This window comes from Burkholderia sp. Bp8994, assembly GCF_003853805.1.
In the GTDB taxonomy this organism is placed as follows: Bacteria; Pseudomonadota; Gammaproteobacteria; order Burkholderiales; family Burkholderiaceae; genus Burkholderia.
In genome coordinates, this window is the sequence record NZ_QTQH01000010.1 from 56,054 (window position 1) to 247,994 (window position 191,941).

Below are 191,941 nucleotides of genomic sequence, written 5' to 3' on the forward strand. Positions count from 1 at the left end.
GGCAAGATCACGCAGCCGATCCTGTTCCACTACGCGGAGAACGACCACGCGATCCCGCTCGCCGCCGTCGAGCAGGTGAAGGCCGCGTTCGCGGGCCGCCACAACGCGTCGTTCCACCTGTACCCGGGCGCCGAGCACGGCTTCAACTGCACCGACCGCGCATCGTACAACCAGCGCGCCGCGGCGCTCGCGCACGGCCGCACGCTGACGTTCCTCGCCGAACACCTGTAAAGGCCGCCGGCGGCGGGTCCGGCGCGCCGGGCCCGCGTTATCCTCCTTTCATCGCCACGAGTCACAACGGGGGTGACCGCGATGCACTCGGACTATCTCGCGCATGACGCGATCGGCCTCGCCACGCTCGTGCGCGAACGCAAGGCGAGCCCGCGCGAACTGCTCGACGCCGCGATCGGCCAGGCCGAAGCGGTGAACGGCGCGATCAACGCGATCGTGCTGCAGGACTACGACGCCGCGCGCAAGCGGGCCGAGCAGGCCGGCGACACCGGCACCGACGCGCCGTTCGCGGGCGTCCCGTATCTCGTCAAGGATCTGGGCGCGGCGGTCGCCGGGCTGCCGCTGTCGATGGGCAGCCGGCACTACCGCTACTTCGCCCCCGCCGACGATTCGCCGCTGATCGCGCGCAGCCGCGCGGCCGGGCTCAATGTGTTCGGCAAGACCAACACGTCGGAAATCGGCCAGATGCCGTACACCGAACCCGAGCTGTTCGGCGCGTGCCGCAATCCGTGGGACATCGATCACACGCCCGGCGGCTCGAGCGGCGGCGCGGCCGCGGCCGTCGCGGCCGGCATCGTGCCGCTCGCGCATGCGTCCGACGGCGGCGGCTCGATCCGGATCCCCGCGTCGTGCTGCGGGCTGTTCGGCCTGAAGCCGAGCCGCAATCCGGTGCTGGTCGACCTGCCTTCGAACGGCGAGCTGGTCGTCCAGCATGCGGTGTCGCGCAGCGTGCGCGACAGTGCGCTGCTGCTCGACGTGACGACCGGCCAGACGCTGCCGCCCGGCGCGCCCGGCACCTTTCTGGGCGCGCTCGACGCGCCGCCCGGCCCGCTTCGGATCGGCCTCGTCGTCGACCCGATGCTCGCGCCGGCGCTCGCCGGCGACACACGCGCGGCGCTCGACGACGCGGCCGCGCTGGTCGAATCGCTCGGCCATCACGTCGAACCGGCGACGCTGAACATCGACTACGCGCGCGCGGCCGAAACCTTTCTCACGCTATGGGCGACGATCGCCGAGGAGCTGGTGCTGGGTGCGCGCGCGCTGACCGGACGCACGCCGAAGCGCGCGGAGTTCGAGCCGGCGACGTGGGCGATGGCCGTCGTCGGCAGGCGCGTCGCCCGCGCGCGCCTGCCGGACGTGCTCGAATGGCAGCGCCAGCTCACCGTGCAGGTCGCGGGCCTCGTGTCGCGCTACGACGCGATCCTGTGCGCGACGCTCGCGGGGCCGCCGGTCAAGATCGGCGAGCTGCAGCCGACGCCGCTCGAAGCCGCGCAGATGAAGCTGCTCGGCGCGCTGCCGGTGAAACCGCTGCTGCGCGAGATGCTCGCGAAGGCGTCGGAGAAGGCGTTCGCGTGGGCCGGCTGCACCGAGCTGTTCAACCTGACGGGCCAGCCGGCGATGTCGGTGCCGCTCTGGTGGAACGCGCGCGGGCTGCCGATCGGCGTGCAGTTCGTCGCGCGCCACGCCGACGATGCGTTGCTGCTGAAACTCGCGCGCCAGCTCGAACAGGCGCGGCCGTGGTTCGACCGGCGCCCGCCGCTGATGCAGGCGCAGCGCTGACGCTGGCGCGGCGGGCGGACCGGCCGACCGGCAGCGAAAAAAAAGCCCAGCCGGTTTTGCCGGCGGGGCTTTCGACGCATGCAACCGCGTGATGACGCTTACATGGAGAGCCGTTCGCAGATCGTCCGCGTCGCGGCCGCCGCGTTCAGCGTATAGAAGTGCAGGCCCGGCACGCCCGCGTCGATCAGGCGCTGGCACAGGCTCGTGACGACGTCCGCGCCGAACGCACGGATCGCGTCGCGATCGTCGCCGAAGCTCTCGAGCCGGCGCGCGACCCAGCGCGGCACTTCCGCGCCGCACATTTCCGAGAAGCGCATCAGCTGCGAGAAGTTCGTGATCGGCATGATGCCCGGCACGATCGGCACGTCCACCCCCAGCTTGCGCGCATCCTCGACGAAGCGGAAATACGCGTCGGCATTGAAGAAGTATTGCGTGATCGCGGAATTCGCGCCGGCTTTCACCTTGCGCGCGAAGTTCTCGAGATCGGCCTTCGGCGAGCGCGATTGCGGGTGGTATTCCGGATAGCCGGCGACTTCGATGTGGAACCAGTCGCCATGCTCGGCGCGGATGAAGCTGACGAGCTCGGACGCATAACGCAGCTCGCCGACCGCGCCCATCCCCGACGGCAGGTCGCCGCGCAGCGCGACGATATGCCGGATACCGTGCGAGCGGTACTGGTCGAGGATCGCGCGCAGGTTGTCGCGCGACGAGCCGATGCACGACAGGTGCGGCGCGGCCTCGAGGCCGTCCTTCTGCATGTCGAGCACGGTATCGAGCGTGCCCTGCTGCGTCGAGCCGCCGGCGCCGAACGTCACGGAGACGAATTTCGGCTTCAGCGGCAGCAGCTGCGCACGCGTCGCGCGCAGCTTCTCGACGCCCTCCGCCGTCTTCGGCGGGAAGAATTCAAACGAGAGTTCGATCGGTTTCATGATTCGCAAGAGTGAGCCCGGCCGTCAGCCGATGTCGCGCTGCCCGAAGATCAGCGCGGACAGCAGCCACGACACGATGCTGTACAGGATCGAACCGAAGAACGCCGACCAGAAACCCGACACCTCGAACCCCTTCAGCAGCGACGACGCGAACCAGAAGCACAGCGCGTTCACGACGAGGATGAACACCCCGAGCGTGACGATCGTGACGGGCAGCGTCAGCAGGATCAACACCGGCCGGATCACCGTGTTGATCAGGCCCAGCACGACCGCGATGATCAGCGCGGTGCCGAAGCTCTTGATGTGGATCGACGGCACGAGGTACGTGATGATCAGCAGCGCGAGGGCGTTGATGACCCAGGTGAGGATGACGCTCATGGAGGGCTCCGGTTCGGTTGTCGATCTGGTCGGTCAATGCTCGGTGACCGCCGCCGGCCGCCACGCGTGCCCGCGCAGCGGCGGACATGACGCGACGGCCGGCGATCCGGCACCGTGCCGCCGTACCGCGCCCGCCCGATGCGGGACGCCCGCGGCACGGCGGCGACGGCGCATCAGTAGCGGTAGTGGTTCGGCTTGAACGGGCCGTCCTTCTGCACGCCGATGTACGCAGCCTGCTCGTCCGACAGCACGGACAGGTTCGCGCCGATGCGCGCGAGGTGCAGGCGCGCGACCTTTTCATCGAGGTGCTTCGGCAGCACGTACACCTTGTTCTCGTACTCGTTGCCGCGCACGAACAGCTCGATCTGCGCGAGCGTCTGGTTCGCGAACGAGTTCGACATCACGAACGACGGGTGGCCGGTCGCGCAGCCGAGGTTCACGAGGCGGCCTTCGGCCAGCAGGATCACGCGCTTGCCGTCCGGGAAGATGATGTGGTCGACCTGCGGCTTGATGTTTTCCCACTGGTACTGGCGGGTCGACGCGACGTCGATTTCCGAGTCGAAGTGGCCGATGTTGCAGACGATCGCGTTGTGGCGCATCGCCTTCATGTGATCGTGGTTGATCACGTGGTAGTTGCCGGTCGCCGTCACGAAGATGTCGGCCTTGTCGGCCGCGTATTCCATCGTCACGACGCGGTAGCCTTCCATCGCCGCCTGCAGCGCGCAGATCGGGTCGATTTCGGTGACCCACACGGTCGCGCCCAGGCCGCGCAGCGATTGCGCGCAGCCCTTGCCCACGTCGCCGTAGCCCGCGACGACCGCGACCTTGCCCGCGATCATCACGTCGGTCGCGCGCTTGATGCCGTCGACGAGCGATTCGCGGCAGCCGTACAGGTTGTCGAACTTCGACTTCGTGACCGAGTCGTTCACGTTGAACGCCGGGAACGGCAGGCGGCCGTCCTTTTCCATCTGGTACAGGCGGTGCACGCCGGTCGTGGTTTCCTCGGTCACGCCCTTGATGTGCGCGAGGCGCGTCGAGTACCAGGTCGGGTCCGCGTCGAGGTGCTTCGCGATCGACTTGTACAGCGCGACTTCTTCCTCGTTGGTCGGCTTCGCGATCACCGAACGGTCCTTCTCGGCCTTCGAGCCGAGGATCAGCAGCAGCGTTGCGTCGCCGCCGTCGTCCAGGATCATGTTCGCGAATTCGCCGTTCGGCCATTCGAAGATGCGGTGCGAGAACTCCCAGTATTCGTCGAGCGACTCGCCCTTGAACGCGAACACCGGCGTGCCGGCTTCGACGATCGCGGCCGCGGCATGGTCCTGCGTCGAGAAGATGTTGCACGACGCCCAGCGCACGTCCGCGCCGAGCGCCTTCAGCGTCTCGATCAGCACGCCGGTCTGGATCGTCATGTGCAGCGAACCGGCGATGCGCGCGCCCTTCAGCGGCTGCTGCGCCTTGTATTCGTCGCGGATCTGCACGAGGCCCGGCATTTCGGTCTCGGCGATGTTCAGTTCCTTGCGGCCCCAGCCGGCAAGCGCCATGTCGGCGACGATGTAATCCTTGGAAGCCTGGGAATCGATAATGGCGTTCATCACGCCCTCCTTTCTAAAAAAGTTCTAGAAATTGGTGACGTGAGCGCCGTTCAGGAAGCGGGGCCGGTGCAAATATCGCCGCACGGCTGCTTGGTGAAGCTTTCCGAGCCTGGCGGACGCAGGATGGTCCGTCGCAACGCTCCTCGGAAAACGGGAGGGATTGTAGCAAATCGGCGCGGGAAATGCGCGCCGCGCGCCGCGTCGGCGCGCGTGGGCTGCCGTGAAAGGGTCAGTTCTCCGCGCCGACCCACGCCTGTTCGCGCAACCGCGCGCGCAGGCGCGCGACGGCCTGGCTGTGCAGCTGGCACACGCGCGACTCGCTGACTTCGAGCACCGCGCCGATCTCGCGCAGGTTCAGCCCGCGCTCGTAGTACAGCGACATCAGCAGCTTCTCGCGCTCGGGCAGCCGGTCGATCGCGTCGACGAGTGCCTCGCGCAGGTGGTCGTCGAGCAGCGCCGACAGCGGATCGGCGTGATCGACGCGATAGCGGTCGAGGAACGGCTCGTCGTCGGCCGCGCGGTCGAAATCCTCGTAATAGATGAGCTGGCTGCCGTGCAGGTCCTGCAGCATCCCCTGGTATTCGTCGAGCGGCATCTTCAGGTGCTGCGCGATCTCGGTCTCGCTCGCCGAGCGGCCGAGCTGCTGCTCGACCTGGTGCACCGCGTGCTCGACCTCGCGCGACGTCTTGCGCAGGCTGCGCGGCAGCCAGTCGTTGCTGCGTAGCTCGTCGAGCATCGCGCCGCGGATGCGCTGGGTCGCGTAGGTCTCGAACTGCGCGCCCTGGTCTTCCTTGTAGCGGCCGGCCGCGTCCATCAGGCCGATCATGCCGGCCTGGATCAGGTCGTCGAGGTCGACGCTCGCCGGCATCTTCGCGACGAGCTGCAGCCCCAGGCGCCGCACGAGCGGCGCGTATTGCGCGAGCACGTCGGCCTGGGTCATCTTTCCCTGAGCGTTGTACATCATGGCTCTCTCCTTGCGGTGGCGCTCACGCGGCGTGCGCCGCACCCGCCTCGTAAGACGGCTTGCCGCCCGCATGCACGGCGCGCCCCGCGCCCGTGCCCGGGCGCATCGGCCAGTACAGCAGGTCGGCGGCAATCTGCCGGTAATCGCGCGCGGCGGCCGACGACGGAAACGCGTCGACCGCGGTATGCATCAGGTCGCGCGCATGCTCGACGAGCGGATCGGCGGTCACGCAGCCGGCGTCGGCGATCGACACCGTCAGGTAGCGGCTCGCGACGCCCGCGAGGTTGTCGAATGCGGTCCTCGCGTCGGCGTGGCTGCCGACGTGATTGGTCAGCACGCGGAACTGCGCGACCGCGTGCGCGAAATGCAGCCGCTTCATGCACGCGTACGCCTCGGTGATCGCCTGCGCGGCGACCCGCGTGACGATCAGCACGTCGTGCGCCTCGCGCGCGAGCGCGGAGAACCCGCCGTCGGCGCCGAGCTGCGCGTCGACCAGCACGATGTCGGCCTGGCCGTCGACGAAGTCGCTCAGTTCCGTATCGTCGTAGCCGTCGCGTGCGAGCCGCGCGGCCGCGCACAGGCCGAAGCCGGCGGCGACGCGCGTGCGTTCGCCGTCGCGCAGCCACGCGCCCGCGAGCGTCGCCGTGGCCGACTGCACGTCGGCGCGCTCGTCGACGACGAGCACGTCCTTGCCGAGCGCGGTCAGCGCCGCCGCGAGGTTCACGACGGTGGACGTGCAGCCGACGCCCGCCGGCCCGCCCGTCACCGCGACGATGCGCGACGCGCGCCCGGCCAGCAGGCGCCGCAGCCCTTCGGCCTGATCGATGATCCGTTTATCCAAATCGCACCTCGTGCAGCTCGGCGGTGGAACGTGCGGTCAGTGCGGACAGCAGCGTCGGCATGTCTTCGTCTTGCGGCACGAAGGGCGAGCCGTCGCGCGGCACACAGAACGCGCTCTTCAGCAGGAATTTGGTCGACGCGACGTACAGGTTCTCCGGCACCTTCTGGCCGGTCGACACGTAGTGGACCGGCAGCTTGTAGCGGATCACCGTGTCGAGCACGCCGCCGAGATGGGTCGCCTCGTCGAGCTTGGTCAGGATGCAGCCGGCGAGATCGGGGTGTGCCGCGTGCGGATGGTCGGCCGCGCTGCGGTAGGCCTGGACGACCTCGTTGAGCGTGTCGCCGTGGCTCGTCGCGTTGAGCAGCAGCAGGCGCTGCACCGGCGCGTTCGCACCGTGCAGCATCGCGATCTGGTCGGACAGCGCGCGGTCCCGCTGGCTCATGCCGATCGTGTCGATCAGCACGATGTGCTTGTTGCGCAGCTCGGACAGCGCGAGCTGGAGATCGCCCGCATCCTTCACCGCATGCACGGGGACGCCGAGGATCTTGCCGAAGATGCGCAGCTGCTCGTGGCCGCCGATCCGGTAGCTGTCGGTGGTCAGCAGCGCGACCTTGCTCGCGCCGAAGCGCATCACGCAGCGCGCGGCGAGCTTCGCGGTGGTGGTCGTCTTGCCGACGCCGGTCGGCCCCATCAGCGCGAACACGCCGCCGCGCTCCATCAGCGCGTCTTCGCTCTCGAGCACCGGCAGGTTCGCCGCGAGCACCGACTGCGCCCAGTCGGCGGCCTGCTCGAAGGTCTGCGCGCCGTCGCCGGACGGCAGGTTGTCGACCAGCATGCGCACCAGCTGCGCGGAGAAGCCGGCCGAGAACAGGTGCCGGGTCAGCGCGCCGTGCACCGGGCTGCGGCGCTGGCGGTCGTGCCACATCAGGCTGTCGAACTGCGCTTCCATCATCCCGCGCATCGCGCCGAGCTCGTGCATCACCGTGTCGTTGACGATGCTCTCGACGCGCGCCTTCACCGCGTCTGCCACCGCGGCGGCGGCCTCGGCGGACAGGCGCGTGCGTTCGGCCGGCTTCGCGGCACCCGTTTCGCCCTGGCGGGCCGTCGCAGCGGCGGCCGGCGGCATCCGGCGCTCGGCGTCGCGCACGATGTCGCGCGCCCAGGCGGCAGGCGTCGCGGGTGCGGCGTCCTGCTGCATGCGGGCCGGCGCTTGCGGGGCGGTCGGGGCGGCCTGCGCGCGGGCGATCAGCGCTTCGCGCTGCTGGGTCAGGCGTTTCGCGTGCTCGACGAGCCACGGCGCGGGTTCGGACGCTGCCGACGGCGTGCCGGCGGCGGTGATCGGCGCAACGGGCGCAACCGGCGCGCCCGATGCCGCGGCCGTTGCGTGCGTGTCGGCATCCGCGTCGAAGGCGGTCGATTCCGCGGCCGGCTCCGTCGCTTCGGCGCGCGCGCCGAACACCGAGGAAAACACGTCCGGGAGCCCGCCCTCGCCTGCTGCATACGGATTGACGGCCGGGCGCGCGAGCCCGGCACCCGGGCGCGACACGATGCCCGGCACGGCTGCGGCCGGCACGGATTCCGGCGTGCGCGGCGGAAGGCTGCGCGCCCGGGCCGCGGCCGGCGGCGCGACCGCGGCGAGATCCGAATCGGCGAGCGCGACGATTTCGACACTGCCGTCATCGAGCGTGCGGTTCGACAGCACGACGGCGTCGGCACCCAGTGCCTCGCGCACGAGGCGAAGCGCGTCGCGGCTGGTCGCGCCGGTGAATTTGCGAATGTTCAAGCGGAACCCCCGATGACGTTAACGACTTTGATCGTGCGCGTGTCCGGCACTTCGGCATACGACAGCACTTTCAGTTGCGGCAGGCTGCGGCGCAGGAAACGCGCGAGCATCGCGCGCAGCGCGTGCTGCACCAGCAGCACGGGCGGCAGCCCGAGATTCTGTTGACGCAGCATCGCTTGCTGCGTGCCGGTCAGAAGGTTGTGCGCGAGGCCGGGTTCGAGGCCCGGGTTCGCGCCGGTGGCGAGCGCCTGCGACAGCACGCGCTCGAGATTCGAATCGAGGCCCATCACCTGCATCTCGCCCGCGCCCGGATACCACTGCTGCGTGATCGCCCGGCCGAGCGACAGCCGCACCGCGGCGGTGATCTCGTACGCGTCGCCGCGGCCCGCGTGTTCGGACACGGCCTCGAGGATCGTGCGCATGTCGCGGATCGGCACGCCTTCCTCGAGCAGGTTCTGCAGCACTTTCTGCAGCGTCGTCAGCGAGATCGTCTTCGGCACGAGGTCCTCGACGAGCGACGGCGCATCCTTGCCGGTGCGCTCGACGAGCGACTGCACTTCCTGGCGGCCGAGCAGCTCGGCCGCGTGCTGCACGACCAGATGGTTCAGATGGGTCGCGACGACCGTGCTCGCATCGACGACCGTGTAGCCGTACACCTGCGCCTGCTCGCGCATCGCGACGTCGATCCACACGGCCGGCAACCCGAACGCCGGATCCTGCGTCGTGGCGCCCGGCAGCGCGGCCGTCACCTGGCCCGGGTTGATCGCGAGCCACTGGCCCGGGAACACTTCGCCCGTGCCGATCTCGACGCCCTTCAGCGCGATCCGGTATGCGTTCGGCCGCAGCTCGAGGTTGTCGCGGATGTGGATCACCGGCGGCAGGAAGCCGATTTCCTGCGCGAATTTCTTGCGGATGCTCTTGATGCGCTTGAGCAGCTCGCCGTCGCTGTTCTTGTCGACGAGCGGGATCAGCCGGTAGCCGACTTCGAGGCCGAGCGGATCGATCAGCTGCACGTCGTCCCAGGTCGCCTCGTGGCTGTCGCCCGGCAGCGCGGCGGGCGGTGCGATCTCGGTCACGTCGCCGGCCGCCACGCGGGCCGCCGCGCGACGCGTCTGCGTGCGGGCCAGCCAGATCGCGCCGCCGCCGAGCGCGAGGAACGCGACGTGCGGCATGCCCGGGATCAGCCCCATCAGCACGATGATCGCGCCGGTGATGTTGAGCACGCGCGGGTTGGTGAACAGCTGGCCGGTGATCTGCGTGCCGATGTCCTCGTCGGTCGCGACGCGCGACACGATCACGCCGGCCGCGGTCGAGATCACGAGCGACGGGATCTGCGCGACGAGGCCGTCGCCGATCGTCAGCAGCGTGTAGTTGGTGCCGGCCGCGGCGAAGCTCATGTCGTGCTGCACCATCCCGACGATCAGACCGCCGATCACGTTGATCGCCATGATGATCAGGCCCGCGATCGCGTCGCCGCGCACGAACTTCGACGCGCCGTCCATCGACCCGTAGAACTCGGCTTCCTGCGACACGGCGAGGCGCCGCTTGCGCGCCTGTTCCTCGTTGATGAGGCCCGCGTTCAGGTCGGCGTCGATCGCCATCTGCTTGCCGGGCATCGCGTCGAGCGTGAAGCGCGCGGACACTTCGGCGATCCGCCCCGCGCCCTTCGTGATCACCATGAAGTTGATGATCATCAGGATCACGAACACGACGATGCCGACCGCGAAGTTGCCGCCGACGAGGAAGTGGCCGAACGCCTCGATCACCTGGCCCGCCGCGTCGGGGCCGGTGTGGCCTTCGAGCAGCACGACGCGCGTCGACGCGACGTTCAGCGACAGCCGCAACAGCGTCGAGAACAGCAGCACGCTCGGGAACGCCGCGAAGTCGAGCGGCTTCATCGTGTACATGCTGACGAGCAGCACCATCACCGACAGCGCGATGTTGAAGGTGAACAGCAGATCCAGCAGCAGCGGCGGCAGCGGCAGGATCATCATCCCCAGGATCATGCAGATGAGGATCGGGCCCGCGAGCGCGCGCAGGTTGGTGCCCGCGAACGGGTTCGCGCGCTTGGCGAACAGGCCGGTGGTCGGGGTGCTCATGCTGCGTTCCCTTGCTTGCCGAGCGTGTCTTCGGCTTCTTCACGCTCGTCGTCGGCGGCGACCGACGACCCCTTGTCGAGGTCGGCCGGCACGTCGAGATCGACCGGCGCGGCCGGGAAGGCGCCGCCTTCCGAGCGGAAACGCTTGAGCTGGTAGACCCACGCGAGCACTTCGGCGACAGCCGAGTACAGCGAGCCGGGAATCTCGCGTTCGAGTTCGACGTTGTGATACAGCGCACGCGCGAGCGGCGGCGCCTCGAGCAGCGGCACGTTGTGCTCGGCCGCGAGTTCGCGGATGCGCGCGGCGACGAGGTTCACGCCCTTCGCGACGACCTTCGGCGCACGCATCTCGCCGTCCGTGTACTGCAGCGCGACGGCGAAGTGCGTCGGGTTCGTGACGACCACGTCGGCCTTCGGCACGGCGGCCATCATCCGGCGCCGCGCGATCGCGCGCTGCTGCTGGCGGATGCGGCCCTTCACGTGCGGATCGCCTTCGTTCTCGCGATGCTCGCGCTTCACTTCTTCCTTCGTCATGCGCAACTTCTTGTTGTACTGCCAGAGTTGGTAAGGCACATCGAGCGCGGCGACCACCAGCATCCCGGCGACCGTCGTGCCGCAGCACACGGCGACCAGATGCATCGCATCGGCGAGCGCCGAGCCGAGCGGCTGGGTCGCGAGACCGAGCAGCTCGTCCTTGCTGCGCCAGATCGCGATCCCGCCGATCCCGCCGACGACGAGCGTCTTCGCGAGCGACATCCCGAGCTGGATCGGCCCCTGGATCGAGAACATCCGGCCCAGGCCCGAGATCGGGTTCAGGCGGTCGAACTTCAGCTCGAAGGTCTTCTGCGAGATCAGCCAGCCGCCGAGCGCCATTGGCGCGAGCAGCGCGGCGAGGCCGGTGAGCGCCAGGATCGGCAGCAGCGCGGCGAGACCCTCGAGGCTCGCGCTGCCGGCCGCCGACAGCATCCGGTGCGTGTCGAACGCGGTCGCGCGGTCGAACGCGAACGCACCGCGCAGCATCGTCTGGAGGTGGGCGCCCGACGGACCCGCGAGCAGCCACGCGCCGTAGAACCCGGCCGCGAGCAGCGCGAACGAAGCCAGCTCGCGCGAACGCGCGACCTGCCCCTCCTCGCGCGCCTTCTCGCGGCGCCTCGGAGTGGCGGCTTCGGTTCTGTCGAGATCGCTCTCGTCTGCCACGGGGCCTCCAGTCGGGTACGGCGAAATGCCGTTCTCCAGTGACACCGATTATTCATGCGCGCGTCAAACGCCGATCGGTCGAGCAAAGCCTGGAAAGGGGGGTATTTCGAGGAATCGGGCGAGCGGGGGCGGCGGACGGCCGGCGGGAGGGTGCGGCGCGCGAGGAGACGATGGAAACTGCGTCCGCGGGGTGGCGGGGTGGCGGGGTGGCGGGGTGGCGGGGTGGCGCGGTGGCGCGGTGGCGTGGTGACGTGGTGACGTGGATGAAGGTGTGAAGCGGGGAAGCGGGGAAGCGGGGAAGCGGGGAAGCGGCGAAGCGGGTAATGGGGAAACGGTGAAGCGTGGGATCTGCCAAGCAGCCAAGCAGCGAAGCAAGGCAGCCGTGAAGCGATCGTCGGCCCGCCCCGACACGACGGCGTCGCGCGTCGGGGCGGGCGGCGCTCAGATCGCTGGAATCGGATCCGAGCCGTAACGGTTCGGGCCGTTGGTGCCGCGCGAGCACATCCACACGAGCAGCAGAATCCCGCCGACGAGCGGAATGAGCGCGATCAGCAGGAACCAGCCCGAGCGGCCCGTATCGTGCAGGCGGCGGACGGTGACCGCGAGGCTCGGCAGCACCAGCGCGAGCGACACGACGGCCGCGACGATCATCAGCAGCAGCGAGATCGCGCTCGTGTCGTGCCCCACCATGGTGATCACCTGGCAGAGGATCGACACGACGCTCGTGAGCAACGCGAAATACCAGTATTCCGCGCGGCGCGCGCGGCCCTCGAATTTCGCGTATTGATTGAGTGCGGCACGAACGGCTTCACTAAAACTCATCTTATTGCCCTCATGTTTTATATCGACGATCCCGGAAACAACGCGGGCATTATAAGTTTGAATTTCTTCGCATCGCATCTCCTTTCGCATGCGGACCGTCTCTCACGCCGGCTCTCGCATTACTGGAGCGGCCGCAGCGGCGGCGCGCCGTATCGCCAACACGCATGTCACGTCATTTTTATAATCGCGACGACCTGACATAAACAGCAGCAAGATAATTCACGACTTGATTACACCGGCGTGAAACGCATCTCGATCGATAATCGAAACGATCGTTCTGCGCTGATTGACCGACCGGCCGGGAATATCGTCGGACGTCGCGTGCGCACGTCGAAACGGCGCGTCCAGGCCGGCGTTCGCTAGCCGGCCGCCGCCTGCTGCAGCACGCCGAGATCGAGCTTCTTCATCTTCATCACCTGCGCCATCACGCGTTCGGCGCGTGCCGGGTCGCCCGCCATCAGTTCGGGCATCTGCACCGGCACCACCTGCCACGACACGCCGAAGCGGTCGCGCAGCCAGCCGCACTGCTGTGCGCGTTCGTCCCCGCCTTCGGCCAGGGCCGCCCAGTAGCGGTCGATCTCCTGCTGGTCGCGGCAGTTGACGACGAACGACACGGCCGGTGTGAGCGGGAACGCCGGGCCGCCGTTCAGCGCGAGAAACGCCTGCCCGTCCAGTTCGAACGACACCGTCATCACCGCGCCCTCCGCCTGCCCCGACGCCTGCGCGCCGGACTTGCCGTAACGGGCGACGTGCAGGATGCGCGCGTCGTCGAACACCGACACGTAGAAGCGGGCGGCCGCCTCGGCGTCGTGGTCGAACCACAGAAACGGCGTGATGCGTTGGATACGCTGGCTCATGGCGCTGTCTCCTCGATGTCGTGCGCCGGCACCGGTGCCGGTCTTATATCGTAGGCGCTGGCGCGGCGTTCCCCGGTAATCCGGGTTGAACCATAAAAAAGGGGGCGATCGCTCGCCCCCTTCCTGCTGCCGCTCGTGCGCAATCAGAACGCGACGTAAGGCTGCGCGCCGCCGGTCGCGGTCCGGTCCATCCCGAAGTAAATCGTCTTGCCGTAGAAGTGCGGCATGCCGAGATCGAGCCAGCCGGCCGCGCCGAACGGGCCGGCGATGTCGTTGAACGCGAACGTCGACGCATTCGCGAACAGCGAATCGGCGTTCGCGACGGGCATCGACACGCCGCCCGACTTCCCGTTCTGGCCGGTCAGCGTCGCCGTATAGGTGGTCGTCGACGACGGGCAGTAGAACTGCGTGTTGGTCGTACAGGCCTTCTGCGCCGAATCGTTGAAGAAGTACGCGTTCGAGCCCGTATCGAAGAACGCGGTCACGTTGCCGCCGAGGAACGTCGCGTTCACGTCGCCCGTCGTCGTCGACGTCAGCACCGTCGACGCCCCCAGCGCGTTGTTGCCCTGCGTGCCGATCCCGAACGTCAGCAGGCCCGTCGCGCTGCCCTGCCCGCTGCTCGAGATGTTCGGCATCTGCACGATCACGCCGTTGTTGTCGGTCGCGAAGCGATGGACCGGGTTGGCCACCTGCTGCGCGACCGGCACCAGCGCCACGGCGCAGCTCGCATTGCCGTTCGGGCACGCGTAGTAGTTGTTGGACGTCGCCGACGTCGACGTCGCGCAGCTCGTGCCGCAATCGACCGGCGCCGGCCCGATGCCGAGGATGCCGTTCGCGCCGAGGTCGCTCGCCGTGTTGGCCGACGTCCTGGCGCCGTTGTTCGAGCACGAGCTCGGCACGTTGGTCGTGCCGAGATCGCCGATGATCTGCACCGGCAGCGAACCCGCCTGCTCGGTACCGATCGACAGGTCGACGGTACGCACCGAGCCCCACGTGAAGCTCGACACGAACTTGCCGCACTCGGCGACCGGCGCGCCGCCGCTCGTCGTCTGCGGCAGGTTGTTCAACACGCCCGACGACAGCGCGCTGCTGACCAGCCGCAGCCCGTACGACGCGGTGTCGACGAGCACGTTGTTGACCACCTGGCAGTTCGTCGTGCCCGGCACGCAGATCTTCACGTTGACGGTCGGGATGTTGATCACGTGCGCGACGCCGGTGCCGACCGTGATCACGGCCGTGTTCGCGGTATTGCCGTCCGATACGTTGGAACCATTGCCGCCGCCGCTGCCGCCGCTGCCGCCGCCGTTGTCATCGCCGCCGCCGCAGGCGGTCACGAGCATGGCCGTCACGGCCGCGACGCTCAGCAGCCCGAGCCAGCGCCTGAAGGTACGAGGAATTCTCAAGATCGCTCTCCCGCTGTCACTGGATGTCGTTGCCGGTCAGCCCGGCAGGCAGCGCCGCCGGCAGCCATGCCTGGCCCGCGAAGGCGCCCATGTGGCCGCCCGTGCGGATCACGAGGCCGCTCGTGTCGACGGACACGGGCGCGCGCCAGCCGCGCGCCGCATGCGCCGCCTGGACGCCGGCCGTGTACTGCGGGAAATAGCTGCCGAGCAGCGACTCGAGATCCGGCATGCTCGGCCCGCGCCAAGCGAGGCCGAACACGGTGCCGGCCGCGCTCGCGTATTCGTGGATGACGGTGCCCGATCCGAGCGTGATCTCGCGGACGGTGTAGGCGGCCGCGCTCGCCTGCGCGCCGTCGGCGGAGCGCATCGCGCGCTGCAGCGCGCGCACCGTGGCGGCGTGATCGTCCGCCGGCGGCGACATCGGTGCGCCGCCCAGTTCGGCCTGTGCGTGGACGGCCCACAGCACACCCATTGCAGCCGTCGCGTGCGCGGCGGCCCAGCCCAAGCGTTTCAGCTTCACGTTCCCCCCCAAAGGGACTGGCTTCGTTGCCGGCGGTGCCGCCATCAGGCACGGCGCCGCGGGCCAACAAATCAAAGTCTTAAGAATGACGCTTCGTTGCTGCTGATGCGTAGTATGCCTGCGGAGTGTGTCGGAGTGTCAAATCAACGATGCATGACGCGGCGCAGCATGACGAGCGACACGACCCGCGCGCGGGGGGGCTCGGCGGGAGAGGCAGGGTGAAAGCCACGCACACCGGGCGCTCCGCGAACGGAGAGCGGCGCGGTGGCGTGCGGTGCGGCACGGTCAGAAGCCGAGACTCGCGAGCAGGTCGTCGACCTGCGCCTGGTCCTGCACGACGTCGGACTTGCCTTCCGGTGCGATCTGCGGCCCGTTCAGCAGCGACTCGGGGCTGCCGGTCGCGCTGATCTGCTCGGCCGCGAGCGCGGCCGCGGTCGCCGCGAACTGCTCGCGCCGCTCGGGCGCGATATTCTCGACGAGCACGGTGAGCAGCTGCTGCTCGATCAGATAGACCATGTCCATGATCTTCTTGATCACCTGCCCGGTCAGGTCCTGGAAATCCTGCGCGAGCATGATCTCGAGCAGCTGCGCGCTGGTCGCGGACGTCGCTTCGGGCAGCGCGCGCAGGAACGTGCGCGTGTCGTCCATCAGCTCGCGCACGTCCGCATGCTCGATCGGCGCCGCGTACCACTGCGCCCAGCGCGCGTCAAGCGCCTCGGCCTCGCTCTGGATGCGCGCCTGCACCGGCTTCGCGACCTCGATCGCGTTCAGCACGCGCTCGGCCGCCTGCTCGGTCATCGTCGCGACGTAGCGCAGCCGGTCGCGTGCATCGGGCACGGCTTCCGCCGCACGCTCGACATGCTTGTCGAGCCCGAGCTCGCGCATCGAATCGCGCAGCGTGCGCGTGACGTGGCCGATGCGCGCGAGGATCCGGTCGCTCGCGTAATCGGCGCCTTCGGCGTGGCCGTCGGCGCTGAACGCAGCGCCGGCGAGCGCCGCATGGATCGGCTCGTTCACGTCAGCTCCCGGCCTTGGCCATCTTGTCGATGATCTTGTTCAGCTTCTCGTCGAGCGTCGCGGCCGTGAACGGTTTCACGACGTAGCCGCTCGCGCCGGCCTGCGCGGCCGCGATGATGTTCTCCTTCTTCGACTCGGCCGTGACCATCAGCACCGGCAGATGCGTGAGCGTCGCGTCCGCGCGGATTTCCTTCAGCATCGCGAGGCCGTCGAGGTTCGGCATGTTCCAGTCCGAGATCACGAAGTCGAAGCCGCCGCCGCGCAAGCGCGCGAGGCCGGCTGCGCCGTCCTCGGCTTCGTCGACGTTCGTGTAGCCCAGTTCCTTGAGCAGGTTGCGGACGATCCTGCGCATCGTCGGGAAATCGTCCACCACCAGGATTTTCATGCTCTTGTCCATCGTCGTTCCTTTGCAGATTCGTTACCGTCGGGGCCCGCGGCTTCGCACGTGCCCCGTGACATTTCATTCAGACGCGTTGCACGCGGTCACCCATCGTCGCCAGCCGCGCCATCACGCGCCGGCTCATCTCCGCAAGCGGCGCGACCTCGTCCGCGCCGCCGAGCGCGATCGCCTCGCGCGGCATCCCGAACACGATGCAGCTCGCCTCGTCCTGCGCGAACGTGTGGGCGCCCGCGCGCTTCATGTCCAGCAGGCCGGCCGCGCCGTCGCGCCCCATCCCCGTGAGGATCACGCCGATCGCGTTCTTGCCCGCGTGCTGCGCCGCCGAGCGGAACAGCACGTCGACCGACGGCCGGTGGCGGTTCACCGGCGGCTCGTCGGACAGCTGCGCGATGTAGTTCGCGCCGCTGCGCGCGAGCAGCAGGTGCGCATGGCCCGGTGCGATGTACGCATGGCCCGGCAGCACGCGCTCGCCGTGCTCGGCTTCCTTCACCGCGATCCGGCACAGGCCGTTCAGCCGCTGCGCGAACGACTTCGTGAAGCCGGGCGGCATGTGCTGCGCGATCAGCACCGCCGGCGCATCCGGCGGCAGCGGCGTCAGCACCTCGCGGATCGCCTCGGTGCCGCCCGTCGACGCGCCGATGATGATCAGCTTCTCGGTACTGACGAGCGGGTTGTTGATCATCGGCGCGGCCGGCTGGCCGCTCGCGGTGCGCGCGGCGGCCGCCTGCGGCTGCGGTGCCTGGCGCACGCGGGCGCGCGACGCCGCGCGGATCTTGTCCGCGAGCTTTTCCGCGTAGTCGAGCATGCCGTCGCGGATCCCGACGCGCGGCTTCGTGACGAAATCCACCGCGCCGAGTTCGAGCGCGCGCAGCGTGATCTCGGAACCGCGCTCGGTCAGCGACGACACCATCACGACCGGCATCGGCCGCAGGCGCATCAGCTTCTCGAGGAAGTCGAGGCCGTCCATGCGCGGCATTTCGACGTCCAGCGTCAGGACGTCCGGGTTGTGCTGCTTGATGAGTTCGCGCGCGACGAGCGGATCGGGCGCGGTCGCGCATACCGTCATGTCGGGCTGGCTGTTGATGATCTCCGTCATCAGGCTGCGGATCAGCGCCGAATCGTCGACGCACAACACTTTGATCTTCTGCACTGCGGTCATGCCTCCTGCTTTCTCGAATGGTTGGCCGCGTACGGGCTGCCGGCGTTCGGGCTGGTGGCCTTCGCGTTCGCCGGCTGCGCGCCCGCGCCGCCGCGTGCGCCGAACAGCTCGATGCGCGGGCGCGCCGGCGGCGGCGCGGCCGGGCGCTTCGCCGCGAACAGCTCGACGTGCGCGCGCGTCCGGGCGGCGTGCACGCGGTCGGCCTCGCGCGCCAGCGCGGCTTCGCGCTCGGTCACGCCCGGCACCTGCAGCCGCAGCTTCTTCACCATCGCGCGCCCGCTGCGCGGCATGAACGCGACCTTGCGCGGGTGCACGCCCTGCAGGTCCTCCGCGGTGATGCGGATGCGCTCGAGCGCGAGATAGCGGCGCACGAAATCCGCGTTGCGGTCGCCGATGTTGATGGTCGTCATCCCTGCCAGCACGGCCGCGCCGCCGAACACCTTCGCCTCGAGGCGCTCGCGGCGCCCGCCGGCCTTGATCAGTTCGTTCATCAGCACTTCCATCGCATACGCGCCGTAGCGCATCGACTCCGATGCGGCCGCGCCGGCGTCGGCGCCGTCGTCGGGCAGCATGAAGTGATTCATCCCGCCGATGCCCGCGATCGGGTCGTGCAGGCACGCGGCGACGCACGAGCCGAGCACGGTCATCAGCACCATGTCCTCGGACGTCGTGTAGAACTCGTTCGGCAGCAGCTTCACGCCGGGGCGCTCGAAGTGGTTGTCGAAGTAACGATTGGTGGCGATCGGCAGCGCGCTCATCCGCGTTCTCCGTAAGCGGGCGCGGCGCCCGCGGCACGCGCATGGGCGCGCGGCGGCACCGCCGCGGCCGGCGCCGCGCCGCGCGGGCGCAGGCCCGGCGCGGCGTCGTGCCCCAAGGGCACTTCCTTCGGGGCGCGCGTCAGCTCATACACCGTCTGCCCGCGCAGCCGGAACGCCTGCGAGACGTAGGTGAAATTCTCCGAATGCCCGGCGAACAGCAGCCCGCCCGGTTTCACGAGCGGCTCGAAGCGCGACAGCACCTGCCCCTGCGTCGGCTTGTCGAAATAGATCATCACGTTGCGGCAGAAGATCGCGTCGAACGGCTTCGCGATCCCGTAGTCGGCATCGGTCAGGTTCAGCTGCTCGAAGCGGATCATCGCGCGCAGCTCCGGGCGCACCTTCACGCGGCCGGCCTGCGCGCCGGTGCCCTTCAGGAAGAAGCGCTTGAGCCGCTCCGGGCTCAGGTGCTTGACCTGGTCGTACGTATAGATGCCGGCCTCGGCCTTCGCGAGCACCTGCGTGTCGAGGTCGGTCGCGAGGATCGATGCGCCGCGCGCAGCCGATTCGCCGAGCGCCTCGATCAGCGTGATCGCGATCGAATAGGGCTCCTCGCCGGTCGACGCCGCCGAGCACCACACCGACACGGGCGCCGCGCGCCCCTTCACGAAGTCGGCCAGGATCGGGAAATGGTGCGACTCGCGGAAGAACGCGGTCAGGTTCGTCGTCAGCGCGTTGGTGAACGCCTCCCACTCGAGCGGATCGTCCTCCTGCTCGAGCAGGTCGAGGTAGTCGCGGAACGTGTCGAGGCCGCGGGCGCGCAGCCGGCGCGCGAGCCGGCTGTACGCCATGTCGCGCTTGTGCTCGGACAACGAGATGCCCGCGCGTTGATGAATCAGCGCGCGGATGCGTGCGAAATCCGCGCCGGTGAACGCGAAGTCGCGCCCCGGCTCGCCCGCGCGGGGCGAGGCATCCGGTGCATCGGGTCGAAACGGTGCGCGCGCGGACGGCATGGCTTAGAAGGTCTCCCAGTCGTCATCGGACGTGCCGGCCGCGGCCAGCGCCGGCTTCTCGCTGCTCAGCGCCGGACGCACCAGCGCGGGCTTGTCGGCCGGCTTGTGCGCCGGTGCGGCGGCCGCCTTCGCGAGACGCGGGCCGTAGCCGCCCGCGGCCGGCGCTTCCTTCGCCGTGCGTGCGGCGGCGTCCGGCGCACGCTTCGTTTCGTGGCTCGCGGCCGGTGCCGATGCATGTGACGCATGCGACGCGGGCGCAGGCGACGCGCGGCGCGCCGGCTGAACGGCCGCCTGCGGTGCCGGCAATGCGGCCGGCGCGGTTTCATGGCGGCGTTCCGACGGCGACGCCAGCGCCGGCGCCGATGCGTGCGCGGCCGGGCGTGCGGCGCCGCGCGACGGCGCGAGCGCGATGCCGCCCGCGACGCGCCACGCCGACACGACCGCCTTCATCTGGCGCGTCTGCTCCTCGAGCGACGCGGCGGCGGCCGCGGCCTGCTCGACGAGCGCCGCGTTCTGCTGCGTGACGGAATCCATCTGGCCGACCGCGCGATTGACCTGCTCGATGCCGGTCGACTGCTCGTCCGACGCGGCGCTGATCTCGCCCATGATGTCGGTCACGCGGCGCACGGCCTGCACGATCTCGTCCATCGTCGAGCCGGCCCGCGCGACGAGCGCCGACCCGCTGTCGACCTTCTCGGCCGAATCGCCGATCAACTGCTTGATTTCCTTCGCGGCGCTCGCGCTGCGCTGCGCGAGCGAGCGCACTTCGCCCGCGACCACCGCGAAGCCGCGGCCCTGCTCGCCGGCCCGCGCGGCTTCGACCGCCGCGTTCAGCGCGAGGATGTTGGTCTGGAATGCGATGCCTTCGATCGTGCCGATGATGTCGACGACCTTGCCCGAGCTGGCCGCGATGTCCTGCATCGTCGACACGACCTGGCCGACCACCTCGCCGCCCTGCGTCGCGATGTCGGACGCGTTCACCGCGAGCTGGCTCGCCTGCCGCGCGTTCTCCGCGTTCTGCCGCACGGTGCCGGTCAGCTGCTCCATGCTCGATGCGGTTTCCTGCAGCGACGCGGCCTGCTCCTCGGTGCGCTGCGACAGGTCGGTGTTGCCGGTCGAGATCTCGCGCGCGCCGACGTCGATCGATTCGGTGCCGCGATGCACGGCCTGCACCATCGCCGTCACGGCGTCCTGCATCCGCTTGATGCCGCCGAACAGGCGGCCGATCTCATTGTTGCTGAACACGTTCACCGGCTGCGTGAGGTCGCCGCCGGCGATCCGCTCGAAGTGCGCGATCGCGTCCTCGAGCGGCTTCACGATCAGCCCGCGCAGCACGAAGCGGATCGCGATCACGACGACGAACGCGATCGCGATGCCGGCCGCGATCAGGCCGATCATCAGCGAGATCTGCGATTGCGTCGCGGTCTGGCGGTCGTTCGCGCGCTTCTGCAGCGCCGCGACCACGGCCGATGCCGTCTGGTCGTACGCGACGAACATCGGGCTGATCTTCGTGTCGGCGACCGCGTGATACGCGGCCATGTCGCCGGCGCGCGCGGCCGCGAACTCGGGCTCGACGCCTTCCTTCACGATCGTCGTATAGCGTGCGGTGAGCTCGTCGACGAGCGCCTGCTCGATGCCGAGCTTCGGCGTGGCCTGGAACGCCTGCCAGTTCTGGCTCGACTTCGCGTACAGCTCCTGCGCGCGGTCGAGCACCTTGCCCGCCTCGGCCGTGTTGCCGGCTTCGGTCAGGGTGCGGAAGCGGTCGAGCGCCACGCGCGCGCGCAGCAACTGCGCCGACGTGTCGTCGAGCGCATGGATCGCCGGCAAGTCGACGTGCGCGATCTCGTCGAGCGAGCGGCTCGCGCGATCGAGCGCGTAGAGGCCGAGCCCGCCGACCGCGGCGGCCAGGCCCACGAGGATGAGTCCGACCGCCGTGAGCGTCGTGCGGATCGACCAGTTATGCAACATTGCAGATTCTCCCGAAGTTCCTGCGCGCGCGGCGCGCTTACGCGCCGAGCGTCTCGATCAGCGCCATTTCCCGGCTCGACATCAGCTTCTCGATGTCCATCAGGATCAGCATCCGGCCGTCGACCGTGCCGAGGCCCGTGAGGTACTCGGTCGTCAGCGTCGCGCCGAATTCCGGCGCCGGCATGATCTGGTCGGTCTGCAGCGTCAGCACGTCCGACACGCCGTCGACCACCATCCCGACCACGCGGTTCGACACGTTCAGGATGATCACCACCGTCTGGTGGTCGTACTCGACGCGGCCGAGATGGAACTTGATCCGCATGTCGACGATCGGCACGATGATCCCGCGCAGGTTGATCACGCCCTTGATGAAGTCCGGCGCGTTCGCGATGCGCGTGACGCTGTCGTAGCCGCGGATTTCCTGCACCTTCAGGATGTCGATCCCGTACTCCTCGTCGCCGAGCGTGAAGACGAGGAATTCCTGGCCCGTCGCATCGCCCTGCTCCGCATCGCGGCGGCTGGTTGCCGCGTTCGCCGCGGCCGGATTGATCATTTGGACTTCAGCGGACACGTTTGCCCCCAATCGGTTGAATGGCGAGAGTCAGAAAATGGCGAGCTCGGCGCCGGCTCGGGCGCCGTGCGTCGCACGGGTTTCGCGGTTCAGCGCCGCGACGTCGACGATCAGCGCGACACTGCCGTCGCCGAGAATGGTCGCCGCAGAGATGCCGTGCACCTTGCGGTAATTGGTTTCGAGGTTCTTCACGACCACCTGCTGCTGGCCGACCAGCTCGTCGATCAGCATCGCGAAGCGGCGCCCCTCGGTTTCCATGATGGTGACGATGCCCTGGGTCGGATCGGTGCGCGCGTCCTCGACCGAGAACACCTCGTGCAGCGCGACGAGCGGCAGGTATTCGCCGCGCACGCGCACCACGCGCTCGCCGTTGCCGACCGTGTAGATGTCGTCGTTCGACGGCTGCAGCGACTCCATCACGAAATTCAGCGGCAGGATGAAGATCTCGCTGCCGACCTTCACCGACATCCCGTCGAGGATCGCCAGCGTGAGCGGCAGCACGATCCGCGTGGTCGTGCCGCGACCGGCCTGCGACGTGATCTCGACATGGCCGCCCATCGACTGGATGTTGCGCTTCACGACGTCCATCCCGACGCCGCGGCCCGACACGTCGGTCACGGTTTCGGCGGTCGAGAAGCCCGGCGCGAAGATCAGCTGCCAGACTTCGTCGTCGCTGATGTTTTCGGAAATCTGCATGCCCTGCTTCGCGGCCTTCGCGAGGATCCGCTCGCGGTTCAGGCCCGCGCCGTCGTCGCTGACCTCAATCACGATGTTGCCGCCGTGATGCGCGGCCGACAGCACGAGCTGGCCGACGCCGTCCTTGCCGGCGGCGACGCGCTTGTCGACCGTCTCGATCCCGTGGTCGAGGCTGTTGCGCACGAGGTGCGTGAGCGGGTCGATGATCCGCTCGATCAGGCTCTTGTCCAGCTCGGTCGCCTGGCCGAACGTGACCAGCTCGACCTGCTTGCCGAGCTTGCCGGCGAGGTCGCGCACGAGCCGCGGGAAGCGGCTGAACACGTAGTCCATCGGCATCATGCGGATCGACATCACCGCTTCCTGCAGGTCGCGCGCGTTGCGCTCGAGCTGCGCCATCCCGTTGAACAGGCGGTCGTGCAGCGCCGGATCGAACGCGCTCGCGGTTTCCGCGAGCATCGCCTGCGTGATCACGAGCTCGCCGACCAGGTTGATCAGCTGGTCGACCTTCTCGACGCCGACGCGGATCGAGCTGCCTTCGGCGCCCGATGCGGCGGCGGCCGGGCGCGGACGCTTGTCGTCGTGGTGCGCGGCAGCCTGGGCAGCCTGCGCGGCGGGTTCTGCGTGCGGTTGCGATGCCGGTTGCGATGCCTGTTGCGATGCCTGTTGCGATGCCTGTTGCGATGCCTGTTGCGATGCCTGTTGCGGCGCCGGTTGCGCGGCGGCGCTCGGCTGCGCCTGCGGTGCGGCGGCGGCCGGGGTGGCACCGGGGGCTTGCGCGAAGACCTCGACCCGCGCGGCCGGTTCCGGCGCGGCGACCGGTTCGACGGCGGCCGGTTCGACGGCGGCCGGCGTGGCGGCAGGCGCCGCCGGTGCGGCCGGCGCGGTGCCGCGCGCGATGCGGATCTGGCTGTCGTCGATCACGAAGCAGCACACGGCGACGATGTCGTCGGACGGCACGTCCGATTCGAGCCACAGCGTCAGGTCGGCGCCCGCTTCCTCGCGGCCGACGATCCGGCCGAGATTGCCGAGCTCCTCGGTGAGCAGCGCCTGGTCCTTCGCGTCGACGCCGAGGAGCGTGATCTTCAGGTGCGGGCCGTCCGTGCCGGCAGCCGCCGCCGGATGCGCGGCCGCGACCGCCTGTTCGACCACGTGATCGGGCGCGCGGTCGCTGGCGGAGGTAGCGGCGGCCGGCGCCGGTGCAGTCTCCACGGCAGGCGCGGCAGGTGCGACGTCCGCGGGGGCGCCCGCGCCGCTCTCCGCCTTCAGGCGTTCGAGCTTCGCGCAGATCGTCGCGGCAGCCGCCGCGTCCGGTTCCGCGCTCGCGCGATAGTCGACCAGCTGGTCGGACAGCACGTCCTTGGTCTCGAGGAACGCGTCGACCATTTCCTTGGTCAGCGTCAGCTCATGGTTGCGCGCGCGGTCGAGCAGCGACTCGAGGATGTGGGTCGTCTCGGTCAGCGCGGAAAAGCCGAACGTCGCCGCGCCGCCCTTGATCGAATGCGCGGCGCGGAAGATCGCGGCCAGGTCCTCGGGGTCCGGCGAGCCGACGTCGAGGTTCAACAGCAGTTGCTCCATCTGCGCGAGCAACTCGTCCGCTTCGTCGAAAAAGGTCTGGTAGAACTGCGTGATGTCGAGAGTCATGCCCGGTCACCGGTTGGATTCGTCGCGTTCATGTCAGGAGGCGGTCTGCTCGGACAGCGTCGCGACCAGGTCGATCAGCACGGCCGGGTCGATCGGCTTTTCGATCCAGCCGGTCGCGCCCGCGTCGCGCGCGGCGTCCTTGAACGCATCGCTGCCTTCGGTCGTCAGTACGAGAATCGGCGTGTCCGCATACGCCGTCAGCTTGCGCAGCGCGGCGATCACCTCGAGGCCGTTCCTGCGCGGCATGTTCTGGTCGGTCAGCACCAGGTCGTACGGCACGGTGGCCGCCATGTCGAAGCCGGCTTCGCCGTCCGGCGCCACCGTCACGTCATAGCCGGCCTGCGCAAGCGTCGCCTGCAGCAGCGCACGCATGGTCGCGGAGTCGTCGATGGCGAGAATGGTTCGGATCATGTCGGGCTCCGCAGGACCGCTCCAGGGTGGCTGACCGCCCCCTCGGGGGGCAGCGAACGAAGTGAGCGTGAAGGTTGTTTCATACGCGTCTCGAAATCTTGGAAACGTCAGGGTTTCGGCACCACGGCGACGGCGCTCGCGAGCACCGGTCGCGCGGCCGGCGCCGTGCCGTCGAGCTGCTGGGCCAGTTGCTTCGAGCCCGCGGCGTCGGCCGACAGCGTCGTGGTCGTCGTGTCGTCGCGCATCAGCGCGTCTTCGGATTTGCGGTTCAGCACGATCACGCTGATCCGGCGGTTTTCCGGATCGAGCGGATCGGCCTTGTTCAGGTTCTGCGTCGACGCGAGGCCGAGCACGCGCAGCACCTTCGACTCGTCCATGCCGCCCGCGATCAGCTCGCGGCGCGACGCGTTCGCGCGATCGGCCGACAGTTCCCAGTTGCTGTAGCCGCCCTCGCCGCCCGCGTACGGCACCGCGTCGGTGTGGCCCTGGACGATGATCCGGTTCGGCACGTCGTTCAGCGTCTTGCCGATCTCGCGCAGGATGTCGCGCATGTACGGCTCGACGTGGTCGCTCGACATCGCGAACATCGGCCGCTTCTGCGAATCGACGATCTCGATGCGCAGCCCCATCAGCGTCGAATCGATGCGGATCTGCTGCTTGAACTGGCGCAGCGTCGGATTCGCCTCGATCGCCGCCATCAGCTTGATCTGCAGGTCGTGCAGGCGCGCCTGCTCGAGCCGGTCCTGTGCGCCCTGCGCCTGCGAGCGCGTCCTGTCGTCGCCGGCCTTCGCGACGCGATCGGCGAGCGACGTCGTGCCGTCGGTACGGCGCAGCGTGCCGGCATCGAGGCTCGACAGGTCGCGGCCGCCGCCGTTGATGATGCTCGAGTCCTGCGAGCTGCGATCGCCGCTGCCGAACAGCGCGGCCTTCAGCGGCGTGTTGAAGTACTCGGCGATCCCCTTCAGCTGCACCGGCGTGACCGAGCTCAGCAGCCACATCAGCAGGAAGAACGCCATCATCGCGGTCATGAAGTCCGCATACGCGAGCTTCCAGGCGCCGCCGTGGTGGCCCTTCTTCTGCGGGGCCACCCGTTTGACGACGATCGCGCGATCCTTGCTCTTGCTCATCGAATGCTCCGCGTCACTTCGCCTTCACGCGGCGCACATGCTCTTCGAGCTCGGTAAACGACGGCCGCTCGGTCGAGAACAGCACCTTGCGGCCGAACTCGACCGCGATCGCCGGCGCATAGCCGTTCAGGCTCGCGAGGATCGTCACCTTGATGCACTGGAACATCTTGGTCGACTCGGCGACGCGCTGCTCCGCGAGGCTAGCGAGCGGCCCGATCAGCCCGTACGACAGCAGGATCCCGAGGAACGTGCCGACCAGCGCCTGCGCGATCATCGCGCCGAGCACCGCGGGCGGCTTGTCGGCCGACGCCATCGTGTGCACGACGCCCATCACCGCCGCGACGATCCCGAACGCCGGCATCGCGTCGCCGACGCGCATCAGCGCGTGCGCGGGGCCTTCGCCTTCCGCGTGGTGCGTCTCGATTTCCTCGTCCATCAGGCTCTCGATCTCGAACGCGTTCATGTTGCCGCCCACCATCAGGCGCAGGTAGTCGGTCAGGAATTCGACGATGTGGCGATCCGCGAGGATCTTCGGGTATTGCGTGAAGATCGGGCTCTTGTCCGGATCGTCGATGTCGGCCTCGAGCGTCAGCGTGCCTTCCTTGCGGGCCTTCGCGAGCAGCACGTACAGGAGCGCCATCAGTTCCATGTAGACGTCCTTGGTGTACTTCGAGCCCTTGAAGAGCGTCGGCAGCACGCGCAGCGTCGCCTTGATGGTCTTCATGCCGTTGCCGAGGATGAACGCGCCGACGCCCGCGCCTGCGATCATCAGGATCTCGAGCGGCTGGACCAATGCGCCCAGATGCCCGCCTGCCAGCGCGTAACCGCCGAAGACGGACAACAGTGTCACGAGTGTTCCCACGATAATCAGCACTGCCTGTCCCTCACGAATGACCGGCGGGGAGACCGCCGTTAATCAGGTTTACGGCAGTCGGCAGGAAAACTTTGGCGGTCGCGCCGCGACCGCGCGGCGGTGTTTACCAGCAGGCCCCCGGCCGGTTCGCGCGGCGCGCGGCAGGCGTGCGGAAGGCGTGCGGCTCCCGCCCGGCCCCGCCCGGCCCCGCCCGGCGGCGTTCAGGCCGCGGCGGTGGCCAGCCCGGCGCGTGCGGCGGCCGCCTTGCGGGTCTTGCCCGCGCGCGACGGCGGCTGGCACAGGCCGCACACGAAACCTTGATGCGGATCATGCGCATGCGCGACGAAATGGCCGCCGCAGCGCGTGCACGGCGTCATCTGCAGCATCCCCGAGTCGAAGAAGCGCACCAGCGTCCACGCGCGCGTGAGACTCAGCGCGGCCTCGTCGCCGGACAGGTTCACGTGCTCCAGATAGAGCCGGTACGCCTTCACGATCGACTGGATCGGCTCGCAGCGGCCGTGGTCCTGCATGAACCGGTAGATGTTGTAGAACAGCGACGAGTGGATGTTCGGCTGCCACGTCATGAACCAGTCGGTCGAGAACGGCAGCATCCCCTTCGGCGGCGACGCGCCCTTCAGTTCCTTGTACAGCTTGATCAGGCGGTCGCGCGACAGGCTCGTCTCCGCCTCCAGCAGTTGCAGCCTGGCGCCCAGTTCGATCAGTTCGATGGCGAGGGTGATTTCCTTCACCTCGATCACGACGCTTTTGCTTGCCATGGTGAATAACCGTCCGCTTGACGTTGTTCGGATGAATCGCCAATACGCCGCCCGCCGACGCGGCGCGCCGGCACGAACGCAAGGCGGGGAGGGATCAGCGGACGCTTTCGACCGGCTGGCCGGCCATCAGGATCGCGGAATGCGCATGCGTGACGACGTCGCTGCGGCCTTTGTCGGCGAGCGACGACAGCAGCGCGTGATCGTCGAAGCGGAAACGGCACAACATCTGGTTCGATGCCGCGAGCTTCACGGTCTGGGCGAGCGTGAGGTTCGCGAGCACGTCGGCCAGTTCCTGGGAAACTCCCATGCGGAACATGCCCATCGCCTTGTCTTCCCGCAGCAGGCGCTGCGCGAGGAGGAGGTACGACAGGTTGACCTCTTTGATCTCACTGAGCATTTCGCTGGTGGCGCTCATGATTCCCCCGTTAAGAGCTTTTGCTTTGGCCTTTCATTGTGAAAACGTTTGCTCGATCGGGCGCCTGCTGACGCGCTGCCGGCACGTTTATAGTCTTACAGGGCGAATTCTGGCCAAACGGCATTTATGCCGGTATCAGCGAAGTGGCGCACGCCACGCAGGAATTGTCTGTAAACCGTGTAGGAATTTTTCCGACAAGGCGAATTGAAAGGGAACGAACGGCGGGGGCGAATGGGGCGCGAATGCGTCGGCGATGCGGTCCGCATGGGACGAATCCGGCTGAAGGCCATCCGGCAAGGCTGCCGGAAGTTGAATCGGTAAAAATTATAGTGGTTTTTCATGATAGCGCAACAATTGTGGTGGCTATCTCGTTTTATGTTTTCGCACCCTTTTTATCGGGGTTTTCGCGTATTTCATGGTGTAACAAGCCTTAAGTGTTTGAAAAAACAGTCGAACCCCTGAAGGCGATATCGATAATGGACTCAAATGGGCGGCGGCGGGAGCCGCGCCGGCCCGCCCCGCAGCTTGCCGCCCGGCGTCCCGCGCACCCCGCCACGGACCCGGCCACGCACCGCAGACAGCGTGCGTCGGCGAGTTCCGCAACCCTGCAGCGGACCAGCATGCGCGCTCGAGCGCTTTGCGCTGGTCGACACCGGAGAACGTCCATGCGTATTGCCCAGATCGCGCCGCTTTACGAAGCTGTCCCGCCGAAACTCTATGGCGGCACCGAGCGTGTCGTGTCCTACCTCACCGAGGCGCTCGTCGAGCTGGGGCACGACGTGACGCTGTTCGCGAGCGGCGACTCCGTCACGTCCGCCCGTCTCGAGGCGGCATGGCCGCGCGCACTGCGGCTCGACCCGTCGATTCGCGACTCGATGGCGCCCCATATGCGCCTGATCGAGCAGGTCGCCCGTGTCGCGCACGAATTCGACGTGCTGCACTTCCACCTCGACTACCTGCCGTTCCCGCTGATGTCGCGCCTCGACACGCCGTACGTGACGACGCTGCACGGCCGCCTCGACCTGCCGGAGCTGCAACCGGTGTTCGACGCGTTCCCGGACGCGCCGGTCGTGTCGATCTCGAACAACCAGCGCAAGCCGCTGCCGCAGGCCGCGTGGGCCGGCACCGTGTATCACGGGCTGCCCGACACGCTGCTCACGCCGCAACCGGACGTGAAGCCCGAATATCTCGCGTTCCTCGGCCGGATCTGCCCCGAAAAGCGGGTCGACACCGCGATCCGGATCGCCGCGCAAAGCGGGCTGCCGCTGAAGATCGCCGCGAAGGTCGACAAGGCCGACGCCGACTACTTCAAGGAAGTGATCGAGCCGCTGCTCGGCGAGGCGCATGTCGAATTCATCGGCGAGATCAACGAGGCGCAGAAGCCGGCGTTCCTGTCCGGCGCGAAGGCGCTGCTGTTCCCGATCGACTGGCCGGAACCGTTCGGCCTGGTGATGATCGAGGCGATGGCCTGCGGCACGCCGGTCGTCGCGTTCAACCGCGGCTCGGTGCCGGAAGTGATCGAGGACGGCGTGACCGGCTTCATCGTCGAGGACGTCCAGGGCGCGGTCGGTGCGCTGCACCGGATCGACAGCCTGTCGCGCGACGCGATCCGCGCGCGCTTCGATACGCGCTTCAGCTCGAAAGCGATGGCACGGCGCTATGTCGAAACTTACGAATCGCTTTGCGCGACGGCAAAGCGGCCGACCTTGCGCCGCGTCGCGAGCGCGTGACGCCGAAATTCGTCAGAAATATTCGGTGAAATTCGCGCCGAAATCGGCGCGTAAAACCCAAAGGCGCCAAAGAGCCGCAGTCGATGCGGCTCTTTCTTTTTGTGCGCTCATTCGATCAGGAAACGATCGCGGTTTTTCCCGACGATCCAATTCGGCGGCTTGCCGCGCCCGCTCCAGGTTGCACCCGACTTCGGGTCGCGGTATTTCGGGGGGAGCGGTGCCTTTTTCGGCGGACGGCCGCGCCGCGCTCGCTCCGCGAAGCCCAGATCCTGGGCCGTCAGGCCATATTCGGCAATCATTCGCTGGACGTCGGCGATCACCGCCGCCACTTCCTGGCGACGCACGTCATCCGCCTGGGCCTGCAGATCGGCGATCTGCGCCTTGAGCTTCGCGTATTGAGACATTTTTCGGCTCCCTTTTTCATGATGCGGCGCCGGCAGTTCCGGCCGGAACGCCAACACCCGTTACGTCATCCGCACTGCCGCCCTGCCCTTCAAAATTAATGCTGCCATCTTTAACCGAATCGGCTATATCGAGAATGCGGACTTATTCTAATAAAAGCCATTCGTCAGCCATTCGAATTTAACAATCGTTGACCCTCACCCAGCCGATTCATTTCCTATAATCCAGACCAATTCGGGGTGACGGAATAAATCATCCGGTCATCCGTTTGTCTTCAACCCACTTGAACGGGATCCTTACATGAATCTTTCTCAGCGTCTGGCTGCAGAGGTATTCGGCACGTTCTGGCTGGTGCTCGGCGGGTGCGGAAGCGCCGTGCTGGCCGCAGCCTTTCCGGGCCTCGGCATCGGCTTCGCCGGCGTCGCGCTCGCCTTCGGCCTGACCGTGCTGACGATGGCATTCGCGATTGGCCATATTTCGGGTTGCCACCTGAATCCGGCCGTCAGCGTGGGCCTGACGGTCGCCGGCCGCTTCCCGGCACGCGATCTCGCGCCGTATATCGTTGCGCAGGTCGTCGGCGCGACGCTCGGTGCGTTCGTGCTGTACCTGATCGCGACCGGCAAGCCGGGCTTCGACGTCGTCGGCAGCGGCTTTGCGACGAACGGCTTCGGCGAGCGCTCGCCCGGCCACTACTCGCTCGGCGCGGCGTTCATCTGCGAAGTCGTGATGACGGGCTTCTTCCTGTTCGTGATTCTCGGCGCCACCGACAAGCGCGCGCCGGCCGGCTTTGCGCCGATCGCGATCGGCCTGTGCCTGACGTTGATCCACCTGATCTCGATCCCGGTCACCAACACGTCGGTGAACCCGGCCCGCTCGACCGGCCCCGCGCTGTTCGTGGGCGGCGAGGCGATCGGCCAGCTGTGGCTGTTCTGGGTCGCGCCGATCATCGGCGCGGCAATTGCGGGGATCGTCTACCCGCTGATCGCGGGGCGCGACGATGCCGTCGGCCTCGTGCCCGCATCCGCTCGCACCAGCGAATAAAACACTACGGGGTCACGCGAGCAGAGCAGCGAGCCTCACGCTGTCGAACAACATCGAGGCAGGTAATTTGAACGGGCGCCGCTGGCGCCCGTTTTTCATGGCCGCTCAGGAAGCGGTGACGCCGTCGAGCGTGCCTTCCAGCGCGAACAGCGTGCGCAGGTGGCGGGCGACTCCCGCATCGAAGTTGTTGCCGATCCGAGGGATGTGCGGCAGGTGCGCGATCAGGTCGGGGTTCGCGTTGTTCATCATGAACGCGTGGCCGGCCGTTTCGAGCAGGTCGATGTCGTTCATGTTGTCGCCGAACGCGATGCAGTGGCCGGCGTCGACGCCGAGTCGCGCGAGCACCGTACGCAGCGCGCGGCCCTTCGACACGTTGGCGGTCATCACTTCGAGACAGTCGGGCAGCGAGTACGTGACGTACAGCGCATCGCCGAACCGCACGCGCATCTGCTCTGCAACCACCGCCAGATCGGCCGGCTCGCCGATGTACAGCACCTTCGCGATGTCGGCGCCGTCGTGCGCGGCCATGTCGATCACGTCGTATCGGAAGCCCGAATCCTGGTGGAATTCGAGCAGGTGCGGCGCGTCGCGGTCGATCAGCCAGCCGCGGTCGGTGAACAGGTTGACGATCACGCGCCCGTGCGCACCGGTCACGCCCGGCTGCACAAGGCCGCGGACGATCGCGGGATCGATGTCCTGCGCATGGATCGCCGTGTCGTCCGGCGCATGCACACGCGCGCCGTTCGACGTGATCAGGTACGGCCGGATGCCCAGCACGTCGCGGATGCCGGCGACGTCCGCATAGTGACGCCCCGTCGCGATCACGAACTGCAGGCCGTCGCGGTCGAGCCGGCGGACGGTCTCGATCGTGTACGGATCGAGCTGGTGGTCGCTGTTCAGCAGGGTGCCGTCGAGATCGGTGGCGATGACTTTGTACATGGGGGATGGGGGATGGGGGAGTGGCGCGCAGGACGCTGCGGAGCCGCCATTTTAACGTCGTGCCCGGGGGCGCGCCGGGTGGCTGGGAAATGGGGGCGGGTTTCAGGCCGTTCGGGTTTCGGTGCGTCGCTGGTTCGGCTGGGGCAGGCTGTTCGCTCGGTTCGCTCGGTCCGCTCGGTCCGCTCGGTCGCTCGGTCCAGTTTGCCCGCTCAACGTGCCCGTCCGTCGCTTTACCCGATCGGTCCGCCCGGCCGGCTCAACCCACTCATCGCACGCCGCCCACGCGCCCCTCTCACCCTGCTTCAGCCGCCCTCAACGCCTGCAGCGCGAGCCGCAACGCGCCGTGCGCGGAATCGTCGAGCGGCGCGCGCAGCCGCGCCGCATGGCGTGCCGGCACGGCCGGGGCCAGCGCGTCGGCCAGCCCGCCGCACAGCGCGACCGGCAGCGCCTGCTGCGGATCGAGCGCGTCGATCATCTTGCCGATCTCGTCGCCGGCCTGCGCGATCAGCGCCGCCGCATAAGAATGGTCGCGGTGCGCGAACACGATCGGCGCGAGGCGCGCGTAGATCGTCTGGTTCGCATCGCACGACCACTGGACGAGCGCGTCGCGATCGTGCGCGCCCGTTTCCGCGAGCAGCGCGCCGGCAAACGCGTCACGCGGCACGCGGCCGTCGAGCGCCTGCTGCGCGTACGCGAGCGCGCGCATGCCGAGCCACGCGCCGCTCGCCTCATCGCCGGACGGAAAGCCGAAGCCGCCCGCGATGCGGCAGTCGCCCGCGGCGTCGAGCGCCGCCGCGATGCTGCCCGTACCGAGCGCGACGATGAGCCCCGGCGCACCGCCGTGCGCGCCGACGACGGTCGTATAGGCGTCGCTCTCGATCGCCAGCGCGTCGAGCGGCGCCTGCGCGCGGAACGCGGCGAGCCACGCGGCATTGTTGACGCCCGCGAGCCCGCAGCCGAGCGCGCACTGCGACCAGTCGAACGCGAGCCCCGCCCGCGTGAATGCGTCGGCACAGGCCGCGCCGATCGATGCCCACGCGCGCTCGATGCCGAGGCCGAGCCCCGACGGGCCGCCGCGCCCCTGCGCGAGTTCGCGCCCGTGCCGGTCGGCGAGTACCGCGCGGGTGCCCGTGCCGCCGCCGTCGATGCCGATCGCAAAAAGGAATGCCGTCATGCGTTGATCCTGCTGATTCGAACAGGCGCCAAGCTTAACCGGATCGGTGCCGCGCGCCCATCTGCCGTTCGGCCAGCTATACCGTGAATGGGCCTTCCGCTATGCTGGCACGATCGAATCGACACTGGAACGAGGCCGGCGATGTCGCAGCGGTGCAACTGGGTAAAGACGGAAGCGGATGCTCACTATCACGATACCGAGTGGGGCGTGCCGTCGCATGACGATCGCCATCTGTTCGAGATGCTGATTCTGGAAGGCGCGCAGGCGGGACTGTCGTGGTCGACGATCCTGAACATGCGCGCCGGCTACCGCGAGGCGTTCGCCGACTTCGATGTCGACGCGGTCGCGCGCTTCACGCCGAAGCGCATCGAGAAACTGCTCGAGAACCCCGGCATCGTCCGCAATCGCGCGAAGGTCGAATCCGCGGTGACCAATGCACGGGCCGTGCAGCGCATTCGCGAGGATCACGGATCGCTCGCGCAATTCCTGTGGTCGTTCGTCGACCACACGCCGGTCCAGAACGCGTGGCAGTCGTATCGCGACGCGCCCGCGTCGACTGCCCAGTCGGATGCGCTCAGCAAGGCGCTGAAGGAGTACGGCTGCAAGTTCGTCGGCTCGACGATCTGCTATGCGCTGATGCAGGCGACCGGGATGGTCAACGACCATGAGACCAGTTGCCCGTGTCACGCCCAATGCGCGGCGCTCGGCGGCAAGCAGCAGCCGGCACGGCGCCGCAAGGCGGGCTGACGGCGACGAAGCTCACGGGCCGGTCGCCTTGGCGCGCACCGGCACGTCAGCACGCGCCGCCAGGTGATCCGCGCAAGGCGAGCCCGAACGCGGCGCCGATTTCCCGGTGAGCACGTCGGCGGCCTTGCCCGTTTGCTGCCGGCGGAACCGCCGTGCGGCCGTGCGGCCATTCGACCGTCTGGCAGTCGATCGGCCACTTTTCCGCCACGATCGGCAACCTTTTCCGGCCCCGAAAAGCAAAACGACGGAGCGGCTTCTATCGAAGCACGCTCCGCCGTTTCGCGGCGAACCGTAAACGCTCTTAGTGGAGCTTCTTCGGCAGCATCTGGCTGCGCAGGCGCTTGTGCAGGCGCTTGACGGCTGCTGCCTTCTTGCGCTTGCGGACTGCGGTCGGCTTTTCGTAGGACTGGCGTTCGCGCAGTTCAGCGATCAGGCCATTTTTTTCGATAGCACGGCGAAAGCGGCGAATCGCCACTTCGAACGGCTCGTTTTCCTTCAGAAGAATCGTCGTCATGTCGTTCCTAAATTGCTTAAACGGTCAAAAACGTAGCGGCCAAGCGCCACGCACCGGCCATCCGGGCGTCCCCACAACAGGCGAAACGAGCGGAAATACGGCCTCGGAGGCCGGAAAAGAGAGGCACAAAGCACCGCGGGTACGCTTCACAAGCCGCGTGCAGCGCCGCGTTTGACTGCCAGCAGGAATGCCGAGACGGCATAGGCGTGACAGAAAATCTCAATTCAGCCCGCCATGATATCAGGTAAACATAGCTTCGCCTACCGGTTTACCACTTTTCCGTCGCAATCACGCATCGCAGGCGTTCGAACGCCCGTCCAGCCTTGCCGCGCGCCGTTCGGGCCCTTTAAATGCGCGCCAGACTCTACCCAAACGCACCCAATGCCCCTGGTGCTTCCCCACTATAAAAAATAGAGCCAAATCTTCGGCGCCCCCTCCAATTTGGTTTCGAACCACCGAGGTCTGGTTCTGAGGCGGCCGGCACTGCATGCACGTATCCATTGGTACCAGCAGGGCTTTGCGTGCTTACCTACTAACAACAAAAAAAATCGGCTGCCGGCTGCAAACCGAGCGACTACCGCGCCGCCTGCCATCTCCCAACCGATCCGTACCGCCCCCAACCTAAAAATGTGGTTGATGTCCGCACCTCGCCGGAACGCGATCCGCGTCCAGTCATTGCTTCAGCTTCAACAGTATTCCTTGTCAAAACCGAATCTGCCACGGGTCTCGCTGGACCACGCGCGGAATTCAACAGGCCAGCCGCACGTCCGGTGCGGCATCGTCGGTACGTCAACCGGCTGCCGCGTGGGAGCGCCGCAGGTCCTCACACCGAACGAACGAAAGCGCATACGCAGGCGTCGAGGCCATGCTTGGCAAACCACAGAGCCAGTTCGGCCAGCCGGTACGCCAAAGCAACTTCGCATCTGCCCCTAAAGTTTGGTCGCATGGTCGCCGACAACCAGGAAAGGCGGGCGATGCAGGATGCCAAAAAGCGCGACGCCGAACACGAAACAGCCAAATTTAAACCGGGCGTTTTCCAAAAACGAGGATAGAAATGCTGAATATCAACACCAACCTTTATTCGCAAACGGCGCAAACCAACCTGTCGAATACGCAGAACGCGCTGTCGCAGGCAATCAACCGCCTGTCGTCGGGCAAGCGCATCAACTCGGCAGCAGATGACGCAGCCGGCCTCGCGATCTCGACGACGATGACGGCGTCGATCAACGCGTACAACCAAGGCGTCGCGAACGCGAACAACGCGGTGTCGATGGCTCAAACTGCTTCGAGCGGCCTCTCGGCAATTACCGCCAACCTGCAACGTATCCGCCAACTGGCAGTTCAGGCTTCGGACGATTCGATCGGCTCGGCTGCAGCCAACAATCTCGACACCGAAGTGCAAGCGCGTATTACCGAAATCGGCCGGATTACCAGCCAAACGACGTTCAACGGCATCAACTTGCTCGACGGTACCGCGAACGCCGGCGCGGTGCTGAATTTCCAGATCGGTGAAAAATCTGGCCAACAACTGTCGCTGGATCTGACTGGCAAGTACGATACGGCGACGCTCGGCCTGACCGGCAACGTCAAGACCTACGCCGCCGCGCAGACGATGATGGACACGGTCGACACGGCGCTGACGACGATCAACACCGCACAAGCTCAGCTCGGTTCGGACATCAACATCTACCAGGCAGCGATCTCGCAAACGACTGCGCAATCGACCAACCTGAACGCAGCCAGCGCACAGATCACCGACGCGAACTTCGCACAGGAAACCGCCAACCTGTCGAAGGCTCAAGTGCTGCAGCAAGCTGGCATCTCGGTGCTCGCGCAAGCGAACTCGATGCCGCAGCAGGTTCTGAAGCTCCTGCAATAAGGGCTAGATAACGCGCCACGTCACGCATTCAAGAAATGCGTGACGTGGCGGTCAATACGGATGCCAAAGAAAGAATGCTTATCCGAGGGCTCGCCTTCAGATAAGCATTTTGCGCATCGTGCGGCACATCGGCGCCGCCACGCCAATGCGCCCGGCGGCGCACTTTTTACCAGACGGAGTCCTCGATGTCGACGACGAACATTTCCAGCACCACGGCCAACAGCGCGCTGACACAGGCGGCGCAGTCCATCATCAGCGGAGTGACGAACTCGAACACGGACACGTCCGCACTCGTTTCCGCGATGGTTACGGCCAAGATGGCCGCACAGACCACGCAGAACGTCAACCGGCAAAATCTCGACAACACCACGCTGTCGGCCATCGGCTCGCTCAAGTCGGCACTGTCCTCCCTGCAATCGGCGCTGTCCGGGCTCACCGACGGATCGGCTCTGGCGAAAACCACCGCCACCGCGAGCGGCAGCGGCCTGAGCGCCACCACGTCGACGGGCTCGGTCGCCGGCAGCTATTCGATTGCGGTAACGCAAGTCGCCACCGCGCAGAAGCTTGCACTGACAGCGGGCGTGCAGCCGTCCACCAAACAGCTCGGGACGGGCAGCCTCACCATCACGCTCGGCAGCGGCGCGCCGATGACCGTCGGAATCAACACCGGCAACAACACGCTCGCGGGCATCGCCAGCGCAATCAATTCGGCGAGTGGCAATCCCGGCGTGACCGCCACCGTCGTTACCGGCACGGATGGGTCGCACCTCGTGCTGACCTCGAACGTGACAGGGGCGGCGAACACGATCCAGGTATCGACCAATTCGACAGACGGGCTGGCCAGCCTCGCGACCGTCGACAGCTCGGGCGTCGCAACAAACAACTACGTCGAGAAAAACAACGCACAAGACGCGATGCTCAGCATCGACGGCATCACCAATATCCAGAGCGCCAGCAACACGATCACCGGCGCCATTACAGGCGTGACGCTCAACCTCGCCACGTCGGCGGCAAACACGACCCAAACCCTCACGGTCGCGGCGGACAACACGTCAGCGACCAACGCGATCAACGGCTTCGTCTCGGCATACAACTCATTCGTGAGCACCGCATCGTCGCTGTCGAGTTTCGACTCGACCGCCGCTGCCGGCAGCCAGGGCGGGCCACTCATCGGCGATTCGATGCTGAATTCGATCGTCGGCTCGCTTGCCACGGCCCTTTCCAAGGGCGTAACAAGCGGCAGCAGCACCGTGAGCCTGAGCGCGCTCGGCATCAACCTGACGCCGAGCGGCACGCTCAGCGTCGATAGTGCGGCTTTGTCGAACGCCCTGACGCACAATTCGGCCTCGCTAGCGACCGCCTTCAACGCGACGAATGGCATCGGCGCAGTGCTGAACAACAACATCACGTCGTATCTGCAGACGGGTGGGATCATCGATACGCGCGTCAACGCGCTGAACAGCGACCTCGCCGACGCGAAGACGCAAGCGAAGACCCTGCAAGCGTATGCGAATCAGTTGACCGATCAGTACAATGCGCAATTCACCGCCCTCAATACGCTCATGGCGCGGATGCAGAACAACTCGCAGTATCTGACGCAGTTGTTCGGCGGCACCAATAGCGCCGGCGCACTCGCCACCAACAAGTCATAAGGCCCACCGGATGTATCGAGCCGCGCGGTACTTTTGAAATGGCACTGGAGTGATCGTCACGATGGATCAACCCACATTACTCGCACGCGTGTGGCAACTGACGCAGGCAATCGAACATGCCGCGACGATGGCGGACTGGTGCGGCGCGGCGCGTCTCGCGGAAGCGCGCTCGCCCCTGCTGATGTCGCTGAGCGCACCGCAAACGCCCGATGCGCTGGCGATCATCCGCCGCATACAGGCGATCGACACAGCCATCGCGGCCGACGCGGAAACGACGCAGCGGGAGTTGCATGCGGAGTTTCAGGCCGCACTCGGACGGACCGAAGCTGCCGGCCGATATCAGCAGATCGCGCAACTGTAACTGCATTGCCACTGCATTGCCGCCAGGTACGTCGCGAGCGGCACTTCGCGCCGGACGTTTCAGGGCCGGCGTCTTGCTCTGGCCTGCAGCCTCCAGCAGCCGTGCTTCTTCATCGCCCCGAAGCCGCCGCTCGCGATGCTGCCCCTTCGCCGGCCACTTGACGCCGTCGAGCGGATTGCCCATCGGCACCTCCCACAGCTCCCGCGCGGTCCTGAAAACGGCCGAGATGATGACCAGTTCTCGCCGGACAGTTTCGGCACAGCACTTTTTCAGGCGCTCGTCCCGGTAGTTCGCGAAATCGACCTTGCGCAACGTCGCCAGCGGCCGGGCGGCGAGCACGTGCTTCTGCAGCGCGCGGATGCGGACCACTTCGGTTTGCGAGCCACGCTTTTTGGGTGTCTCCTCCTTGGCATACCGGGCCAGCAGGTCGCCGAAGGTTACGCGCTCAAGCGCCGACCGGTCGATAAAGGAGCCAAGAGTCATCTCGGCCTCGGTCTTAGCGGCCCACTTCTGGGCTTCCTCAAGCGTCTCGAACGTTTCGGTCTGGGCGGGATAGCCCTTGCGGCGAATCAGGGCTTGGTACTGGTAGGGGCCACGGTGCGTGATGGAAGCCATCGCCTGTTCCTTATCTGGTTGGGGAACAGGGTATAGGTGCGAGTGCGGGGGATGACTGCAGCAGAATTGCTGCAAAAAGCCGGAAATCTTTAACGGCGTTGCCCGAGCTGCGCAAAAGTCCTTGATTTCACGACCTATTTTTGGCGCGCCCGGCTGGGATCGAACCAGCAACCCCTGCCTTCGGAGGGCAGTACTCTATCCATTGAGCTACGGGCGCATATGACAGTGACGACAGCGAAACGACCCCAATAAACCGGCCGCCCACCATTGACAAGACCGCAAGGATACCCGGTTTCCCAAAACGCGTCCACCTTGCCCGCCGAAACCCCGTCAGGCCCGCAATTCGTGCGGGTAAACACGCGCCTTCGCGCCGCTCGCCGTGATGTAAACGTTCCGTCTATAATCGTCCGGACTCATTGGATCGCCAGCCATTTTGCCGTTGCACCGCGCTCACAATTCCTAATCACGGAGACGAGGCAAGCATGAGCGAAGCACCCCACGAATCTCCCGTCAAAACCCCCGGGCAGCTGATTGCCGTCGTCATCGCCTCATTCGCGATTCCGATCGCCCTGATCGTCCTGTTTGCCACTTATGCCAACCATGCGTTCCGTTCGGGCGCGGGCACGGATGCGCTATCCGAGGAACAGGTCGCCGCGCGGATCGCACCGCTCGCGAAAGTCGACGTGAAGGACGCCAATGCGCCCCGCACGTACAAGACCGGCGAGGAAGTCTACAAGGCCGTGTGCGTGACCTGTCACGGCACGGGCGCCGCCGGCGCGCCGAAGTTCGGCAACAAGGACGACTGGGCACCGCGCATCTCGCAGGGCTTCGACACGCTGCTGAAAACGGCGCTGTCGGGCAAGGGCGCGATGCCGCCGCGCGGCGGCACGAGCCCCGACGACGTCAGCGACTATGAAATCGCGCGTGCGATCGTCTACATGGCGAACAACGACGGCGCGAACTTCCCCGAACCGGCTGCCCCGGCCGCCAATGCGGCACCGGCGGCGAGCGGCGCGGCGGGTGCGGCAGGCGCTTCGGGCGCCGATGCATCGAACGCGCAGGCCGCCGCTGCAATGGCCGCGATCGCCGCGATTCCGAAGGCCGGCGAAAAGCCCGCGGCCGCGCCGACCAGCGCCGACGCCGCCTCCGCCGGCAAGGCGCTGTACACGCAGGTCTGCCAGGCGTGCCACGCGGCCGGCGTGCTCGGCGCGCCGAAGTTCGGCAGCAAGGAAGACTGGGCGCCGCGCCTGAAGGACTCGATGGATACCGTCTACAACTACGCGCTGCACGGCAAGGGCGCGATGCCGCCGAAGGGCGGGTCGAGCGCGTCCGACGCCGACGTGAAGGCGGCCGTCGACTACATGGTCAACGCGTCGAAGTAACGCCTGCCGGCCAGAAAAAACCCCCGCGGCGCACACGCATCGCGGGGGTTTCGTTTATCCGGATCGCCGGGGCGTCCGTGCGCCGAAGCGCGCCGCCTCACTTCTGCAACAGCGCCTTCAGGCTCGCGAGCCGGTCCTTCGGCGTCATCGGCGCTTCCTCCGGCGTCGGCGGCGGCGCTTCGTCGAGCCCCATCTCGGGAATGAAGCGCGACGGCTCGCACACGACCGTCTCGCGCGCCCGCTTGCGCTTCTTGCACCAGTTCAGGTGCAGGCTGCGCTGCGCGCGCGTGATCGCGACGTACATCAGCCGGCGCTCCTCCTCGATCCGCTCGTTGTCGATCGGGCCGTCGTCCTCGCTGCCGCCGCGGTGCGGCATGATGCCCTCCTCGACGCCGACCAGGAACACGTGCGGATACTCGAGCCCCTTCGACGCATGGACGGTCGACAGCCGCACGGCATCCGGATCCTCGTCCTTGCCTTCGAGCATCGACATCAGCGCGACGGTCTGGATCAGGCCGAGCAGGTTCTTGCCGGTGTCCGCAAGCCCGTCCGCGTTGTGGAAGCCGTCGGCCTCGCCGTCGACGGCTTCGGTCTCGGGCTTGGTGCCCTTGCGCTTCAGCCATTCGAGGAATTCGAGCACGTTCTGCCACTTCGACTGCGCCTGCCGCTCGTCGAACGCGTCGTACAGGTAGGCCTCGTAGTGAATGGCCTCCATCATGTCGTCGAGCACGACGGTCGCGGGCTCCTTGTCCGCGCGATCGGTCAGGCGCTGGATGAAGTCGCAGAACATCCTGAGCGGCTCGACCTGCCGCGCGGACAGCCGCGCCTCGATCCCGCCCATGTACACGGCCTCGAACAGCGACACCTTCGCCTGGCCCGCGAACGAGCCGAGCGCCTCGAGCGTCGTGTTGCCGATGCCGCGGCGCGGCGTCGTGACCGCGCGGATGAACGCGGGATCGTCGTCGGCGTTCGCGATCAGCCGCAGGTACGCGCACAGGTCCTTGATCTCGGCCTTGTCGAAGAACGACTGGCCGCCCGACAGCACGTATGGAATCCGCTCGCGCCGCAGCACCTGCTCGAAGATTCGCGCCTGGAAGTTGCCGCGATACAGGATCGCGTAGTCGCGGAACTGCGCGCGCCGCTCGAACTTGTGCGCGGACAGCCGGAACACGACCGATTCGGCCTCATGCTCCTCGTCGTTGCACGGCGTGACGGTGATCGAGTCGCCCATCCCGTGCTCGGACCACAGCTTCTTCTCGAACAGCTTCGGGTTGTTCGCGATCACGTTGTTGGCAGCGGTCAGGATCCGCACCGTCGACCGGTAGTTCTGCTCGAGCTTGATCACGTGCAGCTTCGGGAAGTCCTTGCCGAGCTGCGCGAGGTTCTCGAGCGTAGCGCCGCGCCAGCCGTAGATCGCCTGGTCGTCGTCGCCCACCGCCGTGAACGCGGCGCGCGGGCCGGCGAGCAACTTCAGCAGCTCGTACTGGCACGCGTTGGTGTCCTGGTATTCGTCGATCAGCAGGTAGCGCAGCTTGTTCTGCCAGCGGTCGCGCACCTGCTCGTTCTTCGCGAACAGCTCGGCCGGCAGGCGGATCAGGTCGTCGAAGTCGACCGCCTGGTATGCATGCAGCGTCGCGACGTAGTTGCGGTAGACCAGCGCCGCCTGGTGCTCGTCCTCGTTGGCCGCGATCGTCATCGCCTCCTCGGGCATGATCAGGCCGTTCTTCCACAGCGAGATGGTGCTCTGGATCTTGCGGATCAGGCCCTTGTCGGTGGTGCCGATCTGCTCCTGGATCATCCCGAAGCAGTCGTCCGAATCCATGATCGAGAACTGCGGCTTCAGCCCGACGTGCTCGGCCTCCTGGCGCAGGATCTGCACGCCGAGCGAGTGGAACGTACATACGGTGAGCTGGTTGACGGGCACCTTGCGGCCTTCCTTGCCGGGCGTGGTGAGCGTCTTGCCCTCGAGCAGCTTCGACACGCGCTCGCGCATTTCGGCGGCGGCCTTGTTCGTGAACGTGACGGCCGCGATGTGGCGCGGCTCGAAGCCTTTCGCTTCGATCAGGTGCGCGATCTTCTGCGTGATCACGCGGGTCTTGCCGCTGCCCGCGCCGGCGAGCACGAGGCAGGGACCGTCGAGGTAGCGCACCGCTTCGTTCTGAGCGGAGTTGAGGCCTGCGGACATGATGGCGGATGATGTTGCGGTTGACGGCGAACGCCGGGAGGATGCCGCGCGCGACGGGCCTGGAATGCAGGCGGACACGCGGGGCAGGACGCGCATGTTAACACGTCGGCGACGCGCTTTTCGGGAGCGCCGCCGGACGGGGCCGGACGGGCAGGCCGTCGTTTTCGTCTCCCGGTTCGGCGCTTGATCCGGCCCTCGCTTCCTTGTCCGGACGGCCAATCCGGCCCCATCCACGGCCCGATCGGTCACAATGGGCGACCGTCGCGATGGGAAGTGCCCGGCCCGCACGCCGCAGCGTCGGCCGCCCGGCCTGCCGAGTGCAGCGCCTGCCCGTCCCGCGCCAAATGCCGGCTGCGGCCGCGCATGCGCCGCATCGTGCCGCGCGTTTTGCCGAACGCGCCGGTGCGGGCCGCCGCGCCATGCCAAAATAGCCGGTCGTCCTCGCGCCCCAGCGGCGCGCCCTCTTTTCGTTTCGTACGCAGCCAGGGATTGCCATGTCGTCATTGCTCAGGATTGGTTTGATGGGTTTCGGTTTCGCCGGCGCGACGTTCCACGCGCCGGTGATCGCCACGAGCGGCCGCACCGAGGTCGCCGCGATCGCGACGGGGCAACCCGATCGCGCGCGCGCCGCCTTTCCGGGCGCCCGCATCGTCCCCGATCTCGACACGCTGCTCGGCCTCGACGATATCGACTGCGTGGTGATCGCCACGCCGAACGACACGCACTTCGCGCTCGCGCGCCAGGTGCTCCAGGCCGGCCGCCACGTCGTCGTCGACAAGCCCGTCACGCTCACGGCCGACGAAGCGCTCGCGCTTGCGCGGCTCGCGAACGCGCGCAGCCGCCTGTTCGCGCCGTTCCACAACCGCCGCTGGGACGGCGATTTCCTCACCGTGCGCCGCATCGTCGAATCCGGCGAACTCGGCCGGCTCACCTATTTCGCGTCGCACTTCGACCGCTTCCGGCCGACGCCGCGCACGCGCTGGCGCGAGGAGCCCGCACGCGGCGGCGGCCTGCTGCTCGATCTCGGCCCGCACCTGATCGATCAGGCGCTCGCGTTGTTCGGGCTGCCGGAAACGGTCAGCGCCACGGTCAAGACACGCCGCGACAACGGCACGGCGCCCGATTTCGTGCACCTGCTGCTCGGTTATCCGGACAAGGACGTCGCGCTGCATGCGAGCGCGCTGTCGGCGATCGAGCCCGCGCGCTTCACGCTGCACGGCACGCGCGGCAGCTACCAGAAGTTCGGGCTCGACACGCAGGAAGACCAGTTGAAGGCCGGCCTCACGCCGGATCACGTCGAGTTCGGCGGCGGCAACCCGCCCGGCGTGCTGCGCGTGCTCGACGGCGAGGTCGAGGTCGAGCGGCCTGTGCCGACGCTCGACGGGCAGTACGCGGAGTTCTATCGCGCGCTCGCCGCGTCGGTCCACGACGGCGCGCCGTTCCCGGTCACGCCGCAGGACGCCGTCGACGTGATGACGATCATCGAGCTCGCCGCGCAGAGCGAGCACGAAGGCCGCCGGGTACCGTTCGTGCGTCGCACAGTCTGACGGCCGCCGGCCGGGTCGTCGCCCCGGCCGCAGCCGCCACCTCGCGCCGCGCCGCCCCGGCTGCGCGCCCCCGTCAGCCGCCACGGCGCCACGATCCCGAACATTCCGTTACAAATGGTGCGGGAACGAAAGTCAGCGGTCGTCCGGTCTGACGCGTTTCTCAAAAAGTCGATCCGACACCAAACCGTCAGGAGAATGTGATGCAACGGTTGATTCGCGCAGCGGCATGCTGCGTCCTGGTTTCCTCGCTCGTGGCCTGTGTCGTGCAGCCGCAGCGGCCGGCCCGACAGGCGCCCCCGCCCCCGCCGCGGCCGAATCCGCAGGTCGTCGCGAACGATCGCCTGCAGGAGGTCCAGGGCCGGATCGACAACCTGCACCGGCGCATCGACGCGCGCGTGAACGGCGGCTACTACCCGCCGCCGTACGGCGCGCAGCTGCACCACCGCCTCGACGTGATCCGCCAGGAAGCGAACGACATGTCGGGCCAGCACAACGGCGGCCTGTCCGGCGACGAGCAGCGCGTGCTGAACCAGGAACTCGACACGGCCGCGCGCGCGATCGGCGAGTAATCCCGGCCATGCCGGCGCCCGCCGGTGCCGGCAGAAGCGGCGGCGCCCACGCCGCCGCTTGTCGCGAAGCGACATTCTTTTGCTCAAATTGACAATGCCCACCCGCTCGCGTACAGTCGCCCGCACGCGTCGGGAGAGCGTGTGACCGCATAGCAGCAACGCCGGTCGCGCCGCCGAAGGGGCACACCCGCAAACTCTCAGGCAAAAGGACCGACCGCGTCGGGGAATCCCGTCCGCGCATTGCGCGGGCCGCACTCCCCGCACTCTGGAGAGCGGCAGTAGCCCGCAGCACATTGGCTGCGCGGGCAGGCTGCCCACCGAAGGGGCGCGCGTTCGCCGGCTTGTGGCCGCGGCGCAATCTCTCAGGTATCGAGGACAGAGGGGCATGTACCGGATCGTTTCGCAGGCCCCAAGGCCGCGACGGTCGGCACATGGCCGTTCTGACCCGCGCGCAAGCGCCTTGCCTGAGGCCTCGATGACTGCACTGAATCAAACCCCGCTCAACGCCGCGCACCGCGCGCTCAATGCCCGCATGGTCGACTTCGGCGGCTGGGACATGCCCGTCAACTACGGCTCGCAGATCGAAGAACACGAAGCCGTGCGCACCGACGCCGGCATGTTCGACGTGTCGCACATGTGCGTCGTCGATTTCACCGGCAGCCGCGTGCGCGCGTTCTTCGAGCACGCGATCGCGAACAACGTCGGCAAGCTCAAGATCCCCGGCAAGGCGCTCTACTCGTGCCTGCTCAATCCGCAGGGCGGCGTCATCGACGACCTGATCGTCTATTACTTCACCGAAGACTTCTTCCGCGTCGTCGTCAACGCCGGCACGGCCGAGAAGGACATCGCGTGGTTCAACCAGCTCAACGAACAAGGCGGCTACGGCCTGACCATCGCGCCGCGCCGCGATTTCGCGATCGTCGCCGTTCAGGGCCCGAACGCCCGTGAAAAGGTCTGGACGACGGTGCCCGCCGCGCGCGCCGCGACCAGCGAGCTGAAGCCGTTCAACGCCGCGCAGGTCGCCGGCACGCCGTTCGGCGACCTCACCGTCGCGCGCACCGGCTACACCGGCGAAGACGGCTTCGAGGTGATCGTCCCGGCCGTGCACGTCGTAGCGCTGTGGAACGCGCTGCAGCAAAACGGCGTGCGTCCGTGCGGGCTCGGCGCGCGCGACACGCTGCGCCTCGAGGCCGGCATGAACCTGTACGGCCAGGACATGGACGACACCGTGTCGCCGCTCGACGCGGGCCTCGCGTGGACGGTCGACCTGTCGGCGCCGCGCGAGTTCGTCGGCCGCGCCGCGCTCGAGGCAAACGGCACGCGCGCCGCGTTCGTCGGCCTGATCCTGCAGAAGGAAAACGGCAAGGCGGGCGGCGTGCTGCGCGCGCACCAGAAGGTCGTCACGCCGCACGGCGAAGGCGAGATCACGAGCGGCACGTTCTCGCCGTCGATGCAGGAGTCGATCGCATTCGCGCGCGTGCCGGCGGCCGTCCAGGTCGGCGACACGGTCCACGTGCAGATTCGAGACAAGCAACTTCCCGCGCGCGTGGTAAAACTGCCGTTCGTGCGCAACGGCAAGGTCCTCGCTGCGTAACGACCGGGAGGCGACCGGGAGGCCGCCTGCCGTGAAGCCGGGAAATGGCGCCCGGCGCAACCACACCCGGCGCGCCCCGGCGGCGCGCCAGCATAACGAACACACCCTTTTATCCAGGAGCATCCGATGAGCAACGTCCCGGCCGATCTGAAGTACACCGACGAACACGAGTGGGTCCGCACCGAAGCCGACGGCACGCTGACGGTCGGCATCACCGATCACGCGCAGAGCACGCTCGGCGACATCGTCTTCCTCGAGCTGCCGCAAGTCGGCAAGTCGGTGAACGCGGGCGACGCCGTCGGCGTCGTCGAATCGGTGAAGGCGGCATCCGACATCTACTCGCCGGTGTCCGGCGAAGTCGTCGCCATCAACGAAGAAGCCGCCGACTCGCCGGAAGAAGTGAACAGCGACGCATACGGCGTGTGGCTCTTCAAGATCAAGCTCGCGGCCGGCGCCTCGACCGACAAGCTGATCGACGCTGACGCCTACAGCAAGCTGATCGACTAATTTTCCTTACCCGAACCGCGCGGGGCCGGCCTCGGCCCGCGCGGGACCAGAGTCACGCCATGAAGCTCGAACACCCGGACCGCCTGATGAACCGCACGCCCCTCTCGCTCGCCGCGCTCGAAACGCACGACGCGTTCGCAGAACGCCACATCGGCCCCGATGCCGCCAGCCAGCAGGCCATGCTCGACACGCTCGGCTTCGCGTCGCGCGCCGCCCTGATCGACGCCGTGATCCCGGCCTCGATCCGCCGCGCCGAAACGCTGCCGCTCGGCCCGTTCGCGCAACCGAAGAGCGAGGCCGAAGCCCTCGCCGCGCTGCGCGCCCTCGCGGACAAGAACCAGGTGTTCCGCTCGTATATCGGCCAGGGCTATTACGACTCGCACACCCCGGCCGTGATCCTGCGCAACGTGCTCGAAAACCCGGCGTGGTACACGGCCTACACGCCGTACCAGCCCGAAATTTCCCAGGGTCGCCTCGAGGCGCTCCTGAACTTCCAGCAGATGGTCGCCGACCTCACGGGCCTCGCGATCTCGAACGCATCGCTGCTGGACGAAGCAACCGCCGCAGCCGAAGCGATGACGCTGCTGCAGCGCACCGGCAAGCCGGCGTCGAACGTGTTCTACGTCGCCGACGACGTGCTGCCGCAGACGCTCGAAGTGATCCGCACGCGCGCGCTGCCGATCGGCATCGAGGTCAAGACGGGCCCGGCGGCCGACGCCGCGCAGGCGAACGCGTTCGGCGTGCTGCTCCAGTACCCGGGCGTGTACGGAGACGTGCGCGACTACCGCGCGCTCACCGAAGCGATCCACGCGGCCGGCGGCCATGTGGTCGTCGCGGCCGACCTGCTCGCACTGACCGTGCTGACGCCGCCCGGCGAATGGGGCGCGGACGTCGCGGTCGGCAACACGCAGCGCTTCGGCGTGCCGATGGGCTTCGGCGGCCCGCACGCCGCTTACATGGCCGTGCGTGACGAATTCAAGCGCCAGATGCCGGGCCGCCTGGTCGGCGTGACCGTCGACGCGCAGGGCAAGCCCGCGCTGCGCCTCGCGCTGCAGACGCGCGAACAGCACATCCGCCGCGAGAAGGCGACGTCGAACGTGTGTACCGCGCAGGCGCTGCTCGCGATCATGGCGAGCATGTACGCGGTCTACCATGGCCCGCACGGCCTGAAGACGATCGCGCTGCGCGTGAACCGCATCGCGGCGCTGTTCGCCGCCGGCGTGAAGCAGCTCGGCTTCGCGACCGTCAACGACACGTTCTTCGACACGCTGACGATCGATACCGGCGCACGCACCGCGCAGGTCCACGAATTCGCGAAGGCCAAGCGCATCAACCTGCGTCGCGTGAGCGACACGCAAGTCGGCGTGTCGGTCGACGAAACGACGACCCGCGACGACCTCGCCGATCTCCTCGCCGTGTTCGCGCAGGCCGCGGGCGGCACCGCGCCGGCCGTGGACGCGCTGGACGCGGGCCTCGGCGGCGTCGCCGTGCTGCCGGCCGGCCTCGAGCGCACGAGCGCGTACCTGACGCACCACGTGTTCAACCGCCACCATTCCGAAACCGAAATGCTGCGCTACCTGCGCAGCCTGTCGGACAAGGATCTCGCGCTCGACCGCTCGATGATCCCGCTCGGTTCGTGCACGATGAAGCTGAACGCGACGTCGGAAATGCTGCCGGTCACGTGGCCCGAATTCGGCCGGATCCATCCGTTCGCGCCGGCCGAGCAGACCGTCGGCTACCGCGAGATGATCGACCAGCTCGAGCAGATGCTCGTCGCCGCGACCGGCTATGCGGCCGTGTCGCTGCAGCCGAACGCCGGCTCGCAGGGCGAATACGCGGGCCTCTTGATCATCCACGCATACCACGCATCGCGCGGCGAAGCGCATCGCGACGTATGCCTGATCCCGGCCTCCGCGCACGGCACGAACCCGGCGTCGGCGCACATGGCCGGCATGAAGGTCGTGGTCGTCGCGTGCGACGCGCAAGGCAACGTCGACATCGCCGACCTGAAGGCGAAGGCCGAGCAGCACGCGAACGATCTCGCGGCGATCATGATCACGTATCCGTCGACGCACGGCGTGTTCGAGCAGAACGTCCGCGAGATCTGCGAGATCGTGCATGCGCACGGCGGCCAGGTGTACGTCGACGGCGCGAACATGAACGCGATGGTCGGCCTGACCGCGCCGGGCCAGTTCGGCGGCGACGTGTCGCACCTGAACCTGCACAAGACCTTCTGCATCCCGCACGGCGGCGGCGGCCCGGGCGTCGGCCCGGTCGCGGTCGGCGCGCACCTCGCGAAGTTCCTGCCGAACCAGCGTTCGACCGGCTACGCGCGTGCGGAAGACGGCATCGGCGCGGTGTCGGCCGCGCCGTACGGCTCGGCGTCGATCCTGCCGATCTCGTGGATGTACATCGCGATGATGGGCGCGAAGAACCTGACCGCCGCGACGGAAACCGCGATCCTCAACGCGAACTACATCGCGAAGCGCCTCGCGCCGCACTATCCGGTGCTGTATTCGGGCCCGGGCGGGCTGGTCGCGCACGAGTGCATTCTCGACCTGCGCCCGCTCAAGGAAACGAGCGGCATCAGCGTCGACGACGTCGCGAAGCGCCTGATGGACTACGGCTTCCATGCGCCGACGATGAGCTTCCCGGTGCCGGGCACGCTGATGGTCGAGCCGACGGAATCGGAATCGCAGGAAGAACTCGACCGCTTCATCGCCGCGATGATCGCGATCCGCGAGGAAATCCGTGCCGTCGAGGAAGGCCGCGCCGACCGCGAGGACAACCCGCTGCGTCACGCGCCGCACACGGCAGCCGTCGTCACCGCGAACGAATGGCCGCACGCGTACTCGCGCGAGCAGGCGGCGTACCCGGTCGCGTCGCTCGGCACGAACAAGTACTGGCCGCCGGTCGGCCGTGCGGACAACGCCTACGGCGACCGCAACCTGTTCTGCTCGTGCGTGCCGGTGTCGGACTACGCATAACGCTGCCCGCGCTCCGGAGTCCGGCCGTGACCACACCGCACGCAACCCTCGGTTGCGTGCGGTTTTTGCGTCCGCCGCCGGCCCGATCGATTCACGCTTGCCCGCCAATCCGGCTAACATCACACGCGATCCAGCCAATCAAGGAGTTCCGCATGGTGCGTCCGATGTTTCCGGGCCAGGGTGCCACGCAGGAGCGGCCGCGCACGCGCCGCGTCGTGCCGCTGCTCGTCGCGTCGCTGTCGTTGGCCGCCGGCCTCGGCACGGCCGGCAGCGCGCGCGCGGCGATGAATTTCTGCGCGGCGCCCGCGTTGCAGGCGAGCGAGACGACGCAGGCCGAGCCGGGCGTGCAGGCACTGATCCGCAGCGTCGACGCGCGCATCGGCGAGCAGCCGAAGGCAATGGCGCGCGTGCACACCGAGGGCACGCTGCCGCACGAAGGCATCTACGACCAGAGCGTCGATGCGCTGAAGGACATGGAGCTGATGCGCGATGCCGCGCTCGCGTGGCGCGTGACCAATGCGCCGCGCTACCTGCAGCTCGTCGACCGCTTCCTGTCCGCGTGGGTGTCGACCTATCAGCCGGACTTCAACCCGATCGACGAGACGCGCTTCGACAGCCTGATCATCGCGTACGACATGACGGCGAGCGCGCTGCCGGTCAAGACGCGTAACGCGACGGCGGCGTTCATCGCGAAGCTCGGCGCCGGTTACGTCGCGCAGATCGACGCGCAGAAGCGCCCGCTCGCCGGCACCTGGCGCAACAACTGGCAGAGCCACCGGATCAAGCTGATTGCGCTGTCCGCGTTCACGCTCGGCGACCGCAAGATGATGAACGCCGCGCAGCGGCTGTTCGTCGAGCATCTCGCCGACAACATCGGCCCGGACGGCAAGACCTGGGATTTCGAGGAACGCGATGCGCTGCATTACGCGGTGTACGACTTGCAACCGCTGGTGACGGCCGCGCTCGCCGCGCGCCGCTTCAACCGCAACTGGCTGCGCGAGCGCGGCGCGAACGGCGCGACGCTCGCGGCCGCGCTCGACTGGCTCGTGCCGTACGCGCTCGGCGAGAAAACGCACGAGGAATTCGTGAATTCGCCGGTGCCGTTCGACGCGAAGCGCCGCGAGGCCGGCTTGCCGGGTTATACGGGGCAGTGGGACCCGAAAAACGCCACCGAACTCTTTCATCTGGCCGCGCGTCTCGACGGGCGCTATGCGCGCGTCGCGCGGCAACTCTCCCCCATGCCGCCCGCATGGCTCGCCGCGTGCCTGCCATTGCAGGCGCGCTAGCATTATTCTTAAAGCAAGGCAGGTATCAAGATGGCAGTCAGCGTGTTTGACCTCTTCAAGATCGGCATCGGCCCGTCCAGTTCGCATACGGTCGGACCGATGCGCGCGGCGCTGATGTTCGTGCAGGGCCTCGAGCGAGACGGGATGCTCGACGCGACGGCCAGTGTGAAGGTCGAGCTGTACGGCTCGCTCGGCGCGACCGGCAAGGGCCACGGCACCGACCGCGGCGTGATGCTCGGCCTGCTCGGCGACGCGCCCGACACCGTCGATCCCGAGACGATCGACGCGCGTCTGGAAGATGTCCGCAAGTCGAAGAAGCTCGCGCTGCTCGGCACGCATCCGGTGCCGTTCGTGCTGAAGGAGAACATCGCGTTCTACCGGCAGGCGCTGCCCGAGCACCCGAACGGCATGAAGCTGCGCGCGTCCGACGCGAACGGCGACGTGCTGGTCGAGCGCACCTACCTGTCCGTCGGCGGCGGCTTCGTCGTGACGGCCGGTGCGCCGAACACGAAGGTGCTGAGCGCGGCCGAGCAGATGACGCATCCGTTCCGCACCGGCGCCGAGCTGCTCGCGCTGACCGAGTCGACCGGCAAGTCGATCGCGCAGCTGATGTGGGAAAACGAGCGCGCGTGGCACACCGAGGAAGAGACGCGCGACGGGCTGCTGAAGATCTGGGCCGTGATGCAGTCGTGCGTGTCGCGCGGCTGCGGGATCGGCAACCCGGAAGCCGACGGCAACCTGCCCGGCCCGTTCCAGGTCAAGCGCCGTGCGCCGCAGCTGTATCGTGCGCTGACCGGCCATCCGGAGCGCGCGCTGCAGGATCCGCTGTCGATGGTCGACTGGATCAACCTGTATGCGATCGCGGTCAACGAGGAAAACGCGGCCGGCGGCCGCGTCGTCACCGCGCCGACCAACGGCGCGGCCGGCATCATCCCGGCCGTGCTGCACTACTACACGCGCTTCACGCCGGGCGCGAACGAACAGGGCGTGATCGACTTCCTGCTGACCGCCGCCGCGATCGGCATCCTGTACAAGCTCAACGCGTCGATTTCGGGTGCGGAAGTGGGCTGCCAGGGCGAAGTGGGCGTCGCGTGCTCGATGGCGGCCGGCGCGCTCGCGGCCGTGCTCGGCGGCACGCCGCGCCAGGTCGAGAACGCGGCCGAGATCGGGATGGAGCACAACCTCGGCCTCACCTGCGACCCGGTCGGCGGGATGGTGCAGATCCCGTGCATCGAGCGCAACGCGATGGCGTCGGTGAAGGCGGTCAACGCGGCGCGCATGGCGCTGCGCGGCGACGGCTCGCACTACGTGTCGCTCGACTCGGTGATCAAGACGATGCGCGAGACGGGCGCCGACATGAAGACGAAATACAAGGAAACGTCGCGCGGCGGGCTGGCGGTGAATATCGTCGAGTGCTGATGCAGGGTCCGGCGGTCATGCGGGTGGATCGATATCCCGCATGACCGTCGGACACCATCACCGCCATCAATCGTTCAGCCAGTTCTCCAGCCGCAATCCCGGATAGCTGACGAAATCCCGCTCGTTGTTGGTCACGAGCGCGACGTCGAGCGACACCGCATGCGCGGCGATCAGCTTGTCGAGATGATCCTTCTTCCGCCGCTCGACGCCGACTTGCGGATATCGGGCATCACGGCCACTGCCGTCGCGCATGCAGCACGCGGAGGATCTCGACGATCCCCTCAGCCGGTCTGATGCGATACACGAGCACGTGGTTCGGCGCGACCACCAGTTCGCGCGTGCCGGCCACTCGCCCTTGCCGATACAGCTCTGCACGGGCCGGCAACGTGGCGGCCCTTTGTTCCAGCGGTTCGTCGAGTTCGATTGCGGCCTGCGGGTCGTGCTCGCCGATGTAGCCCATGATCGCGGCGCGATCCTCGTACGCCTTCGGATTCCAGTGCAGCGCGAAGGTCAAGAAGCATCCCCTCGCCTGCCCGCGAGCCGTTCACGCAGCGCCGCACGGCGCGACGCGAAGTCGGCACTCACCTCCGCGTCGGGAATCGACGCAGGCGGATCGTCCAGCGCCTGCTGCACCTGCTCGCGAAACCAGCGATCGTGGGCCGCTGCCTCGTGTGCCGCCCTCATCGCGGCCGCCCGATCGGGCCGGGTCGCCCGGCCGGCCGCATCCGGGTCGAACTCCGACGCATCCACATCGAAACGGCTGATGCCGATGTCGCGCAGAAAGCCGACCAGCGTTTCAAAGCGGCGAAACACCCGCACGTCGCGTGCAACATCCACGCCCCGAGCTCCCCGCGTTCCGACACTTTTCACCGGCCAGCGTGCCGGCGCCCCGACAACAGGCGTAATCTGTACATCCCGCTACCCAGGGAGACGGCAGCCCATGTCGCATTCCAAGGATCTCGAGCCGCGCGCCACCACCGGCGCGCGACTGCTCGTCGATGCGTTGCTCGCCAATCACGTCGAACGCGTGTTCTGCGTGCCGGGCGAGAGCTTTCTCGCCGTACTCGATGCGCTGGCGGACGACACCGCGCGGATCCAGACGGTCGTCTGCCGCCACGAAGCGGCGGCCGCGAACATGGCGGAAGCGGTCGGCAAGCTGACCGGCCGCCCCGGCATCGCGTTCGTCACGCGCGGGCCCGGCGCGACCCACGCGTCGATCGGCGTGCACACCGCGTTCCAGGATTCGACGCCGATGATCCTGTTCGTCGGCCAGTGCGCGCGCGAGCACCTCGACCGCGAAGCCTTCCAGGAAATCGACTACCGCCGGATGTTCGGCCAGATGGCGAAATGGGTCGCGCAGATCGACGACCCGCGCCGCATTCCCGAATACCTGAGCCATGCCTTCCACGTCGCGACGTCCGGCCGGCCCGGCCCGGTCGTGCTCGCGCTGCCCGAGGACGTGCTGTCCGACGCGTGCGCGCCGCAGCCCGTCGTGCCGGCCGCGAAACGCGTCGCGGCGTCGCCGTCGGCCGCGCAGGTCGACGAGCTGCGCGAACGGCTCGCGCGCGCCGAGCGGCCGTTCGCGATCGTCGGCGGCAGCGGCTGGACGCCCGACGCATGCGCGAACCTGCGCACCTTCGTCGAGCGCTGGCAACTGCCGGTCGCGTGCGCGTTCCGCTTCCAGGACATCTTCGACAACGCGCACCCGAACTACGCGGGCGACGTCGGCCTCGGGATCAATCCCGCGCTCGCCAAGCGGATCCGCGACGCCGACCTGCTGCTGGTGCTCGGCCCGCGTCTCGGCGAAGCGACGACGGGCGGCTACACGCTGCTCGACATCCCGAAGACGCGCCAGACACTGATCCACGTGCACCAGGGCGCGGACGAGCTCGGCCGCGTGTATGCGGCCGACCTGCCGATCGTGTCCGGGATGCCGGAAATCGCGGCGCCGCTCGCGGCGCTCGAACCGCCGGCGCACCCCGCGTGGGCCGGCACGGCCGCCGACGCGCACCGCGCGTACCGCGAATGGCACGCGCCGCTGCCGATGCCCGGCGATGTCCAGCTCGGCGACGTGATGGTGCAGTTGCGCGAGCGCCTGCCGCACGACGCGATCCTGACCAACGGCGCCGGCAACTACGCGATCTGGCTGCATCGCCACTTCGCGTACCGGCACTTTCGCTCGCAGCTCGCGCCGACCAGCGGCGCGATGGGCTACGGGCTGCCCGCCGCGCTCGCCGCGAAGTCGCTGTATCCGTCGCGGGCCGTCGTCGCGCTCGCCGGCGACGGCTGCTTCATGATGGCCGGCAACGAACTCGCGACCGCGATGCAGTACGGGCTGAACATCGTCGCCATCGTCGTCAACAACGGGCATTTCGGCACGATCCGCATGCATCAGGAGCGCAACTATCCGGGGCGCGTGCACGGCACCGGGCTCACGAACCCCGATTTCGCCGCGTATGCGCGCGCGTTCGGCGCGCATGGCGAGACGGTCGAGCGCACCGCCGACTTCGCGCCGGCACTGGAGCGCGCACTGACCTGCGGGCTGCCGGCGCTGATCGAGATCCGCATCCCGCAGGACGCCAGCACGCCGGCCGCGACGCTCGAGCAGATCCGCGAGCAGGGCCGCCGCGCACGCGGCGCGTGACCATGGAAATGCGCGCCGCGCCGGCCGGTCTCGCGCTGTCGCGCGACGACGCGCTGACGCACCCGGGCACGCTGCTCGCGCCCGACGGCACGCTCGTCGCCCCCTACGACCTCGAGCACGGCAGCGGCCCCGCGGAGGATCACGTGCCGGCCGCACCGGCGCTCGGCCTGCTGCACGCCGCCCACCGGCCGTTCCGGCTCGACTACGGCCGCACGGCGGACGTGTACGTGATCAACGGAATGGGCGTCGCGCTCGGCGACTCGGTGATCGGGCTGACCGCGCTCGCCGCGCTGCGCGCGATGCATCCCGGCCTGCGCTTCACGCTCTACCGGCCGGCCCGCGCGCCGCGCTACGTCGACGCGCTGTATGCGCTCGCCGCCGACGTCGTCGCGCCGTCGCGTACGCTGCCGTGCGCCGCCGACGCACTGCCCGCGCACGCGCCGCGCATCGATCTCGGCAATCACCTGTACTGGCCCGCTTTCGCGCGACAGCCGATGATCGACTTCTTCCTCGACGCGCTCGGCACGGACCCGGCCACGGTGCCGGCCGCCGCGAAGCGCAATCGCTGGCTCGCGCGGCTGCCCCTGCCCGCCCTGCCGGCCGAATGGCGGCGGCCGTACGTGCTGTTCTGCCCGAGCGCGAGCACCGCGGTGCGCAGCGTGCCGCCGGCGCTGCGCGCGGCTTTCGTGGAGCGGCTCGCGCGGCGTTACGGGCTGCCGGTGGTCGGCTTCGGCCCCGTCGCGCATCCGGCCTATGTCGACGTGAGCCGCGACGCGGCCGATACCGCGCGCTTCATTGCCTGGGTCAGCGGGGCGAGCGTGCTGTTCGCGCCCGACACGGCCGCGCTGCATCTCGCCGACGGTTTCGACGTGCCGACGCTCGGCTGTTTCACGACGATCGGCCCGGCGCTGCGCGTGCGCGACTATCCGCACTGCGTACCGGTCGCGCTCGATGTGCCGGACGCATTGCACGGGCTGCATCGCAGCGAGCGGCCGAACGACCTCGCGGCGGTCGAAGCCGCTTACCGGGCGATCGACTGGGATGCCTTGCCGTGGCCTGCACCGCGCGAAGCGGCGGCTACCGCCGGATAGGGATGGAGAAAAGGGAGTCGCCCGGATGACCGGACGCACCGCGGCATCCGCGCGCCGCCGCCCGCCTCACCCGGCCGCCACCGTCACCGCCCGCTCGCGCAGCGTCTCCGACGGCCGCTTGCCGAACAGCCGCCGATAGTCGGTCGCGAACTGGCTCAGGTGCCAGAAGCCCCACGCCTCCGCGACGTCCTGCACGGAACCGGCCGCCCGCCCGCACAGGTCGCGCCGCGCGCCGTTCAGCCGCAGCGTGCGCAGATAGGTCGCGGGCGCCATGCCGAGCACGTCCTGGAAACAGTACTGCAGCGTGCGCCGGCTCACGTGCAACTGCTCGCACAGCTCGGGCACGCCGACCGGGCGCGTGCGGTGTGCGAGCACGTACTCGCGCGCCTGCTCGACGATCCAGCGCCGTGTCGACGGGGCGCCGCCCGCGCCGTCGTCAGCCGGTTGCGCACACGCGTCGAACAGCGCGGCCAGCACCTCGGCCTGCAGGTCGTCGCGCTGTGCGTCGGGCAGCGGCCCACCCGCGGCCGCCGCGCCGTCGAGGCGGCCGCCGAGCAGCGCACACAGGCGCGCGAGCCGCATATCGCCGATCTGGATCACGCGCTGCGCGAACAGCCGCTCGTCGAGCGCACGGTGTTCGACTTCCTCCGCGTAGCGGCGCAGCACGTCGCCGCGCACGACCACGCCGTAGATCGAGAACTGCGCGGGTGTCAGCAATTCGAATTCGACGTTGCCGGGCCGGAACGCGAGCGCGCCGGGGCCGATGCGGCACGCATCGACCCGCGCGGTGCCGTCGCTCGTCAGCGGGATGCCGAACCAGTACGCGTCGCCGCGCACCTCGCACGCCTGCCGCAGCAGGTGGCTGGTCGATTCGCGAAACAGCTTCATCGTGTCGAGCGGCAGCTCGGTCAGCGTGCCGACGAAGCGGCCGGCCGCGAGCTGGTCGTAGGTCTGCCGCCAGCCGATCAGGTTGCGCGCCTGCTCGTCGGCGTCGTGCGCGACGCTGACCACGGCCTGGCCGGCCAGCGCGTCGTCGCCCTGTGCGCTGCACCGCGTGTCCTCGGCCGTCGGCTCGGCCATGCACTCCACTCGTTGACCCATCATGTTCTCCTCACCCGCCCGGGACCACGTCCAACACGCAAGTCCCGTGCCGATCCGCGTTGTCCGGCGACAAGCCCGTCATTCAACGCCGTGCGGCCGATGCGCGCCATGCGGGCGCACCCGGAGGCGGCATGCCGCGCACCGCGCGGGTGCGGCATGCGTGCCGCCGCCCGCCCGGCGACGCGCTACGCGCCCGGCCGCAACCGCACGACCCGCGTGCCGCAGTTGCCGTACGCCTGCGCGACCGCCAGTTCGACGATCGGACTGTCCGCCGGCCAGGGCGCCGCGTCCGCTTCCGGCAGATCGGTGCGCAACGTCGCGCGGCCGTTGATCCGGTAGCGGATGCCGCGCACGAAATCGATGAACAGCAGCCCGACGCCGCAGCCGTCGCACGCCAGCGCATCGAGCCGGTGGCCGCCGTGCGCCGGCAGCGCGAAGCGCAGCGTCTTCGTGTCGATCACGCGCACGACCGGCCATAGATCGCCGTTCGCGTCGCGCATGCCCTGCACGATGTCGCAGGTCATGCGCGACGGGGCCGGGCCGCCGCTCGTCGTGCCGACGAACATGAACGGCTGCGATTCGACGAACTGGCGCACACCGATGCTCAGCCGCGTCGTCACGACGTCGCTCATCCGCTCGGCTTCGTCGGCGACGCCGAAGCGGTGATGCGCGTCGAGCTCGCCCGCGTGAAACACCGGGTGACGCGGATAGGATCCGGGCAGTTCTGACATGCTGGTTTCCGTCGGGGCCATCGGGGTGCGATACGGGCACGATACGGGCGCGAACGCGCACCGGCCGGTGCGAATGCCGACGCCCGTATCGAAGGTCGGAACACGAAAACGGCGAAGTGCCGGACGAACCGGCGCCAGCGCATTGCCACCTCGCCGCGGACGCCGCCCGACGGCCGAAGGCTGGACAGCCAGCGCCCGACCGCCGCACCCTCCACGGCAAGCCGGCACCGGACGCGTCGCCGCCGTCCGGCACCGGCCGCCGTACCGGGCAGCGTTGCGCTGCCGCCCGGCCAGCCCCGGCACTTCGCCCCCTGCTGCGGCGATCAGAAGAACCCGAGCGCCTCGGCCTGGTAGCTGACCAGCAGGCACTTCGTCTGCTGATAGTTCGACAGCGCCATCTTGTGCGTCTCGCGGCCGATGCCGGACTGCTTGTAGCCGCCGAACGCCGCGTGCGCCGGGTACAGGTGGTAGCAGTTGGTCCACACGCGGCCGGCCTCGACCTCGCGGCCCATCCGGTACGCACGCGTGCCGTTGCGCGTCCACACGCCCGCGCCGAGCCCGTAGAACGTGTCGTTCGCGAGTTCGATCGCCTCCTGCTCGTCCTTGAACGTCATCACCGACGCGACCGGCCCGAAGATCTCTTCCTGGAACACGCGCATCTTGTTGTTGCCGAACAGCATCGTCGGCTTCACGTAATAGCCCGTGCCGAGGTCGGCGGCCGGTGCCGTGCGCTCGCCGCCCGTCAGGCATTGCGCGCCTTCGTCGCGGCCGATGTCGATGTACGACAGGATCTTGTCGAGCTGCTGCTGCGACGCCTGCGCGCCGATCATCGTCTGCAGGTCGAGCGGGTGGCCGCCCTTGATGCGCTCGACGCGCGCGACGGCCTTCTCGATGAAGCGTTCGTAGATCGATTCCTGGATCAGGATCCGCGACGGGCACGTGCACACTTCGCCCTGGTTGAGCGCGAACATCGCGAGGCCTTCGAGCGCCTTGTCGAGGAACGCGTCGTCCTGGTCGAGCACGTCGGCGAAGAAGATGTTCGGGCTCTTGCCGCCCAGTTCGACCGTCGACGGGATCAGGCTCTCGGCCGCCGCGCGCAGGATGTGCTTGCCGACCGGCGTGGAACCGGTGAACGCGATCTTCGCGATCCGCTTGCTGGTCGCGAGCGCCTCGCCCGCTTCCTTGCCGAAGCCGCTGACGATGTTGATCGTGCCGGCCGGGAACAGGTCGCCGATCAGCTCCATCAGCACCAGCACCGACGCGGGCGTCTGCTCGGCCGGCTTCATCACCACGCAGCAGCCGGCCGCGAGCGCCGGTGCGAGCTTCCACGCGGCCATCAGCAGCGGGAAGTTCCACGGGATGATCTGGCCGACGACGCCGAGCGGCTCGTGGAAGTGATACGCGACGGTGTTGTCGTCGATCTCGGAGATGCCGCCTTCCTGCGCGCGGATGCAGCCCGCGAAATAGCGGAAGTGGTCGATCGCGAGCGGCAGGTCGGCCGCCATCGTCTCGCGCAGCGGCTTGCCGTTGTCGATCGTCTCGGCCACCGCGAGCAGCTTCAGGTTCTTTTCCATCCGGTCGGCGGCGGCGAGCAGCAGGTTCGCGCGCTCGGTGACCGACGTCTTGCCCCACTTGCGGCGCGCGGCGTGCGCGGCATCGAGTGCGACCTCGATGTCGTCGGCGCCGGAGCGCGGCACGCGGCAGAACGGCTTGCCGTTGATCGGCGACACGTTCTCGAAATATTCGCCCTTCACCGGCGGAACCCACTTGCCGCCGATGTAGTTGTCGTACTGCTGACGGTACGGGTATTCGACGTCGAGGCCCAGTTGTTTCAGGTCAAACGGGTTCATACATGTCTCCTGTTCATCGTGCTTGTGTGAATGCAGCGCCGGTTGGATCGCGCTGCACGGTTTACGCAACATGCGTGCCAAACCGGGCGAAAACGGAACAGGAGCGGTGCGTCCGGGCGCCCGCCGGGGGCGATGCCGGCGCATCGAACACGAGTGTCCCGATTCTGAACACCGGGACGGCACAGCGGGTACGACGGGTGTTCGGATTTTTCACAGCGCAGCTGCGCACGCACCGCTGCGCGCCACGCTCGCCGCATGGCATGTCGCTTGCGTGCGGAACGCGAATCCGCACGCATCGGCCACGCGCCGACCGAACCATGAACCAACCGGGCCCCTTGAGCGACGATGTCGTCGCGTTCATCCATGAACAGGCATTCCTGATCGTCGCGACCGCGAACGCGGCGGGCGACGCCGACTGCTCGTATCGCGGCCGGCAGCCGCGCGCGGACGGTTCGTTCGCCCCGCTCGTCGACCTGCCCGATCGCCGCACGCTCGTGCTGCCCGACTTCGCGGGCAACAACCTGTTCAACACGATCGGCAACCTGCTCGTGAATCCGGCGATCGCGCTGCTGTTCGTCGATTTCGTCCGGCAGACGACGTGGCTCGTGCAGGGGCGCGCGACGATCGACGAAGAGGCGGGAAGCCGCGCGCAACTGTGGCCGGATGCGCTGCGTTATGTGGTCGTTGACGTGGAAAGCGCGCACGCGCGGGCCGATGCGGAATTGCCGCCGCTCGTGCTGGCGTGAGGCGCCGCACCATGCCGTCGTTGCGGCAAGGCGCGCGTGCCTGGGCCGGTGAGGCGCTGCGGCCGCTCGTGCTGGCGTGAGTCGCCGCACCATGCCGCCGTCGCGGCAAGGCGGGCGCGCATGGGCCGATGAGGCGCTGCGGCCGCTTGCGCAAACGTGACGCGCCGGGTGAGTCGTCGGTGCAGGAGCGCGCCGGCGCCGTTCCCGATGAGCGTGTGCCCGGCGACGCAACGCTCTACGGTCATTCGCGCGCGGGGCCGATCGTCGGTACGCGGATTCGCGCCATCGCAAAATGCCCGGGCGCGCGGTCCGCGATTGTCGACCTGCACGCCCCCGACGACGCCCCGCTCACCGCACACTCACCGCCCGCTTGCTTCCACGCAAGCCGGTCCGGTCCGGCGACGCGCCCGCGCGTCGGTATGCGCCGGTTCGCCGTCATCGCCGCGCGCTTCCGCCACTGCCGGCCGTGCACCGAGAAACGCGAACACCACCACCGCACACAGCACCGTGACGACCGCGAGCCCGATCAGCAGCCGATCGAATGCATGCACATAGCTCGCGAGCAGCGCCGCACGACCGACGCCCGGCAACCCGGCCGCCGCACCGGCGAGATCGCCGGTCGCGAGGCGCGCGGCCGCCCGCAGCGTCGCGTCGGATGTTCCCGTCGCCGCCTGCCGCAAATCGGCGTGCGCGAGGGTCGCCAGCACCGCGCCGGCGATCGCTAACGCGATCCCTTCGCCCGCAACGCGCGTCGTGCTGAAGATCCCGGTCGCCATCCCCGCGCGCTCCTTCGGCACGACGCTGACCGACAGCCCGTCCATCAGCCCCCACGGCATGCCGGCCCCGACGCCGATCGCGAGCATCGGCGCGATCGCCGCCGGCCCCGCGCCGCCGCGCAGCGCGACGCCCAGCCATACGAGGCCCGCCGCCGCGAGCAGGAGCCCGAGCCCCGAGATCACGCCGGCCGACAGCCAGCGCGTGAGCGTCGCCGCGACGAGCGGCACGACGAGCATCGGCGCGGAGATCGCGAGCATCAGCCAGCCCGCGTCGATTTCGCTGAAACCGTCGATGCCGATGAAGCGCAGCGGCAGCACGACGAGCAGCACGATGTAACAGCAGCAGGTCGACACCGGCAGCACCTGCACGCCGACGAAGCGCGGAATCCGGAACAGCGAGAGGTCGAGCATCGGCCGCGCGACGCGCGTCTCGATCGCGACGAATGCGCACGCGCCGAGCACCGCGCCCGCCAGCAGCACAACGACGAGCGGATGCGTCCAGCCGCGCGCGGGTGCCTCGATCACGCCGAACGTGAACAGCGTGAGCGCGGCGGTGAACGCTGCGGTGCCGGGCCAGTCGAGCCCCGTCGCGTGCGGATCGCGCGACTCGTGCATGCGCGGCAGCCCGAACCCGAGCGACAGCGTGCCGGCCGCCGCGCCCGTGACGAAGATCGCACGCCAGCCACCGTGCGCGATCAGCGAGCCGGCGAGCACCGGCCCGAACGCGAGCCCGATGCCGAAGGTCGTGCCGAGCAGGCTGAACGCACGCGTGCGCGCCGCGCCGTCGAACTCCTGCGCCAGCGCGGCCGTGCCGCCCGCGAGCGCCGCGGCCGCCGCGAGCCCTTGCGCGCCGCGCAGCAGGTCGACCGCGAGCATCGACGGCGCGAACGCGAGCGCAACCGACATCAGCGTGAAGCCGCCGACGCCGATCGCGAACACGCGCTTGCGGCCGAACTGGTCGGCCAGCGCGCCCGCCGCCATCAGGAAACTGCCGAACGCGAGCATGAACGCGTTCGTGATCCAGTTCATCGCGACCGGGCCGCCGTGCAGGTCGCGGCCGATCGCGGGCGTCGCGACCGCGCCGCCCGAAAACGACAGCGGCAGCGCGACGGCGGCCATGCAGACGGCGGCCAGCACCCACGCGCGCCGGCGTGCCGATGTGGCTGAATCGGCTGAAAACGGGTGATCCATCATTGCTCCTCGAAAAGCCGGCGCGGATGCGCCTCAAGCGCGATCAAGGATAATTTCGATTCAATCACCGAAAAACAATGCGTTGCTCCGTATATAACGGACTAAAATTCCTCAATTCACCGCATCGCATCCGCTCGCCCGCCTACGTCGATGGAAAACCTGAACGGCATCGCCGCCTTCGTCCGCACCGCCGAAGCGCTCAGCTTCGTCGCGGCCGGCCGCGCGCTCGGCATCTCGGCGTCCGCCGTCGGCAAGACGATCGCGCGGCTCGAGCAGTCGCTCGGCGTGCGCCTGTTCAACCGCACGACGCGGCGCGTCACGCTGACCGACGAAGGGCGCCATTTCTACGAACGCTGCCAGCGGATCCTCGAGGATTTTCGCGATGCGGAGGCGACCGTGACGGCCGCCGCGCAGCGCCCGCGCGGCAAGCTGCGCGTGAGCCTGCCGGTGATCGGCTACCGGTTCCTGCTGCCGGTGCTACCCGAATTCAGGCAGCGCTATCCGGACGTCGAGCTCGACCTGGATTTCAACGACCGGATGGTCGATGTCGTCGAAGGCGGCTTCGACGCGGTGATCCGCAGCGGCCCGCTGTCGGATTCGAGCCTGATGTCGCGGCGGCTCGGCCCGTTCGCGTTCGTGCTGTGCGCAACGCCCGCGTATCTCGCGCAGGCCGGCACGCCGCGGGCGCCGCGCGATCTCGAAGCGCACGATTGCGTGCGCTACTGTTTCCCGACCACCGGCAAGCTGCAGGACTGGGCGCTCGCCGCCGACGACGGCACGCCGCTGAAGCTGCGCACCGCGATGACCTGCAACAACATGGAAGCGCTGCGCGGCGCGGTGATGGCGGGGCTCGGCATCGGCTACATGCCCGATTTCCTCGCGCGCGACGCGCTGGACACGGGCGCGCTCGTCACGGTGCTCGACGACTACCGGATCGCGCCGGGGCAGTTCTCGATCGTGTGGCCGTCGAGCCGGCAGCTGTCGCCGAAGCTGCGCGTGTTCGTCGACTTCCTGTGCGAGCGGCTGTTCAAGTAGACAAGTAGACGGACGGCGCGGTCGCGCCATCGATCCTCACCAATCCGCGCCGATCCGCTCCGCTTCCGCCTGCGGCAACAGCGCATCGCTGTCGTCCTTCAGCCCGACGCCCGTGAGGCCGAGCCGGCGCGCGTGCGTCATCAGGTAATGCAGCTTGTGCGCGGCCGCGGCATGCGGCAGCCCTTCGGGCCGCACGTTCGAGATGCAGTTGCGCAGTGCGTCGTGGCAGCCGACCTTCGGCGCCCAGGTCAGGTACACGCCGAGGCTGTCCGGCGAGCTGAGCCCCGGCCGTTCGCCGATCAGCATCGCGACGACCTGCGCGCGCAGCAGTTCGCCGATCTCGTCGCCGAGCGCGACGCGCGCCTGCGTCGCGACCACCACCGGGCCGATCCGCCAGCCGTCCGCTTCGAGCCGCGGGCACACGGCCTGCAGCAGCGGCAGCGCCTGCTTCGCGGCCGCGAACGCCGACAGCCCGTCGCCGACCACGAACACCACCTCCGGCGCGTCGTCGAGCGCCGCGCCGTAGCCGGCCAGCAGCGCGCGTCCGTCATCGGACAGCTTGCGGCCGAGATCGGGCCGGCGCAGGTAATGCTGGCGGTCGGGCGCCGCGCTCTGCACGCCGAGCGTCGCGAAGCCGGCCGCGTCGATCTCGCGGCGCAGCGCGTCCGCGTCGAGCGGCTGGTGCACCGCGTCGCGCGCCTGCGCGTGCGACAGGTTGAACGCGAGCAGCGGCGCGGTCGGCAGGCTGCTGCCCGCGCGGCCGAGCGCGATCCGCGCGTTCGTGAACGACTTCAGCTGCGCCCACGGGTTCTTTTCGACGGCGTCGCTCATGCCGAAATCCCCATCCAGTCGTTCGCGCCCGCGAGCAGCGGCACACGCGCGTTCGCGGCGCGCAGCGCGCCGTGCGCGTCGGCGATCTCCATCGTCTCCAGCCATTCCTCGAACTCGGGCGCGCGGCGCAGGCCGAGCACCTCGCGCACGTAGAGCTGGTCGTGAAACGACGTGCTTTGATAGTTCAGCATCACGTCGTCCGCGCCCGGAATCCCCATGATGAAGTTGATGCCGGCCGCGCCCAGCAGCGTCAGCAGCGTGTCCATGTCGTCCTGGTCGGCTTCCGCGTGATTCGTGTAGCAGATGTCGCAGCCCATCGGCACGCCGAGCAGCTTGCCGCAGAAATGATCCTCGAGCCCCGCGCGGATGATCTGCTTGCCGTCGTACAGGTATTCGGGCCCGATGAAGCCGACCACCGTGTTCACGAGAAACGGATCGAACTTGCGCGCGACCGCATACGCGCGCACCTCGCAGGTCTGCTGGTCGACACCGAAGTGCGCGTTCGCCGACAGCGCGCTGCCTTGCCCCGTCTCGAAGTACATCAGGTTGTTGCCGACGGTGCCGCGCTTGAGCGACAACGCGGCCTCGCGCGCCTCGCCGAGCAGCGCGAGCGAGATCCCGAAGCTCGCGTTCGCCTTCTCGGTGCCCGCGATCGACTGGAACACCAGGTCGACCGGCGCGCCCTTCTCGATCGCCGCGATCGTGTTGGTCACGTGCGTGAGCACGCACGACTGCGTCGGCACGCCGTAGCGTTCGCGGAATCCGTCGATCATCGCGAGCAGCTTCACGATCGCCGCGAGGCTGTCGGTCGCCGGGTTGATGCCGATCATCGCGTCGCCGCAGCCGTACATCAGCCCGTCGAGCATCGACGCGGCAATGCCCTTCACGTCGTCGGTCGGATGGTTCGGCTGCAGCCGCACCGACATCCGGCCGGCCAGCCCGACCGTGTTGCGAAAGCGCGTGACGACGCGGCGCTTGCGCGCGGCCGCGATCAGGTCCTGGTTGCGCATCAGCTTCGACACGGCCGCGACCATCTCGGGCGTGAGGCCCGGCGCGATCCGCTCGAGCGCGGCGCCGTCGGCCGCGGGCGACAGCAGCCAGTTGCGGAAGTCGCCGACGGTGAGGTGCGAGATCTCCGCGAACGCGGCCGCGTCGTGATCGTCGAGGATCAGGCGCGTGACCTCGTCGTGTTCGTACGGAATCAGCGCTTCGTTCAGGAACGCCTTCAGCGGCACGCCCGCGAGCGCGATCTTCGCGGCCACGCGCTCCTCCTCGCTCGCCGCCGCGACGCCGGCGAGCTGGTCGCCCGAGCGCAGCGGGCTCGCTTTCGCGAGCAGCGTCTTCAGGTCCGCGAAACGGTACGTGCGCGGACCGATCGTCTCCGTGTAGGACATCGTTCGAATCTCCTTGCCAGTCCTTGCCTTGCCTGACGCCGACGGCGCGCCCGTTCGACGGGGCGCGCCGCATGCCGTCACGAACGGCCGTTCGGGTCGGCCATCCTCATTCCTCGAGCAGCGCGTCGCCCGGTGCGCTCGCACGCTGCGAACGGGTCGCGAGGAAGTACGCGTAGCCGAGCGCGAGGAACGCGATGAACACCATCGCCACCAGCCCGTTGAAGTACACCATCGTCGCAAGGCAAATCAGGGCTGCAACGATCGCGAACGCCGGGAAGAACGGGTACAGCGGCGCGCGGAACGGTCGCTCCAGGTTCGGCTGCGAGCGGCGCAGCTTGAACAGCGCCGCCATGCTTACGATATACATCACGATCGCGCCGAACACCGACATCGTCACGATGTTCGCGGTGAGCGTCTGGCCGCCGAACTGGATCAGCTCGTCGCTGTAGATCGCGGCGATGCCGACCACGCCGCCCGCGAGAATCGCGCGATGCGGTGTCTTGAAGCGCGGATGCACCTTGCCGAGCCACTCCGGCAGATAGCCTTCGCGGGCCAGCGCGAAGATCTGGCGCGAATAGCCGAGGATGATCCCGTGGAACGACGCGACGAGCCCGAACAGCCCGAGCCACACGAGCATGTGCATCCAGCCGCTGTTCGCGCCGACGATGTACTTCATCGCCTGCGGCAGCGGGTCGTTGATGTTCGCGAGCTTGGTCCAGTCGCCCGCGCCGCCGGCGAACACCATCACGCCGATCGCGAGCGTGACGAGCGTCAGGATGCCGGCCACGTATGCGATCGGGATCGAGCGCTTCGGGTTCTTCGCCTCCTCGGCGGCCATCGCGACACCTTCGATCGCGAGGAAGAACCAGATCGCGAACGGGATCGCGGCGAACATGCCGTGGAACGCGCCGACGCTGAAATGATCGGCGCCCGACCAGCCGCCCTTCATGAAGTTGCTCCACGCGAAGCCCGGCGACACGACGCCCATGAACACCAGCAGCTCGAAGATCGCGAACAGCGTGACGACCAGCTCGAACGTCGCGGCGATCTGCACGCCGACGATGTTCAGCGCCATGAACACGAGATACGCGCCCATCGCCGCGTGTTTCGGTTCGAGCCCCGGAAACTGCACGTGCAGGTACGCGCCGATCGCGAGCGCGATCGCGGGCGGCGCGAACACGAACTCGACGAGCGTCGCGGCGCCGGCGAGATAGCCGCCCGCCGGGCCGAACGCGCGGCGCGCATACGCGAACGGGCCGCCCGCGTGCGGGATCGACGTCGTCAGCTCGGTGAAGCTGAAGATGAAGGTGGTGTACATCGCCGCGACGAACAGCGCGGTGACGACGAAGCCCAGCGTGCCGGCGCTCGCCCAGCCGTAGCTCCAGCCGAAGTATTCGCCTGAAATCACGAGGCCGACCGCGATGCCCCACAGTTGCCAGGTCCCGAGCGTCTGCTGCAGCGCGGGCTGGCCGGACGACTTGGCGCCGGCGGCGGGCCGGCCATTCGACTCTGCTTTCATCGGATTCTCCTGAAAGGCGCCGGCCTGCGGGCCCGCGCGACTGAGAATCGATGCTAGAGAGTCATTAAACGACGTGTTATCGAAATTCGGCAAAGATGACGGCTGACGTTTCGCTGACGGCAACGGTGGGCGGTGGGCGGCTCTCCACGAGCGTCGTGCACACACCGTCCGGCCGCGCGAAGCGGCCGGACGGCCGACGCGTCACCGGCGTTACTGACCGCCGCCGCGCTGGTTGAACCAGCGGTCGAGCAGCTTGCCGGCCGCCTCGCGGCCGCCGAGGCCGAACGACAGCGCGACCGCCACCGCGATCGCGCCGAGCACGAGGCCGAACGCGAGCTGCACGATCTCGTTGGCGATGCCCATCGCGCGCAGCCCCATCGCGAACACCAGGCCGAGGATCGCGAACTGCGCGATCCGTGCGAACAGCACGCTGTGCTCGCGGTCGGCCTGCTCGATCACGCGGCGCGCGAGGCCCGCGAGCCATACGCCGATCACGAGGATCACGCCGCCCGTCAGCACATGGCCGCCGAATTCGATGAACAGCGTGACGACGTCGCGCACCTGCGTGAAGCCGAGCCGGTTCGCGGCCTCCACCGATGCGAACAGCATCGCGAAGAACACGATCAGCCGCGCGACCAGCACCGACGGTTGCAGGATCCCCGAAAACACGCGCTCGACGCCGAGCACGGCCGGCAGCCCGTCGGCGCCGGCGGCTTCCAGCAGCTTCTGCGCGAGCGACGCGACGAAGCGCGCGAAATAGAACGTGACGAGCACGATCACGATCGCCGCGACGATGTCGGGCACCGCGCTGAGGAACTGGTTCAGCATGTTGGTGGCGGGAATCGAGATCGCGTCGATCTTCAGCGCGTCGAGCGCGGAGATCAGCGTCGGCACGAACACGAACACGTAGACGATGGTGCCGATCAGGCTCGACACGCGCACCGGCGTCGGGCTGTCGAGGCCCTGCGTGAGGCGATCGGCGCCTGCGGCAACCAGCAGGTTCGTCACGAGGCCGCGCAGCACGCGCGCGACGACCCAGCCGACGAAGCCGATCACCGCGGCCGCGAACAGGTTCGGCACGATCGCGAGCAGCCTGTCGACCATCCCCTGCACCGGCGACAGCAGGCCGGACAGCGCGAACGACGCGAGAATCGCCGGCAGGAACATCAGGATCACGAGCCAGAACAGCACGTCGCCGAGATAGCCGCTCATCGGCTGCATGCCCGCGCTTTCGGACAGCTTGTCGTCGACCTTGCTCGCCTTCAGCGCACGGTTCGCGAGGCTGCGCAAGAGCGACGCGATCAGCCACGCGATCAGCGTCAGCGCCGCGCCGCCGATCAGGTTCGGCAGGTAGTTGACGATGTGGGTGACGAGCAGCGAGAACGGATTGGACACCGCGTACAGGTTGAGCACGTTGAAGATGCCCACCGCGGTGACGAGCAGCACGAGCCAGAACAGCCCGCCGGCGATGATCCGCTCGACGCGCGCGCCCTGGCCGGTGCTTTCGTTGATCCGCTGATCGACCTTCAGCGCGTTGAGCAGCCGGAGCGCGCCGGCCCGCACCGCGACGGCGATCAGCCAGCCGATCACCAGGATGCCGATCGCGCCGGCAATCTTCGGCAGGTATCCGCCTAGCGTGGTCTGCAGCGACGTGATGAAGCTGGAAGCATCCATTTCTTCTTCTCCCGAAAAACGTGGCGTTGCGATTGAACATCGACGAACTACCTGCGTACTTCGAAAACCGTGCGTTGCCGCCCCAAGCAACTTACCCGAGAAAAATGACGCGATCACCCGATTTCACCGTCTTTAACTTTAGACATATCTCGACGGGGACGAGACCCCATTTCGGCGAAATTAAAAAGGGGCAGATTTTGTTGGCCTACGCATCTCCGCAAGATTTATCAATCGGCGGCGTGCTACCGTGACGTCGATTCCTGCCGGGGGACGCACGCATGACCGTCGACACGAAAGCCGAAACGCCCGCGTGGACCCGCTATGCAGCACGCATCGCGCGCGTTCACGACCACATCCGCACGCACCTCGACGACACGCTCGACCTGAACCGGCTCGCCGACATCGCGTGCCTGTCGCCATATCACTGGCAGCGCGTCTATCGCGCGCTGTACGGCGAGTCGATCGTGCTGACGGTGCGGCGGATGCGGATCGTGCGCGCATCGGAGGACCTCGTCTGCACGGCGCTGCCGCTCGACGCGATCGCCCGGCGCGCCGGCTACGGTTCGACGCACGCGTTCGCACGCGCATTTCGGGATGCTTACGGCGTGCCGCCCGCGCAGCACCGGCGCGCCGGGGTCCACCGGCCGATCTATCCGTTACAGCGAGGAGAGGAAGACATGTTCAAGCATGAAGTCGAGATCCGGCGGCAGCCGGAATTGCGCGGTTATGCGGTGGCGCATACGGGCGCTTACCTGAAGGTCGGCGACGCGTTCGGGCAGATTGGCGCGTGGGTCGGGCAGCACGGGTTGATCGGCCCCGGCGCAAAGATGATCGGGATCTTCTACGACGATCCGGACACCACGCCCGAAGCGCAATTGCGAGCGAAAGCGTGCTTCGTGCCGGCCGGCGGCGCGCCGGACGTCGAGCCGACGCCGCCGGTCGAGCGCATCACGATCGCGGGCGGCGAGTATGCGGTGCTGCTGCATACCGGGCCGTATGCGGACCTCAAGACCGCTTACCAGTGGCTGTACGGCGACTGGCTGCGTCACTCGGGCCGCGAAGCCGCCGATGCGCCGCCGTTCGAGCTGTATCTGAATACGCCGATGGATGCGGCGCCGGCCGACCTGCGCACCGAGATTCATTTGCCGCTGCGTTGAGCGCAGGTCCCGGGTTCGGGGTTCGGGACTCGGAGCGAGCCCGCACGCCGTGGCCCGGCGACGCCCGTTGCAGGCGCCACGCCGCCCTTGAAGATCGGCCGTCACAACCGGCATCGAGGCCGACGATCGAGCCTTACCCGGCCTGCGTGCCGCAGCCCGGACAGAAGCGCGCGTCAGCGGCCAGTGCCGCGTGGCAGCGGCTGCATGCCTTGCCCCGCTGCGCGACACCGCACTGCGCGCAGAATCGCGCATCCGCCGCGTTGATGGCGCCGCAGCCCGCACAGGCGAGCTGACGCAGCGGCAAGTTGCTGCCGGGGCCGCCCTGCGCGTCGGCCGACGGCTGCCAGCCCCAGCCGTGACGATCGCGGCCGCGCGCATCGTGGCCGCCATGGCCTTCCCGGCCCGCTCCGCCATGATGCCCGCCGCTACCGTGGCCGCTTCCATGCCCACCGCCATGACCGCCTCCGTGGCCGCCCAGGATCCGTTTCAGAAAGCTCATCGCCCGCTCCTCGTCACTGCGTCCGCGCGCTGTCGAACACGCCCGTCTTCGATAGCAGCCGCAAGCCGTTGCCGACGACGATCAGGCTCGCACCCGCATCGGCGAACACGGCCATCCACATCGTGCCGAGCCCGGCGACCGTCAGGCCGAGGAACACGATCTTCACGCCGAGCGCGAAGCCGATGTTCTGCACCAGCACGCGGTGCGTCGCGCGCGACAGCCGCACGAACGCGGGAATCTTGCGCAGGTCGTCGTCCATCAGCGCGACGTCGGCCGTCTCGATCGCCGTGTCGGTGCCCATCGCGCCCATCGCGAAGCCGATGTCGGCGCGCGCGAGCGCCGGTGCGTCGTTGATCCCGTCGCCGACCATCCCGACCGCGCCCGCGCCGCCCGCCGACAATTCCTCGACCGCCGCGAGCTTGTCCTCGGGCAACTGGTTGCCGCGCGCATCGTCGATGCCGGCCTGCTGCGCGATCGCCTGCGCGGTGTGCGGGTTGTCGCCGGTCAGCATCGCGGTGCGGATGCCGAGCGCGTGCAGGTCGGCGATAGCCGCGCGGCTGGTGTCCTTGATCGTGTCGGCCACCGCGAAGATGCCGAGCACGCGCGTGTCGTCGACCAGCATCACGACGCTCTTGCCCTGCCGCTCGAGTGCGTCGAGCTTCGCCTCCAGCGCCGGCGAGCAGCGTTCGAGCTCCTCGACGAGCCGGTGGTTGCCGAGCCAGTAGCGCGCGCCGTCGATCGTGCCGCGCACGCCACGCCCGACGATTGCTTCGAATTCCTCAACATCGGAGAACGCTGCCGTCTGCGCGTCGCGCGCCGCCGCGGCGATCGCCTGCGACACCGGATGATCGGAGCGCGCCGCAAGGCTCGCGCCGAGATGACGCACGCGCGCCGCGTCGACGTCCGTCGCATGCAGGTCGAAATCGGTCTGCACCGGCTTGCCGTGCGTGATCGTGCCGGTCTTGTCGAGCGCAAGCCACGCGAGCTTGCGGCCTTCTTCCAGATACACGCCGCCCTTCACGAGAATCCCTCGCCGTGCGGCGGCCGCGAGCCCCGACACGATCGTCACCGGCGTCGAGATCACCAGCGCGCACGGGCACGCGATCACGAGCAGCACCAGCGCGCGGTAGATCCAGTCGTGCCACGCGCCGCCCATGACGAGCGGCGGCGCCACCGCGACCAGCAGCGCGACCGCGAACACGATCGGCGTATAGACGCGTGCGAACCGGTCGACGAAGCGCTGCGTCGGCGCCTTCGCGCCCTGCGCTTCCTCGACCGCGTGGATGATCCGCGCGAGCGTCGAGTTGGCGGCAACCGCCGTCACGCGATAGTCGAACGAACCCGCTTCGTTGATCGTGCCCGCGTACACCGCATCGCCTGCCGTCTTGTCGACCGGCAGGCTCTCGCCGGTGATCGGCGCCTGGTTCACCGTCGAGCGGCCCGCGACCACTTCGCCGTCCAGCCCGATCCGCTCGCCCGGCTTCACGCGCACGATCGCGCCGAGCGCGACCCGCGCGGCCTCGATCGTGCGCCACGTGCCGTCGATGTCCTGCACGGTCGCGGTGTCCGGTGCGAGCTGCATCAGGCCCTGGATCGCATTGCGCGCGCGATCGAGCGACTTCGCCTCGATCAGCTCGGCGATCGTGAACAGCACCATCACCATCGCGGCTTCCGGCCACTGGCCGATCGCCATCGCGCCCGTCACCGCGATGCTCATCAGCGCGTTGATGTTCAGGTTGCCGTTACGAATCGCGATCCAGCCTTTCTTGTAGGTGGTCAGCCCGCACGTGAGCACGGCCGCGAGCGCCAGCACCGCCGACAGCCACACCGGCAGGCCGGCCCAGCTCACGGCCTCGGACGCGATCGCGGCGACGCCGGCGACCGCGAGCGGCCACCACGGCTTCGCGGGCGGCGGCGCGACCGGCGTTGCCGGCGCGTCGGCCGATGCGGCCTCCGGCGTCATCCCGAGCGTACGGATCGCGCTTTCGATCGCAGGCTGCGCACCGGCCACGTGGTCGACGGTCAGCATCCGCTGCATCAGGTTGAATTCGAGCGCCGACACCTGCTGCATCCCGCCGAGCTTCTTGCGGATCAGCGTTTCCTCGGTCGGGCAGTCCATCTGCATGATCCGGAACGCGGAGCGCACATGACCCGACGCGGTCGCGCGCGCGGCCGGCAGCGGTACGAGCGTCAGCGCGGCCGGCGCGCAGCAGGCGCCGGCCGCGTGGTCGTGATCGTGATCGTGATCAGCATGGTCATGCGTGGCATGGCCGTGTGCCGCGTGGTCGTGCGAGCTCGCCGCGCCGTGCCCGTGCCCGTCGTCGTGCGCGTGGCCATGCGCATCGCCATGCCCGTCGCCGTGCGCGTGGCCGGCACGGTCACCGTGGTCGTGCCCGGCGAGGTTCGCCGATGCCTGATCGTGGTCATGGTCGTGGCCGCATCCACGCGACTGCCCGTCGCGCGCCGCGTCGCCGTGCGCGTGCTCGCCGGCCGCCGACGCCGCGTCGCCAACAGTCGCCGCCTGCGGGTCGCGCGCATCGGCGCAGCAGGTCTCGGCGCCGCCGGCATGACGGTGTCGTGGGTCGTGGGTACGCTGCGCGTCGGTCATGACAACCTCCTCTATGGCTTGACGGAGTACAGTTAACACCCTGAAGCCACTACAAGGTCAACCCTTGCAAAGGAGAAAGCCATGAAGATCGGCGAACTGGCCAAGGCGGCCCGCTGCACGCCCGAGACGATCCGCTTCTACGAGAAGGAGGGGTTGATGCCGGATGCGGAGCGCACCGATTCGAACTACCGCAACTACACCGACGTGCACGTCGAGCGGCTGCGCTTCATCCGCAACTGCCGCGCGCTCGACATGGCGCACGACGAAATCCGCGCGCTGCTGCAGCTCACCGACACGCCCGCCGACCCATGCGATTCGATCAACGCGCTGCTCGACGAACACATCGGCCACGTCGATGCGCGCCTCGCGGAACTGACGCATCTGCGCGACCAGCTCACCGAATTGCGCCGCCAGTGTGTCGGCGAACATTCGGTCGAGGACTGTGGAATCGTTCACGGTCTCGCGACGATGGAAACCGTCGCGCCGGCCGCAAAGCGCTCGCACCTTGGCTGAAACCCTTGTGAAATATGATAGTCTAGTTGATACTAGTTATATATTTACTAGATATAACAGAACTATTCATGTCAACAAGCCGCCCGTCTCCGCTCGCACTCGCGGTCCTCGCGACGCTTACTGAAACGCCGATGCATCCATACGGAATGCTGCAGCAGTTGAAGGCGCGCGGCTACGACGAAGTCGTCAACGTGCGGCAGCGCACGAGCCTGTACCAGACGATCGACCGGCTGCTGCGCGACGGGTTGATCGCCGTGCACGACACCGAGCGCGACGGCGCGTTTCCCGAGCGCACGCTGTACACGCTGACCGAAGCCGGACATACGGCCGGCCAGGCATGGCTGCATGCGCTGCTCGCGGAGCCCGCGCGCGAGTTTCCGGCATTCGGCGCCGGCCTCGCGTTCCTGCCGCTGCTCGATGCCGACGATGCACGCCGGCAACTCGAGCGCCGCATCGCAGCGCTCGAAGCCGAACGCGAACGTCTCGAGTCGCTGCGCAACGCCGCGCAGAACGACCAGGTGCCGCGCCTGTTCCTGCTGCACAACGAGCATGCGCTCATGCTGCTGAACGCGGAGCTCGACTGGGCGCGCAGCGTCGTCGAACACGTGAAGATCGGCGCGCTGCGCTGGGTCGACGGCTGACGCGCAGCCATCGACGCGCGCCGCTCAAAGCACCTTGCCGGGGTTGAGCACGCCGACGGGATCGAGCGCGGCCTTCAGGCGCCGCATCAGGCCGATTTCCGCTTCACTGCGCGTGTGCGCGAGATAGGCGCGCTTGAGCATGCCGATGCCGTGCTCCGCCGACACCGAGCCGCCCATGTCCCGGACGACCGTGTAGACGCAGCGATCGATCGCATCGGCGTTGGCGTCGCCCATGCCGTCGAGCGATACGCCGACATGCACGTTGCCGTCGCCGACGTGGCCGAAGCACAGGCACACGATGTCGGGCCAGGCCGCGCGCAACGCCGCTTCGCAGCGCTCGGCGAACAGGCCGAGTTCGCCCGTCGGCAGGCTCACGTCGAAGTTCACCAGATGCGGCAGCGCATCGATTGCGAGGCCTTCGCGCAGGGTCCACAAGTCGCGCGCCTGCCGCTCCGACGTCGCCAGCGCCGCATCGTCCACGAGCCCCGCGTCGATCGCATCCGCCAGGCCGTTTTCCAGCGCCGCGCACGCATCGCCGCCCGGTGCGCTCGTCGCGCACTCGATCAGCACCGCGAAGCCGCCGTCGCCCGCGAACGGCGCGACGACGCCGGGCGTATGACGCGCCACGTAGTCGTAGAAGGCCGGCCACATCGCTTCGAAACTGACGAGCTCGGGCAGTGCGCGCAGACGGTTCCACAACCCGACCACGGCATCGTAGCCGTGCACGCGACAGAGCGCGGTGGCCGGCGCGGCCAGCTTCGGATGCAGCCGCAGCACGGCACGCGTGACGATGCCGAGCGTGCCTTCGCTGCCGATGAACAGCTGCTTCAGGTCGTAGCCCGCGTTGTTCTTCAGCATCCGGTTCATCGACGACACGACGGTGCCGTCGGCGAGCACGGCTTCCAGGCCGAGCACCTGCTCGCGCATCATGCCGTAGCGGATCGCGCGCGTGCCGCCCGCGTTGGTCGCGAGCATGCCGCCGATCTGGCACGAACCGCGTGCGCCGAGATCGACGCCGAACGTGAAGCCCGCCGCGTCCGCTGCCTCCTGCACCGTCTGCAGCGGCGTCCCGGCGCGCACCGTCATCGTGCCCGCCGCCGCGTCGATCGACTCGACGCCCGCGAAACGCTCCATCGACAGCACGATCTCGCCGCCCAGCGCGACCGCGCCGCGCGCGAGCCCGGTGAGGCCGCCCTGCGGCACGACCGGCTGCCCGAGCCGCGTGCACAGCGCGAGCGTGCGCGACACGTCGTCGACGCTGCGCGGCCGCACCAGCGCACGCGGCCGCACGCCGGCCGGCTCGTTGTACGTGGTGAAGTAGCGCGGATCGATCTCGGCCGCCCGCGTGACCAGCGTGTCACCCAGCGCGGCGACGAGCGCCGCCTCGAGCGCGTCGTCCGCCGGCGCGGCTACATCGTGGCCGCCACGCGCGGCGGCCGTTTCCAGGCTCTGCATCGTGCGGGTCCGCTTACTTGGTGGAGATGTCGATGTCGCCGAAGTACTTCTGGCCGAGCGACTTCACCGTGCCGTCCGCCTTCAGCTTGTCGATCGCCGCATCGAGCTTCCCCTTCAGCGCGTCGTCGCCCTTGCGCAGGCCGAACGCGATCCCGCTGCCGAGAATCCGGTCGTCGCGCACCGGCTGGCCGACGAACGCGAAGCCCTTGCCGTCCGGGCGCGACAGGAAGCCGCGCTGGCCGGCCGGCGCGAGCACCAGCGTCGCGTCGAGGCGGCCCGACACGAGGTCGGCATACACCTGGTTCTGGTCCTGGTACGCGACGATCGACACGCCGGCCGGCTCCCAGTGCGCCTTCGCGTAGGTTTCCTGGATCGACGCCTGCAGCACGCCGACGCGCTTGCCCTTCAGCGCTTCCGGCGTCGGCAGCAGGCCGCTGCCGGTGCGCGCGATCAGCTGCGTCGGCACGCGGTAGATGATCGTCGTGAAGTCGATCGCCTGGCGCCGCTGCTCGGTCGCGTTCATCGCCGAGTTGATCGCGTCGAACTTGCGGCCCTGCAGCGCGGGAATGAGCCCGTCGAACGACGTCTCGACCCACTTGCACGACAGCTTCGCGGTCTGGCAGACGGCATTGCCGACGTCGATGTCGAAGCCCTGCAGGTCGCCGTTCGGCGCCTTCGACTCGAACGGCGGATATTGCGCCTCGAGGCCGAAACGCAGCGTTTGCCCGTCGGCCGATGCCGCGCCGGAGCCGAGCGCGCACGCGAATGCGAACGCGAGTTTGAGGGTGTGTGCATGCTTCATCGTGATCTCCTGGCTGGCCGGTCGGCGCCGCGCTTCGGCACGTGCGCCGGTCCCGTCCGTGACTTTCGGTGCGACGTACACGTCGCCTGCTTGGGTGCGGGCCGCGCCCGCGATTACAGCGAACGCAACCGCCGCGCGCCCTCGATCAGCGTCGCGTCGTCCTTCGAGAAACTGAGGCGGATCACGCCCGCGTCGGTGCCGTCGGTGTAGAACGCCGACAGCGGAATCGTCGCGACGCGCGCATCGCGGATCAGGCGCAGCACGAAGTCGCTGTCGCGCTCGTCCGAGAAGTGGCGGAACCGCGCGAGCATGAAGAACGAGCCTTCGCTCGGCAGCAGCTCGAAGCGCGACCCGGCCAGCTCGCGCGCCAGCAGGTCGCGCTTGGCCTGGTAGAACGCCGACAGGCCGAGATAGCTTTCCGGCCGCGCGAGGATCTCCGCGAACGCGACCTGCATCGGCGTATCGGCCGAAAACACCATGAACTGGTGCACCTTGCGGATCTCGTCCATCAGTTCGGCCGGCGCGACGCAATGCCCGACCCGCCAGCCCGTCACGTTGAACGACTTGCCGAACGACGACACGATCACGCTGCGCTCGGCCAGCTCGCGGTGACGCGCGACGCTCTGGTGCTGCGCACCGTCGAACACGACATGCTCGTAGACCTCGTCCGACAGCACCACGATGCCGGTATCGCGCGTGAGCTGCGCGAGCCGTTCGAGATCGTCGGCGGAGAACACGGTCGCGGTCGGGTTGTGCGGCGTATTGACGACGATCATCCGCGTGAGCGGCGTGATCGCGGCGGCCACTTCGTCCCAGTTCACGCGGAAATGTTCGGGCGACAGCTTGATCGCGACCGGCGTCGCGCCCTGCATCCGCACGATCGGCGCATAGCTGTCGAACGACGGCTCGAAATAGATCACTTCGTCGCCCGGATGCACGAGCGCGCTGATCGCCGCGTAGAGCCCCTCGCTCGCGCTCGCGATCACCGTGATCTCGGTGCCCGGGTCGTAGCGCGTGCCGTACAGCGCCTCGGTCTTCTCCGCGAGCCGTTCGCGCAACGACGCGAGGCCGGCCATCGGCGCGTACTGGTTGTGGCCGTCGCGCATCGCGCGCGCGACGCCGTCGACGAGCGCCGGATCCGGCGCGAAATTCGGCGCGCCCTGCGACAGGTTCAGCGCATCGTGCTGTGCGGCAAGCTGGCCGATCACCGTGAAGATCGTCGTCCCGACGTCCGGCAGTTTCGAACGGGGCCTGGTGGCGCTTCGCATGAGTTCTCCTTCTGATGTCCTTCGGGCCGGCCCGTGCGATGCGCGCGGCCGGTCTCATCGGGGATGATTTAGCCCGAGCCAATATCGGCGGACAACCGAAAGTTCGTCATGGCGGCCATGCGTTTTTCTCATGAGCGGCCATACGCTTGGCTCGACGCCAAGGCCGAGTGACCGGCAATGCATGCGAATCGGGCATTTCCCTGGACGCGCGCGGCCACGCCGCGCGTCACGCGCCCGCGGCCGCCAGATAGGCGCTCAGCACGGCCCGCAACTCGCCGCGCAACGCCTCGAGGTCCAGTGCCGGCCCGAGCGTGAGCAGCGCCTGGGACACGCCGCCGTAGCAGACCGCATGCGCCATCCGGGCGATCCCGTCGAGCCGCGCGGCCGGCGGCGGATCGGCGACCTGCGCGAGCGCGTCGCGCCACAGCGCGACAAAGGCGTCGTAATGGCGCCGGTACGCGGCGAGCGGCGACACCTGCCGCTCCAGCGCGAAGAACGCGCCCCACAGCGCGGCGTCGGCGCCGATCGCGTCGACCTGCATGTCGGCGAGCGCGGCCGCGAGCTCGGCGCGCGGCGCGCCGCGCAACCCGTGCGCCGCATCGCGCAGCCGGTCGGCCAGCGCCAGCACGCGCCGGTGGATGCACAGCGCGGCGAGGCTCTGCTTGTCGCCGAAGTATTCGTAGAAGGTGCCGACGCTCACGCCCGCGACGGCCGCGATCTCGCGAATCGTCGCCTTCGCGTAGCCGCGCTCGAGCAAAAGCTGAACGAAGGCCTGCTGGAGCGCGTCGGACGTGGCCTGCGCGCGCGACTGGCGCGGCCGGCGACGCAGCGCGGGCGCGGGTTGCGCCGCCGGCTGGCCGGGCGGCGCCGGAACCTGAACATGTCGCGGCGGCATATTTGCTACTCTGAAATTCAGCGGAAACGCGTTTGACCGGCAGACCGCGACGCACGAGACCGGAGACAGCCCGATGACCGAATCGACCCGAGACGTCACGAACCAGTTCGACGAACTGGTCGACTATAACCTCTTCGCCACCGACGTCGCGCTGCGCGACGCACTCGCCCGCGCGGGCGCCGACTGGGCCGTGCCGCGGCTCGACGCGTACGGCGCGCGGCTCGGCAGCGCCGACACCGCACAGCTCGCCGACGAAGCGAACCGCCACGCGCCGGAACTGAACGCGTTCGACCGGCGCGGCCGGCGCATCGACCGCGTCGACTTCCATCCGGCCTGGCACACGCTGCTCGGCATGTACCGCAACGAAGGCTTCGTGTCGCTCGCGTTCCGCGACACGCGCCCCGGCCGCTGGGCCGCGACCGCGGCCGGCTTCTACCTGCACGGCCAGATCGAGGCCGGCACGCTGTGCCCGGCGACGATGACGCAGGCCGCGATTCCGGTGCTGCAGAAGGAGCCGGCGCTCTGGGGCCTGCTGCGCGACAGGCTGTACAGCGACGACTACGATCCGCGCGACGTGCCGGTCGCCGACAAGCGCTCGATCTGGTTCGGCATGGGGATGACGGAGAAACAGGGCGGCTCCGACGTGCGCGCGAACACGACGCTGGCGACCCCGGTCGGCGCGGGCGGGCGCGGCGGCGAATACCGGCTGCGCGGCCACAAGTGGTTCTTCTCCGCGCCGATGTGCGACGCGCACCTGGTCGTCGCGCGCACCGAAGCAGGCAGCCCGTCATGCTTCTACGTGCCGCGCTGGCGGCCCGACGGCACGAAGAACGCGGTCGAGATCCAGCGGCTGAAGAACAAGATCGGCAACCGCAGCAATTCGAGCAGCGAAATCGAGCTGAACGACGCATGGGGGATCATGCTCGGCGACGAAGGCCGCGGCATTCCGACCATCATCGAGATGGCCACCTACACGCGGCTGAACTGCGTGCTCGGCAGCGCCGCGATGCTGCGCCAGGGCGTCGTGCAGGCGATCGCGTACACGCGCCGGCGCCACGCGTTCGGCCGCGCGCTCGCCGAGCAGCCGCTAATGCGCACCGTGCTCGCCGACCTCGCGCTCGAAAGCGAGGCCGCGCTCGTGCTCGCGATGCGCCTCGCCGACGCGTTCGAGCGCGACGACGCGCCGCGCGAACGCGCGTGGAAGCGGATCGTCACGCCCGCCGCGAAATTCTGGGTCTGCAAGCGCGCGGTCGAGCTGACCGGCGAGGTGATGGAGGTGTTCGGCGGCAACGGCTACGTCGACGATGGGCCGATCGCGCGCCTGTTCCGCGAAGCGCCGGTCAACTCGATCTGGGAAGGCTCCGGCAACGTGATGTGCCTCGACGTGCTGCGCGCGGTGTCGCGCGAGCCCGACGCGGCCGCGGCGCTGCTCGCCGAACTGGCCGACCTCGGCGCCGGCGAACCGCGCATCCGCGCGGCGCTCGATACGCTGCGCGCGATGCTCGCGGCGCCGGCCGACACGCTCGAGGCGTCGGCCCGGGTGTTCGCGCAACGGCTGGCGCTGGTCGCGCAGGCGTGCCTGCTGCGGCGCGACGCGCCCGCGTTCGTCGCCGACGCATTCGTCGCGACCCGGCTCGCCGCGCCCGACTGGGGCCGCATCGCGGGCGGCTTCGACCCGCACGCGCTCGACGTCGGCGCGCTGCTGCAGCGCGCGTACGCGGCCTGACGCGCCCGCTCGTCCTCCTCGCGTGGAGCCATGATGAACCTCGTCGCCGCCCTCGACCGCGCCGCCCGTGCGACGCCCGACAAGCCGTTCCTGATCCACGACGACACGGCGATCACGTACGCCGCCGCGCGCGAGCGTTCGCATCGCGCGGCGGCCGTGCTGAGCGCACTCGGCGTCGCGGCCGGCGACCGCGTCGCCGCGATGTGCCTGAACACGCCCGCGTTCGTCGACCTGATGTTCGGCGCGTGGCGGCTCGGCGCCGCGTTCGTGCCGATCAACCACAAGCTGCAGGCGCCGGAAGTCGACTACGTGCTCGAGCACAGCGGCAGCAAGGTGCTCCTGTTCGACGCGGCGCTCGCGCCGGTGCTGGCGCGCGTGATCCATCCGGTGCGGCGGCTCGTCACCGAAGGCGACGCCGCCGGCACGCCGAACTTCGACGCGATGCGCGCGGCGATGGACGGCGTCGCGGGCATCGAGCCGGCCGACGGCGACGTCGCGCAGATCCTCTACACGTCCGGCACGACCGGCCGCCCGAAAGGCTGCGTGCACAGCCATCGCACCGTGACGCTCGCAGCGATGCAGGCGGCGCTCGCGACCGGCATCGGCCGTAACGAACGCACGCTGATGGCGATGCCGATCTGGCATTCGTCGCCGCTGAACAACTGGTTCGGCGGCACGCTGTACGCAGGCGGCACCGTCGTGCTGCTGCGCGAATACCATCCGCTGCGCTTCCTGCAGGCCGTCGAGCGCGAACGCGTGACGCTGTATTTCGGCGCGCCGGTGTCGTATACGCTGCCGCTCGACACGATCGAGCGCTTCGCGGCGTTCGACCTGTCGAGCGTGCGCGCATGGCTGTACGGCGGCGGCCCGATCGGCGCCGCGCAGGCCGAACGGCTCGCGCATGCGTATCGCAGCAACGCGTTCTTCCAGGTGTACGGAATGACGGAAACGGGCCCGGCCGGCACCACGCTGTATCCGGACGAACAGATCGCGAAGGCCGGCTCGATCGGTCGCCAGGGCGGCCCCGGCGTCGACCTGCGTGTCGTGCGGAGCAATGGCGCCGACGCGCTGCCGGGCGACACCGGCGAGATCTGGCTGAAGGCCGACAGCATGATGCTCGGCTATCTCGACGACCCGGCCGCGACGCGCGCCGCGTTCGCGCCGGACGGCTGGTATCGCACCGGCGACATCGCGCGAATCGATCAGGATGGCTACCTGTTCATCGTCGACCGGCTGAAGGACATGATCGTGACGGGTGGCGAGAACGTCTATTCGAAAGAAGTGGAGGACGTGCTCGACGCGCATCCGGACATCGCGGAAGCGGCCGTCGTCGGCGTCCCGCATCCGGAATGGGGCGAGACGGTCGTCGCGCACGTCGTGCTGCGCGCGAGCGCCGCGCCCGATGCGGATGCGCTGCGCGCGTTCTGCGGCGAGCGGCTCGCCGCGTACAAGATCCCGCGCGAATTCGTGTTCGCGGAAACGCTGCCGCGCACGCCGACCGGCAAGCTGCAGAAGTTCCTGCTGCGCACGCGGCGCGAGCGCGAGTAACGCCGAAGCCAAAGAAAAAGCCACCGGACCCGACGGCCCGATGGCTTTTTCGCACGCGATGCGGGACGGGGCATTGCGACGCCCCCGCCCGCGCTCACGCCATGCTTACTTGCCGCCGATGCTCTTCAGCGGCTTCCACTCGCCCTTCTCGACCTTGTACATCGTGATGCCGCCGTTCTTCAGGTCGCCCTTCGCGTCGTACGCGACGTGCGACGACGTGACGCCAGCCATGTCGGTCTTCGCGAGCACCGGCAGGTACTTCGCCGGATCGGTCGAATCGGCCTTCTTCATCGCGTTGAGCATCGCCATCGCGCCGTCGTACGCGTACGGCGAGTACGTCTGCACTTCTTCGCCGAAGCGCTTCTTGTACTTGTCGGCGTAGGTCTTGCCGCCCGGCATTTCTTCCAGCGGCAGGCCTGCCAGCGATGCGATCGTGCCGTCGGCCGCGTTGCCCGCGATCTTCAGGAACGTCGGCGTCTTCACCATTTCGCCGCTCATCAGCGGTGCGGTGATGCCGAGCGTCTTCATCTGCTTGACCATCGGCGCTGCCTGCGAATCCGCGCCGCCGTAGTAGACGAGGTCCGGCTTCGCGGCCTTCAGCTTGGTCAGGATCGCCTTGAAGTCGACCGCCTTGTCGTTCGTGAATTCGCGGTCGACGATCGTCGCGCCGCCGGCCTTCGCGGCCTTCTCGAACTGGTCGGCGAGACCCTGGCCGTAGGCCGTGCGGTCGTCGACGATCGCGATCTTCTTCATGCCGAGATCCTTCGACGCGAAGGTGCCCGCCACCGAGCCCTGCTGCGTGTCGGACGTCATCATGCGGAAGGTCGTCTTGTAACCCTGCTGCGTGTATTCCGGCGCCGTCGCCATCGCGATTTGCGGAATGCCGGCGTTCGCGTAGATGCGCGAAGCGGGAATCGTCGTGCCCGAGTTGAAGTGGCCGAGCATGCCCTTGATGCCGTCGTCGACGAGCTTCTGCGCGACCGTCGTGCCGGTGCGCGGGTCAGCCTGGTCGTCCTGCGTCTCGAGCACGAACTTCACCGGCTTGCCGCCGATCTTCGGGCTGGTCGCGTTGAAGTCTTCCAGCGCGAGCGCGATCCCGTTCTGCATATCCTTGCCGTAGTGAGCCTGGGCGCCCGTCATCGGCCCTGCGTAACCGATCTTCACGTCATCCGCATGGGCCGTCCCCGCCAGCGACATGACGGCGACGAACGTCGCGCCTGCCAGCCTTTTCATCGTGTGTTGCATAGCTTCTCCTTGGTACCAGGGTAAATGGAGCGGCTTCGGGATCGCCTTGCCGCTTCCTTTGATTGATCCGAACGGCAAGGATGGTCAGCCGATCGTCATCAAATTCGCATTGCCGCCCGCCGCGGCCGTATTCACGCTCACCGAGCGCTCGGTCAGCAGGCGCTCGAGCGCGTAGTCTTCCGCGTCGCCGTTCTCGAACGCGCCCGCCGACACGCCCTGCACCGACACGATCGGGCCCGGCCGCTGCGCGACGTCCTTCACGAGCGTCTGCAGCTCGTCGCTGTCGCCTTCGAACAGCACCGCGTCGAACGGCGCGTCGGCCTGCTTGCGCACGGCCGCATGCGCCTTCAGCGCAGCCGGCAACGCGGCCACCAGCGCCTCGCCCGCGGCACCGGCGAACAGCGCGCGGTTGCCGGTCGCCAGCACCGCCGCGAACTGCGCGCGCGCACCGCTCGGCGTTGCCGCGACACACAGCACCGTGCCGCGCGGGCCGAGTGTATACGTGTTTCGCTCGCCGGTCGGGCCGGTCAGCACCGCGGTCGCACCGGCCGGCACCTGCGCCAGGTAGCCGTCGCAGCGGGCGGCCAGCGCCGGTTCGCGCTGCTCGATCAGCCAGTCGCGCAGCGCGGTCAGCGCCGTCGCCGGGTTGCTGCGCTGTTCGCCATCGACCGCGCCGTCCGCGATCAGCGTCTGCGCGAGCGAACGCGGCAGGCCCGACGGACGCGTCGCGAGCAGGCGCTGCAGGTACAGCGCGCCGCCGGCCTTCGGACCCGTGCCCGACAGCCCTTCGCCGCCGAACGGCTGCACGCCGACCACCGCGCCGATCACGTTGCGGTTCACGTAGATGTTGCCGACGTGCGCGTTCGAGATCACGTGCGCGATCGTCTCGTCGATCCGCGTGTGGATGCCGAGCGTCAGGCCGTAACCCGTCGCGCGGATCTGCTCGAGCAGCTTGTCGAGCTGGCTGCGGCGATAGCGCACGACGTGCAACACGGGGCCGAACACTTCGCGCTTCAGCTCGTCGATGCTGCCGATCTCGATCAGCGTCGGCGGCACGAACGTGCCGTGCGCGCAGGCTTCCGGCGACGGCAGCTGCGTGACGGTGTGGCCCTTGTCCTTCATCGTCGCGACGTGCGTGTCGATCGTCTGCTTCGCTTCGGCGTCGATCACCGGGCCGACGTCGGTCGACAAGCGGTCCGGGTTGCCGAGCGCCAGCTCGTGCATCGCGCCCTTGAGCATCGTCAGCGTGCGATCCGCGACATCGTCCTGCAGACACAGAACGCGCAGCGCCGAACACCGTTGACCGGCCGAGTCGAACGACGACTGCATCACGTCCGCGACGACCTGCTCCGCGAGCGCCGACGAATCGACGATCATCGCGTTCTGGCCGCCCGTTTCCGCGATCAGCGGAATCGGCTTGCCGTCCGGGTCGAGGCGCGCGGACAGCGTCTTGTTGATCAGGCGCGCGACTTCGGTCGAGCCGGTGAACATCACCGCGCGCGTGCGCGGATCGGCGACCAGCGCCGCACCGACGGTCTCGCCGGTGCCCGGCAGCAGCTGCACCGCGCCGGCCGGCACGCCGGCCTCGCGCAGCAGGCGCACGGCCTGGGCCGCGATCAGCGGCGTCTGCTCGGCCGGCTTCGCGAGCACCGTGTTGCCGGCCGCGAGCGCGGCGGCGACCTGCCCCATGAAGATCGCGAGCGGGAAGTTCCACGGGCTGATGCAGACCACGGGGCCGAGCGGACGGTGCGTGTCGTTCGAGAATTCGTCGCGGATCTGCGCCGCGTAGTAGCGCAGGAAGTCGACCGCTTCGCGGATTTCGGCGATCGCGTTCGGCAGCGACTTGCCGGCTTCGCGCACGATCAGGCCCATCAGCGTGTGCATCTGCGCTTCGAGCAGGTCGGCCGCGCGCACCAGGCAGTCGGCACGCGCATCGACCGGCGTCGCCTGCCAGATCGGTGCGGCGGCGACTGCGTGCGCGAGCGCCGCGCTCACGTGTTCGGCCGTCGCCTCGCTGACCGTGCCGACGATGTCGCGCTGGTCGGCCGGGTTGCGCACGTCGCGCGCCGGGGCGTCGGCGAGCGCGTCGTCGGCGAGCATCGGCGCCGCGCGCCACGGATGGTGCGCGCTCGCCAGCAACGCGGACGACAGCGACGCGAGACGGTGTTCGTTCGACAGGTCGAGGCCCATCGAGTTGGGACGCTCGTCGCCGTACAGGTGGCGCGGCAGCGGAATCTTCGCGTGCGGCGCGCCGAGCGGCACGACCTTCGACGCCTCGTCGACCGGATCGGCGACCAGTTCCTTCACCGACACGGTTTTATCCGCGATGCGGTTCACGAACGACGTGTTCGCGCCGTTTTCCAGCAGGCGGCGCACCAGGTACGCGAGCAGCGTTTCGTGCGTGCCGACCGGCGCATACACGCGGCACGGACGGTTCAGCTTGTCGCGGCCCGTGACTTCCTCGTACAGCGGTTCGCCCATCCCGTGCAGGCACTGGAATTCGTACTGGCCCGGGTAGTAGTTCTGGCCCGCCAGGTGATAGATCGCGGCCAGCGTGTATGCGTTGTGCGTCGCGAACTGCGGGTAGACGGCGTCGGGTGCCGCGAGCAGTTTCTTCGCGCACGCGAGATACGACACGTCCGTGTAGATCTTGCGCGTGTAGACCGGATAGCCTTCGAGGCCGTCGACCTGCGCGCGCTTGATTTCGGTGTCCCAGTACGCGCCCTTGACGAGGCGGATCATCAGGCGGTGACGGCTGCGGCGCGCGAGGTCGATCAGGTAGTCGATCACGAACGGGCAACGCTTCTGGTAACCCTGCACGACGAAGCCGATGCCGTTCCAGCCCGCGAGTTCCGGATCGAAGCACAGCGCTTCCAGCAGGTCGAGCGACAGCTCGAGACGGTCGGCTTCTTCCGCGTCGATGTTCAGGCCGATGTCGTAGCGGCGCGCGAGCAGCGCGAGCGCACGCACGCGCGGCAGCAGCTCGCTCATCGTGCGGTCCTGCTGCGAGCGCGAGTAGCGCGCGTGCAGCGCCGACAGCTTGATCGAGATGCCCGGGCCTTCGTAGATGCCGCGGCCGCCGGCCGCCTTGCCGATCGCGTGGATCGCCTGTTCGTACGACGCGTAGTAGCGCTGCGCGTCCTCTTCCGTCGTCGCCGCTTCGCCGAGCATGTCGTACGAGTAGCGGAAGCCGCGCGCTTCGTACTTGCGGCTGTTGGCCAGCGCCTCGGAAATCGTCTCGCCGGTGACGAACTGCTCGCCCATCAGGCGCATCGCCATGTCGACGCCCTTGCGGATCAGCGGCTCGCCGCCACGGCCGATCAGGCGCGTGAGCGCCGACGAGAGGCCCGCTTCGCTGTTGGTCGTCACGAGCTTGCCGGTGATCATCAGCCCCCAGGTCGCCGCGTTCACGAACAGCGACGGCGCGTGGCCGACGTGCGAACGCCAGTCGCCCTTGCTGATCTTGTCGCGAATCAGCGCATCGCGGGTCGCGCGATCGGGGATCCGCAACAGCGCTTCGGCCAGACACATCAGCGCGACGCCTTCCTGGCTCGACAGCGAAAACTCGTGGATCAGCCCTTCGACGCCGCCGCCCGAGCTCTTCTCGCGCAGCGCCTCGACGAGCTGCGTCGCGAGCGTCTGCACGTCGGCCTGCAGGTTCGCCGGCAGGCGCGCCTGGCCGAGCAGGAACGGCACGCATTCCGGTTCGGGGCGGCGATACGCGGCCGTGATCGCCGCGCGCAGCACCGATTGCGGCTGCACGTTCTGGGCGAACTCGAGGAACGGATGCGGCGAGTTGTCGTCGTCACCGTCCGGCGTCTGGCCGTCGGCGAGCTCCGTCACGCCGCTGCTGCCCGACAGTTCGGGCGGCAGCTGGCCGTGCTCGATCCGCTCGAGGTACGCGAAGATCGCCTGCTTGATCAGCCAGTGGGGAGTGCGCTCGAGACGCGCTGCCGCGTCTTTCAGGCGCGAGCGGAGAAGGTCGTCGACTTTGACGCCAAGAGTCGTGCTTGCCATGGTGGGTTCGTGCGCCGGTGCGAGCCCGGCAATGTGGTGTGAGAGGATGCGCGAAATCCTACGGCACGCAATAAAAAGGTGCAACCGAATTAAGAGATTGGTTGCACCTCGAAGTTACTCAATATAATCAGCCACTTATAAGGTCGCAACCTAGGGGTTGCCCGTGGTGGGCGGATCGGTGTTTTCCCTGATCGAGGGCGAGTTGGTGCGCGTGGGCAACCTTCGGTGTGCGCGGCGGAGGGGAAAGACGGGTTGCACTGGCCGGGTCGGCAGGTACCGCAGGTAGGTATGGAACGCGCCCGGCGGGGATCGCATGCCGCTCGGTGCGGGCGGCGGGGTTGGTGGGTTGGCGGGTTGGCGGGTTGGCGGGTCGGCGGGTCGGCGGGTCGGCGGGTCGGCGGGTCGGTGGCTCGGTGGCTCGGCGGCTCGGCGGCTCGGCGGCTCGGCGGCTCGGCGGCTCGGCGGCTCGGCGGCTCGGCAGCTCGGCAGCTCGGTACCGAGGAAGCGGCGCGCGGCACGACGACCGCCGCCGCGCCGCTCATATATCGAGCGGATCGACCTCGACGCTCCACCGCAGCACGCCCTTCAGCGCGCGCAGTTCCGGCTGCCATGCGCGCAGCGCGTGCTGCAGCGCGGCCCGCGACGCGCTTTCGAGCAGCAGCTGCGCGCGGTGGACGTTCGCGACCTTCACGATCGTCATCGGCACCGCGTCGTACACGGTCACGCGATCGGCACCCGGCAGCCCCGGCAACGCGGCCGCGGCCTGCAGCAGGAACGCGAGCGCCGCGTCGAGCGTGCGCCCTTCGGCGCGCAGCAGCGCCTGGTAGACGAACGGCGGCAGGTGCGCGTCGCGGCGCTCGCCGAGCGTCGAATTCGCGAAGCCGACGTAATCCTGCCGGCCGAGCGCGTGATACAGCGCGTGACGCGGATAACGCGTCTGCACCAGCACCTCGCCCGGCAGCCCCGCGCGCCCCGCGCGGCCGCTCACCTGCATCAGCTGCGCGAACAGCCGCTCGCTCGCGCGGAAGTCGTGCGAGAACAGCGCGGTGTCGGCATTGAGCACGCCGACGAGCGACACGCGCTGGAAGTCGTGCCCCTTCGCGATCATCTGCGTGCCGACCAGGATGTCGACTTCACCGGCGTGGACATCCGAGAACAGCGCCTGCGCACTGCCCTTGCGCCGCGTGCTGTCCGCGTCGATCCGCAGGATCCGTGCGCCCGGCACGGCCTCGGCGAGCGCCTCCTCGATGCGCTGCGTGCCGCGCCCGAGCGGCGCGATGTCGACGTTCCCGCATTCCGGGCACGAACGCGGAATGCGCGCTTCCCAGCCGCAGTGATGGCAGCGCAACGCGTGCTCGGGTTTGTGCAGCACGACATAGGCGCTGCAGCGCGGGCAACCGGCGACCCAGCCACACGCGTCGCACGCAAGCTGCGGTGCGTAGCCGCGCCGGTTCAGGAACACGAGGCTCTGCTCGCCGCGCTCGAGCCGCGCCTTCAGCGCCGCGACGAGCGGCCCCGACAGCCCGCCCATCGACGCGCGCCCGCGCCGCCGCTCCTCTTCGAGATCGATCAGCCGCACGGTCGGCAGCGTCGCGTCGGCCACCGCGCGGCGCGACAGCGTGAGCCGCGTGTAGCGCCCCTGCTCGGCCTGCCACCAGGTCTCGAGCGACGGCGTCGCCGAACCGAGCACGACCGGAATGCCGAGATGCTTCGCGCGCCACACCGCGAGATCGCGCGCCGAATAGCGCAGCCCTTCCTGCTGCTTGTACGCGGGCTCGTGCTCCTCGTCGACGACGATCAGCGCGAGCGTCGGCAGCGACGCGAGCACCGCGAGCCGCGTGCCGAGCACGATCCGCGCGCGGCCCGTGTGCGCGGCGAGCCAGTTGCGCGCGCGTTCGCCTTCGGCGAGCCCGCTGTGCAGCGTGACGATCGCGTCGTCGGCGAGCGTGCCTGCGAAGCGCGCGCGAAACGCGGCCTCGAACTGCGGCGTCAGGTTGATTTCGGGCACGAGCACGAGCGCCTGCGCGTCGGGCCGCGCATCGAGCAGCGCGGCGAGCGCATGCAGATACACCTCGGTCTTGCCGCTGCCGGTCACGCCATGCAGCAGGAACGGCGCGAAGCCCTGCGCGGCGCGGATCGCGTCGAGCGCCTCGACCTGCTGGTCGGTGAGCGCCGGCGGCACAGTTCGTCCACCGGTTGTCGACAGGTTATCCACAGCTTTGGGCACAGGCGCGTCGGCCCAGCCGATTTCCTCGATCGCGACCCAGCCGCGCGCCGCCCAGTCGTCGAGCGTGGCCGCCGCCTTCGGGTGCAATGCGCGCGCATCGGGCAGCGTCAGCGAATCGGTGTCGGCGAGTGCCTGCGCGAGCCGCCGCAGCGCGGCCCCGCGCGCGGGCAGTGCGTCGGGGAGCGCCGCGCGGCCGGCTTCGGTCAGCCGGTGACGCACTTCGGGCGCCAGCAGCCGCCCCCAGCGCTCCGCGTCGCGCAGCGCCTGCGGCAACGCCGGCAGCGCGACTTCACCGCGACCGCGCTGGTAGTAGTCGGCCGCGAAGGAGACGAGCGCAAGCCAGTCCGGCGCCAGCGGCGGCAGCTCGGTACAGATCGCGTCGATTGCCCGCAAGCGGGACGGCGGCACGTCGGTGTGAGTCGTCACTTCGCAGACGAGGCCGACGACCTGCCGCTTGCCGAACGGCACCTGCACCAGGGTGCCTGGCTCGGGCGCCGGCTGGACGTCGCAGCGGTAGTCGAACAGGGTGGCGAGCGGATGGTCGAGGGCGACCCGCAGGTAGGTGCCGTCCATCACCGCGCTCCGGCGGCAGCGCACAGCGCACGGACGACTTGCATCCGAGTCCGCATCACGGTGACGGACTTAAAGTAAAACTTCAGATTCGGCGCTAAGTTTTGGATTCGCATTAGGAATCGCCGTATACCCTGACCAGCCTGTGGATAACTTTGTTGAGAACTCCCCGTCCAATCGCCGCAAAGCGCGCGGGGCCGTGCTTTCCGCTGTTTCCGGCCGCCGTGTGCCGCGCCCCGCGGAGCCTTATTCCATAAGGCTGCTATTCAAATTACCCAACCATAGCGAGACAATTCGACCGATGCAGGGCTCTACCGCGCTGCAACGTGGAAAATGTGCATAAGTCAAGTCTTGACAAGCGATGGATCGGCAACCGGGGCGGGGTTGCGCCCTGTTTAGCGCCGACAGCGAAACGCCGTCATCCCGCAGCGCAGCATGACAGCGCTTGCGCTCAGCCCGCCGCTCCGCTACGAATCTTGCGGCTGTGCGTGTGCACTTCGTCGACGAGTTCGGCGACGTGGTCGGGCGACGTGAACTGCGAGATGCCGTGGCCGAGGTTGAATACGTGGCCGGGATGATTGCCGTAGCTGTCGAGTACCGCGCGGGCCTGCTCGCGCACCGCGGCCGGCGGCGCAAACAGGATCGTCGGGTCGAGGTTGCCCTGCAGCGCAACGCGCCCCGCGACACGCTCGCGTGCGGCGCCGAGGTTGACCGTCCAGTCGAGCCCGACCGCGTCGACGCCGGTCGCCGCGATTTCCTCGAGCCACAGCCCGCCGCCCTTCGTGAACGTGATCACCGGCACGCGCTCGCCGTCGTGCTCGCGCTTCAGTTGCGCGACCACCCGGCGGATGTAGTCGAGCGAGAAGCGCTGGTATGCGCCGTCCGCCAGCGCGCCGCCCCACGTATCGAAGATCATCACGGCCTGCGCGCCGGCTTCGATCTGCGCGTTCAGGTACGCGGCCACGGCCTGCGCGTTCACGTCGAGGATGCGGTGCATCAGGTCGGGGCGCGAATACGCCATCGACTTCACCGTGCGGAAGTCGTCCGACCCACCGCCTTCGACCATGTAGCACGCGAGCGTCCACGGGCTGCCCGAGAAGCCGATCAGCGGCACGCGCTGGCGGCCCTGGCCGTCGGTCAGCGCGCGGCGAATCTCGCGCACGGCGCCCGTCACGTAGCCGAGCGTTTCCTCGATGTCGGGCACCGCGAGCTTCGCGACATCGGCCTCGGTGCGCACCGGATGCGCGAACTTCGGCCCTTCGCCGACCTGGAAGTCGAGGCCGAGGCCCATCGCGTCGGGAATCGTCAGGATGTCCGAGAACAGGATCGCGGCGTCGAGCGGGAAGCGCTCGAGCGGCTGCAGCGTCACTTCGGTCGCGTAATCGGGATTCTTCGCAAGGCCGAGGAAGCTGCCGGCGCGCGCGCGCGTCGCGTTGTACTCGGGCAGGTAGCGGCCAGCCTGGCGCATCAGCCAGATCGGCGTGTAGTCGGTCGGCTCGCGCAGAAGCGCACGCAGGAAGGTGTCGTTGAGCAGGGTATGGGCCACGGTAGGAGCGACGATGCGAAGGCAAAGCGGCATTTTACCGGAGCGGGGCCGCACGGCTGCGTATGTCGATGCGATGGCGGCCATATGACGCGCGCGATGGCTCCGTTATGATCGGACGCTGATATCGAACCGATCCACGGAGGAGACCGATGAAGACATTTGCCACGCGCGCCGCACTCGCCGCCGCCACCCTGCTTTGCTGCGCCGCCACGCACGCGCAGGGTACGACCGCACCGTCGTCCGCGGCCGCGGCCGGCTCGCGGCTCGACGACGTGCTCGCACGCGGCACGCTGCGCGTGTGCACGACGGGCGACTACAAGCCGTATTCGTACTACCGGAGCGACAGCCGCTTCGAAGGCATCGACATCGACATGGCCGAGTCGCTCGCGAAATCGCTCGGCGTGAAGGCCGACTTCGTGAAGACGAGCTGGTCGAACCTCACCAGCGACTTCGTCGCGAAGTGCGATATCGCGGTGGGCGGCGTATCGACGACGCTCGAGCGCCAGAAGCGCGTGTTCTTCACGCAGCCGTACGTGGTCGACGGCAAGACGCCGATCGTGCGCTGCGCGGACGCCGACAAGTACCAGACCGTCGCACAGATCGACCGACCCGAGACACGCGTGATCGTGAACCCGGGCGGCACCAACGAGCGCTTCGCGAAGCAGTTCTTCACGCACGCGAACCTGACCGTCTACCCTGACAACGTGACGATCTTCAAGCAGATCATCGCGGGCAAGGCGGACGTCATGGTGACGGACGCATCCGAGACGCTGCTGCAGCAAAAGCTGAATCCGGGCCTGTGCTCGGTGCATCCGGACAAGCCGTTCCAGTTCGGCGAAAAGGCGTACATGGTGCCGCGCGGCGACGTCGTGTTCCAGCAGTATGTCGACCAGTGGCTGCACCTCGCGCTGTCGACCGGCGAATACCAGGCGATCGCCGACAAGTGGCTGAAGTAAGCACGATCGCGGGCGGCAACGGCGGCCGATAGCAGACACGCCCCCGCTATCGCAGCAGGCGAACGGGGCGCGGGCGGTAGTATGGCCGTCCGCCGCCCCCCGTTACACACGGCGCAGGGGGCTGAAGACGTAAAATCGCGAAAATTGGCCGAATAGCCGACTACCGCGCGCGCCGATCACGTTTCAAAATCTTTCTGACGAATGAATCGTCATATGCGATATGTGCCGCGCGATGCACATTCGGGCGTGTAAATCGGCCATTCACCGATGCTGATACGCATGAAAAACGCATTATGTGCAACCGCTGAAAACTCTGCGGAAAAGATGGGTAAATATGACCTTTTTCAGGACCCCGAAAACAGCAAAAAATCCCGGAAAGCCTTATCTGGCGGGCGTTACAACCTGAAACACTTTGTTACCGCGAGGGGTGAGCAATTCGCCCACAATGGCCTCAACGGTTTCAACACGGATGCGGTCTCGTGTGCCAAGTGTGAGCGGACGCGAAGCGCTGCGAGCCAGTCGGTCACGTACCGAAGCCCTTCCGAGGGGCATCCCTGTTGGAGTCGTTTCCGGCCCCCCGCCGGATCCGGTTTCATCTTTGGTCTCCTCGCGCTAACCCCGTAGCGTGTGGTTTTTAGCGGGCTAATAAGCCCGCTTTTTTTCGTCCATCGAAAACGCAACGGCCCGCAGGCCGCCGCGTTTTTCCTGCCGCCGGCCAACCGGCCTCTCACGCGGTCTTCTGCACGTTCAGCTTCAGTTCCTCGATCATCCGGTCGCGCATCACGAACTTCTGCACCTTGCCCGTCACCGTCATAGGCAGCTCGTCGACGAAGCGGATGTAGCGCGGAATCTTGTAGTGCGCGATCTGGCCGCTGCAGAACGCGCGCACGTCGTCCTCGGTCATCTGCTCGTCCGCGCGCAGCACGATCCACGCGCACAGCTCCTCGCCGTATTTCGGATCGGGCACGCCGAACACCTGCGCGCTCTGAATCTTCGGATGCCTGAACAGGAATTCCTCGATCTCGCGCGGATACACGTTCTCGCCACCGCGGATCACCATGTCCTTCAGCCGACCGACGATATTGCAGTAGCCGTCCGCGTCGAGCGTCGCGAGGTCGCCCGTATGCATCCAGCCGTCGACCAGCACCTCGCGCGTCTTCGCGTCGTCGTCCCAATAGCCGAGCATCACCGAATAGCCCTTCGTGCACAGCTCGCCCGTCGCGCCGACCGGCACGATCTCGCCGTTCGGATCGACGATCTTCACCTCCAGGTGCGGCTGGATGCGCCCGACCGTCGTCGTGCGCTTCTCGAGCGGATCGTCGGTCGAACTCTGGAACGACACGGGGCTCGTCTCCGTCATCCCGTACGCGATCGTGATCTCGCGCAAATGCATCTGCGACACGACGCGCTTCATCGTCTCGATCGGGCACGGCGAGCCGGCCATGATGCCGGTGCGCAGCGTCGACAGGTCGAACTTCGCGAAGTCCGGATGATCGAGTTCCGCGATGAACATCGTCGGCACGCCGTGCAGCGCGGTACAGCGTTCGTCGGCCACGGCCGCGAGCGTCGCGACCGGATCGAATGCCTCGCCGGGGAACACCATCGCCGCGCCCTTCGACACGCACGCGAGCACGGCCAGCACCATCCCGAAGCAGTGATACAACGGCACCGGGATGCAGAGCGAATCCTGTTCGGTGAAGCGCATCGCCGCCGCGATCGAGCGTGCGTTGTTGACGACGTTGCGGTGCGTGAGCGTCGCGCCCTTCGGGCTGCCGGTCGTGCCGCTCGTGAACTGGATGTTGATCGGCTCGGTGGCCACGAGCGTCGCGCCGATCGCGTCGAGCCGAGCGACATCGAGCGTGTCGCGGCCGCGCGCCATCACGTCCGCGAAGCGGAACATGCCGGCCGGCGCCGCCTCGCCCATCGAAACGATCGTTCGCAGGCTCGGTACGCGCGCCGCATGCAGGTCGCCCGGCGTCGCGCTCGCGAGCTCAGGCGCGATGGTCTGCAGCATCTCGACGTACGCGGACGTCTTGAAGCGCTCGGCCGCGATCACGGCCTTGCAGCCGACCTTGTTCAGCGCGTATTCGAGTTCCGCGAGCCGGTAGGCCGGGTTGATGTTGACGAGCACCGCGCCGATGCGCGCGGTCGCGAACTGCGTGAGCAGCCATTCGCTGCGGTTCGGCGACCAGATGCCGACGCAGTCGCCCTTCACGATCCCGAGCGCGGCGAGGCCCGCCGCGAGCACGTCGACCTCGTGTGCGAATTCGCGCCAGGTCCAGCGCACCTGCTGTTCGCGAAATACGACGGCCGGACGATCGGGAAAGCGGCCGGCCGTGTCGAGCAGGAACCGGCTGATCGTCGCTTCGGATAGCGGCACGTCGGTCGCGCCGCGCACGTACGACAGTCCGTTTTCGGGCGCGATCAGCGCCCCCTTGCCAAGGTCTGCTGCCATCGATGTCTCCGTCCGTTTTTGTCTGATCGGCCCGGCGCGCGGCTCGCGCGCCTGCCTGCTCCGCCACGATCGCGGCGGACTGCCTCTGCCGGATGATGCCGCGCTCTGCTGACGACACTCTGACATCAAATCGCGGCGGACGGATGAAATAGCACGACCGGACGATACGATCCGGCCCGCAAAAAACAGACGAAAACGACGGGCGAAAAAAAAGCAGCCCGAAGGCTGCTTTCTTTCGCGGGATACGCGCGCGCGGCTCAGTGCCGGCTGCGGATCTTCGCCAGACGCTGGATCGCTTCGAGCTGCGCCATCGCGGTCGCGAGCTCGGATTGCGCCTTTGCGAGGTCGAGGTCCGACTTCGCGTTCTGCAGCGTTTCCTCGGCACGCTTGCGCGCTTCCTCGGCTTTCGCCGCGTCGAGGTCCTTGCCGCGGATCGCGGTATCGGCGAGCACCGTCACGGCGCCCGGCTGCACTTCGAGAATGCCGCCTGCGACGAACACGAATTCGTCGTTGCCGCCCTCGACTTCGATGCGCACCGCACCCGGACGAATCCGGGTGATGAGCGGCGTGTGGCCCGGCAGAATGCCCAGCTCACCCGTTTCGCCCGGCAGCGCGACGAATTTCGCCTCGCCCGAGAAGATCTGCTCTTCCGCGCTGACGACGTCTACTTTGATGGTTGCCATATCGACTCCAATCTCATCCACGGGTTGAGCGTATTGCGGCCGGCGCGAGCAGCCGGAACAAAGTCATCGCTGACTGATTGCTCCGGCCGGCACACGCCGGCTTGCGACTCACTCAAGCCGTTACTGGATCTTCTTGGCCTTTTCGAAGGCTTCGTCGATCGTGCCGACCATGTAGAACGCCTGTTCCGGCAGGTGGTCGCACTCGCCGTCGACGATCATCTTGAAGCCACGGATCGTTTCCTTCAGCGGCACGTACTTGCCCGGCGAGCCCGTGAACACTTCAGCGACGTGGAACGGCTGCGACAGGAAACGCTGGATCTTACGCGCACGTGCGACCGACAGCTTGTCTTCCGGCGACAGTTCGTCCATGCCCAGAATCGCGATGATGTCGCGCAGTTCCTTGTAGCGCTGCAGCGTCTGCTGAACGCGACGGGTGATCGAGTAGTGCTCTTCACCGATCACGTTCGGGTCGATCTGGCGCGACGTCGAGTCCAGCGGGTCGACCGCCGGGTAGATACCCAGCGAAGCGATGTCACGCGACAGAACGACGGTTGCGTCCAGGTGGCCGAAGGTGGTTGCCGGCGACGGGTCGGTCAAGTCGTCCGCAGGGACGTACACGGCCTGGACCGACGTAATCGAGCCCTTCTTGGTCGACGTGATGCGCTCTTGCAGCTTGCCCATTTCTTCAGCCAGCGTCGGCTGATAGCCCACTGCCGACGGCATACGGCCGAGCAGTGCCGACACTTCGGTACCGGCCAGCGTGAAACGGTAGATGTTGTCGACGAAGAACAGCACGTCGAGGCCTTCGTCACGGAAGTGCTCGGCCATCGTCAGGCCGGTCAGCGCGACGCGCAGACGGTTGCCCGGCGGCTCGTTCATCTGGCCGTACACCAGCGCGACCTTGTCGAGAACGTTCGAGTCCTTCATTTCGTGGTAGAAGTCGTTCCCTTCACGGGTACGCTCGCCCACGCCCGCGAACACGGAGTAACCGCCGTGTTCCTTCGCGATGTTGTTGATGAGCTCCATCATGTTGACGGTCTTGCCCACGCCAGCACCGCCGAACAGGCCAACCTTGCCGCCCTTCGCGAACGGGCAGATCAGGTCGATGACCTTGATACCCGTTTCGAGCAGTTCGGTCGACGGCGACAGTTCGTCGAACGCCGGAGCCTTCTGGTGGATCGAACGCGTCGTTTCGCTTTCGATCGGGCCGGCTTCGTCGATCGGACGGCCGAGCACGTCCATGATACGACCGAGGGTCGGCTTGCCGACCGGAACCGAAATCGGCTTGCTCGTGTTCTTCACGGTCAGGCCGCGGCGCAGGCCGTCGGATGCACCCAGACAGATGGTACGGACCACGCCGTCGCCCAGCTGCTGCTGGACTTCGAGCGTCAGTTCCGAGCCATCGAGAATGAGCGCGTCGTAGATCTTCGGCATGCTGTCGCGCGGGAATTCCACGTCGATAACGGCGCCGATGCACTGTACGATCTTGCCTTCTACCAAAGCAGCAGTACTCATCGCTTTTCCTTTAAATACCTGATTCTTTACTCGCGCAAGGGCGCAGTTGTCGTCCGTGGCGCGCGCTTAAACAGCGGCTGCGCCGCCGACGATCTCCGACAGTTCTTTCGTAATCGCGGCCTGGCGGCTCTTGTTGTACACGAGCTGCAGTTCGCTGATCACCGTCTTCGCGTTGTCGGACGCGGCCTTCATCGCGACCATCCGCGCCGATTGCTCGGACGCCATGTTCTCCGCGACGGCCTGGTACACCAGCGCCTCGACGTAACGCACGAGCAGTTCGTCGACGACTGCCTGCGCGTCCGGCTCGTAGATGTAGTCCCACGACGTGGCCGGCGTACCGTCATCGGCTTCGAAGTGTTCCGACGACAGCGGCAGCAGCTGCTCGATCACGGCTTCCTGCTTCATCGTGTTGACGAAGCGCGTGTAAGCGATATAGACCGCCGACAGCTTGCCTTCCGAGTACAGATCGAGCTGCGTCTTCACGGCGCCGATCAGCTTGTCCAGATGCGGGGTGTCGCCGAGGTGCACGACCTGCGACATCACCTTCGCGCCGAAGCGGTTCAGGAACCCGAGGCCCTTGCCGCCGATCGCGGTGGCTTCGACCTTCTGGCCCTTCTCTTCCAGCTCCTTGAACTTCTGCACCGTCGCACGCAGCACGTTGGTGTTCAGACCGCCGCAAAGACCCTTGTCCGTCGTGACGAGGATGATGCCGGCCGTCTGCGCGCCGTCGTTTGCCACCATGAACGGGTGGCGGTACTCCGGGTTCGCACGGCTCATGTGCGCGGCGATGGCACGGACCTTGTCTGCATACGGACGAGCGGCGCGCATGCGTTCCTGCGCGCGACGCATCTTCGATGCAGCCACCATCTCCATCGCCTTCGTGATCTTGCGCGTGTTCTGCACGCTCTTGATCTTGCCGCGAATTTCCTTCATTCCAGCCATAGCTTGCTCCTTGACCGAAGCGGCGCGGGCGCATCAGCACCCGCGCGGCCTCAGTGTGTCACTCGCGGATCAATAGGCACCGGACTTCTTGAAGGATTCGATCGCCGAGCGCAGTGCGCCTTCGTCGTCCTTCGAGAGATCCTTGGTGTCTTCGATGCGCTTGATGAGGTCAGCGTGGCTGGTCTTCAGGTTGTCGCGCAGGCCCTTCTCGAACGACAGCACTTGCTTGACGTCGAGATCGTCGAGGTAGCCGTTGTTCGCGGCGTACAGCGACACGGCCAGTTCCCAGACCTGCAGCGGCTGGTACTGCGGCTGCTTCAGCAGTTCCGTCACGCGGCGGCCGCGCTCGAGCTGCTTGCGGGTCGCTTCGTCGAGGTCCGATGCGAACTGCGCGAATGCGGCCAGTTCACGGTACTGCGCGAGGTCGGTACGGATACCGCCCGACAGCTTCTTCACGACCTTCGTCTGAGCGGCGCCGCCGACTCGCGACACCGACACGCCGGCGTTGATTGCCGGGCGGATGCCTGCGTTGAACAGGTCGGTTTCCAGGAAGATCTGGCCGTCGGTAATCGAGATCACGTTCGTCGGAACGAACGCGGTCACGTCGCCAGCCTGCGTTTCGATGACCGGCAGTGCCGTCAGCGAGCCGCTCTTGCCCTTCACTTCGCCGTTCGTGAACTTCTCGACGTACTCTTCCGACACGCGAGCAGCACGCTCGAGCAGACGCGAGTGCAGATAGAACACGTCGCCCGGGTATGCTTCACGGCCCGGCGGGCGGCGCAGCAGCAGCGAGATCTGACGGTATGCCCAAGCCTGCTTGGTCAAGTCGTCATAGATGATCAGCGCGTCTTGGCCGCGGTCGCGGAAGTATTCGCCCATCGTGCAGCCGGCGTACGGCGCGAGGTACTGCATCGCTGCCGAATCCGAAGCCGAAGCGGCGACGACGATCGTGTATTCCATCGCGCCCGTTTCTTCGAGCTTGCGAACCACGTTCATGATCGACGAAGCCTTCTGGCCGATCGCGACGTAGATACAGATCAGGTCCTTGCCCTTCTGGTTGATGATCGCGTCGAGCGCCACGGCGGTCTTGCCGCACTGACGGTCGCCGATGATCAGCTCACGCTGGCCACGGCCGATCGGCACCATCGCGTCGATCGACTTGATGCCCGTCTGCACCGGCTGCGACACCGACTTACGCCAGATCACGCCCGGGGCGATCTTTTCGATCGCGTCGGTCAGCTTCGCGTTGACCGGGCCCTTGCCGTCGATCGGGTTGCCGAGCGCATCGACCACGCGGCCGACGAGTTCCGGACCAACCGGGACTTCGAGAATGCGGCCCGTCGTCTTGACGATGTCGCCTTCCGAGATGTGTTCGTATTCGCCGAGAATCACCGCGCCGACCGAGTCGCGCTCGAGGTTCAGCGCGAGGCCGAACGTGTTGCCCGGAAACTCGAGCATTTCGCCCTGCATCACGTCCGACAGGCCGTGGATACGCACGATACCGTCGGTCACGGAGATCACGGTGCCCTGGTTGCGAACGTCTGCGCTCGCTTCAAGGCCCTGGATCCGGCTCTTGATCAGCTCGCTGATCTCAGAGGGATTGAGTTGCATTATTCGCTCCTGATAGTCAATTCTGTTGCGTGCCGGCGTGGCGCTCAGGCGGTCAAGGCAGCCTGCATCGATGCGAGGCGCGCGCGAACCGAGGTGTCGAGCACTTCGTCGCCGACCGTCACGCGCACGCCGCCGATCAGCGACGAATCGACTTCGACCGTCGGCTTCAGCTTGCGCTTGAACTTGCGTTCGAGGCCAGAGACGAGGCTTTCGAGATCCGCGCCGTTCAGCGGGAACGCGCTCACGATCTCGGCGTCGGCTGCACCTTCACGTTCGTTCTTGAGCGCCTCGAACTGCTCGGCGATTTCCGGCAGCAGCGCGATGCGATGATTGTCGACCAGCATCTGCACGAAGTTCTTCGCTTCGGCGCCGGCCGCGACCGGCGACTTCACCGCAGCAAGCAGCAACTCGGCTACTTGCGTGCGCGTCACCTTCGGGCTCGACGCGACCGACAGCACTTCCGGCAGACGCGCAACCTGGGCCAGCTCTTGCACGAGCGTGGACCAGGCGGCGATGTCACCTCCCTCGGCCACGCGGAACAGCGCTTCTGCGTAAGGGCGGGCGATGGTTGCAAGTTCGGCCATGATCAGAGCTCGGCTTTCAGTTGATTCAGCAGTTGGGCGTGGGCCGTTTGATCGACTTCGCGCTTCAGGATCTGCTCGGCGCCCTTCACGGCCAGCGCGGCGACTTCGCCACGCAGCGCTTCGCGCGCCTTCACGATTTGCTGTTCTGCTTCCGCTTTCGCCTGGGCGACGATGCGGGCGGCTTCAGCCTGGGCGTTGGCCTTGATTTCCTCGGCGACCGCCTGGGCACGCTTTTCAGCGTCGGCGATGCGCTGCTGGCCGTCGTTGCGGGCCTGCGCGAGTTCCTGGTCCACGCGCTTGTGCGCTGCGTCGAGTTCCGCCTTGCCCTTCTCCGCGGCTGCGAGGCCGTCGGCGATCTTCTTCGAACGTTCGTCGAGGGCGTTGATCAACGGCGGCCACACGAACTTCATCGTGAACCACGCGAGGACCAGGAACACGACCATTTGCGCAAACAGAGTTGCGTTGAGATTCACGGTGTTTCCTTATCTGCTATTCCGGAAAAATGAAACGGTAAGGCGCTCATCGAGTTGCATTCGATCAGCGCCCCAAGTCTCCGTTCCGCCCTGCGCCGGCTCACGCCGGTCGCATATTTCCGAGGAACCTTAGCCTGCGACGAGCTTCGACAGGAGCGGGTTCGCGAACGCGAACAGCATTGCGACACCAACGCCGATCAGGAATGCAGCGTCGATCAGGCCGGCCAGCAGGAACATCTTCGTTTGCAGCGGGTTGATGAGTTCCGGCTGACGTGCGCAGGCTTCGATGTACTTGCCACCCATCAGCGCGATACCGATACAGGCGCCGATTGCACCCAGGCCGATGATGATGCCGATACCGATGGCGGTCAGACCCTGGATGTTGGCGATGTAAGCTTGCATGATCACTCCTTTGTGAAAAGACTTGGAACTGAGATTTAAAAAACTAAAACGGAAACTCTTTTTTGCACGCCGCGCTTAGTGCTTGTCGTGCGCTTGGCCGAGATACACCAGCGTCAGCATCATGAAGATGAATGCCTGCAACAGAACAATCAGGATGTGGAAGATTGCCCAGACGCTACCCGCGATCACGTGACCAACGAAGCCGAGGAACGTTGCGTCGCCACCGAAGCTCCACATGCTGCCGAGCAGGGCGATCAACAGGAACAACAGCTCACCCGCGTACATGTTGCCGAACAGCCGCATGCCGAGGGAGACGGTCTTCGCGAGATATTCGACGATGTTGAGCGCGAGGTTAGGGATCCACAGCAGCGGGTGGGCACCGAACGGGGCCGACAGCAGCTCATGCACGAAGCCGCCCGCGCCCTTGATCTTGATGCTGTAGTAGATCATCAGGACGAACACGCCGAGCGCGATGCCGAGCGTGCCGTTCAGGTCGGCCGTCGGGACGATGCGATGGTGGGAAATCACGTCCGACAGACCGAGCAGGCCGATCACGCGGCCCGGCAGGTCGACGGGGAGGAAGTCGAGGGAGTTCATCAGCGCGACCCACACGAACACCGTGAGGGCGAGCGGAGCGATGAAGGTGCGGTTGCCGTGGACGATGGCCTTCGATTGATCCTCGACCATTTCGACGAGCATCTCGATCGCGCACTGGAAACGGCCCGGCACGCCCGACGTCGCCTTGCGGGCGGCCAGACGCAGCAGGAGGATCGTCACGATGCCGCACACGATCGACCAGAACAGCGTGTCGAGGTTCCAGACGTGGATGTCGAAAATCGACGTCTGATGCGAGGTGGAGAAATTCTGCAAGTGGTGCGCAATGTACTCGGACGGATCCGGACCGCGCGTGCCTTCGCTAGCTGCCATATCGTTAATGCCACCCAAATTGTCGAAAATCGTTTTGCCCCGTTCCGCAATACGCTATTGCCGCGATTGCGGGAACGGGCCGGTGCGATTCGTTGTCGAAACCGCACGCTGCTTGTTGCTTACCGCCAGGCCAGCGCGATCCAGTACGTCTTCAGCACGACGAGGTAGGTGACGAGGAGTGCCGGCCAGTGCACGCCGGCGTAGCCGTACGCCACTGCGGCGAACATCCCGATCGTCACGCCGAGCTTCAGGGCTTCGCCCATCACCCAGCTCATCACGGTGGCCGAGCCACCTGCCTTCAGTCGTGCCACGAACAACGCGCTTGGCACCCAGCCGATCGCCCCGCCCAGAAACGCGGATTGCGCAGCGGCGCCCGGCGACTTTGAAAACAGCCACCACGCCAGCGTTGCAACCAGGGACAAGACCACCTGCGCGATCACCACCTTGTAGGGGGTCACGCGCGACGGCTTGCTCACGTCCGGACCGAACAACCTCTCGGCTTCCGTCCGCGTGAGCGGAACGATGTTGTTATCTTGCTGCTCGGCATCCCAGTCGTCGTCGGACTCGCGCCGCTCGCCGGCCGCTGAAGCGGTGCGTTGCGCTCGGTGATCATCGTGCCCGTCGTTCGGCGCCTGACCCGCCATCGCAATCTTCCGCAAAATCCTTGAACCCGGCCCCTGCTTTCCGAAAGCTTTCAGGGGTGCCTAGCTAACAAATCCGGGCGATTGTAAGCGATAGTTGCAAGTGATTCAAGGCTTTAGACGCGACAAAAACCTGCGTAAAACGACGCCTCATCATGTGAAAAACGCGCGAATCCACGACGTACGATGACAGTTGTAAGGTCGCTTTTTTGCACGGGTATTTCTTGCCCGAAAAAGTCCGGCGACGAGGCAATGACGTGGCATCGACGCCTGGTGCGGGCGACACCGGCGCGACGCGTTTGCAGCAGGAATTCTGCTGTGACGCGATCACGGAAAATGATCGGGCGCAGCGATGCGAAGGAGAGGAAATACTGTGACCACCGCGACGAGCGCGATGCGTGAAATACGCTCGCACGCGAGCGCGTCGATGCCTGCAATCAGTTGTTGTGCCGCCACAGTCGATCGACTGTGGATCGCCGCACTTATCAACAGCCCCGGCTTCTCACCCACTGCGAATGCTGTGCCCCACCCCGCCAAGCTTGCAGCGCGCCTGCACCGCAGGCCGCCGCATCGCTTAACCGCGCACGAGCAACCATGCACCCAATGCCGCGCTCACGAGCGCGAACGGGATCGACACGAGGTGAAACGGCAGCCACATGCGCGGCTCCTTCGCGAGACGCACCGCGATCAGGTTCGCGAGCGAACCGATCGCGAAACCGAAACCGCCGACCGATACGCCGAACGCGAGCGCCCGCCAGTCGTGCGTGAATTCCGACAGCAGGATCGCCGCCGGCACGTTGCTGATGCCCTGTGACAGCACCGCGCCTGCCGCGAACACGCGCAGCGGCGAATCGAGGTGAGTCCGCGCGATCGCGTCGTGCACGACGGGCAGCGCGGCCGCGCTGCGCAGCACGACGAACATCAGCACGAAAATCAGCAGCAGCAGCCAGTCGATCTTCAGGACTGCATCACGTCTCGCCACCAGCAGCGCGATCACGACGGCGATCAGGCCCGGCACGGGATGGTGCGCGTCGGCGAGCAGCACGAACGCACCGAACAGCACCGCCGCGAGCAACGCATGCAGGCGCTGGACGGGGACGGCCTGAACGTCTCCCGACAGATCGAGCGGCTTCGCGCGAAACGCACACGCCGTCAGCACGAGCAGCAGCGCCATCAGCGCCAGCGCGAGCGGCCCGAGCGTGACGACGAAGCGGCCGAACGACACGCCGCTCAATTGCCACAGGAACAGGTTCTGGGGATTGCCGAGCGGTGTCGCGACGGACCCCGCATTGACGGCCAGCGCGACCACGATCACGAGCCGCCGGAAAGGCAGCGGCGTCAGCAGGCGCAGCGACACCATCAGCGGCACGACGACGAACAGCGCGACATCGTTGGTGAGCCACATCGCGAGCGCCGCCGCGAACACGACGAGCAGCATCGCCAGCCCGCGCTCGGAATGCACGTGATGCACGATGCGATGCGCGAGCCACATCAGGCACCCGGACAGCTCGAGCGCCTTGGTCAGCATCAGCAGACCCGCGAGCGTCGCGACGGTCTGCCAGTCGACGAGACCGGCCAATGTGGCAATTGGTTGCGGACGCAACCATTGAAGAATAATCAGTGCAAGCGCCAGTACCGCCAGCACCGGCTCCTGCATCAGCCATCCGAGCCATCGGCGCGGCGCTGCCGCGCCCATGTTCTCCGTCAATCGCACCTCGTTACTCTTCCGTCGCGACGTTGCCGCGAAGGCGCGCGAGAATGCCCTCGAGCGCGTCGAGGTTGCCGAAGTCGATCAGCACCTGCCCTCGCCCGCGGCGGCCGAGCTTGATCTTCACCGTCGACGCGAGCAGGTCGGACAACTCCTCCTCGAGACGGCGCGTGTCGCGGCCGCCGTCATCCTTCGCACGCGCCTTCACCGCCGGCGCTTCCTTCGTCGTGTGCGCGACCAGCTTCTCGGTCTCGCGCACCGACATGCGCTTGTTCACGACCTGATGCGCGAGCGTGATCTGCGTCGCGGCGTCGACCGCGAGCAGCGCTCGCGCGTGCCCCATGTCGAGATCGCCGGCCAGCAGCATCGTCTGCACCGGCGAAGCAAGGTTCAGCAGGCGCAGCAGGTTCGATACCGCGCTGCGCGAACGGCCGACCGATTCGGCCGCCTGTTCGTGCGTGAAACCGAACTCGTCGAGCAAACGCTGGATGCCGTGCGCCTCTTCCAGCGGGTTCAGGTCCTCGCGCTGGATGTTCTCGATCAGCGCCATCGCCGCGGCTGCCTGATCGGACACGTCCTTCACGAGCACCGGCACTTCGTCGAGGCCAGCCAGGCGTGCCGCGCGGAAACGCCGCTCGCCTGCGATGATCTCGTATTTGTCAGATGAAATGGGTCGTACCAGGATCGGCTGCATCACGCCTTGCGCGCGAATGCTGGCCGCCAGCTCCTGCAGGCTGCCTTCGTCCATCCGCGTCCGCGGCTGGTACTTGCCGGCCTGCAGCTTGCCGAGCGCGAGCGTGTTCGGTGCCCCTTCGATCTTCACCGCTTCGGTGATGTCCGCACTGCCGCCGAGCAGCGCTTCGAGGCCACGTCCCAAGCCCTTCTTCTTTGGTACCGCGTTCATGTCTTTCTTCCTCGCTTCGCTCATGTCCGGATCACGACACCTCGAACGCGCGCACGCGATCGATCATCTCGGCACCGAACTGGAGATACGCCTGCGCACCGCGCGAATTGCGGTCGAACACGACGCCCGGCAACCCGTAACTCGGCGCTTCCGCGAGGCGCACGTTGCGCGGAATCACCGCGTCGAACACCTTGTCGCCGAAGTGCGCTTTCAGTTGATCGGAGACTTGCTGCTGCAGCGTGATGCGCGGATCGAACATCACGCGCAACAAGCCGATGATCTTCAGGTCGCGGTTCATGTTCGCGTGGACCTGCTTGATCGTGTTGACGAGATCCGACAACCCTTCCAGCGCGAAGTACTCGCACTGCATCGGGATCACGACGCCATGCGCCGCGCACAGCCCGTTCAGCGTCAGCAGCGACAGCGTCGGCGGGCAATCGATCAGCACGAAGTCGTAGTCGTCGGCCACATGCTCGAGCGCGGCCTTCAACCGACGCTCGCGGTTGTCGATGCTGATCAGTTCGATCTCGGCACCCGACAGCTCGCGGTTGGCCGGCAGCACGTCGTACGTGACACCCTCCGGACGCACGCGTGCGTCCGTCACCGAGACGCCGTCAACCAGCACTTCGTACACAGTCGACTCGCAGGCGGCCTTGTCGATCCCGCTACCCATCGTCGCGTTGCCCTGCGGGTCGAGATCGATCAGCAGGACTCGTTGCTCCTGCGCTGCAAGGCTTGCGGCGAGATTGACCGATGTCGTCGTCTTGCCGACGCCCCCCTTCTGGTTCGCAACGCAGAAGATCTTTGCCATCGTTGGTGTGTTCCCTTTACCTTCAAACAAACAGCGCGCTACCGCGCGCCTTCAATTCGCCTCGTCGACGGTGACCTCGATCAGATGCCGTTCGGCATCGAGCATCGGTACCGCCAGCCGCATCGTCTGCTTTACGCGACTGCCTTCCGGCAGCCGTGCAATTTCGTCGTCCGGGTGGACACCCTTCATCGCCCAGATCGATCCGCCGGGCGCGACGAGATGTCGAGCAAGTTTAACGAAGTCGGATAGATCCGCGAAGGCGCGGGATACGATCATGTCGAATTTTTCCGGCACTTCGACACCCGGCTGCAGCGATTCGACCCGCCCGGTGACGACCGACAGGTTCGCGAGCTTCAGCTCCGCACGCATCTGAGTCTGGAATGCAGACTTCTTCTGCACGATATCGTTCAGCGTCACTTGCCAGTCCGGCCGGACGATCGCCAGCACGATACCGGGCAACCCGCCGCCCGAACCCACGTCGAGCACGCGCGCCGATGCACGGTCGCGCAGATGCGGAACGATGGAGAGTGAATCAAGAATGTGCTGGATCAGCATCTGCTTCGGGTCGCGGATCGCGGTCAGGTTGTAGACCGCGTTCCACTTGCCGAGCAGCGCGACGTAATCGAGCAGCTGGTTGCGTTGTGTATCCGTCAATGCGATGTCGAGCGCGGCCGTGCCGTCGACGAGCATTTGTTCAAGTACGTCCCGATTAACCGCCGGCGCGCGACGCGCCGTCATTGTTGCGTCGGGACGGTGCCGTCCCCCTGCTCGGTCGCCTCTGCGGCAGTGCCATTACGACGGCCGAGGCCACGGCGCTTCAGGTGCACCATCAGCAGCGAGATCGCAGCCGGCGTGACGCCCGAGATCCGCGATGCCTGGCCGATCGTTTCCGGCCGGAACTCGTTGAGCTTCTGGCTCACTTCGAACGACAGGCCGCGCACCTCGCGATAGTCGATACCGTCCGGCAGGCGCGTGTTCTCGTTCGCATCGTTGCGCTCGATCTCGCTCGCCTGGCGTTCGATATAGCCCTGATATTTGATACCGATCTCGACCTGCTCCTTGATCTGCTCGAGCAGCACCGGATCGTCGGCCAACGGCTCCGCCGGACCGCATTCGCCGCCCTTCAGGCCGCACACGCCGTCGTAGCTGATACCCGGGCGACGCAGCAGCTCCGCGAGGCTGTACTCGTGATCGATCGCCTTGCCGAGCAGCGCGGTCGCCTCTTCCGGCGGCAGCGTCTTCGGCGTTACCCATGTCGACTTCAGTCGTTCGGTTTCACGTGAAACAGCGTCGCGCTTCCGGCTGAATGCATCCCAGCGCACATCGTCGACCAGCCCCAGCTCGCGGCCGATCTCGGTCAGGCGCATGTCCGCATTGTCTTCACGCAGGCTCAGACGATACTCCGCACGGCTCGTGAACATCCGGTACGGCTCGGCCACGCCACGCGTGACGAGGTCGTCGACCAGCACGCCAAGGTACGCCTGGTCGCGACGCGGGCACCATGCGTCCTTCTCCTGCACGTAACGGCCTGCGTTCAGACCGGCCAGCAGGCCTTGAGCGGCCGCTTCTTCATAGCCCGTCGTGCCGTTGATCTGGCCCGCAAAGAACAGCCCGTTGATCGCCTTCGTCTCGAGCGATGCCTTCAGCGCGCGCGGGTCGAAGTAGTCGTATTCGATCGCATAGCCGGGGCGCAGGATGTGCGCATTCTCGAGGCCGCGCATCGAGTGCACGAGTTCGAGCTGCACATCGAACGGCAGGCTCGTCGAAATCCCGTTCGGATAGAACTCGTTGGTCGTCAGCCCTTCCGGCTCGAGGAAGATCTGGTGCGATTCCTTCGACGCGAACCGGTGGATCTTGTCCTCGATCGACGGGCAGTAACGCGGGCCGACACCTTCGATCACGCCTGTATACATGGGCGACCGGTCGAGGCCGCCGCGAATGATGTCGTGCGTGCGCTCGTTCGTATGCGTGACCCAGCACGGCAACTGCTGCGGATGTTGCTCCGCACGGCCCAGGAACGAGAACACCGGGATCGGATCGAGGTCGCCCGGCTGCTCGTCCAGCTTCGAAAAGTCGATCGAGCGGCCGTCGATACGCGGCGGCGTACCGGTCTTCAGGCGGCCCTGCGGCAGCTTCAGTTCCTTCAGACGCGCCGACAGCGACACGGCCGCCGGATCGCCCGCGCGACCGCCCGTGTAATTGTTCAGGCCGACGTGGATCTTGCCGTCGAGGAAGGTACCCGCCGTCAGCACCACCGCACGTGCGCGGAAGCGGATGCCGATCTGCGTGACGGCGCCCACCACGCGGTCGCCTTCGACCATCAGATCGTCGACGGCCTGCTGGAACAGCCACAGGTTCGGCTGGTTCTCGAGCCGATGGCGGATCGCAGCCTTGTACAGGATACGGTCGGCCTGCGCACGCGTCGCGCGCACGGCCGGGCCTTTCGACGAATTCAGGATCCGGAACTGAATACCGCTCTCGTCCGTCGCAGCGGCCATCGCGCCGCCGAGCGCATCGACTTCCTTGACCAGATGGCCCTTGCCAATACCGCCGATCGACGGATTGCAGCTCATCTGCCCGAGCGTTTCGATGTTATGGGTCAGCAGCAGCGTCTTCGCACCCATACGGGCCGATGCCAACGCGGCCTCCGTGCCGGCGTGCCCGCCGCCGACGACGATGACGTCAAATTCTGTGGGAAAAAGCATGGTGGATTCCGCGCGCAGGACTGCGCACGAACCTATCTGAGAAATGTATGGGCCGAATTATAGCGGGTTCGCTTTTCACCCGAAGGCCGTCCGAATGGTAGGGACCGTTCATTTAGCCGGTTTTTTTCGGCCGATCGGCCGAGCTGTGCCGCCTAGCCGGCCTTGGCGGCGCTGGCGCGACCTCACCGCACATCGCCAAGCTGTGCAAAACCGAGGACCCGGTAGCGGCTCGTGAACCGACATCACCGTGACATCACAGTATTTCCGGTCAATCGCCCGGCACTTATCCCCTGTGGCGACCGACCACCGTCAACGCTCATTCCCTGTGCAACCCGACGCGATGAGCCCGCACTCTCGTCACAGTGCTTCCGCTGGTTGCTCCGGCACTTATCCCCACACTCGATTCACCGTCACGTCGCCCTCCCCCGAAACAAAAACGGCGTGTTTCACGTGAAACACGCCGCCCGTTTCCCGCCCACCGCCTCACCCATCAAGCCGTTTTCTTCGCAAGCCCCAGATACGTTTCGATTACCTGCGGATTCTGTGCCAACTCGGCAGCCGGCCCTTCCAGCGCAAACTCGCCGGTCTCCAGCACATAGCCGTAGTCCGAGATCTGTAGCGCGGCCCGCGCGTTCTGCTCGATCAGCAGCGTCGCGACGCCCGTGCCACGCAACGCGCTGATGATATGAAAAATCTCTTTCACGATCAGCGGCGCCAGCCCGAGGCTCGGCTCGTCCAGCATCAGCAGGTCGGGCTTACCCATCAGCGCGCGGCCCACCGCAAGCATCTGCCGTTCGCCGCCCGACAGCGTGCCGGCCGCCTGCTTGCGCCGCTCCTTGAGCCGCGGAAACAGCGCGAACACATGATCGAGCTGGTCGAGGAAGTTCGACTCACCCGCGACCTTGCGGCGATACGCGCCCAGCACGAGGTTGTCCTCGACGGTCATCGTGCTGAACAGCTCGCGCTTTTCCGGCACAAGGCACATCCCGCGCGCGACGCGCTGCTCGACGGGCAATGCGCCTACGTCGTTACCGCGGTAAACGATCGCGCCCGACGCGTGCCCGGTCACCGGCAACGCGCCCATGATCGCGTTCAGCAGCGTCGACTTGCCGGCTCCGTTCGGGCCGATCACGCTGACGATCTGCCCTGCGCCGACCTTGATCGCCGCACCGTGCAGCGCCTCGACCTTTCCGTACCGCACCGCCAGCCCGCGTACCTCGAGAATCGGCATCGTCGTGTCCGTCATCACTCCACCCCGCCCAGATACGCTTCGAGCACCGCCGGATCCTGCTGCACGTCCTGCGGCAGCCCTTCCGCGATCCGCGTGCCGAATTCCATCACCACCAGCCGGTCGGTGAGGTTCATCACGAAATCCATGTCATGTTCCACGAGCAACACGCTCATCCCTTCGGCCTTCAGGCGCCGCAGCAAGTCCGCGAGCTGCTGCTTCTCCTGGTAGCGCAGCCCGGCCGCCGGCTCGTCGAGCAGCAGCAGCGTCGGATCGCAGCACAGCGCGCGCGCGATTTCGAGAATCCGCTGCTGGCCAAGCGCGAGGCTGCCCGCTTCGTCGTACATGTGCTTCTCCAGCCCGACGCGGCGGATCTGTCGTGCCGCTTCAGCCAGCAGCTGCGCTTCCTCATGTGCATTGAGCCGCGCGATGCTGCGCCAGACGCCCGTATGGCCGCGCAAATGCGCGCCGATCGCGACGTTCTCGAGCACCGTCATCGTCGGCAGTAGCTTCACGTGTTGGAACGTCCGGCCGATCCCGCGGCGGACGATCTGGCGCGACGTGAGCCCGTTGATCCGCTCGCCGCGGAACGTGATCGTGCCGCCGGTCGGCTGCAGCACGCCGGTCACGAGGTTGAACGTGGTCGACTTGCCCGCGCCGTTCGGGCCGATCAGGCCGACGATCTGCCCCGCTTTCACGTCGAAACTGACGTCGTTGACGGCCACCAGCCCGCCGAACTGCTTGCGCGCGTTGTCGACCACGAGCAGCGGCTCGCCCGCCACCGGCTTCGCGCGCTGCGGCAGCGGGTCGGCATGGTCGGGCACATGTGCGCGCGGCCCGCGTGGAAACAGCTTCGCGACGAACGGCCATACGCCCTGGCGCGCGTACTGCAGCAACAGCACCATCAGCACGCCGAACACGATGATCTCGAAGTTGCCTTCCGAGCCGAGCAGCTTCGGCAACAGCGTCTGCAGGTAGTCCTGCAGCACGGTGAGGATCGCCGCACCGAGCACCGCGCCCCATACGTGCGACACGCCCCCGACCACGGCCATGAACAGGAATTCGATCCCGTGGTTCAGGCCGAACGGGGTCGGGTTCACCGCGCGCTGCAGGTGCGCGTACAGGAAGCCCGATACCGCGGCGAGCACGGCCGCGTAGGTGAAGATCACGACGCGCATCCACGCGGTGTTCACGCCCATCGCTTCGGCCATCACGCCGCCGCCGCGCAGCGCGCGGATCGCGCGGCCGGGCCGGCTGTTGAGCAGGTTCTGCACCGACACGATCGCGGCCAGCACGACGACCCAGATCAGGAAGTACAGGCTGCGGCCGCTGCCGAGCTCGATGCCGAACAGGTTCAGTGCCGGAATCCCGTTGATCCCGTCGTACTTGCCGAGCAACTCGAGGTTGCCGAACAGATAGAACAGCGCGAGCCCCCACGCGATCGTGCCGAGCGGCAGGAAATGCCCGGACAGGCGCATCGTGACCGCGCCCAGTACCAGCGCGACGAGCGCCGTCAGCACGACGCCGACGATCAGCGCGAGCCACGGCGACACGCCGTATCGCGTGGTCAGGAATGCGGTCGCATACGCGCCGATGCCGACGAACGCGGCCTGCCCGAAGCTCGTCATCCCGCCGACGCCCGTCAGCAGCACGAGCCCGATCGCGACGATCGCGTAGAGGCCGATGTAGTTCAGCAGCGTGATCCAGTATTCGGGCACCTGCAGCGCGCCGGGCAGCACCGGCAGCGCGAACAGCACCACGAGAAACACCCAGAAGGTCTTGTTGCGTACCATCGTCTTCATCGTGTCACTCCTCTTCCTCTTCCGCATGCGGCGCCGCGAAACTGCGCCACAGCAGCACCGGGATGATCAGCGTGAACACGATCACTTCCTTGTACGCGCTCGCCCAGAATGACGAATACGATTCGAGCACGCCGACCAGCAGCGAGCCGGCGGCCGCGAGCGGATAACTGACCAGCCCGCCGATGATCGCGCCCACGAAACCCTTCAGGCCGATCAGGAAGCCGGAGTCGTAATAGATCGTCGTCAACGGACCGACGAGGATGCCGGACAGCACACCGAGCCCGGCCGCCAGCGTGAATGCGAGCCGCCCTGCTTCGGTCGTGCCGATGCCGACCAGCCGCGCGCCGAGCCGGTTCACCGACGTCGCGCGCAGCGCCTTGCCGGCGATCGTGCGGCCGAAGTACACGTAGAGCGCGCCGATCAGCACCAGCGCGGTCACGACCACGAGGATGCTCTGCACCGACACCGTCATGCTGCCGACCGACAGCGACGCATCCGCGAAGCCGTTGGTGCGCGAGCCTTCAGCGCCGAACATCACGAGCCCGAGGCCGACCATCGCGAAATGGACGGCGACCGACACGATCAGCAACAGCAGCGTCGTGCCTTCGGCGATCGGCTGATAGACGAGCCGGTAGACGAACGGCCCCATCGGCACGACGATCGCGAGCGTCAACGCGATCTGCGCAAGCATAGGCAGCGGCTGCGCGGCAAAGCTGCGCGTGATCGCGAACACCGCGAGCGGCAGCAGCACGTAGCGGCTGCCGAGCGTCGCGAGCGTGCGGCCGAGTTGATGGCGGCGTTCGCGATGGCGGACCAGGCCGCCGACTTCCAGCAGGAAGCACGCGATGCCCATCACGAACAGCAGCCAGCAGGTGGCGGGAAATTTCTGCGCCTGCAACGCCGCAAGCGTGAGCGCACCGTAGGCGACGAATTCGCCCTGGGGAATGAAGATCACCCGCGTGACGGAAAACACCAGCACGAGCGCCAGCGACAGCAATGCATAAATGGCGCCGGTCGTGATGCCGTCTTGCGCGAGGATCGCCGCAATCGAGAGATCCATACGTTTCGTGTATCGAGAATGCTGCGGAGAAACGGCGACGGGAACGGCCCGCGCGCGGACGGCAAGACCGGCGGTCAGGCGTCGCGTTGCGGGCTTCCCGGCATTCCATGCGGCGCGAGCACGGATCGCCGCGCCGCCGACGGCGCGCACGGCACCGTTCGCGCCGCGCCCGCCGGTTTCACGTGGTGCTTACTCGGCCTGCAGCTTCCACTTGCCGTCGACGATCTGCACCATCACGCGCGCCCGCGTGTCGAAGCCGTTGTGATCGGTCGCCGTCGTGTTGATCACACCGTGCGACACGGGCAGATCCTTCACGCTCTCGAGCGATGCGCGCAGCGCCTCGCGGAACGCCTCGGTGCCCGGCTGGCCCTTCTTCAGCGCATCGGGAATCGCACGCTGCAGCAGCAGGCCCGCATCCCATGCATGGCCGCCGAAGGTCGCCAGCGAACCGGCCCCGTACGCCTTTTCGTATGCGGCCTTGTAGCCGAGCGCCGGCTTCTTCACCGGATTCGAATCGGGCAACTGGTCGGTCACGAGCACCGGGCCGGCCGGCAGGATCTCGCCTTCGCAGTCCTTGCCGCACACGCGCAGGAAGTCGTTGTTCGCGACGCCGTGCGTCTGGTACACCTTGCCCTTGTAGCCGCGCTCCTTCAGCGTCTTGGCCGGCAGCGCGGCCGGCGTGCCCGAACCGGCGATCAGCACCGCGTCGGGATTCGAGCCCAACAGCTTCAGCACCTGCCCCATCACCGACGCGTCGGTGCGGTTGAAGCGCTCGTTCGACACGAGCTTCAGGCCGTTCTTCTCGGCCGCCGCGCTGAACGTCTTGTACCAGCTGTCGCCGTACGCATCGGCGAAGCCGATGAAGCCGACCGTCTTCACGCCATGCTTCGCCATGTAGCCGGCGATCGCGTCGGCCATCAGCTGGTCGTTCTGCGGCACCTTGAACATCCATGCGCGCTTCGCGTCCATCGGCGAGATGATCTGCGCGCTCGCCGCGAGCGAGATCGTCGGCGTCTTGCCCTGCGACACCGGATCGAGCATCGCGAGCGAGTTCGGCGTGACGGACGAGCCGATGATCGCGTCGACGTGATCCTCGTCGATCAGCTTGCGCACGTTCTGCACCGCGCGGCTCGTGTCGGACGCATCGTCGAGCACGATGTACTGGACGCTCTTGCCCGCGATTTCCTTCGGCAGCAGCGCGATCGTGTTCTTTTCCGGAATCCCGAGCGAGGCGGCCGGCCCGGTGGCCGACAGCGTCACGCCGATCTTCACCTGCGCCGACGCCGTGGCCGCCGCACCCACGAGGCCCGCGGCAAGCAGAACCTCCATCCATCGATTCATCTTCATTTACGTTGTCTCCAAACGCTGCTCGAAAAATCCGTGGGTCGCTCGGGCGGCTCCCGGTCCTCAAACAAGTTAATAAATTAACTATCTCGCCGTACCGCGTCTACGCTCGTTTTCCCGTGAAACGCCGGCGTCGCAATCGAGCCCCGGCGATCGCACGCACGCACGCGCCGCGGCGCGTTCCGAAACGGTCGTTCGACCGCCACGATGCGCGGCAGCAATGTCGCCAGGATGAAGGGAACGGAGAAACGCAGCGTTGCGCGAGACGCGATCGATGCGAATGCAACGATCGCGGGAAGGTCGGCCGGCCGAGCCTGGTTCGGCTCCGCAAGCGCGCGGCACACGATCGGAAAACCGGCGGTTCATGCGCATCCGAACGACGCGTCGGATGCGAACGCAACGACCGGAGAAGCCGCCGTGCCGGGCAATCGCGCCAGAACGCGCATACCGTCCGCAGGACGGCTCGTGAAAGCCCGGGCATACCGATGCACCGCCGCACCCGAACGAGCGGCGCCAGCCGCCCCTCGCACCCCGATCCATCGTCCCGCGCTTCTCATCCAACCGCACTCCCTCTTCTGCATTTTGCTTGTAGGAGAACTGCCGACTATTTTCCCGACCGCACGGTCGGCGAAAGCTGAGTGTAACGGACGCTTTTTGCGCACGCCAACCGGGTAAGCCCGGACGGCATGCGCGTGGCTGCGCGCCAGCGGCGATCGACCGGCAGGATTGGACGAAAACGGGGGGACGGGATGAAACGCGAGCGATGCGAGATGAGGTGAGGCAGAAACGGGCGCGGGAAACGCGGCGCCACTCGCCTGCACCATCAATGGAAATTCGCGCACACAAATGAAAAAGCGCTGTTGGATTCCGTCCAACAGCGCTTTGGGGTCCGGGCACTTTGTGCCTCGATTGTCTCCTCGTTCTCCACCTGCAAATTCGTTTCGCGGTGCATCAGAACTGAAACGAAGATTAAAGGACCTTTCACCCTGCGACAACTTAGCATTTACCCCTATGGTGCATCGCCGCACGAAAATGGGGCACCAGCCTTGCCGCGCGGCACCGTCCCGAGGCCGCCGCAACGCCCTTCCCGGCCGCGCCGGATGGTGCTTCGCATCAACGCGTCGCCACGCCGCGGCGCGCTGCAATCAGGACGGCCTGAGCGTCTTGACCCGTGCGACCATCTCGCCGACGATCCCGCGCCGGAACGCAAGCACGCATGCGATGAAGATCAGCCCGGTGACGATCGTCGCCGATTCGCCGAGCGAGTGGAACCAGCCGATGCCCGTCACCGACGCGAGCCATTCGCCGATGTCGCCGAGCCGGTCCTCCAGTGCGACGATCAGCGCCGCGCCGAGCAGCGGCCCGAACAGCGTGCCCATCCCGCCGACGAGCGTCATCAGCACGACGAGGCCCGACATCGTCCAGTACGCGTCGGACAGCGTCTCGAAGCCGAGCACCAGCACCTTCAGCGAACCGGCCAGCCCCGCGAGCCCGGCCGACAGGATGAACGCGAGCAGCTTGAAGCGGTCGGTGTCGTAGCCGAGCGAGATCGCTCGCGCTTCGTTCTCCTTGATCGCGACGAGCACCTGGCCGAACGGCGAGTGCACGATGCGCACGATGAACGCGCACGCCGCGACGATCACCGCGAGCACGACGTAGTAGAGCGCGACGTCGTTCGACAGGTCGACGACCCCGAACAGATGCCCGCGCGGCACGCCCTGCAGGCCGTCCTCGCCGTGCGTGAACGGCGCCTGCAGGTAGATGAAATAGACCATCTGCGCGAACGCGAGCGTGATCATCGCGAAGTAGATGCCTTGCCGGCGGATCGCGAACAGGCCGACGACGAGCCCGAGCAACGTCGCGGCGAAGGTGCCGACGAGCACGCCGAGCTCCGGCGTGAAGCCGAGCGTCTGGATCGTATAGCCGGTCGCGTAGCCGGCGGTCGCGAGGAACATCGCATGGCCGAACGACAGCAGCCCCGTATAGCCGATCAGCAGGTTGAACGCGGCCGCGAACAGCGCGAACGTGAGCACCTTCATCACGAACACCGGATACGCGCCGATGAAGGGGGCTGCGAGCAGTGCGGCGAGCAGCACGCCGTAGAGCACTTTTCTCTGCATCATTTTTCCTTGCCGAACAGGCCAGCCGGGCGGATCAGCAGCACGATCGCCATGATCACGAACACCACCGTGGCCGACGCTTCCGGATAGAACACGCGCGTGAAGCCCTCGATCACGCCGAGCATCAGCCCGGTGATGATCGAGCCGAGAATCGAGCCCATCCCGCCGATCACGACCACCGCGAACACGGTGATGATCATCGGCTGGCCCATCAGCGGCGACACCTGGATCACCGGCGCCGCGAGCACGCCCGCGAATGCTGCGAGCGCGACGCCGAAGCCGTAGGTGAGCGTGATCATCATCGGCACGTTCACACCGAACGCCTCGACGAGCTTCGGGTTCTCGGTGCCCGCGCGCAGATAGGCGCCCAGGCGCGTCTTCTCGATCACGAACCAGGTCGCGAGACACACCGCGAGCGACGCGACGACCACCCACGCGCGGTAGTTCGGCAGGAACATGAAGCCGAGATTGGTCGCGCCGGACAGCTGCGAAGGCACGTCGTACGGCTGGCCGGACGACCCGTAGACCGAGCGGAACACGCCTTCGACGACGAGCGTGAGGCCGAACGTGAGCAGCAGCCCGTACAGGTGATCGAGCTTGTACAGCCAGCGCAGCATCGAGCGCTCGACCAGGATCCCGAACGCGCCGACGATCAGCGGTGCGAGCGCGAGCATCGCCCAGTACGGCAACCCGAAATACGACAGCCCCATCCACGCGAGCATCGCGCCCAGCATGAACAGCGCGCCGTGCGCGAAGTTGATCACGTTGAGCAGCCCGAAGATCACCGCCAGCCCGAGGCTCAGGATCGCGTAGAACGAGCCGTTGACGAGCCCGAGCAGCAACTGGCTCAGCATCGCCGGCAACGGAATGCCAAAGATTTCCATCGACTTAGCCGTCCGAATGAGTTTCGTTGCGTGCGCAACCGTCATGCCGTCGCGCACGCGGGCGGTGCAGCGGCCACATCGCTGCGGCCGCGCCCGCGCTTACTTCCATGCCGCGCAGCGCGTCTCCTGCTTGGTCGTGAACGCCTGCTCGCCCGGAATCGTCGCGAGCACCTTGTAGTAGTCCCACGGCTCCTTCGATTCCGACGGCTTCTTCACTTCCATCAGGTACATGTCGTGAATCATGCTGCCGTCCTGGCGGATGTAGCCCTTCGCGTAGAAGTCGTTGATCTTCGCCTTCTTCAGCTCGGCCATCACCTTGTCGGAGTCGGTCGTGCCGGCCGCCTGGACCGCCTTCAGGTAGGTCGTCACCGACGAGTAGTCGGCCGCCTGCAGGCTCGACGGCATCTTCTTCATCTTGCCGAAGTAGCGCTGCGCCCACTGGCGCGCCGTCGCGTCGCGGTTCCAGTACCAGCTGTCGGTCAGCACGAGGCCCTGCGTCGTCTCGAGGCCGAGGCTGTGCACGTCGTTGATGAACATCAGCAGCGCGGCGATCTTCATCGACTTCGTGATGCCGAACTCCTTCGCGGCCTTGATCGAGTTGATCGTGTCGCCGCCCGCGTTCGCGAGGCCGAGGATCTGCGCCTTGGACGACTGCGCCTGCAGCAGGAACGACGAGAAGTCCGACGCCGACAGCGGGTGCCGCACCGTGCCGAGCACCTGGCCGCCGCTCGCCTTCACGACGTCCGACGTGTTCTTCTCGAGCGCCTTGCCGAACGCGTAGTCGGCGGTCAGGAAGAACCAGCTCTTGCCGCCCTGCTTCACCACCGCCGAGCCGGTGCCCTTCGCGAGCGCCATCGTGTCGTATGCGTAGTGGACCGTGTACGGCGTGCACTGCTCGTTGGTCAGCGTGTCGGCGCCCGCGCCGATGTTGATGTAGACCTTCTTCTTCTCGGCCGCGACCTGGTTCATCGACAGCGCGGTCGCGGAGTTCGTGCCGCCGACCAGCAGGTCGAGCCCGCCGCGGTCCATCCATTCGCGCGCCTTCGACGCGGCGATGTCCGCCTTGTTCTGGTGATCGGCATAGACGACCTCGATCGGCTTGCCGAGCACCTTGCCGCCGAAGTCGGCGACCGCCATCCGGATCGCCTCGAGGCCGCCCTGCCCGTCGATGTCCGCGTACAGCCCCGACATGTCGGTGATGAAGCCGATCTTCACGCTATCCGCGGCGTGTGCGGCGCCGGCGGTGAACGCTGCGGTCGCGACCGCCAGGCACGCGTGTGCGAGGGTCTTCATTTTCATTGACGTCTCCTGTTGTTCTGATGCGTTGTGGTTGTTCGTAGGCCGCCACGGCTAGCGGCAAGGGAAACGGGGCGGCGTCACACCCCGAGCAGGTCGTGAAGGATCGGCATCTTGCCTTCCAGTTCGGATGAGCGGAAATGCTCGACGATGCGGCCATGTTCCATCACGTAGAAGCGATCGGCGAGCGGCGCGGCGAAGCGGAAATTCTGTTCGACCATCACGACCGTGTAGCCGCGCGCCTTCAGCGCGACGATCATGCGCGCGAGCGCCTGCACGATCACCGGCGCGAGGCCTTCGGAAATTTCATCGAGCAGCAGCAGGTTCGCGCCGGTGCGCAGGATCCGCGCCACCGCGAGCATCTGCTGCTCGCCGCCGGACAGCCGCGTGCCCTGGCTCTGCCGGCGCGACGCGAGGTTCGGGAACATCGTGTAGATCTCGTCGAGCGACATCGCGTGCTCGCGCGGGCCGATCGGCGGCGGCAGCATCAGGTTCTCCTCGCACGACAGGCTCGAGAAGATTCCGCGCTCCTCCGGGCAATAGCCGACGCCGAAATGCGCGATGCGGTGCGTCGCGAGGCCGATCGTCTCGTTGCCTGAAACCTTGATCGAGCCGCTGCGCCGGCCGGTGAGGCCCATGATCGCGCGCAGCGTCGTGGTGCGGCCCGCGCCGTTGCGGCCGAGCAGCGTGACGACCTCGCCGCGATGAACGCTCAGGTCGACACCGTGCAATATGTGGGATTCCCCGTACCAGGCCTCGAGGCCCGTGATCTCCAGCGCGGGCGTGCCGCTCTCGACGCCGCTCAATTCGCGTTCCTCCCGTTCGCTGTGCTTCATGCGTGCGCCCCCGCGAGCGCCGCATCGGCGCTGCCCATGTAGGCCTCGATCACCAGCGGATTCTTCGACACTTCCGCATACGAGCCCTCGGCCAGCACTTCGCCGCGTTGCAGGACGGTGATCGTGTCGGAGATGCCCGCGATCACGTTCATGTTGTGCTCGACCATCAGGATCGTGCGGCCGCTCGCCACCTTCTTGATCAGCGCGGTCACGCGATCGACGTCCTCGTGGCCCATCCCTTGCGTGGGCTCGTCGAGCAGCATCAGTTCGGGTTCCATCGCGAGCGTCGTCGCGATCTCGAGCGCGCGCTTGCGGCCGTATGCGAGTTCGACCGTCGGCACGTGTGCGAAATCGGTGAGGCCGACCTGCGTGAGGAGATCCATCGCGCGATCGTCGAGGCGCCGCAACGTGCGCTCGCTGCGCCAGAAATGGAATTCGGTCCCGAGCGCGCGCTGCAGGCCGATGCGCACGTTCTGCAACGCGGTCAGGTGCGGGAATACCGCCGAGATCTGGAAGGAACGGATGATGCCGCGCCGCGCGACCTGCGCGGGCCGCTCGTCGGTGATGTCGATGCCGTTGAAGACGATCTGGCCGGCCGTCGGTGTCAGGAACTTGGTCAGCAGGTTGAAGCAGGTGGTCTTGCCCGCGCCGTTCGGTCCGATCAACGCATGGATCGCGCCGCGCCGCACACGCAGGTTGACACCGTTCACGGCGGTGAAGCCCCTGAATTCCTTCGTCAGTCCGCGTGTTTCGAGAATCGTGTCGCCGAGAATCATGTTCCCTTCCGTACGAAGTCAGGCGAAGCACCGGGAGGATTCGCGCAAGCGACCGCGAACAAGTCCGCGGATCAGCGGGCTGCCCCCGGGGCGCCGTATTACGCCTCGAGGGTGGTCTCCCGCGCCGACGCGTATGCACACTGCGCAACATTGTCGCGCCGTTGGTGCAGTGCAATCATCGGGATTTGCACTTATAGGGCGGGCTGCCATATCGGGCGCGGCTGAGCGAGAATTTTCGACGCGCTTTTTTGACGCGCGCATCATCGAGGTGCGCATGCTCGCATCGGACGTGCCTGATTGAACGCATGCATGTGACGCTGCGCGTCATGTCGTCGCGCAAAAAAAGCCGCGTGACATAAGCGATAAGCGGGTGCGCGAAGCAATTGCCGTGCGCATCGCCGGCCCGTGTCATTGTGATGCTCGCGCGTCACCTTTGCTTCGCATAGCGAAACAGCGGGCGCTCGGATGACAGCCCGCTGTCGCGCGTGTCAGCGTGGCGTCACGCAGCCGTCATCGTCGCGTCCATTCGCACCTGCGTCGCGTCGTGCGCCGCGCGTCGATCGGCGCGAATCATGTCGCTTGCGCGCTCGGCGATCATCAGCGTCGGCGAATTCGTGTTGCCCGACGTGATGAACGGCATCACCGATGCGTCGACGATCCGCAGCCCGGCGATGCCGCGCACGCGCAGCCGGCTGTCGACGACGGCACGCGCGTCGTCCGCGCGCCCCATCCGGCACGTACCGACCGGATGGAAGATCGTCGTGCCGACCGCGCCCGCCGCTTCGATCAGTTCGGCTTCGGTCCGGTATCGCTCGCCCGGCAGGATCTCCTCCGGACGGTAGCGCGCGAGCGCCGGCGCGGATGCGATGCGGCGCGTGAGGCGCAGCGCGTTCGCGGCGACCTGGCGATCGTGGTCGGTCGACAGATAGTTCGGTGCGATCGACGGCGCCACGCCGGCATCGGGGCTCGCGATATGCACGCTGCCGCGCGAACTCGGCCGCAGATGGCAGACGGACGCCGTAAAGGCGTTGAAGCTGTGCAGCGGCTCGCCGAAGCGCTCGAGCGACAGCGGCTGCACGTGATATTCGAGATCGGGGCGCGTGAGCGCGGGATCGTCGGGATCGGATTTCGCGAACGCGCCGAGCTGCGACGGCGCCATCGACATCGGCCCGCGTTGCAGCAGCGCGTATTCGGCACCGATCATCAGCTTGCCCCACCAGTGCGCGGACAGCGTGTTCAACGTGCGCACGCCTTCGACGCGAAATGCCATCCGCAGCTGCAGGTGATCCTGCAGGTTCTCGCCGACGCCCGGCAGGTCCTGCACGACGTCGATGCCGAGCGCCTGCAGCCGTGCGCCCGCACCGATGCCCGACAGTTCGAGCAGCTGTGGCGAATTCACCGCGCCGGCGGTCAGCAGCACTTCGGCGCGTGCGTGCGCGACGTAGTCGGTGCCGCCGCCGCGATACTCGACGCCGACCGCGCGCCGCCCGTCGAAGATCACGCGCTGCGCATGCGCGCCGGTTATCACGGTCAGGTTCGGGCGCATCATCGCGGGGCGCAGGAACGCCTTCGACGTATTCCAGCGCACGCCGCGCTTCTGGTTCACCTCGAAATAGCCGACCCCGCTGTTGTCGCCGCGGTTGAAATCGTCGGTCGCCGGAATGCCCGTCTGCTGCGCGGCCTGCGCGAACGATTCGAGGATCTCCCAGCGCAGCCGCTGCTTCTCGACGCGCCAGTAGCCGCCTGCGCCGTGTGCGTCGCTCGCACCCGCGTGGTGGTCCTCACTGCGCTTGAAGATCGGCAGCACGCTGTCCCACGACCAGCCCGCGTCGCCGGTTTCCTGCGCCCAGCTGTCGTAATCCTCGCGCTGGCCGCGCATGTAGATCATCCCGTTGATCGACGAGCAGCCGCCGAGCACGCGACCGCGCGGATACGACAGTGCGCGGCCGTTGAGCGCCGCCTCCGGCTGTGTCTTGTACAGCCAGTCCGTGCGTGGATTGCCGATGCAGTACAGATAGCCGACCGGGATGTGGATCCAGTGATAGTCGTCCTTGCCGCCCGCTTCGAGCAGCAGCACGCGGATCTCGGGATCCTCGGTCAGGCGGTTCGCGAGCACGCAGCCTGCGGTGCCCGCGCCGACGATCACGTAATCGAATTCGCCCTCGAGCGTGCGTTGAGTCGTCACGACGTGTCTCCTGTCGACCCGAGTTAGCGCTTCAGCGCTTACTCGGGTCCCATGCTTTGCGGTCGACCCGAGTTAGCGCTTCAGCGCTTACTCGGGTCCCATGGCGTGGTTGGATGGAGTTGGCGCTTCAGCGCTTACTCCATCCCCACGGCGGTCGACTCGAGTTAGCGCTTTAGCGCTTACTCGGGTCCCATGGCGTGGCTGGATGGAGTTAGCACTTCATCGCTTACTCGTGCCCCATGCAAAGCGCATTGTTGTGTCCCGCGCGGCGCAATCCCGCGCGTCGTTTTCAGCATAGTGCGTCGCGGGCGACGCGATCGATGAAGCGTACCCCGCCTGCCCTCCGCCGATCCAATGAGTTATGCTGAACTGCGTTATAAGCTGCACTCATATCACGACGATGGATCTCACCCTGCTCCGTGCGTTCGCGACGGTCGCCCGCGAAGGCAACCTGACGCGCGCCGCCGTGCAGTTGCACCTGACGCAGCCGGCCGTCAGCCTGCAGATCAAGCATCTGCAGGAAACGCTCGGCGTCACGCTGTTCACGCGCACGTCGCGCGGGCTCGCGCTCACACGCGACGGCCAGACGCTGCTGCCGCACGCGGAGCGCGCGCTGGCCGCAGCCGCCGACGTGCAGCGCGCCGCTGCCGCGCTGCGGCACGAGGTGCGCGGCCGGTTGCGGATCGGCACGATCCTCGACCCCGGTTTCCTGCGGCTCGGCGGCTTCCTGCGCGCGCTGGTCGAAACCCATCCGCAGATAGAAACCGCGCTGCGGCACGGGATGTCCGGCTGGGTGCTCGAGCAGGTGCGCGCGCGGGCGCTCGACGTCGGCTACTACATCGGCCGGCCCGGCGAGGACGAGCCGCGCGACGACACGCTGTTCCACACGGTCACGCTCACGCGTTTCCAGTACCGCGTACTCGCGCCGGCCGGCTGGAAGGAGCGCGTGCAGCGCGCTCACGACTGGCGCGCGCTCGCCGCGCTGCCGTGGATCTGGACGCCGCCGGCGTCCGCCCATCACCGGCTGCTGTCGCGGCTGTTCGCGGCGGCCGGCGCGCAGCCGGTGAAGGTCGCCGAGGTCGACCAGGAGCAGTCGATGCTCGATCTCGTGAAATCGGGGATCGGGTTGACGCTCGCGCGGGACTCGACCGCGCTGGCCGAAGCGCACGCGCACGCGCTGACGATCGTCGAACGCGTGACGGTGCCGACCGAGCTGACTTTCGTGGCACTCGTCGAACGGCGTGACGAACCGGCAATCGCGGCCGCGCTGCGACTGATCGAGACGCAGTGGGCGATATGAGCGTGGCTGATGTCGGTGTGACGGGTCGTGCAGTGGACTTTTGCGGCTGACGCTTCCTGCTATTCCTGTTCCTCGGCGTTCCTGAGTTCCTGAGTTCCTGCGTCTAGTGCGTCTCCTGCGGATCTTGCGAATCGCCAACTCGCCCGCGCATGACCGGCGAAAATCACATACGAGCCCCAATCGCCCGCTCCGCGTCGCGTTGCCGCGCGCCGGTCGCTCGTCACGCCACCATCGCAGGCTTTTTGCTAGATTGTCCGTTCGCACACCGCGAGACCCCTGATTGAAGGAGACCCGCATGGCCCGCAACATCGAGATCAAAGCCCGCGCCCGCGAATTCGACCAGCTGCGCGAACGCGCCGCGACGCTCGCAACCGAAGCACCGCTCTTCTACCGCCAGCAGGATTTCTTCTACGACGTGCCGCGCGGCCGGCTGAAGCTGCGCCGCTTCGAAGACGGCACGCCGGCCGAACTGATCTTCTACCAGCGCGACGATCGCGACGGTCCGAAAGCGTCGTACTACACGCGCAGCCCGGTCACGAACCCGGACGCGATGCACTCGCTGCTCGCGACTGCGCTGACCACGCGCGGCATCGTGACGAAGGAACGGCACGTGTACCTCGTCGGCCGCACGCGGATCCACCTCGACCGCGTCGACGGCCTCGGCGACTTCATCGAACTGGAAGTGGTGCTCGGCCCCGACGACGACGAAGCCGGCGGCGAAGCCGAGGCGCATGACGTGTTCGCGAAGCTCGGCGTGGCGCACGAGGATCTCGTCGCGGTCGCGTACGTCGACCTGCTGAACGCCGACGCGCAATCCGCAGCGGCCTGATCGAACCCTATCCGCGGCGGCGCCTTGCGCCCCGCCGCCAGCCCTGCCGCCGCGTCACGCGGCGCCGGGCGCCAGGTGCGCGAGCGGCAGCGCGCCATTGCGCTTGAACGTCGTCAGCACGATGTTCGAGCGCACGCTGTCGACGCCCGGCACGCGCATCAGCTTCTTCATCACGAACTGCGACAGCGCGTTGAGATCCGGCGCGACGATCCGCAGCAGATAGTCTGCATCGCCGACCACGGCATGGCATTCGAGCACCTCGGGCAGCACGTCGATCTGCTGCTGGAACTGCTCGATGATCGAATCGCCGTGGTGCTTGAGCTTCAGGCTCGTGAACGCGGTGACGCCGAGCCCGAGCTTTTCGGGGCGCAACATCACGCGATAGCCTTCGATCACGCCGGCAGCCTCGAGCCGCTGCAGCCGCCGGCCGATCTGCGACGGCGACAGCGGCACCTCCTCGCCGAGCTGCTGGTGCGTCGCGCGGCCGAAGCGCTGCAGCACGTCGAGAAGCGCGAGATCGAAGTGATCGAGTTCCAGCATGAGCATTCTCCGCATTGATTCCGATTTTGATGCGCGATTATCGCATCATCAGTCGAATCAACGCCATCTTTGCGCCCATTCCGCATGTCCCCCGCTCTACACTTGCATGGTTCCCATCACAGCGTGCAGAGCCTCACCATGTCCACCGTCGTCACCGCGAAACTGCAGGAGCAGTTCGATGCGGGCCTCGAAACCCGCGCCGATTTCACCATCGACCAGCCGCTCGAACGTTACGGCCAGGTCGACCACGCGGTGTGGCAGCAGCTCTATGCGCGCCAGTCGGCGCTGCTGCGCGGTCGCGCGTGCGACGCGTTCGTCGCCGGGCTCGGGAAGATCGACCTGCCGGCCGATCGCGTGCCGTCGTTCGCCGACGTGAACCGCCAGCTGAAACCGGTCACCGGCTGGGAAATCGTCGCGGTGCCGGGCCTCGTGCCCGATCGCGTGTTCTTCGAGCACCTCGCGAACCGGCGGTTTCCGGTCACCTGGTGGATGCGCCGCCCGGACCAGCTCGACTACCTGCAGGAACCCGACTGCTTCCACGACCTGTTCGGCCACGTGCCGTTGCTGATCGAACCGGTGTTCGCCGACTACATGCAGGCCTACGGCCGCACCGCGCTCGCGGTCGCGGACGACGAAGCGGCGCTCGCGCGGCTGGCGCGCCTCTACTGGTATACGGTGGAATTCGGCCTGATCCGAGACCCGCAGGGCACGAACGGGCTGTCGATCTATGGCGCCGGGATCGTGTCGAGCAAGGGCGAGAGCCTCTACAGTCTCGAAAGCGCAGCGCCGAACCGGCTCGGTTTCGACCTCGAGCGCGTGATGCGCACGCGGTACCGGATCGACACGTTCCAGAAGACCTACTTCGTAATCGACGATTTCGCGCAGCTGTTCGCGCTGGCCGACGTCGACGGCCGCGCGCTGGCCGACCGGCTGGCCACGCAGCCCGAATTCGCGGCCGGCGCGGTATGCGATGGCGATCTCGTGCTGCATCGCGGCACGGGAGAAGGCTGGCCGGACGACGCGGACGCGTAAGGCCGCGGGCCACGCCGGCGTGATTCGTGCACCGGCGCCCGCCTTCCGATGCCCGTCACCGAATGCCCGTCGCCCAACTATGAAACAATGACCGGTACCGGCTTTGCCGCGTGGCCCTTGCCCGCGTGCGGGCGCCGTTACCGAACGAGGTGCAACATGATCCACAAGCTCACATCAGAAGAACGCAAGACCCGGCTCGAAGGCCTGCCGCACTGGACGGCCGTGCCGGGCCGCGACGCGATCCAGCGCAGCCTGCGCTTCGCCGATTTCAACGAGGCCTTCGGCTTCATGACGCGCGTCGCGATCAAGGCGCAGGAAATGAACCACCATCCGGAATGGTTCAACGTATACAACCGCGTCGACGTGACGCTGTCGACCCACGATGCGGACGGCCTGACCGAGCGCGACATCGCGCTCGCGACGTTCATCGACCAGGTGTGCGCACATACCCAACCGGCCGCCTGAGGTCGTCCTCTACCGCCGCGCGTCTTTCGACGCGCGGCGCGTCAACTTTTCATTTCGATGAACGTTTTCTAGGATGTACTCAGCGAAAGCCTTCAACTTTCCAAGCCATCCTTAAGGCGCACGTAAGTCTCATACGCTTTCCGCGCCCTGGGGTCCAAACCTTCCAGTTGCAGCGCGCTTGCGCGCTGTACAATCAGCAGCGCATACGGCTTGGAGAGCGCGCTGGCCTCTTCGCAGAGTTTGAGTTCGTCGCCGCTCGACGGCGAGCGGGCGCGCCAGAAATTGATCGCGGCTTCGAGGTCGTGGATCGAAATATCGGACATGATTGGATTTAATCGTTCGCTGGCCGCCATGCTTGATGTCAGGCGATGCGGCGCCCCTGTGGAAACGGCGTCGTGCTGTCCGCGTGCCTGAACCGCCAACCCATTGTACTTGAGCGAACTTCATGCGACTCCTTCTGATCGAAGACGACCGCCCCATCGCACGCGGTATCCAGAGCAGCCTCGAGCAGGCTGGCTTCACCGTCGACATGGTGCATGACGGCATCTTTGCCGAACAGGCGCTGGCACAGAACCGCCACGAACTCGTGATCCTCGACCTCGGCCTGCCGGGCATCGACGGGATGACGCTGCTCACGCGTTTCCGCCAGACCAACCGCCACACGCCGGTCATCGTGCTGACCGCGCGCGACGAACTGAACGACCGGATCCAGGGCCTGAACTCCGGCGCCGACGACTACATGCTCAAGCCGTTCGAGCCGGCCGAGCTCGAAGCGCGCATCCGCGCGGTGATGCGCCGCAGCGGCCCGCACAGCGACATGCCGCGTCCGGAAGTGTCGCTCGGCGGCGTCCGCCTGTCGGGCGTCGATCGCCGCATCTTCAACGACGACAAGCCGCTCGAACTGTCGCCGCGCGAATTCGCGGTGCTGGAAATGCTGCTGCTGCGTCACGGCCGCGTCGTCAGCAAGGCCCAGCTGCAGGATCACCTCACGCACTTCGGCGGCGATCTCGGCGACACCGCAATCGAAGTCTACGTGCATCGCGTGCGCAAGAAACTCGAGCAGTGCCGCGTCGAAATCGTCACGGTGCGCGGCTTCGGCTATCTGCTGCAGGAAATCCGCCAGACCGCGAGCGTCTGAGCGGCGCCGCACGCCGGCCGGCCGCGTGCCGCCGGCGAGCCGCCCTGCCCGCGTCGCCGTCCGGCGCACGTCCGCGCCGCTCCCCGTGAGCGGCGCTTATCCATTTGCCCGTCGAAATGTCTTCTGATCCGGCTGTGACCACCAGCCTGCGCCGCTCGCTGCTTCGGCGCCTCGCCGCGCCGCTGTCGATGCTCGCGCTGATGAGCGGCCTGATCGCCTACTGGCTCGCGTGGCAATACACGCAACACGTGATCGACCGCTCGCTCGCCGACCTCGCGACCGCCATCTCCAAACAGATCCAGATCGCCGGCCCCGACGCGCCGTTCACGGTGCCGCCGCTCGCGCAGGCGATGTTCTCCGATCCGGCCGAGGCGCTGATCTACCGGATCAGCGACGGCGAGCAGGAACTCGCCGGCGATCCGAAACTGCCGCTGCGGGGCATCAACGTGCGCCGCATGCATCACGCGTACGTGTTCGAGGCCGAGTACGACAACCGCGCGGTGCGGGTCGCGCAGGTGCGCGTCGAGGAAGTCGACGGCGGCCGGCCGATGGTGGTTGAGGTCGCGCAACCGGTGCGGCACCGTTACCGGATCGCGGCCGAATTCCTCGTCGCGATCATGATGCCGCTGCTGCTGCTGCTGCTCGCGGGCTGGGGCATCGTGTGGCGCGTCGTGAACCAGCAGCTCGGCCCGCTCACGCATCTCGCCGATTCGCTGAACCGGCAGACCCACACGTCGCTGGAGCCGGTCGACGAAACCGACGTGCCGCTCGAGATCCGGCCGCTGACGAGCGCGATGAACGCGCTGCTCGGCCGCCTGAAGACCGCCCTCGACGCGCAGCGCAAGTTCATCGCCGATGCCGCGCACCAGCTGCGCACGCCGCTCACGGCCGTGAAGCTGCATGCCGAGCAGGCCGCCGTCGCGCGCGACCCGCAGCAGACCTATGCCGCGGTGCGCGAACTGCGCGCGGCCGCCGACCGCGCGGTGCGGCTGTCGAACCAGCTGCTGTCGCTCGCGCGCGCGGAGCCGGGCGAACAGGCCGCGCGTTTCGTCGACGTCGACCTGGCCGCGATGGCGTTCGAGACGGGTGCCGAATGGGTACCGCGCGCGCTCGCGTCGCATGTCGACCTCGGCTTCCAGCGCAGCGACGATCCCGGCGAAGACGAAACGCTGAACGTGCGCGGCAACCCCGTGCTGCTGCGCGAGGTGATCGCGAACCTGCTCGACAATGCGTTGAAATATGTGCCGCTCGCCCGGCCGGACGGGGCGCGGATCACGGTGAACGTCGCGCGCGGCGCGCTCGAGACCGGCGAGCCGGCCGCCGAGATCGTCGTCGAGGACAACGGCCCGGGCGTGCCGGCCAATCAGCAGGCCGACCTGTTCAAGCGCTTCTTCCGTGGCGACGCGCAAAGCGGCAACGGCGTCGAGACGGGCGCCGGGCTCGGGCTCGCGATCGTGCACGACATCATCGCGATGCACGGCGGCACGGTGTCGTACGAGGATGCATCGGAAGGCGGTTCGCGCTTCGTGGTGCGGGTGCCGCTCGCCAAGCGCACCGGGAAGCCGGCGAGCGAGACGCCGGCCGCCGCGCCGACGCACTGAGGCACGCGCGGCGAACCCTCATCAGGCTGGATGGACGGCCGAGTGGCGGCCATCCGGCGGTGAAGCAGCCGCGCGATGCGCGGCCTCACCGGTCACTTCTTCTTTTTCTTGTCCTTCGCGCCGGACTCGGACTTGCCGTCCTTCCTGTCCTTCTTCTTTTTCTTCTTGCCGTCGTCGTCCGGCGTGGCGAGCAGCGTGCCGCGGCATACGGTCGCGCCGCAATGGCACGCGTATTCCCGCTTGAGTTTCTTCGTCAGCTTCTCGTCGATCACGAGGCCGTAGTCGTAGAACAGCTCTTCTTCCGGCCCGATGTCGCGCAGTGCGTGGATGAACACGCGACCCTTGATCTCCTCGGCCTCGCAGTTCGGCGCGCACGAATGGTTGATCCAGCGCGCGCTGTTGCCGTCGATCTTGCCGTCGATCACCCCGCCCTCTTCCAGTGCGAAGTAGAACGTATGGTTCGGCTCGTTCGGGTCGTGCGGATGGCGGCGCAGCGCTTCCTTCCACGAAATTCGCTCGCCCTTGTATTCCACTACGCGTTCGCCGGCCTTGATCGGCTCCACCGCGAACACGCCCTTGCCGTGAACTCCCGAGCGGCGTACCGCGATCCTGCGTGAACTCATCGAACGAATCCTTTGAAGACGACTTGAATGGAAGACGGCCGCGCCTTCGTTTTGCGCGGCCCTGCGTCGCGCAAAACGAAAACGCGGCACCGGTCGGTGCCGCGTCGGGACATGCGGCGAATCACCCGCATCCTACACGTTCAAGATTGCTTCGCTCAACATCGCGCGCAATATTGCGCGCATGACGCTCAGCGCTGGCCGAATGCGATGTCGCCGAACAACGCCTTGTGCTCGCGCGGCTGCGAACGCCAGTACTGCGGCGGCGCCGACACCTGCGCGCCGAGCTCGGCAGCCGCATGCCACGGCCAGCGCGGGTCGTACAGCATCGCGCGCGCCATCGCGACGAAATCGGCGTCGCCCGACTCGATCAGCCGGTTCGCATGCGCGGGATCGTTGATCAGGCCGACCGCGATCGTCGGCATCCCGACCGCGCGCTTCACCGCCTGCGCGAACGGCACCTGGTAACCGGGCGACAGCGGAATCTTCTGTAGCGGCGACACGCCGCCGGACGACACGTCGATCCAGTCGCAGCCGCGCTGCTTCAGCTCGTGCGCAAACGCGATCGTGTCCTCCAGTTCCCAGCCGCCCTCGACCCAGTCGGTCGCCGACACGCGCACGCCGACCGGCCGGTCCGCCGGAAACGCCGCGCGCACGATCTCGAAGATCTCGAGCGGAAAGCGCATCCGGTTTTCGCGCGAGCCGCCGTATTCGTCGGTACGCTGGTTCGCAAGCGGCGACAGGAACTGATGCAGCAGGTAGCCGTGCGCCGCATGCACCTCGATCGCATCGATGCCGAGGCGCGCGGCACGCTTCGCGGCGGCGGCGAACGCGTCGCGGATCCGGTTCAGGCCGGCCGCGTCGAGCGCGAGCGGCGGCGTCTCGCCGTCCTTGTGCGGCAGGGCCGACGGCGCATGCGGCAGCCAGCCGCCATCGGCGACGGACACGAGCTGGCCGCCCTTCCACGGCACCTCGCTCGACGCCTTGCGCCCCGCGTGCGACAGCTGCATCGCGACGCGGACCGGCGAATGTTTGCGGATCGCCGCCAGCACGGGCTTGAGCGCTGCTTCGGTCGCGTCGTCCCACAAACCGAGGTCGCCGGCCGTGATGCGCCCGTCGGGTTCGACCGCGGTCGCTTCGATGCAGAGCAGGCCCGCGCCGGACAGCGCGAGATGGCCCAGGTGAATCATGTGCCAGTCGGTCGCCTCGCCGCGCTCGGCCGAGTACTGGCACATCGGGGAGATCACGATCCGGTTCGGAAGGGTCACGCCGCGCAGCGTGAACGGGGAAAACAGCGCAGTCATGGAGGCCGCTCGCCAGGAAAGGGAAACAGCGGACGAGCGTAGCATGCGGGCTCGAAGCCTGCTGGCGGCCGGTTCGGCAGTAAGCGGATGGTCAGGTAGCGCCGCCGCGCCGCCGGCAGCGATGCCGCGCGCACACGGCATGCAGCGGTGCGCCGGCCGGCAAGGCCTGCGGGCCGGTCACACGCGGCGCCGGCTCGCTCCGGATCAAAGCCCGACGCTGTCGAGCCACTCCGCGAACATGCGTCGCGCGGCCGCCTCCAGCGCCGGACCGTGCTGCACGGTGTCGGCGCGCAGCTGGCGTGCGTCGATGCCGGGCGTCGACGCGATTTCGCCGGCGTTGCCGATCAGCCAGGGTTCGAAGCGGTCGGCACGGATTTCGGGATGGCATTGCAGCGCCAGCACGTGCTGCCCCCACGCGAACGCCTGGTGGCGGCAGGCCGGTGTCGAGGCCAGATGGATCGCGCCGCCCGGCAGGTCGAACGTATCGCCGTGCCAGTGCAGCATCGAGGTCGCCGCGCCGTCGAGATGGCGCAGCGGCGACGCGCGGCCCGCGTCGGTGAGCGTCAGCGGCGCCCAGCCGAGTTCCTTCTGCGCAGCCGGATAGACGCGCGCACCGAGCGCGCGGGCGATGAACTGCGCGCCAAGGCAGATGCCGAGGATCGGCAGCCCGGCGTCGATGCGCTGGCGCACGAGCGCCGTGAGCGGCGCGATCGACGGATACTGCGCGTCTTCGTACACGCTGAGTGGCCCGCCGAGCATCACGAGCAGCGCCGGCTTGAGCGCGTCGAGCACCTCGACGCGCGACGCGCCGACGTCGACGTAGCGCACCCGCCGCCCGCGCGCCCCGAGCACCTGCTCGAAGCTGCCGAGGTCCTCGAAATGCACGTGGCGGATCGCCACCACTTCAGCGTTCATCATCGGCCTCCCGGTCGATCGACGGACGTCAGCCGGCGAACACCTTCCAGGTCTTCTTTTGCGTTGCCGCGTCGGCTTCTTCGTGCACCGAACAGTCCAGACGCAGATCGCTGTCGGCCATCGACAGGTCGAGCGCCGCGCAGTGATGCACGGTCTTCTTCGACTGCTTGCCCGGCTGGAAATGCGCGCACGTCAGGCACATGCGCTGCGGCGGCGTCGCACCGGCCACCTGCAGTTCGCGCAGCGTCTTCAGCAGCGCGCGGTACAGCGCGCCCTGCTCGTCCGCGCCGAGCTTGCCGACCGCCTTCGTCAGGAATTCCGGCCATTGCAGCGCCTTCTTCGCCGCGGTACGGCCGCGGGCCGACAGGCGCACGGCAAGCGCTCGGCCGTCGTCCAGCGCGCGGCGCTTCTCGACGAGCCCCTTCGTCTCCAGCGTGCTGACCGCATCGCTGGTGGTCGCAGCCGTGAGCTGCGTCTCGCGCGCGATCTCGCCGAGCCGCATCGGGCCCTTGCGTTGCAGCAGCAGCACGAGGATCTCGCCCTGCGTCGGCGTGAGGCCCGCGCCTTCCGCCCAATCCCATGCCTGGCTTCGCATGGCCGTACTCAACCGCAGCAAGCTGTGGGTCACACGTCCCGAAGCCTGATTCCCGTAAACGCCTTCGCTCATAGTCTTTTCGCTTTGCCGCCGCCCGGATTGCCGAGCAGCCGTAGTGTGGAGATCGAATGTCTATCTCAAAACAGACGCTCGTCGAGGAGCGTCGACACGGCCGTCGCGAGGCACACGCGGCGGTCGCGTTCGCGGCGACCGGTGAGACACAGGTCATTCCGGTGTCCGCAAAGCCGACATTCTAAGCGAGAGCGGAAAATCGCACAGCTAAGTTATCCCCTTCATTCTGTGGAAAATCGCTGGATAACCGGATTTTTTCGTTGTGCCGGCAATCCCTGCCGGCCTGACGGCACAACGCGCAAACATTTTCCTGTTCAAATCGGCCATCGTGCGGCTAGCGGCGATCCACCGGGTTATCCATGCCGCAGTGCGTTGACTTTGCAGCGGAATATCCAGTTATCCACAGATTTTCAGGATGACTGGCGACGCGGTACGCCCGAATCGGCGTCGACCGGCATTCAGCGAATCGCCGCGCGGTCGAGCCTGTAATCTGCAAAACATTTTTTCATTCACGCCAGCGCAGGCACTGCTGGCGGACCGTCTCGTTCAGCGATTTTTCCTGTTTGAAAACGGTTCTCAACCACGATGCGTCATTCACGCGCGCCTTCGCGAGCGCACCGATCTCGTCGAGTGCCGCGCGCGAACCGAGCGCGGCCGCATGCGGCGCGATCCGGTCGAGCGTGTCGAGGATGTCTTCCGCGATCGTGCGGCGCTCACCTGTCTGAGGATTGACACAGGTGCCCTCGAGCCCGAAGCGGCAGGCTTCGAAACGGTTGAATGTGTAGACGAGATAGTCGTCCTCCGACAGCTTCAGCGGCCGGTCGGTCAGCAGGTAGCGCGCGAGCGTCTGGATGTAGCACGCGATCGCGGCCGCGCGGTCGACCGACAGCGGCGTGTCCATCACGCGCACCTCGATCGTCCCGTAGCCGGGCTTCGGCCGGATGTCCCAGTAAAAGTCCTTCATCGAGTTGACGACGCCCGTGTTGACCATCTTCGTGAAGTACTCCTCGAAGCTGTCCCAGGTCAGCACGAACGGCGCGCGGCCCGACAGCGGGAACGCGAACACCGAATTCAGGCGCGCCGAATGGAAGCCGGTGTCGACGTTCTGCACGAACGGCGACGACGCGGACAGCGCGATGAAGTGCGGAATGAAGCGCGACATCGAGTGCAGCAGGAACAGCGCGCTGTCCGGATCGGGACAGCCGATGTGCACGTGCTGGCCGAACACGGTGAACTGCTTCGCGAGATAGCCGTACAGCTCGGAGATGTACTGGAAGCGCGGCGCGTCGTAGATCTGCCGGTCGCTCCATTGCTGGAACGCGTGCGTGCCGCCGCCGGCGAGCCCGACGTTGAGCTGGTCGGCCGCCTTCACCAGCACGTCGCGGATCGCGTGCAGCTCGGAGACCGCCTGCTCGTGCGAATGGCAGATGCCGGTCGACAGCTCGATCATGCTCTCGGTGATTTCAGGCGTGATGTTGCCGGGGAAGGTCTCGCCCTGGATCAGGCGCATCAGGTCGGATGCAGCCTTGGTGAGGTCGTAGTTGTGCGTGTTGACGACCTGGATCTCCAGTTCGACGCCGAACGTGAACGGTTCGGAATTGACGAAGGTTTCGAGTGCCATGGCAGGTTCCGGAATCAGTTTCTGTCGCTGCGTTCGCTGACCGCCGACAGGCAGCGGTAGACGACGAACGGGCTGACGAGCTGCAGGATCACGATCGTGCACATCACGATCGCGCGCAGGTGCGGGTCGAAATTCGGATAGAGCTGGTAGGTGTCGTCGACGAGCAGGTACGACAGCGCGGACATCGGTGTCAGCGCGATGCCGAGCGCGACGCCCTGCTTCATCCCGAGCCCGCTCGGCTTCGCGAACGCGACGACGCCGGCGAGCTTGGCGGCGAGCCGCGTGACGATCAGCGCGATCGCGAGCAGGCCGCCGAGCGCGATGTCGCCCCACGTGAACGACGTGAGCGTCAGCACGAACAGGATCACCGTCAGCAGCCAGCCGGCCGTGCCGAAATGCTCGGGCCACAGCTGCGGCCGCGCTTCGAGGTTCTTCACGATGATGCCGGCGAGCAGCAGCGTGAGCAGCGTCGACAGCTTCAGCGCCTGCGCGACCGCGATCGCGAGCATCACGAGCCCGAACAGCGCGACGAACGAATGCTCGTCGCGCATCGTCGCGGTCATGTGACGGAACAGGTAATTGCACGCCCGCGCGACCAGGTACGCGACGATGAACGAACCGGCGATCAGGTAGGCGGGTTGCAGGATCGTCGCGAAAACGTTCCCGTACGCTTCCTGGTGGAGCCAGCTCGTGACGAGCTTGGTCAGCACGATCGCGTACACGCTGTTCAGCGCGGTCAGCGTGATGAGGCGCTGCGACACCTGCCCTTCCGCGCGCAGCTCGGTCTTGAGCTGGATCACCATCGACGGCGACGTCGCGATTGCGATCGCCGACAACACGAGCGCGACCATGCCCGACACGCCGAGCGCGAGCATCACGAACAGCACGAGCACGAACGTCAGCGTCGCCTCGGCCAGGCTCGACGCAATGAGCCACGGATTGCGGCGGATCCATTTCAGGTCCAGGCGGCTGCCGAGCTCGAACAGCAGCAGGCCGAGCGCGACGTCGATCAGCAGCCGCGAGGTTTCGTCGGTGCTCGCGTCGATCACGCCGAATCCGAACGAACCGGCGATGAGACCGATCACCGCATACCCGGTGATGCGCGGCAGCCGCCATGCGCGATAGCACAGCTCGCCACACAGACCGGCCGCGAACAACGCGAGCCCGGCCCAGAACACGGCATCCGGCGCGAGCGGCCAATTGGGCAGGAATGAAAACGCCGACTTCATCGTGGTGACTTCTCCTTTGGAAGCAATCGCCAGCGGCGCGGGGTCAAGCGTCAGAAATGAGATGCGCGCCGGCTGGGTATCGCCCCGAGTGTGAATGTTGTGGTCGACGACGGCGGGACATGGGATCCGCCTCTTTCCGCCATCCGGCGGAACTGTCGTTCAGGCTGCCGATCTGGATTGTCGGCCTGGTGTGTGAACGGACTGCGCAGTCTCGATGATTCAGATTCGAAATCGAGCCGACCGTTCCATTGAAGCATGTCCGGCGCTTGGCCGAACGAACGCGAAGGAAACCGATTGTGCCACAGCTTTTTCGCTCCGGAACCGATTGAATCGACTCGCGGCGCTGTGAGGCGCCACAGGTCTTTGGTTTCAATGGTTTACTTGTATATATACGTAGTAGAAGTTAACAAGGCGCTCACAGTTCTGTGGATAACTTCGGTTTACGCAACAAGATCAAGGCGTTGGCGCGGCCATAAGTCGTTGCACAGGCTGTTTGCTCACAGAGGTTTGAGTTGGGCAACTTTCGGGCCGTTTCACAGCTGTGCCGAGTTGCCCAGTTTACGTCCACTGTGATTGCACACGAAGTGCGTGCGGATTTCGCGCGGTTATCCACAGCGTCGCGTGGATAACCTTGCGCGAAAAAATCGAAGGACTGTGAGGATTCGGCTGACGAGATCAGCCGATCTGGCGGCCGCGCAGCGCGCGGATCAGGAACCGGGCCGGGTCGACGGCATCGGCGAGTTCGCGCTCGAGCGGCAGCGGCTCGCCTTCCAGTTGCGACGCGATCAGTTCGGCGCCGAGCGCGGCCCACACGAGGCCGCGGGAACCGTAGCCGAATGCGCCGTACAGGCCCGCGGTGCGCGGCAGGTCGCGCGCCCTCGCACCGCTCAGCGCGCGTGCGTTCGCGACGGCCTGCGCTTCGTCGGCGAGCGGGCCGATCACCGGCACGCGGTCGGCGACGACCCAGCGAAACGCGACGCGCCCGCGCAGCGTATCGACGTCCGGCAGCTCGCCGATCAGGCCGGGCAGCAGATGCCGGACGCGCTCGATATTTTCGATATGCCCGGCGCCGCGCATCGCCGGATCGAGGTCGTCGGGTTCGAACGTCGCGCCGATCAGCAGCGTGCCGTCGTCGAGCGGTACCGCATAGCCGTCGCCGATCGCGGGGCACGGCAGCGGTGCCGTGCTGCCGGGCGGCAGCAGCGTGAGCTGGCCGCGCACCGGCTGCAGCGCGACGTGCCGCAGGCCCGCGAGACGCACGGCGTCGCCGGCGTTCGCGAGCACGACGACCGGCGCCTCGGCAAGCGTCGCGCCTGCCGCGTCGACGGCGCGCCACGTGTCGCCATCGCGCTCGAGGCGCGCGACTTCGGTGCCGGCGAGCAGTGTCACGCGTTCACCGGCCGCCGCGACTTGTGCGGCGCAGACCCCGGCCGGCCAGACGGCGCCGCCGTGCGGAAACAGCAGGCCGCCATGTGCGACCGGCAGGTTCAGATGCGCGCGCGCGGCGTCCGTGTCGAGCAGCGACACGTAGTCGGACGGTGCGCCGAGCGCGTCGAACGCATCGCGCATCCGCACGAAATCGTCGGCCGATTCCGCGAGATGGATCATCCCGCGCGTGCTGCGCGCGAACGCATGACCCGCATGCTCGAGCGCGCGCCAGCGTGTCAGTGCATGCAGGAAACCGCTGCGCGTGAGGCGGCTCGCGACGTTGTCGTCGCGCGTCATCAGTGGATGGAATACGCCGGCCGGATTGCCCGATGCGTCGCTCGCGATCCGCGCGTGCCGCTCGATCAGCGTGACGTTCCAGCCGCGCGCGGCGAGTCGTTCGACGACCGCGCAGCCGGCCAGCCCCGCGCCGATCACGATCGCGTCGCGCGCGGCAACCGGCAAGGCGCGCGGCGGTTCGTGCCGGCGCATCCGCCAGCGCGGTGCGTATTCGCCCGCGAGCATCGCGAACTTGCCGGCCAGCCCGGCCATCTTGCGATACGTGAAACCCGCTTCGAGGAGCGCTTGTTTCACCACGCCCGCGCTCGAATAAGTCGCAAAGGTCGCTTTCTCGGCGGCGATACGTGCGAGCGCGCGGAACACATCGGCCGACCAGAGATCCGGGTTTTTCGCGGGCGCGAAACCGTCCAGATAGAACGCATCGGCGCGGGCGACCAGTTTCGGCAGCATCTCGCACGCGTCGCCCAGCGCGAGCGTGAGCACGACCCGGCCAGCGTCGAATTCGAGGCGATGAAAACCGGGAACGAGCATCGGCCACGCATCGGCGAGCATTTCTGCTTCCGTCGATATAGTTGTGTTCGCAACCATATGGGACAGTGCCAGGCGCAGGTCATCGCGCGAAAACGGATGCTTCTCGAACGACACGAAATGCAGCCGTTCGCAGCGCGCGGGATCGTCGCGCCAGGCGGCCCAGGTCGCGAGGAAGTTGACGCCCGCGCCGAACCCCGTCTCGACGATCGTGAACGTGCGCCGGCCTTGCCAGCGCCCGGGCAGCGCGTTGCCCGCGATGAACACGTAGTTCGCCTGCGCGAGCGCGCCCGCGACGTTGTGATAGATGTCGCCGTACGCGGGCGAGATGAGGGTGCCGTCGTCGCGGAACGCGAGCGTGGCGGGAACGAGTCGGTCGGGCATGCGAAACAAAAAACGTGGCAGCCAAGCCTGGCAAGGGATTGCGCGGAGGCGTCCGGCGGGTCGTTGGCAAAAACCAACGGCGTTGCGCGGCGGCGGACCCGGCTGCGTATCCCGTCCGGTTGGCGCAGGTCAAAAAACGGGCAATCGACGATTCATTCGGCGAAATACCGATGAAAATCTTTGAAACCCTTGTCGTTATTGGGTTTGCGCTGCGCTATCATAGCAACGCCGTACCGCGGGGTGGCCTTCCGGCAAACCGGACGGCACGTCGCGCGGGCCAGGATTCGGCGCTGTGCCGTCGAAGTCTGACTCTCGACGGCACGGTTCGCGCACGTATAATCGGCGCGTTCGCGCTGTTCGTGTCAAACCTAACCTGAAAAAGGAACCTTAATGAACAAACAGGAACTGATCGACGCCGTCGCCGCCCAAACGGGCGCCAGCAAGGCTCAAACCGGCGAAACGCTGGACACGCTGCTCGAAGTCATCAAGAAGGCCGTGTCGAAGGGTGATGCGGTTCAGCTGATCGGCTTCGGCAGCTTCGGTTCGGGCAAGCGCGCAGCACGTACGGGCCGCAACCCGAAGACCGGCGAAACCATCAAGATCCCGGCAGCCAAGACGGTCAAGTTCACGGCTGGCAAGGCGTTCAAGGACGCCGTCAACAAGCGTTAATCCAGCGCCTGTTCCAGGAAAAAAACCCGCCTTTCGGCGGGTTTTTTGTTGGGCGCGCGCGGCATTTTTGCCACAGTTCGCGCCCCTCTTGCAAGATTTAACGGTTGCCTGTCGCAGGCCGTTTTTACCGCGTATTACGCGTGCACGATCTGCGTGTCGCCGGGATCGTCGTCGTCGTGCGCATCGACATCCCACACCGGAAACGGATCGTCGAACGTGCTCCATTGCGCCGCACCGAGCGCGAATTCCGCATCGGTGAGCAGGCATGCGTCGAGTTTTGCGCGCCATGTGTCGGCATCGAGCCCGATGCCGATCAGCACCAGTTCCTGACGGCGATCGCCGACCGAGCGGTCGTCGAGGTCGCCCTGCCACTCCGTGCGAATTTCGGCGAGCAACTCGTCGTCGTCCGGCCATTCCGCGCGATCCTGCGCGGCCCACCAGAGGCCCGCCGGACCATGCCGGCATACGCCGCCCGCCTGCGACAGCGAGCCCGCGATGTCGTTGCGCGTCGCGAGCCAGAAGAAGCCCTTGCTGCGCAGCACGCCCGGCCACTCCTGATGCAGCAGCGCCCAGAGCCGTGCCGGATGAAACGGCCGGCGCGCGCGGTAAACAAAATTGCCGATGCCGAATTCGTCGGCTTCGCCATGCACGTGCGCATGATGCGGATCGTGGCAGTCGGGATCGTCGCAATGCGTGTGATCGTGATCGAGCGACGCGAGCCAGCCCGGCGCGTTCGCGGCCTCGTCGAAATCGAAGCGGCCGGTGTTCAGCACTTCCTCGAGCGGCACGTTGCCGAACGTCGACACGACCTGGTGCGCGCGCGGGTTGAGCCGCGCGAGGATGTGCTGCAGGCGCGCGAGTTCTTCCGCGCCGACGAGGTCGGTCTTGTTGATCACGAGCACGTCGCAGAACTCGATCTGCTCGATCAGCAGCTCGACGAGCGTGCGATCGTCTTCGTCCGATGCGGCGATGCCGCGCGTCGCGAGCGCGTCGTCGGAACCGTAGTCGCGCAGGAAATTGTAGGCGTCGACCACGGTGACGAGCGTGTCGAGCCGCGCGACGTTCGACAGCGATGCGCCGTCGTCGTCGACGAACGTGAAGGTTTCGGCGATCGGCATCGGCTCCGCGATGCCGGTCGATTCGATCACGATCGCGTCGAAGCGGCCATCCGCCGCGAGATTGCGGATCTCGACGAGCAGGTCGTCGCGCAGCGTGCAGCAGATGCAGCCGTTCGACATCTCGACCAGGCGTTCCTCGACATGCGACAGCGCCTGCGCATCGCGTACGAGCGACGCATCGATGTTGACCGCCGCGAGATCGTTGACGATCACGGCGACTTTCAGGCCTGCGCGGTTCGCGAGGATGTGATTGAGCAGCGTGGTCTTGCCGGCGCCGAGGAAACCGGACAGCACGGTGACGGGCAACGGCTGGTTCATTGCCGGATTCATAACGATTTGCACCAACGGAAAAAAGGGAAAAGCGGCCGCGGCGCCCTGACGGGGCGCGATCGGCCCGGAGCCGGTCGCCCGGGCCGGTCGAAACCGCGGCGTGAGATCCGCATTGTGCATCAAACGCGCGCCGGCCGAGCGGCACGGCGTCGGCAAGCGCCGCGGCGCGGCGTCACTGCTCGGGCGGCATCAGCTTCCACTGCGTCAGGATCCCGGCGATCTGCCGCGCATACTTGTCGCGCAGCGACGGCGTTTCCGAATGATAGGCGCCGACGGCCTGCCATGTGTTGCCGTAGCGATTCATCTTCTGGCGCAGGTGCCACGCGGCGATGTAGACGTTCTTGCACGGCTGCATCAGCGTGTCGCGGCCGATGCCGTAGCGCGACAGCGCCGGCAGGTGGATCGAATTGATCTGCATCAGGCCGTAGTCGACCGAGCCGTTCGTATTCTTGTTCAGCGCGTCGGGCCGGTTGTGCGACTCCTGCCACGCGATCGCGCGCAGGATCAGCGGATTGACCTTCTGGTAGCGGGCGGCCTCGTCGAAACAATCCGCGCGTGCGCTTCCGCAGGCGAACCACACGCCGGCGGCGATCAACGCGATCGAAGCGAACCGTCTGTTCATGGTGCGGAAAACGAAAGGAATGGGCGCAAGGATCGGGAAAACCCGTGTCCGTTATTCGTGCGACTGGAAACGTGCCGCCCGTATCATACCGAGAGTCCGTCACGTGGCGACATGCGAACGACGGCTGCCCGTTTATACCGCATTTTCGTGTCGATTCATCGCAAAAACGACGGCGACGGACGGCATGCCGGGGCGGCGCCGAAATCTTACATATTGCATACGGCGCGCCGGATACATGTCGTATGTGAGACAGTCCTCGGCTCAATGTGATATTCCGGACATGAAAAGCTGCTAATGTCGCCTCTTTCGGACCTGGATCCCAGCACTACCGCCGGAAGTGGCCTGAGCCGGCATCGACCCATTCATCCATGACAAGAAATCGCTTCGTTATGCGGCGCATCGCGACGACCCTGATCGTCGCCGGCATCATCGTCTCGCAGGCCGCCTACGCTCAGGTCACGCTCAATTTCGTGAATGCGGACATCGACCAGGTCGCCAAGGCGATCGGTGCCGCAACCGGCAAGACCATCATCGTCGACCCCCGCGTGAAGGGGCAGCTCAATTTAGTGGCCGAACGGCCGGTGCCGGAAGACCAGGCGCTGAAGACGCTGCAGTCGGCGCTGCGCATGCAGGGCTTCGCGCTCGTGCAGGATCACGGGGTGCTGAAGGTCGTGCCGGAAGCCGACGCGAAGCTGCAGGGCGTGCCGACCTATGTCGGCAATGCGCCGCAGGCCCGCGGCGACCAGGTCATCACGCAGGTGTTCGAGCTGCGCAACGAATCGGCGAACAACCTGCTGCCGGTGCTGCGGCCGCTGATCTCGCCGAACAACACGGTCACCGCCTACCCGGCGAACAATACGATCGTCGTCACCGACTACGCGGACAACGTGCGCCGCATCGCGCAGATCATCTCGGGCGTCGACAGCGCCGCGGGCGCGCAGGTCCAGGTCGTGCCGCTGCGCAACGCGAACGCGATCGACCTCGCCGCGCAGCTGCAGAAGATGCTCGACCCGGGCGCGATCGGCAACAGCGACGCGACGCTGAAGGTGTCGGTCACCGCCGACCCGCGCACCAACTCGCTGATGCTGCGCGCGTCGAGCGCGTCGCGCCTCGCGGCCGCGAAGCGCCTCGTGCAGCAGCTCGACGCGCCGAGCGCGGTGCCCGGCAACATGCACGTCGTGCCGCTGCGCAACGCCGACGCGGTGAAGCTCGCGAAGACGCTGCGCGGGATGCTCGGCAAGAGCAGCAGCGACAGCGGTTCGTCGGCGTCGTCCAACGACGCGAACAGCTTCAACCAGGGCGGCGGCTCGTCGCAGAGCGGCAACTTCTCGACCGGCACGTCGGGCACCCCGCCGCTGCCGTCGGGCGGCCTCGGCGGTTCGTCTTCGTCGTCGTACGGCGGTGGTTCGTCCAGCGGCGGCGGTCTCGGCACGGGCGGCCTGCTCGGCGGCGACAAGGACAAGAGCGGCGACGACAACCAGCCGGGCGGGATGATCCAGGCCGACGCGGCCACCAACTCGCTGATCATCACCGCGTCCGATCCCGTTTACCGCAACCTGCGCTCGGTGATCGACCAGCTCGACGCACGGCGCGCGCAGGTCTATATCGAAGCGCTGATCGTCGAGCTGAACTCGAATACGTCCGGCAACCTCGGCATCCAGTGGCAGATCGCCCAGGGCCAGTTTCTCGGCGGCACGAACTTCAGCGCCCCCGGTACGCCCAGCGGCAACATCCTCGGGGTGTCGGGCGCGGTTGCCGCCGGTGGTACGGCGGGGCTCGGCGCGCTGGGGCAGACGCTCCTGCCGGGCCTGAACGTCGGCTGGCTGCACAACATGTTCGGCGTGCAGGGCCTTGGCGCGCTGCTGAATTATTTCGCGGGCGTGAGCGACGCGAACGTGCTGTCGACGCCGAACCTCATCACGCTCGACAACGAAGAGGCGAAGATCGTCGTCGGCCAGAACGTGCCGATTCCGACGGGGTCGTATTCGAACCTGACGAGCGGCAACACGAACAACGCATTCAATACCTACGATCGCCGCGATGTCGGCCTCACGCTGCACGTGAAGCCGCAGATCACCGACGGCGGCATCCTGAAGCTGCAGCTCTACACCGAGGATTCGGCGGTCGTCACCAGCACGTTGACCGCCACGACCGGCCCGACGTTCACCAAGCGCTCGATCCAGTCGACGATCCTGGCGGACAACGGCGAAATCATCGTGCTCGGCGGCCTGATGCAGGACAACTACAACGTGTCGAACAGCAAGGTGCCGCTGCTGGGCGACATCCCGTGGATCGGCCAGCTGTTCCGCTCGGAATCGAAGAACCGACAGAAGACCAACCTGATGGTGTTCCTGCGCCCGGTGATCATCACCGACCGGCAGACCGCGCAGGCGGTGTCGGCGAACCGCTACGACTATATCCAGGGCGTCACGGGCTCGTATAAGTCTGACAACAACGTCATGCGTGACAAGGACGATCCGACCGTTCCGCCGATGCCGCTCGGCCCGAGCGAAGGCGGCTCGGCACTGAACCTGTTCGACCTGACGAAGATTCGCCGCCAGCAGCAGGGCCCGCAGCCGGCGCAGCAGGCGCAACCGGCCGTCCAGCCGCAAGCCGTGCCGCAGCAGCAGATGCAGCAACAGCCGCTGACGGTGCCGTCGGGAGCCTCGCAGTGACCGACGTGCTCGCGTCCTCCGCCCACGACGGCGCGCCGGGCGAACGGCAGCCGCCGTCGCCGCTCGCCGCGCGCCTGTTGCCGTACGGCTTTGCGAAGAGCGGCCAGGTGCTGATCGCGCACCAGCTCGACGACACGCTCGAGGTGTGGATCAGCGAACGCACGAACGATGCGGCGCTCGCCGAAATCGCGCGCAACTTCGGCTCGATCTCCGTGCATCGCGTGCCGGCCGACGAACTTGCGCAGGCGATCAACCAGGCCTACGCGCGCCAGGACGGCAGCGCGGCGCAGATCGTCGGCGAGGTCGAAGGCGAAGTCGACCTGTCGCGGCTGATGCAGGACATCCCCGAAGTCGAGGATCTGCTCGAATCGGAGGACGACGCGCCGATCATCCGGATGATCAACGCGCTGCTCACGCAAGCGGCGCGCGAACAGGCATCGGACATCCACATCGAGCCGTTCGAGAATGCATCGGTCGTGCGCTTTCGCGTCGACGGCACGCTGCGCGACGTCGTGCGCCCGAAGAAGGCGCTGCACGGCGCGCTGATCTCGCGGATCAAGATCATGGCGCAGCTCGACATCGCCGAGAAACGCCTGCCGCAGGACGGCCGCATCACGCTGCGCGTCGGCGGCCGGCCGGTCGACGTGCGCGTGTCGACGCTGCCGACCGGGCACGGCGAGCGCGCGGTGCTGCGTCTGCTGGAAAAGGATGCGCAGCGCCTGAACCTCGAAGCGCTCGGGATGGGCCGCGACACGCTCGTCCAGTTCGACAAGCTGATCGCCCGCCCGCACGGGATCGTGCTGGTGACGGGCCCGACCGGTTCGGGCAAGACGACGACGCTGTATGCGTCGATGTCGCGGCTCGAAACGGCGACGACCAACATCATGACCGTCGAGGATCCGATCGAATACGACCTGTCCGGCATCGGCCAGACGCAGGTGAACGAGCGGATCGGGATGACCTTCGCCCGCGCGCTGCGTTCGATCCTGCGCCAGGACCCGGACGTGATCATGATCGGCGAAATCCGCGACCTCGAAACCGCGCAGATCGCGGTGCAGGCGTCGCTCACGGGCCACCTCGTGCTCGCGACGCTGCACACCAACGATGCGGCGTCCGCCGTCACGCGCCTGACCGACATGGGCGTCGAGCCGTACCTGCTCGCGTCGTCGCTGCTCGGCGTGCTCGCGCAGCGCCTGGTGCGGCAGCTGTGCCCGGTCTGCAAGGAAGAGCGGCAGGAGGAAGGCCGCACCGTGTGGCATCCGGTCGGCTGCGACAAGTGCGGGCATTCGGGCTACACGGGCCGGCGCGGCGTATACGAACTGCTGGTGGTCGACGATTCGATCCGTACGCTGATCCACCGCAACGCGGCCGATGCGGAGATTCTCGCCGCGGGCCGCGCGGAAGGGATGCGCACGCTGCGCGACGACGCCGAGCGCTGGCTCGCGGCCGGTGCGACGTCGCTCGAGGAAGTGCTGCGCGTGACGGGAGGCGCATAGCGCGATGTCGGCATTCCGTTTCGAAGCAATCGATTCGGCCGGGCGCGCGCAGAAGGGCGTGATCGATGCCGACAGCGCGCGCGCCGCGCGCGGCCAGCTGCGCACGCAGGGGCTCACGCCGCTGGTGGTCGAGCCGGCCGCCAGCGCGAGCCGCGGTGCGCGCTCGCAGCGCCTCGCGTTCGGCCGCAAGCTGTCGCAGCGCGAGCAGGCGATCCTCACGCGCCAGCTCGCGAGCCTGCTGATCGCGGGGCTGCCGCTCGACGAGGCGCTCGGCGTGCTCACCGAGCAGGCCGAGCGCGACTACATCCGCGAACTGATGGCCTCGATCCGCGCGGAGGTGCTCGGCGGCCACTCGCTCGCGAATGCGCTGGGCCAGCATCCGCGCGACTTCCCGGAAATCTATCGCGCGCTCGTCGCGGCGGGCGAGCACACCGGCAAGCTCGGCATCGTGCTGTCGCGCCTGGCCGACTACATCGAACAGAGCAACGCGCTGAAGCAGAAGATCCTGCTCGCGTTTACGTATCCGGGGATCGTCACGCTGATCGCTTTCGGCATCGTCACGTTCCTGCTGAGCTACGTCGTGCCGCAGGTCGTCAACGTGTTCGCGAGCACGAAGCAGCAGTTGCCGATCCTCACGGTCGTGATGATGGCGCTGTCGGATTTCGTGCGGCACTGGTGGTGGGCGATCCTGATCGCGGCCGCGCTCGTCGTGTGGGTCGTGAAGGCGACGCTGTCGCGCGACGGGCCCAGGCTCGCGTTCGACCGCTGGGTGCTGACCGCGCCGCTCGCGGGCAAGCTCGTGCGGGGCTACAACACGGTGCGCTTCGCGAGCACGCTCGGCATCCTGACCGCGGCCGGCGTGCCGATCCTGCGCGCGCTGCAGGCGGCCGGCGAGACGCTGTCGAACCGCGCGATGCGCGCGAACATCGACGACGCGATCGTGCGCGTGCGCGAAGGCTCCGCGCTGTCGCGCGCGCTGAACAACGTGAAGACGTTTCCGCCGGTGCTCGTGCACCTGATCCGCTCCGGCGAGGCGACGGGCGACGTGACGACGATGCTGGATCGCGCGGCGGAAGGTGAGGCACGCGAGCTCGAACGCCGCACGATGTTCCTGACGAGCCTGCTCGAGCCGCTCTTGATCCTGGCGATGGGCGGGATCGTGCTCGTGATCGTGCTGGCCGTGATGCTGCCGATCATCGAGCTGAACAACATGGTGCAGTGACGGCCTGACCGCCGGTCAGGCCACCGCCGTTCAACGCATGTAGATCGCGGGCGACGGCGTGTTCGCGGGGAGCTGGACTTCGGCGCGCGCGCCGTTGCGGTCGACGATGATCGAGCGGTTGCGCACTTCGGCGAGCTTCGCGCCGGGCGCGAGCTCCGCGCCGAGCGACACGGCGCGCGGCGGCTCGCCGCCGATGCCGACGATCGCGGCGCCGCCATGATCGAGCGCGAGAATGCCGAACAGGTGGATGTCCTGCACGGGATTCTTGTCGAGCTGGCCGCCGAAGAGCGCGGCGGCGTCCTCGGTGCGGATCGGCAACCGCGCGGCGGCGGCGGGCAGCGGCGCTTCGCGGGCCGACAGCGTGACGACCCAGTAGGTGGCCGTCGCGCACAAACCCGCGAAGAGGGCTAGGGAGAGGATCCGGATCGAGAGCGCGTTCATGCGCGCTATTGTACGGATGTATATGAAATTTGCGTTGGGTGAAAGCCCTCGGCAGTGCGCGCCTTACAATGCGTGCTCCGCGCCCGGGGGAAACGGAAGCTGGCCGTCAGGCAAACGTCCGGAATGCGCCGGGTGCGTCACTTAATCGACGACATTTTTTGGAAGAGGTAGTCAGTCATGCAAACGTGGATCACTCGCCGTAATGCGGCCGTGCGCCGTCAGCGCGGTTTCACGCTGATCGAGATCATGGTGGTGGTCGCGATCCTCGGGATCCTGGCGGCACTGATCGTGCCGAAGATCATGAGCCGTCCCGACGAGGCGCGCCGTATCGCCGCGAAGCAGGACATCGGCACGATCATGCAGGCGCTCAAGCTGTACCGGCTCGACAACGGCCGCTATCCGACCCAGGAACAGGGCCTGAACGCGCTGATCCAGAAGCCGACCACCGATCCGATCCCGAACAACTGGAAGGACGGCGGCTATCTCGAGCGCCTGCCGAACGATCCGTGGGGCAACGGGTACAAGTACCTGAACCCGGGCGTGCACGGCGAGATCGACGTGTTCAGCTACGGCGCCGACGGCAAGGAAGGCGGCGAGAGCAACGACTCCGACATCGGTTCGTGGCAGTAAGCCTGCGCTGACCGTCCCGACGTTCTCCCCGTTCTTCACTCCATGCCCGCCCCTCGCACGCCCTTGCGCTCCGCTCGCGCTCGCCGCGACGGCCGCGTGCGGCGCGGCGCGGCCGTGACCGTGGCACGCGCACGCGGCTTCACGCTGCTCGAGATGCTGGTCGTGCTCGTGATCGCGGGCCTGCTGGTGTCGCTCGCGTCGCTGTCGCTGACGCGCAATCCGCGCACCGACCTGCGCGAGGAAGCGCAGCGCATCGCGCTGCTGTTCGAGACGGCCGGCGACGAAGCACAGGTGCGCGCGCGCCCGGTCGCGTGGCAGCCGACCGCGCACGGTTTCCGCTTCGACGTGAGCTCGCCCGACGGCTGGCACACGCTGCGCGACGACGTGCTGCGCCCGCGCGACTGGGACGGCGGCGTCACGGGCGCCGATATCGACTATCCCGGTTCGGACACGCGCGCGAGCCGCGTCGTGTTCGGCACGGAAAGCATCGACACGCCGGTGCGCGTGACGCTGCATTCGGCGGTGGGCAGCGCGACGATCGTCGGCACCGGCAACGGCCGCTACGAGGTGCAATGACGATGCGTCGTCGCCTGCCCTTTCCGGCCGCTTCCCGCCCCCCAAGGGGGCTCCCTTCGGGGCACCCCAGGCGTACTTCCTCCGGAGACCGGCCTGCGGCCGGCCTCGTCGGGGCGCGCGGCTTCACGATGATCGAGGTGCTGGTCGCGCTCGCGATCATCGCGGTCGCGCTCGCCGCGTCGATCCGCGCGGTCGGCACGATGGCGACCAATGCATCCGATCTCCACCGCCGGCTGCTCGCCGGCTGGAGTGCCGACAACGCGCTCGCGCAACTGCGCCTCACGCATGCGTGGCCGGAGGTCGGCGAACAGAGCTTCGACTGTTCGCAGGGCAACCTGCAGCTGGTCTGCACGCAGCGCGTGAGCACGACGCCGAACCCAGTGTTCCGGCGCGTGCAGATGTCGGTGAGCATGCCGGGGCGCGCCGGCGTGCTCGCGCAAATGGTGACGGTGGTCGCGAATGAAACCAGCCGTCCGCTCTGACGCGCCGATGCCGCGCCGGCCGCTGCGCGCCGCCGGCTCGCGCCGCGTGCGCGGCTTCACGCTGATCGAACTGATGATCGCGATCGCGATCCTCGCGGTGGTCGCGATCCTGTCGTGGCGCGGGCTCGACCAGATCATGCGCGGCCGTGACAAGGTCGCGGCCGCGATGGAAGACGAGCGCGTGTTCGCGCAGATGTTCGACCAGATGCGCATCGACGCGCGGCTCGCCGCGACCGACGACGAAGCCGGCCAGCCGGCGATCGGCGTCGCCGGCAACACGCTGCAAATCGTCCGCGAGCTCGACGTGCCGGGCGCCGCGCCGCGGCTGCAGGTGGTCCGCTACCGGATCGCCGGCGGGCGCGTCGTGCGCTATGCATCGCCGCCGCTCGACGACGCGAACCGCCTGCGCGACGTGCTGAAGGACAGCAGCGTTGACGGCTGGAGCTGGGTCGCGCTGATGGGCGGCGTCGGTGCGATCGACGCGAAGCTGTACGTGCCGCGCGTCGGCTGGACCACCAACCTGCAGACGGCCAACGACGCGCTCGCGCAGAACAACGATGCGCTGAAGGTGCCGCAGATCGGCAACGCGCCGCCGGCGCGCGCGGTGACGGGGCTGCAGGTCAGCATCGGCGCGACCTCGCTGCGCGTGCCCGTCACGCGCATCTTCCTCGTCGGGGAATGACGATGCGTGCGCGCCCTCACCGTACCCGGTTCGCCGCGCGTGGCGCCGCACGCGGCCGCCGCGAGCGCGGCGCGGCGATCATCACCGCGCTGCTCGTCGTCGCGCTGTCGGCGATCCTCGTGTCGGGGATGCTGTGGCGCCAGCAGGTGCAGATTCGCCGCATCGAGAACCAGCGCGTGATCGCGCAGGCGCAGTGGGTCGCGCGCGGCGCGCTCGACTGGACGCGCATGATCCTGCGCTCCGAGGGCGACACGGCGCCCGGCATCACCTATCTCGGCGGGATCTGGGCCGTGCCGATCGCGAAGACGAAGCTGTCGGATTTCCTCGGCCGGATCGGCGCGCCGAACGACAACGGCGGCGAAGACACCTACATCTCCGGATCGATCGAGGACGCGCAGGCCAAGTACAACCTGCGCAACCTCGTGTCGTCGCCGGCGCCCGGCGTGCTGCAGCTCAACGCGATGCAGCTCAAGGCGTTCCAGCGGCTGTTGACGACCCTCGGCTACGACGGCGCGCTCGCGAAGCGCATCGCGCTGCAGATGCGCGCGGGCCTGATGCACTCGGCGACGCGTTTCCAGACGCCGACGCTGCCCGGCGCCGGAACGGCCGCGACCGCGCCGGTGCCCGGCGGCGACACGGCCGGCAACTTCACCGACGAGCCGGGGATGTCCGACAGCGACCGCGGGCCCGCGCCGCTCGTGATGACCGGCGTCGACAGCCTGCTCGACGTCGACGGCGTCACGCCCGAAATGGTCGCGCGGCTGCGCCCGTTCGTCACCGTGCTGCCGACCACGACGCCGGTGAACATGAACACCGCGCCGGCCGAGGTGATCGCGGCGCTGATGCCGGGGATGAGCGTGTCGTCCGCGCAGGCGCTCGTCGCGCGGCGCGAGACCGTGTTTTTCCGCAACGTCGGCGACGTGCAGCTCGCGCTGCGCGGTGCCGGCGCGCCGAACGTGACGATCGACTCGAGCCTCGTCGACGTCAATTCCAGTTACTTCATCGTGCATGGCCGGATTCAGCACGATCGCGCGGAGGTCGATCGCACCTCGCTCGTGTATCGTGATCCGACCACGCACTCGACGCGGGTCGTGCGCATCCGCGACCAGCTATAACGACGCCATCCGGGAGAGGAGCTCTTGAGCACGCTGATTGTTTCTTTGCCGCCGCGCGAGCCGGCCGTGCCGTTGCAGGAATGGCAGTGGCCCGAGCTGCCGTTCACGCTCGTGGACAAGGCCGGCCAGGTGCAGCGCGCGGGCCGCGCCGCGCTCGCGCTGCTGCCGCGCGCGAACGCGACGGTGCTGATCGTCGCCGCGCGCGACGTGCTGCTGCTGGCCGCGACCGTGCCGCCGCTCAAGGGGCCGAAGCTGCGCCAGGCGCTGCCGAACATCGTCGAGGATCAGCTGATCCAGGATCCGCTCGGCTGCCATGTCGCGCTCGATCCGGTCGCGCTGCCCGACGGCCGTCGCGTGCTGGCCGTCGTCGACCGCGCGTGGTTCCGCGCGATCTGCGATGCGTTCACCGCGGCCGGCCACCGGCACCTGAGCGCGGTGCCCGCGACGCGCTGCCTGCCCGCGCCGCGCGCGCCGGCGTCGGAAGCTGCACCGGATGCGCATGCCGACGGTGAGGCCACCCAAGCCGACGCGCTCACGGATGCGGTCGAGCCGCCTGCGCGCCCGACCGCGGTCGCCGCGGTGCTCGGCCTCACGACGGCGATCGAGCCGGTGCTCGTGGAAGCCGGCGCGCAGCCGGCCGCGGCCGGTGCGCCGCGTCTCGAGTTCGCGGTCGCGCGCGGCGCGCTCGGCGAAGGGTTCGCGGCGCCTGCGTCGCGCGCGGCCGGCACGCTCGCCGCGCTCGCGGGCGGCGGCGACGTCGAACTGTACGAACTCGGCGAACCGGGCGCGGAGCCGCGCCTCGCGTCGGTCGGACGCGCCGACGGCCCGCTGCTGCCGGGCGCGCAACCGCTGCCGTTCGATGCGTTCGCGCGGCGTGCGCTGACCGAGCGCTTCGATCTGTGCCAGTTCGAATTCGAATCGCAGCCGTGGCGCTTCGACCGCGCGACGCTGAAGCGCCTGCGCGTGCCGATCGCACTCGCCGCGGCCACGCTCGGCGTCGCGGTGATCGGGATGAACCTGCACTGGTGGAAGCTGTCGCGCGAGCGCGACGCGCTGTCCGCGCAGATCACCGAGACGCTGCTGTCTGCCTTCCCCAAGACGACGACGGTGCTCGATCCGCCCGCGCAGATGCAGCGTCAGCTCGACCAGCTGCGCCTCGCGGCGGGCGAGCTGTCGCCGAACGATTTCCTCGCGCTGTCGAGCGGGCTGTCGCGTTCGATGGGCGCGCTGCCGCTGAACGGTATCGCGTCGCTCGATTATCACGACCGGCGGCTCGACGTCGGCTTCAAGCCGGAGGTCAAGGTCGACCCCGATTTCCCGCAGCGTCTCGCGCGCAACGGGCTGGCCGGCGAAGTCGACAGCAGCACCGGCAAATGGACGATCCGGAGCCGCTCATGAAGACGGAACAACTGACCCAGACGCTGGCCCAGTTCTGGGGCGAGCGCACGCCGCGCGAGCGGACGCTGCTCGGCTGGGGCGGCGCCGTGCTGGCCGTCGCGATCGCGTATTCGGTGCTGTGGTCGCCCGCGGAGGAAGGCCGCGCGCGGATCCGGCGCGAGCTCCCGACGATGCGCCAGGAACTCGCGCAGATGACCGCGCAGGCCAACGAGGCGAAGTCGTTGACGGCCGCCGCGCAAGGCGTCGCGCCGACCGGTCTTGCGCTGAAGGACGCGCTCACCGCGTCGCTGTCCGATCACGGGCTGCAGGGCGCGCAGGTGCAGGTCGTCGGCAACGGTGTGCAGATCCAGATGAAGAACGCCTCGTTTCCGGTGTGGACGCAGTGGCTCGACGACGCGCGCCGGCAGTTCAAGGTGCAGGTCGGCGAAGCGCACGTGACCGGACTGAAGGAAGACGGCCAGGTCGACCTGACGGCCGTGATGCAACCCTCGACGCAGAAATGACGCAGTGGATGAAACCAGCGACGGTCGGCCGATGAGGCCAGGGATCAGGCGGCTCGCCGCCGCATTGCCGTGGGTGGTGGCAGGCGGGTTCGCGACGGCGCTGACGCTCGTCGCGCTCGCGCCGGCCGCGTGGATCGCGCCGCAGTTCGCGCGCGCGAGCGGCGGCCACGTGAACCTCGTCGATCCGGACGGATCGCTGTGGCACGGGTCGGGCACGCTGATGCTCGCACCGGGCGCGGACCAGAGCGCGGCAACGCTGCTGCCGGGGCGGGTCGAATGGACCACGGGCTTCTGGCCGCTCCTGAGCGGGCGCGTGCGGATGCGCATGCGGCAGACCGAGGCGATGCCCGACGCCGTCACGCTCGACGCGACGTGGCGCGGCGCCGTGCTGTCGGCGGGCACGATGGCCGTGCCCGCGTCGCTGCTTGCCGGGCTCGGCACGCCGTTCAACACGCTCGACCTGCAGGGCGACGTGCGGCTCGGCTGGACCGACTGGCGGATGATCGGCAACAGCGCGTTCGGCCAGCTGACGGTGACGATCGATTCGATGAGTTCGCGCGTGTCGCGCGTGAAGCCGCTCGGGTCGTATCGCGCAGTGCTGCAGGCGAAGGGCTCGGGCGCCGATCTCGACCTGTCGACGACGCAGGGCCCGCTGTTCCTCGACGGACACGGCAGCTTCGGCCCCGGCCAGGGTTCGTTTCGCGGCACCGCGCATGCGGCGCCCGAGCAGCAGGCGAACCTCGCGGGGCTGCTGAACCTGCTCGGCCATCCGATCGGCAACAACGAAGTGTCGCTGATCTTCGGCGACGCGACGCGCTGACGCGCGCGCCACCCTCTCCTTTCCGTCTTACTTCTGCGCGAGCGGCACGGCGGCCGACGGTGCGGTCGCGGCCGGCGCCGCCGCACCGGATGCCGGCGCCGGCGCCGCCATGTCGCCCGTTTCGCGTGCGATGTCCGACGCATCCCAGCCGCCGCCGAGCGCCTTCACGAGCCCGACCGACGACACCATCCGCTGGCCTGCGATCGTCGCGAGCTTCTGCTGCGCGGTGAACGCGGTGGTCTGCGCGGTCAGCACGTTCAGGTAGGCGACCGTGCCGGCCTTGTACTGGTTCGTGACGATCGCGAGCGCGTGCTGGGCGCTGTCGACGGCCTGCCGCTGCACGTCGACTTCCTGAGCGAGGATGCGCTGCGACGCGAGGTTGTCCTCGACGTCCTGGAACGCCGTGAGCACCGCGAGGCGGTACGCGGCGACGTCCTGGTCGTAGGTCGCGCGCGCGGCATCCGTTTGCGCGGCGCGCAGGCCGGCGTCGAACAGCGTCGCCGCGAGCTGCGGGCCGACCGTCCAGAACCGCGCGGGCAGCGTGAACAGTTGCGACCACACCGAGCTCTGGAAGCCGCCGGTGGCCGACAGGGTGAGCGTCGGGAAGAACGCGGCGATCGCGACGCCGATCTGCTCGTTCGCGGCCGCCGCGCGGCGCTCGGCCGCCGCGATGTCGGGCCGGCGCTCGAGCAGCGCGGACGGCACGTCGACCGGCGTGATCGGCGGCTCCGCCGCGAGCGGGTTCGGCGCCAGCGAGAACGTCGATGCCGGTTCGCCGATCAGTGTCGCGATCGCATGCTCGTACTGCGCGCGCGCGACGCCGTTGTCGATCGACGCGGCCTGCGCGCTCTGCAGCTGCGTCTGCGCCTGGATCACGTCCGCGCGCGCGGCGACGCCCTGCGCGTACTGGTTCTGCGTGAGCTTCAGCGATTCGCCGTACGACTTCACGGTGTCGTCGAGCAGCTTCTGCAGCGCGTCGGACGTGCGCAGCTGGAAGTAGGTCTGCGCGAGCAGCGCCTGCTGCGAGAGCCGCGCGTTCGCGAGATCGGCCGCGGCGGCCGCTTCGCCGGCGCGCTGCGCGCTGACGGTGCGGCTCACCTTGCCCCACAGGTCGGGTTCCCAGCTCGCGTCGAGGCCGACGCTGTAGCTGTTGCTGATCGACGAACTGCTGCCGAAGCTCGACGAAGACGACGTACGCCCCGTCCGGGAGCGCGAGCCCGAGGCGGTCAGCCCGACGGTCGGGAAGTACGCGGCACGCGCTTCGGCGACGAGCGCGCGGGCCTGCCGGTACGCGGCGGCCGATTGCGCGATGGTCTGGTTCGATGCGTTGAGCTTGCCGACCAGCGCGTCGAGCTGCGGGTCGTTGTAGACGCTCCACCACGGACCGCGGTCGGCGCGGTCGGCGGGCTGCGCGACTTTCCAGCCGGCCGGCGCTTCCTTGAAGGCGGCGGGGATCGACGTGTCGGGCCGGTGATAGTCGGGCCCGACGGCGCAGCCGGCGAGCAGCACGGCCGTCGCGACGGCGACGGCGGCGCTCAGCGGGCGAAGGGCGCGCGGGAGGGGAGCGTACGGCATGGTGGTTTTCCTGTCGGGATGCTGCGGCCGGCGAGCGGCGTCGCGCGATGCGGTCGTCGTGCCGCTGGCGGACAAATGGTAACTGACGGCGGGAAAGCCGCGCAGCCCTAAGGGTACGGTGCGCGGCGGCACGAATGTGTTACCGGCGCGGCCGGCCGGTTTACCGGTCATTACGGATCGCTTGCGCTCGAGGCAGGCGACGAATGCGGCGCAGACGAAGCCGGGCCGCGGGGTGCGGCCGGCATTCGGTCGGGATGACGGGAGCCGGCGGTGTCAGTGACAGCGCGCGGGCACCGGGACGGGATCGGCGGCGGACCGCCATGTCGACGGCTCCGTGGCCGCCGGCCGGCTCGTGCGGCGGGCGGCGCCCTTCGCGTTGCGCTGCCGGCGGTGATCGAACCAGGCAAACCCGAGCGCCGCGAGCGACCCGCCCGGCACCACCAGCATCGTCACGTACAGCGCGATCTTCCAGCCGCGGTGCGGCCCGGAGAACACATGATGAGCGGTATCGGTCAGGTTGCGGCGCAGCGCGCCGGCGGCATTTTTCAGGAACAGCATTGCGAACATCCTCGGGTGCCCGGCAGCGCGGGCTGAGCGGTCAGAACATCGTCTCCGGCAGTGCGGCATGCACGTCGTAACTGGTTGCCTGAAATAATATTGACTAAGCAATCATTTTTCAAGATACTGGGCGCGTTTTGACCTGAAACGCACTGTTGCTGCGCGCGCAATTCGCATGAACGGCGGCCTCTACGATCCCGACACCATCGCACTGGAAACGAGCCTCGGTTATTACCTGACCAAGGCCCGGCAGGCGCTCGTCGAGCGAATGGACCGCGCACTCGAGCCGTACGACCTCACCGCGCAGCAGATCGGCGTGATCCTGCTGCTGTCGCGCGGTTATGCGCGCACGCCGTTCGAGCTGTCGCGCAAGATGTCGTACGACAGCGGTTCGATGACCCGGATGCTCGACCGCCTCGAGCGCAAGGGCCTGGTCGCGCGCTCGCGCAGCGAACAGGACCGCCGCGTGATCGAGCTGACGCTGACCGAGCGCGGCGCCGACGCGGCCCGCGCGCTGCCGTCGCTGATCGCGACCGCGTTGAACGCGCAGCTCGCCGGTTTCTCGGCCGACGAACTCGCGCTGCTCACCGGCCTGCTGCAGCGGTTCATCGCCAACGGGCCCGGCGACGGCGGCTGCCCGAAGCCCGACGAACCGGATTGCTGAGCGCGGGAGGCCCGATGTCTAGGTTAAGCATTCGCTTATTTCTCTGTCTGGGCAGAAGATGACGAGGCACGTGCTCCATCTCTCCCCTCACCCGTTCCACCCGTCCGGGCCGCGCGATAGGGTGCGCCCGTGTGTTGTGCCGGCGCGCTGCGCGCGTCGCGTCTAGGAGATTCCGATGTCCGCCACCACGGCATCCGCCGCGCCACCTGCCGCCCAACCCGCGCCGCTCACCGGCGGCGCGCTCGCGCTCCTCACCGTCGGGCTCGCGCTCGGCACCTTCATGGAAGTGCTCGACACGTCGATCGCGAACGTCGCGGTGCCGACCATCTCGGGCAGCCTCGGCGTCGCGACGAGCGAAGGCACGTGGGTGATCTCGTCGTATTCGGTCGCGTCCGCGATCGCGGTGCCGCTGACCGGCTGGCTCGCACGGCGGGTCGGCGAGGTGCGCCTGTTCACGCTGTCGGTGCTCGCGTTCACGATCGCGTCGGCGCTGTGCGGCCTCGCGGAGAACTTCGAGACGCTGATCGCGTTCCGGCTGCTGCAGGGCCTCGTGTCCGGGCCGATGGTGCCGCTGTCGCAGACGATCCTGATGCGCAGCTATCCGCCCGCGAAGCGCGGGCTCGCGCTCGGGCTATGGGCGATGACGGTGATCGTCGCGCCGATCTTCGGCCCGTTGCTGGGCGGCTGGATCAGCGACAACTACACGTGGCCGTGGATCTTCTACATCAACCTGCCGATCGGGATCTTCTCGGCGGCCTGCGCATACTTCCTGCTGCGCGGCCGCGAGACGAAGACGACGAAGCAGCGGATCGACGCGATCGGCCTCGCGCTGCTCGTGATCGGCGTATCGTGCCTGCAGATGATGCTGGACCTCGGCAAGGACCGCGACTGGTTCAACTCGAGCTTCATCGTCGCGCTCGCGCTGATCGCGGTCGTGTCGCTCGCGTTCATGCTCGTGTGGGAGGCGACCGAGAAGGAACCGGTGGTCGACCTGTCGCTGTTCAAGGACCGCAACTTCGCGCTCGGCGCGCTGATCATCTCGTTCGGCTTCATGGCGTTCTTCGGCTCGGTCGTGATCTTCCCGCTGTGGCTGCAGACGGTGATGGGCTACACGGCCGGCAAGGCCGGCCTCGCGACCGCGCCGGTCGGGCTGCTCGCGCTGGTGCTGTCGCCGCTGATCGGGCGCAACATGCACCGGCTCGACCTGCGGATGGTCGCGAGCTTCGCGTTCATCGTGTTCGCGGGTGTATCGGTCTGGAATTCGACGTTCACGCTCGACGTGCCGTTCAACCACGTGATCCTGCCGCGGCTCGTGCAGGGGATCGGCGTCGCCTGCTTCTTCGTGCCGATGACGACGATCACGCTGTCGAGCATCTCCGACGAGCGGCTCGCGAGCGCGTCCGGGCTGTCGAACTTCCTGCGCACGCTGTCGGGCGCGATCGGCACCGCGGCCAGCTCGACGTTCTGGGAGAACGATGCGATCTATCACCACGCGCGGCTGTCGGAATCGGTGAGCATCTACGCGCAGAGCACGACCGACTACCAGGGCGCGCTCGCGCAGCTCGGGATCGTCGGGCAGACGGCCAACGCGCAGCTCAACCAGCTCGTCACGCAGCAGGGCTTCATGATGGCGACCAACGACTTCTTCCATCTGTCGGCGGGCGTGTTCATCGCACTCGCGGCGCTTGTGTGGATCACGAAGCCGAGGAAAGGCGCGGGGCCGGCGATGGGGCATTGAACGCGCGGCGGGCCGCGCCGGCCTCCGCCCGTTCGTCGTATCGCTGCGCCGCCCGCGCCGCGCGCCTCACTCCCTCGCCCGCAACCCGCCGAAGGCCAGATCGTCGCCCGACGCGATCGGCAGCGTCGCCCGCGCGACGTCGAGCCACGCCCGCGCCGCGTGCGACAGGTAACCCTTCTTCAGCCAGCCGAGCGCGATCGCCCAGGTGATCTCCGGCTCGACGATCGGCCGGCACGTGAACTGCCGCGCATCGAGCCGCCGGCAGTACGGCTCCGGCAACAGCGCGATGCCGACCCCCGCGTGCACCAGCGCGGCCATGAAATCCCAATGACCGCTGCGGCTCACGATCGACGGCGTGAAGCCGGCCTGCCGGCACGCGTCGAGCACCGCGTCGTGCAGCGCGAGGCTTTCCGCGTAGAACACGAACGACTCGCGCGCCAGATCGGCGAGCGGCACGGCCGTGTGATCCTCCCAGCGCGACTCGCGCGGCGCGACCAGCCACAGCGGCGCGCGCACCATCGGCAGTCGCTCGAACGTGGCCGGATCGACCGGCTCCAGCAGCCCGCCGAGCTCGAGCTCGCCCGACATCAGCGCGGCCTCGATCATCCGCGCGCCCTGCTCGAACAGCTTCAGCTCGATGTTCGGATAACGCTGCTTGTACGCGGCGATGATCGGCGTGAACAGCGACCCGCCGAGCGGCGGAATGCCGATCGTCAGCTCGCCGCGCCCGAGCGTGCCCAGATCCTTCAGTTCCGACTGCAGCTGCGCCTGCGCGGCGAGCACGTCCTGGCCGCGCTGGAACACGATCCGCCCCGCGTCGGTCAGCACCATCTGCCGGCCGTCGCGCAGCAACAGCGGCGAGCCGATCTCGTCCTCGAGCGCCTTCACCATCTTGCTGATGGTCGGCTGCGTGACGAACAACCGGTCGGCGGCCGCCGTGAAGCTCTGCTGACGGACCACCTCGACGAAGTACCGCAGCGCGCGCAATTCCATCGATGACTCCCCAAGTTGGTGCAACGAACCAAGCTGAATTCCGAATTGGAATGACAAGGATAGAGACAAGTCATTTTATTTATGGTTAGGGGAAACCCTATACTCACACCATCAACGCAACATCTGTATGGAGCCCGCCATGACCAAGCCGACCGCCACTGCCGCCGCCCGCCCCGCCGCTGCGGGCAACGTTGCGCGTACGGGCCGGATCGTGCTGCAGGCCACCGCGCTCGGCGTGCTGTGGATGGCGGTCGACTGGGCCGTGCGCGCGGTCGGGCTGCCGGTGCCGTCCGGCGTCGTCGGCCTCGCGGTGCTGCTCGCGCTGCTGTTCTCGGGCCGGGTCGCGCCCGCGTGGGTGAAGGACGGCGCGAACTGGCTCCTGTCCGACATGCTGCTGTTCTTCGTGCCGGCCGCTGTCGCGGCCGTCCAGTATGGCGGGCTGTTCCGCGAGGACGGCTGGCGCATCGCGCTGGTCATGCTCGCCGGCACCGCGTTCGTGATGGTCGCGGTGGCGGTGGCGGTCGACCTCGCCGCGAAGCTCGAGCGCCGGCTCGCCGCGCAGCGCGTGTTCGCCGAGCGCCGCCGTGCGCGCCTCGCGACCGCGTCGGCCCACTGAGCCGGAGCCTGCGATGCTTGCGCTGCTGTCGAACCTGTCCGCCGACCGCGTGAATACCGCGATCTCCGTCGGCTGCTTCGTGCTGACGGTCGTCCTGTATTTCGTGTCGAAGCGGCTCTACGCATACAGGAAGACGCTGCTGTTCTCGCCGCTCGTGTTCGTGCCGGGCGTGCTGGCGCTGCTCGTCGTGCTGACCGGCATCCCGTATTCGGTCTACTTCCGCGACACGCGCTGGCTGATGTGGCTGCTCGGCCCGGCGACGATCGCGTTCGCGGTGCCGATCTACGAGTATCGCGACCTGATCCGCCGCCACTGGCTGTCGCTGTCGGTCGGCGTCGCGGTCGGGATCGGTGCCGGCGTGTGCGGATCGCTGCTGCTCGCGAAGCTGCTGCACCTGTCGCCCGAGCTGCAGCGCTCGCTGATGACGCGCTCGGTGTCGACCCCGTTCGCGCTCGCCGTTTCCGACAAGATCCATGCGCCGAAGGATCTCACCGCGCTGTTCGTGATCGCGACCGGCATCTGCGGGATGCTGCTCGGCGAGATCGTGCTCGCGCTGGTGCCGATGCGCACGCGGCTCGCGCGCGGCGCGCTGTTCGGCGCGGCCGCCCACGGCGTGGGCACGGCGAAGGCGCGCGAGATCGGCAGCGAGGAAGGCGTCGTGTCGAGCCTCACGATGATGATCGCGGGCGTGGCGATGGTGCTGATCGCGCCGCTGCTGTCGCTGCTGCCGATCTGACGATGCGCGGGCGGGTGCCGCCGCCCGCCCTTCCCGCCTGAAGGCCCGGATGCCCGCCGGTCGCCCGCCTCACCGCTCGCAGACGCCGTTTTCCCGCCGCTCGTACCCTGCATCGAGCCGACACCCGGCCGACAATCGGCTGAGATAGCCGCAATTCCCCCCTCTTTTCCGCCCATCGGGCTCGGCCCGGATGCCGAACAATGCATGCTACGAGACATCACGCACGCATTCACATGGCCTCCACGACCGCAAACCCGACTGCCGACAAGCCGGCCTCGTCCGGCAAGTTCAAGCGCATCGCGCTCATCGCCGTCATCGCGCTGGGCGCAGCGGCCGCCGCCGCGGGCGGCATGTACGTGTTCCTGAGCAAGACCGGCGTCGGCCATGCGAGCGCGCCCGCCGAACCGGCGCCGCTGGCAGCCCCGGTGTTCTTCCCGCTCGACCCGCTGACCGTCAACCTGCAGTCGGACGACGGCGTGCAGCACTACCTGCGCGTCGGCCTGTCGCTGAAGCTCACCGACCCGAAGGCACAGGAGCAGCTGACCGCGCGCATGCCGGAGACCCGCAGCCGGATCCTGCTCGCGCTGTCGAACAAGCATCCCGAGGATCTCGCGACGCCGGACGGCAAGCGTTCGCTCGCGAAGGAGCTGCGCGAGCTGATCGAACAGCCGACGCAGCCGGGCAACCAGCGCGCGAAGGTCGACGACGTGCTGTTCACCGAATTCGTCGTCCAGTAACGCGGCCGGAAAAGGAGCGCGCATGGGCCACCAGGAGTTCATGTCCCAGGAGGAGGTCGATGCCCTCCTCAAGGGCGTCACGGGCGAAACCGACGCAATCGACGAGCAGCGCGATACGTCGGGCGTCCGCCCCTACAACATCGCGACGCAGGAGCGGATCGTCCGCGGCCGGATGCCCGGCCTCGAGATCATCAACGACCGCTTCGCGCGCCTCTTGCGGATCGGCATCTTCAACTTCATGCGGCGCACGGCGGAAATCTCCGTGAGCCAGGTGAAGGTGCAGAAGTACAGCGAGTTCACCCGCAACCTGCCGATCCCGACGAACCTGAACCTGGTGCACGTGAAGCCGCTGCGCGGCACGTCGCTGTTCGTGTTCGACCCGAACCTCGTGTTCTTCGTCGTCGACAACCTGTTCGGCGGCGACGGGCGTTTCCACACGCGCGTCGAGGGCCGCGACTTCACGGCCACCGAGCAGCGGATCATCGGCAAGCTGCTGAACCTCGTGTTCGAGCACTACACGACCGCGTGGAAGAGCGTGCGGCCGCTGCAGTTCGAATTCGTGCGCTCGGAGATGCACACGCAGTTCGCGAACGTCGCGACGCCGAACGAGATCGTGATCGTCACGCAGTTCTCGATCGAGTTCGGGCCGACGGGCGGCACGCTGCACATCTGCATGCCGTACTCGATGGTCGAGCCGATCCGCGACGTGCTCGCGTCGCCGATCCAGGGCGAGGCGCTCGAAGTCGACCGCCGCTGGGTGCGCGTGCTGTCGCAGCAGGTGCAGTCGGCCGAGGTCGAGCTGAGCGCGGATCTCGCCGAGATCCCGTCGACGTTCGAGAAGATCCTGAACCTGCGCGCGGGCGATGTGCTGCCGCTGGAGATCGCGGACACGATCACCGCGAAGGTCGACGGCGTGCCGGTGATGGAGTGCGGCTACGGCATTTTCAATGGTCAATATGCGTTGCGCGTACAGAAGATGATCAGCGCGGGCGACACGATGAAGGAAGGTGGATATGAGTGAGCTGAACCCGACGACCGAACTCGACCCGCAGGCACTCGCCGACGCGGCCCTCGCGGAATCGGCCGCGGCCGTGCAGGCAGCACCCGCCGCCGCGGAAGAGGATTCGGGCATTGACGACTGGGCTGCCGCGCTCGCCGAGCAGAACCAGCAGCCGGTGCAGGCGGGCGCGACCGGCGCCGGCGTGTTCCAGCCGCTGTCGAAGGCCGCGGCCAGCTCGACGCACAACGACATCGAGATGATTCTCGACATCCCGGTCAAGATGACCGTGGAGCTCGGCCGCACCAAGATCGCGATCCGCAACCTGCTGCAGCTCGCGCAGGGGTCGGTCGTCGAGCTCGACGGCCTCGCCGGCGAGCCGATGGACGTGCTCGTGAACGGCTGCCTGATCGCGCAGGGCGAGGTCGTGGTGGTCAACGACAAGTTCGGCATCCGGCTGACCGACATCATCACGCCGGCCGAACGGATCCGGAAGCTGAATCGATGAAAGTCGTGACGTCCGGCCGCCGCGCGCGCCTGTTCGCGATCGCGGCGGCGGCTGCCGTTGCCGCGTCGCTTGCGTGCGCGCCGGCCGGCGCCGCCGACATGAACGCGGTGAACAACGCCGGCGCCATCGCATCGAGCGTGACGGTCGGCTCGGCCGTGCCGTCGCTCGGCGTCGGCGCGGTGCTGCAGACGCTCGTCGGGCTCGCGGTCGTGATCGGCCTCGTGTTCGGCTGCGCGTGGCTCGCGCGCCGCTTCGGGTTCCAGCCCGCGCGGCGCGGTGGCCCGCTGAAGGTCGTGTCGAGCGTCGCGCTCGGCGCGAAGGAAAGCGCGACGATCGTCGAGATCGGCGACACCTGGCTCGTGCTCGGCGTCGCGCCGGGCAACGTGCGGCTGCTGCATACGCTGCCGGCCGGCTCGGCGGCGGCCACCGCGACGGCCGAGGCACCCGCCGGCGGCACCGCAACCGGCGGCGGCCAGCCCGGCACGTTCGGCGCGCGGTTTCGCGACGCGCTCGCGGGCGAAGCCGCGAAGCGCTTCGGACGCGGCAAGGACCGCTGACATGGCGTCGCGCCCTCTTTCCGTACTCGCATTCCGATGAAACACGAATTCCTGCGTCGCGCGGCGCGCTTCGCGCCCGTGCTGATCCTCTGCGCCGCCCCGGCGCTCGCGTGCGCGCAGGCGGCCGGCCTGCCCGCGTTCAACACCAGCCCGGGCCCGAACGGCGGCACCACCTATTCGCTGAGCGTGCAGACGATGCTGCTGCTCACGATGCTGTCGTTCCTGCCGGCGATGCTGCTGATGATGACGAGCTTCACGCGCATCATCATCGTGCTGTCGCTGCTGCGCCAGGCGCTCGGCACCGCGACGACGCCGCCGAACCAGGTGCTGGTCGGCCTCGCGATGTTCCTCACCTTCTTCGTGATGTCACCGGTGCTCGACCGTGCGTACGCCGACGGCTACAAGCCGTTTTCCGACGGCTCGATGCCGATGGAGCAGGCCGTGCAGCGCGGCGTCGCGCCGTTCAAGACCTTCATGCTGAAGCAGACCCGCGAGACCGATCTCGCGCTGTTCGCGAAGATCTCGAAGGCCGCGCCGATGCAGGGCCCGGAAGACGTGCCGCTGTCGCTGCTGGTGCCCGCGTTCGTCACGAGCGAGCTGAAGACCGGCTTCCAGATCGGCTTCACGATCTTCATCCCGTTCCTGATCATCGACATGGTCGTCGCGAGCGTGCTGATGTCGATGGGGATGATGATGGTGTCGCCGTCCACCGTGTCGCTGCCGTTCAAGCTGATGCTGTTCGTGCTGGTCGACGGCTGGCAGCTCCTGATCGGCTCGCTCGCGCAGAGCTTCACGTAAGCGGAGGACGCGCACGATGACACCCGAACAGGTGATGACGCTGGCGCACCAGGCGATGATGGTCGGCCTGCTGCTGGCCGCCCCGCTGCTGCTGGTCGCGCTCGCGGTCGGCCTCGTCGTGAGCCTGTTCCAGGCCGCGACGCAGATCAACGAATCGACGCTGTCGTTCATCCCGAAGCTGCTCGCGGTGGCCGCGACGCTCGTGATCGCCGGCCCGTGGATGCTGACGACGATGCTCGACTACCTGCGGCAGACGCTGCTGCACGTCGCGACGCTCGGCGCCGGCTGAGCGGCGCGTCCGGCTTTCGTTCCCCCCCGATGTTCTCGGTTACCTACGCGCAGCTCAACGGCTGGCTGACGGCCTTCCTGTGGCCGTTCGTGCGGATGCTCGCGCTCGTCGCGACGGCACCCGTGGTCGGCCATGCGGCCGTGCCGGTGCGCGTGAAGATCGGCATCGCCGCGTTCCTGGCGCTGGTCGTCGCGCCGACGCTCGGCGCGATGCCGGGCGTCACGGTGTTCTCCGCGCAGGGCATCTGGATCGTCGTCACGCAGTTCCTGATCGGCGTTGCGATGGGCTTCACGATGCAGATCGTGTTCGCGGCCGTCGAGGCGGCCGGCGACTTCATCGGCCTGTCGATGGGGCTCGGTTTCGCGACCTTCTTCGACCCGCATTCGAACGGCGCGACGCCGGCGATGGGCCGCTTCCTGAATGCGATCGCGATGCTCGCGTTTCTCGCGGTGGACGGCCACCTGCAGGTGTTCGCGGCGCTGGCCGCGTCGTTCCAGACGCTGCCGGTGTCGGCCGACCTGCTGCACGCGCCCGGCTGGCGCACGCTCGCCGCGTTCGGCGCGACCGTGTTCGAGATGGGGCTGCTGCTCGCGCTGCCGGTCGTCGCGGCGCTGCTGATCGCGAACCTCGCGCTCGGGATCCTGAACCGCGCGGCGCCGCAGATCGGCATCTTCCAGATCGGCTTTCCGGTCACGATGCTGGTCGGGCTGTTGCTCGTGCAACTGATGATCCCGAACCTCGTGCCGTTCGTGTCGCATCTGTTCGACATGGGGCTGGATGCGATGGGGCGGGTGTTGCTCGGCTGGCGCCAGGCCGCTTGAGCCGCCGATTGCTGGAAAACCCCTAAAGGAACCGCCACCCCGCGAAAGGTTGCAGAAGGTTTCGCCTTCCTATACTCGTCAGGACGATGCAGCAAGCATCGCGCCATACGAATACAACGAAGGAGACGACCCCGATGCGACCCATCCTGCGCACCCTCGCCGTGGCAGCCAGCCTGAGCTGCGCGCTCGCCGCTCACCCCGCTTTCGCCGACGACGGCGGCAAGATCACGATCATGGTCGGCGGGATCGCGAAGCTGATCTACCTGCCCGCGCGGCTCACGCAGGAGCTCGGCAACTTCAAGGCCGAAGGGCTCGACGTCGAGCTGCTGTCGCAGCCGGCCGGCGTCGACGCCGAGAACGAGCTGCTGGCGGGCGCCGTGCAGGGCGTCGTCGGCTTCTACGACCACACGATCGACCTGCAGAGCAAGGGCAAGGACGTGAAGGCGATCGCCGTGTTCGGCCAGGTGCCGGGCGAGGTCGAGATGGTGTCGACCAAGGCGGCACCCACTTTCAAGTCGATGGCCGACGCGAAGGGCAAGACGCTCGGCGTGACGGGCCTCGGCTCGTCGACGAGCTTCCTCACGCAATATCTCGCGCTGCAGCACGGCGTGCCGTCGACGCAGTACACGATGCTGCCGGTCGGCGCCGACGCGAGCTTCATCGCCGCGATCAAGCAGGGCCGCATCGACGCCGGGATGACGACCGAGCCGACGGTGTCCGCGCTCGAGAAGATGGGCGACGCGAAGGTGCTGGTCGACCTGCGCACGCTGGAAGGCACGCGCGCCGCGCTCGGCGGCACCTATCCGGCCGCGAGCCTGTACGTGCAGTCGGCGTGGGCCGATTCGCACAAGGCCGAAGCCACCAAGCTCGCGCACGCGTTCGCGAAGACGATGCAGTTCATCCACACGCACAGCGCCGAGGAAATCGCCGCGAAGATGCCGGCCGACTACCAGAAGGACAAGGCGCTGTACGTGTCCGCGCTGAAGGCATCGCTGCCGATGTACACCGCCGACGCGAAGATGCCGGCCGACGGCCCGGCGACCGTGCTGAAGGTGCTGTCGGCGTTCAACCCGTCGGTGAAGGGCAAGCACATCGACCTGGCGCGCACCTACACCAACGATTTCGTGAACGCGAAGTAATCGATCTCGGCGCCGGCGGCGGCGATCCCGCCGCCGCGCGTTCCCCGTTCCGGCCCGGCTGACCGGCCCGGCGCCGCCACGATGCGGCGCCCTCATCACCCGCAGGACGAATGCGATGACCCAGGCAGTTTCTCCGAGCACACCGGCGATCGAGTTTCGCAATGTGTCGTGCCGCTTCATTTCGCCGGAAGGCAAGGCCACCGTCGCGCTGCGCGACTTCAGCATGAGCGTCGCGCGCGGCGAGTTCATCGCGATCGTCGGGCCGACCGGCTGCGGCAAGTCGACCACGCTGAACCTGATCACCGGGCTGTTGAAGCCGGCTTCCGGCGAGGTGCGCGTGATGGGCCGCCCGGTCGACGGGATCGATCCGCGCATCGGCTTCGTGTTCCAGGCCGACGCGGTGTTCCCGTGGCGCAACGTGATCGACAACGTCGCGGCAGGCCCGCTGTTTCGCGGCCGCTCGAAGGACGTCGCCTACGCGCAGGCCGAGGAATGGATCCGCAAGGTCGGCCTCGACAAGTTCACGAAACACTACCCACACCAGCTCTCCGGCGGGATGCGCAAGCGCGTCGCGCTCGCGCAGACCTTCATCAACCAGCCGGAAATCCTGCTGATGGACGAGCCGTTCTCCGCGCTCGACATGCAGACGCGCACGCTGATGCAGGACGAGCTGCTGCAGCTGTGGTCCGCGAACAAGGGCTCGGTCGTGTTCGTCACGCACGATCTCGAGGAGGCGATCGCGCTCGCCGACCGCGTGTTCGTGCTGACCGCGCGCCCCGCGACGCTCAAGCGCGTGTACGAGATCGACCTGCCGCGCCCGCGCGTCACGTCGGAGATTCGCTACGACACGCGCTTCATCGAAATTTCCAAGGACATCTGGCACGACCTGCGCGAAGAAGTGCAGATCGGCTGACAGCAGCAAGGACAGGACAGGAGCATGACCGACATGACGCTTCCCCCCACCGCCATTCCGGCAACGTCGCTCGAGGACGAGTCGCGTGCCGCTCAAACCCGGCTGCGCCGCCGCCGGCAACTGATCATCGGCCTGCGGATCGCCGTGCTCGTCGTCGTGCTGGGCGGCTGGGAACTCGCCGCGCGCCTGAAGTGGATCGATCCGTTCTTCTTCTCGCAGCCGACGCTGATCTTCGCGCAGCTCCAGGACTGGTTCGCGAACGGCACGTCGCAAGGGCCGCTGCTTACGCAGGTCTGGGTGACGCTCGAGGAAACCACGATCGGCTTCCTGATCGGCTCGGTCGCCGGCGTGCTCTGCGGGATCGTGCTCGGCCGCAACAAGCTGATGTCCGACGTGTTCGGCCTCTATATCCAGATCGCGAACTCGATCCCGCGCGTCGTGCTCGGCTCGATTTTCGTGATCGCGCTCGGCCTCGGCATGGCGTCGAAGATCGCGCTGGCCGTCGTGATGGTGTTCTTCGTCGTGTTCGGCAACGCGTTCCAGGGCGTGCGCGAAGCCGACCGCTACCTGATCGCGAACGCGCAGATCCTCGGCGCGTCGCGCCGGCAGATCACCACGTCGGTCGTGATTCCGTCCGCGCTGTCGTGGATTCTCGCGAGCCTGCACGTGAGCTTCGGCTTCGCGCTGGTCGGTGCGGTCGTCGGCGAATTCCTGGGTTCCAAGCAGGGCATCGGCCTGCTAATCTCCACCGCCCAGGGCGCGTTCAACGCGAGCGGCGTGTTCGCGGCGATGATCGTGCTGGCCGTGGTCGCGCTGGCCGCCGACTATCTGCTGACCTGGCTCGAGAAGCGCTTGCTCAAGTGGCGCCCCGCCGCGTTCTGAGCAACGCACGCATCATCGAATGACACGCCCGAACCGCGCCGGTTACCCCGGCGCGGTTCGGCATTGAGGAGACGGAATGGCGCACAGCCTGCGCGGGCGGCTCTTGTGGTGGCTGCTGCTGCCGCTCGCGGCTTTCGTGCTGATCGCGGGCGCGATGTCGTACGACACCGCGCGGCGCACGGCCGGGCTCGTACAGGACAGCGCGCTCGTCGCGTCCGCGCGCACGATCGGCGAGGACGTCGAATGGCGCAACGGGCGGCCGGCGGCCGACGTGCCGCCGGCCGCGCTGGAGATCTTCGAATCGCCGTCGGGCGATTCGGTGTTCTACAAGGTAATCGACGGCCACGACCGGCTGCTCGCGGGCAACCCGGCGCTCGCGGTGCCCGGGCGGCACGGGGTCGAGCCGACGCTGTACGACACGTCGCTCGACGGCGTGCGGCTGCGCGCGGCCGCCTACGACCGCCAGCTGTACGACGAGGGGCAGATCGAGACGGTCACGGTGATCGTCGCGAAGACGACGCGCTCGTACGACGCGATGGTCGCGACGATCTGGCGGCCGCAGCTCGTGCGCCTGTCGCTGATGCTGGTGCTCGCGATCGTGCTCGTCTATCTCGGCCTCACGCTCGAGCTGCGCCCGCTGATGAAGCTGAAGGACGACGTCGCCGACCGCGGGCCGATGGAACTGGAGCCGATCCGCCCGGAGCGGCTGCAGCACGAGCTGCGGCCGATCGTCGACGCGATCAACCAGTGCATCGCGCGGCTCAATACGCACACGGCCACGCAGCGCCGCTTCATTGCCGACGCCGCGCACCAGCTGCGCACGCCGATCGCGGTGCTCGACACGCAGATCCAGTACGCGCAGCAGCGCGACCATGACGATCGCGAGCTGGCGTCGGTGCTCGACAGCATGCAGCGCAGCAGCCGCAAGATGGCCGACGTGACCGACAAGTTGCTGCTGCTCGCGCACGCGGAAGCGACGCCGTCGACGCTGCTCACGCATCGCGTCGATCTCGCGGCCGTCGTGTCGAGCGTGCTCGAGGAAACCATCGTGCTCGCGCAGCAGCGCGACATCGACCTCGGCGCCGATCTCGGCGAACGGCTCGACGTCGCGGGCAGCGACAGCCTGCTGACCGCGCTGGTGATGAACCTCGTCGACAACGCCGTGCGCTATACGCAGCCGGGCGGCTGCGTGACGGTCGCGGCACGGCGCGACGGCGCCGCGGTCGTGCTGGAGGTGGTCGACAACGGCCCCGGCATTCCGGCCGAAGCGCGGCCGCACGTGTTCAAGCGGTTCTACCGCGTGTCGGCCGACACCGAAGGCTCGGGCCTGGGCCTCGCGATCGTCCGCGAGATCGCGCAGGCGCACGGCGGCAGCGCGTCGCTCGCGCCGGGCCCCGGCAATCGCGGTATCGTCGTGACCGTGCGGCTGCCCGCGTACGATTGAAGAGTGCGCCCAAACCTGTCGCTGCGCGCCAGGCCCCCCAAGGGGACTACCTGCCGGGCGGGAAACTTGGGGCGGCCCGACGTTTCCTTGAAGAGATGAAGTCGCCATGAAACTCCTGCTGGTCGAAGACAACGCCGAACTCGCGCACTGGATCGTGAACCTGCTGCGCGGCGAGGATTTCGCGGTCGACTGCGTCGGCGACGGCGAGCGCGCCGATACCGTGCTGAAGACCGAGCGCTACGACGCGGTGCTGCTCGACATGCGGCTGCCTGGCATCAGCGGCAAGGAAGTGCTCGCGCGATTGCGGCGCCGCAACGACAACGTGCCGGTGCTGATGCTGACCGCGCACGGCTCGGTCGACGACAAGGTCGACTGTTTCGGCGCGGGCGCCGACGACTATGTGGTCAAGCCGTTCGAATCGCGCGAGCTGGTCGCGCGGATCCGCGCGCTGATCCGCCGGCAGGCCGGCGTCGGCACGACGCAGCTCGTGTGCGGCGATCTCGTCTATGCGTTCGGCACGCGTGAATTCCGCTGCGGCGACACGGTGCTCGCGCTGCGCCGCCGCGAGCATGCGATTCTCGAAACGCTGATGCTGCAGCAGAACAAGACGGTATCGAAGGCGCGGCTGATGGACAGCGTGTTCGCGCTCGACGACGAGCCGAGCGCGGATGCGATCGACATCTACATCCACCGGCTGCGCAAGCATCTCGCGCTCAGCACGGCCGAGATCATCACGCTGCGCGGGCTCGGCTATATCCTGCGCGCGAAGACCGCGCAGGACTGACGGCGCGGCCCGCGGCATCGATTCGCAGCACGTAACGTTGTTTTGGCAGCCCGCGGGCTGCCCGCCTGCCCGATTCCCGATTATTGCGATTTCGGTGTTTTCACCGATCCGATTCTTTCCTCCGGGAAAGCGGCGTGAAGGATTGCCCCCTCTACGATGCTATGCGTCGACCCTCTCGCTGTGGTCGGCAACAATCGGCATACATTACGTACTGCCAACAAACAGATTTCAATGCGGCAGCTCGGAGGAGACGATCTTGAAACGAAAAACCCTTGCCCTTTCCATCGCGGCGGCAGGCCTGTGCGCCGGCACCCAGGCGCAGGCGCAGTCGAGCGTGCAGCTTTACGGCCTGATGGACCTGAGCTTTCCGACCTACCGGACCCACGCCGACGCCAACGGCAACCATGTGATCGGCATGGGCAACGAAGGCGAGCCGTGGTTCAGCGGCAGCCGCTGGGGCCTGAAAGGCGCCGAGGACATCGGTGGCGGCACGAAGATCATCTTCCGCCTCGAAAGCGAATTCGTGGTCGCGAACGGCCAGATGGAAGACGAGGGCCAGATCTTCGACCGTGACGCCTGGGTCGGCGTCGAGGACGAGCGCTTCGGCAAGCTGACGGCCGGCTTCCAGAATACGATCGCGCGCGACGCGTCGGCGATCTACGGCGACGCGTACGGCTCCGCGAAGCTGACGACCGAGGAAGGCGGCTGGACCAACTCGAACAACTTCAAGCAGATGATCTTCTACGCGGCCGGCCCGACCGGCACGCGCTACAACAACGGCGTCGCGTGGAAGAAGCTGTTCAGCAACGGTATCTTCGCGAGCGCCGGCTACCAGTTCAGCAACTCGACCTCGTTCGCGACCGGCTCCGCATACCAGGTCGCGCTCGGCTACAACGGCGGGCCGTTCGCCGTGTCGGGCTTCTACAACCACGTGAACCACAACGGCTTCAGGAACCAGACGTTCTCGGTCGGCGGCGACTACGCGTTCAGCATCGTGCGCCTGAACGCCGGCTACTTCCGCTACAACGGCGACCAGGGCGCGCTCGGCCAGCGCCACGACGATTCGTGGACCGTGTCGATGAAGATCGCGCCGAAGGGCGCGCTCGACTACGAGCTCGGCTATCAACAGATGCGCATCAAGAACGCCGCGTACAACGCCGACGGCTTCACGCCGAACGCGAACCTCGGCGCGTTCAGCCTGACCAACGGCGTCGGCAACGGCTTCAAGGAGACGATCTATGGGTCGGTGTTCTACCACCTGAGCAAGCGCACCGAGGTGTATCTGGCCGGCGACTACATGAAGCTGCATGGCGGCTACAAGGTGTCGTCGACGTTCGGCGCGAAGAACCAGCTCGAACTGACGTCGGGCATCCGCACGCGCTTCTGACCCGAGGGCCGGTCATCCGGGCGGGGCCCGCCGGGCTCCGCCACACCCTCCATCCGGGATTCTCCATGCTGGCACGGCGGCGCATCGCGCTGACCGTGCCCTTTTTTTCGCCTTTTTTTCGTCGCTTTTGGCCCGCGCAGCGCCCCCGGGGAACGCCGGTCGGCCGCCGCCGCGACCACCGGCCCGAAGCCGCTTGCGGCCCGTCGGGCGGGCGATCGCGGCCGATGCGCGCACGATCGCCTCACATCGGTGCTTGACCTGCGCCGACCGACTCGCTAGCGTTTCGGGTTTGCCCGGGTGGCCATTGCCGCCGGTGCCGTGAGTGCGCCCGACGTCCTGGCGCACGCGGCCGGGCTCCGATGGAAAAAACGATGCAGAAACTCGATGCGGCGAGCCCGCAGGCGATGTCGACGGATTTCACCGCCGATAACGTCGCGCGCCTGAAGGCGCTGTTCCCCGAACTCGTGACCGAAGGCCCGGACGGCGCGTCGGTCGACGTCGACGTGCTCAAGGCGCTGGTCGGCGAGCGCACCGTCGGCGACGCCGACGAGCGCTACGGCTTCCACTGGCACGGCAAGCGCAGCGCGCGCCAGGCCGCGCTCACGCCGTCGACGGGCACGCTGCGTCCGTGCCCTGCCGACAGCGTCGCATGGGACGACACGCGCCACCTCGTGATCGAGGGCGACAACCTCGACGTGATGAAGCTGCTGCACAAGAGCTACGCGGGCAAGGTGAAGCTCGTCTACATCGACCCGCCGTACAACACCGGCAGCGATTTCGTCTATCCGGACGACTTCAGCGACAGCATCCGCCACTACCTGGCGATGACGGGCCAGACCGAAGGCGGCGTAAAGCGCAGCACCAACACCGAGGCGAACGGCCGGTTCCACACCGACTGGCTGAACATGATGTATCCGCGCCTGAAGCTCGCGCACGCGCTTCTGTCGGACGAAGGGCTGATTGCCGTGCACATCGACGAGCACGAGGTGCATGCGCTCGTGCTGATGCTGCGCGAGATCTTCGGCGAGGAGAACGAGCTCGGCGTCGCCGTGTGGGACAAGCGCAACCCGAAGGGCGATGCGCGCGGCGTCGCGTACCAGCACGAATCGCTGGTGCTGTTCGCGCGCAACGCCGAGACGCTGCTCGAGCAAGCGCCGCTGAAGCGCCCGAAGCGCAACGCGCAGCGCATGCTGGATGCCGCGCACGACGCGGTGTACCGCAGCGGCAACGCGAAGGACGCGCAAAAGGCCTACCGCGCGTGGATGAAGGCGCAGACCAACCTGTCGGGCGGCGAGGTGATGTACGACCGGCTGTCGGCCGACGGGCGCGTGTACCGCCTCGTGTCGATGGCGTGGCCGAACAAGAAGAAGGCACCGGACGAGTATTTCACGCCGCTGATCCACCCGGTCACCGGCAAGCCGTGCGCGATGCCGGCGCGCGGCTGGCGCAACCCGCCCGCGACGATGCAGGCGCTGATCGAGCGCGGCCAGATCGAATTCGGTCCGGATGAAACCACGCAGCCGCAGCGGATCTACTACCTCGACGAGAACATGTACGAGAACGTGCCGTCGGTGCTGCCGTTCGCCGGCTCCGACGACGCGCTGCTGAAGACGCTCGGCATCCCGTTCGACCAGCCGAAGCCGGTCGATTTCGCGGCGGCCGTGATCGGCTGGTGCACGCGCGGCGACGACATCGTGCTCGACTGCTTCGCCGGCTCCGGCTCGACCGGCCACGCGGTGATGCAGGTGAACGCGACCGACGGCGGCGCGCGCCGCTACATCCTCGTACAGCTGCCCGAGGCGCTCGACCGCCGCGACAAGACACAGCTCGCGGCCGCCGATTTCTGCGCGAAGCTGAAGAAGCCGCTGACGCTCGCGGAAATCACGAAGGAACGCCTGCGCCGCGCAGCGCAGCAGGTCGCGCGCGACTTCCCGGAAAGCTATGGCGACCTCGGTTTCCGCGTGTACCGGCTCGATACGACCAACGTGATCGAATGGGATCCGCGCCGCGACGACTTCGACCACGCGCTGTTCGCCTCCGTCGAGCACGTGAAGACCGGCCGCAGCGAGGACGACCTGCTCGCCGAACTCACGTTGAAGCTCGGCCTCGATCTGTGCACGCCGGTCGAGCATCACCCGGTCGCGGGCAAGACCGTGCACCTGATCGGCCGCTCGATCGTCGCGTGCTTCGACGCGCGCGTCGCGCGCGACGACGCGGGCCCGCTCGCCGACGGCATCGTCGAGCTGCTCGACGCGACGGGTGCCACGCGCGACGTCACGTGCCTGTTCCGCGACAGCGGCTTCGTCGACGACGTCGCGAAGCTCAATCTCGCCGCGCTGCTCGAACAGCACGGCGTGAAGCGCGTGCGGAGCCTGTGATGCGGCTGCATTTCGAAGCGGATCTCGACTACCAGCGCGAGGCGATCGACGCCGTCTGCGACCTGTTTCGCGGCCAGGAATCGTATCGCGGCGACTTCAGCGTGCTCGCGAACGCCGCGCCCGGCACGACGGCCGCGGCGCAAGGCTCGCTCGGTTTCGCGGTGTCGGAGCAAGGCGTCGGCAACCGGCTGTCGCTGACCGACGACGCGCTCGCGCGCAACCTCGCCGACGTCCAGCTGCGCGGCGGGCTGCCGCCGTCCGGCCAGCCCGGCTCGCGCGACTTCACCGTCGAGATGGAGACCGGCACCGGCAAGACCTACGTGTACCTGCGCACGATCTTCGAGCTGAACCGCCGCTACGGCTTCACGAAGTTCGTGATCGTCGTGCCGTCGATCGCGATCAAGGAAGGCGTGCACAAGACGCTCTCGATCACCGAGGATCATTTCCGCGCGCTGTACGCGGGCGTGCCGTACGACTACTTCCTGTACGACTCCGCGAAGCTCGGCCAGGTGCGCCACTTCGCGGCGAGCGCGGCGATCCAGATCATGGTGATGACGGTCGCCGCGATCAACAAGAAAGAGATCAACAACCTCTATAAAGACAGCGAGAAGACCGGCGGCGAGAAGCCGATCGACCTGATCCGCGCGACGCGGCCGATCGTGATCGTCGACGAGCCGCAAAGCGTCGACGGCGGGCTCGAGGGGCGCGGGCGCGAAGCGCTCGCCGCGATGGCGCCGCTCTGCACGCTGCGCTATTCGGCCACGCACGTCGACCGTCACCACATGGTGTACCGGCTCGATGCGGTCGACGCGTACGAACGCAAGCTCGTCAAGCAGATCGAGATCGCGTCGGCGATCGTCGAGGATGCGCACAACAAGCCTTACGTGCGGCTCGTCGGCGTGTCGAACCGGCGCGGCGCGATCAGCGCGCGCATCGAGCTCGACGTCGCGACCGCGGCCGGCGTGAAGCGCCAGATCGTGACGGCCACCGACGGCGACGATCTCGAGCGCCTGACCAGGCGCGCGTTGTACGCGGGGCTGCGGATCGGTGAAGTGCATGCGGTGAAGGGCGCCGAGTACGTCGAGCTGCGCCATCCGGAAGGCGAGGCGTTCCTGTCGCTCGGCGAGGCGTTCGGCGACATCGACACGCTCGCCGTGCAGCGCGAGATGATCCGCCGCACGATCCGCGAGCATCTCGACAAGGAATTGCGCCTGGCCGAGCGCGGCGTGAAGGTGCTGTCGCTGTTCTTCGTCGATTCGGTCGAACGCTATCGCCGCTACGACGAGAACGGGATGCCGGTGAAGGGCGACTACGCGCTGATCTTCGAAGAGGAATATGCGCGCGCGGCGCGTGTGCCGGCCTATCGTGCGCTGTTCGACGGCGTCGACGTCGCGCTCGAAGTCGAGCGCGCGCACAACGGCTACTTCTCGATCGACCGCAAGGGCGGCTGGACCGACACGAGCGAAAGCAGCGCCGCGGCCCGCGAGAACGCGGAGCGCGCGTACGGCCTCATCATGCGCGAGAAGGAAGCGCTGCTGTCGTTCGACACGCCGCTGAAGTTCATCTTCTCGCACTCGGCGCTGAAGGAAGGCTGGGACAACCCGAACGTGTTCCAGATCTGCACGCTGCGCGACATCCAGACCGAGCGCGAGCGTCGCCAGACGCTCGGCCGCGGGCTGCGCCTCGCCGTCGACCAGGACGGCGAACGCGTGCGCGATCCGGGCGTAAACACGCTCACCGTGATCGCGACCGAGCGCTACGAGTCGTTCGCCGAGAACCTGCAGAAGGAAATCGAGGCCGATACGGGCATCCGTTTCGGGATCGTCGAGGAACACCAGTTCGCGGCGCTGCCGGTGCAGGAAGGCGACGGGCCCGCGCATGCGCTCGGCATCGAGCTGTCGCGCGTGCTGTGGACCCATCTGCACGAGCAGGGCTACGTCGACGCGCAGGGCAAGGTGCTCGACCGGCTGAAGGATGCGCTGCGCCAGAGCGCGCTCGTGCTGCCCGCGGCGTTCGAGACGCTGCGCGCGCCGATCGTCGCGACGCTGCGCAAGCTGTCGGGCCGCTTCGCGGTGCGCAATGCGGACGAGCGGCGCGCGATCGCGTTGCGGCGCGACGCGTCGGGCAAGGCCGTCGTGTTCGGCGACGACTTCCGCGCGCTGTGGGACCGCATCCGCCATCGCACCGTGTACAGCGTCGAGTTCGACAACGCGAAGCTCGTGCGCGACTGCACGGCCGCGCTGCGCGACGCGCCGGACATCGCGCGCGCGCGGCTGCAGTGGCGCAAGGCCGAGATCGACATCGGCAAGGCCGGCATCGAGGCGATCGAGGTGGCCGGCGCCGGCACGGTGCTGATCGACGAAGGCGAGCTGCCGCTGCCCGACCTGCTCACCGAACTGCAGGACCGCACGCAGCTCACGCGCCGCTCGCTCGCGACGATCCTGGCCGACAGCGGCCGGCTCGACGATTTCCGCGTGAATCCGCAGCAGTTCATCGCGCTGGCCGCCGATGCGATCAACCGCTGCAAGCGGCTCGCGCTGGTTGCCGGCATCGCGTACCGGAAGCTCGGCGAACGCCACGTGCATGCGCTCGAGTCGTTCGAGAGCGAGGCGCTGACCGGTTATCTGCGCAACCTGCGGCCGGATGCGCGGAAGTCGATCCACGAGGCCGTCGTGTGCGAGACCGACGCCGAGCGCGCGTTCGCCGATGCGCTGGAAGCGCACGACGGCGTGAAGCTGTACGCGAAGCTGCCCGCATGGTTCCGCGTGCCGACGCCGCTCGGCAGCTATCACCCCGACTGGGCGGTGCTCGCGGAGCAGGATGGCGGCGAGCGGCTGTACTTCGTCGTCGATACGCCGAATGCCGACGGCGACGTGACGAGCGAGCACGAGCGCGCGAAGCTCGCGTGCGGCGAAGCGCATTTCCGGGCGCTGGTGGACGGCGGAGCGGCCGCGCGGTTCGTGCGCGTCAGGCAGGCCGACGCGTTGTTCGAGCCTGTTGCAGCCGTCGCGCCGCTGGCGGGCGCGGGACGCTGAAACAAAGGGCGGCGACGAGCCGCCCTTTTTTCATGACGCGGGCCGCGGCGCTGCCGCGATGCTCGCGTATGAGGGAGCGAATCCGCCTGTCATTCGCGTGAAAGCGGTTCGTATTCTGGCGCGTTCGTGCGTGCGGTTACGGCTGGTTGCAAATCGGGGTCGATGCGCGACGAGCAACGCGACACACCGCAGCGCCCCTTGGCCCGCTGGCAATGAAAAAGGGCGCCGAAGCGCCCTTCTTCCGCATGCGTGCGCCGCGCTTACAGCGTGTGGCCGAATGCGTTCCGATGCGCGTGGCGCGTGGACTTCGATGCATGCGCGGTATGCCCGTGCGAGCGCCCGTGACCGCTGCCCGGCTGCGCGCCGGCACGATCGGCGATCGAATCGGAGCGATCGGCTGCGCGCGACAGGCCCTTGTCGCGGTCGCCCGCGTGCATGCCGTTCGAGTTGCTCAGCGCTTCACCGCTCATGTGGCCGGCGGACATGCCGCCCGCATTGGCACCCATGCCGCCCATCCCGCCGGCACCATGGCCGCCGCCGTTGCCACCACCACCGCCACCACCATTGCCGCCGCCCGCCGCTTGCGCGGAAACGGCGCTGAGTGCGAGCAGCGCAGCTGCGAGCACGGACAGATATCGTTGCGTTTTCATTGTTTGCTCCCTGGAGCGCGTTCGAGTGACTGCATTCTAGGTACGCGCGCGCTTCGTGCGGCGCGGCGTTGTAAATGATCGTAACGGCGCGCGCGGCGCGGTTTCGTCGGATCGATCCGCCGGCGTTCGGCACGCTTGATGAACCGGCCGGTCGGCCGCCACCCGACAAGGGAAATGAAAGGCGGAGACGGCGCGATCGCGCCGTTCCGCCGGTGGCTACGCTTACTGCGCCGGCTGCACGCCCTGCGCTGCGGCCTTGCGCTGCGCGGCCAGTTCCTGCTCGTGTTTCTTCGCCATGTGGCGGCCTACGATACAGCCGCCGACCGCGCCGACCACGGCGTGATGTCCCGCGTAGTGGCCGGCGACGCCGCCCACCACCGCGCCCTTCATGCAGCCCGCCGCGTGCGCGCTGCCGATCGTTGCGAGCGCGACGACGGCGGCCGCCGCGCTATACCTGATGTGTCGAATGGGCATCATGCGATCACACTCCTCTCGTCGTCGTGCTCGGTGTCCTCATGAACCGGTTGCCCGGTTCAGTTCCAGCGGCCGCGCCAGCCGTCGCCGTCACGCCAGCCGCGCTCGCGCCACTCGTGCTCGCGCCATTCACGACGGCGCCATTCGTGTTCGCGCCATTGACGCTCACGCCAGTCGTCATCGCGATAGTAGCCAACCGGCGCGTACGTCACCGGCGGCGGCGCGACGTAGACCGGCGCCGGCGCCGCATAGACGCCCGGCACGCCGATGCCGACCGCCAGGTCGACGTGGGCCGATGCGATGCCCGAAGCTGCCAGCGCCGCTACGCCGAGAACTGCACCGAGAATAAGTTTCTTGCTCATTTCGCGACTCCCTGCACGTGTCGTGCGTCATGTGACTACGGTTCGGAGTCTAGGCACCACGGGCGGACACAGGTGAAACCGGTATGCGAGACCGGTAACGGACGTTTACGGAGGGGCGCGAAGCCTTACGGGACAAGGGTGACGAGCGATTCGACACGCCGTTGCAACGACGCATCGAATCGGGAGAGTCGGGAAATTTTGCCGGCGCGCGGGCCGGCGACGCAGACCGCACGCGTCCCGCGCGCACGCCGTGCGAGCGGATCGCGACGACTCGCGACGACGTTACGCGCGGATATCGTCGACGCTGCGCAGCCAGTGCACGCTGAACAGCTGGTCCGCGTCGGTCCACACGGTGTCGGGCTCGAAGCCCGCACGCCGCGCGATCGCCTGGAAGCCGTCGATCGTGAACTTGTACGAGTTCTCCGTGTGGATGCGTTCGCCGGCCTCGAAGCGGAACGCGTGGCCGCGCACGTGCACCGTCTGCGCGATATCGCTGACGAGATGCATCTCGATGCGCTGCAGCTCACGGTCGTAGAACGCGCAATGCGAGAACGCGTCGAGATCGAAATCCGCGCCGAGCTCCGCGTTCGCGCGGGCGAGCAGGTTCAGGTTGAACTGGGCGGTCACGCCCTGCGCGTCGTTGTACGCGTGATGCAGCGTGCGTTCGTCCTTCACGAGATCCGCCCCGACCAGCAGGCCGCCGCCGCGCAACAGCCGCGCGGCGTCGCGCAGGAACGTATCGGCTTCCTCCGGCGAGAAGTTGCCGATCGTCGAGCCGGGAAAGAAGCCGATGCGCCGGCGTGGCGTGCCGGTCAGCTCGGCCAGCTGCTCGGCCTTCGTGTAGTCGGCCGCGAGCGGCGCGACGTCGAGCCACGGATACGCGGCACGCAGCCGCGCGGCCGCGCCGTGCAGGTAGTCGGCCGAGATGTCGATCGGCACGTAGCGCGCCGGCGCGTTCGCATAGTTGTCCGCGCACGCGTCGAGCAGCACGCGGATCTTCTCGAGCGAGCCCGCGCCGAATTCGACGATGTCCGCATGCGGGCCGACGCGCCGCACGATCTCGGCCGCGCGATCGCGCAGGATCCCGAGTTCGGTACGCGTCGGGTAATACTCCGGCAGTTCGCAGATGCGATCGAACAGCGCGGAGCCGGCCGCATCGTAGAAGTATTTCGGCGGAATGCTGCGCGGCGTGCGCGACAGCCCGTCGATCAGGTCGCGCTCGAACGCGCTCGGCCGCGCATCGCGGGCGGGTTGCAGGCCACCGCTCGTGGCCGTCAGATCAGACGTCTCGCGCAAGTCGCACTCCCGTGAATTGCCAGCGCGCGGCCGGCGGAAAGAAATTGCGGTACGTCGGCCGTTCGTGCCCCGGCGGGGTCGCGATGCTGCTGCCGCGCAGGACTTGCTGGCCGACCATGAACTTGCCGTTGTATTCCGCGGCGACGCCTGCGAGCGGCCGAAAGCCCGGATACGGCTCGTAGGACGAACGCGTCCACTGCCATACGTGCCCGAGCATCTGCGCGATGCCATCCGCGCCGAACGCGGCCTCCCATTCGAATTCCGTCGGCAGGCGCGTGCCGGCCCATTCCGCATACGCCGCCGCTTCGTAGAAGCTCACGTGACACACGGGCGCATCGGGCGCGAGCGGCTCGACACCGTGCAGGCCGAACGCGCGCCAGGCGTGTGCGGCTGCCGGATCACCGTCGTCGCCGGGAATCCAGTACGCGGGCCCTTGCCACCCTTCCCGCTGCACCGTCGCCCAGCCGTCGGACAGCCAGTATTCGGGGCGGACATAGCCGCCGTCCGCGATGAAGGCCGCGAATTCCGCATTCGTCACGAGACGGTTCGCGATCTCGCACGGACGCACGAGCGCGGTATGGCGCGGCCGTTCGTTGTCGAACGAGAACGCGGCGCCATCGTGGCCGATCTCGACGAGCCCGCCCGGCTGATGCAGCCAGCGCAGCGGGCCGGCATCGCCCGCGGCCCGGGCGGCGTGCCCGGCGTGAGCATTGGCGCCGCTGCGCGGCCGGAACGCGGGCTTGAGCGGGTTGCACGAGAACGCATGCAGCATGTCCGTGACGATCAGTTCCTGATGCTGCTGTTCGTGATGCAGGCCGAGCTCGATCTCGGGCGCGATCGTGGCGAGCAACGCCGGATCGGCACCGTCGAGCGCGCGCAGCATCGCATCGTCGACGTACCGCCGGTACGCGTGCACCTCATCGAGCGACGGACGCGTGAGCAGCCCGCGCTGCGGCCGCGGATGGCGCGGGCCGAGCGCTTCGTAATAGGAATTGAAGAGGAACTGGAACGCGTCGTCGAACGGCGCGTAGCCGCGCACGCGGCGCATCAGTACGACGGTTTCGAAGAACCAGGTCGTATGCGCGAGATGCCATTTCACGGGACTCGCGTCGGGCATCGACTGCACGGCCTGGTCTTCGGCGGACAGCGTCGCGGTCAACGCGATGCTATGGGCGCGCACGTCCTGGTAACGGCGCTGAAGCTGGGATGCAAGGAGGCTCATCGGTTTACCGTTCACGTCGCGATTCGCTGCGTTGCGTTGCCGGAAAAAGGAAAGCCTTGCGCTCGGATGCGCGCGGCTGACGTGCGACCTTCATTGCTGCGTCGTCGGGCAGCCGGCGCGCGAGCCGGGCCGCTGGTGCGGCGTGACTTCATCTACCCGTGCAGAACAGTATGGGCCAGAAATGTGAACGTCGCGAATCGGATTTCGGGTGAAACGAGCGCGAAAGAAAAATGAAAGCATCGACCATGCGCGGAGCGGCGGCGTGACGAACCGTCGATGCCCGTCATGAGGGGGGCTCGGAGGGTGAACGCAATGTGCATGCCCGCGGGTTCGCCATGCCGACGCCTCATGACATCCACACCGGCGTCATGAAAGAACGGATGACACGGGTTCGCCACGCGAGCGGCGCCATGGAATCGAAATCGGCACGGGTCCGCGCGGCGGTGTCGCGGACCTCGACACCGCCGTTCAACCGCTCTGCCCTTCGCGCGCTTCCCGGCTTTTGAAAATTTTTTTGCGTCGATGTCACAGGCGCGCAGGGCTCGCTCGTCATATCGCCGGAACCCACACGAAAGGAGAAGGAACCATGACTGCGAAACTCAATCCGTTCGCCGCCGCGCCCGCAATGATGAAGAACTGGATGGCCGTCTCGGTCGCCGCTGCCGGGAGCCTCGAGCCGACACTGATCGAGTTGGTCAAGATCCGCGCGTCGCAAATCAACGCGTGCGCGAACTGCCTTAACATGCACACCGTCGAGGCGCGCGAGCAAGGCGAGACCGAGCAGCGCATCAACCTGCTGGCCGCATGGCGTGAAGCGCCCTGCTACACCGACCGCGAACGCGCGGCGCTCGGCTGGACCGACGCGCTCACGCGGCTTTCAGAAGGCCATGGCGCGCACGAGGCCGCGTATGCGGTGCTGAACGACCACTTCAGCCAGGAGGAACAGGTGAAACTCACGGTGATGATCAACGTGATCAACGGCTGGAACCGGCTGGCCGTCGGCTTCGGGCTGTGGATCGATCCCGCCGAGGCGAAGGCCGCTGCCGCGAAGATGGTGGCGTGATGACCCACCTCGATCCGGCCGCCGGCAGCGCCGCAGACCGGGCCGACGCAGCGGCGAGCTTCGACCCGCTGCGTCGGACGCTGATGCGCGTCGCGTACCGGATGCTCGGTTCCGTCGCGGACGCCGAGGACATGGTGCAGGAGGCGTTCATCCGCTGGATGGACGTCGATCGCACCGAGGTGCGCGTGCCCGAGGCGTTCCTGCGCCGCATGGTGATGCGCATGTGCCTCGACCAGCTGAAGTCCGCGCGGCACCAGCGCGAGACCTACATCGGCCCGTGGCTGCCCGAGCCGGTCGTCGAGGAAAATGAACAGGAGGACGTCACGCTGCCGCTGATGCTCGCGCTCGAACGGTTGTCGCCGCTCGAACGTGCGGCGTTCCTGCTGCACGACGTGTTCGGCCTCGCGTTCGACGAGATCGCGACGACGATCCAGCGCGACCCGGCCGCCTGCCGACAGCTCGCCGCGCGGGCGCGCACGCATGTGCGCGAGGCGCGGCCGAGGTTTCATGTCGAGAAGCAGCGCGGGATCGAGCTGGCCGAGGCGTTTTTCGCGGCGTCGCGCAGCGGCGACATGCGCGCGCTCGGCGCGATGCTCGCCGAGGACGTGAGCCTGCATTCGGACGGCGGCGGCAAGCGCACGGCCGCGGGCAAGCCGGTGTTCGGCTTCGAGCGCGTGATGAAGCTGCACGCGTACCTCGCCGAGCTGTTCGCCACGCATGCGTCGAAGCTCGTGCGCGCGGGGTTCGTCAACGGGCTGCCGGGGTTCGTCACACTGGAAGCGGATGGCGAGCTGCAGACGACGGCTCTCGAGATCGAGGGCGGGAAGGTCGTCGCGATCTATGTCGTGCGGAATCCTGACAAGTTGAGGCATCTGCATTGAGGGGTGGCGGATGGGCGCTTTGCGCCCGCTTCCCCTGCTCTGCGTTCTGCTTTGCCGGCTGCCGGCTGCTTGTTGCGCGTGGATCGCACACGCTGCATCGGCACGCGCATGCGAAGTTTCGGCCGCAAAAAGAAAAACGCCACGCGATGTTGCCGCGTGGCGTTTGTATGTTGGCGAGCCGGATTGCCTGTAGGCAATGCGAGCTGCCAGACCCCTTCATTTTGTTCGTTGGTAGGCTCGATTGGATTCGAACCAACGACCCCCACCATGTCAAGGTGGTGCTCTAACCAACTGAGCTACGAGCCTAAGAAGCCGCGAATTATAGAGAGGGTTTTGGAGGTGCGCAAGCCCCTTCGTGAAAATTTTTTGAATCGGGGAGGATGCGTTGGGGGATCGTCCGGCGCTCGAGCGCAGACCGCAATCGCATCCGGGTTCATCCTCACTGCGACGTCTCACCGGGCCCGGGTACGTTCCGTCATAATGGATTCGTCGCGAATCCGGGGCCGGGGGTTGCGAACGACAATCAAGAGCAGGAACCGGCCCGATCCGGTCACGGGGAACAGGCGCGCGCGATGCACGATCCGCGCGCCACCTTGCATGAACCAGTAGCACCTCGTGACGACGGCAGACCGCAACGCACGCGTAACGATATCGGGGTGGGTATGGTCGCGCTCAATCTGGTAATTCCCTGCTTCAACGAAGAAGCCGTGTTGCCGGAAACCGTACGCCGGCTCACGATCCTGCTTGATCAGCTTACCCGCGACGGCATCATTGACGGCGCGAGCGGCGTGACCTTCGTCGACGACGGTTCGCACGACCGGACCTGGTCCCTCATCGAAGGCTTCCATGCCGCTGATCCACGTATCCACGGCCTCAAGCTGTCGCGCAACCACGGGCACCAGAACGCATTGCTTGCCGGGCTCATGAGAGTCAACGGCGACGTGCTGATCAGTCTCGACGCCGATCTCCAGGACGACCTCGACGCGATTCCGCGCATGCTGCGCGAATACCAGTCCGGCGCCGAGATCGTATTCGGCGTGCGGCAGCGTCGTGACAGCGACGGCTTCTTCAAGCGCGTCAGCGCGCGCGGCTACTACCGGCTGCTGCGCCGCTTCGGCGTCGACATCTTGCCGGATCACGCGGACTTCCGCCTGATGAGCCGCCGGGCGATCGAAGAATTGCGCGGCTTCCGCGAGGTCAACCTGTTCCTGCGCGGCATCGTGCCGCTGCTGGGCTTCCGTACCGCGATCGTCCGGTACGACCGGCAGCCGCGCTTCGCCGGCGAAAGCAAGTACCCATTGGCGAGGATGATCCTGCTCGCGTCGGACGGTGTCGCGTCGTTTTCGACGAAGCCGCTGCAATGGAGCGCGTACGTTGGCGCGCTGCTCGCGCTGGCCTCGACCGTGTTCGGCATCTGGGCGCTGTCGATCCGGCTGTTCACCGACCGTTCGGTGCCCGGTTGGGCGTCCACCGTGATCCCGATGTACTTTCTCGGCGGCCTGCAGTTGCTGTTCCTCGGCGTAATCGGCGGCTATGTCGCGAAGATCTATTCGGAGACGAAGCAGCGCCCGCGCTTCATCGTCGAGAAGACGCTATGACGGGCCATCGGTCCTGTCGCGCAACGACCCGGTGCCAGGCTGGCGGCGGTCTCTCACGCGGGGGCTCGTGCAATGGATGACAGCACGGTAAGCGGCCGCTTGCCGCGTGCGTGGCCATATCGCACAGCCGATCGCACGTTGCGCGCATTGTTCGTTGCGACGGTCGCCGCCGCCGGCCTGCTGTTCTGGCTCGCGCCGCACCCGCCGATGGTCGATCTTCCGCAGCATGCGGCACAGGTCGCCACGCTGCGCGACCTGCTGCGCGGCCAGTCGCCATGGGCGCCATTGCTGCGGATCAATCTGTTTACGCCCTACCTGCTCGGCTATGGCGCGGCAGCGCTGCTTTCGTTCGTGATGCCCGTCGCGGCTGCGTTCAAGGTCATGCTGACCCTGTCGTTCTATGGTTTCGTCGCCGCGTACCTCGCGCTGCGCCGGCGTCTCGGTACGGACCCGCGCCTCGACTGGCTGTGCGTGCCCGGATTCTTCGGCTTCGCATACGAGTTCGGTTTCTACTCGTACCTCGTCGCCGTACCGGTCGCGATGATCTTCCTGGCGCTCGCGCTCGACTATGCCGGGCGGCCGACAGCCCGCCGCGGCGCACTGCTGGTGCTCGTGAATCTCGCGCTGTTTTTCTCGCACGGACTACTCTTCGTATTCGCGAACGCGATCGGCGTGCTGTTCCTGCTCGTGCGCCTGCGCACGACCAGCATGTTGCCGCGCGTGCTGCTCGCCTCGTGGCCGTATGCGATCCTCGCCTCCGTCACCGTGCTGTACGCGGCGTTGCATCGTGACGTCGATCTGACGCCGATGTATCCGTTTACCGTGATGTGGGGGATCAGCCCGGTCGTGCGCGTGTTCGCGGCCGTGCTCTATCCGTGGGGTGTCGCCGGCGACAGCCGTTCGCTGCTGGCATTCCTGCTGATCGCTGCCGCACCGTTCGTGATGGCATCGAAACCGAACCGGCAGGTCGCCGCCTATGTACCGGCAATCATCGTGACCATCGTCTGGTTTACCGTGCCGCTGTTCGCGATCAACACGTTTTTCCTGTATCCGCGCTTTGCGCTGTTCCTGTTTCCGTTTTATGCGCTGATGTTCCGCGCGCCCGCACCAATGGAACCCGGCCGGCGAATGCCGCAGCTCGCGCTGATGACGCAGTTGCTCCTTGCCGTGGTCTGCGCCGGTTTCATCGTTCAGCAAGGTGTCCGCGCGCTGCGCTTCGCCGACGAGAGCGCTGATTTCGACGTCATTGCCAACGCAATCGAACCCGCGCAGCGCGGCCTTGCGATCATCGTCGACAGGACGAGCCCGGCTGCCGGCAACCCGTATGCCTACGAGAACTTCGCGCTCTGGTATCAGGCCGAGCACCGCGGATTCGTCGATTTCAATGCCGCGCGGTTCCCGCCGCAGATCGTCCGCTTTCGGCTCGACCGGCTGCCCGGTGTCGGGCCGTCCGACGTCTCGCCGCTGCCGCTGTACCGGCACTTCGACTGGCAGCGGCACCAAGGGCGCCTGTACCGGTATTTCTTCGTTCGCGCCGAGACACCGCTGCCGGACACGTTTTTCGCCAATCCGGACTGTCGCGTCGTGCGCGTGAAGACGGCGGGCGAATGGTCGGTGTACGAGAAGCAGGCTTGTCGAGGCGATTGATTGCACTGCGTCGCATGCGGTGCGATGCGTCGCGCCACGTCGTGCACCGATCGCACCATCGGGAGATTGCGATGTCACCTGGATTCATCGCGGACGATACGCCGCGCTCGTATGACGAGATCTTCTACCGATACCAGCGCGAGGGATCGGCGCGGTCGGCGCATGGCGTGCTGCCCGGCGTCAACGCGCTGCTGAAGCCTGCGAGTATCCTCGACGTCGGTTGCGGTGCCGGAGCATGGCTCAGCGTGCATCGCCAGCTCGGCGTGCAGGACATCACCGGCATCGACGGCGACTATGTCGATCGTTCGATGCTGATGGTCGACCCTGCCGATTTCGTACCGGCCGATATTTCGAAGCGCTTCGATCTCGGGCGATCGTTCGATCTCGTCCAGTGCCTCGAAGTCGGCGAGCACGTGCCAAAGGCATCCAGCGAGGCACTCGTCGACAATCTCGTCCGGCACGGCAAGCGCGTGCTGTTTTCCGCCGCCGTGCCTGGCCAGGGCGGCGAGAACCACATCAACGAACAGCGCTACGAATTCTGGCGCGACCTGTTCGCGCGCCACGGCTACCAGCTGTTCGATTTCGTCCGGCCGATGATCGCCACGGACATGCGCATCGAGCCGTGGTACCGCTACAACCTGCTCTTTTTCGCTGCCGCCGACGAAGCGGAGTGGCTGCCGGACGCGATCGGACAACACCGCGTCGACAGCCGTTCGGGCATACCGGACGTGTCGCCGCCCGGCTACAAGGCGCGCAAGTTGCTGCTGCGCTGGCTGCCGGTGCGCGTGAAAACCGGCATCGCCATGCTGAAGAGCCGGATGGTCGCCAACCAATTGAAGCGCCACGAGGAACACCGGTGAAACTGTCCGTCTACGTGCTCATTCTGGCCGGCGTGTTCCTCGCGGCAACCGGCCAGGTCGCGTTCAAGATCGGTGCCGACGGCCGCCATGCATTGACTGAATTCATCAATGCGTGGGTCGCGCTGGGGTTGCTCTGCTACGGCGCAGGCACGGTGCTCTGGATCTTCGCTTTGAGCAAGACCGGGCTCACCGTCGTGTATCCGTTTACCGCGCTTACGTTCGTGCTCGTCTTTCTGGCCGGAATCGTGTTCTTCGGCGAGCGTGTGTCGTATGCGCAATGGGGAGGCGTCGCGATGATCCTCGGCGGGCTGTATCTGATCGCCATGGTTCGATAGCGGGGCGGACTGGCGCTGCAACTTATCCACAGCGCGCTATGGATAACCGTCCGGCAAGCCTCTGGATTCACAGTGGAACGATTGAGGATATGTCGACGCGACTGTGAATCGACGGAAAGTTGTTCTGTGATGCACAGCGATTTTCCTGTGCATCGCCTGTGGTTATGCATTCCACTTCATGCTGAAAATTCAGGGCGTTACGGAAGTTATCCACTGTGAGGCTGCGGGCTTGTTAACTATCACTACGTATATATACGAACTCTGTTAACACCTTTGGATAAGCACAGTCCGCCGACTGTGATCCGGGCGGGATATGCACTGCGTGCGGTGGATGGATCAAGCGAAGCCGAAGCCGGTGACCGCTCGAACGCTCGTATCGGTAGAATCGCCGGGGTTCGGGATCGTTGTCGGTTCAAGGGCGAGCGATTCAACGTGAAGTTCGATCCCGGCGATCGATGAAGGCTCCCGTCAATGAGATGCTGGTGATCGATATTGCTGGCTGCGTCGTGGGTGCTCATGACCGATGCGGCTGCACAAGGTCCGTTATGACGACCACGCCACCGTCGTACGACATGACGGACGACACGACGCTGGAGTCCGTGCGGCCGTGGCGCCCGATTGTCGCGTGTGGACAACCGGCACGCAAAACAATCAGGAACGCTGTGTGCCCCCCTCGGGAACACATTGATTCGAAGCGCTCACGCGCATGCGAACAACCCGTGAGCGGCCGAATCGAAATCCTGTGTACCAGCTCGGCGAGGGCGATGTGGATATCGCGACCCAAAGACACTCGAAATGCTGTGCGGGCCGAAGGTGAGTGATTCAACCAGAGACGGCATGCCGAGCCGCTGGGGCCGATGCGGATATCCTGCGTCCAGAAGACGCCAAACCCTGTGACGTCGGAACCGAAGAGGGTCTACCCATCCGGGAACGCACCGCGACGAGGTTCGCGGTGTGGACAACCACCACAAAAGCGAATTTAAACGCTGTGGCCCCGAACGGTGAACGTGCGTGCTTTCAGGCTTGTCGAACCGCATCGGACGGACCGCAGTCAGCGCACAACGGCCACCAACCGACAGCGTATCGTCCAGCTCAAATCTGCTGATCGAGCGCCCTCACGACCGCGTGCTCACCAAGACTATCCACAGGCCCGACCACCGCGAAGTTGAGCCCATTCACCGACCCATACCGCGCCAGCAACGACCCATCCACGCGTTGCCCGGCCGGCAGCAGCCGATGTTTCGATTCCGCGGGCCGGAGATAGAAGCTCAGCGTCCGCCCGGCGTCGTCCTCATAGAGCACCATCGCGGCCGTGGCCCCACTATCCGTCGTAAACAACCGCCCGCCAACCGGCCGGAACCCCGCCGCACTCAAATCCGGCAGCCTGGCCGATGCCCCCACGCGCCGGGTGAGCCAAGTTTGCAAATCCTTCGCACCCGTCGGCCGGAAATCCACCTTCGCGGCCTGATCGACCACCATCATCCGGTAAGCCTCGACCGCATCGCTCATCGGCGCAATCGGCGGCGCCGCGTTCCATCCACGCGCCTGCCAGCCGCCAAACGTCCCGAGCCCGATACAGAACACGAACGACGCCGCCATCGCGAACCGCACCCGCGAGCGCTCCGCACGCTTCGCACGAATCGCCGCCGGATCCAGCGCAGGATTCTCGCCAGGCATCCGCACGCCTTCGAGCGCGGCCCGTAACCGCTGCGCATCCTGCTGCCAGTGCTGCACCTGTTCCGCGCTCTCCGGATGCAGCGCGAGATATCGCTCGACCGCGGCGCGCGCATCGTCGTCGAGTTGGCCGTCGACATAGGCCTGGAGATCGTGTTCGTCGGGACGGAGCGTATTCATTTCATCAAACGGAGAGAAGGAGCGGGAAGCTCGCCGTCGCTGAGCTGGCGCAGCGCCTGGCGGGCGCGGGAGAGTCGCGACATCACGGTGCCGATCGGCACGTCGAGCAGGTCGGCAACTTCCCGGTACGTGAAGCCCTCGACCGCGACGAGCAGCAGCAGGCTGCGCTGCTCGTCGGACAAACGGCCGAACGCTTCGAGCGTCGCGCGCGCGGCCACCTCGCGTTCGGCGGACGGCCAGTGCGCTTCGTCGTCGTCGCGAATGCGGCCGAGCAGCCACGCATAGCGCTTCGCGCTGCGTTTGCCGTCGAGAAACTGCCGGTAAAGGATCGTGAAGAGCCAGCTGCGCAGCGACGCGTCGTCGCGGCGGCTCGCCCAGCGCGACAGCGCACGCTCGAGCGTCGACTGGACGAGATCGTCGGCCGCATGGACATCACGTGCCAGCCAGAGCGCGAAGCGTCGCAGCCTGGGGATGAGTTCGCGTAATGCGTCGTCGTCGGGGGCGTTTGAGGGCATGGCCGGGGGCGCGAGCCGATAAGCGTGGAGATGCCGCGTAGGACGCCGGTCGGCGCCGCTTATTCCGTCAGCATACGAAAAATTTCTTCATGGAATAAAGCGGCGCGGGTGGCGTCCTACACGCGTTCGACAATGATCTGACGATCGGGAGTGCATCCATGAAGCAATCATCCTCTTCTTCACCGCCGCGCGAGCCTGGGCGCGGATGGTGGCGCTGGGCCGTGATCGGCGGCGCGGTGGCCGGCGTGGCCGTGGCGTTCGGGTATGTCGGCGGCTGGCTCGCGCCGGCGCGTCTGACCCCGCACCGGCTCGTCGACGCGCTGCAGACGGCCGGCGGCGAGCATCCGGGTTTCCGGCGCAATCACGCGAAGGGCGTTTGCGTGACCGGCTACTTCGAAGGCAACGGCGCGGCTAGCGCGTATTCGGTCGCACCGTTCTTCAAGGCGGTGCGCACGCCGGTGGTCGGCCGCTTTGCGCTGCCGGGCGGGAATCCGTATGCGCCCGACAGCAGCGTGCCGATCCGCAGTCTCGCGCTGAAGCTCACCGCACCGGACGGCCAGCAATGGCGGACCGGGATGAACGCGATGCCGGTGTTTCCGGTGGCGACGCCGAAGGCGTTCTACGCGCAGCTGCTGGCGACCCGGCCGGATCCGGCGACGGGCAAGCCCGATCCGGCGAAGGTCAAGGCGTTTTTCGGCGCGCATCCGGAGACGGCTGCGTTCCGCGCATGGGTGAAGGGTGCGAAGCCGAGCGCGAGCTACGTCACCGAAAGCTATTACGGGCTGAACGCGTTCTACTTCGTCGATGCGGCCGGCAAGCGCCAGGCGGTGCGTTGGCGCGTCGTGCCGGAGCAGACGGCGGGCGCCGGGGACGTCGCGACGGCCGCGGATCCGAACGTGCTGCAGCAGGACCTGACGCGGCGCATCGCGGACGGCGCGCAGAAGTGGAAGCTGCTCGTCACGCTGGCGGAACCCGGCGACCCGGTGGACGACGCGACGAAGACCTGGCCTGCGCAGCGGATGACGATCGACGCGGGCACGCTCGTGCTCGATCGCGTGGAGCCGCAGGACAGCGGGCCGTGCCGGGACGTGAATTACGACCCGACGGTGCTGCCGCAGGGGATTCAGGTGTCGGGGGATCCGTTGCTGGCGGCGCGGTCGGCGGCTTATGCGGATTCGTATCTGCGCAGGACAAGTGAAGAGGCCGGCGTGGCTGGCGCGGCGCGATTGAGTGCGGAGGGACGATGATGAAGGCTGCTACGACGTTTGGCTTGCCGGCGAGGCTGCTGCATTGGGTGATGGCCGCGATGATCCTCGCGATGCTGTTCATCGGGGTGGGGATGGTGGCGTCGGTTTCCGGGCGGCACGATTTCCTGGTGGCGTTGCACAAGCCGCTGGGGATCGCCGTGCTGGTGCTGGTGTGTGTGCGAATCGTCGTGCGGCTTTCGTCGAAGCCGCCGGCGTTGCCTGAGGATTTGCCTTGGTGGCAGAAGGTTGCCGCGCATGGGTCGCATCTGGTGCTGTATGCGCTGATGCTGGCGATGCCGCTGATCGGGTGGGCGATGCTGTCGGCTGGCGGGTATCCGGTGACCTTGGGCGGCGGCGTGCAGTTGCCGGCGATCGTTGCGGCTGATCCGGTTGCGTTCGCCTGGCTCCGGGTCGCGCATCGCGTGCTGGCCTATCTGTTCTTCTTGACGTTCCTCGCGCACTTCGCGGCGGCGCTGTATCACGGACTGATTCGACGGGACGGCGTGGTGAGGGCGATGGTTGGGCGGTAATCGACGGAAGGTTGAGTTCGCTGCGGCGGGGCGGTTCACGGGCGACCGAGGCTGCTCTTGCCGTGCCGCTTATCTATGACCACTAGGGCGGTTCAGCGGCTCCCGGCCTAGCACGTCAAAAATATTTCACAAAAGGGGTTGCGGAGACCGGGGCAGGTGCTTAGAATCACGCCTCTTTCGCGCTAACGGAAACGCAGCGCGGGGGGAAGAAGGGAAGCGGTGCTGTTGAAGTCGGTTTTATCGACTCCAGTGCATACGAAATTAAACCGTAGTCGTCGCAACGAAGTAGTTAAAAAAGTTGTTGACGAGTTTTAAAAAACGGTTGATAATCTCGCTTCTCTGCTGCTGAAAACGCAGCGCTGCTGAGAAAGCCTCCGGGTCCTCGCGGAAATGCTCTTTAAAAATTAACAGCCGATAAGTGTGGGCGCTTGATGGACGCGAGCTGATCTTCGGATCAGAAAAGCGAAAGTATCAAGAGTCTCACACTAAAGTAAGTCAGGTTTATGAAGTGATTCATATTCCTGTC

At 67.5% G+C, this 191,941-nt stretch carries 170 protein-coding genes, 2 tRNA genes, 2 pseudogenes and 3 riboswitches (1 of these 177 only partly in view); of the genes and pseudogenes, 72 read left to right on the plus strand and 102 right to left on the minus strand.

Annotated elements, in window-relative coordinates:
* A protein-coding gene (locus tag DIE04_RS12710; protein ID WP_124520484.1) for a dienelactone hydrolase family protein crosses the window boundary here: on the plus strand, nucleotides 1-231 show its end. Its footprint begins 462 nt before the window's first position; 231 of the gene's 693 nt are visible here — the last part of the coding sequence; the start codon falls outside the window, past its left edge; its stop codon occupies nucleotides 229-231.
* An 81-nt stretch (nucleotides 232-312) separates the two neighbouring features.
* Entirely contained in the window at nucleotides 313-1,791 is a 1,479-nt protein-coding gene (locus DIE04_RS12715; RefSeq protein WP_124520514.1) for an amidase, read from the plus strand.
* Between the two features lie 98 nt (nucleotides 1,792-1,889).
* Here the strand turns inward: DIE04_RS12715 and metF are convergent, their stop codons facing one another.
* The 25 genes from metF to flhD form a co-directional block, all read right to left on the minus strand.
* Nucleotides 1,890-2,720 (minus strand): methylenetetrahydrofolate reductase [NAD(P)H], encoded by an 831-nt coding sequence (gene metF, locus DIE04_RS12720; protein ID WP_044846364.1) that lies wholly within the window; start codon nucleotides 2,718-2,720, stop codon nucleotides 1,890-1,892.
* A 24-nt stretch (nucleotides 2,721-2,744) separates the two neighbouring features.
* The gene (locus tag DIE04_RS12725) at nucleotides 2,745-3,098 is read right to left on the minus strand and encodes a phage holin family protein (RefSeq protein WP_006477367.1); all 354 of its coding nucleotides are present in this window, start codon (nucleotides 3,096-3,098) and stop codon (nucleotides 2,745-2,747) included.
* A gap of 173 nt (nucleotides 3,099-3,271) precedes the next feature.
* Complete coding sequence (gene ahcY / locus DIE04_RS12730; RefSeq protein WP_124486873.1) at nucleotides 3,272-4,690, minus strand: adenosylhomocysteinase; 1,419 nt, start codon at nucleotides 4,688-4,690, stop codon at nucleotides 3,272-3,274.
* A 34-nt stretch (nucleotides 4,691-4,724) separates the two neighbouring features.
* Nucleotides 4,725-4,841: riboswitch (S-adenosyl-L-homocysteine riboswitch) on the minus strand.
* Between the two features lie 78 nt (nucleotides 4,842-4,919).
* Nucleotides 4,920-5,654: an RNA polymerase sigma factor FliA gene (locus tag DIE04_RS12735; RefSeq protein WP_044846366.1), complete on the minus strand. Its 735-nt coding sequence runs from the start codon at nucleotides 5,652-5,654 to the stop codon at nucleotides 4,920-4,922.
* Between the two features lie 22 nt (nucleotides 5,655-5,676).
* Nucleotides 5,677-6,495, minus strand: coding sequence for an AAA family ATPase (locus DIE04_RS12740; protein WP_124520483.1), 819 nt, complete (start codon nucleotides 6,493-6,495; stop codon nucleotides 5,677-5,679).
* A complete protein-coding gene (flhF, locus tag DIE04_RS12745) occupies nucleotides 6,488-8,278 on the minus strand; it encodes a flagellar biosynthesis protein FlhF (protein WP_124573040.1) in 1,791 nt (596 codons plus the stop codon). Before flhF ends, DIE04_RS12740 begins: the two co-directional genes overlap by 8 nt.
* Complete coding sequence (gene flhA / locus DIE04_RS12750; RefSeq protein WP_124486870.1) at nucleotides 8,275-10,377, minus strand: flagellar biosynthesis protein FlhA; 2,103 nt, start codon at nucleotides 10,375-10,377, stop codon at nucleotides 8,275-8,277. The genes flhF and flhA overlap by 4 nt, the downstream gene beginning before the upstream one ends.
* The gene (gene flhB, locus DIE04_RS12755) at nucleotides 10,374-11,573 is read right to left on the minus strand and encodes a flagellar biosynthesis protein FlhB (protein WP_124486869.1); all 1,200 of its coding nucleotides are present in this window, start codon (nucleotides 11,571-11,573) and stop codon (nucleotides 10,374-10,376) included. Before flhB ends, flhA begins: the two co-directional genes overlap by 4 nt.
* A gap of 441 nt (nucleotides 11,574-12,014) precedes the next feature.
* Nucleotides 12,015-12,395, minus strand: coding sequence for a DUF805 domain-containing protein (locus DIE04_RS12760; RefSeq protein WP_124520480.1), 381 nt, complete (start codon nucleotides 12,393-12,395; stop codon nucleotides 12,015-12,017).
* Nucleotides 12,396-12,754: 359 nt separating this feature from the next.
* A complete protein-coding gene (locus DIE04_RS12765; protein WP_124520479.1) occupies nucleotides 12,755-13,252 on the minus strand; it encodes a VOC family protein in 498 nt (165 codons plus the stop codon).
* Nucleotides 13,253-13,395: 143 nt separating this feature from the next.
* Entirely contained in the window at nucleotides 13,396-14,655 is a 1,260-nt protein-coding gene (locus tag DIE04_RS12770) for a DUF3443 domain-containing protein (RefSeq protein WP_124520478.1), read from the minus strand.
* Between the two features lie 16 nt (nucleotides 14,656-14,671).
* Nucleotides 14,672-15,175: a DUF2844 domain-containing protein gene (locus tag DIE04_RS12775; protein WP_124486866.1), complete on the minus strand. Its 504-nt coding sequence runs from the start codon at nucleotides 15,173-15,175 to the stop codon at nucleotides 14,672-14,674.
* 285 nt (nucleotides 15,176-15,460) lie between these two features.
* Entirely contained in the window at nucleotides 15,461-16,192 is a 732-nt protein-coding gene (gene cheZ / locus DIE04_RS12780; RefSeq protein ID WP_124486865.1) for a protein phosphatase CheZ, read from the minus strand.
* 1 nt (nucleotide 16,193) lies between these two features.
* Entirely contained in the window at nucleotides 16,194-16,589 is a 396-nt protein-coding gene (gene cheY / locus DIE04_RS12785) for a chemotaxis response regulator CheY (protein ID WP_006754880.1), read from the minus strand.
* A gap of 67 nt (nucleotides 16,590-16,656) precedes the next feature.
* On the minus strand, nucleotides 16,657-17,751 hold the full coding sequence (locus DIE04_RS12790) for a chemotaxis response regulator protein-glutamate methylesterase (RefSeq protein ID WP_044846376.1): 1,095 nt from the start codon (nucleotides 17,749-17,751) through the stop codon (nucleotides 16,657-16,659).
* Nucleotides 17,748-18,509 (minus strand): chemoreceptor glutamine deamidase CheD, encoded by a 762-nt coding sequence (gene cheD, locus DIE04_RS12795; RefSeq protein WP_124520477.1) that lies wholly within the window; start codon nucleotides 18,507-18,509, stop codon nucleotides 17,748-17,750. Before cheD ends, DIE04_RS12790 begins: the two co-directional genes overlap by 4 nt.
* Nucleotides 18,506-19,519 (minus strand): CheR family methyltransferase, encoded by a 1,014-nt coding sequence (locus tag DIE04_RS12800; RefSeq protein WP_124486863.1) that lies wholly within the window; start codon nucleotides 19,517-19,519, stop codon nucleotides 18,506-18,508. Before DIE04_RS12800 ends, cheD begins: the two co-directional genes overlap by 4 nt.
* Nucleotides 19,520-19,522: 3 nt before the next feature.
* Nucleotides 19,523-21,487 carry a methyl-accepting chemotaxis protein gene (locus DIE04_RS12805; RefSeq protein ID WP_124520476.1) on the minus strand — a complete coding sequence of 655 codons (1,965 nt, stop codon included), beginning with the start codon at nucleotides 21,485-21,487 and terminating at the stop codon, nucleotides 19,523-19,525.
* A gap of 37 nt (nucleotides 21,488-21,524) precedes the next feature.
* Nucleotides 21,525-22,040 (minus strand): chemotaxis protein CheW, encoded by a 516-nt coding sequence (gene cheW / locus DIE04_RS12810; protein ID WP_039320139.1) that lies wholly within the window; start codon nucleotides 22,038-22,040, stop codon nucleotides 21,525-21,527.
* A 48-nt stretch (nucleotides 22,041-22,088) separates the two neighbouring features.
* Nucleotides 22,089-24,395: a chemotaxis protein CheA gene (cheA, locus tag DIE04_RS12815; protein ID WP_124573042.1), complete on the minus strand. Its 2,307-nt coding sequence runs from the start codon at nucleotides 24,393-24,395 to the stop codon at nucleotides 22,089-22,091.
* 33 nt (nucleotides 24,396-24,428) lie between these two features.
* Nucleotides 24,429-24,806 (minus strand): response regulator, encoded by a 378-nt coding sequence (locus tag DIE04_RS12820; protein WP_044849175.1) that lies wholly within the window; start codon nucleotides 24,804-24,806, stop codon nucleotides 24,429-24,431.
* 107 nt (nucleotides 24,807-24,913) lie between these two features.
* Complete coding sequence (gene motB / locus DIE04_RS12825; RefSeq protein WP_044849176.1) at nucleotides 24,914-25,933, minus strand: flagellar motor protein MotB; 1,020 nt, start codon at nucleotides 25,931-25,933, stop codon at nucleotides 24,914-24,916.
* Nucleotides 25,934-25,946: 13 nt separating this feature from the next.
* On the minus strand, nucleotides 25,947-26,807 hold the full coding sequence (motA, locus tag DIE04_RS12830) for a flagellar motor stator protein MotA (RefSeq protein WP_124486860.1): 861 nt from the start codon (nucleotides 26,805-26,807) through the stop codon (nucleotides 25,947-25,949).
* Nucleotides 26,808-27,007: 200 nt separating this feature from the next.
* Complete coding sequence (gene flhC, locus DIE04_RS12835; protein ID WP_124520474.1) at nucleotides 27,008-27,562, minus strand: flagellar transcriptional regulator FlhC; 555 nt, start codon at nucleotides 27,560-27,562, stop codon at nucleotides 27,008-27,010.
* A gap of 94 nt (nucleotides 27,563-27,656) precedes the next feature.
* The gene (gene flhD, locus DIE04_RS12840) at nucleotides 27,657-27,977 is read right to left on the minus strand and encodes a flagellar transcriptional regulator FlhD (protein ID WP_014895554.1); all 321 of its coding nucleotides are present in this window, start codon (nucleotides 27,975-27,977) and stop codon (nucleotides 27,657-27,659) included.
* A gap of 665 nt (nucleotides 27,978-28,642) precedes the next feature.
* Here flhD and DIE04_RS12850 point away from each other — a divergent pair.
* The gene (locus tag DIE04_RS12850) at nucleotides 28,643-29,707 is read left to right on the plus strand and encodes a glycosyltransferase family 4 protein (protein ID WP_044849179.1); all 1,065 of its coding nucleotides are present in this window, start codon (nucleotides 28,643-28,645) and stop codon (nucleotides 29,705-29,707) included.
* 107 nt (nucleotides 29,708-29,814) lie between these two features.
* Here DIE04_RS12850 and DIE04_RS12855 read toward each other — a convergent pair whose 3' ends face one another.
* Nucleotides 29,815-30,111 (minus strand): H-NS histone family protein, encoded by a 297-nt coding sequence (locus DIE04_RS12855; RefSeq protein ID WP_006489320.1) that lies wholly within the window; start codon nucleotides 30,109-30,111, stop codon nucleotides 29,815-29,817.
* A 298-nt stretch (nucleotides 30,112-30,409) separates the two neighbouring features.
* Between DIE04_RS12855 and aqpZ the strand changes: the two genes are divergently transcribed.
* Nucleotides 30,410-31,150, plus strand: a complete 741-nt coding sequence (gene aqpZ / locus DIE04_RS12860; protein WP_044849180.1) for an aquaporin Z — start codon at nucleotides 30,410-30,412, stop codon at nucleotides 31,148-31,150.
* Nucleotides 31,151-31,255: 105 nt separating this feature from the next.
* On the opposite strand, the gene DIE04_RS12865 is transcribed toward aqpZ, so the two are convergent.
* Both DIE04_RS12865 and DIE04_RS12870 read right to left on the minus strand, forming a co-directional pair.
* Nucleotides 31,256-32,089, minus strand: coding sequence for a Cof-type HAD-IIB family hydrolase (locus DIE04_RS12865; protein ID WP_124520473.1), 834 nt, complete (start codon nucleotides 32,087-32,089; stop codon nucleotides 31,256-31,258).
* A 292-nt stretch (nucleotides 32,090-32,381) separates the two neighbouring features.
* On the minus strand, nucleotides 32,382-33,263 hold the full coding sequence (locus DIE04_RS12870) for a BadF/BadG/BcrA/BcrD ATPase family protein (RefSeq protein WP_124520472.1): 882 nt from the start codon (nucleotides 33,261-33,263) through the stop codon (nucleotides 32,382-32,384).
* A gap of 141 nt (nucleotides 33,264-33,404) precedes the next feature.
* Here DIE04_RS12870 and DIE04_RS12875 point away from each other — a divergent pair, with 141 nt between their 5' ends.
* A complete protein-coding gene (locus DIE04_RS12875) occupies nucleotides 33,405-34,010 on the plus strand; it encodes a DNA-3-methyladenine glycosylase I (RefSeq protein WP_124520471.1) in 606 nt (201 codons plus the stop codon).
* 301 nt (nucleotides 34,011-34,311) lie between these two features.
* On the opposite strand, the gene rpsU is transcribed toward DIE04_RS12875, so the two are convergent.
* Nucleotides 34,312-34,524, minus strand: coding sequence for a 30S ribosomal protein S21 (gene rpsU / locus DIE04_RS12880; protein ID WP_006401410.1), 213 nt, complete (start codon nucleotides 34,522-34,524; stop codon nucleotides 34,312-34,314).
* Between the two features lie 1,054 nt (nucleotides 34,525-35,578).
* On the opposite strand from rpsU, the gene DIE04_RS12885 reads away from it, so the two are divergent.
* Nucleotides 35,579-36,403 carry a flagellin gene (locus DIE04_RS12885; protein ID WP_124520470.1) on the plus strand — a complete coding sequence of 275 codons (825 nt, stop codon included), beginning with the start codon at nucleotides 35,579-35,581 and terminating at the stop codon, nucleotides 36,401-36,403.
* Between the two features lie 185 nt (nucleotides 36,404-36,588).
* The gene (gene fliD, locus DIE04_RS12890; protein WP_124520469.1) at nucleotides 36,589-38,055 is read left to right on the plus strand and encodes a flagellar filament capping protein FliD; all 1,467 of its coding nucleotides are present in this window, start codon (nucleotides 36,589-36,591) and stop codon (nucleotides 38,053-38,055) included.
* Nucleotides 38,056-38,131: 76 nt separating this feature from the next.
* Here fliD and DIE04_RS30375 read toward each other — a convergent pair whose 3' ends face one another.
* Nucleotides 38,132-39,031, minus strand: a complete 900-nt coding sequence (locus DIE04_RS30375; RefSeq protein ID WP_221621944.1) for a hypothetical protein — start codon at nucleotides 39,029-39,031, stop codon at nucleotides 38,132-38,134.
* A 141-nt stretch (nucleotides 39,032-39,172) separates the two neighbouring features.
* Nucleotides 39,173-39,248, minus strand: a tRNA-Arg gene (locus tag DIE04_RS12905).
* A gap of 265 nt (nucleotides 39,249-39,513) precedes the next feature.
* Between DIE04_RS12905 and DIE04_RS12910 the strand changes: the two genes are divergently transcribed.
* Nucleotides 39,514-40,413 (plus strand): cytochrome c5 family protein, encoded by a 900-nt coding sequence (locus DIE04_RS12910; protein WP_124573044.1) that lies wholly within the window; start codon nucleotides 39,514-39,516, stop codon nucleotides 40,411-40,413.
* 97 nt (nucleotides 40,414-40,510) lie between these two features.
* On the opposite strand, the gene DIE04_RS12915 is transcribed toward DIE04_RS12910, so the two are convergent.
* Nucleotides 40,511-42,598, minus strand: a complete 2,088-nt coding sequence (locus DIE04_RS12915) for a UvrD-helicase domain-containing protein (protein ID WP_124486852.1) — start codon at nucleotides 42,596-42,598, stop codon at nucleotides 40,511-40,513.
* Nucleotides 42,599-43,092: 494 nt separating this feature from the next.
* Between DIE04_RS12915 and DIE04_RS12920 the strand changes: the two genes are divergently transcribed.
* From DIE04_RS12920 to DIE04_RS12950, 7 genes are all read left to right on the plus strand, one after another.
* Nucleotides 43,093-44,145, plus strand: a complete 1,053-nt coding sequence (locus DIE04_RS12920) for an oxidoreductase (RefSeq protein WP_044848371.1) — start codon at nucleotides 43,093-43,095, stop codon at nucleotides 44,143-44,145.
* Nucleotides 44,146-44,345: 200 nt separating this feature from the next.
* Nucleotides 44,346-44,714 (plus strand): hypothetical protein, encoded by a 369-nt coding sequence (locus tag DIE04_RS12925; protein ID WP_124520467.1) that lies wholly within the window; start codon nucleotides 44,346-44,348, stop codon nucleotides 44,712-44,714.
* 120 nt (nucleotides 44,715-44,834) lie between these two features.
* Nucleotides 44,835-44,938: riboswitch (glycine riboswitch) on the plus strand.
* Nucleotides 44,939-44,969: 31 nt separating this feature from the next.
* Nucleotides 44,970-45,103, plus strand: a riboswitch (glycine riboswitch).
* Nucleotides 45,104-45,189: 86 nt separating this feature from the next.
* A complete protein-coding gene (gene gcvT, locus DIE04_RS12930) occupies nucleotides 45,190-46,308 on the plus strand; it encodes a glycine cleavage system aminomethyltransferase GcvT (RefSeq protein ID WP_124520466.1) in 1,119 nt (372 codons plus the stop codon).
* A gap of 126 nt (nucleotides 46,309-46,434) precedes the next feature.
* Nucleotides 46,435-46,815 carry a glycine cleavage system protein GcvH gene (gene gcvH, locus DIE04_RS12935; protein ID WP_044848374.1) on the plus strand — a complete coding sequence of 127 codons (381 nt, stop codon included), beginning with the start codon at nucleotides 46,435-46,437 and terminating at the stop codon, nucleotides 46,813-46,815.
* A 59-nt stretch (nucleotides 46,816-46,874) separates the two neighbouring features.
* On the plus strand, nucleotides 46,875-49,802 hold the full coding sequence (gene gcvP / locus DIE04_RS12940; RefSeq protein WP_124486850.1) for an aminomethyl-transferring glycine dehydrogenase: 2,928 nt from the start codon (nucleotides 46,875-46,877) through the stop codon (nucleotides 49,800-49,802).
* A gap of 152 nt (nucleotides 49,803-49,954) precedes the next feature.
* Entirely contained in the window at nucleotides 49,955-51,088 is a 1,134-nt protein-coding gene (locus DIE04_RS12945) for an alginate lyase family protein (protein ID WP_124520465.1), read from the plus strand.
* A 30-nt stretch (nucleotides 51,089-51,118) separates the two neighbouring features.
* Nucleotides 51,119-52,507: an L-serine ammonia-lyase gene (locus DIE04_RS12950; protein ID WP_124486848.1), complete on the plus strand. Its 1,389-nt coding sequence runs from the start codon at nucleotides 51,119-51,121 to the stop codon at nucleotides 52,505-52,507.
* A gap of 66 nt (nucleotides 52,508-52,573) precedes the next feature.
* Here the strand turns inward: DIE04_RS12950 and DIE04_RS12955 are convergent.
* The 3 genes and pseudogenes from DIE04_RS12955 to DIE04_RS12965 form a co-directional block, all read right to left on the minus strand.
* Nucleotides 52,574-52,705 (minus strand): annotated as a pseudogene (locus DIE04_RS12955) (VapC toxin family PIN domain ribonuclease); the annotation flags it as partial.
* 31 nt (nucleotides 52,706-52,736) lie between these two features.
* The gene (locus DIE04_RS12960) at nucleotides 52,737-53,021 is read right to left on the minus strand and encodes a type II toxin-antitoxin system RelE/ParE family toxin (protein WP_124520464.1); all 285 of its coding nucleotides are present in this window, start codon (nucleotides 53,019-53,021) and stop codon (nucleotides 52,737-52,739) included.
* A pseudogene (locus tag DIE04_RS12965) lies at nucleotides 53,018-53,419 on the minus strand (hypothetical protein); the annotation flags it as partial. The gene DIE04_RS12960 and the pseudogene DIE04_RS12965, both read right to left, overlap by 4 nt.
* 28 nt (nucleotides 53,420-53,447) lie before the next feature.
* Here DIE04_RS12965 and DIE04_RS12970 point away from each other — a divergent pair.
* Nucleotides 53,448-55,151, plus strand: coding sequence for a thiamine pyrophosphate-binding protein (locus DIE04_RS12970; RefSeq protein ID WP_124520463.1), 1,704 nt, complete (start codon nucleotides 53,448-53,450; stop codon nucleotides 55,149-55,151).
* 2 nt (nucleotides 55,152-55,153) lie between these two features.
* Nucleotides 55,154-56,242, plus strand: coding sequence for an ADP-heptose--LPS heptosyltransferase (locus tag DIE04_RS12975; RefSeq protein WP_124520462.1), 1,089 nt, complete (start codon nucleotides 55,154-55,156; stop codon nucleotides 56,240-56,242).
* Nucleotides 56,243-56,308: 66 nt separating this feature from the next.
* On the opposite strand, the gene DIE04_RS12980 is transcribed toward DIE04_RS12975, so the two are convergent.
* The 3 genes from DIE04_RS12980 to DIE04_RS12990 form a co-directional block, all read right to left on the minus strand.
* Entirely contained in the window at nucleotides 56,309-57,343 is a 1,035-nt protein-coding gene (locus DIE04_RS12980; protein WP_044848383.1) for a helix-turn-helix domain-containing protein, read from the minus strand.
* 185 nt (nucleotides 57,344-57,528) lie between these two features.
* On the minus strand, nucleotides 57,529-58,074 hold the full coding sequence (locus DIE04_RS12985; protein WP_124520461.1) for a hypothetical protein: 546 nt from the start codon (nucleotides 58,072-58,074) through the stop codon (nucleotides 57,529-57,531).
* 323 nt (nucleotides 58,075-58,397) lie between these two features.
* A complete protein-coding gene (locus DIE04_RS12990) occupies nucleotides 58,398-59,924 on the minus strand; it encodes an aldehyde dehydrogenase family protein (protein WP_124520460.1) in 1,527 nt (508 codons plus the stop codon).
* Nucleotides 59,925-60,241: 317 nt separating this feature from the next.
* Between DIE04_RS12990 and DIE04_RS12995 the strand changes: the two genes are divergently transcribed.
* On the plus strand, nucleotides 60,242-60,670 hold the full coding sequence (locus DIE04_RS12995; protein ID WP_124486842.1) for a pyridoxamine 5'-phosphate oxidase family protein: 429 nt from the start codon (nucleotides 60,242-60,244) through the stop codon (nucleotides 60,668-60,670).
* A gap of 359 nt (nucleotides 60,671-61,029) precedes the next feature.
* Here DIE04_RS12995 and DIE04_RS13000 read toward each other — a convergent pair whose 3' ends face one another.
* Nucleotides 61,030-62,637, minus strand: a complete 1,608-nt coding sequence (locus tag DIE04_RS13000) for an MFS transporter (protein WP_124520459.1) — start codon at nucleotides 62,635-62,637, stop codon at nucleotides 61,030-61,032.
* Nucleotides 62,638-62,787: 150 nt separating this feature from the next.
* On the opposite strand from DIE04_RS13000, the gene DIE04_RS13005 reads away from it, so the two are divergent.
* The gene (locus DIE04_RS13005) at nucleotides 62,788-63,672 is read left to right on the plus strand and encodes a LysR family transcriptional regulator (RefSeq protein ID WP_044848388.1); all 885 of its coding nucleotides are present in this window, start codon (nucleotides 62,788-62,790) and stop codon (nucleotides 63,670-63,672) included.
* Between the two features lie 36 nt (nucleotides 63,673-63,708).
* Here the strand turns inward: DIE04_RS13005 and eutC are convergent, their stop codons facing one another.
* The 4 genes from eutC to DIE04_RS13030 form a co-directional block, all read right to left on the minus strand.
* Nucleotides 63,709-64,503: an ethanolamine ammonia-lyase subunit EutC gene (gene eutC / locus DIE04_RS13010; RefSeq protein ID WP_124486840.1), complete on the minus strand. Its 795-nt coding sequence runs from the start codon at nucleotides 64,501-64,503 to the stop codon at nucleotides 63,709-63,711.
* A complete protein-coding gene (locus tag DIE04_RS13015) occupies nucleotides 64,500-65,897 on the minus strand; it encodes an ethanolamine ammonia-lyase subunit EutB (protein ID WP_124520458.1) in 1,398 nt (465 codons plus the stop codon). The genes eutC and DIE04_RS13015 overlap by 4 nt, the downstream gene beginning before the upstream one ends.
* A 106-nt stretch (nucleotides 65,898-66,003) precedes the next feature.
* Nucleotides 66,004-67,416 carry an ethanolamine permease gene (eat, locus tag DIE04_RS13020; protein ID WP_124486838.1) on the minus strand — a complete coding sequence of 471 codons (1,413 nt, stop codon included), beginning with the start codon at nucleotides 67,414-67,416 and terminating at the stop codon, nucleotides 66,004-66,006.
* 210 nt (nucleotides 67,417-67,626) lie between these two features.
* Complete coding sequence (locus DIE04_RS13030; RefSeq protein ID WP_124520457.1) at nucleotides 67,627-69,090, minus strand: mechanosensitive ion channel; 1,464 nt, start codon at nucleotides 69,088-69,090, stop codon at nucleotides 67,627-67,629.
* Between the two features lie 278 nt (nucleotides 69,091-69,368).
* On the opposite strand from DIE04_RS13030, the gene DIE04_RS13035 reads away from it, so the two are divergent.
* Nucleotides 69,369-70,247 (plus strand): GyrI-like domain-containing protein, encoded by an 879-nt coding sequence (locus tag DIE04_RS13035; RefSeq protein ID WP_124486836.1) that lies wholly within the window; start codon nucleotides 69,369-69,371, stop codon nucleotides 70,245-70,247.
* 133 nt (nucleotides 70,248-70,380) lie between these two features.
* Here DIE04_RS13035 and DIE04_RS13040 read toward each other — a convergent pair whose 3' ends face one another.
* Entirely contained in the window at nucleotides 70,381-70,746 is a 366-nt protein-coding gene (locus DIE04_RS13040; RefSeq protein WP_124520456.1) for a zinc ribbon domain-containing protein, read from the minus strand.
* A 13-nt stretch (nucleotides 70,747-70,759) separates the two neighbouring features.
* On the minus strand, nucleotides 70,760-72,865 hold the full coding sequence (locus DIE04_RS13045; RefSeq protein ID WP_260426252.1) for a heavy metal translocating P-type ATPase: 2,106 nt from the start codon (nucleotides 72,863-72,865) through the stop codon (nucleotides 70,760-70,762).
* A gap of 27 nt (nucleotides 72,866-72,892) precedes the next feature.
* Here DIE04_RS13045 and DIE04_RS30125 point away from each other — a divergent pair, with 27 nt between their 5' ends.
* The 3 genes from DIE04_RS30125 to DIE04_RS13055 all read left to right on the plus strand — a co-directional run bounded on the left by DIE04_RS30125 (nucleotide 72,893) and on the right by DIE04_RS13055 (nucleotide 74,508).
* Complete coding sequence (locus DIE04_RS30125) at nucleotides 72,893-73,390, plus strand: hypothetical protein (protein ID WP_260426251.1); 498 nt, start codon at nucleotides 72,893-72,895, stop codon at nucleotides 73,388-73,390.
* A gap of 45 nt (nucleotides 73,391-73,435) precedes the next feature.
* On the plus strand, nucleotides 73,436-73,867 hold the full coding sequence (cadR, locus tag DIE04_RS13050) for a Cd(II)/Pb(II)-responsive transcriptional regulator (protein WP_014895515.1): 432 nt from the start codon (nucleotides 73,436-73,438) through the stop codon (nucleotides 73,865-73,867).
* Nucleotides 73,868-73,935: 68 nt separating this feature from the next.
* Nucleotides 73,936-74,508: a PadR family transcriptional regulator gene (locus DIE04_RS13055; RefSeq protein WP_124520454.1), complete on the plus strand. Its 573-nt coding sequence runs from the start codon at nucleotides 73,936-73,938 to the stop codon at nucleotides 74,506-74,508.
* A gap of 24 nt (nucleotides 74,509-74,532) precedes the next feature.
* On the opposite strand, the gene DIE04_RS13060 is transcribed toward DIE04_RS13055, so the two are convergent.
* The 4 genes from DIE04_RS13060 to DIE04_RS13075 form a co-directional block, all read right to left on the minus strand.
* A complete protein-coding gene (locus tag DIE04_RS13060; protein WP_124520453.1) occupies nucleotides 74,533-75,963 on the minus strand; it encodes an FAD-binding oxidoreductase in 1,431 nt (476 codons plus the stop codon).
* Nucleotides 75,964-75,976: 13 nt separating this feature from the next.
* Nucleotides 75,977-76,765 (minus strand): ABC transporter substrate-binding protein, encoded by a 789-nt coding sequence (locus DIE04_RS13065; RefSeq protein WP_044849065.1) that lies wholly within the window; start codon nucleotides 76,763-76,765, stop codon nucleotides 75,977-75,979.
* 113 nt (nucleotides 76,766-76,878) lie between these two features.
* Nucleotides 76,879-78,033: a pyridoxal phosphate-dependent aminotransferase gene (locus tag DIE04_RS13070; protein WP_124520452.1), complete on the minus strand. Its 1,155-nt coding sequence runs from the start codon at nucleotides 78,031-78,033 to the stop codon at nucleotides 76,879-76,881.
* 226 nt (nucleotides 78,034-78,259) lie between these two features.
* Nucleotides 78,260-78,928 (minus strand): TetR/AcrR family transcriptional regulator, encoded by a 669-nt coding sequence (locus DIE04_RS13075; protein WP_124520451.1) that lies wholly within the window; start codon nucleotides 78,926-78,928, stop codon nucleotides 78,260-78,262.
* Nucleotides 78,929-79,001: 73 nt separating this feature from the next.
* Here DIE04_RS13075 and DIE04_RS13080 point away from each other — a divergent pair, with 73 nt between their 5' ends.
* On the plus strand, nucleotides 79,002-80,654 hold the full coding sequence (locus DIE04_RS13080) for an acyl-CoA dehydrogenase family protein (protein ID WP_124520450.1): 1,653 nt from the start codon (nucleotides 79,002-79,004) through the stop codon (nucleotides 80,652-80,654).
* Between the two features lie 33 nt (nucleotides 80,655-80,687).
* On the plus strand, nucleotides 80,688-82,202 hold the full coding sequence (locus DIE04_RS13085) for a class I adenylate-forming enzyme family protein (RefSeq protein WP_124520512.1): 1,515 nt from the start codon (nucleotides 80,688-80,690) through the stop codon (nucleotides 82,200-82,202).
* A gap of 105 nt (nucleotides 82,203-82,307) precedes the next feature.
* Here the strand turns inward: DIE04_RS13085 and DIE04_RS13090 are convergent, their stop codons facing one another.
* The 4 genes from DIE04_RS13090 to hemE all read right to left on the minus strand — a co-directional run bounded on the left by DIE04_RS13090 (nucleotide 82,308) and on the right by hemE (nucleotide 91,807).
* The gene (locus DIE04_RS13090; protein WP_124520449.1) at nucleotides 82,308-83,447 is read right to left on the minus strand and encodes a branched-chain amino acid ABC transporter substrate-binding protein; all 1,140 of its coding nucleotides are present in this window, start codon (nucleotides 83,445-83,447) and stop codon (nucleotides 82,308-82,310) included.
* 84 nt (nucleotides 83,448-83,531) lie between these two features.
* Nucleotides 83,532-87,464, minus strand: a complete 3,933-nt coding sequence (putA, locus tag DIE04_RS13095; protein ID WP_044849064.1) for a trifunctional transcriptional regulator/proline dehydrogenase/L-glutamate gamma-semialdehyde dehydrogenase — start codon at nucleotides 87,462-87,464, stop codon at nucleotides 83,532-83,534.
* A 538-nt stretch (nucleotides 87,465-88,002) separates the two neighbouring features.
* Nucleotides 88,003-90,264, minus strand: a complete 2,262-nt coding sequence (locus DIE04_RS13105; RefSeq protein ID WP_124486826.1) for a primosomal protein N' — start codon at nucleotides 90,262-90,264, stop codon at nucleotides 88,003-88,005.
* A 448-nt stretch (nucleotides 90,265-90,712) separates the two neighbouring features.
* Nucleotides 90,713-91,807 carry a uroporphyrinogen decarboxylase gene (gene hemE / locus DIE04_RS13110; RefSeq protein WP_311766328.1) on the minus strand — a complete coding sequence of 365 codons (1,095 nt, stop codon included), beginning with the start codon at nucleotides 91,805-91,807 and terminating at the stop codon, nucleotides 90,713-90,715.
* A gap of 149 nt (nucleotides 91,808-91,956) precedes the next feature.
* Between hemE and DIE04_RS13115 the strand changes: the two genes are divergently transcribed.
* Nucleotides 91,957-92,763, plus strand: a complete 807-nt coding sequence (locus DIE04_RS13115) for a transporter substrate-binding domain-containing protein (protein ID WP_124520448.1) — start codon at nucleotides 91,957-91,959, stop codon at nucleotides 92,761-92,763.
* A gap of 727 nt (nucleotides 92,764-93,490) precedes the next feature.
* Here DIE04_RS13115 and DIE04_RS13125 read toward each other — a convergent pair.
* The 26 genes from DIE04_RS13125 to DIE04_RS13250 form a co-directional block, all read right to left on the minus strand.
* Nucleotides 93,491-95,218 carry an AMP-binding protein gene (locus DIE04_RS13125; protein WP_124520447.1) on the minus strand — a complete coding sequence of 576 codons (1,728 nt, stop codon included), beginning with the start codon at nucleotides 95,216-95,218 and terminating at the stop codon, nucleotides 93,491-93,493.
* Nucleotides 95,219-95,475: 257 nt separating this feature from the next.
* A complete protein-coding gene (locus tag DIE04_RS13130; protein WP_006477288.1) occupies nucleotides 95,476-95,901 on the minus strand; it encodes a F0F1 ATP synthase subunit epsilon in 426 nt (141 codons plus the stop codon).
* Nucleotides 95,902-96,021: 120 nt separating this feature from the next.
* Nucleotides 96,022-97,416: a F0F1 ATP synthase subunit beta gene (gene atpD, locus DIE04_RS13135; RefSeq protein WP_044845237.1), complete on the minus strand. Its 1,395-nt coding sequence runs from the start codon at nucleotides 97,414-97,416 to the stop codon at nucleotides 96,022-96,024.
* A 66-nt stretch (nucleotides 97,417-97,482) separates the two neighbouring features.
* The gene (gene atpG / locus DIE04_RS13140) at nucleotides 97,483-98,358 is read right to left on the minus strand and encodes a F0F1 ATP synthase subunit gamma (RefSeq protein WP_034209645.1); all 876 of its coding nucleotides are present in this window, start codon (nucleotides 98,356-98,358) and stop codon (nucleotides 97,483-97,485) included.
* A 69-nt stretch (nucleotides 98,359-98,427) separates the two neighbouring features.
* Nucleotides 98,428-99,969: a F0F1 ATP synthase subunit alpha gene (gene atpA / locus DIE04_RS13145; protein ID WP_014895499.1), complete on the minus strand. Its 1,542-nt coding sequence runs from the start codon at nucleotides 99,967-99,969 to the stop codon at nucleotides 98,428-98,430.
* Nucleotides 99,970-100,013: 44 nt separating this feature from the next.
* Nucleotides 100,014-100,553, minus strand: a complete 540-nt coding sequence (locus DIE04_RS13150; protein WP_014895498.1) for a F0F1 ATP synthase subunit delta — start codon at nucleotides 100,551-100,553, stop codon at nucleotides 100,014-100,016.
* A 2-nt stretch (nucleotides 100,554-100,555) separates the two neighbouring features.
* Complete coding sequence (locus DIE04_RS13155) at nucleotides 100,556-101,026, minus strand: F0F1 ATP synthase subunit B (RefSeq protein WP_006477283.1); 471 nt, start codon at nucleotides 101,024-101,026, stop codon at nucleotides 100,556-100,558.
* 129 nt (nucleotides 101,027-101,155) lie between these two features.
* Complete coding sequence (atpE, locus tag DIE04_RS13160; RefSeq protein ID WP_021160442.1) at nucleotides 101,156-101,428, minus strand: F0F1 ATP synthase subunit C; 273 nt, start codon at nucleotides 101,426-101,428, stop codon at nucleotides 101,156-101,158.
* Between the two features lie 75 nt (nucleotides 101,429-101,503).
* Nucleotides 101,504-102,355 carry a F0F1 ATP synthase subunit A gene (atpB, locus tag DIE04_RS13165; RefSeq protein ID WP_039351439.1) on the minus strand — a complete coding sequence of 284 codons (852 nt, stop codon included), beginning with the start codon at nucleotides 102,353-102,355 and terminating at the stop codon, nucleotides 101,504-101,506.
* A 119-nt stretch (nucleotides 102,356-102,474) separates the two neighbouring features.
* Entirely contained in the window at nucleotides 102,475-102,999 is a 525-nt protein-coding gene (locus DIE04_RS13170; RefSeq protein ID WP_124486822.1) for an ATP synthase subunit I, read from the minus strand.
* A 324-nt stretch (nucleotides 103,000-103,323) separates the two neighbouring features.
* The gene (locus DIE04_RS13175; RefSeq protein WP_124486821.1) at nucleotides 103,324-103,506 is read right to left on the minus strand and encodes a hypothetical protein; all 183 of its coding nucleotides are present in this window, start codon (nucleotides 103,504-103,506) and stop codon (nucleotides 103,324-103,326) included.
* A 64-nt stretch (nucleotides 103,507-103,570) separates the two neighbouring features.
* Nucleotides 103,571-104,692, minus strand: a complete 1,122-nt coding sequence (locus tag DIE04_RS13180) for an SLC13 family permease (RefSeq protein WP_124520511.1) — start codon at nucleotides 104,690-104,692, stop codon at nucleotides 103,571-103,573.
* Nucleotides 104,693-104,714: 22 nt separating this feature from the next.
* A complete protein-coding gene (locus tag DIE04_RS13185; RefSeq protein WP_006482728.1) occupies nucleotides 104,715-105,608 on the minus strand; it encodes a ParB/RepB/Spo0J family partition protein in 894 nt (297 codons plus the stop codon).
* Nucleotides 105,609-105,639: 31 nt separating this feature from the next.
* Nucleotides 105,640-106,419 (minus strand): ParA family protein, encoded by a 780-nt coding sequence (locus tag DIE04_RS13190; RefSeq protein WP_044845234.1) that lies wholly within the window; start codon nucleotides 106,417-106,419, stop codon nucleotides 105,640-105,642.
* A gap of 51 nt (nucleotides 106,420-106,470) precedes the next feature.
* Nucleotides 106,471-107,157, minus strand: a complete 687-nt coding sequence (rsmG, locus tag DIE04_RS13195) for a 16S rRNA (guanine(527)-N(7))-methyltransferase RsmG (RefSeq protein WP_124486820.1) — start codon at nucleotides 107,155-107,157, stop codon at nucleotides 106,471-106,473.
* A complete protein-coding gene (mnmG, locus tag DIE04_RS13200; protein WP_044845232.1) occupies nucleotides 107,154-109,124 on the minus strand; it encodes a tRNA uridine-5-carboxymethylaminomethyl(34) synthesis enzyme MnmG in 1,971 nt (656 codons plus the stop codon). The genes rsmG and mnmG overlap by 4 nt, the downstream gene beginning before the upstream one ends.
* A gap of 490 nt (nucleotides 109,125-109,614) precedes the next feature.
* Nucleotides 109,615-110,370: an ABC transporter ATP-binding protein gene (locus DIE04_RS13205; RefSeq protein WP_044845231.1), complete on the minus strand. Its 756-nt coding sequence runs from the start codon at nucleotides 110,368-110,370 to the stop codon at nucleotides 109,615-109,617.
* Nucleotides 110,370-112,154: an ATP-binding cassette domain-containing protein gene (locus tag DIE04_RS13210; RefSeq protein ID WP_124520446.1), complete on the minus strand. Its 1,785-nt coding sequence runs from the start codon at nucleotides 112,152-112,154 to the stop codon at nucleotides 110,370-110,372. Before DIE04_RS13210 ends, DIE04_RS13205 begins: the two co-directional genes overlap by 1 nt.
* Nucleotides 112,155-112,158: 4 nt before the next feature.
* Nucleotides 112,159-113,214: a branched-chain amino acid ABC transporter permease gene (locus DIE04_RS13215; RefSeq protein ID WP_124520445.1), complete on the minus strand. Its 1,056-nt coding sequence runs from the start codon at nucleotides 113,212-113,214 to the stop codon at nucleotides 112,159-112,161.
* Nucleotides 113,215-113,403: 189 nt separating this feature from the next.
* The gene (locus tag DIE04_RS13220; protein WP_044845229.1) at nucleotides 113,404-114,561 is read right to left on the minus strand and encodes an ABC transporter substrate-binding protein; all 1,158 of its coding nucleotides are present in this window, start codon (nucleotides 114,559-114,561) and stop codon (nucleotides 113,404-113,406) included.
* 1,142 nt (nucleotides 114,562-115,703) lie between these two features.
* A complete protein-coding gene (locus DIE04_RS13225) occupies nucleotides 115,704-116,678 on the minus strand; it encodes a branched-chain amino acid ABC transporter permease (RefSeq protein WP_185500351.1) in 975 nt (324 codons plus the stop codon).
* Nucleotides 116,678-117,562, minus strand: a complete 885-nt coding sequence (locus DIE04_RS13230; RefSeq protein WP_044845228.1) for a branched-chain amino acid ABC transporter permease — start codon at nucleotides 117,560-117,562, stop codon at nucleotides 116,678-116,680. The genes DIE04_RS13225 and DIE04_RS13230 overlap by 1 nt, the downstream gene beginning before the upstream one ends.
* Nucleotides 117,563-117,661: 99 nt before the next feature.
* Nucleotides 117,662-118,861 carry an ABC transporter substrate-binding protein gene (locus tag DIE04_RS13235; RefSeq protein ID WP_124520443.1) on the minus strand — a complete coding sequence of 400 codons (1,200 nt, stop codon included), beginning with the start codon at nucleotides 118,859-118,861 and terminating at the stop codon, nucleotides 117,662-117,664.
* A gap of 77 nt (nucleotides 118,862-118,938) precedes the next feature.
* The gene (locus DIE04_RS13240) at nucleotides 118,939-119,694 is read right to left on the minus strand and encodes an ABC transporter ATP-binding protein (protein WP_124486816.1); all 756 of its coding nucleotides are present in this window, start codon (nucleotides 119,692-119,694) and stop codon (nucleotides 118,939-118,941) included.
* Nucleotides 119,691-120,470 (minus strand): ABC transporter ATP-binding protein, encoded by a 780-nt coding sequence (locus DIE04_RS13245; RefSeq protein ID WP_040142748.1) that lies wholly within the window; start codon nucleotides 120,468-120,470, stop codon nucleotides 119,691-119,693. Before DIE04_RS13245 ends, DIE04_RS13240 begins: the two co-directional genes overlap by 4 nt.
* Before the next feature lie 499 nt (nucleotides 120,471-120,969).
* Entirely contained in the window at nucleotides 120,970-122,655 is a 1,686-nt protein-coding gene (locus tag DIE04_RS13250; RefSeq protein WP_124520442.1) for a GMC family oxidoreductase, read from the minus strand.
* Nucleotides 122,656-123,055: 400 nt separating this feature from the next.
* Here DIE04_RS13250 and DIE04_RS13255 point away from each other — a divergent pair, with 400 nt between their 5' ends.
* The gene (locus DIE04_RS13255) at nucleotides 123,056-123,955 is read left to right on the plus strand and encodes a LysR family transcriptional regulator (RefSeq protein WP_044845224.1); all 900 of its coding nucleotides are present in this window, start codon (nucleotides 123,056-123,058) and stop codon (nucleotides 123,953-123,955) included.
* A 295-nt stretch (nucleotides 123,956-124,250) separates the two neighbouring features.
* Entirely contained in the window at nucleotides 124,251-124,784 is a 534-nt protein-coding gene (locus DIE04_RS13260; RefSeq protein WP_124486814.1) for a class IV adenylate cyclase, read from the plus strand.
* A 54-nt stretch (nucleotides 124,785-124,838) separates the two neighbouring features.
* Here DIE04_RS13260 and DIE04_RS13265 read toward each other — a convergent pair whose 3' ends face one another.
* Nucleotides 124,839-125,324 carry an Lrp/AsnC family transcriptional regulator gene (locus DIE04_RS13265; protein WP_006408082.1) on the minus strand — a complete coding sequence of 162 codons (486 nt, stop codon included), beginning with the start codon at nucleotides 125,322-125,324 and terminating at the stop codon, nucleotides 124,839-124,841.
* A gap of 138 nt (nucleotides 125,325-125,462) precedes the next feature.
* Between DIE04_RS13265 and phhA the strand changes: the two genes are divergently transcribed.
* Both phhA and DIE04_RS13275 read left to right on the plus strand, forming a co-directional pair.
* On the plus strand, nucleotides 125,463-126,356 hold the full coding sequence (gene phhA / locus DIE04_RS13270; RefSeq protein ID WP_221621945.1) for a phenylalanine 4-monooxygenase: 894 nt from the start codon (nucleotides 125,463-125,465) through the stop codon (nucleotides 126,354-126,356).
* Nucleotides 126,357-126,512: 156 nt separating this feature from the next.
* Nucleotides 126,513-126,821 (plus strand): 4a-hydroxytetrahydrobiopterin dehydratase, encoded by a 309-nt coding sequence (locus tag DIE04_RS13275; protein ID WP_044845221.1) that lies wholly within the window; start codon nucleotides 126,513-126,515, stop codon nucleotides 126,819-126,821.
* Nucleotides 126,822-126,913: 92 nt separating this feature from the next.
* Here DIE04_RS13275 and DIE04_RS13280 read toward each other — a convergent pair whose 3' ends face one another.
* A complete protein-coding gene (locus DIE04_RS13280) occupies nucleotides 126,914-127,144 on the minus strand; it encodes a DUF3717 domain-containing protein (RefSeq protein WP_044845220.1) in 231 nt (76 codons plus the stop codon).
* A 122-nt stretch (nucleotides 127,145-127,266) separates the two neighbouring features.
* Between DIE04_RS13280 and DIE04_RS13285 the strand changes: the two genes are divergently transcribed.
* The gene (locus DIE04_RS13285) at nucleotides 127,267-127,959 is read left to right on the plus strand and encodes a response regulator transcription factor (protein WP_006401494.1); all 693 of its coding nucleotides are present in this window, start codon (nucleotides 127,267-127,269) and stop codon (nucleotides 127,957-127,959) included.
* 116 nt (nucleotides 127,960-128,075) lie between these two features.
* Nucleotides 128,076-129,560: a sensor histidine kinase gene (locus DIE04_RS13290; RefSeq protein WP_124520440.1), complete on the plus strand. Its 1,485-nt coding sequence runs from the start codon at nucleotides 128,076-128,078 to the stop codon at nucleotides 129,558-129,560.
* A gap of 92 nt (nucleotides 129,561-129,652) precedes the next feature.
* Here DIE04_RS13290 and DIE04_RS13295 read toward each other — a convergent pair whose 3' ends face one another.
* The 7 genes from DIE04_RS13295 to mnmC form a co-directional block, all read right to left on the minus strand.
* On the minus strand, nucleotides 129,653-130,183 hold the full coding sequence (locus DIE04_RS13295) for an SET domain-containing protein (protein ID WP_124520439.1): 531 nt from the start codon (nucleotides 130,181-130,183) through the stop codon (nucleotides 129,653-129,655).
* A gap of 188 nt (nucleotides 130,184-130,371) precedes the next feature.
* Nucleotides 130,372-131,484 (minus strand): NADH:flavin oxidoreductase/NADH oxidase, encoded by a 1,113-nt coding sequence (locus DIE04_RS13300; RefSeq protein WP_124486810.1) that lies wholly within the window; start codon nucleotides 131,482-131,484, stop codon nucleotides 130,372-130,374.
* 204 nt (nucleotides 131,485-131,688) lie between these two features.
* Complete coding sequence (locus DIE04_RS13305) at nucleotides 131,689-132,399, minus strand: glutamine amidotransferase (RefSeq protein WP_124520510.1); 711 nt, start codon at nucleotides 132,397-132,399, stop codon at nucleotides 131,689-131,691.
* A gap of 28 nt (nucleotides 132,400-132,427) precedes the next feature.
* Nucleotides 132,428-133,066, minus strand: coding sequence for a MarR family winged helix-turn-helix transcriptional regulator (locus DIE04_RS13310; protein WP_059682639.1), 639 nt, complete (start codon nucleotides 133,064-133,066; stop codon nucleotides 132,428-132,430).
* 505 nt (nucleotides 133,067-133,571) lie between these two features.
* Complete coding sequence (locus DIE04_RS13315; protein ID WP_006490006.1) at nucleotides 133,572-134,687, minus strand: YbdK family carboxylate-amine ligase; 1,116 nt, start codon at nucleotides 134,685-134,687, stop codon at nucleotides 133,572-133,574.
* Between the two features lie 14 nt (nucleotides 134,688-134,701).
* Nucleotides 134,702-135,916, minus strand: a complete 1,215-nt coding sequence (locus tag DIE04_RS13320; RefSeq protein WP_044845215.1) for a cation:proton antiporter — start codon at nucleotides 135,914-135,916, stop codon at nucleotides 134,702-134,704.
* 675 nt (nucleotides 135,917-136,591) lie between these two features.
* Nucleotides 136,592-138,553, minus strand: coding sequence for a bifunctional tRNA (5-methylaminomethyl-2-thiouridine)(34)-methyltransferase MnmD/FAD-dependent 5-carboxymethylaminomethyl-2-thiouridine(34) oxidoreductase MnmC (gene mnmC, locus DIE04_RS13335; protein WP_124520438.1), 1,962 nt, complete (start codon nucleotides 138,551-138,553; stop codon nucleotides 136,592-136,594).
* Nucleotides 138,554-138,567: 14 nt separating this feature from the next.
* On the opposite strand from mnmC, the gene DIE04_RS13340 reads away from it, so the two are divergent.
* Both DIE04_RS13340 and DIE04_RS13345 read left to right on the plus strand, forming a co-directional pair.
* Nucleotides 138,568-138,930, plus strand: coding sequence for a hypothetical protein (locus tag DIE04_RS13340; RefSeq protein ID WP_124486807.1), 363 nt, complete (start codon nucleotides 138,568-138,570; stop codon nucleotides 138,928-138,930).
* A gap of 13 nt (nucleotides 138,931-138,943) precedes the next feature.
* On the plus strand, nucleotides 138,944-139,222 hold the full coding sequence (locus tag DIE04_RS13345) for an HU family DNA-binding protein (protein ID WP_006401505.1): 279 nt from the start codon (nucleotides 138,944-138,946) through the stop codon (nucleotides 139,220-139,222).
* Nucleotides 139,223-139,356: 134 nt separating this feature from the next.
* On the opposite strand, the gene DIE04_RS13350 is transcribed toward DIE04_RS13345, so the two are convergent.
* Together DIE04_RS13350 and DIE04_RS13355 are read right to left on the minus strand one after the other, a co-directional pair.
* On the minus strand, nucleotides 139,357-140,670 hold the full coding sequence (locus DIE04_RS13350; RefSeq protein WP_124520437.1) for a GTP-binding protein: 1,314 nt from the start codon (nucleotides 140,668-140,670) through the stop codon (nucleotides 139,357-139,359).
* Between the two features lie 172 nt (nucleotides 140,671-140,842).
* A complete protein-coding gene (locus DIE04_RS13355; protein ID WP_044845212.1) occupies nucleotides 140,843-141,292 on the minus strand; it encodes a lytic transglycosylase domain-containing protein in 450 nt (149 codons plus the stop codon).
* Nucleotides 141,293-141,660: 368 nt separating this feature from the next.
* Here DIE04_RS13355 and gspD point away from each other — a divergent pair, with 368 nt between their 5' ends.
* From gspD to gspF, 3 genes are read left to right on the plus strand one after another with little or no spacing between them, the layout of a single operon-like run.
* Complete coding sequence (gspD, locus tag DIE04_RS13360; RefSeq protein ID WP_124486805.1) at nucleotides 141,661-143,967, plus strand: type II secretion system secretin GspD; 2,307 nt, start codon at nucleotides 141,661-141,663, stop codon at nucleotides 143,965-143,967.
* Nucleotides 143,964-145,463 carry a type II secretion system ATPase GspE gene (gene gspE, locus DIE04_RS13365; RefSeq protein ID WP_124486804.1) on the plus strand — a complete coding sequence of 500 codons (1,500 nt, stop codon included), beginning with the start codon at nucleotides 143,964-143,966 and terminating at the stop codon, nucleotides 145,461-145,463. The genes gspD and gspE overlap by 4 nt, the downstream gene beginning before the upstream one ends.
* A 4-nt stretch (nucleotides 145,464-145,467) precedes the next feature.
* Nucleotides 145,468-146,685 (plus strand): type II secretion system inner membrane protein GspF, encoded by a 1,218-nt coding sequence (gene gspF / locus DIE04_RS13370; RefSeq protein ID WP_124486803.1) that lies wholly within the window; start codon nucleotides 145,468-145,470, stop codon nucleotides 146,683-146,685.
* A gap of 30 nt (nucleotides 146,686-146,715) precedes the next feature.
* Here the strand turns inward: gspF and DIE04_RS13375 are convergent, their stop codons facing one another.
* Nucleotides 146,716-147,126 (minus strand): hypothetical protein, encoded by a 411-nt coding sequence (locus DIE04_RS13375; RefSeq protein ID WP_044845208.1) that lies wholly within the window; start codon nucleotides 147,124-147,126, stop codon nucleotides 146,716-146,718.
* A 177-nt stretch (nucleotides 147,127-147,303) separates the two neighbouring features.
* Between DIE04_RS13375 and gspG the strand changes: the two genes are divergently transcribed.
* Genes gspG through DIE04_RS13415 form a run of 8 tightly spaced genes read left to right on the plus strand, consistent with a single transcriptional unit; the run spans nucleotide 147,304 to nucleotide 153,332 of the window.
* Nucleotides 147,304-147,756 carry a type II secretion system major pseudopilin GspG gene (gene gspG / locus DIE04_RS13380; RefSeq protein WP_027783126.1) on the plus strand — a complete coding sequence of 151 codons (453 nt, stop codon included), beginning with the start codon at nucleotides 147,304-147,306 and terminating at the stop codon, nucleotides 147,754-147,756.
* A 42-nt stretch (nucleotides 147,757-147,798) separates the two neighbouring features.
* On the plus strand, nucleotides 147,799-148,332 hold the full coding sequence (locus DIE04_RS13385; RefSeq protein WP_124520436.1) for a GspH/FimT family pseudopilin: 534 nt from the start codon (nucleotides 147,799-147,801) through the stop codon (nucleotides 148,330-148,332).
* 2 nt (nucleotides 148,333-148,334) lie between these two features.
* A complete protein-coding gene (gspI, locus tag DIE04_RS13390; RefSeq protein ID WP_409333448.1) occupies nucleotides 148,335-148,814 on the plus strand; it encodes a type II secretion system minor pseudopilin GspI in 480 nt (159 codons plus the stop codon).
* Nucleotides 148,792-149,496, plus strand: a complete 705-nt coding sequence (locus DIE04_RS13395; RefSeq protein WP_124486801.1) for a type II secretion system protein J — start codon at nucleotides 148,792-148,794, stop codon at nucleotides 149,494-149,496. Before gspI ends, DIE04_RS13395 begins: the two co-directional genes overlap by 23 nt.
* A gap of 2 nt (nucleotides 149,497-149,498) precedes the next feature.
* Entirely contained in the window at nucleotides 149,499-150,611 is a 1,113-nt protein-coding gene (gene gspK / locus DIE04_RS13400) for a type II secretion system minor pseudopilin GspK (protein ID WP_124520435.1), read from the plus strand.
* 24 nt (nucleotides 150,612-150,635) lie between these two features.
* The gene (gspL, locus tag DIE04_RS13405; protein WP_124520434.1) at nucleotides 150,636-152,009 is read left to right on the plus strand and encodes a type II secretion system protein GspL; all 1,374 of its coding nucleotides are present in this window, start codon (nucleotides 150,636-150,638) and stop codon (nucleotides 152,007-152,009) included.
* Nucleotides 152,006-152,512: a type II secretion system protein GspM gene (gene gspM / locus DIE04_RS13410; protein ID WP_124486798.1), complete on the plus strand. Its 507-nt coding sequence runs from the start codon at nucleotides 152,006-152,008 to the stop codon at nucleotides 152,510-152,512. Before gspL ends, gspM begins: the two co-directional genes overlap by 4 nt.
* Before the next feature lie 31 nt (nucleotides 152,513-152,543).
* Nucleotides 152,544-153,332, plus strand: coding sequence for a type II secretion system protein N (locus DIE04_RS13415; RefSeq protein ID WP_124520509.1), 789 nt, complete (start codon nucleotides 152,544-152,546; stop codon nucleotides 153,330-153,332).
* A gap of 27 nt (nucleotides 153,333-153,359) precedes the next feature.
* Here the strand turns inward: DIE04_RS13415 and DIE04_RS13420 are convergent, their stop codons facing one another.
* The gene (locus DIE04_RS13420; RefSeq protein WP_124520433.1) at nucleotides 153,360-154,907 is read right to left on the minus strand and encodes an efflux transporter outer membrane subunit; all 1,548 of its coding nucleotides are present in this window, start codon (nucleotides 154,905-154,907) and stop codon (nucleotides 153,360-153,362) included.
* 273 nt (nucleotides 154,908-155,180) lie between these two features.
* Nucleotides 155,181-155,465 (minus strand): multidrug ABC transporter ATPase, encoded by a 285-nt coding sequence (locus DIE04_RS13425; RefSeq protein ID WP_082088525.1) that lies wholly within the window; start codon nucleotides 155,463-155,465, stop codon nucleotides 155,181-155,183.
* 175 nt (nucleotides 155,466-155,640) lie between these two features.
* On the opposite strand from DIE04_RS13425, the gene DIE04_RS13430 reads away from it, so the two are divergent.
* Together DIE04_RS13430 and DIE04_RS13435 are read left to right on the plus strand one after the other, a co-directional pair.
* Entirely contained in the window at nucleotides 155,641-156,129 is a 489-nt protein-coding gene (locus DIE04_RS13430; protein ID WP_124520432.1) for a MarR family winged helix-turn-helix transcriptional regulator, read from the plus strand.
* A gap of 175 nt (nucleotides 156,130-156,304) precedes the next feature.
* Nucleotides 156,305-157,867 carry a DHA2 family efflux MFS transporter permease subunit gene (locus DIE04_RS13435; protein WP_124486794.1) on the plus strand — a complete coding sequence of 521 codons (1,563 nt, stop codon included), beginning with the start codon at nucleotides 156,305-156,307 and terminating at the stop codon, nucleotides 157,865-157,867.
* Nucleotides 157,868-157,933: 66 nt separating this feature from the next.
* Here the strand turns inward: DIE04_RS13435 and DIE04_RS13440 are convergent, their stop codons facing one another.
* A complete protein-coding gene (locus DIE04_RS13440; RefSeq protein ID WP_044845196.1) occupies nucleotides 157,934-158,860 on the minus strand; it encodes a LysR family transcriptional regulator in 927 nt (308 codons plus the stop codon).
* A gap of 139 nt (nucleotides 158,861-158,999) precedes the next feature.
* Here DIE04_RS13440 and DIE04_RS13445 point away from each other — a divergent pair, with 139 nt between their 5' ends.
* From DIE04_RS13445 to DIE04_RS13525, 17 genes are all read left to right on the plus strand, one after another.
* Nucleotides 159,000-159,476 (plus strand): CidA/LrgA family protein, encoded by a 477-nt coding sequence (locus DIE04_RS13445; RefSeq protein ID WP_044845195.1) that lies wholly within the window; start codon nucleotides 159,000-159,002, stop codon nucleotides 159,474-159,476.
* A 13-nt stretch (nucleotides 159,477-159,489) separates the two neighbouring features.
* Complete coding sequence (locus tag DIE04_RS13450; RefSeq protein WP_044845194.1) at nucleotides 159,490-160,212, plus strand: LrgB family protein; 723 nt, start codon at nucleotides 159,490-159,492, stop codon at nucleotides 160,210-160,212.
* A 200-nt stretch (nucleotides 160,213-160,412) separates the two neighbouring features.
* The gene (gene fliL / locus DIE04_RS13455; protein WP_124486793.1) at nucleotides 160,413-160,949 is read left to right on the plus strand and encodes a flagellar basal body-associated protein FliL; all 537 of its coding nucleotides are present in this window, start codon (nucleotides 160,413-160,415) and stop codon (nucleotides 160,947-160,949) included.
* 22 nt (nucleotides 160,950-160,971) lie between these two features.
* Nucleotides 160,972-161,970 carry a flagellar motor switch protein FliM gene (fliM, locus tag DIE04_RS13460; protein WP_124486792.1) on the plus strand — a complete coding sequence of 333 codons (999 nt, stop codon included), beginning with the start codon at nucleotides 160,972-160,974 and terminating at the stop codon, nucleotides 161,968-161,970.
* The gene (fliN, locus tag DIE04_RS13465; RefSeq protein ID WP_124486791.1) at nucleotides 161,963-162,454 is read left to right on the plus strand and encodes a flagellar motor switch protein FliN; all 492 of its coding nucleotides are present in this window, start codon (nucleotides 161,963-161,965) and stop codon (nucleotides 162,452-162,454) included. The genes fliM and fliN overlap by 8 nt, the downstream gene beginning before the upstream one ends.
* Entirely contained in the window at nucleotides 162,451-163,011 is a 561-nt protein-coding gene (gene fliO / locus DIE04_RS13470; protein WP_124520431.1) for a flagellar biosynthetic protein FliO, read from the plus strand. The genes fliN and fliO overlap by 4 nt, the downstream gene beginning before the upstream one ends.
* A 36-nt stretch (nucleotides 163,012-163,047) precedes the next feature.
* Nucleotides 163,048-163,809 (plus strand): flagellar type III secretion system pore protein FliP, encoded by a 762-nt coding sequence (gene fliP, locus DIE04_RS13475; RefSeq protein ID WP_124520430.1) that lies wholly within the window; start codon nucleotides 163,048-163,050, stop codon nucleotides 163,807-163,809.
* A gap of 16 nt (nucleotides 163,810-163,825) precedes the next feature.
* Nucleotides 163,826-164,098, plus strand: a complete 273-nt coding sequence (gene fliQ, locus DIE04_RS13480) for a flagellar biosynthesis protein FliQ (RefSeq protein WP_006750427.1) — start codon at nucleotides 163,826-163,828, stop codon at nucleotides 164,096-164,098.
* Between the two features lie 29 nt (nucleotides 164,099-164,127).
* Nucleotides 164,128-164,919: a flagellar biosynthetic protein FliR gene (fliR, locus tag DIE04_RS13485; RefSeq protein ID WP_124520429.1), complete on the plus strand. Its 792-nt coding sequence runs from the start codon at nucleotides 164,128-164,130 to the stop codon at nucleotides 164,917-164,919.
* A gap of 134 nt (nucleotides 164,920-165,053) precedes the next feature.
* A complete protein-coding gene (locus tag DIE04_RS13490) occupies nucleotides 165,054-166,058 on the plus strand; it encodes an ABC transporter substrate-binding protein (RefSeq protein WP_044845245.1) in 1,005 nt (334 codons plus the stop codon).
* 115 nt (nucleotides 166,059-166,173) lie between these two features.
* On the plus strand, nucleotides 166,174-166,971 hold the full coding sequence (locus DIE04_RS13495; protein ID WP_044845187.1) for an ABC transporter ATP-binding protein: 798 nt from the start codon (nucleotides 166,174-166,176) through the stop codon (nucleotides 166,969-166,971).
* Nucleotides 166,972-166,995: 24 nt separating this feature from the next.
* The gene (locus tag DIE04_RS13500) at nucleotides 166,996-167,853 is read left to right on the plus strand and encodes an ABC transporter permease (protein WP_124520428.1); all 858 of its coding nucleotides are present in this window, start codon (nucleotides 166,996-166,998) and stop codon (nucleotides 167,851-167,853) included.
* A gap of 76 nt (nucleotides 167,854-167,929) precedes the next feature.
* The gene (locus DIE04_RS13505) at nucleotides 167,930-169,297 is read left to right on the plus strand and encodes a sensor histidine kinase (protein WP_044845186.1); all 1,368 of its coding nucleotides are present in this window, start codon (nucleotides 167,930-167,932) and stop codon (nucleotides 169,295-169,297) included.
* A 106-nt stretch (nucleotides 169,298-169,403) separates the two neighbouring features.
* Nucleotides 169,404-170,081: a response regulator gene (locus DIE04_RS13510; RefSeq protein ID WP_044845185.1), complete on the plus strand. Its 678-nt coding sequence runs from the start codon at nucleotides 169,404-169,406 to the stop codon at nucleotides 170,079-170,081.
* Nucleotides 170,082-170,337: 256 nt separating this feature from the next.
* Complete coding sequence (locus DIE04_RS13515; protein WP_124486784.1) at nucleotides 170,338-171,468, plus strand: porin; 1,131 nt, start codon at nucleotides 170,338-170,340, stop codon at nucleotides 171,466-171,468.
* 359 nt (nucleotides 171,469-171,827) lie between these two features.
* Entirely contained in the window at nucleotides 171,828-173,846 is a 2,019-nt protein-coding gene (locus DIE04_RS13520) for a site-specific DNA-methyltransferase (protein ID WP_124520427.1), read from the plus strand.
* Nucleotides 173,846-176,881 carry a type III restriction-modification system endonuclease gene (locus tag DIE04_RS13525; protein ID WP_124486780.1) on the plus strand — a complete coding sequence of 1,012 codons (3,036 nt, stop codon included), beginning with the start codon at nucleotides 173,846-173,848 and terminating at the stop codon, nucleotides 176,879-176,881. Before DIE04_RS13520 ends, DIE04_RS13525 begins: the two co-directional genes overlap by 1 nt.
* Nucleotides 176,882-177,141: 260 nt before the next feature.
* Here DIE04_RS13525 and DIE04_RS29750 read toward each other — a convergent pair whose 3' ends face one another.
* From DIE04_RS29750 to egtB, 5 genes are all read right to left on the minus strand, one after another.
* Entirely contained in the window at nucleotides 177,142-177,531 is a 390-nt protein-coding gene (locus DIE04_RS29750) for a hypothetical protein (protein ID WP_185500352.1), read from the minus strand.
* Between the two features lie 222 nt (nucleotides 177,532-177,753).
* Nucleotides 177,754-178,008, minus strand: coding sequence for a glycine zipper 2TM domain protein (locus DIE04_RS13540; protein ID WP_044845180.1), 255 nt, complete (start codon nucleotides 178,006-178,008; stop codon nucleotides 177,754-177,756).
* 56 nt (nucleotides 178,009-178,064) lie between these two features.
* Nucleotides 178,065-178,367 carry a hypothetical protein gene (locus DIE04_RS13545; RefSeq protein ID WP_124486778.1) on the minus strand — a complete coding sequence of 101 codons (303 nt, stop codon included), beginning with the start codon at nucleotides 178,365-178,367 and terminating at the stop codon, nucleotides 178,065-178,067.
* A gap of 282 nt (nucleotides 178,368-178,649) precedes the next feature.
* Entirely contained in the window at nucleotides 178,650-179,663 is a 1,014-nt protein-coding gene (gene egtD / locus DIE04_RS13550; RefSeq protein WP_124520423.1) for an L-histidine N(alpha)-methyltransferase, read from the minus strand.
* On the minus strand, nucleotides 179,647-180,885 hold the full coding sequence (gene egtB / locus DIE04_RS13555) for an ergothioneine biosynthesis protein EgtB (protein WP_124520421.1): 1,239 nt from the start codon (nucleotides 180,883-180,885) through the stop codon (nucleotides 179,647-179,649). The genes egtD and egtB overlap by 17 nt, the downstream gene beginning before the upstream one ends.
* A 586-nt stretch (nucleotides 180,886-181,471) precedes the next feature.
* On the opposite strand from egtB, the gene DIE04_RS13560 reads away from it, so the two are divergent.
* Nucleotides 181,472-181,948: a carboxymuconolactone decarboxylase family protein gene (locus DIE04_RS13560; RefSeq protein ID WP_124520419.1), complete on the plus strand. Its 477-nt coding sequence runs from the start codon at nucleotides 181,472-181,474 to the stop codon at nucleotides 181,946-181,948.
* Nucleotides 181,948-182,829, plus strand: a complete 882-nt coding sequence (locus tag DIE04_RS13565; protein ID WP_124520425.1) for a sigma-70 family RNA polymerase sigma factor — start codon at nucleotides 181,948-181,950, stop codon at nucleotides 182,827-182,829. The genes DIE04_RS13560 and DIE04_RS13565 overlap by 1 nt, the downstream gene beginning before the upstream one ends.
* A 229-nt stretch (nucleotides 182,830-183,058) precedes the next feature.
* Here DIE04_RS13565 and DIE04_RS13570 read toward each other — a convergent pair.
* Nucleotides 183,059-183,135: transfer RNA gene (locus DIE04_RS13570), tRNA-Val, on the minus strand.
* A 356-nt stretch (nucleotides 183,136-183,491) separates the two neighbouring features.
* Here DIE04_RS13570 and DIE04_RS13575 point away from each other — a divergent pair.
* From DIE04_RS13575 to DIE04_RS13590, 4 genes are all read left to right on the plus strand, one after another.
* Nucleotides 183,492-184,427 (plus strand): glycosyltransferase family 2 protein, encoded by a 936-nt coding sequence (locus DIE04_RS13575; RefSeq protein WP_044845175.1) that lies wholly within the window; start codon nucleotides 183,492-183,494, stop codon nucleotides 184,425-184,427.
* A gap of 138 nt (nucleotides 184,428-184,565) precedes the next feature.
* On the plus strand, nucleotides 184,566-186,074 hold the full coding sequence (locus DIE04_RS13580; RefSeq protein WP_260426248.1) for a hypothetical protein: 1,509 nt from the start codon (nucleotides 184,566-184,568) through the stop codon (nucleotides 186,072-186,074).
* Nucleotides 186,075-186,145: 71 nt separating this feature from the next.
* Nucleotides 186,146-186,934, plus strand: coding sequence for a bifunctional 2-polyprenyl-6-hydroxyphenol methylase/3-demethylubiquinol 3-O-methyltransferase UbiG (locus tag DIE04_RS13585; protein ID WP_124486772.1), 789 nt, complete (start codon nucleotides 186,146-186,148; stop codon nucleotides 186,932-186,934).
* Nucleotides 186,931-187,269 carry an EamA family transporter gene (locus DIE04_RS13590; protein ID WP_124486771.1) on the plus strand — a complete coding sequence of 113 codons (339 nt, stop codon included), beginning with the start codon at nucleotides 186,931-186,933 and terminating at the stop codon, nucleotides 187,267-187,269. The genes DIE04_RS13585 and DIE04_RS13590 overlap by 4 nt, the downstream gene beginning before the upstream one ends.
* A gap of 1,092 nt (nucleotides 187,270-188,361) precedes the next feature.
* On the opposite strand, the gene DIE04_RS13595 is transcribed toward DIE04_RS13590, so the two are convergent.
* Both DIE04_RS13595 and DIE04_RS13600 read right to left on the minus strand, forming a co-directional pair.
* Nucleotides 188,362-189,123, minus strand: a complete 762-nt coding sequence (locus DIE04_RS13595; RefSeq protein WP_124520415.1) for an anti-sigma factor — start codon at nucleotides 189,121-189,123, stop codon at nucleotides 188,362-188,364.
* Entirely contained in the window at nucleotides 189,120-189,638 is a 519-nt protein-coding gene (locus DIE04_RS13600; RefSeq protein WP_124520413.1) for a sigma-70 family RNA polymerase sigma factor, read from the minus strand. The genes DIE04_RS13595 and DIE04_RS13600 overlap by 4 nt, the downstream gene beginning before the upstream one ends.
* 158 nt (nucleotides 189,639-189,796) lie before the next feature.
* On the opposite strand from DIE04_RS13600, the gene DIE04_RS13605 reads away from it, so the two are divergent.
* Together DIE04_RS13605 and DIE04_RS13610 are read left to right on the plus strand one after the other, a co-directional pair.
* Complete coding sequence (locus tag DIE04_RS13605) at nucleotides 189,797-190,885, plus strand: catalase family peroxidase (RefSeq protein ID WP_124486768.1); 1,089 nt, start codon at nucleotides 189,797-189,799, stop codon at nucleotides 190,883-190,885.
* Nucleotides 190,882-191,415: a cytochrome b gene (locus DIE04_RS13610; protein ID WP_124486767.1), complete on the plus strand. Its 534-nt coding sequence runs from the start codon at nucleotides 190,882-190,884 to the stop codon at nucleotides 191,413-191,415. Before DIE04_RS13605 ends, DIE04_RS13610 begins: the two co-directional genes overlap by 4 nt.
* Nucleotides 191,416-191,941: the final 526 nt, after the last annotated feature.

Bases quoted from the DNA above. Each gene is read 5' to 3' on its own strand.
- DIE04_RS12715 (WP_124520514.1), top strand. From the start codon at position 313: ATGCACTCGGACTATCTCGCGCATGACGCGATCGGCCTCGCCACGCTC.
- metF (WP_044846364.1), bottom strand. From the start codon at position 2,720: ATGAAACCGATCGAACTCTCGTTTGAATTCTTCCCGCCGAAGACGGCG.
- DIE04_RS12725 (WP_006477367.1), bottom strand. From the start codon at position 3,098: ATGAGCGTCATCCTCACCTGGGTCATCAACGCCCTCGCGCTGCTGATC.
- ahcY (WP_124486873.1), bottom strand. From the start codon at position 4,690: ATGAACGCCATTATCGATTCCCAGGCTTCCAAGGATTACATCGTCGCC.
- DIE04_RS12735 (WP_044846366.1), bottom strand. From the start codon at position 5,654: ATGATGTACAACGCTCAGGGAAAGATGACCCAGGCCGACGTGCTCGCG.
- flhA (WP_124486870.1), bottom strand. From the start codon at position 10,377: ATGAGCACCCCGACCACCGGCCTGTTCGCCAAGCGCGCGAACCCGTTC.
- DIE04_RS12760 (WP_124520480.1), bottom strand. From the start codon at position 12,395: ATGAGTTTTAGTGAAGCCGTTCGTGCCGCACTCAATCAATACGCGAAA.
- DIE04_RS12765 (WP_124520479.1), bottom strand. From the start codon at position 13,252: ATGAGCCAGCGTATCCAACGCATCACGCCGTTTCTGTGGTTCGACCAC.
- cheY (WP_006754880.1), bottom strand. From the start codon at position 16,589: ATGGACAAGAGCATGAAAATCCTGGTGGTGGACGATTTCCCGACGATG.
- DIE04_RS12790 (WP_044846376.1), bottom strand. From the start codon at position 17,751: ATGACCGCAGTGCAGAAGATCAAAGTGTTGTGCGTCGACGATTCGGCG.
- cheD (WP_124520477.1), bottom strand. From the start codon at position 18,509: ATGAGCGCGCTGCCGATCGCCACCAATCGTTACTTCGACAACCACTTC.
- DIE04_RS12800 (WP_124486863.1), bottom strand. From the start codon at position 19,519: ATGCCGTCCGCGCGCGCACCGTTTCGACCCGATGCACCGGATGCCTCG.
- DIE04_RS12805 (WP_124520476.1), bottom strand. From the start codon at position 21,487: ATGTTGCATAACTGGTCGATCCGCACGACGCTCACGGCGGTCGGACTC.
- cheW (WP_039320139.1), bottom strand. From the start codon at position 22,040: ATGATCAATCCGGCCGCGGCGAACGCGGCAACCAGCCGCCGCGATGCG.
- cheA (WP_124573042.1), bottom strand. From the start codon at position 24,395: ATGACTCTCGACATCACGCAGTTCTACCAGACCTTTTTCGACGAAGCG.
- DIE04_RS12820 (WP_044849175.1), bottom strand. From the start codon at position 24,806: ATGATCCGAACCATTCTCGCCATCGACGACTCCGCGACCATGCGTGCG.
- motB (WP_044849176.1), bottom strand. From the start codon at position 25,933: ATGAGCAAGAGCAAGGATCGCGCGATCGTCGTCAAACGGGTGGCCCCG.
- flhC (WP_124520474.1), bottom strand. From the start codon at position 27,562: ATGGCAAGCAAAAGCGTCGTGATCGAGGTGAAGGAAATCACCCTCGCC.
- flhD (WP_014895554.1), bottom strand. From the start codon at position 27,977: ATGAGCGCCACCAGCGAAATGCTCAGTGAGATCAAAGAGGTCAACCTG.
- DIE04_RS12850 (WP_044849179.1), top strand. From the start codon at position 28,643: ATGCGTATTGCCCAGATCGCGCCGCTTTACGAAGCTGTCCCGCCGAAA.
- DIE04_RS12855 (WP_006489320.1), bottom strand. From the start codon at position 30,111: ATGTCTCAATACGCGAAGCTCAAGGCGCAGATCGCCGATCTGCAGGCC.
- aqpZ (WP_044849180.1), top strand. From the start codon at position 30,410: ATGAATCTTTCTCAGCGTCTGGCTGCAGAGGTATTCGGCACGTTCTGG.
- DIE04_RS12865 (WP_124520473.1), bottom strand. From the start codon at position 32,089: ATGTACAAAGTCATCGCCACCGATCTCGACGGCACCCTGCTGAACAGC.
- DIE04_RS12870 (WP_124520472.1), bottom strand. From the start codon at position 33,263: ATGACGGCATTCCTTTTTGCGATCGGCATCGACGGCGGCGGCACGGGC.
- DIE04_RS12875 (WP_124520471.1), top strand. From the start codon at position 33,405: ATGTCGCAGCGGTGCAACTGGGTAAAGACGGAAGCGGATGCTCACTAT.
- rpsU (WP_006401410.1), bottom strand. From the start codon at position 34,524: ATGACGACGATTCTTCTGAAGGAAAACGAGCCGTTCGAAGTGGCGATT.
- DIE04_RS12885 (WP_124520470.1), top strand. From the start codon at position 35,579: ATGCTGAATATCAACACCAACCTTTATTCGCAAACGGCGCAAACCAAC.
- fliD (WP_124520469.1), top strand. From the start codon at position 36,589: ATGTCGACGACGAACATTTCCAGCACCACGGCCAACAGCGCGCTGACA.
- DIE04_RS30375 (WP_221621944.1), bottom strand. From the start codon at position 39,031: ATGGCTTCCATCACGCACCGTGGCCCCTACCAGTACCAAGCCCTGATT.
- DIE04_RS12910 (WP_124573044.1), top strand. From the start codon at position 39,514: ATGAGCGAAGCACCCCACGAATCTCCCGTCAAAACCCCCGGGCAGCTG.
- DIE04_RS12915 (WP_124486852.1), bottom strand. From the start codon at position 42,598: ATGTCCGCAGGCCTCAACTCCGCTCAGAACGAAGCGGTGCGCTACCTC.
- DIE04_RS12920 (WP_044848371.1), top strand. From the start codon at position 43,093: ATGTCGTCATTGCTCAGGATTGGTTTGATGGGTTTCGGTTTCGCCGGC.
- DIE04_RS12925 (WP_124520467.1), top strand. From the start codon at position 44,346: ATGCAACGGTTGATTCGCGCAGCGGCATGCTGCGTCCTGGTTTCCTCG.
- gcvT (WP_124520466.1), top strand. From the start codon at position 45,190: ATGACTGCACTGAATCAAACCCCGCTCAACGCCGCGCACCGCGCGCTC.
- gcvH (WP_044848374.1), top strand. From the start codon at position 46,435: ATGAGCAACGTCCCGGCCGATCTGAAGTACACCGACGAACACGAGTGG.
- gcvP (WP_124486850.1), top strand. From the start codon at position 46,875: ATGAAGCTCGAACACCCGGACCGCCTGATGAACCGCACGCCCCTCTCG.
- DIE04_RS12945 (WP_124520465.1), top strand. From the start codon at position 49,955: ATGGTGCGTCCGATGTTTCCGGGCCAGGGTGCCACGCAGGAGCGGCCG.
- DIE04_RS12950 (WP_124486848.1), top strand. From the start codon at position 51,119: ATGGCAGTCAGCGTGTTTGACCTCTTCAAGATCGGCATCGGCCCGTCC.
- DIE04_RS12970 (WP_124520463.1), top strand. From the start codon at position 53,448: ATGTCGCATTCCAAGGATCTCGAGCCGCGCGCCACCACCGGCGCGCGA.
- DIE04_RS12975 (WP_124520462.1), top strand. From the start codon at position 55,154: ATGGAAATGCGCGCCGCGCCGGCCGGTCTCGCGCTGTCGCGCGACGAC.
- DIE04_RS12980 (WP_044848383.1), bottom strand. From the start codon at position 57,343: ATGGGTCAACGAGTGGAGTGCATGGCCGAGCCGACGGCCGAGGACACG.
- DIE04_RS12985 (WP_124520461.1), bottom strand. From the start codon at position 58,074: ATGTCAGAACTGCCCGGATCCTATCCGCGTCACCCGGTGTTTCACGCG.
- DIE04_RS12990 (WP_124520460.1), bottom strand. From the start codon at position 59,924: ATGAACCCGTTTGACCTGAAACAACTGGGCCTCGACGTCGAATACCCG.
- DIE04_RS12995 (WP_124486842.1), top strand. From the start codon at position 60,242: ATGAACCAACCGGGCCCCTTGAGCGACGATGTCGTCGCGTTCATCCAT.
- DIE04_RS13000 (WP_124520459.1), bottom strand. From the start codon at position 62,637: ATGGATCACCCGTTTTCAGCCGATTCAGCCACATCGGCACGCCGGCGC.
- DIE04_RS13005 (WP_044848388.1), top strand. From the start codon at position 62,788: ATGGAAAACCTGAACGGCATCGCCGCCTTCGTCCGCACCGCCGAAGCG.
- eutC (WP_124486840.1), bottom strand. From the start codon at position 64,503: ATGAGCGACGCCGTCGAAAAGAACCCGTGGGCGCAGCTGAAGTCGTTC.
- DIE04_RS13015 (WP_124520458.1), bottom strand. From the start codon at position 65,897: ATGTCCTACACGGAGACGATCGGTCCGCGCACGTACCGTTTCGCGGAC.
- eat (WP_124486838.1), bottom strand. From the start codon at position 67,416: ATGAAAGCAGAGTCGAATGGCCGGCCCGCCGCCGGCGCCAAGTCGTCC.
- DIE04_RS13030 (WP_124520457.1), bottom strand. From the start codon at position 69,090: ATGGATGCTTCCAGCTTCATCACGTCGCTGCAGACCACGCTAGGCGGA.
- DIE04_RS13035 (WP_124486836.1), top strand. From the start codon at position 69,369: ATGACCGTCGACACGAAAGCCGAAACGCCCGCGTGGACCCGCTATGCA.
- DIE04_RS13040 (WP_124520456.1), bottom strand. From the start codon at position 70,746: ATGAGCTTTCTGAAACGGATCCTGGGCGGCCACGGAGGCGGTCATGGC.
- DIE04_RS13045 (WP_260426252.1), bottom strand. From the start codon at position 72,865: ATGGACTGCCCGACCGAGGAAACGCTGATCCGCAAGAAGCTCGGCGGG.
- DIE04_RS30125 (WP_260426251.1), top strand. From the start codon at position 72,893: ATGACCCGACGCGGTCGCGCGCGCGGCCGGCAGCGGTACGAGCGTCAG.
- cadR (WP_014895515.1), top strand. From the start codon at position 73,436: ATGAAGATCGGCGAACTGGCCAAGGCGGCCCGCTGCACGCCCGAGACG.
- DIE04_RS13055 (WP_124520454.1), top strand. From the start codon at position 73,936: ATGTCAACAAGCCGCCCGTCTCCGCTCGCACTCGCGGTCCTCGCGACG.
- DIE04_RS13060 (WP_124520453.1), bottom strand. From the start codon at position 75,963: ATGCAGAGCCTGGAAACGGCCGCCGCGCGTGGCGGCCACGATGTAGCC.
- DIE04_RS13065 (WP_044849065.1), bottom strand. From the start codon at position 76,765: ATGAAGCATGCACACACCCTCAAACTCGCGTTCGCATTCGCGTGCGCG.
- DIE04_RS13070 (WP_124520452.1), bottom strand. From the start codon at position 78,033: ATGCGAAGCGCCACCAGGCCCCGTTCGAAACTGCCGGACGTCGGGACG.
- DIE04_RS13075 (WP_124520451.1), bottom strand. From the start codon at position 78,928: ATGCCGCCGCGACATGTTCAGGTTCCGGCGCCGCCCGGCCAGCCGGCG.
- DIE04_RS13080 (WP_124520450.1), top strand. From the start codon at position 79,002: ATGACCGAATCGACCCGAGACGTCACGAACCAGTTCGACGAACTGGTC.
- DIE04_RS13085 (WP_124520512.1), top strand. From the start codon at position 80,688: ATGAACCTCGTCGCCGCCCTCGACCGCGCCGCCCGTGCGACGCCCGAC.
- DIE04_RS13090 (WP_124520449.1), bottom strand. From the start codon at position 83,447: ATGCAACACACGATGAAAAGGCTGGCAGGCGCGACGTTCGTCGCCGTC.
- putA (WP_044849064.1), bottom strand. From the start codon at position 87,464: ATGGCAAGCACGACTCTTGGCGTCAAAGTCGACGACCTTCTCCGCTCG.
- DIE04_RS13105 (WP_124486826.1), bottom strand. From the start codon at position 90,264: ATGGACGGCACCTACCTGCGGGTCGCCCTCGACCATCCGCTCGCCACC.
- DIE04_RS13115 (WP_124520448.1), top strand. From the start codon at position 91,957: ATGAAGACATTTGCCACGCGCGCCGCACTCGCCGCCGCCACCCTGCTT.
- DIE04_RS13125 (WP_124520447.1), bottom strand. From the start codon at position 95,218: ATGGCAGCAGACCTTGGCAAGGGGGCGCTGATCGCGCCCGAAAACGGA.
- DIE04_RS13130 (WP_006477288.1), bottom strand. From the start codon at position 95,901: ATGGCAACCATCAAAGTAGACGTCGTCAGCGCGGAAGAGCAGATCTTC.
- atpD (WP_044845237.1), bottom strand. From the start codon at position 97,416: ATGAGTACTGCTGCTTTGGTAGAAGGCAAGATCGTACAGTGCATCGGC.
- atpG (WP_034209645.1), bottom strand. From the start codon at position 98,358: ATGGCTGGAATGAAGGAAATTCGCGGCAAGATCAAGAGCGTGCAGAAC.
- atpA (WP_014895499.1), bottom strand. From the start codon at position 99,969: ATGCAACTCAATCCCTCTGAGATCAGCGAGCTGATCAAGAGCCGGATC.
- DIE04_RS13150 (WP_014895498.1), bottom strand. From the start codon at position 100,553: ATGGCCGAACTTGCAACCATCGCCCGCCCTTACGCAGAAGCGCTGTTC.
- atpE (WP_021160442.1), bottom strand. From the start codon at position 101,428: ATGCAAGCTTACATCGCCAACATCCAGGGTCTGACCGCCATCGGTATC.
- atpB (WP_039351439.1), bottom strand. From the start codon at position 102,355: ATGGCAGCTAGCGAAGGCACGCGCGGTCCGGATCCGTCCGAGTACATT.
- DIE04_RS13170 (WP_124486822.1), bottom strand. From the start codon at position 102,999: ATGGCGGGTCAGGCGCCGAACGACGGGCACGATGATCACCGAGCGCAA.
- DIE04_RS13180 (WP_124520511.1), bottom strand. From the start codon at position 104,692: ATGGGCGCGGCAGCGCCGCGCCGATGGCTCGGATGGCTGATGCAGGAG.
- DIE04_RS13185 (WP_006482728.1), bottom strand. From the start codon at position 105,608: ATGAACGCGGTACCAAAGAAGAAGGGCTTGGGACGTGGCCTCGAAGCG.
- DIE04_RS13190 (WP_044845234.1), bottom strand. From the start codon at position 106,419: ATGGCAAAGATCTTCTGCGTTGCGAACCAGAAGGGGGGCGTCGGCAAG.
- rsmG (WP_124486820.1), bottom strand. From the start codon at position 107,157: ATGACGGCGCGTCGCGCGCCGGCGGTTAATCGGGACGTACTTGAACAA.
- mnmG (WP_044845232.1), bottom strand. From the start codon at position 109,124: ATGCTTTTTCCCACAGAATTTGACGTCATCGTCGTCGGCGGCGGGCAC.
- DIE04_RS13205 (WP_044845231.1), bottom strand. From the start codon at position 110,370: ATGACGGACACGACGATGCCGATTCTCGAGGTACGCGGGCTGGCGGTG.
- DIE04_RS13210 (WP_124520446.1), bottom strand. From the start codon at position 112,154: ATGAAGACGATGGTACGCAACAAGACCTTCTGGGTGTTTCTCGTGGTG.
- DIE04_RS13215 (WP_124520445.1), bottom strand. From the start codon at position 113,214: ATGGATCTCTCGATTGCGGCGATCCTCGCGCAAGACGGCATCACGACC.
- DIE04_RS13220 (WP_044845229.1), bottom strand. From the start codon at position 114,561: ATGAAGATGAATCGATGGATGGAGGTTCTGCTTGCCGCGGGCCTCGTG.
- DIE04_RS13225 (WP_185500351.1), bottom strand. From the start codon at position 116,678: ATGCAGAGAAAAGTGCTCTACGGCGTGCTGCTCGCCGCACTGCTCGCA.
- DIE04_RS13230 (WP_044845228.1), bottom strand. From the start codon at position 117,562: ATGGAAATCTTTGGCATTCCGTTGCCGGCGATGCTGAGCCAGTTGCTG.
- DIE04_RS13235 (WP_124520443.1), bottom strand. From the start codon at position 118,861: ATGAAAATGAAGACCCTCGCACACGCGTGCCTGGCGGTCGCGACCGCA.
- DIE04_RS13240 (WP_124486816.1), bottom strand. From the start codon at position 119,694: ATGAAGCACAGCGAACGGGAGGAACGCGAATTGAGCGGCGTCGAGAGC.
- DIE04_RS13245 (WP_040142748.1), bottom strand. From the start codon at position 120,470: ATGATTCTCGGCGACACGATTCTCGAAACACGCGGACTGACGAAGGAA.
- DIE04_RS13255 (WP_044845224.1), top strand. From the start codon at position 123,056: ATGGATCTCACCCTGCTCCGTGCGTTCGCGACGGTCGCCCGCGAAGGC.
- DIE04_RS13260 (WP_124486814.1), top strand. From the start codon at position 124,251: ATGGCCCGCAACATCGAGATCAAAGCCCGCGCCCGCGAATTCGACCAG.
- DIE04_RS13265 (WP_006408082.1), bottom strand. From the start codon at position 125,324: ATGCTGGAACTCGATCACTTCGATCTCGCGCTTCTCGACGTGCTGCAG.
- phhA (WP_221621945.1), top strand. From the start codon at position 125,463: ATGTCCACCGTCGTCACCGCGAAACTGCAGGAGCAGTTCGATGCGGGC.
- DIE04_RS13275 (WP_044845221.1), top strand. From the start codon at position 126,513: ATGATCCACAAGCTCACATCAGAAGAACGCAAGACCCGGCTCGAAGGC.
- DIE04_RS13280 (WP_044845220.1), bottom strand. From the start codon at position 127,144: ATGTCCGATATTTCGATCCACGACCTCGAAGCCGCGATCAATTTCTGG.
- DIE04_RS13285 (WP_006401494.1), top strand. From the start codon at position 127,267: ATGCGACTCCTTCTGATCGAAGACGACCGCCCCATCGCACGCGGTATC.
- DIE04_RS13290 (WP_124520440.1), top strand. From the start codon at position 128,076: ATGTCTTCTGATCCGGCTGTGACCACCAGCCTGCGCCGCTCGCTGCTT.
- DIE04_RS13295 (WP_124520439.1), bottom strand. From the start codon at position 130,183: ATGAGTTCACGCAGGATCGCGGTACGCCGCTCGGGAGTTCACGGCAAG.
- DIE04_RS13300 (WP_124486810.1), bottom strand. From the start codon at position 131,484: ATGACTGCGCTGTTTTCCCCGTTCACGCTGCGCGGCGTGACCCTTCCG.
- DIE04_RS13305 (WP_124520510.1), bottom strand. From the start codon at position 132,399: ATGAACGCTGAAGTGGTGGCGATCCGCCACGTGCATTTCGAGGACCTC.
- DIE04_RS13310 (WP_059682639.1), bottom strand. From the start codon at position 133,066: ATGAGCGAAGGCGTTTACGGGAATCAGGCTTCGGGACGTGTGACCCAC.
- DIE04_RS13315 (WP_006490006.1), bottom strand. From the start codon at position 134,687: ATGGCACTCGAAACCTTCGTCAATTCCGAACCGTTCACGTTCGGCGTC.
- DIE04_RS13320 (WP_044845215.1), bottom strand. From the start codon at position 135,916: ATGAAGTCGGCGTTTTCATTCCTGCCCAATTGGCCGCTCGCGCCGGAT.
- mnmC (WP_124520438.1), bottom strand. From the start codon at position 138,553: ATGCCCGACCGACTCGTTCCCGCCACGCTCGCGTTCCGCGACGACGGC.
- DIE04_RS13345 (WP_006401505.1), top strand. From the start codon at position 138,944: ATGAACAAACAGGAACTGATCGACGCCGTCGCCGCCCAAACGGGCGCC.
- DIE04_RS13350 (WP_124520437.1), bottom strand. From the start codon at position 140,670: ATGAATCCGGCAATGAACCAGCCGTTGCCCGTCACCGTGCTGTCCGGT.
- DIE04_RS13355 (WP_044845212.1), bottom strand. From the start codon at position 141,292: ATGAACAGACGGTTCGCTTCGATCGCGTTGATCGCCGCCGGCGTGTGG.
- gspD (WP_124486805.1), top strand. From the start codon at position 141,661: ATGACAAGAAATCGCTTCGTTATGCGGCGCATCGCGACGACCCTGATC.
- gspF (WP_124486803.1), top strand. From the start codon at position 145,468: ATGTCGGCATTCCGTTTCGAAGCAATCGATTCGGCCGGGCGCGCGCAG.
- DIE04_RS13375 (WP_044845208.1), bottom strand. From the start codon at position 147,126: ATGAACGCGCTCTCGATCCGGATCCTCTCCCTAGCCCTCTTCGCGGGT.
- gspG (WP_027783126.1), top strand. From the start codon at position 147,304: ATGCAAACGTGGATCACTCGCCGTAATGCGGCCGTGCGCCGTCAGCGC.
- DIE04_RS13385 (WP_124520436.1), top strand. From the start codon at position 147,799: ATGCCCGCCCCTCGCACGCCCTTGCGCTCCGCTCGCGCTCGCCGCGAC.
- gspI (WP_409333448.1), top strand. From the start codon at position 148,335: ATGCGTCGTCGCCTGCCCTTTCCGGCCGCTTCCCGCCCCCCAAGGGGG.
- DIE04_RS13395 (WP_124486801.1), top strand. From the start codon at position 148,792: ATGAAACCAGCCGTCCGCTCTGACGCGCCGATGCCGCGCCGGCCGCTG.
- gspK (WP_124520435.1), top strand. From the start codon at position 149,499: ATGCGTGCGCGCCCTCACCGTACCCGGTTCGCCGCGCGTGGCGCCGCA.
- gspM (WP_124486798.1), top strand. From the start codon at position 152,006: ATGAAGACGGAACAACTGACCCAGACGCTGGCCCAGTTCTGGGGCGAG.
- DIE04_RS13415 (WP_124520509.1), top strand. From the start codon at position 152,544: ATGAGGCCAGGGATCAGGCGGCTCGCCGCCGCATTGCCGTGGGTGGTG.
- DIE04_RS13420 (WP_124520433.1), bottom strand. From the start codon at position 154,907: ATGCCGTACGCTCCCCTCCCGCGCGCCCTTCGCCCGCTGAGCGCCGCC.
- DIE04_RS13425 (WP_082088525.1), bottom strand. From the start codon at position 155,465: ATGCTGTTCCTGAAAAATGCCGCCGGCGCGCTGCGCCGCAACCTGACC.
- DIE04_RS13430 (WP_124520432.1), top strand. From the start codon at position 155,641: ATGAACGGCGGCCTCTACGATCCCGACACCATCGCACTGGAAACGAGC.
- DIE04_RS13435 (WP_124486794.1), top strand. From the start codon at position 156,305: ATGTCCGCCACCACGGCATCCGCCGCGCCACCTGCCGCCCAACCCGCG.
- DIE04_RS13440 (WP_044845196.1), bottom strand. From the start codon at position 158,860: ATGGAATTGCGCGCGCTGCGGTACTTCGTCGAGGTGGTCCGTCAGCAG.
- DIE04_RS13445 (WP_044845195.1), top strand. From the start codon at position 159,000: ATGACCAAGCCGACCGCCACTGCCGCCGCCCGCCCCGCCGCTGCGGGC.
- DIE04_RS13450 (WP_044845194.1), top strand. From the start codon at position 159,490: ATGCTTGCGCTGCTGTCGAACCTGTCCGCCGACCGCGTGAATACCGCG.
- fliL (WP_124486793.1), top strand. From the start codon at position 160,413: ATGCATGCTACGAGACATCACGCACGCATTCACATGGCCTCCACGACC.
- fliM (WP_124486792.1), top strand. From the start codon at position 160,972: ATGGGCCACCAGGAGTTCATGTCCCAGGAGGAGGTCGATGCCCTCCTC.
- fliN (WP_124486791.1), top strand. From the start codon at position 161,963: ATGAGTGAGCTGAACCCGACGACCGAACTCGACCCGCAGGCACTCGCC.
- fliO (WP_124520431.1), top strand. From the start codon at position 162,451: ATGAAAGTCGTGACGTCCGGCCGCCGCGCGCGCCTGTTCGCGATCGCG.
- fliP (WP_124520430.1), top strand. From the start codon at position 163,048: ATGAAACACGAATTCCTGCGTCGCGCGGCGCGCTTCGCGCCCGTGCTG.
- fliQ (WP_006750427.1), top strand. From the start codon at position 163,826: ATGACACCCGAACAGGTGATGACGCTGGCGCACCAGGCGATGATGGTC.
- fliR (WP_124520429.1), top strand. From the start codon at position 164,128: ATGTTCTCGGTTACCTACGCGCAGCTCAACGGCTGGCTGACGGCCTTC.
- DIE04_RS13490 (WP_044845245.1), top strand. From the start codon at position 165,054: ATGCGACCCATCCTGCGCACCCTCGCCGTGGCAGCCAGCCTGAGCTGC.
- DIE04_RS13495 (WP_044845187.1), top strand. From the start codon at position 166,174: ATGACCCAGGCAGTTTCTCCGAGCACACCGGCGATCGAGTTTCGCAAT.
- DIE04_RS13500 (WP_124520428.1), top strand. From the start codon at position 166,996: ATGACCGACATGACGCTTCCCCCCACCGCCATTCCGGCAACGTCGCTC.
- DIE04_RS13505 (WP_044845186.1), top strand. From the start codon at position 167,930: ATGGCGCACAGCCTGCGCGGGCGGCTCTTGTGGTGGCTGCTGCTGCCG.
- DIE04_RS13510 (WP_044845185.1), top strand. From the start codon at position 169,404: ATGAAACTCCTGCTGGTCGAAGACAACGCCGAACTCGCGCACTGGATC.
- DIE04_RS13520 (WP_124520427.1), top strand. From the start codon at position 171,828: ATGGAAAAAACGATGCAGAAACTCGATGCGGCGAGCCCGCAGGCGATG.
- DIE04_RS13525 (WP_124486780.1), top strand. From the start codon at position 173,846: ATGCGGCTGCATTTCGAAGCGGATCTCGACTACCAGCGCGAGGCGATC.
- DIE04_RS29750 (WP_185500352.1), bottom strand. From the start codon at position 177,531: ATGAAAACGCAACGATATCTGTCCGTGCTCGCAGCTGCGCTGCTCGCA.
- DIE04_RS13540 (WP_044845180.1), bottom strand. From the start codon at position 178,008: ATGATGCCCATTCGACACATCAGGTATAGCGCGGCGGCCGCCGTCGTC.
- DIE04_RS13545 (WP_124486778.1), bottom strand. From the start codon at position 178,367: ATGAGCAAGAAACTTATTCTCGGTGCAGTTCTCGGCGTAGCGGCGCTG.
- egtB (WP_124520421.1), bottom strand. From the start codon at position 180,885: ATGAGCCTCCTTGCATCCCAGCTTCAGCGCCGTTACCAGGACGTGCGC.
- DIE04_RS13560 (WP_124520419.1), top strand. From the start codon at position 181,472: ATGACTGCGAAACTCAATCCGTTCGCCGCCGCGCCCGCAATGATGAAG.
- DIE04_RS13565 (WP_124520425.1), top strand. From the start codon at position 181,948: ATGACCCACCTCGATCCGGCCGCCGGCAGCGCCGCAGACCGGGCCGAC.
- DIE04_RS13575 (WP_044845175.1), top strand. From the start codon at position 183,492: ATGGTCGCGCTCAATCTGGTAATTCCCTGCTTCAACGAAGAAGCCGTG.
- DIE04_RS13585 (WP_124486772.1), top strand. From the start codon at position 186,146: ATGTCACCTGGATTCATCGCGGACGATACGCCGCGCTCGTATGACGAG.
- DIE04_RS13595 (WP_124520415.1), bottom strand. From the start codon at position 189,123: ATGAATACGCTCCGTCCCGACGAACACGATCTCCAGGCCTATGTCGAC.
- DIE04_RS13600 (WP_124520413.1), bottom strand. From the start codon at position 189,638: ATGCCCTCAAACGCCCCCGACGACGACGCATTACGCGAACTCATCCCC.
- DIE04_RS13605 (WP_124486768.1), top strand. From the start codon at position 189,797: ATGAAGCAATCATCCTCTTCTTCACCGCCGCGCGAGCCTGGGCGCGGA.
- DIE04_RS13610 (WP_124486767.1), top strand. From the start codon at position 190,882: ATGATGAAGGCTGCTACGACGTTTGGCTTGCCGGCGAGGCTGCTGCAT.